Here is a 230686-nt window from a genome sequence, read left to right as displayed (position 1 = left end):
CCGAGGCTATGGAGGCCTTCGCGCTGCTCGCCCGCACCGAGGGCATCATCCCCGCGATCGAGTCCTCGCACGCGCTCGCCGGGGCCCTCAAGCTCGGTCGCGAGATGGGTCCCGAGGCGACGATCCTGGTCAACCTCTCGGGCCGGGGCGACAAGGACATGGGCACCGCGATGAAGTACTTCAACCTCTGACGATCGACTTGCTTCCCCTCCGGCGGCCCGGAGGGGACGAACCGCAACGGAAGTAACGATGACGACTCTCCAGACGGTGTTCGCCAAGGCGAAGGCGGACGACCGCGCCGCCCTCATCGGATACCTGCCCGCCGGGTTCCCCAGCAAGGACGGTGCGATCGCCGTCGCCACCGCCATGGTGGAGGCGGGCTGCGACGTGATCGAGATCGGCCTCCCCTACTCGGACCCCCTCATGGACGGCCCGACGATCCAGGACGCCGTCCACCGGGCGCTGACCAACGGCACCCGCATCGCCGACGTGCTGCGCACGGTCGAGGGCGTGGCCGCCACCGGTGCCGCCACCCTGGTCATGACGTACTGGAACCCGATCGACCGCTACGGCCCCGACCGCTTCGCCAGGGACCTGGCGAACGCGGGCGGGGTGGGCACCATCACCCCCGACCTCACCCCCGAGGAGGCCGGCCCCTGGCGCGAGGCCAGCGCCTCGGCCGGGATCGACACGGTCTTCCTGGTGGCGCCGAGCTCCACCGAGGCCCGCATCAAGGCCGTCGCCGACAGCTGCACCGGCTTCGTCTACGCGGCGTCGCTGATGGGCGTCACCGGTGCCCGCGCGTCGGTCGGCGAGGCCGCGCAGGGCCTGGTCGAGCGCACCCGCCCGCACACCTCCCTGCCGGTGTGCGTCGGCCTGGGCGTCGGCACCGGCCGCCAGGCCGCCGAGGTCGCCGGCTACGCCGACGGCGTCATCGTGGGGTCGGCGTTCATCCGCCGCGTCCTGGACGCCCCCGACGAGAACTCGGGTCTCGCGGCCGTCCGCGAGCTGGGCGCCGAGCTGGCGGCGGGCGTCCGGGGCTGATCCCGCCGGTCCGGGACCGATCCGGACCGAGGACCCGCCCGGGTGAGATCCCTCCCACGGAGGGGGCGCACCCGGGTTCATGCCTGTCGGACAGGCTTATTCGACGCTTATCCAGCCCGTGATGAGGTTTCCTTCGGATACCTTGCGTTCGCCGGAGACGTCCGCGCCCAGGGCCTGGAATAGGAGAATGGTGCCCGTGACCTCTGATAACCCCGCGCCCAATAGGTCGCGTATCGTGATTTCGGCGCTACCCTGGGTAACGACCGTCTCGCGGCTGGTGCTGGCGGGCGTGCTGATCGTCGCGGGTTGGGGCAAGATCGGCACCCCGGTGCTCTCGGTTCAGGCGGTCGAGGCATATGAACTGCTCCCTGAATCGCTCGCCACGGCGGTCGGCTACGGCCTGCCGATCCTGGAGATCGTCGTGGGGGTGTTGCTGGTCGTCGGGCTGCTCACCCGGGCGGCGGGTGTCATCTCGGCACTGCTCATGCTGGCGTTCGTCATCGGGATCGCCTCGGCGTGGGCGCGCGGGCTGCGCATCGACTGCGGCTGCTTCGGCGGCGGCGGTCAGCTGGCGGCCGGGGTGGAGCCCGACTATCTCATCGACATCCTGCGTGACCTCGGTCTCTTCGGGCTCGGCGTGCTCGTCGCCTGGTTCCCTCCGGGCCGCTTCGCGCTGGACTCCGCCCTGGGGCTCACCCCGGGGCGGGAGCCGTACGACGACCCCGACGACGGCGACGACGAGGAGGAGCACCAGGAGAAGGAGACTGACTGATGGGCAAGGCCGCGCGGGAGCAGTCGGCGCGTGATCGGATCAAGGCACAGCGCGAAGAGCAGATGGTGAAGGAGAGGCGTAAGCGTATGGCGACCATCGGAACGGTCGCCGTCGTCGCGATCGCCGCAGTCGGGGCGGGTTGGTGGTTCGCCGCCCAGAGCAGCAGGTCGGAGGAGGCCGGCGCCTCGCTCGCACCGGTCACCGTCGCGTCGGACGGTTCGGTGGTCATGGCCAAGGCGGGCGTGGAGAAGCCGGTCCTGGACGTCTTCGAGGACTTCCAGTGCCCCGCCTGCGAGGCGCTGGAGAGGACCAGCGGCGCCACGATCAAGAACCTGGCGGCCGAGGGCAGGGCCAAGGTGGTCTACCACCCGATCACGATCTTCTCGGAACAGACCAACAAGGGCATCACCCGGGGCAACTCCGTCCGCGCGGGGGCGGCCTCCCGCTGCATCCCCGGCGGCGCCCCCTGGAGCAGGTTCCACGACAAGCTGTTCGAGGAGCAGCCGTCGGAGACCGCGGAGGGCTTCGCGATCCCCGACCTGATCGCCTGGGGCAAGGACGCCGGGGTGACCGACCCCGCCTTCGAGAAGTGCGTGACCAGCCAGGAGAAGGCGTCCGCGCACCTCGCCTACAGCACCGAGGTCCTCAAGAGCCAGAAGCTCACGGGCACCCCGACGCTGAAACTCAACGGCACCGAGGTGGACACCGCGGTGGCTTTCAAACCGGCCGAGCTACGCCAGGCCGTTCTTGATGCCGCCAAGTAGCGCGCGACACGGTAACGTCACCTGACATGCCCCTCGCCTCGATTCCCAGCCCCTCCCAGGGGGTCTGGCATCTCTTCGGCGTGGTCCCCATCCGGGCCTACGCACTGTGCATCGTGCTCGGCGTCGTCGTCGCGGTCGCCATCGGCGAGCGCCGCTGGCGCGCCCGCGGCGGTGTCCCTGGAACGATCGTGGATCTCGCCGTCTGGGCCGTGCCGTTCGGCCTGGTCGGTGGTCGCCTCTACCACGTCATCACCGACTGGCAGCTCTACTTCGGGCCGGACGCGCCCAACGAGCCGATCGAGGCGCTGTTCATCTGGAACGGCGGCCTGGGCATCTGGGGCGCCGTCGCGCTCGGCGGTGTGGGCGTCTGGCTGGGCTGCCGCGGCCGGGGCATCTCCCTGACCGCGGTGGCCGACACCGTGGCTCCCGGCATCGCGGTGGCCCAGGCCATCGGCCGCTGGGGAAACTACTTCAACCAGGAGCTGTTCGGCAGCCCCACCGACCTGCCGTGGGGCCTGGAGATCGACCCCGACCGGCCGGGCACGGTGCCGGGCGAGGACACCTACCACCCCGCGTTCCTGTACGAGTCGATCTGGGACCTGGGCCTGGCGCTGGTCCTCATCTGGATCGGCCGCAAGCTCGTGCTCCGCCACGGCCGCCTGTTCGCGCTCTACGTCGCCGGCTACACCGTGGGCCGCTTCTGGATCGAGGGCCTGCGGGTCGACACCGCCCACCACATCCTCGGCCTGCGGCTCAACCAGTGGACCTCGATCATCCTGTTCATCGGGGCGATGGCCTACTTCTGGTACACCAGGAACAAGACCACCGAGGAGCGGGTCGTCTCGGCGACCGACCCCGACGGCCTCGTGGACGGGGCCACAGTTCCCGGGGACGAGGAGAGCGCTGACCCTTCTTCGGAGAAGAAGGACGGGGAAGCCGCCGCACCGGCCACGGCCCTGGCCGCGTCGGGTGTGGGGGACGGCGCGGGGGATCCCGTCGATCCGGCCCACCCGTCCGACCAGGCCGACCAGACGGAGAACGACGGCGAGACCGGGCGGGACGCCGAGCCGCGCCCCACCTCGGCGACGCTCGCGGCCGAGGGCTCGGGCACGGCCGGAGACCCGGCCGATCCGGCCCGTCCGACGGCCGTGGGCTCGGTCGACCCGGCCCACCCGTCGGACCAGGCCGAGCCGGTGGAGGGCGACCCTGCCGGAGGGGAGCCCGCCAGGACGGTTCCGGTCGCCGCCGCCCCGGCCGAGATCACCTCGGAGAGCACCGCACGGGACGGTGTCCCCTCAGGCGAGGCCGTCCCGGACGGCACCGCCACGGACGGCACCGTCCGGGACGGCGAGGTCGTCTCCGGTGGCGCCACCGTTCCTGACAGCTCCGCCGTCCCGGACAGTGACAAGGCCGCCGTCCCGGACAGTGACAAGGCCGCCGTCCCGGACAGTGACAAGGCCGCCGTCCCGGACAGTGACAGTGCCGCCGTCCCGGGCGGGGCCGCTTCGGGTGCGGAGAGAGGTGATCTCCGCGAGGAGGTCGCGCCGAAGGCGCCGAAGGGCGTTCCCGAAGGCGAGAAAGAACGACGTTGACGTTCTTCCCACGGTCGAGGCCCCGGGGCCCCGGACGCGCGGCCGGATCGTCCGGCACACCGGCGTGTCCCCTCCCCGGGGCCGAGACCGGCGGCTCGCCGTCTCCCTCGGGCACTGATTCCCCGGGGTCTCGTCGCGTCGAAGGACCGGCGTGAGCTCGGACGCCTCCGGGGGGCGTGCCGAGATGCACCACCGGCATCGCGACGTCAACGGCGGCTGGCTGCGGCCGTCGGTGTTCGGCGCGATGGACGGCCTCGTCTCCAACTTCGCCCTGATCGCCGGTGTCGCCGGCGGCGCCGCGAGCACCAGGGTCATCCTGCTGGCCGGCATCGCCGGGCTGGCCGCGGGCGCGTTCTCCATGGCCGGAGGCGAGTACGTCTCGGTGGCCAGCCAGCGGGAGCTCGCCCTGGCGGAGATCGACGTCGAGCGGCGCGAGCTCGAACGCCACCCCGAGGCCGAGCTGGAGGAGCTCGCCAAGCTCTACGAGGAGCGGGGCGTCGATCCCGCGGTGGCGGCCGAGGTGGCCAGGCAGATCTCGATGGACTCCGAAAGGGCCCTGGAGGTGCACACCGAGGCCGAACTCGGCGTCACCTTCCGTGACCTGCCCTCGCCCAGGATCGCCGCGATCTCCTCGTTCCTGTCGTTCGGCGTGGGCGCGCTCCTGCCCCTCCTGCCGTACCTGCTCGGCGTCACCAGCCTGGTGGCCTCCGCGGTGATCTCCTGCGTGGCGCTGTTCGGCGCGGGCGCGCTGGTCTCCCGGGTCACCGCGCGCAGCTGGTGGTACAGCGGGCTGCGCCAGCTCGTCGTCGGCGCGGTCGCCGCCGGCCTCACCTTCGCCCTGGGCACCTTCCTGGGAGGAACCGCACTGTGACCCCGCCACCCCCGACCTCGGCCCCGTCCCCGCCCTCGCCGGCCCCCGGGCGCAAGCGTCGCCGTACCTCCGGCAAGGCGCAGACCTGGAGCATCCCCCAGCTGGAGGAGTGGGGGCTGACCCGGACCCAGCAGCGGCTGGTGCTGGTGTTCGGCTCGCTGGCGGGCGTGCTGGCCGCGGCGCTCGCCCTCACCCTGGCGATCTCCGCGATCGGCAACGACTTCGTGCCCGAGCGGGCCACCGCCTCGGTCATCGGCACCGAACCCCGGCCGGACGTCTACAAGGGATGGCCCTCCTCCAAGGTGTTCGCGCCGATCGCGGAGAGCAAGGCCGACCCCAAACCGCTGACGGCCAAGGACCTCTTCGCCAAGACCCTCAAGGAGGGCAGGATCACGCTGAGGCTGGCGGGCACCCCCCGGCTGGAGACCGACTGCGTGGCGGCGATCTGGGGTCAGGGGCTCGCCGACCTGCTCACCCAGGGAGGATGCACCCAGGTGGCCAGGGGCCTGTACACCAGCGCCGACGGCCGTTACATCGCCCAGTACACCATGTTCAACCTCCGCGACACGGCCTCCGCCGACACGCTGGCGAACACGCTGACCACCCTGCACCGGGGCGGCTGGGTCCGGCCGGTGGAGACGCCCAGGGCGGCCTTCCCCGCCGGTGGCCACACCGAGGCCAGCGGTCACGCCATGGGGCACTACGCGGGCCTGGTCTGGCTCGGGAGGGCCGACGGGGCGGAGCCGGGACCGAGGGACGACTTCGTCTCGCTCTCCCTGACGCTCCGCGCCACGGAAAAGGCGATCTTCCGCCGCATCGTCGCCGCCTCCCCGGCGCCCGCCCCGGCCCAGTAGTTCCCGTACGCCGGGACGCTCTCCGGACCTTCCCCGCCGGGTTCCGCCGGACCGGTACTGTCCGGCCACCCCGGCTGCGGGGCCACGAACCGTGAGCCGTGTCTTGCCGCCGGGTCCGCCGGGTCGGCGTTATCCGGTTACATCCGCCTGTGGGGTGGGGCTCGAACCATGAGCCCTGTCTCGTCGGCGGGGTTCGCCGAGTCGCCGGTGTCCGGCCACCTCCGCCCGTGGGGCGGGGCCACGATGTGTGAGCCGCTGATTTCGGTCGGGAATCGTGGTTCCTCAGGGACCGGTGGGATGTCGAAGTAAGCTTTTTCCTCATGCGCAAGTGGATCATCATCGTCGTGCTGGCCGGGGTCGCCGGGCTGGGAGCCTTCCTGTGGCTGGGCGACGCGCCCGCCCCGCGTGCCGCCGTCCTGCGCGCGGAGCCCGGTACGGCCCACTACGCGCCCATCGCGACCCGTGCCCTCGATCCCCAGCCGCTCACCGTCGCCGAGATGTTCCCCGGCCCCTCGGTGTCGGCGGGCACGACCAGGCTCGCGCTCAGGAACACCGAGACCCTCGCCGACTGCGTCGAAGCGGCCTGGGGGAGCGCGGAGGAGGCGCTCGGCGGGTGCACGCAGGTGCTGCGGGCCCGTTACGAGACCGAGGACGGAGCGGTCTCCGGCCAGTTCCTGATCTTCAACCTCGCCGACTCCGCCGCCGCCGACAGGCTGGTGGCGGCGCTCAAGGCCGGCGGCTTCGTCCGGCCCGCCCCCGGCACGCCCGACGGCTTCGACGGCTCGCGCAGCTGGGCCCAGGTCCGTGGCCTCGGGCACTACGTCACGGTGAGCTGGGTCGCCCCCGTCGTGCCGGGGAGCAAGGTGGATCTCACCTACCCGCAGGTCGCGGTGGACGGTCTCGGCCTGGTCATCCAGCGCCGGCTGGTGCGCTGAGGGAGCTCTCCACCGCGGCCCGCAGCTCCAGCAGCCGGTGGGCGGGCAGTTCGAGGACGGTGACGTCGCCCGCCCACGGGGCCACGGCGGCGACGATCGCCCTGGCCTGTTTCTTCGTCAGGTCGCCCCGCACCCTGATCAGGGCCTCGCGCCAGGTGTTGGCGAGCTTGCCGTGCGCGTTGTCCAGGACGCGACGCAGGATCCTGGCCGCGTCGCCCGTCTCGCCGGCGTTCCCGATGGGTGGCGCCACCCGTACGGCGCGGACGGACGCGCCCTCGGCGGTGAGCTCGTAGACGGGGGCGAGCAGGTCGGCGGGGAGGTCCTTCGGGGCCGCTGCCAGCGTGACCCGGACCTCGGCGGCGCGGGTGGCGAGCAGCAGCCGGGGCAGCGCGGCCTCCAGACCGGCGGGTACGGAGATCGCCACCCTGGCCGGGTCGCTGGCGTAGGGCTTGGCCAGCCAGGTCGCCAGCCGCGCCCTGGGGGCCTTGGGCAGCACGTCGCGGGGCCAGTCGCCCACCAGCACCTCCGGGACGAACCCGTCGCCCGGGTCCGTGGCCGGGGCGGCGGAGGGAGGCGCCGACTCCACGGACTGCGGGCCCTGCGTGTAGATGGCGGTGCCGGCCGCCTCGGCGCGGGCGGCCGCGGCGGGCCAGGTCCTCGTCGTGGGCCGCAGGACGTACAGGTCGGCAGCCGAACCGATGGCCTCGGCGCCGAAGTAGCGGTTGAAGCCGGGATAGATCGCCTCGTTGACGAGGTTGAGCTGCGACAGGGCCTGCTGCACCTTGAGCGCGAGCGCGGGGGTGCGCTCGCTGGCGCCGTACGCCAGCATGATCCGGCCCTGCTCGCGGTCGCGCAGCCCCTCCGCGCAGCGGGCGACGAACAGCCCGACGCCCTCGGGGGTGTACGGGGGGTCGGTGATCGCCAGGTCGGCCCAGGCGTGCGCGGAGGCGGGCAGCCCCAGGCGCAGGTCGGCCCAGCGGGTCCGTACGGCCAGGCCGAGCCGGTCGGCCTGCCCGGCGATGTAGGCGAGGATGCGCTCGTCGACGTCGACGACGGTCACCTCGACGCCCGGGTGCAGCAGCGCGGTGGCGAGCGAGGTCAGGTCGTGGTCGCCCACGCACAGCAGCCTGGCGCCGTCCAGCCAGAACCGGGCGTCCAGCAGCAGCGCCCGCCTGACCACGGTCTCGCCGGTCGCGGCGACGTGGTCCAGCGTGTGGCGGCCCCGGGGCGCCTTGGCGATCAGCTCGTCCATGCGCGCGACCAGGTCCGCGTGATCGGGAAGCAGGTGGGCCACGGGGTCCGCGGGGGCGAGGGTCCTCGCCCCGGATCGGGCCGGGGCGGAGCCGGTCGCCGCCGGTCCGGGTGGTGTGGAACCGGTCACTCCCGGGCCGGGCGTCGTGAGGCCGGTCGCTCCCGAGCCGGTCGTTCCTGAGGCGGCCGTTGTGGGGCCGGTCACTCCCGGGCCGGTCACTCCCGGGTCGGCAGCTTCCGGGGCGGCCGGTGTGGGGCCGGTCGCTCTCGGTCCGGACGGTTTCGAGGCCCTCTCCGCCCGTCCGGCAGGATCCTGACTGGCAGGATGCTGCCGGGCAGGGGCCCGTTCGGTAAGGGCTTGCCTGGCAGGATCCTGCCAGGTCGGAGCCAGCCAGGCGGGCGGGGCCGGGAGCCTGAACCGGTCGCCGGATCGCTCCAGCTCCGCGTCCACCTCGCGCAGTAGCGCCTCGATGGTCCGCCGTGAGGTCGCGGTCTCCCTGACGAGGTCGGCGAGCGTCCACCAGCGGCCGCCACCCAGGATGACCAGCGCGTTTCGCAACCGCCTGCCGTCGACGCCCGCCCGCGCGACGAGCGCCTCGGCCCCGGTTCCCCCGGAAACCTCGGGTGCGCCAGGCCGCCCCGACGCGCCCGAGATGTCCGGAGTGCTGGTATTTGTCAGACCGATGGGGCCATCCGGGCCGGTGGGGTCGCTCGGTTCCATTGGGCCACCATAGGGCCCGGACCTGGAATGTTGCGCCACCGTAATGTGTTAAACGAACCGGGCGAACCGGCACTAATTCGGCGCGATCTCACCGGGTAGGTAGGTATCCGACAGGGTACGGTAATCTCTACCCACCACGCAGCAGGGCCAACGTCGTCCCTTGCTTGTTCGAAAGAAGCAAGACGACGGGAGGGATTCAATGCCTGCTGCCCACCTCGGCTTTCCCGAGCCCCAGGGCCTGTACCACCCCTCACATGAGCACGACGCCTGCGGTGTCGCCATGGTCGCCGATGTCGCCGGTCGCCGTAGCCACGACATCGTCGCGAAGGCATTGACCGCGCTGTGCAATCTCGACCACCGGGGAGCCCAGGGTAGCGAACCGGACACCGGCGACGGGGCCGGGATCCTGACGCAGATCCCCGACGCCTTCTTCCGCGTGGTGGCGGACCTCCCCCTGCCCGCGGCCGGTTCCTACGCCGCCGGGATGGCCTTCCTGCCCGCCGAGGCGCAGGCCCGCGAGGCCGCCGTACGGCTGATCGAGGAGATCGCCGCCGAGGAGGGCCTCACGGTCCTCGGCTGGCGCGACGTCCCGACCACCCCCGACCTCCCCGGGCCGAGCGCCCGCGCGGTGATGCCGTTCTTCGCCCAGCTGTTCGTGGCGTCCCCGGACGGCGAGAGCGGCCTGGAGCTGGACCGGATGGCCTTCTGCCTGCGCAAGCGGGCCGAGCACGAGGCGAACGTCTACTTCCCCTCGCTGAGCTCCCGGACCATCGTCTACAAGGGCATGCTCACCCCGCTGCAGGTCGAGCAGTTCTTCCCCGACCTGAGCGACGAGCGCTACGAGAGCGCGATCTCGCTGGTCCACTCGCGTTTCTCCACCAACACCTTCCCCTCGTGGCCGCTGGCGCACCCGTACCGCTACGTCGCCCACAACGGTGAGATCAACACGGTCAAGGGCAACCGCAACTGGATGCGCGCCCGCGAGGCGATGCTGAAGACGGCGAACCTGCCGGGCGACCTGTCGCGGCTCTTCCCGATCTGCGACCCGGCCGGTTCCGACACCGCCTCCTTCGACGAGACGCTGGAGCTCATCCACCTCGCGGGACGCAGCCTGCCGCACGCGGTGCTGATGATGATCCCCGAGGCGTGGGAGAGCCACACCGAGATGGACCCCGCGCGGCGGGCGTTCTACGAGTTCCACTCCACGATGATGGAGGCCTGGGACGGCCCGGCCTCGATCACCTTCTCCGACGGCACCCTCGTCGGCGCGGTGCTCGACCGCAACGGCCTGCGCCCCGGCCGGTTCTGGGTGACCGCCGACGGCCTGGTCGTGCTCGCCTCCGAGGCGGGCGTGCTGGACATCGCCCCCGAGGACGTGGTCCGCAAGGGCCGCCTGCAGCCCGGCAAGATGTTCCTGATCGACACCGAGCTCGGCAAGATCATCGAAGACGACGAGATCAAGGCCGAGCTGGCCGCCGAGCTGCCGTACGCGGACTGGCTGCACGCCGGGCTGGTCCGCTTCGAGGAGCTGCCCTCCCGCTCGCGCGAGGCCCTGTCGCACGAGACGCTGATCAAGCGGCAGCAGACCTTCGGCTACACCGAGGAGGAGCTGCGGATCATCCTGGGCCCGATGGCGAGGGCGGGCATCGAGCCGATCGGCTCGATGGGCACCGACACCCCGGTCGCGGTGCTCAGCGAGAAGCCCCGGCTGCTGTTCGACTACTTCAGCCAGCTGTTCGCGCAGGTCACCAACCCGCCGCTGGACGCGATCCGCGAGGAGCTCGTCACCTCCCTGGCCAGCACCATCGGCCCCGAGGGCAACCTGCTCGACCCGGGCCCGGCCTCCTGCCGCCAGCTGGTGCTGCCCTACCCGGTGCTCGACAACGACGAGCTCGCCAAGATCATCCACATCAACGACGAGGGCGCGCTGCCGGGCTTCCACCCGCACGTGGTCTCCGGCCTGTACGAGGTCGCGGGCGGCGGCGAGGCGCTGCTGCGCCGCATCCAGGAGATCCGCGCCGAGGTCTCCTCGGTGATCGAGGGCGGGGCGCGGATCATCGTGCTGTCCGACCGGGGCTCCTCCGCGACCCTGGCGCCGATCCCCTCGCTGCTGCTCACCGGTGCCGTCCACCACCACCTGATCGCCGAGAAGACCCGCACCAAGATCGGTCTGGTCGTCGAGACCGGCGAGGCGCGCGAGGCGCACCACATGGCGCTCCTCGTCGGCTACGGGGCGGGCGCGGTCAACCCGTACCTCGCCATCGAGACCGTCGAGGACATGGTCGACTCCGGCGCCCTGAAGGCCGACCGGCACAGGGCCGTGCGCAACCTCATCAAGGCGTACGGCAAGGGCGTGCTGAAGGTCATGTCCAAGATGGGGGTGTCCACGGTCGCCTCCTACACCGGGGCGCAGATCTTCGAGGCGCTCGGCCTGAGCCAGGAGGTCGTGGACGCCTGCTTCACCGGGACCACGTCCCGCCTGGGCGGCGTCGGCTTCGACGTCCTGGCCGAGGAGGCGGCGCAGCGTCACCTGCGCGCGTACCCCCGGGCCGAGAACGCCCACCGCCGCCTTGAGGTCGGCGGCGAGTACCAGTGGCGCCGCGAGGGCGAGCCGCACCTGTTCAACCCCGAGACCGTCTTCAAGCTGCAGCACGCCACCCGCTCGCGCCGCTACGAGATCTTCAAGGAGTACACCGGCCTGGTGGACTCCCAGGCGGAGAAGCTGATGACGCTGCGCGGCATGTTCAAGCTGCGCGAGGGCGTCCGCGAGCCGGTGCCGATCGACGAGGTCGAGCCGGTCGGCGAGATCGTCAAGCGCTTCTCCACCGGCGCGATGTCGTACGGCTCCATCTCGATGGAGGCGCACGAGACGCTCGCCATCGCGATGAACCGGCTGGGCGGCAAGTCCAACACCGGTGAGGGCGGCGAGGACCCCGAGAGGCTGCACGACCCGGCCCGCCGCTCGGCGATCAAGCAGGTCGCCTCCGGCCGGTTCGGCGTGACCTCCGAGTACCTGGTCAACGCCGACGACGTGCAGATCAAGATGGCCCAGGGCGCCAAGCCCGGCGAGGGCGGCCAGCTGCCCGGCCACAAGGTCTACCCGTGGATCGCGAAGACCCGGCACTCCACCCCGGGCGTCGGCCTCATCTCGCCGCCGCCGCACCACGACATCTACTCGATCGAGGACCTCGCCCAGCTCATCCACGACCTGAAGAACGCGAACCCGGCCGCCCGGGTGCACGTCAAGCTCGTGGCCGAGGTCGGGGTCGGCACGGTCGCGGCGGGCGTGTCCAAGGCCCACGCGGACGTCGTGCTCATCTCCGGCCACGACGGCGGCACCGGCGCGTCCCCGCTCACCTCGCTCAAGCACGCGGGCTCCCCCTGGGAGCTCGGCCTGGCCGAGACCCAGCAGACGCTGCTGCTCAACGGCCTGCGCGACCGGATCGTCGTGCAGGTGGACGGCCAGCTCAAGACCGGCCGCGACGTGGTCATCGCCGCGCTGCTCGGCGCCGAGGAGTACGGCTTCGCCACGGCCCCGCTGGTCGTCTCCGGCTGCGTGATGATGCGCGTCTGTCACCTGGACACCTGTCCGGTCGGCGTCGCCACCCAGAACCCGGAGCTGCGCAAGCGGTTCACCGGCAAGCCCGAGTTCGTGGTCAACTTCTTCGAGTTCGTCGCCCAGGAGATCCGCGAGTATCTCGCCGCGCTGGGCTTCCGCAGCATCGAGGAGGCCGTCGGCCACGCCGAGCTGCTGGACACCACCCCGGCCGAGAACCACTGGAAGGCCTCGGGCCTGGACCTGGCGCCGATCCTGCACCAGCCCGAGCTGCCCGCGGGCGCCTCGCTCCGCCGTACGGTGGAGCAGGACCACGGGCTGGCCAAGGCGCTGGACAACACGCTGATCCAGCTCGCCGAGGGCGCGCTCAAGGGCGGCTCCAGGGTCACGCTCGACCTGCCCATCCGCAACGTCAACCGCACGGTCGGCACCATGCTCGGCCACGAGGTGACCAAGCGGTACGGCGGCGCCGGGCTGCCCGACAACACCATCGACGTGCGCTTCACCGGTTCGGCGGGCAACTCCTTCGGGGCCTTCCTGCCCAGGGGGATCACCCTGCGGCTCACCGGCGACGCCAACGACTACGTGGGCAAGGGCCTGTCCGGCGGCCGGATCTCGGTCCAGCCGCACGACGCGGCCCCGCTGGACGGGCACATCATCGCCGGGAACGTCGGCCTGTACGGCGCGACCTCCGGTGAGGCCTTCATCCGCGGCGTCGTGGGGGAGCGGTTCTGCGTCCGCAACTCCGGGGCCACCGCGGTGGTCGAGGGTGTCGGCGACCACGGCTGCGAGTACATGACCGGCGGCAAGGTAGTCGTCCTCGGCCCGACCGGCCGCAACTTCGCGGCGGGCATGTCGGGCGGCGTCGCCTACCTGCTCGACCTCGACGCCGAGCGGGTCAACCGCGAGATGGTCGAGATCGAGGCGCTGGCCGAGGCCGAGTCCGAGGCGCTGCGCGAGATCGTCGAGGCCCACCTGACCGAGACCGGCTCCACGGTCGCCAAGGCGGTCCTCGCCGACTGGGACCCGTCCCGGTTCGGCAAGATCATGCCGACGGACTACAAGCGGGTCCTGCGGGCCGCCGAGTCGGCCCGGCTGGAGGGCCGCGACATCGACGAGGCCGTCATGACCGCCGCGGTCCAGGGGTGAGGCCGATGTCCTTCTCCACGCCGACGACCGTTCGTGTCGCCCATGTTTCCCCGCTGTTCCCGGGTCTCCGGGCTTGCCAGGCTTTTCACGGATTTCACGGATTTCACGGATAAGGGAGGTACGACCGATGGCTGACCCCAAGGGTTTCCTCGCTCACGGACGCGAGCTGCCGGCGCGCCGCCCGGTGGACGTGCGCATCCGCGACTGGCGGGAGGTCTACGAGGACTTCCCCAAGCCCGCGCTGACCAAGCAGGCCGCGCGGTGCATGGACTGCGGCATCCCGTTCTGCCACAACGGCTGCCCGCTGGGCAACCTGATCCCCGAGTGGAACGACCTGGTCTACCGGGACGACTGGCAGGAGGCCATCGAGCGCCTGCACGCCACCAACAACTTCCCGGAGTTCACCGGCCGCCTGTGCCCGGCTCCGTGCGAGGCGGCGTGCGTGCTCGGCATCAACTCCGACCCGGTCGCGATCAAGCGGGTCGAGGTCGAGATCATCGACCGTGCCTTCGAGGAGGGCTGGGTCACCCCCCAGATCCCCGCCTCGAAGACCGGCAAGAGGGTCGCGGTCGTCGGCTCCGGGCCCGCGGGCCTGGCCGCCGCGCAGCAGCTCACCAGGGCCGGGCACGACGTGGTCGTGTTCGAGCGGGCCGACCGGATCGGCGGCCTGCTCCGCTACGGCATCCCCGAGTTCAAGATGGAGAAGCGGCACATCGACCGCCGTCTCGACCAGATGCGGGCCGAGGGCACCGAGTTCCGTACCGGCGTCAACGTCGGCGTGGACATCACGGCGGCGCAACTGCGCGAGGAGTTCGACGCGATCGTCCTGGCCGGGGGCGCGACCCAGTGGCGGGACCTGCCCGTCGCCGGGCGCGACCTCAAGGGCATCTACCAGGCGATGGAGTTCCTGCCGCCCTCCAACAAGGTCCAGGAGGGCGACTTCCCGGTCTCGCCGATCAGCGCCGAGGGCAAGCACGTCGTCGTGATCGGCGGCGGCGACACCGGCGCCGACTGCATCGGCACCGCGATCCGGCAGGGGGCCGCCTCGGTCACCCAGCTGGAGATCATGCCCCAGCCCCCGGCGGCCCGTCCCGGCAGCCAGCCGTGGCCCACGTTCCCCATCCTGTTCAAGATGGAGAGCGCCCACGAGGAGCTGGCCGACGGCGGCGGCGACCGGGTCTACGCGGTCTCCACCACCGAGTTCGCCGGCGACGCCGACGGCAACGTCCGGGCGCTGCGCCTGGTCGAGGTGGAGGGTCCCGGGGCCGGGTTCAAGCCGGTGCCCGGCTCGGAGCGGGAGATCCCGGCCGAGCTGGTCACGCTGTCGATGGGCTTCGTGGGCCCGGAGAAGAAGGGCCTGCTGGAGGAGCTCGCCGAGGTCGCCGGAGGCGAGTTCTTCGACGCCAGGGGCAACGTCGCCAGGGACAGGGGCTACATGTCCTCGGTGGACGGCGTCTTCGTCGCCGGGGACGTGGGCCGGGGCCAGTCGCTGATCGTGTGGGCGATCGCCGAGGGCCGCTCGGCCGCCTCGGCCGCCGACCGCTACCTCACGGGCCGGACGGCCCTGCCGGTGGCGATCCCGCCGACGGCACGGCCCCTGGTCTAGCGCCTGTACGGACCTGTGCCGCCGCGCCGACACGAGATCGTGACGCGACACCCGGCGTGAGACAGCTCCGCAAGGCAGCGCCGGGGAGAACCGGGGTGTGACGTCTCGCTTCGTCGTCACACCCCTGGTTCAGGACGGGGTCACCTCATCCTCCTTCCGGCGACTCGGCTACGGGTCCGGCGGTCACGAGTGGTTCAGCGGCGATCGCCCGGGACATCATCGCCTTCCAGACCCTCGCGAAGAGGCCGAAGCAGCTCGTCGTCGGCATGGGCGACTCCTTCGGCCCGAGGATGGATTTCGCGTTCGTGGCACTTTCCGGCACGGCCGGTCGGTATGCGGGTGGGGTGAACGATGGACGATGACGCGAAGGTCCCGGAGATCGACGGGAGACTGCGCGGATGCCTGCGCCGAGATGTCCGTGTTCTCGTTGACGCGGACCTCCACGACCCTCGTCGTGTCGATGGACGCCTCCTCCAAGCGGGGGACGCTGTTCGGGGTGAGCCCGTTCGTCCGCTGCCACACGGTGTCGTTCGCCATGATCCATTCCGCCCGCCCGCGCTATTCGATCGAGCCGCTTCCCGGCTGCGCGTACGAGGTCGACTGAGACCGGTCCGGTCGCCGTGGAGTCCGCGCTGACCGGATAGCTGACCGGATAGAGGTCCACCCGCTCGTGTGCGGCGGCCTCGAAGTCGTATTCACCGGGCGCCGACTACAGACGGGTCCACCCGCTCGTGTGCGGCGGCTTCGCCGATCATGGCCTCCTCCGGTTCCGGAAGACGCGTGCCCGCCCGCGACCCGGGCCTGATGATCGCGGGCGGCGACCCGGCTGCCCCTCCCTGTCGCAACGCCGGGCGGTTCCCGGTCCCAGCGGCCGTCGATCTTGGATGCGCCGCTTGGGAGCGCTGGCAGATATGTCATGACCAGTCAGGATGTGTCATGGTTGATTGGTGCACACCCGGACCGGTTCCTGCATGTCGGGGCCGGCTCGTGGGTGTCATGGCCGACCCGGCCAGGCCGGGAGGTCCTGCGGGAACACGGCGGGAAACGGCGGGAAACGGCGGGAAAATGGCGGATCCGGGCACGTCACGGCCCCTCCGGGTGCGGTGTCGCCCATCACGCCCGGAAATCGTGCGGCGTGCCGGGTGTCTTACCGGCTGCTTCAGGTAAAAATGCGCAGAGCGGGTGTTCGGATTGCTTTGTCGTACATATGCCTGAAAGATAATTCTTTCTTGGTCAGGCCAGGTGCGGAGGATCGATGAATCGCGGGATCAGAAGCCTGACGGGCACGGCGACGGTGCTCGCCCTGGCGGCGACCCTCACGGCGGGGGCCCTGGGCGGCGGGGCCACGACAGGCGCGGGCCAGACCCGCGAGTACCTGGTCTTCTACGCCGATGGAGCCCGCGACCGGGCGATCGACGCGATCGCCGCGAGCGGCGGCACCGCCCTGTCGACCGACACCAGGATCGGCTACGTCCTCGCCGAGGGTCCCGGCTCCCGCTTCGTGGAGAGCCTGGCCGGAAGCGACGCCGTCGAGGGAGTCTCCTCCGACCGCAGGATCGGCTCCGCCGCCGCGATCACCCCCGCGACCGCGGCCTCCGCGGCCAGGACGTCCGGCACGGGGACCAGCGCCTTGACCTCAGCCTCCGCTGCTAAGGCGTCCAGCAGCGCGACCGCGGCCTCCGCGGCCAAGGCGTCCGGCACGGGGAGCATCACCGAGACCAGTGCCGCGACCGCAGCCGTCCCGGCGGCCAGGACGCCCGGCGCCGAGGCCGTTTCCGAAGCCGTTCCCGCGGCCGCCTCCCAGGCCAGGACCCCGCTCGTCTTCCCCTCCGCCGACGCCCTCGGGCGGGCGGGCACCCCCAGCGCCCCCGGCACCCCCGCCGCCTCCACCGGTGCGCCCGAGCCGCTGGCCGGACGGCAGTGGGACATGAAGATGATCGGCGCCACCGTGGACGGCTCCTACGCCGCCGAGCCCGGGGACAAGCGGGTGCTGGTCGGCGTGATCGACACAGGTATCGACGGCAAGCACCCCGATATCGCCCCCAACTTCAACCGCGCCCTGAGCCGCAACTTCGTGACCGACCGGCCCAAGGACCCCAACGGCAAGACCCTCGACGGGCCCTGCGAGTTCAAGAGCTGCAAGGACCCGGCCGACTGGGACGACGACGGCCACGGCACCCACGTGGCCAGCACCATCGCCTCACCGATCAACGGCGTGGGCATCGCCGGGGTCGCCCCCCAGGTGTCCCTGGTGAACCTGCGCGCGGGCCAGGACTCCGGCCTGTTCTTCCTCAAGCCCAGCATCGAGGCGCTCACCTACGCCGCCGACGCCGGGATCGACGTGGTCAACATGAGCTTCTACGTCGACCCCTGGCTGTTCAACTGCAGGGCCAACCCCGCCGACTCCAAGGCCGAGCAACTGGAGCAGCGCGGCATCATCACCGGCATGCAGCGCGCCCTCGACTACGCCCGCAAGCGCGGCGTCACCCTCATCAGCGCCATCGGCAACGGCTCCACCGACCTCGGCAGGCCCACCAAGGACGCGACCAGCCCCGACTACCCCAAGGACGCCGAGCGCACCCGCAAGGTCGACAACTCCTGCCTCAACGTCCCGGCCGAGTCCAAGGGCGTCATCTCGGTCACCTCGGTGGGCCAGAGCGGGCGCAAGGCCTACTACTCCGACTACGGGGTCGAGCAGGCCGATCTGGCGGCCCCCGGCGGGGACGAGTTCGACGGCGGCGGCACGTACGACACCACCAGGGGCATCCTCGCCGCCGCGCCGGAGAACGCGCTCAAGGCCAAGGGGCAGATCTCCGCCGACGGCACGCCGAAGTCCGACTCGATCATCCGGGACTGCGAGGGCGGCACCTGCGCCTACTACCAGTATCTCGTCGGCACCTCCATGGCCGCCCCGCACGCCACCGGCGTCGCCGCCATCCTGATCAGCCGCTTCGGCAAGCCGGGCAAGGGCGGTCTCGCGCTGCCCGCCGCGGACGTCCAGCGCCTGCTGTACTCCACCGCCACCGAGAGGGCCTGCCCCTCGCCGCGCGAGTACGCCTACAAGATCGACCTCGTGGTGGACGAGGTCCACAAGTGCGAGGGTCCCAAGACGCGCAACGGCTTCTACGGCCGAGGTGTCGTCAGCGCCGCCAACGCCGCCAAGGCCACGGTCTCCACTCCCTGATCCCACCCGCCGGGATCTCGATACCGAGATCCCGGCGGGTGGGATTCCGGCCGGTGGGATTCCGGCGCCCCGAAGGTTCCCCGAAGTTCACCGGCGCGAGTGTCGTGTCGTTTTGCGACATGTGGTCTCAAAGTCTGAGATAAAGGGCGATTCGCAACCTCACGTTCATCCGGGGTAGCTTTGTGTCACCGATTTTTTCATCGGCGCTCTGACCAACGTCACGACCAAGTGGTCTGTACCAATTAGGGTGGGATCCGTGACTCGTCGCGCGAAAATCGTCTGCACTCTCGGCCCTGCCACCTCCTCTCCCGAACGCCTCCGCGAGCTGATCGCGGCCGGGATGGACGTGGCCCGTTTCAACCTCAGCCATGGCAGCCACGAGCTGCACAAGGAGGTTTACGACAGGGTGAGGGAGGCCGCCGCCGAGCTCGGGCGTGGCGTGGGTCTGCTGGCCGACCTCCAGGGTCCCAAGATCCGGGTCGGCAAATTCGGTGAGGGCCCCGTCCGCCTCGGCTTCGGTGACGTCTTCACGATCACCACTGAGGAGGTCCCCGGCGACCGTGACCAGGTCTCCACGTCCTACCTGGGGCTTCCCAAGGACGTCAACCCCGGTGACAACATCCTGGTCGACGACGGCCGCGTCCGGCTGGAGGTGACCCGGGTCGACGGCCAGCGCGTCACCACCCGCGTGATCATCGGTGGCATGATCTCCGACAACAAGGGCCTCAACCTGCCCGGCGTCAACGTCAGCGCCCCCGTCCTGACCGACAAGGACGAGACGGACCTGCGCTGGGCCCTGCGCACCGGCTTCGACCTGGTCGCCCTCTCCTTCGTCAGGCGTCCCTCCGACGCCGACGTGGTGCGCAACATCATGGAGCAGGAGGGCATCCGCCTCCCGCTGCTCGCCAAGATCGAGAAGCCGCAGGCCGTGGAGCGGCTCCCGGAGATCATCGAGGCCTTCGACGGCATCATGGTCGCCCGCGGTGACCTCGGGGTCGAGCTGCCGCTGGAGGAGGTGCCCATCGTGCAGAAGCGCGCCATCGAGCTCTGCCGCGAGAAGGCCCGCCCGGTCATCGTCGCCACCCAGATGCTGGAGTCGATGATCACCGCCCCGCGTCCCACCCGCGCCGAGGCCTCCGACGTCGCCTACGCCGTCATGGACGGCGCCGACGCGGTCATGCTCTCCGGCGAGACCTCGGTCGGCAACTACCCCATCGAGGTCGTCGAGACGATGAGCCGCATCGCCACGACCGCCGAGAAGAGCTCCCTGCAGGCCACGCACAGCCTCGACCGGCTGCCGGAGACCACCGGCGGCGCCATCGCCCGCGCCGCGGCCGAGGTGGGCGCCATCGTCGGCGCCAAGGCGCTGGTGGCGTTCACCATGTCGGGTGAGACGGCCCGCCGCCTGGCCCGCTACCGCTCGCCGATCCCGCTGCTGGCGTTCACCTCCGCCAGCCACGTCCGCAACCAGCTCGCGCTGACCTGGGGCGTGGAGACCTTCGAGGTGCCGTTCGTCCACCACACCGACGACATGGTCCGTCAGGTGGAGGCCTCGCTGCTCGCCAACTCCCGCCTGGAGAAGGGCGACAAGGTCGTCATCGTCGCCGGTTCGCCTCCCGGCACCGCGGGTTCCACCAACGCCCTGCGCGTGCACACCATCGGCGCGGCGGTCTCCAACCCCGGCTGATCCGCGCCATCGCGTACGGCCACCGCTTCAGCGGTGGCCGTTCGCGTTTCCGGGGTCTCCCACCCGGCCGAACATTCAAAAATGCCGAAAAATACGCTCTTGTCGTGTCCGAATAGGTGTCAGAGGATCGGTGCATGGCATGCCCGGATGGGGCCTGCCTGGTAAATCGGACAAACTCAACGAAAGGCGCCGGATGATCCAGGGCAGTCGGCCGGTGGGAGCGGAGCGGCGACGCGAGGAGGCCGAGGGGCGACCTTCCGGCCAAACGGGCACACCGGGCACACCGGGCACACCGGGGCAGCGCGTGTCGGCCGCCGACACGGTCGCGGAGATGATCGAGGCCCGTCTGGGCCGGGCGGTCGATCCCGACGAGAACTTCTTCGAGGCCGGGCTCAACTCGATGGCACTGGTCGAGCTGCACGCGGACATCACGGGGGTGCTCGGCATCGACATCCCGGTCACCTCGATGTTCACCCGGCCGAACGTGCGGGCGCTCAGCCGCCTCGTCGAGGGCGCGCGGGAACCCGTCAGGACCGAACCCGCGCGCCTGCGTCCCGTCGGGGGCAGCCGCAGGGACGTGCGCGCCCGCATCCGCCGGGACGGCGGGGCTCCTCGGTGACGAACACCGCGTCGATCGCCGTGATCGGCATGGGCACCCGTGTCCCGCTCTCTCCCGGTGCCGTCCCGACGGAGATCGTCGAGGGCGCGCTGGAGAACGCCGGGCACGACCCCGCGCGCCCACCGAACGTGTTCGCCGTCCACGACTCGGCCGAGACCGCCTGCGCGGAGCTCGCCCTGGGTCTCTGTGACCTCGCGGTCACCGTCTCGGGATCGAGCCTCGGCACCGTCGCGGAACGGGGCACCGCGATCGCGCTCAGGCGCCTGGACGACGCCCTCCTCGACGGCGACCTCGTGCGCGCCGTGATCGAGGTGGTGGTCGAATCCCAGCCCGGGGCCGTTCCCGCCCGCGTCGTCTCCACCAGGACCGTTCCCGCCCGTACCGGACCCGCCCGCAGCGGGCCCGGTGGCCGTCAGCCCGGAAGCGGCTCGAACGCGCGCCCGCGGGACCCGTTGGAAGTGAAGGAGGGCTTCCCGCCGGTCCACCTCCCTGCGGACTCCCGGCCCCGCGTCGTCGCCTGGTCGGGACGCACGGCGGAGGAGGCCGACGCCGTACGGAGAAGCCTGGCGGGGTTCTTCGCCACCCTCGGCGCCGACCGGTTCGCCGACGTCGTGGCCGTCCTGCAGCGGGGCCGCACCCCGCATCCCGTACGGGGCGCGGTCGTGGCCGCCACCCCCGCGGAGGCGTCCGCCGCCCTCGCCGCGACTCCGGCGGCCTCATCCGGCGAAGCGGCGTCCGGGCGCGAGCCGCTTTCCGGCGGTGCGGCCGGGACGGGCGTGCGGTTCGTCTTCCCCGCCGGAGGCGCCGGACGGCTGGGAGCCTCGTTGTACGGGGTGGAACGACTGTTCAGCGAGGCGATGGACGTCTGCCTGGAGGGTTTCGAACGGCACGGCGTCGATCTCTACGACGCCTGGCTCGCCGGGGAGCGCGACGACGACCCGGTGACGTTCGCGGTGACCTACTCCCTGGCGGCGACCCTGACCGGCTGGGGTGTCACCCCCCTGGGCTGCACGGGGGAGGGGGTCGGCGAGCTCACCGCCGCCGCCTTCTCGGGAACGCTGGCGCTGGACGAGGCGATCGCCCTGGTGGCCGCCTCCGTCGCGGTGCCCGCCCAGGCACCCGAGCGGGTGGCCGGGCAGGCGCCGGAACCGGTGGCGGACGACGCGATGGCGGTTCCCGCACCGGTGCCGGACGACCTCGTGGTGCCCGAATCGGTGCCGGACGATCTGGCGGTCTCCGAGCCGGTGCCGGGCGACATCACGGTGCCCGAGCCGGTGCATGAAACGTTCCACGAACCGGAACGCCTCCGCGAGGCGGTCCCGGGGCGGGGAACCGGACCGGGGAGCGGCGGCGCGGAAGACCCGCCGTCCCTCCTGATCGGGACGGCTGGAGCGCACGCGGGCGAGAGGACGATCGGCTGCGGGGACGATCGGCGCGGTCTGCTCGCGGCGCTCGCCCGGCTGTGGACGCTCGGCCGCCCGGTGGACTGGGTCGCCCTCGACCCCGACCACCCCCTGCAGCGCCTCCCCGTCCCGGGGGGACACGTTCCCTTTCCCGGCCTCCCCCGATCGTCTTCCGCGCCGCAGGAACGGGAGCGGGAGAGGGAGAGCGCGTCGCGGGTCCCGGAGGGACTGCCCGAGCCCGCCGAGCCGCTCCGCAGGCCCGGGGCCGTCCCGTACTCGTTCTGGGTGCTGGAGCAGCTCGCCGGGTCGAGCGGGGTGTCCAACCTGGCGGTGGCGTTCAGGACCCGCGAGCCACTGCGCAGGCTCCCGCTGCAGATCGCGGTGAACCGCCTGCTCAAGCGGCATCCGGCCCTGCGCCTGCGGTTCCCCGTGGTGGACGGCACGCCCGTGCGGCACCTCACCGCCCCCAAGGACGCGCAGATCAAGCTGGTGAACTGGGCGACCACCGAGGAGACGCTCGTCGCCGACCTCCAGGGGTTCCTGGACGAGCCGTTCGACCTGGGCCGCGACCTGCTCTTCCGGGCCGGGCACCTCACGCTGCCCGACGGCGGCGGGAGCGTGGTCTGCCTGGTGGCCCACCACATCGTCATCGACGCCACCTCGATGCAGTTCCTCGTCGAGGAGCTGGGCGGCTTCTACGACGCGCAGACGAGCCAGGAGCCGCTTCCCGCCGCGCTCTCCGGCACCGCGCCCATGCTGGAGCCGGGGGAGGCGTCGCGGGAGTCGCTGGACTACTGGCTCGACCGGCTCGCGGACGTCGACCCGGCCGCGATGGTGCTCCCCGGCAGCAGGCCGTCGCCCGCCCGGCCCACCTTCGCCGGGCACACCTGCTCCTGGGAGGTGGACGCGGACACGCGGCGGGCGCTCGACACGCTGCGGACCGGCCTGCGCACCACCGACAACATCGTGCTCGCCGCCGCGTTCATGCTCACCCTTCGCGCCCACGGCGCCGGGCCCGAGCTGGTGGCCGCGATGCCGGTCACCACCAGGACGGCCGCGATGCGCGGACACGTCGGCTACGGCGTCAGCACCCTGCCGATGCGGGTGCGCGCCGACCCGGACGAGGGGTTCGCCGCCCTGGTCAGGCGGGTCGAGGACGTCTTCTTCGAGGGGGTCGAGCACGCGGACGCCTCGGTGGAGGCGGTGCTGGTCGAACGCGGGCACGGCACCGGGGACTGGAGGGTGCCGCTGTTCCGGCACATGTTCAACTACCGGCCGTGGACCGACGACCAGGTCAGCATCCTGGGCTCCGTACCCGAGTACGTCGAGGACCTGTTCGACCGCAGCCGCCTGGACCTGCAGTGCATCGCGGTGCAGGAGCCCGGCAGGCTCACGCTCAGGGTCTGGCACAGCACGGAGGTCCACGACGAGGCCGAGATCGCCGCGTTCGTCGCGCGGATGACCGCGCTGCTGCGGCGGGCCGCCGAGGACGCGCGGCGCCCGCAGCGGGAGCTGGACTCCCTCTCCACGGCCGACCGGGAGCTGCTCGACGGGCTCAACGACACCGCGCGGACCTGGGAGGGCCCGGCCACGCTGCTGGAACGGATCGCCGCCCGCGCCGGGGGCGTCCAGGAGCCCGGCAGCGGCACGGCGATTCGCGACGGTGGCTCGGAGGCCGTCGGTGAGGTTCGCGACGGTGGCTCGGAGGCCGTCGGCGAGGCTCGCGACAGGACGGCGATCCGGGACGGCGACCGGGAGGTCACCTACGGCGAGCTGCTCGCCTGGGCGGCCGTCGTCAGGGACACCCTCGCCTCGCACGGCGCGGGCCCCGGCGACATCGTGGCGCTCGGCCTGAGCCGTTCGGCGGAGATGGTCGCCGCCGTGCTCGGCGTCTGGGCGGCCGGGGCCGCCTACCTGCCGCTGGACCCGCGCCAGCCCGAGCTGCGCCTCTCCTACCAGGTGGAGGACTGCGGGGCACGCCTGGTCGTCGCCGGCTCCGAGGCTCCCTGGGCGGGGGAGGTCCCCGTACTCCCCATGCCGCAGGCCCCCGGAGCAGGTGAAGCGGACCGCGACGGCGTGCCCGCGCACCGGCTGGATCCGGCCGAGGTCGCCACGGCGGTCTCCGGGGACTCGATCGCCTACGTGATCTACACCTCGGGGTCCACCGGGAGGCCCAAGGGGGTGGCCGTCACCCACGGCAACCTGGCCAACCTCGTCCTCGACTTCGCCGACCGGCTCGGCGCGGGCGCGGACGACGCGGTGCTGTGGTCCACCACGACCTCCTTCGACATCTCGGCACTGGAGCTGATGCTCCCGCTCACCGTCGGCGGCACCCTGGTCGTCGCCTCCGACGACGACCAGCTCCAGCCGCGCAGGTTCCTGGAACTCATCGCGGCGCGGGACGTACGCGTCGTGCAGGCCACCCCGACGGCCTGGCGGCTCATCGCCCCCGAGGCGCGCGACGAGCTGGCCGGGCGCGTCGTGCTCTGCGGCGGGGAGCCGATGCCGGCCGCGCTCGCCACGGACCTGCTGGGCCTGGGCTGCCGGTTGTTCAACGTCTACGGGCCGACCGAGACGACCATCTGGTCCACCGCCGCCGAGATCCTCGGCCCTCCGGCCGACCCGGTGCCGATCGGGGTGCCGCTCGCCAACACCCGGATCTTCGTCAGGGACGCCGACGGGCGCGAGGCCCCGCCGGGCGTGCCCGGGGAGCTGTGCGTGGCGGGCGACGGGGTGAGCGCCGGGTACGTCAACCGGCCTGAGCTGACCGCCGAGCGGTTCGGCGAGCACCCCCGCCACGGGCGCTTCTACCGGACCGGGGACATGGCCAGGCTCAGGCACGACGCGGCCCTGGAACTGCTGGGCCGCGACGACCGCCAGATCAAGCTGCGCGGCCACCGCATCGAGCTGGGCGAGATCGAGGCGGTGCTGCACCACCACGACGCCGTCAAGGTCGTGGCCGTCATCGTCCACGACGACCGGCTGGTGGCGTTCGTACAGCCCACGGACCTGCCCGACGGTGAGACCGGGGCCGCGCTGCGCGAGGAGCTGTGGCGGTACGCGGGGACGCGGCTGCCGGACTACGCGGTCCCCTCGGGGATCGTCCTGGCGGACGAGTTCCCGACGACCGCCAACGGCAAGATCGACTATCGGGGGCTGACCGTACCCGAGGACGACTCCTCGCCCGCCTCCCGTGCCCCGGCGAGCTCGGAACTCGCCGAGGGGGTGCTGCGGCTCTGGCGGGAGGCGCTGCGCCGCCCGGGGCTCGGCGAGCACGACAACTTCTTCCTCAACGGGGGACATTCGGTGCTCGCCGTACGGCTGATCGCCCCGCTGGAGGAGCTCGCGGGCCGGGCGATCAACGTCCGCGCGGTCTTCGACCACCCCACCCCGGCCGAACTGGCCGCGTTCATCCAGGAAGGGGCGGGCTCTTGACCTCCTCCCCGAGGCCGGGACCCGCCGCGCGGCTCCCGGCCTTCCCTCCGAGATCGGAAGCCGTCTCCGTCGGCGCCGTACGGTCCCCGGTCTCATCCCCGAGGCCGGGCCCGGGATCCCGGGCCCGCGTACCGGGTCACCCGGAGCCCACCCCCGACGTCTCCACCCTGGAAGGACCCAGATGACCGCGCCGTGGTTCGTGCCGGTGGGGGAGCGGCCGGGGGGCCGGATCCGCCTGTACACCTTCCCCAACGCGGGCAGCGGCCCCGCCTCGCTCACCGACCTGGCCGAGCGGTTCCCCGACGAGGTCGACGTGTGGTCGGTGAACCTCCCCGGCCGCCAGGCAAGGCTGGCCGAACCGCCGGTCGAGGACCTCGACGCGCTCGTCGACGACCTGGCCCGCGACCTGCTGGCGAACGCCCGCGAGCCGTACGCGCTGTTCGGCTACTGCAGCGGCGCGCTCCTCGCCTACCTGGTCTGCCGCCGCCTGACCGAACTCGCCCCGGCCTCCGGACCGGACAGGTCCGGGGAGCGGTGGCCGGAACGGCTGCTCGTGGGGTCCTTCGCCGCGCCGGACGTGACGCTCCTGCTGCGCAGGCTGCCGTCCCTGCCGTCGTGGCTGTTCTGGGACCAGCTGATCGAGCTGGGCGGCGTACCGGCGGAGGTGGCCGAGCGCGAGGTGCTCAGGCCGATCCTCGAACCCGCCCTCCGCGCCGACTTCGGGATGCTCGCCCGATACCGGCACCGGCAGGGGCCGCCGCTGCCCGTGCCCGTCACGGTCCTGTACGGCAGCCGCGACGGCTCCATGTCGCGCGGCGGGCTGCTCGGCTGGCGCAGGCAGAGCGTCTCACGGCCGTCGATGCGCGAGCTCGACGCCTCACACTGGCTGGCCGAGGAGACCCCCGACCTGCTCGCCACCGTCATCGCAGAGGAGATCGGATGCGTCTCGGTTACAGCATGAGCTACTGGGGCGGCGCCGGGCTCGGTCCCGCCGACCACCTCACCCTGGTCCGCGAGGCCGAGCGGCTGGGCTACGAGTCGGTGTGGGCCGCCGAGACGTACGGCACCGACCCGGCGAGCCTGATGGCGTGGATCGCGGGCCAGACCGAGCGGATCGCGCTGGGCACCGGCGTGCTGCAGATGTCGGGCCGCAAGCCCGTGGTGGCGGCGATGACGGCCGCCACCATCGACCAGGTCTCCGGTGGCCGGGCCCGGCTGGGCGTGGGCGTGTCGGGGCCGCAGGTCGTGGAGGGCTGGCACGGGGAACGCTTCGACCGGCCGGTGGCCCGCGCCCGCGACTACCTGTCGGTGCTGCGGCTCGCCCTGGCCGGGCGCCCGGTGAGCTACTCGGGCCGGACCATGACGCTGCCGCTCCCCGGCGGGCAGGGCAAGGAACTGTCCCTGGGCGTCTCCCCTGTCCAGAAGCACCTCCCCGTCTATCTCGGCGCGATGGGCCCGGAGACGACCGCGCTCGCGGGGGAGCTGGCCGACGGCTGGCTCGCGATCCACTTCCCGCCCGAGCACCTGGCCGAGCGCACGGCCCACCTGCGCGCGGGCGCGGCGCGGGCCGGCCGCAGCCTGGACGGCTTCGACGTCGCCCCGATGATCCTCACCCTCGTCGACGACGACGAGGAACTGGCCTACGACATGATGCGGCCCATGCTCGCCCTCTATCTGGGCGGCATGGGCTCGCGCCGTACCAACTTCTACAACCGCCTGGCCCGCTCCCTGGGCTTCGAGAAGGAGGCGGAGGCGATCCAGGAGGCGTTCCTGGGCGGGCGCCAGGGCGAGGCGATGTCGCTGCTCCCCGACGGCCTGGTCGACGCGATGACGATGTGCGGGCCACCCGGCAAACTCCGCGAACGCGTCGCCGCCTACCGCGAGGCGGGCGCGACCTCCCTCGTCGTCGGCCTGGTCACCCCGACCCTCAGACTCCGCCTGGAACAACTGGAACTGGTCGCGGACCTGGTGAACTGATCTTGCTGGGATCGTGTGGCCTGTGGTCCGTACGATCCCAGCGGATCACTCCGGAGAATCACGCGTCGTCCTTCAGCCGCGTGACGAAGGCCGACCGGGTGTCGCGGGTGAAGACGAGTTCGGGGCCGCGGGGGTTCTTGGAGTCGCGGACGGCCACGACGTCGCCCAGGTCCGCGACCTCCACGCAGTCGCCGTTGCCTCCGCTGAGCGAACTCTTGCGCCACGCGGCGTTGGTCAGGTCTACCGGGTCGGACATCGCGCGCCCCTTCGGCCGGACACTCACGCCAGGTTGTTCGGCGCGGGCTTCAGCGTAGTCGCGGTGTCGGCTGGGCTGAGGGCGCCGCCCCAAGGAGGGCCAGCCGGTTGTGGGAGAGCGTCGCGTCCGGGAGCCGTGGGAGCCGGCGGGGGAGGACCCCGCCGGCCGCCCGGGTTGTTAGGGGATGACGTCGAAACGGTCGACGAGCATGTAGGTGCCCGATCGTTTGACGCCGCGCAGGGTGTGTGTCCCCTGCGACAGGCCGCGGACGCTGTGGATGACCTGTTGGGTCAGACGGGTGCTGTTGGTGGTGGCTACGGTGGCCCGGAGGACGTTGTCGAGGTAGATGTCCACCAGGCCCTGGTCGGAGTTGCGTTCGGACAGGTAGTCGATTCCGGTGCCGTTGAAGGTGAAGGTGAACGACGCGCCGTTGGTGGTCGTGTACCGCACGTCGTCGTTGTAGTCACCGAAACCCCGGCCGCCGCTGGTCGACCAGCCGGTGCTGTAGGTGGCCGCGTCGTCGTCGAACCGCTGGACCGTGCTCACGGTGGGGTACAGCTGCGAGCGCGGCACGATCTGGGCCGGGGTGCTGGGGCTGGCCCAGGCGAGCTTCATGAACCCCTCGCTGCCGCGTTCGGTGTGTTCCAGGCGGATGTCGTGGCGGCGGCCGGCGACGAGGGTCACGCTGCCCTGGTCGACGGCCGCCGTGTGCGGGGTGGCGTTGTCGATGACGAGTTGCCCGTCGATCCACAGCCGCGCGGTGTCGTCGGAGGCGGTGGTGAAGGTGTAGCGCTCGGAGTATCGCGGCTCGATCGATCCGGTCCAGCGGCCGGAGAAGTTGTCGACGCCGATCGACGGCGCCGGGGAGCCGCCGAAACGCCAGGCGTAGTTGACGGTGGAATCGGTGCGGGTGACCGCCGGTGTGCCGGTGAACGTGGCGTTGTTCCAGAACTCCGCCTTGAGCCCGGTGCCGGTGCCCACGGCGGTCGGCGCGGGGGTGGTGATGTCGGCCTCGATGACGGTGGCGATGGCGTTGGTGGTGCCGCCGCTGGGCAGGAAGTCGTAGCCGTCCCCGGCGGCCCGTACGGTCACGGGTGACGTGCTGCCGAGCACTCGCGCGCCGGTGACCGTGAACGGCGAGCGCCGGCTGAGGTGCAGGGTGCCGGCCCAGGAGTTGACGATCAGGTAGAGCTTGCCGCCCTTACGCGTGACGCGGCCCCAGGCCGGTTGGGTGACCAGGCCCGTGTGGCCCGCGCCGGTGATGGCCGCCCCGTTGGTGGCCATCCACGTCCCGATGCCGCGCAGGCCGTCGGCCTGCCCGGCGGTGACCGCCCCGGTGTCGGTGGGGCCGATGTTGAGCAGCAGGTTGGCGCCGTTGCTCGTCAGGGTCGCCAGGTCGCGCACCATCGTGGTCGGTGACTTGAAGTTGGTGTCCCAGGCCGCGTACCCCCAGGTGTTGTTGATCGTGATGCAGGACTCCTGCAACTGGATCGACGGCGGGGAACCGGCGAGCGCCTGCTCGGGGGTGCCGAAGTCGCCGTCGACGGCGCGGCGCTTGCCCACCCGGTTGTTGATGACGACCTGCGGCGAGATGCCACGGACGAACCGCTCCAGATCCTCGCCGTCCTGGGCCGACCACGGGTTGGTGGGGTTGGTCTCGGCCCATTCGCCGTCGAACCACAGCACGGCGGGGTCGTAGCCGGTCACCAGCTCCCTGAGCTGCGCCTTCATCTTGGTGACGTAGGCCGGGAAGTCGCCGACGAAGTCCGGGTCGTGCCAGTCCCAGATCGAGTAGTAGAAGCCGAGCTTGATGCCGTTGGCGGTCGCGGCGGTCTTGAGCTCGCGCAGGAGGTCGCGGGAGAAGCCGGAATGGTCGCGGATGTTCCACCGGTTGACGGCGGTGGGCCACATGGCGAATCCGTCGTGGTGTTTCGCCGTGATGACGATGTACTTCTGTCCGGCCTGCTTGGCCAGCTGCACGATGGCGTTGGCGTCGAACGAGGTGGGGTTGAAGGCGGCGGCCTTCGCCTCGTACTCGCCCCACGGGATGTTGCACTGCCGCTTGATCCACTCGACCTCGCGGCACGCGTTGTACTGGCCCTTGTACATGGCGTACGTACCGAAGTGGATGAACATGCCGAAGCGTGCTTCGTCGAACCAGCGGGTGCGCGTCGAGGTCAGCGCGTCATCGGGGACGTAGTTGTCGCCCGGCCCGGCGGACGCCGGTGCCGACGGCGCGACGACCGTCGCCGTTAACGCGATCAGCAGGGAGAGTGCCGCTCGTACGAGTGTTGATCGCATGAGGTCCTTTCCTGTGGGGGATGCGGTCGGCTCGCCGCCGCGCGCACGCCGTTACGGGCCGCGGCGAACCGGATGGAATGTCCGGGCACCTCCAGGCCGCCCGGGACGTTTCGACGAGATTTCCTAAAATTAATAATCGATTGATCCCGCGAAACATCCGATCTGTCAAGGGTGTGGTCAAGGCCGCTTGAGATGCGTGCAGATATTCACCCCCGGCTGCTTGGGGTCTGACCCGGAATCGGCCGTTATCGCGTCTTCGATGGCCCACTGCGCTGCGGATACACATCGGATGTCTTGTGGATCGTTCCTTCTTTGGGCTTTCTCGTCGCAGCCCGCGCGGGAGCGGTCACCCGTCCGGGGGACACCCGCCGCGACGGGATCTCCGCCGGCACCGGGCTCGCCGGGCGAGGCCCGGTACCGGGTGAGCCGCCGTCGGCGGGGAGAGGATGTTCGCCCACCTGCTCCGATGGAGAGCGCGACCCGCTCCTGAGCCGGGATCCTCCGGACGTGGCCGGGGGAGATCGGCGGTGATGGGGATGTAACAGCCGGGCGCGGACGTCTGTGACGTCTGCGAAACGCCTGTTTCTTATGTTTCCGTCGTTGGATCCGCCCGATGCGGCTTCGGCGTCCCCGCTGTTCGGCTGTTCGGCGGTGGGTGTCACGGGCCCCTGCTCAGGGAGAAGGGACCTATGGCGGCGGCAGAGAGAGTGAAGACGGTCTGCTCGTACTGCGGCGTCGGCTGCGGGATCGTGCTGGAGGTGGACGGGCGGCGCCGGGTGGTCAAGGCCTCGGGCGACAGGAGTCACCCGGCCAACGCCGGTCGGCTGTGCACCAAGGGGGCCACCACCGCGGACATGCTCGCCGCCCCCGGACGCCTGGAGAGCGGGCTGGTCAGGCGGGACCGGGGCGCCGAGCCCGCGCCGGCGAGCGTGGACGCGGCGATCACCGAGACCGCCCGGCGGCTGCGGCGGATCCTCGACGAGCACGGGCCGGACGCGCTGTCGTTCTACGTGTCCGGCCAGATGACGCTGGAGGCGCAGTACCTGGCCAACAAGCTCGCCAAGGGCTTCGTCGGCACCAACCAGATCGAGTCGAACTCCCGGCTGTGCATGGCCAGCGCGGGCAGCGGCTACAAGCTGTCGCTGGGGTCGGACGGCCCGCCCGGCTCGTACGAGGACTTCGACCACGCCGACCTGTTCTTCGTGATCGGCGCGAACATGGCCGACTGCCACCCGATCCTGTTCCTGCGGATGATGGAACGGGTCAGGGCGGGGGCCAGGCTCATCGTGGTCGATCCCCGCCGTACCGCCACCGCCGACAAGGCCGACCTGTTCCTTCAGGTCAGGCCGGGCACCGACCTCGCCCTGCTCAACGGGCTGCTGCACCTGCTGGTCGAGGACGGCCACGTCGACCACGAGTTCGTCGAGCGGCACACCGACGGCTGGGAGGCGATGCCGGACTTCCTGCGGGACTACCCTCCCGAGACGGTCGCCGCGATCACCGGCGTCCCCGAGGACGACCTGCGCCGGGCGGCCGAGTGGATCGGCGCGGCGGGGGAGTGGATGAGCTGCTGGACGATGGGGCTCAACCAGAGCACGCACGGCACCTGGAACACCAACGCGCTGTGCAACCTGCACCTGGCCACCGGCGCGATCTGCCGTCCCGGCAGCGGCCCGTTCTCCCTGACCGGCCAGCCCAACGCCATGGGCGGGCGCGAGATGGGCTACATGGGACCGGGCCTGCCGGGCCAGCGTTCGGTACTGGTGGAGGAGGACCGTCTCTTCACCGAGGAGCTGTGGAACCTGCCGCCCGGCACCCTGCGCACCGAGGTCGGCCGGGGGACCGTCGAGATGTTCTCGCGCATGGCCGAGGGCGAGATCAAGGCGTGCTGGATCATCTGCACCAACCCGGTCGCCAGCGTCGCCAACCGCAGGACCGTCATCGCGGGCCTGGAGGCCGCCGAGTTCGTCGTCACCCAGGACGTCTTCGCCGCCACCGAGACCAACGCCTACGCCGACGTGGTACTGCCCGCGGCCATGTGGGCCGAGACCGAGGGCGTGATGGTCAACTCCGAGCGGAACCTCACCCTGCTCAGGCAGGCCGTGGAACCACCGGGACAGGCCCTGCCCGACTGGCTGATCATCGCCCGCGTCGCCCGCGAGATGGGCTTCGAGGACGCCTTCTCGTACGACAGCGCGGAGGAGGTGTTCGAGGAGATCAAGCGGACGTGGAATCCCAGGACCGGCTACGACCTGCGGGGCGTCACCTACGAGCGGCTGCGCGAGACGCCCGTCCAGTGGCCGAGCCCGCCGGGCGGCGGCGAGCGCAACCCCGTCCGCTACCTCAACGACGGCACCAGCCAGGAGACGCTCACCCGGCCCGACGGCAGCCGCCCGCGCCTCGCCTTCGCCACCGCGAGCGGCCGGGCCGCCTTCCTCCCCCGCCCGCACCTGCCCCCCGCCGAACTGCCCGACGACACCTACCCCTTCGTCCTCAACACCGGCAGGCTGCAGCACCAGTGGCACACCCTGACCAAGACGGGAAGGGTCGCCAAGCTCAACAAGCTCAACCCCGGGCCCTTCGTCGAGATCCACCCGGACGACGCGGCCGGGCACGGGATCGGCGAGGGCGACCCGGTGGAGATCGCCTCCCGGCGCGGCGGGGCCGTGCTGCCCGCCCGCCTGAGCGACCGGGTCATGCCGGGCAACTGCTTCGCGCCGTTCCACTGGAACGACCTGTTCGGCGAGTATCTCAGCGTCAACGCGGTCACCAGCGACGCAGTCGACCCCATCTCCTTCCAGCCCGAGTTCAAGGCGTGCGCGGTCTCCCTCACCAAGGTCGCCCCCCAGGCGGCCCCGGCCTCTCCGATGGCTCCTGAGCAGGCCGGGACGGCCGCGTTCCCCACGGTCCCGGAGGGTGCACTTCCGGAGTACGCGGCCAAGGAGGGGGTGGGAACCGGGTACGCGGGAGACGAGTACGCCGGAACGGCGCCGGAGGCCGCCCGGCCCGCCCGGATCGCCGCGCTGGCCGGACTGCTCGGGGTGGCCGACCTGACGCCGCCGGTGCTCGCCGACCACGAGCGCCGCTACATGGCCGGTTTCCTGTCCGCTCTCGACAGCTCGGCGTCCGCCCTCGACGGGTCGGCATTCGCCTTCGACGGTTCGGTGCCCGTCCCGGACGGTTCGGTGTCCGATCTCTCCGGTACGGTCGTGCCGGTCCTGCCGGAGCACGCGCCCGTCGACCCCGCCCACGCCCTGTGGATCAACGGGGTGCTGGCCGGGATGTTCTCCCGGACCCTCGCGCCGCCACCCCGGCGGGCGACCGGCGATCCGGTGCCGTCGATGTCGTCGGTGCCACCGGTGTCGTCGGTGTCGCCGGTGTCGTCGGTGCGCGACATCGTCGTCCTGTGGGCCTCGCAGACAGGGAACGCCGAGGAGTTCGCCGTCACCAGCGTCGCCCGGCTGACCGGCGCCGGGCGAGCCCCCCGGCTGGTCAGCATGGCCGACTGCGCCCCGGACGGCATCCCCCGTGGCGCGGACCTCCTCGTCATCTCCAGCACCTTCGGCGACGGCGAGGCCCCCGACAACGGTGTCGGATTCTGGGAGGCCCTCGTCGGGTCCGGCGCACCCCGGCTCGACGGCGTGCGCTATGCCGTCCTCGCCTTCGGCGACTCCAGCTACGACGACTTCTGCGGTCACGGGCGACGGCTCGACCAGCGCCTTGAGGAACTGGGCGCCCTGCGCCTGGCACCCCGCGTGGACTGCGAGCCCGATGACCACTCGCGGGCCCTGGACTGGCTTGAGCAACTACTCACCACCCTCGCCGAGCCTTCCCCACCGGACCCGACGGGTTCAGGGCCCGTGTCTTCTCCACCGGACCCGACGCGTTCAGGGCCCGGGTCGGCGCGTGCGGGCTCCGGATCGACACCGGGTCCCGGGGCGACGTCCTCAGGTCCCGAGCCCGAGGCGGGGGCCGGCAGGGCCGCGACGTTCAGTGCCCCGCTGACCGGTAACCGGCTGCTCAGCCTGCCCGGATCGGCCAAGGAGGTGCGGCAGTTCACCTTCGACACCGGCGGCGAGCTGACCTACCAGGCCGGTGACGCGCTCGGGGTGCTGCCGGTCAACGGCGCCGACCTGGTCGCCGAATGGCTGGCCGTGACCGGTCTCGCCCCCGCCGACACCGTCGAGCTCCCCGGTCTCGGCCCCGTCCCGTTCGGCGAGGCCCTGCGAAGCCACCTGGAGATCACCAGGATCACTTCCGGCCTGCTCAGGTTCGTCGCCGACCGTACCCGCGACCGCGATCTCACCCGGTTCCTGCGCTCGGGCAACGGCGGCGAGCTGGCCAAGTGGACCTGGGGCCGCCAGGCCGTCGACGTGGTCGGCGAACTCCCCGTCCGTGCCACGGCCCAGGAGTGGGCGGGCGTCCTCAAGCGCCTGAGGCCGCGCCTGTACTCCATCTCCTCCAGCCCGCTGGCCGACCCCCACCGGGTGCGCCTGACGGTCTCGGTCGTCCGCTTCGACAATCCGCGTGGCACGGCGCGCAGGGGAGTGTGCTCGTCCTTCCTGGCCGACAGCCCCGAACACGCTCCAGTGCCCGTCTTCGTCCAGCGCACCAGGCACTTCCGTCCCCCGGCGGATCCGGCCGCCCCGATGATAATGATCGGCCCGGGTACGGGCGTCGCGCCCTTCCTCGGTTTCCTGGACGAGCGGCGGGCACTCGGTCACCCCGGCCGCAACTGGCTCTTCTTCGGCGAGCAGCGTCGCTCCACCGACTTCTACTACCGCGACGAGCTCGACGCGTCGTACCGTGACGGGCTGCTGACCCGGCTGGACCTCGCCTTCTCCCGTGACCAGCGCGCCAAGGTCTACGTACAGGACCGGATGCGCGAGCAGGGCGGCCGGCTCTGGTCCTGGCTTCAGGACGGCGCCCACCTGTACGTCTGCGGCGACGCCAGCCGGATGGCCAGGGACGTCGACCGGACCCTGCGCGAGATCGCCACCGTCCACGGCGGCCTCGGCGACGACGAGGCCGCCGTCTACGTCAAACACCTGGCCACCAGCAGGCGCTACGTACGCGACGTGTACTGAACCCTCGCCCCCACACCCGGTACGCCGGCCGGGGGAGGGGGCGCGGGGTGCTCACGTTCAGGGGAGAGGGCTCACAGCCCGGAACCGCCCGTCGCGTCGATCACCCGCCCGGTCACCCAGCGCGCGTCGTCCGAGGCGAGGAAGGCCACGATGTCGGCCACGTCCTCCGGCCGCCCGACCCGGCCCAGCGCGGCCAGGGACGCCGCGTGTGCCTCGGCTTCCGGATCGCCGCGCAGCCAGCTCGCGTTGACGTCCGTGTCGATGACGCCGGGGGCCACCGAGTTCGCCGTGATCCCGCGGGAACCCAGTTCCTTGGCGAGGTTGAGGGTGAAGGTGTCCAGGGCGCCCTTGGTGGCGCCGTAGGCGATACGAGGGCGGCCGCGGACGTTCGACCACGCCGCGGCGCTGACGGCCGCGACCCGGCTGTTCTGGGAGCGCGGTTACGAGGCCACGTCCGTCGGCGAGCTGACCGAGGCGATGGGCATCAGGCCCGGCAGCCTGTACGCGGCCTTCGGCGGCAAGAAGTCCCTGTTCAAGGAAGTGGTGCGCGGCTACGGGCGCTCGCCCGTGGGGGCGTTCGTGGGCGTCGCCCTGGAGGAGGAGTCCACGGCCTACGGCGCGTTCGCCCGAATCCTGCGTGAGGCGGCGGTCGTCTATCCCGACCCCTCCCACCCGGCGGGCTGCCTGACGATCAGCGCGGCCACCAACGTCACCGCGCAGGACGCCGAGGTGGAGGTGTTCCTCCGTGACCTGCGCAACGAGAACGTGGCCACCTTCGAGGCCCGCCTGCGGGCGGCGCGACAGGCGGGCGAGCTGCCCGCCGTGGCGGATCCTCGCGCGCTGGCCGCGTACTTCGCCACGGTCATCCAGGGCATGTCGCAGCGCGCCCGCGACGGAGCCACGGCGGCCGAGCTCACCGAAACCGCCGAACTGGCACTGACCGCGTGGCCGGCGGAGGACGTGTGATCGGCAACCTGCAGTGCGTGGTGCTGGACTGTCCCGACGCGCCGGCTCTCGCCCGGTTCTACCGGTCGCTCCTCGGTGGCGAGCTCAACCGGCCCGATCCCCGGTGGGGGCTCAGTGACGTCTGGGCGACCCTGCACACCGGCTCAGGTCTCGTGCTCGCGTTCCAGGGCGTGGCGGAGTATCGGCCGCCACACTGGCCGGACCCGGCGCGCCCGCAGCAGTTCCATCTGGACGTCGAGGTGGCCGACCTCGACCGGGCCCGGCGGCGGGTCCTCCGGCTCGGCGCCACCCTGCTGGACGCCGGAGACGGCGCCCGCGGCTGGCAGATCTACGCCGACCCGGCCGGACACCCCTTCTGCCTGCTCCGCGGCTGACCGGGCCCGTGGACGGCGCCGCGGGAGTACGCCGTCCACGGACGCCGGCCGAGTGGCGGTCGTCAGATGCCGGGGAAGACCCGGCGGAGGTCGTCCAGGGTGACGCCGTCGCCGGTGACGGCCACCGACGGCGGGGTGTGCTCGGGGGCCAGCCTGCCGCCGAGCAGGCGTGACCAGGCCTCGGTGGGAAGCGACAGGGTGACGTCGGCCGGTTCCGGCGCCTCGCTGAAGCCGACGGTCTCCCCGAGGGTGAGCCCCAGGACGTGCTCGGGGTCGGTCGTCTCGACCCGGAGGGTCGTGGCCACGCGCGGGTCGAGGGCGTCGGACCTGCCGATGAAACCGATCATGAAATCGAGCGGCCCGGCGTACAGGTCCGTCAGCACCCCGGCGGCGTCCCTCGCGACGGTGGCCCCGGGGTCGAAGGCGACCCTGACGTCCCAGGCGTGCAGGGCGGCCTCGTTCAGGCGCATCCCGGCCACCAGCGCGACGCTGCCCGGCATGGGGAGGAACCCCAGCTTGATCTGCAACCGCTCGCGGGCGTCGGCGTCGAGGCTCTCGTACGCCGAGACGATCTCCGCGTCGGCGGTGAGGAAGTCCTCGGCCTGCTCCTTGGGCTCCTTCGCGTTCCAGCGGTCCCACACCGGGTGGTTGAAGTCCTGACCGGGGGCGTCCTGGCCGGCCTGGGCCGCGCGCAGCGTCGCCAGGCCGATCTCGGCGCCGCTGCCGAGGTGGCTGAGCACCTGGGCGACGGTCCACTCCGAACAGCCCGAGGGACGGGTGAGGTCGGCGGCGTCCAGACCTCGGACGAAGGCCGCCAGCTCGTCATGGTTGGTACGCAGAGCCGTGATGGTCCTGTCGGCGAGCGTGGTCATGGTTCTCCTGCCGGGATGAAAACGGGATGGGAACGGGATGGGACGACGTGAGCCGTCGCGATCGGGCCGGGCGGCCACCCGGGGCCTCCCCTCGGTCGTGCCCGCTGCCGCCTGGCCTACCATCATCCTCTCCCGTACCGGCACCCGTCCCCGGTGGGGCCTGGAGACGGACCGGCGCCCGTCCCCGGTGGGGGCCGGAGACGGAACGGCACCCGTCCTAGGTGGGACCCGGGGACGGGTGCCGGTCGCGCGTCCGGTCAGGTGCCGGGGATCTCCTTCACCTTCGGGATCGGGGAGAAGACCAGCAGCAGGATCGGCAGGATGGCTCCGGCGACCACCGCGAACAGGATGGCCGGGCGCAGGCCGAGGGTCTCGCCGAGCAGGCCCGCGCCCAGGGCGCCGAGCGGGGCCGGGATCAGCCCGAGGGAGTAGATCGTGCCGATCACCCTGGCCTGCAGGTGCGGCGGGGTGATCGACTGCACCAGGGTCATGTTGCTGACGAAGAAGACCTGGTTGCTCGCCCAGACGACGAACTGGGAGAGGCCGAGCATCCCGGCGGCGAGCCAGACCGGCCCCGACGCGAACGGCACCAGCAGCAGCGCGCAGTTGCCGACGATCGTGCTCCACAGCAGCGTCGGGCCGATCCCCATGCGGCGCATGGTCCGCACCGACAGGGTCGCGCCGAGGATGGCGCCGACGCCGCCGGTCGCCATGACGATGCCCACCCACTCCACCGGGAGGTCGGGGCCGCCCCGCAGCAGGAACAGTACGTAGATCGACTGCATCGCGCCCATGACGAAGAACGAGTACAGCCCGCTCGCGATGGCCAGCGGCCGGATCATCGGCTGGTCCATCACCCACCGGAAGCCCGCCCAGATCGCCCGGTGCACGCTCCCGGCCGTCTCGTCGTCCGGGACGGGCACCTCCTCGCGCTTGCGGATGAGGAGGATGGCGATCGCGGAGAACAGGTAGGAGAGCACGTCGATCATGATCAGCAGCGGTGCGGCGACCACCTTGATCAGCGCCGCCGCCGCGCCGGGACCGGCGGTCTGCGCCAGCGACTCGCTCAGCTGCAGCTTGCCGTTGCCGTCGCCCAGGTGCCGCAGCGGGACCAGCGAAGGGAAGTAGGAGCGGTACGCGACCTGGAACAGCACCGACAGCAGGCTCAGGACGAACACGACCGCGTACAGCACCCCGAGCGTGAGGCTGTCCATCACGTACAGCAGCGGCACCAGGGCGAGCACCGCGGCCCGGCCCAGGTCCGACCAGATCAGCACGGGCCGCTTGCGCATCCGGTCGATGTAGACGCCGAACAGCAGGAACCCGAGCATCGGCAGCCGGACCAGCGCGCCCAGGATTCCCATCTCGGTCGCGCTCGCGCCCAGGGTGACGACGGCGATCAGCGGGATCGCCACGTACGAGATCTGGGAGCCGAACTGGGAGAGGGTCTGGCCGGTCCACAGCCGCAGGAAGTCCTGGTTGCGCCAGAGGCCACCGTCGTCACCGGCCCCCTTCTCACCTCCCGAGGAGCCGGGATCCGCGAGGTCCTTGGGCCCTCCGGGTTCTCCCGGGCCTCCGGGATCGCTGGCTTCGGGGGTTTCGGGGGTTTCCGGGGCTCCGGCGACCGAGGCGTTCCGGGGGACGTCGAGGACCTCGGGGCCCGCTACGGGCTCGCCTTTCCCGGCGCTCCGAGCACCGCCGGCCGTTCCGGACGCGTCGGGCGTAGAGGCCGTCGCGGGTGTCGTGGGCGCTCCGGCCGTCGTGGTGCTTCCGGTGCCCTGTGGCGGCGGTCCCGTACTCGCGGCGCTCCCGGCGCTCTGGGGACTCTCAGTGTCCGGTGACGCCATGGTCGATCCAACTCCTCAGCTTGGCGGCCGCCTCGGCGACCAGTGGTTCGAACAGGATGACCACGCGCTCGCCGGGAATCGCCTCGATCGCGAGGTTCCCCTTGACCACGCCGTTCCAGCCCAGATCGGGCCGGTCACCGGCGGGGGCGAACAGCGCCACGTCACCGTCGTACGGCTCGTGCCGGTAGCGGCCGACCGCGTGGGCGTTGGCCCGGAACACCCGGAGGAAGCGCCGGGCCTGCTCGACGTCGGCGGTGTCGGGCGCCAGCCGTCGCTCCCGCCCGGCGGCGGCGATGACCGCCACCAGCATCTCCTCGGGGCCGAGCCCGGCGAACTCCGCGCGGTCCACCTCCAGGGGCCCTCCGGCCAGCGCGTGGGTCATGAGAGAGGCGTCGTCCTCCAGCGAACTGGTGATCACGGGCTCGTCCGCGTCGGAGTAGAACAGCACCAGCAGCGGGACGTCCTCGCCGAGGGCGCGCAGCCGCCTGGCCATCTCCAGCGCGATGTTCCCGCCGATGCAGAACCCGCCCAGCACGTACGGCCCGTGGGGGCGGACGGCGCGCAGCCGGTCGACGTAGTCCTCGACCATGTCGGCCATGGTGGTGTGCGGGTCCTCGCCGGGCGCGAGGCCGCTGGCCGCGATCGCGTAGACGGGCTGGTCGGGGCCGAGCCTGCGGGCCATCGGATGGTAGCGGAAGACCTGCCCGCCCAGGGCGTGCACCAGGACGATCGGGGTACGGTCGCCGTCCGCGTTGAGCGTCACGACCCGCTGCTCGCCCAGGTCCTCGGGGCGGCGCAGCACGTCCGCCAGTCCCGCCACGGTCGGCGAGGCGAGCACGGTCGCCACCGGCAGTTCCCTGCCGAACTCCTGCCTGATCCGCACGGCCAGCCGGAGCGCCAGCAGCGAGTGACCGCCCAGGTCGAAGAAGTCGTCGAACACCCCGACCATGGGGACGTCGAACAGCTCCTCCCAGATCGCCGCGACCCGTCCCTCGACCGGGTCTCTCGGCGGCACCCGGAATCCGTCCGCGCCCGCCGCCGGATCCGGCGCGGGCAGGGCCTTCCTGTCCAGCTTGCCGTTGGAGGTGAGGGGGAGTTCCTCCAGCGTCACCCAGGCCGACGGGATCATGTGGTCGGGCAGCGTGGCCCGCAGCCTGGCCCGCCAGTCGACCGCCGGCTCCGTCCCGGTGGTCACCACGTAGCCGACCAGGCGGTCGCCGTCGACGACGACGGCCGCCGCGCGGACCTCGGGCTCGGAGAGCAGCGCGGCCTCGATCTCGCCGGGTTCGACGCGCATGCCGCGGATCTTGACCTGGGTGTCGAGGCGGCCGAGGTATTCGAGCTCGCCGTCGGGCCGCCACCGGGCGCGGTCGCCGGTGGCGTACAGGCGGGAGCCGGGGGGTCCGTGGGGGTCTGGGACGAAGCGTTCGGCGGTGAGGGCCGGTCGGCCCAGGTATCCCCTGGCCAGCTGGACCCCGCCGATGAACAGCTGCCCCGGGGTGCCCACGGGCGCCCGTCCGAACCGCTCGTCGAGCACCTCCAGGCGGGTGTTGTCGACGGGCCGGCCGATCGGTACCGCCTGCTCGGCGGGGTCGCACCGGTGCCAGGAGACGTCCACCGCGGCCTCGGTCGGCCCGTAGAGGTTGTGCAGCTCCACCCCGGGAAGCCGTTCGGCGAAGCGCCGCACCAGCTCGGCGGGGAGCGCCTCACCCGAGCACACCACTCTGCGCAGCCCGCCCGCGCCCAGTCCGTTCACAACGGGTTCGTCCGCGGCCGGTCCGTTCACAGCCGGTCCGTCCGCAGCGGGTCCGTCCAGGGTCGGCCCGCTCGTGTCCGGCCTGTTCACGAGTGGATCGCCCGTGTCCGGTCCGCCCACGTCCGGCCTGTCCGCGACCGGAGTGCCCGCCTTCGGGACGCCCAGGGCCTCCAGGCCGGGCGTGTCCAGGAACGGGTCCAGCATGGACGGCACGAAGTGCGCCGTGGTGACCCCCTCGCGGGCGATCAGCTCGGTGAGGTAACCGGGCTCGTAGTGCCCGCCGGGCCTCGCCACCACCAGCCCCGCACCGGTGACCAGCGGCCAGAACAGCTCCCACACCGACACGTCGAACGAGACCGGCGTCTTGTGCAGCACCCGGTCGGCCGGGGTGAGCCCGTACGTCGCCTGCATCCAGCGCAGCCGGTTCACGATCGCCCGGTGCGACACCCCGACGCCCTTGGGTCTCCCTGTGGACCCCGACGTGAAGATCACGTACGCGAGCGAGTCCGGCGGATCCTCCCACGAGGAGACCTCGGAGGGGTCCTCCGAGGCGGCGGGCAGCAGGACGGCCCGCGTACCCCCGGGAACCTCGTCCGCCAGGTCGGCGGAGGTCAGCAGTACCGAGGCGCCCGCGTCGTCGAGCATGCCACGCACCCGCGCGGCCGGGTGGCCGGGCTCCAGCGGGAGGTAGGCGCCCCCGGCGGCGAGGACGCCCAGCAGCGCGGCGGGCAGGTCCGCGCTCCGTTCGAGCAGCACCCCCACAGGCCGGTCGCGTGACACCCCGGCGCGGCGCAGCTCCCCGGCGATCGCCAGGGCACGTCCGGCCAGCTCGCGGTAGGTGGTCCACGAGCCCTCGAAGCCCACGGCGGGGGCGTCGGGTGTCAGCCTCGCCTGGGCGAGCACCAGGCCGTGCAGCGTGCCGCCCGGGTGCGCGCGCCCGGTGGTGTTCCAGCCGTCGATCGCGTCGTTCTCCGCCTTGCCCACGCCGGGCTCGCCGGTCAGGGCGTCGATCACCCGTCCGGCCAGGGACTCCATCTGCTCCCGTGGGAACTGGGAGGCGTCGTAGGAGACCGTGAGGGTCAGGCCGCCGCCGGGCACCCGGACGAAGGCCACCGTGCACGGCATGTCGGTCTGCTCGAAGAACTCCTGCCCGGTGATCGCCACGCCGTCGCCGGACAGCCCTCCGTACACGTGGAAGTCCCGGAAGTCGAACAGCGTGTCCAGCAGCGGTGAGCGGCCCGCGATCCGCTGGATCTCGAACAGCGGGTAGCGCCGGTACGGCACCGCGGCCACCTCGGCCTCGAAGACGCGCCTGACCAGTTCGGCCCGGTCGGCCCGGTCGCTCGCGTCGAGACGGACCCGCAGGGGCAGCGTGTTGAGGAACAGCCCCAGCACCTCGCCGCCCCCCTCGGTCTCCGGCCTGCCGTGGCTGAGCACGCCGGTCATGACCTCCCGCTCGCCGGTGACCAGGCCCAGCGCGGTCACGTACGCGGCCAGCAGGGTGGTGCGCAGCGGGACCCGCAGCTCGCGGCTCTGCCGTTCCAGCGCCGCCACCGTCTCGTGCGGCACCGGTACGGCGACCACCTCGGCGGCGCGCGGCCCGCCGGACGGGAACCCGGGCAGCCTGGGCAGGCGGCCCTCCGGGGCGTCCTCGACCCGCTCCCGCCAGAACTCCCGCGCCGCCGCCGAGCCCACCGCGGCCCGCTCGGCCGCCACGAGATCCCTGAACAGGGCGCGCGGCGGGGCGGGCTCACGCGAGCCGTGGGCGGCGTAACGGCCCAGCAGCTCGGTGACGAGCGCCGCGACGCTCCAGCCGTCGAGGACGGCGTGGTGGAAGCTGAGGCTCAGCGCGAACTCGTCGTCGTCCAGCACGTGCGCGTACGCCCGCAGCAGGGGCGGTGACGACCAGTCGAACCCGGTGCGCTTCTCGGCCTCCCGCCACGCGGCCAGCCGCTCCCGGGGACCGCTCCCGTCCGGACCGCCCTGGTCCGAACCGTTCCCGCGCAGGTCGGCGACCTCCAGCGGGATGGTCGCGGTGTCGTGGACGAGCTGCAGCGGCTCGCTGAACCCGGTCAGGTCGAACGAGGTGCGCAGCACCGGGTGCCCGGCCGCGACCCCGGCCAGCGCCCCGGTCAGCGCCGGGACGTCCAGGGCGCCGCGCAGGGTGATGGTCATCAGGTCGTGGTAGGTGGGACTGCCCGGTTCGAGCTCGCTGTGGTAGAGCATCCCTGCCTGCAGCGCGGCCAGCGGGTACGCGTCCTCGATCATCGCTCGCCCTTCCTGAGCTTGGCCAGATCCGCGGCGCCGAGCATGCCGAACGCCTCGGTCGCCCCGGTCGCGGCCTCCGGCTCCGGGGTCGCCGCCGTGGCGGGCCCGGTGTCCGGTGTGTCCAGTACGGAGGCCAGTTCGGCCACGGTCTGGTGGGTGAACAGCCGCTGCAGGTCGAGCCCGTAGCCCAGGTCGCGCAGCCGGGCCACCACCGAGAGGCTGCGGATCGAGTCACCCCCGACGCCGAAGAACCCGTCGTGGCGGCCGACCTTGTCCAGGCCGAGCACGTCCTGCCACACCTGGGCGACGGCGCGTTCCGCGTCGGTGCGCGGCGGCTCCCAGGGAAGGTCGCCCCGGCCTGGCGGTGGCGGCAGGGCGGCCCGGTCGAGCTTGCCGTTGGGGGTGAGCGGGAGGGCGTCCAGCGTCACCCACGCGGTGGGGATCATGTGGTCGGGCAGCTCGCCCCTGAGCCACTCACGGGGATCGGCGTCCGTCGCGCCCCCGGTGCCCCCGGTGCCCCCGGTGCCCCCGGTGCCCCCGGCGTCCCGCGCCCCTTCGCGCCGCACCCCGTACCCGACCAGCCTGGCCCCGGCGCCGTCGTGCCACACGCCGACGGCCGCCGCGCTCAGGTCCGGGTGCCCGCCGAGTACGGCCTCGATCTCGCCGGGTTCGACGCGCATGCCGCGGATCTTGACCTGGGTGTCGAGGCGGCCGAGGTATTCGAGCTCGCCGTCGGGCCGCCACCGGGCGCGGTCGCCGGTGGCGTACAGGCGGGAGCCGGGGGGTCCGTGGGGGTCTGGGACGAAGCGTTCGGCGGTGAGGGCCGGTCGGCCCAGGTATCCCCTGGCCAGCTGGACCCCGCCGATGAACAGCTCGCCCGGCGTCCCCGCCGGTACCGGGCGCGACGCCCCGTCCAGCACGTACAGCCGGGTGTTGGCCACCGGGCGGCCGATCGGCACGACCTTCTCGCCCGGCGTGTAGCGGTGCCGGGAGACGTCGACCGCGGCCTCGGTCGGCCCGTAGAGGTTGTGCAGCTCCACCCCCGGCAACCGCCCGGTCAGCCGTTCCGCGGCCCCCGCCGTCAGCTCCTCGCCGCTGCAGACCACCCGGCGCAGCGACCGGCACTCCTCGATCCGCTCCTCCGCGGTGAAGGCGGCGAGCATCGAGGGGACGAAGTGGACGGTGGTGATCTCCCGCTCGGTGACGAGGTCGCGCAGGTAGGCGGTGTCGCGGTGGCCGTCGGGCCGGGCGAGCACCAGGCGCGCCCCGCTGATCAGCGGCCAGAAGAACTCCCACACCGACACGTCGAACCCGGCGGGGGTCTTCTGGAGCACGGCGTCGCCCGCGTCCAGGCCGTACGTCTCCTGCATCCAGCGCAGCCGGTTCACGATCGCCCGGTGCGACACCCCGACGCCCTTGGGCCTCCCCGTGGATCCCGAGGTGAAGATCACGTACGCGAGCGAGTCCGGCAGGTTTCGCACCGGAGGACTCGCGTCCCCCGGCTCCGCCGGGGCGTCCAGGGCGGCGGCGAGTTCCACGGCCCCGGCGTCGGCGAGCATGGTCTCGACCCGGCGTTCGGGCAGCCCCGGATCGAGGGGGAGGTAGGCGCCCCCGGCCTTGAGCACGGCGAGCAGCCGTACGGGCAGGTCGAGCGAGCGCTCCGCCCGCACGGCGAACACCCGCTCCGCACCCGTGCCCACGCCCGCGCCGCCGTCGTCCCTGGCGACGGCGACGGAGGCGGGGGCGGGGGAGAAGGCGGAGGCGGAGGCGGAGGCGCGCAGCCGCGCGGCCAGCAGGTCGGCGCGGTCGTTCAGCTCGGCGTAGGTCAGCGTCTCGCCCTCGAAGACCACGGCAGGGGCGCCGGGGGTCCGCGCCGCCTGGGCCTCGACGAGACCGTGCAGCGTCTCCTCCGGCGGGTACACGGTCTCGGTGGCGTTCCAGCCGGTCAGCACCAGGTCCCGCTCCCCGGGGGAGAGCAGTTCCAGGTCGCCCACGCGGGTCCCCGGGGCGGCGACGGCCGCGCGCAGGAACGTCTCGAAGGACGCGGCGAGCCGCCCGACGGTCTCCGGCAGGAACAGGTCGCGGTTGTAGACGAACCTCGCCGCGAGGCCGTCACCGGTCTCCGAGACGTACAGCTCCAGGTCGAACCGGGTCGAGGTGGTGTCCGGCGCGAACGGCTCGGCCACCGGCCTCCCCACCCGACCGGCCGCGAGCCCGGTCTTCTCCCCGGTCGCGAGCCTGGCCTCTTTTCCGGTCGCGAGCCCGGTCTCCTTCCCGGTCGCGAATACGGTTTCTTTCCCGGTCGCGAATCCGGTCGCGGCCGTGGCCGCGGACCCGGTGAGTTCCGCGGTCGTGGGCTCGGCCACCTGCCCGGTCGCCGCCGTGGACCCGGTCTTCTTCTCGGCCGGGAACCCGCTCTCCGGTTCGGTCGCGGCTGTCACGTGCCCGGCCGGTGCGGATCGCCCCGCCGGGGCCGTGCCGCCCAGGTAGCTCTGCAGGGCGAAGAGCACCTGGACCACGGGCGGGCGGGTGGCGTCCCTGGCCAGGTCCAGTTCGGCGACGAGTTTCTCGAACGGCAGCTCCTGGTGGCCGTAGACCTCCAGGGCCGCGTCGCGGGTGCGGCCGAGCAACTCCGTGAACGTGGGGTCGCCCTCCAGGCGGGCCCGGAGCGGCAGCAGGTTCACGAACAACCCGACCACGTCCTCGAACTCCGCCCGGTCCCGTCCGGCGACCGGCGAGCCCACCGCGAAGTCGTGCTGTCCCGACCAGCGGGAGAGCACGGCCTGGAACCCGGAGAGCAGCGCCATGTAGAGGGTCGCGCCGCGTTCCCGCGCCAGTCCGCCGAGCGCCCCTGTGAGCCCGGCGTCCAGCCGCAGGTCGTGCCAGGCGCCCCGGTGCCCCTGCCGGGCCGGCCTGGGCCGGTCGAGGGGAAGGTCGAGCGGGGGCAGCGCGGCCAGCTCCTCCCGCCAGAACTCCAGGTGCCGTTCCAGACGCGGTCCCGCCAGGCGCTCGCGCTGCCAGAGCGCGTAGTCGCCGTACCCGATACGCGGCTCCGGCCGCCCGGCGCGCCCGGCGCCATCGGCATGTCCGGTGCGGTCGTCGCGTTCGGAGAGCAGCTCGTCCAGCAGGAGTTCCGCGGACCAGCCGTCGGCCACGATGTGGTGGACGGCGACCAGCAGCACGTGGTCCTCGGGGGCGAGCCCGACCAGGGTCACCCGGAGCAGCGGGCCGCCGTCGAGGTCGAAGGGACGTGCCGCGTCGGCGCTGACGATCCGCCGCGCCTCCGCCTCCGCTCCCTCCGCTTCCGCTCCTTCCGCCTTCGCCTCTTCCGCCTCCGCGTGCGTCTCGACGACGCGGATCGCGATCCGTGCCTCCGGGGCCCCGGCCGGGACGACCCGTACCTCGGGCCTCCCGTCGGAGGAGGCGGGGAAGCGCATCCGCAGGCTCTCGTGCCGCGTCACGGCGGCGTCCAGCCGCGCGTCCAGCGCCGCGAGGTCCAGCGGCCCGCGCAGCCGTGCCGCCGCGGGCAGCACGTAGGCGCCGGTCCCCGGGCTGAACTGCTCCATGAACCAGAGCCGTTCCTGCGCGAACGACAGCGGCGGCGCCGTGCCCTCCGGACGTCGAACCGGCCCGGGTCCCACCTCGGGGCCCGCGTCGGGCCCGGCCTCCGCGAGCGCGTCCAGCGCCTGCGCCAGCCTCCGTACGGACGGGTGGCTGAAGGCGAGCTTCAGCGGCACGTCCAGCCCGGTCGCCGCGGAGAGCCTGGCGATCGTCCTGGTCGCCAGCAGCGAGTGGCCGCCGAGCTGGAAGAAGTCGTCGAGTGCCCCCACCCGCTCCACTCCCAGCACCTCGGCCCACACCGAGCACACCAGCTCCTGCGTGGCGGTCTCCGGGGGCAGGTACCCCTCACCCGAGCGGTGCTCGGGGGCGGGCAGCGCGCCCTGGTCCACCTTCCCGCTCGGGGTGAGCGGGATGTTCCCGACCTCCACCACGGCACTCGGCACCAGGTGCGGCGGCAGCTCCGCCGCGAGGTGCTCCCGCAGCTCACCGGCCGTCCACTCGCCGGTGGCCCGGTCGTGGCGTACGACGTAGGCGACCAGGCGGCGGTCGCCGGGGGTGTCCTCCCTGACCGTCACGGCCGCCCGGCCCACCCACGGACGGGCCAGCAGGCGGGCCTCGATCTCGCCGGGTTCCACCCGGTAGCCCCGGATCTTCACCTGGCGGTCGAGGCGGCCGAGGATCTCCAGGCGCCCGTCGGGCCGGAACCTGGCCCGGTCGCCGGTGAGGTACAGGCGTGAACCGGCCGGGCCGTACGGGTCGGGCACGAAGCGTCCCGCCGTCAGGGCGGGCGCCCCCAGGTAGCCGCGAGAGAGCCCGTCGCCGCCCACGCACAGCTCGCCGGGCACGCCGACGGGCACCCGCGCGCCGTGCTCGTCCAGCACGTGGACGCGGGTGGCGGACAGCGGGTGGCCCACGGTGGGCCGCCTGGACGCCTCGGCCGGGTCGAGCTCCCCGGCGGTGGCGATGATCGTCGTCTCGGTCGGCCCGTAGCTGTTGACCAGGGTGACGCGCTCGCCGTGAGCCTCGTACCAGGCGGCGAGCGCCGGTCCAGGCAGCGGGTCGGCGCCCAGGATCAGCAGGCGCAGCGCGGGCGGCCAGGAGGTACGGGCGGCGACCAGCTCCTGCCAGTAGGAGGTGGGCAGGTCCATCACCGTCAGCGACGCGCCCCGCGGGGTCCGCAGGAAGTCGGGAAGCGGCTCGCCGGGGGCGAGCACCAGCTCGGCCCCCGAGGTGAGCGCCGGGTAGATCTCCTCGGCGTGCGTGTCGAAGCCCACGGAGGCGAACTGCAGCACCCGGTCGTCAGGCCGGATGCCGTACTCGGCGCGCATCCACGCCACCCGCGCGTCCAGCGCCCGCCGCTCGACCTGCACGCCCTTGGGGGTGCCGGTCGAACCGGAGGTGTAGATCACGTACGCCAGGTTCCCCGGCCCGCCGGGCCTCGTCACCCGGCCGTCACCGGTGGGTGAACCCCCTCCGGTGACGGTGACGGTGACAGCGGCGGGGCCGTCCGCGACGCCGTCGAGCGGGATCGTCGGCAGGTCGGACTCCAGCAGGCCGTCCTGGGACAGCAGCAGCGCGGCCCCGCTGTCGCGCAGCATCCAGCGCAGGCGCCCGGCCGGGTAGGCGGGGTCGAGCGGGAGGTAGGCGCCTCCCGCCATGGCCGTAGCCAGCAGGGCCACGACCAGTTCGGGACCGCGCCGGGCGCACACCGCGACCACGGTCTCCGGACCGGCCCCCGCCGAGGTCAGCCGTGCCGCCAGGCTCGCGGCGCGCTCGCGCAGCTCGGCGTAGCCGAGCCTACGGTCGCCGTGGCTGACGGCGACCGCGTCCGGCGCCAGCCGCACCCGCTCCTCGAACAGCTCGACCACCCCGGCCGGACCGGCGTCCTCCATAGACAGGCCGGGAAGGCCGGGGAGACCGGTGGACAGGGACGCGGTGACGGCGGGCAGGCGGTCCTCGGGGAGCAGCATCGCGGCCCGCAGCCGCGACAGCGGGACGTCCGGATCGTCGGCCACGGCCTCCAGGACGCGCTCGTACCTGCGCAGCATCCTGGCCACCGTGTCCGGCTCGAACAGGTCGGCGTTGTAGGACAGCAGCGCGTACAGCGAGTCCGAGCGGGGCGTCACGTCGAGCATCAGGTCGAACTTGGCCTGCCGCGCCCCCGGATCGAACACGTCGGTCTCGATGCCGGGCATGACCAGCTCGGACGCCTCCCTGTCCTGCATCACGAACATCGCCTGGAACAGCGGCGTGGTGCTCAGGTCGCGCTCGACGCGCAGCTCGTTGAGCAGCCGCTCGAACGGGATGTCCTGGTGGGCGAAGGCGTCGAGCACCGTCGCCCGGACACGGCCCAGCAGCTCCCTGAAGCCGGGGTCGCCCGACAGGTCGCCGCGCAGCGCGAGCGTGTTGGGGAAGAACCCGACGACCCGCTCAAGCTCGGGGCGTTCCCGGCCGGCGATCACCGACCCCACGCACACGTCGTCCTGCCCGGAGTGGGCGCCGAGCAGCGCCTGGAAGGCGGCGAGCAGCACCATGAACTGGGTGCACCGCTCGTCCCTGGCCAGCCGGTCCAGCCGGGCGGTGAGCTCCCGCCCGATCCGCCGCGCCGCGTAGTCGCCGTTGGACGACTTCACCGGCGCCCTGGGCCGGTCGGCGGGGACGTCCAGGGCGGGTACCCCGGCCAGCTGCCGGCTCCAGTAGCCGAGCTGGCGGCGCACCCCCTCCTCGTCGAGCAGGGCGCGCTGCCAGGCCGCGTAGTCGGCGTACTCCAGCACCGGCTCGGGCAGGTCCGCCTCGCGTCCCTCCAGGTGCGCGCCGTAGCAGGCGGCGAGCTCGCCCAGCAGGACCTTCAGCGACCAGCCGTCGGCCACGATGTGGTGCAGCACCACGCACAGCACGTGGTCGGTCTCCGACATGGTGATCAGGTGCACCCGCAGCAACGGCCCGGCCGCCAGGTCGAACGGGCGGTTGGTGAGGTCGGCGACCAGCTCGGTCGCGCGGGCCTCCCGCTCGGCGGCGGGCAGTCCGGTGAGGTCGATCAGGTCGGGCTCGACCGGCACGGGCGGCCCGATCTCCTGCACCGGGCTGCCCTCGTGCGAGGTGAAGCGGGCGCGCAGGGTCCCGTGCCGCTCCACCAGCCGGCCGAGCGCGTACTTCAGCGCCCCGATCGAGACGTGCCCGCGCAGCCGCTGCACCATGAACATGTTGTACGAGGCGTCGGACGGGTCCAGCTGCTGCAGGAACCACAGGCGCTCCTGGCCGAACGACAGGGGAGGCGGCCCGCCGTCGTCCGCGCGCCGGGGGATGCCCGACGGCCGCCGCGGCGGCGGTTGCCGCCGCAGCCTCTCCTCCAGCGCGGCCCGCTGTTCCGGGCTGAGCCGCGCCAGTTTCGCCCTCAGGTCACTCATCGTCGGTCCTCCAGCGTCGCAGGCAGCGCCGCCAGTGCCTCTTTCGCCCTCAGGTCACTCATCGTCGGTCCTCCAGCGCCGCGAGCAGCGCCGCCAGTGCCTCTTTCGCCCTCAGGTCACTCATCGTCGGGGTCCTCCAGCGCCGCGAGCAGCGCCGCCAGCTCCTCGTCGTCGTCCCCGAGCTGCAGCTCCAGTACGGCGAGGGCGTGCTCGGTCACCGTGGTGATCTCGAAGCACCGCCGCAGCGGCATCTCCACGCCGTACGCCTCCCGGTAGCGGGTGACCAGCAGCACCGCCAGCAGCGAGTGGCCGCCGAGCTGGAAGAAGTCGTCCTCGACGCCGATGCGCTCCCTGCCGAGCAGCTCGCTCCACAGGGCGCACAGCTCGGTCTCCAGCGGGGTGCGCGGCTCCGTGTACGGCGTGCCGAGGTCACCCCGGCCAGAACCGGCCGGCGCGGGCAGCGCCCCCCGGTCGAGCTTGCCGCTCGGGCCGAGCGGGACGGTGCCGATCCCGACGAACGCCTGCGGGATGAGCGCGGCGGGTAGTTTCCTGGCGAGCGTCCTGCGCAGCTCCGCGGTGAGCGCCGAGGGCTCTCCCGACCAGTCGACGTAGCCGACCAGCCCGCGTCCGCCGGGGGCGTCGTCGCGCAGCGCCACGACCGCCTGGCGCACCTTGGGGTGCTCGGCGATCACGGCCTCGATCTCGCCGAGCTCGACCCGCCAGCCGTGCACCTTCACCTGGTCGTCGAGCCGTCCCAGGAACTCGATGTCCCCGTCGGCGCGGACCCTGGCCAGGTCGCCGGTCGCGTACAGCCGCGAGCCGGGCGGCCCGTACGGGTCGGGCACGAACCGCTCGGCCGTGAGGCCGGGACGGCCCGCGTAGCCGCGCGCCACCTGGACCCCGCCGATGTGCAGGTGCCCGGGTACGCCGACCGGCAGCGGCCGGAGCAGGTCGTCCAGGACGTGCAGGCGGTTGCCCGGCATCGGCGGGCCGATGGGCAGCGTGTGCCGCGCGTCCACCCCCTCGGGCTCCACCCGCCAGGCGGTCACGTCGACCGCCGCCTCCGTCGGCCCGTACAGGTTGTGCAGCTCCACCCCGGGCAGCCGTTCGAAGAAGCGGGCGGCCAGGCGCGGCGGCAGCTCCTCGCCGCTGCAGATCACCCGCTTCAGCGAGCGGCACGACTCGATGCCGGTCTCCTCCAGGAACATGGCCAGCATCGAGGGGACGAAGTGCGCGGTGCTCACCGAGTGCGCCTTGATCAGGTCGCGCTGGTGGTTGGGGTCGCGGTGCCCGCCCGGCCGGACCGGCACCAGGGACGCCCCGGTGACCAGCGGCCAGAAGAACTCCCACACCGACACGTCGAAGCTCGTCGGGGTCTTCTGCAGGACCGCCTCTTCCGGGGTGAGGCCGAACCGGTCCTGCATCCAGGCGAGCCGGTTGACGATGGCCCCGTGAGTGTTGACGACGCCCTTGGGACGCCCGGTCGAACCCGAGGTGTAGATCACGTACGCGGCGTCGCCGGGGCCGGTCACCGGAAGCGCCGTTCCTGAGGGCTGCGGTCCCCAGGTGTCGGGCGCGTCCAGCAGCACCGGTTTGACGGCCCCCTCGGGGAGCAGGTCGCGCAGGTGACGCTGGGTCAGCATCACCCGGGCCCCGCTGTCGGCCAGCATGAACGCCAGCCGCGACGGCGGGTACTCCGGGTCGAGGGGGACGTACGCCCCGCCCGCCTTGAGCACCGCGAGCAGGCCGACGACCAGCTCGGCCGACCGCTCGGCGCACACTGCCACCGGGCTGCCCCGCCTGACCCCGATCCCGCGCAGCCAGCGGGCCAGCGCGCCGGCGCGCTCGTCCAGCTCGGCGTACGTCAGCGTGGTGTCGCCGGTGACCACGGCCGCCGCGTCCGGCGTCCGCGCCACCTGGGCCTCGACGAGCGAGGTGAGCGAGGTGAGCGAGGTCGGCGGGGTCGGCGGGGTCGGCGTCGTACCGGCCCCGGTGTCCCGCACGTCGGAGGGCTCCTCGCCGGTGCCCAGCGCGAGGACGTGGTCCCGCTCCTCGGGGGTGAGCAGCGGCAGCCGGGAGATCGGCGTCCCCGGGGCGGCGACCGCGGCCTCGACCAGCGTCTCCAGGCAGGCGCCGAACCGCTCGATCGTGGCCCGGTCGAACAGGTCGGTGCTGTACTCCAGCCGGGTGTGCAGCCGCCCCCCGCGCATGTTGAGGTCCAGCTGCAGGTCCACCTTGGCGGTGCCGTTGGCGATCTGGCCCTCGTTGGTGTCGGCGGCCAGGTTGAACATCACCTGGTAGATCGGCGGCACGCTCAGGTCCCTGGTCGGCTGCAGCGCCTCCACCAGCCGCTCGAACGGCAGCTCCTGGTGGTCCAGGGCCTCGGCGACCGTGGTGCGCACCCGCCCGGCCGCCTCGGCGAACGTCGGGTCGCCGGTCAGGTCGGCGCGCAGCGCCACGGCGTTGACGAACATGCCGATGACGGGTTCGGTCTCCGGCAGCAGCCGCCCCGCGATGGGGGTGCCCACCACGACGTCGTACTGCCCCGACCAGCGGGCCAGCACGGTCGCGAACCCGGTGAGCATGACCGTGAACAGCGTCGAGTTCAGGTCCTTGGCCAGGCGCTCGATCCCGGACGACACCTCCGGGGAGAACGCGCCCAGCCGCATCTCGCCCCGGTAGGAGCGGCTGCGCGGGCGCGGCCGGTCGGCGGGCAGGGCGAGGTCGGCCGGGATCCCGGCCAGCCCCTTCCGCCAGTGCGCCAGCTCCTCCTCGACGAAGGTCCCGGTCAGCCGGTTCCGCTGCCAGACGGCGAAGTCGGCGAACTGGATGGGCAGCTCCGCCAGCTTGGGCTCGCGGCCCTCGCCGATGGCGTCGTAGCACTCCTCCAGCTCATTGACGAAGACGTGGCTGGAGACGCCGTCGAACACGGTGTGGTCGAACACGCAGATCAGCCGCAGGTCGTCGCCGGCCATCCGCACCTGCCGCAGCCGCCACAGCGGCGCCTGGTCCAGCACGAACGGCGTGACCGAGTCCGACCTGGCCAGCCGGGCGAGCTCGGCCTCACGCTCGCCGCCGGGCAGGTGGGTGAGGTCGGTCTCGGTGAGCCGCACCGGGGGGACGGCGCCGCTGACGATCTGCACCACCTGGCCGTCCCTGAAGTCGAAGACGGTGCGCAGCACCTCGTGGCGGCGTACCACCTGGGCGACGGCGGCCTCCAGCCGGCGCGGGTCGACCGGCTGGCGGGCGCTCATCGGCATGAGCATGCCGATGTTGTAGACGGCGAGCTCGGGCTCGAAGCGGGCGAGGAACCACATCCGCTCCTGCCCGGAGGAGGACGGGAAGACGTCCACCACCTGGTCGGTCATCCCGCGTCTCCCGCTTTCATCGCCTCGCGCAGGCTGCGCGGACGCATGTCGGTCCAGACCTGCTCGATGTGGGCCAGGCACTCGTCCTTGCTGCCGGTGAAGCCGGCGTCGTGCCAGCCGTCCGGATTGTCGCGGCCCGAGGGCCAGATGGAGTACTGCTCCTCGTCGTTGAGGACGACCTTGGTGTCGGGAACGGATTCGGTCACTGCTGCTCACTCCTGCGGGGGAGACGGGGAATCATGGTCTGGCTCGCGGCCGGAGCGGTCTCGGCCGCCGCCGGCGCGGCCGCGCGTGCCTGCTCGATCAGCGCGGTGACCCCGGCCACCGTGGGCTCCTCGAAGAGGCTGCGCATCGGCAGCCGCACGCCCAGCTCCTTGCGGATCAGGGCGATGAGCTGCACGGCGATCAGCGAGTTGCCGCCGAGCTCGAAGAAGTCGTCGTCGACGCCGATGCGCTCGCCGCCGAGCACCTCGCTCCACAGCCGGGCGATGGCGGTCTCGACATCGCCGCGCGGCGCCACGTAGTCGTCGGACGCCGCGCCGCCGGGACGGGGACGGTCCGACACGGCGGCCGGGTCCAGCTCCGTCTCGACCGTTTCCTGGGTGACCGACCCGACACCGGCCAGGTAGGCGGCGACCGGGGTCGCGGCGATCACCACCTGCGCGCCGAGGGGGGTGGCCAGCAGCCGGTGGAACGCCTCGGCGCCCTCGGCGGGGCGGATGCCGACCGCGTCGGGGCCTCCGGCGGTCGTCGCGACCTGGCCGCCCTGGTCGGGGACGGTGACCGTGCCCGCCTTCTGGGCCCCGGCGTCGGCCGTCACCCCGGCCACCACGGCGTCGGTGTTGATGCGGCGCAGCACGTAGTCGGAGATCTCGGTGACGATCACGCCGTCGGAGTCGATGAGCGTCACGTCGACCGCCAGCACCTCGTCGGTGCCGCTGTCGCGGAAGCGCATGTGGCTCCAGAACCTGCCGGGCAGCCGGTCCCTGACGGTGATGCGGCCGTAGCCGAGCGGCAGGTAGTGGCCGACGACGTCGATCCAGGTGAAGGAGGTGGCGCTGTCCAGCAGCGCCGGGTGCAGGCCCCAGCCGTCCAGGTCCTCCGACAGCTCCTCGGGCAGCTCGAACAGGCCCAGGGCCTCGTTCTGGCCGATGTACCACTTGCTCATGTGACCCCAGTGGGGGCCGAGCGTGAGCAGCCCGGACAGCGGCACGCCGCCCTGCTCCTCGGACGCCGGGGCGCAGCGCTCGACGATCGCCGCCACGTCGGCCTTCCCGGCGGGCCCGGGATCGACCTTGGCCGCGGTGCCGCGCGCGTGGGTGCGCTGCTCGCCGCCGATGACGCTGCGCACCTGGAAGTCCGCGCCGTCCGCCTCGGTGCTGAACGTCACCCGTACCTCCGCGGAGGCGCCGTCGGCCACCGACAGCGGCTCGACGAACACCACGTCGCGCAGCTCGACGGCGCCGGGCCCCGGCAGGACCACGTCGCTCGCGCAGCGGGCCAGCTCCAGGTGGCCGGTGCCCGGCAGCACCGGCACCCCGGAGATGCGGTGCCCGCCGAGCGCCCAGTGGGTGTCGGGGGAGAGGCTGCCCCCGGCCCAGCCGAGCCCCTCGCCGTCGGCCTCGTGCCAGGCCGACAGCACCGGGTGGTCGACGGCCCTGATCCGGTCGCCGCGCTGCAGCGCCACGAACCCGGCGGGCGCGGCGACCTCGGCCGCCATGCCGACCTCCAGCCACTTGCCCCAGTTGGCGGAGACGACCGTGGCCGCGCCCCAGCCGTGCTCGCCCCTGGCGTGCGCGTCGAGGAAGTTGTTGGCCGCGCAGTAGTCGACCTGGCCGAAGCCGCCCGCGACCGCGGTGATCGACGAGCAGAGCACCACGGCCTCCAGGTCGAGGTCGCCGAACGCCTCGCGCAGCGCGAGCGTGCCGACCACCTTGGGCGCCAGCACCTCCTCGGCGGCGGCCCGCTCCTTGATCTCGGCCATGCCGCCGCCGGGCAGGCCCGCGGCGTGCACGATCACGTCCACCCGGCCGAACCGGGCGATCGTCTCCTCCCGCACCCGGCGCATGTCGGCGGGGGAGGTGACGTCGGCGGCGAGGGCCAGGACCTCGGCCCCGGCCTCCTCCATCCTGCGGATCGCGGCGATCGCCCGGCCCGCGCGACCGGCCTCGTGCGCGTCCCACTCCGCCCGGTCCGGCAGCCCGGTCCTGGACAGCAGGACGAGCCGCGCCCCGGCCCGCGCGGCCAGGTCCTCGGCGAGCGAGATGCCGATGCCGCCCAGGCCGCCGGTGATCAGGTGGACCTGCCCGTCGCGGGGACCCGTCCCGATCGCCCCGGCCGTCTCCGAGGAGGCCGCGGGCACCTCCAGCTGCTCGTAGTGCTGCAGCCAGCGGCGGCCGCCCCTGACGCTCACGGTGGGCAGCAGCCCCGCCTCGTCCGGCTCGGGGCTCCTGCCCAGCTCCGCGGCGGCGTGCCTCACCCAGTCGCGTCCCTCGACGTCGACGTGGCGCACCCGCAGCCACGGAGTCTCCAGCGGCACCACCCGGGGGAACCCGGCGAGGGTCGCGTGCTCCGGGCGGACCAGGTCGCCGCCGGTGACGTCCTGGGCCCCCGAGGTGAGCAGCGTCAGCTCCACCCCGCCGGCGGGCTGCGCCGAGGTCAGCGCCTGCACCAGGGCGAGCACGCTGAAGAAGCCGCGGTCCTGTGCCTTCCAGGTCTCGTCGGTCCCGGCGGCGGGCTCACCGCCGACGGTCCACGCGTGGACCACCCGCCCCGGCACCTCGCCCACGGCCGACAGCAGCGCGTCGTAGTCGGCGCGCTCGGCGGGACGCACGGTGTGGACGCCGCCTGAGCCCTCCGCGTTCCCCGGGGAGAACCCGTCGCCGGGCCGTACCTCGATCACCTCGGCCCCCGTCGCGCGCAGCGCGTCCACCAGCCCGGCCGAGCCGTCGTCGGCGAACACCAGGGCCCGGGTGACCGGCGACAGCGGCGCCGGTCCCGGCGGGACCTGCCGCCACACCGGCACGCTGAACCAGCGGTCGAACGGCAGGTCGTCCTCGACCGGCGCGGGGTTGGCCACGCCGCCGACGAACGCCCCGTTCGGGTCGGGGTCGATCCAGGCGCGCTGGCGCTCCCACGGGTAGGTCGGCAGCGAGACCCGGTGCCCCTCCTCGCCGAACGCCTCCAGCGCGACGCCGTTCACCCACAGGGTGCCGTACGCCGCCGAGAGCACCGCCACGTCGCCGGCGGTGTCCTTGGGGCCGGGCAGCGAGGGCAGCGGCGCGACCGCGCCCGGCGGGGTCTGCGCCCTGGCCAGCCCGGCGAGCTGCTTGCCGGGGCCGCACTCGATCATGATCCAGTCGCCGTCGGCGAGCAGGGTCGCCACGCAGTCGCCGAACAGCACCGGCTCGCGCATGTGCCGCGCCCAGTACGACGGGTCCGTCGCCTCGTCCGCGGTGATCCAGGTGCCGGTCACGTTCGACAGGAACGGCAGGCTCGGCGCCGACCGCTCGACACCGGCGACCAGCGCGTGGAACTCGCCCAGGATCGGGTCCAGCATCGAGGAGTGGAAGGCGTGCGAGGTGCGCAGCTCCATCCTGCCGACGCCCTCCTCCTCCAGCAGGGCCGCCAGCTCGGCGATCGAGGCCGGGGGACCGGCCACCACGCACGTGCCGGGGCCGTTGACGGTCGCCACCGACACGCCGTCGGGCAGCAGCGGCCCGATCTCGTCCGGCGCGAGCTGCACGGCGAGCATCGCCCCGGCGGGCATGCCCTGGATCAGGCGGCCCCTCGCGGCCACCAGCCGCAGCGCGTCCGGCAGGGTGAAGACCCCGGCCACGGTCGCCGCGACGTACTCGCCGATGCTGTGGCCGATCATCCCGGCGGGCTCGACGCCCAGCGAGCGCCAGAGCTCGGCCAGGGCGTACTCCACGGTGAACAGGGCGGGCTGGGTCAGCGCCGTCTGCCGCAGCCGCTCGCCCGCCTCCTCGCTGGTCGCGAAGATCAGCTCACGCAGGTCCTCGCCCAGCACCGGCCGCAGGATCTCGGCGCACTCGTCGACCGCGTCCCTGAAGACCGCCTCGGCGCGGTACAGCTCGGCGCCCATGCCCGCGTACTGCGAGCCCTGCCCGGAGAACAGGAACGCCGCGCGCGGGGTGCGCCGGGAGGCGGCGCCGGAGATCGTCCGCTTGGGGTCGCGGAGCGCGGCGACCGCGTCGGCGACGCCGGAGGCCGTCACCGCGCTCCTGCGCGACAGCTCCCTGCGCCCCACGCGCAGCGTGTGGGCGACGTCGGACAGGTCGGTGTCGGGGTGGGCCTCCAGGTGCGCGGCCAGGCGCTCGGCGGCGGCGGCCAGCGCGGTGTCGGTCCTGCCCGACAGCCGCAGCAGGTGCGCCGGGCGGGGCTCGCGCCCCTCGCGCTCCTGGCGGGACGGCACCGGAGCCTCCTCCAGCACGATGTGCGCGTTGGTGCCGCCGATGCCGAACGAGCTGACGCCCGCCCGCCGGGGGAAGCCGTTGCGCTCCCACTTGGTCGGCGTCCCCGTCACGTAGAACGGGCTCCGCGCGAAGTCGATCTTCGGGTTGGGGCTCTCGTAGTGCAGCGTCGCCGGGATGAGCCCGTTCTCCAGGGCCAGCACCGCCTTGATGATGCTCGCGATGCCCGCCGACTGGCCCAGGTGGCCGATGTTGCTCTTGACCGAGCCGATGCCGCACCACTGGGTGTCGTCGGTGTCCTGGAGGAACACGTTGCTCAGCGCCGCGACCTCGATCGGGTCGCCCAGCGCGGTGCCCGTGCCGTGCGCCTCGACGTAGGTGACCGTGCGCGGGTCGACCCCGCCCACGCCGAGCGCCTGGGCGATCACCGCGGCCTGGCCGTCCATGCTGGGCGCGGAGAAGCCGACCTTGCTCGCGCCGTCGTTGTTGATCGCGTTGCCGAGGATGACCGCCCGGACGTTGTCGCCGTCCTCGATCGCCTCCGACAGCCGCTTCAGCACGATCACGCCGCCGCCACTGCCCCAGATCGTCCCGGCCGCCTTGGCGTCGAAGGCCCGGCAGTGGCCGTCGGGGGAGACGATGCCGTCCTCGTCGTACACGTAGCCCTGGCCCTGCGGCAGGTCGAGCATCGCGCTGCCGGCCAGGGCCATGTCGCACTCGCCGTTGCGCAGCGCCTCGGCGGCGACGTGGATCGCGACCAGCGCGGTCGAGCACGCGGTGTGCAGGGTGTAGCTCGGGCCGCGCAGGTCCAGCTTGTACGACGACAGCGTGGCGCAGTAGTCGACGTGGTTGCCGACCATGACGGCGAGCCAGCCCGCGTTCGCGTGGGCCTGCGCGTTGCTCCTGATGTTGATCCACTGGTAGAAGTCCGAGCCGGAACCGGCGTAGACGCCGATCTCGCCCGGATACCTGAACGAGTCGTAGCCCGCGTCCTCCAGGGCCGTGTGCGACAGTTCGAGGAAGAGCCGGTGCTGCGGGTCCCGGATCTCCGCCTCCCTGATCGACATGCCGAAGAACGCGGCGTCGAACCCCTGGTGGTCGTCGAGCATCATCGCGGCCGGTACGAAGTCCGGGTCGTCGAGGATGTGGTCGGGCACGCCGAGCGCCCGCTGTTCCTCGCGGGTGAAGTGCGTCAGCGACTCGACTCCGTCGGCGAGGTTGCGCCAGAACTGTTTGGCGTCCTCGGCACCCGGCACCCGGCACGACAGGCCGATGATCGCGATCGGTTCGACTGTGGGCTCCTCGGCCATGCGGGGGTCCCTTTCTTCCATGCCGGGCGCGGTCGGCGCCGGTGCGGGGGGTTGGACGGGTGTCAACGCGGTTTCCGGTGCGGATGGTCGTGCGGGTGGCGACTCGATCGCCGGCTCGGTCATCGGGTGGGTCACCGGCCGGGCTCGCGCTCCGGAGGGTCGTGCGGTCGCCGGTGCGGTCTCGGATGCCCGGGGGTGGGCGGGGGGCGGCCCGGCCGCGAGGACCGGGGGAGGGACGGAGGTCGGTTCGGGTGCTTCCGGTGCTTCGAGCACCTCTGGTGCTTCGAGCACCTCGGGTGTTCCAGGTACTTCGGGTACTTCGGGTACTTCGGGAACGAGGTCGGCTAAGGGACCCGGCTCGGATTCGGCTGCGGGGCCAGGTCCGGTCTCGGGTCGTGGGTCCGGCTCGAATTCGGCTGCGGGGCCGATTCCGGTCTCGGGTGCGGGTTCGAGTTCGGGTGCGGGGTCCGGCTCGGATTCGGCTGCGGGGCCGGGTCCGGTCTCGGGTCCGGGTTCGGATACGGGGTCGGGGGCGGGTTCGGGAGGGGGGCCGGGTCTGGGCCCGGCTTCGGGTGCGGGTGATCGTGCGGTTGTCAGCTCGGCTTCCTTGAGCGGTCCTTGAGGCGGTCTCGCCGCACGGCGAGCCGCCGTGCGGCGCGGTCGAGGCCGGGAGCCGGACCTCCACCGTCGAGGTGCGCGGCCAGCGCGCGGATGGTCGGATGGCGGAACAGGTCCACGATCGGGATGTCCCTGCCGAGGGCCGAGCCCAGGCGGGCCTGGACGGCGGCGATCGCCAGCGAGTGGCCGCCGATCTCGAAGAAGTTGTCGGCCGCGCCCACCCGGGGCACGCCGAGCACGGCCCGCCACACCTCGGCCACGGCCCGCTCGGTCGGGCCGGACACCTCACTGCCCGCCTCGCCCCCGGGCCGGGACACGGGCGGGCGCAGCGCGGCGCGGTCGACCTTGCCGTTGGGGGTGAGCGGCAGCGCGGGGACCACGATCACCTCGGCGGGCACCGCGTGCTCGGGCAGCACCGCGCGCAGGTGGTCGAGCAGCCGGGGCGCGGCCAGGCCGGGTCTGCGGGGTACCGCGTAGGCGTGCAGCACCGTCTCGCGCCGCTCGTCCCGGTCGGCCACCGCGGCGGCGGCGCGGACCTCGGGGTGGGCGGACAGCGCCGCCTCCACCTCCCCGAGCTCCACCCGGAAGCCACGGATCTTCACCTGGTCGTCGCGACGCCCGGCGATCGTCACCGTCCCGTCGGGGTTGAGGCGGCCGAGGTCGCCGGTGGCGAAGGCGTCCCCGGTGAAGCGGAGCCGGGTGAGCCCGGCGTCGAGATAGCCGGTCGCCAGGTTGGCGCTGCGCACGACCACCTCGCCCAGCTCGCCCACCCCCGCCCGGCCGCCGTGCCCGCCGACCACGACCAGCTCGCTGCCCTCGATGCCGCGCCCCGCGGGGACGGGTTCCGCGCTCTCGCGCACCCCGGCGGGGATCTCGTGCCAGGCGTGGGCCTGCGGGGTCTCGGTGGTGCCGTAGAAGGCCACCAGCCGGGCGGCCGGTACCAGGCGGCGCAGCCGCGCGGCGTCGGCGTGGGTGAGCCGGTCGCCGCCGGTCGCGACCAGCCGGACCCCGGGCAGCGCCGCGCCGGTCCCGCAGAGCATCCTGGCCAGCTGCGGGGTCAGGTGCAGTACGGTGACGCGGTGCTCGCGCAGCCACGCGACGAGCCGGACGGGGTCGCGGAGCAGTTCCCGTTCCGGCACGCACAGCCGGGCGCCGGTGGCGAGCGGCACGAACACGTCGCGCAGCGCGGGGTCGTGCGCCAGGCCCGACAGCAGGGCGAAGCGGTCCGCCGGGGTCACCGCGAAGGTCGCCGCGTACCAGGCGACGAAGTGCGCGAGCGGCCCCTCACCGGTCACCACCGGCTTGGGGTCGCCGGTGGTCCCCGAGGTGAGCGACAGGTAACCCCGCTCCGGACGCGGCTCCCACGACGGCGGCCCGCCGTCGTTCTCCTCCGGCCTCGCCACGGCCGTCCGAGGCCCCCCGTCACCGGCTTCCCCGTCAACGGCCGGCCCGATCTCCCGGCGACCGGCCCCCCGCGATTCGGCCCCCCGCGATTCGGCCCCGGAAGGCACGGTCTCCGACGGTTTGGTCTCCGGCAGCACGGTCTCCGGGAGCGCGATCTCCGGGAGGCCCGCCAGCGGGGGCGCGCCCGGGCAGCGCAGCGCCGCCACGGCCCCGGCGGCGGCGGCCTGGCGGGCCAGCACCGGCGCCGGGTGCGCAGGGTCGAGGATCACCCAGCGGGCCCCGGTGGCGAGCACCCCCAGCAGCAGGCCGGGAAGCTCGGGGACCCGCGCGGCGAGCACCGCGACCGCCTGGCCTGGCTCCACCCCGGCCGCGCGCAGCGCCGAGGTCGTGCGGTGGCGCAGCGCGGTGAGCTCCGCGTGCCCGAGGACCCGCCCCGCGCCCTCCACCACGACGTCGCCGTGCAGGGTGTCCAGCGGCCCGGGACCGTCCCAGACCGGCAGCGCGGCGGGCGGTTCCTGCGGGGCCAGCCGGGCCCCGCCCGCCGCCCCGGCGGGGTCGGCGAGCAGGTCGCCCAGCAGGTGCGCGTAACCGGCCAGCAGGGCGTCCATCCTGGCGGCGGAGAACAGGTCGGGGTTGTAGACGAGCTGCAGCGCGTAACCGTCGCCGCGCTCGCTGACGTACATCGTCAGGTCGAACAGCGCGCCCGGCAGCCCGGCGGGCAGCGGCTCGGTCACGCAGCCCGGCAGGTCCAGCTTGGGCTCGGCGAAGTTGTACATGTTGAACAGCACCTGCGTCACCGGGTTGCGCCCCAGGTCGCGCGGGACGCGCAGCGCCTCCACGACGCGCTCCAGCGGCACGTCGCCGTGCGAGACGACCTCGGCGAGCTCGTCGCGGCAGCGGGTCACGTGCTCCTCGAACGACGCCTCGGGGTCCTGGCGCAGCCGCAGCGGCAGCATCCGCACGCACATGCCGATCAGCGACTCGAACGCGACGTGCCCCCGGTCGGCGTACGGGGTGCCGACGAGCAGGTCCCGCTGCCCGGACAGCCTGGCGAGCAGCTGCGCGAACGCGGCCAGCAGCACCGGGTACGGGGTGACCCCCAGCCGGACCGCGAGCCTCCTGACACGTTCTCCGATCTCGCCGTCAATCTCCGCTGTTCGGAGCGCTCCAAAAAAAGTTTGCACAGGTGGGCGGGGGGTGTCCCTGGGCAGGTCGAGCACCATGGGGGCGTCCTTCAGGTGCTCGCGCCACCAGTCGACCCCGTCGCCGTCCGTACGCTCCCTCGACCAGCGCGCGTAATCGGCGAACGACGCGCCCGCCGGGTCCCGGGGGGCGCCGCGGTAGGCGGCGCTCAGGTCCCGGTGGAAGACGTCCTGGGACCAGCCGTCGAAGACGATGTGGTGCGCGGTCACCGCGAGCACGTGGTCGTCCTCGGCCAGCCGGATCAGCCTGGCCCGCAGCAGCGGGTCGCGCGCCAGGCCGAACCGCGTCCGCGCCTCCGTCTGCAGCACCGTCTCCAGCGCGGCCTCGGGACGGGGGAGCGCCGAGAGGTCGTCGAGCGGGAGGGGCACCTCGCCGGGCGGGACGACCGTCACGTGGGGCACGCCGTCGCGGGAGGTGATCCGCCAGCGCAGCGTCTCGTGCCCGGCCACCACGGACTCCAGGGCGCTTCGCAGCGCGCCGTGGTCCAGCGGGCCGCGCACGCGTTCGGCCATCGCGATGTTGTGCGCGGGGGTGTCGGGGGCGAGCCGCTCCACGAACCACATGCGCCGTTGCGCGGGCGACAGCGACGGGGGCTCGCCGGACAGGGGGCTCTCCGAGGGCGAGGCGTCCCGCGGGGGGGCCTTCTCGACACCGGAGGAGAGGGCGCCGTAGGTGCGGGCCGCGTAGACGTCCTCGACCGAGATGTCCCGGCCGAGCTCCGCCCTGATGGCCGACACCATGCGCATCGCCCGCAGCGAGTGCCCGCCGCGCTCGAAGAAGTCGTCGTCGGGGCCGGGTGCGGGGGCGTCGAGCACCCGCGCCCAGATCCCCGCCAGCCCCGAGGCCCCGTTCCCGTTTCCGGCCGTGTCCTCGTTCCCGTTCGTGTCCCCGGGAGTCCCCGAGGCGTCCCTGGGGAGGGCGCGCAGGGCGGCGAGGTCGACCTTGCCGGAGGCGTTCAGCGGCAGGAAGGGAACGCGCACCACGCGGGTGGGCAGCATGTAGACCGGCAGCCGCCCGGCGCAGTGCACCCGCAGGGCCGCCAGCCCCGGCGCGTCCAGCGGCGCGACGTAGGCGACCAGCTCGCCGGGGGCGTCGACCACGGCCTGCGTCACCTCGGGGTGCGCCCGCACCACCGACTCGACCTCGCCGATCTCGACCCGTTGGCCCTGGATCTTCACCTGCCGGTCCAGCCGTCCCATGAAGGCGATCCGGCCGTCCTCCCGCCAGGCGACGTGGTCGCCGGTGCGGTAGAGGCGCGCCCCGGACACGGCGCCGAACGGGTCGGGGACGAACCTCTCGGCCGTCATGCCGGGCAGGCCCAGGTAGCCGCGGCTCACCTGCGGCCCGCCGATGTACAGCTCACCGGGGACGCCGACGGGACACTCGCGCATGTCCTCGTCCAGGACGTGCGCGTGGCAGCCGCGCAGGGGGTGCCCGATCGGCAGCGACCGCTCCCAGGTCCCCGACAGCTCGGTGCCGACCACGCAGACGGTGGTCTCCGTGGGGCCGTACCAGTTGTGGAAGCGGGTGTGCGCCGACCAGCGGGCCACCTGCTCGGGGCCCGGCGGCTCGCCGGCCGTGATCAGGTCGCGCAGGCGCGGCAGCCGGGCCGGGTCGACCAGCGGCAGCAGGGCGGGCGGGACGAACCCCCAGGTGACGTCGTGCGCCTCCAGGAACCGCTGCAGGCGGGCCGGGTCGGTCCTGTCCTCGTCCGGCACCAGCTGCACGCAGCCGCCCACGGTGAGCGGCGCGAGCATGTCGAGCACCGAGACGTCGAACCCGAGCGCGGAGAACGCGATCGACCGGCAGGTGCCGTCCAGGCCGAAATGGGCCGCCGCGGCCGAGGCGAACGCGACCACGGAGGCGTGGCTCACGACCACGCCCTTGGGCCGCCCGGTCGATCCGGACGTGTAAAGGACGTAGGCGGCGTTCCCCGGCAGCGCGGGGCCGCCGACGATCTCGCCGGTGTGCTCCGCCGTGATTTCGGTCAGGTTTCCGGCCGAGATTCCGGTGGCGGCCCCGGCGTGGATTCCGGCGTGGGTTTCGGACACGGTTCCGGTCGCGGAGCTCGTTTCCGGCTCGACCAGGGGACGCCCGCACCCGTCCAGCAGCATGCGGCCGTGGCCGTCGGCCACGACGACCGCGACGCCCGCGTCGTCGAGCACCTCGTCGAGCCGCCTGCGCGGGTGCGCCGGGTCGAGGGGGACGTACGCGCCGCCCGACATCATGATGCCGAGGACGGCGACGGTCATCAGCGGCGTGCGCCTGGCGCAGAGCCCGACCCGGTCCTCGGGACCCACCCCGAGGGCGCGTAGCCGCAGCGCAAGCGCGGTGGCGGCGCCGATCAGCTCGCGGTAGGTGAGGACGGTCCCCCACTGGCGGATCGCCGGCGCGGAGGGCGTCCGCGCCGCCTGGGCGGCGACGAGATCGCACAGCGGCGCGTCCGGGGCGATGTGGGACGGTCCGGCCGTCCAGGCGGCGGGAGCGGGAGCCGTCGGCGACGCCGGTGGAGCGGACGACGGACCGTGCAACGAGGCGGACGACGAGTCCCCCCGCATCGCTTCGAGCATTCACCCCCCATAGCCCTAAACAGGGTTTATGCCCTGTCAAGTATTCACAAGCGATAAGCCAGATCATTCCTATTATTTGCGTCATCGGCAGTCAAGGATTGAAAGTTAAACGTGTGTCGGAATGCCGGTTTCGGCCGCGCGGGAAGATCGTCGGCCGTTCTCACGCTCCGATATCGCCGCAGTTCGCGGCGATATCGTGAACGGAAGGTGACTTGCCGCTTCCCTGCGTCGCAAGTCGTCTCACTCTGTGGACACCGAATGTGGCCGGAGGCTACCAAGAGCAAGTGTCCAAAATGCCAATTTCGGCCCTAGTTCACCGAGCTGTCATTTCGGTCGTACTCCTCGGCGATCCGCTCGGCCTCCTCGTCCGTGAGCCGGTCGATCTCCGCGGCGAGACACTCCTCCACCACCAGCGCCAGCCCGCGGACCGAACGCGTGGTGAACAGGGCGTTGAGCGGCAGGTCGACACCCACCGCCGAGCAGATCCTGGCGACGACCTTCGTGCCGAGCAGCGAGTGCCCGCCGACGTCGAAGAAGTCGTCGTCGATCCCGATGCCGTTCCTGCCCAGCACCTCGCACCAGATCTCGTGCACCAGCTCCTCACTCGCCGTGACCGGCCCGGCGGGCACCGCCCGGTCCTCCTCCGCGGCGGGGGAGGGCAGCGAGGCGCGGTCGAGCTTGCCGTTGGGCAGCCGGGGGAAGTCCCGCACCGGCACGAAGAGGCTCGGCACCATCGTGGCGGGCAGCCGCGACGCCAGGAACGCCCGGAGCTCCCCGGCCGTCGTCTCCGTTCCCGTTTCTGGGGACGTGCCCGTGTCCACGTACGCGACCAGTGCCCGGCCGCCGGGGGCGTCCTCCCTGACCGCGGCGACCGCCCGGCGCACGCCCGGGTGCGCGGCCAGCGCCGCCTCCACCTCGCCCAGCTCGATGCGCACCCCCCGCACCTTCACCTGGTCGTCCGCGCGCCCGATGAACTCCAGGGTCCCGTCAGGCAGCCGCCGGACCAGGTCGCCCGTCCGGTAGAGGCGGCCGCCCCGGCCGAACGGGTCGGGGACGAACCGCTCGGCCGTCAGGCCCGGCCGTCCCCGGTAGCCGCGGGCGACCCCGTCACCGCCCAGGAACAGCTCCCCGGCGACCCCGGCGGGCACCGGTTCCATCGCCTCGTCCAGCACGTACGCGGTGGTGCCCGCGACCGGCATGCCGATCGACATCGGCTCCGCGCCCTCCGGCACCCGGTGCGCCATCGACCAGATCGTCGTCTCCGTCGGCCCGTAGAGGTTCCACAGCTCACCGGCGACCCGGTGGATCCGCCCGGCCAGCGACACGGAGAGCGGCTCCCCGCCGCTGAACACGCGCGGCAGCCCGGCGGGCAGCCGCTCCAGGATCTCCTCCAGCACCGACGGCGGCGCCTGCACCGTCGTCACCCCCGCCTCCGCCACCAGCTCGCCCAGCCCGCCGTTGCCGTACGGGGGAGCCAGCACCACCGTGCCGCCCGCCGTGAGCGGGCCGAAGATCTCCAGCGCCGCGATGTCGAACGACAGCGAGGTCAGCAGCAGCATCCGCTCCCGCTCGGTGAACCCGAGCCCGGTGACCAGGTTCACCACCCCGCGGTGCGGCACCACCACCCCCTTGGGCACTCCCGTCGACCCCGAGGTGTAGATGACATACGCGGGGGAGTCGGGGGAGACCGGGCCCGGGACGAACCCGGACGCCCCGTTCATCGGCAGCGCGTCCAGCAGGATCGCCGGGGGATGGTCCGGCGGCAGCCGTTCCACCAGCGTCGAGCGGGTCAGCAGCAGCGGGCTGCCCGAGTCGGCCAGCATGAACCCCAGCCGCTCCGCCGGGTACTCCGGATCCAGCGGCACGTAGCAGCCGCCCGTCTTCAGCACCGCCAGCAGCGCCACGATCAGCTCGGCGCTCCTCGGCAGGCACACCGCGACCGGCGTCTCGGCCCCCGCCCCGCGCTCGCGCAGCCGCCGGGCCAGCGCGCCCGCCCGTTCCTCCAGCCGCCCGTAGGTGAGCGTCCCCTCGGCGGAGACGACCGCCGGGGCGTCCGGCGTCAGCTCCGCCCGTTCGGCGATCAGCTCGTGCAGGCAGCGTTCGGGGTAGGAGGCCTCGGGGCCGTGCCAGGAGGCGAGCAGCCGGGCCCGCTCCCGCCCGTCCATCAGCGGCAGCCGGGAGATCGGCGTCCCCGGGGCGTCGACGGCCGCGCCGAGCAGCGTCAGGTACGCCGACACCAGGCGGCGGATCGTGTCCTCGTCGAACAGGTCCGTGCTGTACTCGACCCAGCCCTCCATCCTGCCGTCCGGGTTGTGCAGCTCCATGGTGAGGTCGGCCTTGGAGGTGCCGTTGCCGTACCGGCCGCGCCCGTCCACCGCGATCTGGTTGAACCCCACCTGGAACAGCGGCGTCCTGCCGGGGTCGCGGGGCGGGCTCACCGCCTCCACCAGCTTCGCGAACGGCACGTTCTGGTGGTCGAACGCCTCAAGCACGGTCGTGCGGACCCGGTCCAGCGCCTCGCCGAACGACGGGTCGCCGCCCAGGTCGGTACGGAGCGGCAGCGTGTTGACGAACATGCCGATCAGCGCGTCCAGCTCCGGCAGCTCCCGCCCGGCGACGGGGGAGCCCACCACGACGTCGGTCCGCCCGCTCCAGCGCGCCAGCAGCACCGAGAACGCCGTGAGCAGCACCGTGAACGGCGTGCTGCCCCGCCGCCTCGCCAGCGCGGCCACCCGGTCGGTCAGCTCCTCGGGCACCGCGAAGTCCAGCACCGAGCCCCGGTAGCTCATCTCCGCCGGGCGCGGCCGGTCGGGCGGCAGCTCCAGCGGGACGCTCCCGCGCAGCCGCTCCCGCCAGTAGGCCAGGTCGCCGTCCAGCTCGCCGCCGCCCAGCCGGTCGCGCTGCCAGACCGCGTAGTCGGCGTACTGGATCGGGAGCTCGGGCAGCGCGGGCTCGCGGCCCTCGCGCAGCGCCCGGTAGACCTCGGTCAGCTCCCGCCACAGGATTCCGGCCGACCAGGCGTCGAAGACCGTGTGGTGCAGGACCAGCAGCAGCCGCTCCATCCCGCCGCCCAGCGTCACCAGCCGCGTCCGCCAGAGCGGGGCGCTGTCCATCCGGAACGGCTTGCGCGCCTCCTCGGCCGCGACCCGCTCGAACTCCTTCTCCGCCGCCTCGGGGGGCAGCTCGGACAGGTCGGTCCTGGCCACCGAGACCGGCACCCGTTCCGCGATCGTCTGCACCACCCGCTCGTCGCGCAGCTCGAACGCCGTCCGCATCGACTCGTGCCTGCCCGCGAGCACTCCCAGTGCCCGCTCCAGCAGATCGGGGTCGACCGGCCGCAGACCGGTCGCCTCCGAGCGGACGGGGATGTTGTAGACGGGCAGGTCCGGCAGCAGCTCGTGCAGGAACCAGATCCGCTCCTGGGCGAACGAGGCGGGAAAGACGTCCATCTACACTTTCTCCTTCATGCACTCGCGGAGCTGTTCCGCGATCACGGGCAGGGCGGCCGTCTCGCCCAGGGTGGCCAGCCAGTGCCACTGCTCCAGGGCGTGGCAGAGCCGGTAGAAGGCCAGGCGCTCGGCCCAGTCGTCCGGCAGGTCGCCGTACCCCTCCAGCAGGTACCGCCGCCGTTCCGCGTCACCCCTGACCGCGAAGTAGTCGGTCCGCGCCAGGTCCATCAGCGGGTCGCCGCCCAGCGCGTTCTCCATGTCGATCACCCCGGTCATCCGCAGCGGGCTTCCGGGCCCGTCCTCCCCGGCGACCATGACGTTGCGCTCGTGGAAGTCGTTGTGGCACAGCACGGGAGAGTCACAGCGCGCCACCAGGTGGCGGTGGCGCGCGACGTGCGCGGAGAGCTCCGCGTGCAGCCCCGCGTCCCCGCCGAACTCGGTGAACTGCGCCAGCCTCAGGTCCAGCTGCCCGCCCACGTACGCCTCGTTGGAGCTCTCCTGCGGCCCGTCGATCGGCCCGAACCTCTCCACCCGCACCCCGTGCACCGCCCGCAGCGTCCGGCCCATCTCCCGGTACAGGCCCGCGACCTCCCCGGCCGCGAGCCCGCCGGAGACCTCCGACAGCGGGCGGCCCGGCACCTTCGTCATCACCGCGTACGCGTGCGGCAGGTCGCGCCGCGAGACGTCCCAGTGCACCATCTCGGGACAGGAGGCGCCGCTGCCGCGCAGCAGCTCGTAGACGCGCGCCTCCTTGTGCAGCCGCGCCGCCAGCACGTCCGGGTAGATCTTCACGATGAGCTCGCGGTCGGCGCACCTCACCTCGTACACCGCGCTGATCTCCCCGCCGGTCCGCAGCACCACCTCCCGCACCTCCGCGTCCGGGTACGGGACGCGCAGCACCGCCCTCGCGCGCTCCAGCGGCAGCGGCATCGTGATCGCCTTGGCGAACGCGGGGGCGGTCCAGGACACGCTCACCCGGTTGCCCGCCCGTTCCCGCAGGATCTGGGCCCCGACCAGGTCGTCCGCCGGGGCGTCGGGCATCTCGTCGTCGAAGCGCGACAGCACCCGCGTGCGCATCGAGATCAGCACGTGCGCCGCGATGCCCAGGCCCAGCACGATGTACATGAGCGCCACGCCCCGGCCGGGGCCGACGCCGATCACCGCGCCCACCGTCGGCGCCAGCGCGCCGCCCTCGACCAGCAGCGGGTTGAGCAGCCGCTCGCCGAGCGGCGCCACCACCGCCATGCCGACCGGCAGCGTCGACCACGACACCATCTGGTTGAGCGACTGCACGCGGCCGTGGAAGCGCTGCGGCACCTTCGTGTGGATGATCGTCAGGAAGGTGCCGTTCACGATAGACAGGCAGCCCCACAGGCCGAACGCCCCGATCCCCACCACCCACGCCGTCGGCCGCAACCCGGTGATCACCGCGAACACCGACAGCCCCAGCGTCGCCAGCATCACCCCGCGCATCCGCCGCCGTCTCGGCCCGCCCCACAGCGCGATCACCATGCCGCCCACCGCCCCGCCCAGGCCGCCGACGAAGGAGATCTGCCCGGCGACGGTCAGCGTGGAGAACGACAGCACCAGCGGGGTTATCGAGAGCAGCAGCGCGGCGAGCATCACGTTGAGCGTCGCGAAGTAGATCATCGCCGCCCGCAGGTGCCGGTTGCCGATCGACATCCGCAGCCCCTGCCTGATCTCCTTCGACAGGGGCTCCCTGGGCGAGTGCGCCATCGTGTCCGGGAAGCGGATCAGCAGCAGGGCGCCCAGCACCAGCGCGAAGCTCGCCACGTCGACCACGAGGATGCCGCCCAGGCCGATCGTGGAGAGCAGCGCGACGGCCACCAGCGGCGCCGCGAACTGCGCGGTGCCGATCACCATCTGCACCACCCCGGCCGCGTGTCCCATGTACTCCTTGGGAACGAGCTGGGGGAGCGCGGTGGTGAAGCCCAGCCGCTGGAAGATCAGCGCGATCGACAGGCACGCGGTCAGCGGGTAGATGTGCCAGATCTGCAGCGTGTCCGTCCAGAACAGGGCGCCCAGGACGAGCTGCGTGCCACCGGCCATGCAGTTGCCGAGGATCATCATCGAGCGGCGGCTCGACCGGTCGACGATCGCCCCGGCCAATGGCGCGACCACCACTCCAGGCATGATCGACAACGCCACGAACAGGGCGAAGTCCACCAGCGACCCGGTGGTCAGGTAGATCCACACCGGGATCGCGAAGTCCGTGATCGCGGTCCCCACCATCGACACCAGCTGGAACGCCGCCACCACCAGGAACCGCCGCAGACTGGGCGGCGGCGCCTTGATCCCGGCTCCCGCCTTCCCGGGAATCGCGGTCCTCCTGGGAATCGTGGCCTCACCAGGATCTCTGGCCTTCCCGGGGGCGCCCGCTTTTCCCGGGCCGCTCCCGGTGGCTCCTCTCGCACCGCCCCCTCCCGGGGCGAGATCCGGGGCGGGGGAGACGACGGAGACCTCCTCGACCCACCAGCCCGCGCCGGGGCCCCGGGAGGGCCGGTCGAGCGTGCCCGCCGCGCCGTACCCCATCGCGATGTGCGTGTTGGTGAGGATCTCCGACAGCTCGGCAGCCCGATATTTCAGGAAATAGTGGCCCGCCTCGTCCAGGATCACCAGCGCCGTCGTGTCACTCAGGAAGTGCCACTCCCGGTAGCGCTCCTGGTAGTAGTCGGTCGTCGGGTCCTGCTCGCCCACCACCGAGATGACCGGCGCCCGCATCCGCTCCACGTGCTCGGCCAGCACCCGCGTGAAGATCTCCTCCGCGATCAGGGTGTCGCGCCGCTGGTTGCGCACCATGAACCGGACCTGCTCGTCGTCCAGCCCCGAGATGTCGGTGCCCATCGACTTCATCCGGTTCTCGTACACCCGGTCCCCGCGCAGCCGGTCGTAGCGCGTCAGCCGCGCCAGCGGCCCGGCGATCCGGCCCCGGGGCCTGGCGAACGGGAAGATCGCCCCGATGTACACCGCCTCCAGCGCGCGGCCCCGCTCCTCCAGGCGGCGCGCCACCTCCACCACCAGCGCGCCGCCGATGCCGCAGTGCCCGTACAGGGCGAGGGGGCCCTCGACGTTCTCCAGGATCTCGGTCACGCACAGGTCCGCGACCTCGTCGATCGGCCTGGTCTCCTCGTCCGGCAGCCCGGGGTCGTGCCCGGGGAAGGCCAGCGCGTGCAGCGAGCACCCGCCGGGCAGCGCGTCGGCCAGCGGCTGGAAGATGAGCGGGCTGCCCCCGCCGTACGGGACGCACACGTACGTCATCAGCGCCGGTCCCGGCCTGGTCAGCTCGTACAGCAGGCTCCTCGGCCCCGCCGGGCCCGCGGGGCGCTCCACCAGGGCCGCCAGCTCGCGCACCGTGGGGTGCTTGAACAGGTCCATCACCCCGACCGCGCGCCCCCCGACCACCGGCAGCGCCTTGCGCATCCGCGCCACCGCCTGGATCGCGACCAGCGAGTGACCGCCCAGCTCGAAGAAGTCGCCGTCGGCGCCGACCGACTCCACCCCCAGCAGCTCCCGCCAGATGTCGGCGATCGCCCGCTCCACCGGCGTCCGGGGCTCGGCCCCGGGCCCGGCCGCCTCGGCGCTCCGCCGCTCCGGCGCGGGCAGCGCCCTACGGTCCAGCTTGCCGTTCGGGCTCAGCGGCAGCGCGTCCAGCACCACGAACGCCGACGGCACCATGTGGTCGGGCAGCGTCACCTTCGATGCCCGCCGCAGCTCCGCCGCGTCAAGCCTGTCCGTGCCTGTCTCCGCGGGGACCACGTACGCGACCAGCCGCCTGTCGCCCGGCGCGCCGTCCTCCCGCACCGTGACCACCGCCTCGCGCACCCCCGCGAGCCCGCGCAGCACCGCCTCGATCTCGCCCGGCTCGATCCGCTGCCCGCGGATCTTCACCTGGTGGTCGATCCGCCCCAGGAACTCGATCGCGCCGTCGCGGCGGAGCCGTACCAGGTCACCCGTCCGGTACAGGCGCGCCCCGGCCGTCCCGAACGGGTCGGGCACGAACCGCTCCGCCGTCAGGCCCGGCCTGGCGTGGTAGCCCGTCGCCACCTGCGCCCCGCCGATGTGCAGCTCGCCGGGGACCCCGAAGGGCACCGGCCGCAGGTGCCGGTCCAGCACGTACAGCGAGGTGTTCTGCACCGGGTGCCCGATCGGCACCGTCGCGTCGCCCGGGCGGCACCGCCACAGGCTCACGTCGATCGCCGCCTCCGTCGGCCCGTACAGGTTGAACAGCCCCGTCCCCGGCAGCCGCCCGAAGAACCGCTCGGCCACGTGCGCGGTCAGCTCCTCGCCGCTGCACACCACCCGGCGCAGCGACCCGCACGCCTCGACGCCCTCCTCCTCCAGGAACGCCGCCAGCATCGACGGCACGAAGTGCGCCGTCGTCACCCCCCGGTCCACGATCAGGTCCCGCAGGTACGCCGCGTCCCGGTGCCCGCCGGGACGGGCCAGCACCAGCCGCGCGCCCGTCACCAGCGGCCAGAAGAACTCCCACACCGACACGTCGAAACCCGCCGGGGTCTTCTGCACCACCACGTCGTCGCCGGTCAGCCCGTAGACGCCCTGCATCCAGCCCAGCCGGTTGCGGATGCCCCCGTGCGTGTTGGGCACCCCCTTGGGCCGTCCCGTCGACCCGGAGGTGTAGATCATGTACGCCGCGTCCGCCGGCGTCGCCGACGGCTCCACCGGCGTGTCCGGCCCGTCCAGCGGATCGTCCAGCACGACCGTCGTCACCCCGGCCGCGTCCGCGCCCCGCAGGCCCTCGGGGAGCACGCCGAGCACCGCCCGCTGCGCCAGCAGCACCGGCACCGCCGCGTCGGCCAGCATGAACGCGAGCCGCTCCGGCGGGTACTCCGGATCCAGCGGCACGTACGCCCCCCCGGCCTTCACCACCCCCAGCAACGCCACCACCAGCTCGACCGACCGCTCCGCGCACACCGCCACCAGGACGCCCGGCCCCACCCCCAGCCCCCGCAACCGGTGCGCCAGCCGGTTGGCCCGCGCCTCCAGCTCCGCGTACGTCAGCCGCTCGTCCTCGAACTCCAGCGCCACCGCCCGGGGCGTCCTCGCCACCTGCGCCTCGAACATCCCGCCCAGCGTCGCCCCGTCCGCGTACGGCTCGCCGGGACCCGCCGCGCACTCCAGCACCCGCTCCCGCTCCCCGGCGGGAAGGACGTCCAGCTCCGAGATCCGCGCGGCCGGAGCCGCCACCACCGCCCGCAGCAGCGTCTCCAGCTGCGCGGCCATCCCCTCGACCGTGGCCGCGTCGAACAGGTCGCTGTTGTAGACGAACAGCCCGCCCATCCCGCCCGGCTGCTCGGTCAGGAACAGCTCCAGGTCGAAACGCGTCGCCCTCGCCTCGAACAGGACCGGCTCCGCCGACAGGCCGCTCCAGCGCGTCCCCTCCCTGCGCCCGTAACTCTGCAGCGCGAAGACCGCCTGGAACACCGGCGACCTGCTCACGTCCCGCTCGATGCCCAGCTCGCCGACCAGCTGCTCGAACGGCAGCTCCTGGTGCTCGTACGCCTCCGTCGTGGTCCGCCTGACCCGCTCCAGTAACTCCAGGAACCCCGGGTCGCCCGACAGGTCCGCGCGCATCGCCAGCACGTTCACGAACATGCCGATCGAGCCCTCCAGCTCCCGCCGGGGACGCCCGCCCGCCGGGGAGCCGACCGCGAAGTCGTCCTGGCGCGCGTACCGGCCCAGCAGCACCTGGTACGCCGCCAGCAACACCATGTAGAGGGTCGTGCCGGACTCGCGCGCCAGCCGCGTCAGCCCCTCCAGCAGGTCCCGTCCCATGTCGAAACCGTGCGAGGCCCCCGCGAACGTCTGCTCGCCCCGGCGCCGCCCGTCCAGGGGCAGCTCCAGCGGGACCACCCCGGCCAGCCGCGAGCGCCAGTACGACAGACCGGCCTCGGAGACGGGCCGGTCCCGCTGCCACAGCGCGTAGTCGCCGTACTGCACCGGCGGCTCGGGAAGCTCCGTCCCCGCGTAACAGGCCCCCAGCTCCTCGGCGAGGATGTCGGTGGACCAGCCGTCACCGCAGATGTGGTGCAGCGCCACCAGCAACACGTGATCCTCGGCGCTCCCGCTGTCCCCGGTGTTCCCGCTGTCCCCGGCCGCCTCGGCATCCCGGGCGTCGGTGTTCCCGGCGTCCTCTGCGTCCTCTGCGTCCCCGGTGTCCCCGGTGTCCCCGGTGTTCCCATCGCTCACCCGTACCAGCAGCGTCCGCAGCAGCGGTCCCCGCGCCAGGTCGAACGGCAGCGCCGCCGCGTCGCTCACCAGCCGTATCGCCGACCGTTCGCCGTCCGCCTCCGCCCTCTCCAGCGGAACCTCGACCCGCTCCTCCACCACCGCCGTCGGACGCCCGTCCTCGTCGGCGGGGAAGCGCGTCCGCAGGCTCTCGTGCCTGGCGACCACCGTCCCGATCGCCCGCTCCAGCGCCGCGACGTCCAGCGGCCCGGTCAGCCGCAACGTCATCGGGATCGTGTACGCGGCGGTGCCGGGAGCGAACTGGTCCATGAACCACAGCCGCTCCTGCCCGAACGACAGCGGAGCGTCCCGTCCCGGCGGTCGCCGGGGGATCGTGAACACCGGATCCGGCACGCGACGGCGCAGCCGTTTCTCCAGCAGTGCTCGCTTGGCGTCGGAAAGCTGTGTGCTGCTTAGGGACTGGCCAGGCGAGGACGTCACACGTGTCTCACTTTCGGCAGGGGGCTGAGACGCGCTCCGCGGCCGGGGAACGCGCCAGGTGTCTCCTGGACCGCTTACCTTTCATCAGGATTAATGACATTCATACATATCTGTCTGACCGAGTCGAGATCAACAACACACCCCGATTACCCGCGAGTACCGGCCTCCTCGTACTCCCACGTCCGCAACACCATCGACCGCCCCTTCTCCTCAGAGGGGACGGGCGGCGCGTCCGTCAGGCGGTATCCCGCCGCGCGGGCCACCGCCACGCTCGCCGCGTTGCCGGCCTCGATCTCCAGCAGCAGCCGGGACACCCCCACCGTCTTCCTGGCGAACTCCGTCATCACCCGCACCGCGCCGGAGGCCAGCCCCCGCCCCCGGTAGGCGGCTCCCAGCCCGTAGCCGATCTCCGCGACGTCCAGGCCCAGCCCGCTCAGCATCAGCAGCACCTCGCCCGCGGGCTCGCCCCCGTCCACGGTGATCGCCAGCTGCACCCGCTCCCCGGCCGCCCGCCGCCGCCGGGCCCGCTCCAGGTAGACCCGCGCCGCCTCCGGGTCGAACGGCGAGGCCAGCGGCGTCCAGTACGCGACCTCGGGGTCGTCGAACAGCCCCACCATGGCAGGCAGGTCGCCGTCCTCCCACTCGCGCAGCACCACCCCGTGCCCGCTCAGCCTCACCCGCTCGGGAAGGCACACCCGCCCGACACCGAGATCGCCCCGCTCCGTCCGGCCGTCGCCCGCAGCTCCCACGCCGCCACCTCCCGATACCCCGCTTCACGCCACTTCCGAGCAACCTACTCCGCTCGCGGAGCCGCCATTCGTGCCTTGGTGTCCGGAGTCACCACAATCTTCGGCCACTGCCGGTCCACGGGGTCGGGAACCACGGCCGACGGTTTCACAGGAAGGCGCGAGGACGCGCGGGGCCACCGGTCGCGTACATGTCGTGCGGGAGGTGGCGGGAGACGGCGGAAGGTGCCTGGATCAGCCGATCCCGGACCGATCGGCTCGAAGGATGGTGCCCCGAGTGGGATTCGAACCCACACTGAATGGATTTTGAATCCATCGACTCTGCCGTTGGTCTATCGGGGCGTTTTCCGTCATTTGTCCGGATCTTGAGCGCCGGGTAAGAGCTTACCCAGAAGTAGATCACTCTCGGGCACCGGCGTGGTCCCAATCTAGCGGACGTCGGTACTCTCTTGCTCGTGAGTACGCAGCGGCGAGTGGTGATCGCGGAAGACGAGGCGCTGATCCGCCTCGACCTCAAGGAGATGCTGGAGGAGGAGGGGTATGCGGTCGTCGCGGAGGCCGGGGACGGGGAGTCCGCGGTCAAGCTGGCGATGGAGCGGCGGCCGGATCTGGTGATCCTGGATGTGAAGATGCCCATCCTGGACGGGATCTCGGCGGCCGAGCAGATCGTGTCGCAGCGGATCGCGCCGTGTCTCATCCTCACGGCCTTCTCGCAGCGCGACCTGGTCGAGCGGGCGAGGGACGCCGGCGCGATGGCGTACCTGGTGAAGCCGTTCACGAAGTCGGACCTGGTCCCGGCGATCGAGATGGCGGTCAGCAGGCACCAGGAGATCGCCGCGCTGGAGCGGGAGGTCGGGACGCTCTCGGAGCGGCTGGAGACGCGCAAGCTGGTGGAGCGGGCCAAGGGCCTGCTGATGGAGCGGCACGGGTGGAGCGAGCCGCAGGCGTTCCGGTGGATCCAGAAGGCCTCGATGGACCGCCGGCTGAGCATGCGGCAGGTGGCGCAGATCGTGGTCGCGGACGGGGCGGAGCCCGAGGTGGAGGCTCCGGAGGCCTGATCGGGGCTTTTCGCCCCAATTTGGGGGCCGTGCCCGCCAGGCGCCCGCAGAGCGCTTCCCAGGGGGTGCGGCGCGGGCCTCCAGGCGGTCGGATCGACGCCCGTGGAGACCGTAAGGTTGCCAGTGACCACGGCTTTTGCATCTGATAGCCGAAAAGGATCGGTGTTATAACGAAGCGGCAACGGTGGGCCGTCCTGTATCGACCCGTGACATCCGCTAGTTGTACTAACCGACACAACCCCTGGCCACCCGCCAGGGAAGGGCATCTGTGAACTCGGTCCTGACGAGGGACCGGGCGAAAGGAAGGCAACCTTGCGGCCTAAGACTGCACGCCTCGGTGGAGTGCTTGCCGCCGGTGTGGCGCTCACCCTCGGTCTCGCTGCCTGCAGCAGCGGTGGTACGGAGGCCACGCCGGCTGAGGGCGGCTCAAGTGGTGCTGCCGCCCCCACCACCGTCAAGCTCGGCTTCATGGGAGACCTGACCGGCGCCAACGCCGGCATCGTCATTCCCCCCCGGAACGGTGCGAAGCTCGTCATCGACGAGTACAACAAGACCAACCCGGCCGTGAAGATCGAGCTTGTCGAGTACGACAGCCAGGCGGACCCGTCGAAGGCGGTCGCCCTGGCCCAGCAGGCCATCAAGACCGACAAGATCGTCGGCCTGATCGGCCCCGCGTTCTCCGGTGAGTCCGCCCAGGTGGCGCCGGTGCTGGAGGAGGCGAAGCTGCCGAGCATCTCGGCCTCCGCCACCAACGCCGCACTGGCGACGAACGGCTGGAAGTTCTGGCACCGCGTGCTGCCCAGCGACAGCATCCAGGGCCCCGGCATCGGTGACTTCATCGCGACCGGTGTCGGCGCGAAGAAGGTCTTCGTCATCGACGACAAGTCCGAGTACGGCAAGCCGCTGGCCGACGCCGTCAAGGCGCAGCTGGAGACCAAGGGCGTCACGCCGACGACCGACTCGCTCGACCCGGCCGAGAGCGACTTCTCCTCCGTGGTCAACAAGGTCGCGGCGGCCAAGCCCGAGGCGATCTTCTTCGGTGGTTACTACGCCGCGGGCGGCAACCTGCTCAAGCAGCTCCGCGACAAGGGCGTGACCGCGAAGTTCCTGTCCGGCGACGGTTCGCTGGACAAGGGCCTGATCGACGGCGCCGGTGCCGACAACGCCGAGGGCGCCCTGGTCGGCTGCCCCTGCTACATCGCCACCCCGGACGTCACCGACGCCAAGGTGAAGGGCTTCGCCGACGCCTACAAGGCCGCCTACAGCGCCGACCCGGCCATCTACGCGGCCGAGGGCTACGACGCCGCGACGGTCTTCGTCGACGCCATCAAGGCGGGCAACGTCACCCCTGACAAGATCAACGAGTTCATCGCCACGGTGGACCTCGCGGGCGTCTCGAAGCAGGTCAAGTTCGAGGCCAACGGTGAGGTCGCGGCGAAGGACATCTACATCTACCAGGTCAAGGATGGCGCGATCGGCCTGCTGGGCAAGGCCAACGAGGCCAAGCTGGGCTAGTCCGGCGCTGAAGGACATTAGGTAGTCGACGCGCGGGGAGCGGGAACGCCGCGAATGCGTTCCCGCTCCTCGCGTACTTCCAGAGAGTCCACGAGATTCTGCTGGAGGCGGTGTGCTACCCGGACGTGCAGGCGACCCCCGCTAGAAGTGGTAATCCCTAGTGCTCAATGACTTCATCAATCAGTTCTGGCCGGCGACGATCGACGGCCTGGCCTTCGGCTCGATCTACGCCCTGATCGCGCTCGGTTACACGATGGTGTACGGCGTGCTGCGGCTGATCAACTTCGCGCATTCCGAAGTTTTCATGATCGGCACCTTCGGTGCGATGTTCGTACCGTTCGTGCTCGGCATCAACTCGCCCCTCACGGGCATCGCGCTGGTCGGCCTCATCCTGGCGATGATCCTGGCCGGCATGCTCGCCTCGGCGGGCACCGCGGTGGCCCTGGAGCGCATCGCCTACCGGCCGCTGCGCCAGCGCGGCGCGTCCCGGCTGGCGGCGCTGATCTCGGCGATCGGCGCCTCGATCTTCCTTCAGGAGCTGTTCGCGCTCCTGGTGATCCCGAACGTCTTCGACCGCGCCGAGCAGGGCAGGATCCAGATGGGCCTGCCCCGCATCATGGAGCGGACCGAGCTCTTCTCGATCTTCGGTCATGTCGTCCGGGTCGACCAGATCTTCGTCATCGTCGCCGCGATCGGCATGATGGTCGCGCTGGACGCCCTGGTGAACCGCACGAAGATCGGCCGGGGTATTCGCGCCACCTCGCAGAACCCCGAGGCCGCCGTCCTGATGGGCGTCGACATCAACAGGATCGTCCGGATGACCTTCCTCATCGGCGGCAGCATGGCCGGTGTGGCGGGTGCGCTCTATCTGATCTCGTACGAGAACACGAACTATCTCATCGGATTCCTCTTCGGTATCAAGGCGTTCACCGCGGCGGTCCTGGGTGGCATCGGTAACCTGCGCGGCGCCCTGGTCGGCGGAATCACGCTCGGGCTGGTGGAGAACTACGGAGCCATCTTCTTCGGCTCCGACTGGAAGCACGTGATCTCCTTCACCATCCTCGTCTTGGTCCTGATGTTCCGCCCCACCGGCATCCTCGGTGAATCACTCCAGCAGGCGCGCGCATGAACCAGAAGAATTCACTGGCAGGCTTCCGCAACGGTCTCGGCCGCTTCGCTGACACCATGCACGACCGCTGGCAGGACACCCCCGGCTGGCAGCGCTGGATCCTCTACGTGGCCCTGATCGTCGCGGCGCTGCTGCTGCCGTCGGAGAGCCTCGCCCCCTTCATGTCGCCCTACACCGACTGGGCGAGCATCCTGTTCTTCCCGATCGGGACGTACGTCGTCCTGGCGATCGGCCTGAACGTGGTGGTCGGCCAGGCCGGCCTGCTCGACCTGGGCTTCGTCGCGTTCTACGCGGTCGGCGGCTACGCGATGGCGCTGATCGGCACCCGGCTGGGCTGGAACTTCTGGCTCATCCTGCTGGTCGGCATCGGGATCTGCGCCCTGTCGGGCATCACGCTGGGCGCCCCGACGCTGCGGTTGCGCGGTGACTATCTGGCGATCGTCACGCTGGGCTTCGGTGAGATCATCCGCATCACCGCCCGCAACACCGACGAGATCGGCGGCCCGAACGGCATCCGAGGCATCCCGCACCCGCCGAGCTACGAGGACCTGCACCTGTTCGGGATCAGCGTCCCCAACGTCTTCGGGGTCGATCCGTTCAAGTACGGCGTGCTGGATCCGCGACCCTATTACTACCTGCTGGTCGCGCTCGCCGTCATCGTGATCATCCTGGTGAAGCGCTGGGAGAAGAGCCGGGTCGGGCGCGCCTGGGCGGCGATCCGCGAGGACGAGGACGCGGCCGAGGTCATGGGCGTGCCGACGTTCCGCTTCAAGATGCTCGCCTTCGCCATCGGCGCCTCCATCGGTGGCGCGATGGGCGTGCTGTGGGCGGCGAAGGCCATCTCGATCAACCCGAACGACTTCCAGTTCCTGCTGTCGGCGACGATCCTGGCCGCGGTGGTCATGGGCGGCGCGGGCAACCTGCCGGGCGTCATGCTGGGCGCCTTCGTGGTGGCCTGGCTGCCCGAGCGGTTCCGCGGTCTGCAGGAGTACCGCATGCTGATCTTCGGCGCGGTGCTCGTGGCACTGATGATCTTCCGTCCGGAGGGTCTGCTGCCGTCGCGCCAACGCAAGGCGGAGCTGAAAGAGGGGTCAGGCGGGATGGGTACGCTCGGAGCCGAGGTTCCCGGGCCCGAGTCGCACGGTGAGGAGGTGGCCTCCAAGTGAGCGCCGAAGTGAACCCGGCCGGGACGACCCCGGCCGGCCCGGACCCTGAAGCGGCCCAGCCGGTCCAGGCGGAGCGCACCGGCCGCGTCATGCTGGAGCTGAAGAACCTCGTCATGCGGTTCGGCGGTGTCACGGCACTGCGCGAGGTCAACCTGACCATCAACGAGGGAGAGATCTTCGCTCTCATCGGCCCGAACGGCGCCGGAAAGACCACGGTCTTCAACGTGGTGACCGGCGTCTACCAGCCGACCGAGGGCGAGGTCCGCTTCCTGGGCGAGAAGATCAGCGGCGTCAAGCGCTTCAAGATCACCAAGCGGGGCATCGCCCGCACGTTCCAGAACATCCGGCTGTTCCACAACATGACGGCCATCGAGAACGTGATGGTGGGCGCGGACGCGCACCACAAATCGGGCATGGTCAGCGTGGCGCTGGGGCTTCCCTGGCACCGCAGGGCCGAGAAGGACGGGCGCAAGCTCGCGATGGAGCTGCTCGACTTCGTCGGCGTCTCACACCGCGCCAACGAGCACGCCAAGAACCTGCCCTACGGTGACCAGCGCCGTCTGGAGATCGCCCGCGCGCTCGCGACCAACCCGAAACTGCTGCTGCTGGACGAGCCCGCCGCCGGTATGAACCCGGCGGAGAAGGTGGCGCTGCAGCAGCTGATCCGGGACATCCGCGACGCGGGCCGGACGATTCTGATCATCGAGCACGACATGAGCCTCATCATGGGCATCAGTGACCGCATCGCGGTGCTGGACTTCGGCCAGAAGATCGCCGATGGCCTGCCGGACGAGGTGCGGACCGACCCCCGGGTCGTCGAGGCGTATTTGGGAGCTCCCGCCGATGCTTCTTGAGGTCAAGGACATCCGTGTCCACTACGGCAAGATCGAGGCGCTCAAGGGCATCTCGGTCGAGGTGAACGAGGGCGAGATCGTCACGCTCATCGGGGCGAACGGGGCGGGCAAGACCACGACCCTGAAGACGATCTCGGGCCTGCGCGGCCTGTCGTCGGGGAGCATCACCTTCGACGGCAAGGACATCAGCAAGATGCCCGGCCACAAGCGGGTCCTCGCGGGCCTGGGGCAGGCGCCCGAGGGCCGGGGCGTGTTCCCCGGCATGACGGTGCACGACAACCTGCTCATGGGCGCGTACACCCGCTCGGGTGACTTCAGCGCCGACCTGGCCGAGGTCTACGAGCTGTTCCCCCGCCTGGCGGAGCGCAGGACCCAGATGGGCGGCACGATGTCCGGCGGCGAGCAGCAGATGCTCGCCATCGGCCGCGCGCTGATGGCCAAGCCCAAGGTGCTGCTGCTGGACGAGCCGTCGATGGGCCTGGCGCCGCTGCTGGTGCAACAGATCTTCGAGATCATCGAGGAGATCAACCGCCGGGGCACCACGGTGCTGCTGGTGGAGCAGAACGCCCAGCAGGCGCTGAAGCTGGCCCACCGCGCCTACGTCCTGGAGACCGGGAAGGTGGTCAAGAGCGCGCCCGCGGACGAGCTGCTCAACGACCCCGCCGTGCAGGCCGCCTACCTGGGCGGCGGCGCGGAGCTCGACCTGGAGGCGGAGGCGGCGCACGCCGCGCCCGCCCCGGCGGCCCCGGCCCCCGCTCCCGCGGTCGCCCCGCAGGACAAGCGGGACCCCACGGAGAAGGAAGAGCTTCCCTGATCCCGTGAGTCCACGGCCCTCACAGCCCTCGCGGGCTTGACGGCAGGTGACGGGCCCGTCGCGCACCCGCGCGGCGGGCCCGTCCGTCGCCGGTACGGGAGCCTCCCGCCTGGACGTACGCCGGAAGCCTTCGGAAGCCCTGGAATCCCACCGTGTGGCGCCGGGACGGACGGGGGCGGCTCAGGGGAGCGGCACCTGTACGCCCTCGGTGCTGCCGGTCACGCCGAGGGGCGGGTCGCCGAACAGCCGGATCGCCGAGACCCTCGCCTCCTTGGGGATGTCGTACCAGAGGTCCAGCTCGATCCTGACCTGGGCGCCGAGCGGGAGCTCGTCGGGCTGCCGCTTGATGGCCTGCGCGAACTTGTCGATCACGTAGGTGGTGCCGTCGGAGGTGACGAGCCTCTGCTTCTTGGCGTCGAAGTGGGCGTTGGTGCGGCCGGGGTTCTCCACGACGATCCGCACGACCACGTACTGCCCCTTGGCCTGCCACTCGGCGTGGCTGCCGAAGAAGCCGCTCAGGCCCTTCTGCAGGCCGATCACCTGGAACCGGGTGTCGCCGTCGGTGACCGGCGCGGCCTTGACGGGGCCCTCGCTCGGCCGCACCGGCCGGGGCGGGAGCTCGTAGGTCGGGGTGGGCGTGGCCGGGGGAGAGGCGGAACCCGCCGGGGCCGCTCCGGCGCAGCCGGACAGGACGGTGGCGGCGAGGGCGGCACCGAGGAGCAGGATCAGGGGATCACGCACATCCGGCAACGTAACCGAGGTAGATCCTGTAGTTCAACGGCTCTCCCGGATGACGGTCGTCGATCCGGCAAGTTCCGGCGCCCGCATCCACGTAGCGGCAGGGTATTGAACAGAAAACTCCGGACGCGGTTGTTGTCCGAATTGTGTCGTACTGGTGATCTGCATGATTATGCAGGTGATGAAGCATGACCTCCACTGAGGTATCCATACAAGAAGCGACATTGACCGTAAGGAGGCCTTCGTGGGCCTGAGTTTTGTTTCCCGTCGTGCGATGGCGGTGGGCGCCATGGTCGTCGCCGGTGCGCTCGGCCTTTCGGCCTGCGGTGGTGGCGAGTCCACCTCCGCCAGTCCGAGCGATGGTGCCTCGGCAAGCGCTCCCGCGGCTGCGGCCGGTCCCAAGCTCGTCACTCCCGGCAAGCTGACGACCTGCACGAACCTTCCGTACGAGCCCTTCCAGTTCAAGGACGGCGACAAGGTCGTCGGCTTCGACGTGGACATCGTCGACCTGGCCGCCAAGAAGCTCGGGCTGACGCAGGAGATCGTCGACATCGACTTCGCCATCATCAAGAGCGGCGCTGCGATGGCCACCAACAAGTGTGACGTCGCCGCCGCCGGCATGACGATCACCGAGGAGCGCAAGGCCAACATCGACTTCTCCGAGCCCTACTTCGACGCCACGCAGGCTCTGCTGGCCAAGAAGGGCAGCGGCGTCAAGACCCTCGACGAGGTGAAGGCGAAGGGCCTCAAGCTCGGCGCCCAGGCCTCCACCACGGGCCTCGACTACGTCAAGGAGAAGGGTCTCGACCCCAAGGAGTTCGCCGACTCCCCCAAGGAGCTGCTCGGCCTGCAGTCCGGCCAGGTCGACGTGATCGTCCAGGACCTCCCGGTCGTCCTGACCTGGCTGAAGAAGCCCGAGATCGCCGACAAGTTCGAGCTTGCCGCCAGCCTCGACACCGGCGAGCAGTACGGCGTCGGCCTCAAGAAGGGCGCCGACCCGATCCTGCTCAAGGCGATCAACGACTCGATCACCGAGGCCAAGGCCGACGGCACCTACGAGCAGATCTTCGTCAAGTGGTTCGGTAAGAAGCCCGGCGAGCTCGGCTAATCGATGACCGACCAGCCGACGACGGCAGAGCCCACTCCCGCCGGGGGCGCCCCCGGCGGGAGTGGGCTCAGTCCCCGCAAGAAACAGCAGATCAGTCGCGGCATCCAGTACGTCGTACTGGTCGCCGTGGTCGTCTTCCTGGCCCTGAACATCAACTGGGTCGATCTCGGGAAGAACTTCACCAGGCTCGACATCGCCGAGCAGATGCTTCCCGAGCTGTTCACGGTCGCGCTGAAGAACACGATCATCTACTCGGTCGGCGGCTTCGTCTTCGCCTTCCTGTTCGGCCTGCTCTTCGCTCTGATGCGGATGTCGTCCGTGCGGCCCTACCGGTGGATCGCGGTCGTCTACATCGAGATCTTCCGGGGCCTGCCCGCGCTGCTGATCTTCCTGCTCATCCTGTTCCTGCCGCTGGCCCTCTCGGGCTTCGAGGTGCCGGGAGGCACGTACGGGCAGGGCATCCTGGGCCTGGCGATCGTCGGCTCGGCCTACATGGCCGAGACGCTCCGCGCCGGGCTCCAGGCGGTGCCCAAGGGGCAGATGGAGGCGGCGCGTTCGCTGGGTATGTCGTACACACGGGCCATGGTCAGCATCGTCATCCCGCAGGCTCTGCGCATCGTCATCCCGCCGACGACCAACCAGTTCGTGTCCCTTCTCAAGGACTCCTCGCTGGTGCTGTTCCTCGGCGTCTCCGGTGACTACGTCGAGCTCACGAAGTTCGGCAACGACACGGCCTCGACCTTCGCCAACGCCACGCCCATCCTGGTCGTAGGTGTGACGTATCTACTGGTCACAATCCCGCTGGGTTACCTCGCGTCCCGGCTGGAAGGGCGACAGGTGAGGGGACGGTGACAGTGAATCCAACGAATCCAGCGAACCCGGCGAACCCGGCGAACCCGGTGCCTCCGGACGCTCCGGCCACCCCGGCGACCCACGCGGTCGAGATCCGGGACCTGCACAAGTACTTCGGGAAGAACGAGGTCCTGCGGGGCATCGACTTCGCCGTCGACCCCGGCCAGGTGGTCTGCGTCATCGGCCCCTCGGGGTCGGGCAAGTCCACGCTGCTGCGCTGCGTGAACCTGCTGGAGGAGCCCACGTCGGGCAAGGTCGTCGTCAACGGCGTGGAGCTGACCCACCGCGACGTCGACATCGACGCCGCCCGCCGCGGTGTCGGCATGGTCTTCCAGCAGTTCAACCTCTTCCCGCACATGACCGTCCTGCAGAACGTGATGATCTCGCAGCGCCGGGTGCTGAAGCGGGGCAAGGCGGAGGCCGAGCGGATCGCCAGGGAGAACCTGGACAAGGTCGGCATCGGGGAGAAGTGCGACGCCTTCCCGGCGCAGCTCTCCGGCGGGCAGCAGCAGCGCGTGGCCATCGCCAGGGCACTGGCGATGAGCCCGGCGCTGATGCTCTTCGACGAGCCCACCTCGGCGCTCGACCCCGAGCTCGTCGGTGACGTGCTCACGGTCATGCGCAAGCTCGCCGAGGAGGGGATGACCATGCTCGTGGTCACCCACGAGATGGCGTTCGCCCGCGACGTGGCCGACCGGGTCGTGTTCATGGACGGCGGCGTGATCGTGGAGGACGGCGCCCCGGAGCAGGTGATCAGCGCTCCGCAGCACGAGCGGACGAAGACCTTCCTGCGCCGCGTGCTCGACCCGACGCACACCGACATCTGAGCTTCCGGGTTCCGCGGGTTCCACCGGTCCCGTCACGTACGGCCCGCGCCCACCCGGCGCGGGCCGTACGTGCATCACGGAGCCGGAGCGGGGTGCCAGGAAGAAGTGCCAGGAAGACGGTGAAGGGCGGAAGACCCGTGAGGGCGGGAACGCGTCCCGGCCGGTCCGCGGGTTCTGCGGGCGCCGCCGGACGCGGTGGGCCCGGCCGTCGGACGCGGCGAGCCAGGTGAGCGGACGCGGTGAGCCCGGTAGCCGGACGCGGCGAGCCGGGTCGTCGAACGCGGCGAGCCCGGGGGAGGCCTTTGGCGCCATACGGAGCTTCCCCGACCCCGTACGTTTTCTACTCGGCCTCCCCGCGGGCATCGCCGTGACCCACGGTAGCGGACTCGTCGCGCGGGGAGGGCAAAAAGGCGGTCCGAATATGATCGAGGACGAGATGTGATCGGACGATCGGCAGACGTGATCGGGGGCGTCCGGGGTGGTCAGGCGTCGCGCAGCATGCACGTGAGGCGTGAGGTGCACACCCGGCGGCCCTGCTCGTCGACGATCTCGATGTCGTAGGTGGCGAGCGTGCGGCCGCCGTGGATCCGGGTGGCCACCCCGGTGACCAGCCCCGACGTGGCCGAGCGGTGGTGGGTGGCGTTGATCTCGATGCCCATGGCGATCCGGCCGGGGCCCGCGTGGATCGCCGCGCCCGTCGAGCCCAGGGTCTCCGCCAGCACGCACGAGGCGCCGCCGTGCAGCAGGCCGTAGGGTTGGATGTTGCCCTCGACCGGCATCGTGCCGACCACCCTCTCGGGCGTGGCCTCGGTGATCACGATGCCCATCCGTTCCACCAGCGTGTTCCTGTGTGACGCGCCGAGCGCCTCTTCGATGCGCCGGGCGGCTTCGTCGCGGTCTGTCACGGTCAAGGGGGCGTCTCCTGTCGTACGAGGCCAGGTTTTCTGTCGCACCAGGAGACTAGGCTTTCGGTGTGCCGAAGAGCGAAGCGACCCCCACTCGTCCGTGTCTCCTGCTGCTGGATGGGCATTCACTGGCCTATCGGGCGTTCTATGCCCTGCCGGAGGAGAATTTCTCCACCACCACGGGTCAGACGACCAACGCGGTCTACGGTTTCACCTCGATGCTGGTCAACGTGCTCCGCGACGAGCGGCCGACCCACGTGGCGGTCTGCTTCGACCGCTCCGAGCCCACGTTCCGCCACGAGGAGTACGCCGACTACAAGGCCAACCGGAGCGCGAGCCCCGACAGTTTCCGCAGCCAGATGAGCCTGATCCACGAGGTGCTCGACGCGTTGCGCGTGCCGCACCTGTCGCTGGCCGGATACGAGGCCGACGACCTGATAGCCACCCTCGCCACCCGCGCCGCCGGGCAGGACATGAACGTGCTGGTCGTCACCGGCGACCGCGACGCGCTGCAGCTCGTCGACGAGCGGATCACCGTGCTGATGACCCGCGTCGGCATCAGCAACATGACCAGGTTCACCCCCGAGGCCGTGCTGGAGAAGTACGAGCTCACCCCGGCCCAGTATCCCGACTTCGCGGCCATCCGCGGCGACTCCAGCGACAACCTGAAGAACATCCCCGGCGTGGGCGAGAAGACCGCCGCCAAGTGGATCCGCGAGTTCGGCTCGCTGGAGGAGCTGGTCGACCGCGTCGACGAGGTCAAGGGCAAGGTCGGCGACAAGCTCCGCGACCACCTCGACCAGGTGCTGATGAACCGGCGGCTCACCCAGCTGATCCGCGACGTGCCGCTGGAGCACGAGGTCACCGCCCTGGAGATCGGCGCGGCCGACCGCGAGGAGATCGACAAGATCCTCGACACGCTGGAGTTCCGCGGCGAGATCCGCGACCGGCTGTTCAAGACGATCGGCTCGGCCGAGGCGGCGGCGGAGGAGGGCTTCGAGGTCGAGGCCGTCACCCTGGGCCCCGACGAGGTGGGCCCGTGGCTGCGCGCGCTGCCCGAGGGCCGCGCGGGCCTCGCCTTCAAGGGCGCGTACGGCAGCGGCACCGGCCGCGTCGACAGCATCGCCATCGCGGCGGCCGGGGCGGGAGCCGGAGCGGAGGGCGGTGCTAAGGGCGGCCCCGGCGCGGCGTTCATCGACCCGACCACGCTCACCGAGACCGACGAGGCGGCCCTGCGCGAGTGGCTGGCCGACGAGGCGAGGCCCAAGGCCGTGCACGACGCCAAGGGCCCGATGCTCGCGCTGTGGGCGCAGGGCATGGAGCTGCGCGGCCTCACCTGCGACACCGCGCTCGCCGCCTACCTGGCGATGCCGGGGCAGCGCTCGTTCCCCCTCGAAGACCTCGTACGGGTCTATCTGCGGCGCGAGCTGCGCAGCGAGGCCGACAACGGCGGCCAGGCGAGCCTCTTCGACGCCGAGGACGACGACGGCGCCCGCGACCTCGCCCTGCGGGCGCTGGCGGTCGGCGAGCTCGCCGACGCGCTGGAGGCGTTCCTGGAGCCGCTGGGGGGCACCCACCTCATGCGCGACGTGGAGCTGCCGCTCGTCACCGTGCTGGCCGAGCTGGAGCGGGCCGGGATCGCCGCCGACCGGGAGCACCTCGGCGCCCTGGAGGCCGAGTTCGGGGCCGCGGTGAAGCAGGCCGTCGAGGCGGCGCACGCCTCCGTGGGCGGCGAGCAGTTCAACCTGGGCTCGCCCAAGCAGCTCCAGGAGATCCTGTTCGTCAAGCTCAACCTGCCCAAGACGAAGAAGACCAAGACGGGCTACACCACCGACGCCTCCGCGCTCGCCTGGCTTGCCGCCCAGACCGAGCACGAGCTGCCGACGATCATGCTGCGCCACCGCGACCAGGCCAAGCTGAAGGTCACGGTCGAGGGCCTGATCAAGGAGATCGCCGACGACGGCCGCATCCACACCACGTTCAACCAGATCATCGCGGTCACCGGGCGGCTCAGCTCTGAGAAGCCCAACCTGCAGAACATCCCGATCCGCACCTCCGAGGGCCGCCGCATCCGGCAGGGCTTCGTGGTCGGCAAGGGCTTCGAGACCCTGCTCACCGCCGACTACAGCCAGATCGAGCTGCGCGTCATGGCCCACCTGTCCGGGGACGAGGCGCTCATCGCGTCGTTCGAGTCCGGGCACGACTTCCACATGGCCACCGCGGCCCGGGTCTTCGACGTCGAGCCGGAGAAGGTCACCGGGGAGATGCGGGCCAAGATCAAGGCGATGAACTACGGCCTCGCCTACGGCCTGTCCGACTTCGGGCTGTCGGAGCAGCTCAGCATCCCGGTCTCCGAGGCGCGGGCGCTCAAGGAGGAGTACTTCGAGGAGTTCGGCGGCGTCCGCGACTTCCTCAACGCGATCGTCGCCCAGGCGAGGAACGACGGCTACACCGAGACCATCCTCGGCCGCCGCCGCTACCTGCCCGACCTCAACAGCGACAACCGCCAGCGCCGCGAGATCGCCGAGCGGATGGCGCTCAACGCGCCCATCCAGGGATCCGCGGCCGACATCATCAAGGTCGCCATGCTCAACGTGCAGAGCGCGCTGAAGGAGGCGGCCCTCGGCTCCCGGATGCTGCTGCAGGTCCACGACGAGCTCGTGTTCGAGGTGGCCCCCGGCGAGCTGGAGACCCTGCGGGAGCTCGTCACCGACCGGATGAACGCCGCGTACTCCCTGCGCGTCCCGCTCGCCGTCTCGGTGGGCGTCGGCCGCACCTGGGAGGACGCCGGACACTGAGGCGGGCACTGAGGCGGGCACTGATCCGGGCGCGCTGAGCGTACCGAGGAGGACGCCGGGCACCGAGCCGGGCCCGCCGCGTGCCTGGGAGGACGCCGGGCGCCGAACGCGCCTGGGGAGGGCATCGGGCCGGGGTCCGGGGCCGGGTCGGGGCCGAGCCGGGGCCTGAGCCGGGCACTGACGTCCGGCCTCCGGGAGGCGCTCTCCAGAGCGACTCCCGGGAGAACCGGCGGTCGCTCCCGGGAGCGACTCCCGGAAACGTCTCCCGGAGGCGCTTCCCGGGGAGGAGACCGGTCGCGGGATGCCGGGCTTCGCTGATTGGCCGGGCCTGTCCGAGTCTGTTCTAGGCTGGTGATCCAAGCCGAGAAGCTCGACGGGCACGGGAGTTCTGTGCGGAGTCCAATCCCCCTGACGAAGATCATCATCCTGGCCAACGTGCTGGTCGTCGCGGTGGCGGTGGTGGTGCTCCTGGTGCTCCCGCCGGCCTCCGAGCCACCCGGCGCCGCCCGGCCGGGCACGGCGGGGAGCAGCCCGTCACCGCCGTCCGCGAACCCCTCGCCGGGGCCCGGCCTGCCCTCGGCCGAGCTGCCGCCGCCGATCACCGCCTCCGCGGAGTTCGCCAGGCAGGTGAAGGCGAACGAGGCCGGGGCGGTCCCGATCCTGATGTACCACCGGATCACCCGCAAGAGGCTCGCCTCCATCGACCGCACCCCCGCCCAGGTGCGCGGGGAGCTGGAGAAGCTCGCCAGGGGCGGCTACGTGCCGGTCACCGCGCGGGAGTTCGCCACCGGGCGGATGGACATCCCGGCGGGCAAGCACCCGGTCGTGCTCACCTTCGACGACGGCCACCCCAGCCACTTCGCCCTTGAAGCGGACGGCAGCCCGGCCAAGGACACCGCGGTCGGCATCATCTACCAGGTCGCGGTGAAGTACCCCGGATTCCGGCCCGTCGCCACCTTCTGGGTCAACCGGTACCCCTTCGGCCTGCGCGAGCGGAAGGACCAGGAGCGGGCCGTGCGGTGGCTGGTCGCGCGGGGCTTCGAGGTGGCCAACCACACCTGGAGCCACCCCCACCTGCCGCGCCTGTCCAAGAAGAAGGTCACCGAGCAGGTGGCCAGGGTCGAGAGGCTGCTGAAGAGGCTCGGCGTTCCCCCCTCCGAGACGCTGGCGCTGCCGTTCGGCGCGATGCCCCGCAAAAGATCTACTGTGCAGAGGGGGAAATGGGACGGTGTGTCCTACCGGTTCAAGGGCGTCTTCCTCGCCGGCGCCGAACCGTCGGTCTCGCCGTTCGTCAAGGACCACGACTGGCGCGCGATCCAGCGGATCCAGAGCAACGGGAAGAAGGGGGAGTGCCGGAAGTGGTGCTCCCAGTACTGGCTCGGGTGGCTGGACAAGCACCCCCGCGAGCGCTACACGGCCGACGGCGACCCCGACCGGATCTCCATCCCACGCGGGCTTCGCGGTAATATCAGGGCGGACCGGAGGCAGAAGATCAACGCCTATTAAGCGAGATCGTTATCCTTTCGGCACGCGGACGCGTAGAGTCGTCGGATTGACCATACCCGTCTGGTCTCATATGCTGATCGCTGCGTTGTGGGCTCGCGCGTGTCTCGGACGGAGTGGGCTCGCGCTCGATCACGCCGATCAATTATTCGGCTGACGGTAAGAGGCCTGCCGCGCGTTCGCCACATCGACATCTGTCCGCGTTCGGAGCAACTCCACACATGACGAGCAGCACTGAGGCCACCTCGAGCACCCCGCAGGTAGCGGTCAACGACATCGGCTCCGAGGAAGAGTTCCTCGCAGCGATCGACCTGACCATCAAGTACTTCAACGACGGCGACATCGTCGAGGGCACCGTCGTCAAGGTCGATCGAGACGAAGTTTTGCTCGACATCGGCTACAAGACCGAGGGTGTCATCCCCTCGCGCGAGCTCTCGATCAAGCACGATGTCGACCCGGCGGATGTCGTCGAGGTTGGCGAGCACGTCGAGGCCCTCGTCCTCCAGAAGGAGGACAAGGAAGGCCGCCTGATCCTGTCCAAGAAGCGCGCTCAGTACGAGCGGGCCTGGGGCACGATCGAGAAGATCAAGGACGAGGACGGCATCGTCACCGGCACGGTCATCGAGGTCGTCAAGGGTGGGCTCATCCTCGACATCGGCCTGCGAGGCTTCCTGCCGGCGTCCCTGGTCGAGATGCGGCGCGTCCGCGACCTCCAGCCGTACGTGGGCCGCGAGCTCGAAGCGAAGATCATCGAGCTCGACAAGAACCGCAACAACGTGGTTCTGTCCCGCCGCGCCTGGCTTGAGCAGACCCAGTCCGAGGTTCGCCAGACGTTCCTCAACACCCTGCAGAAGGGTCAGGTCCGCAAGGGCGTCGTCTCCTCGATCGTCAACTTCGGTGCGTTCGTCGACCTCGGCGGCGTCGACGGTCTGGTCCACGTCTCCGAGCTCTCCTGGAAGCACATCGACCACCCCTCCGAGGTCGTCGAGGTCGGCCAGGAGGTCACCGTCGAGGTGCTCGACGTCGACATGGAGCGCGAGCGCGTCTCCCTGTCGCTCAAGGCGACGCAGGAAGACCCCTGGCAGCAGTTCGCCCGCACCCACCAGATCGGTCAGGTCGTCCCGGGTCGCGTCACCAAGCTGGTGCCGTTCGGTGCGTTCGTCCGCGTCGAGGAGGGCATCGAGGGCCTGGTCCACATCTCCGAGCTGGCCGAGCGCCACGTCGAGATCCCCGAGCAGGTCGTCCAGGTCGGCGACGAGATCTTCGTGAAGATCATCGACATCGACCTGGAGCGCCGCCGGATCTCGCTGTCGCTCAAGCAGGCGAACGAGGGCGCGATCGGCGCCGACGTCGAGTTCGACCCCACGCTGTACGGCATGGCGGCGACCTACGACGACTCGGGCAACTACATCTACCCCGAGGGTTTCGACTCCGAGACCGGCGAGTGGCTCGAAGGCTTCGACAAGCAGCGCGAGGAGTGGGAGCGGCAGTACGCCGAGGCTCAGACCCGCTTCGAGGCTCACAAGAAGCAGGTCGAGGAGGCCCGCAAGGCCGAGGCCGAGGCGGGCGAGGCCGCCCCCACGTCCTACTCCGGCGAGACCCCGTCCTCGGGTTCCACCGGCGCCTCTTCCAGCAGCAGTGGCTCCTCCGCTCCGGCGGCGGGCGCCCTGGCCTCCGACGAGGCTCTCGCGGCTCTGCGCGAGAAGCTCGCGGGCGGCCAGAACTAACCTCGCTGTCATGACAACGCGGTAGAAGATCGAAGGAAGGGCCCCGCTCCGGCGGGGCCCTTTCCGCGTTCCCGGCCGGGTTCTCTTGCGGTGCGGTCCCGCTTTCCGGCGGGGTCCTTTGTCTCTCCTGCCGTGCGGTTTCGTGCTTCGGTGGGGTTCTCCCGTCGCGTGCGCGCCGTCGCGTTTCCCGGTCTGTCCCGCCGTGCGGCTCCGCGCCCGCCCACGGGACGTCGTCCGCGTCCCCACCGAGGCCGGCCCGCCTCCTCCTGGCCTTCTCCGCCCCTCCGGCACCCGCGGGAACGTCCGGTGATGGCCGCTGATGGCCGCCCGGCCTCGCCCGGGGTCTCGCCCCGCCGCTAGGGTGACGCCGTGATCGTGATCGAGGTGGCGGAGCCCGAGGACGCGGGCGAGATCCTGACCGTGCAGCGCGCCGCCTACGTGGGCGAGGCCCAGCTCTACGGCGACCCGTTCATCCCGCCGCTCGTGGAGTCGGCCGCCCAGGTCCGCAAGGCCGTCGAGACGGCCACCGTGCTCGTCGCCCGCGACGGGTCGCGGATCGTGGGATCGGTCCGCGGCCGGATGTCCGGCACGACCTGCCTGGTCGGCCGCCTGGTGGTCGCCCCCGACCGTCAGGGCGCGGGCATCGGCGGCTCCCTGCTGACCACCCTGCACGACGAGGCCGCCACGGCCCTCGCCTTCGACCTGTTCACCGGCCACCTGTCGGAGGGCAACCTGCGCCTCTACCGCCGCCACGGCTACCGCGAGACCCGCAGGGAGCCGATGAGCGACCACCTGACCCTGGTGCACATGCGCAGGGAGCTGTGAGGGCCTCAGGGGCGGTCCTGTGCGTCGGCTGGTCGGACCTGAGCGTTTTGAGATTGGAAGGGCGGCAGGCGTGACCTCCGGCGCCGAGGGGGCGACTCGCGGCCACCGTTGGTGCGTCGTTGAGCGTCGGCTCCGATCCCGTCCGCAGGGAGCGCCTCCGGCTTCGCCGTCGTTCGGCGGCCGGCGCCGCCAGAGGAGATTCCGGGCCCCTCCCGAAGGGGCGGCCGCCTCGTACGACGGGACAACGGCTACCTCAGGCACTCCCGCCCCTGAAGACCTCGTCGCCGATCGCGCCGTAGCGCGGTCCGTACGGCGTATGCTGCGGATCATGTTGAAGGTGGGGCTTACCGGTGGCATCGGGTCGGGCAAGAGCGAGGTCTCCCGGCGGCTGGGCGCCCGCGGCGCCGTGGTCATCGACGCCGACAAGATCGCCAGAGAGGTGGTCGAGCCGGGGACTCCCGGGCTGGCGCGCGTGACCGGCGTCTTCGGCACGGACGTCCTGCGCGAGGACGGCTCGCTCGACCGGGAGAAACTCGGCTCGATCGTCTTCGCCGACTCCGAGAAACTCGCCTCCCTCAACGCCATCGTCCACCCGCTCGTCGGCGCGAGGGTCGGTGAGCTGCAGGAACAGGCGGCCCCCGGCAGCATCGTGATCTATGACGTGCCGCTGCTGGCGGAGAACAAGCTCGCTCCCATGTACGAGGTGGTGATCGTCGTAGACGCCGCCGACGAGGTGCGCGTCGCCCGGCTGATCGGGCTGCGCGGCATGAGCGAGCAGGACGCCAGGGCCAGGCTCGCCGCCCAGGCGACCCGCGAGGAGCGGCTGGAGATCGCCGACATCGTCGTCCCGAACGAGGGCTCCCTGGAGGAGTTGGAGGCCCGGATGGACGACATCTGGGCCGACCTCACGTCCCGCGTCACCGTTTGAGCGGGGAGCTCGCCCGGGAGGACCTCGGCGCTCGCCTGAACGAGGAAGCCTTCCGGAAGACCTCAGCGCCGGCCTGAGCGGGGGAGCCGTCTGTGGATGGCAGCGCTCGCCTCGGGTCTTACTTCGAGCGGGAGAGCCCTCCGGGCATCTGACCGTCCGTACCATTGCCTGGGCGCGATGGAGGGTTCTCACGCCCGCGCCACCGCCTTGAGCGGGTTGGAGTCCGAGGACCTCGGCGCTCGCTTCCGGGAGATCCCGGCAACCAGCGCCGACGAGCGAGGGCGATAACCCCTCCCCGGACCTGTTCGCGCAGGTGAGGCATGCGACCATGTCCGATGTGCTGCGGCGATTGAGTGTTCTGGATCGGATCCGCTTCGGACTTCTCGGCCTCGGCCTCCTGTTCGTCGCGACCGGTCTGCTCCCCCTCCAGGAGGCCTGGAGCGAGATGGAGCGGATCGCGCCCATCCTGCTCTTCCTCGCCGCTGTGATCGTCCTGGCGGATCTCGTCAAGGAGGCCCAGCTCTTCGACGTGATCGCGACCCGGCTGGCGGTGGTGGGGCGGGGGAACCACGTCGCGCTGTTCCTGCTGTGCACGGCCTTCGCCTCGCTGGTCACCATTTTCCTGAACCTGGACACCACGGTGGTGCTGCTGACGCCCGTCATGCTCGCCCTCGCGGCCAGGACCGGAATCGCCGCGCTGCCGCTGGCCATGACGACCCTCTGGCTGGCCAACACCGCCGCCCTGCTCCTGCCGGTGTCGAACCTGACGAACCTGCTGGCCATGGAACGGCTCGGCATGTCCGCCCGCGAGTTCGCCGGGCGGCTCTGGCTGCCCCAGCTCGTCTCCATCGCGGTCACCATGGTCTTCCTGTGGCTGTTCTTCTGGCGCCGAGGCCGGCGTGGCGGGGCCGCCCGCTACGAACCGCCGATCCCCGGCCCGGTCGCCGACCCGGTGCTGTTCAGGATCGCGGTCTCGGCGTGCGCACTGTTCGTCGCCGCGATCCTGCTGGAGCTGCCGATCCAGTTCGCCGCCCTGGGCGGAGCGGCCCTGATGATCGCCGCCTTCGCCTGGCGTGACCGCTCGAAGCTCACCTTCGCGCTGTTCCCCTGGCAGCTGCTCGTCTTCGTCGTCGGCCTGTTCCTGGTGGTGCCCACCCTGAGCCGGTACGGCCTGGCCTCGGTGATGAGCTCCCTCGTCGGTACCTCCGGGGGCCCGGGGGGCGACGGCGCCTACCGCGTGGCGGCCGTCGGCGCGGTGCTGTCCAACCTGATCAACAACCTGCCCGCCTACACGGTGGTGGAGCACGCCATCCCCCCTGGCGGCCGGGACCTGCTGCTCGCCCTGCTCATCGGCACCAACGCGGGCTCGGTGATCACCCCCTGGGCCTCCCTCGCCACCCTGCTGTGGTTCGAGTGGTGCCGCCGCCGGGGAGTGCGGGTGCCGATGTTCAGGTTCGTCCTGACGGGGGCGGTGCTGGTCGTGGTGGGGGTCACCGCCACGGTGACGGCACTGCTGCTCACGGTCTGAGCGACGACCGCAGGTATGTCACCCGGTGTGGGTGAACACCGCAGTCGCAGTCGTCGCTTGGCATGATACGAATGCCGTCAGTTCACATCAGCCTCGCGCATTCGCCTCGCGACCTCCTCTGCCTGGGGGACACCCATGGGCGTCCAGATGTCGAGCGCTTTCCTCCAGTGTTCCAAGGCCTCATCCGTCCGTCCCAGGGCTTGCAGCGAGTTGCCCAGTCCTTCGTAGGCGAATCCCCGCTGATAAAGGTTTTCCGCTTCGTCGGCATAGCGGGCGGCGACCCGGTAGTGCTCCAGGGCGGCCTGAGTGTCCCCGGTCGCGAGACAGGTGTTCGCGAGGCTGCTGAGCATCTCACTCTCGGCTGACTTGTCCTGCAGGGGTTTCGCGAGGGCGAGTGCCGTTTCATGGTGCTCGAAGGCTTCACGATAACGTCCCTCCTGCCGCAGAACCACGGCGATGCCGTTGAGCGCGTCGCTCTCGATACGCTGGTTGCCCTGGTCACGTCCCATCAGCAATGCCTGCTGTAGGCATTCCAAAGCGGTCGCCGGCTCTTTCAGTTTTTCCTGGACGAGGCCCAGTTGCACGAGGCAGTAGGCCTCGTCGTACTCCCTGCCGACCTCACGCCATTCGGTCAGGCACCTCGACAGGACCTCCGCCGCCTCGTCGAACCTGCCCATGTAGAAGTAACTGATCGCCAGGGTGTCCATCATGGCGAACTCGTCGACTCGAGCTCCGATACTGCGGGCGAGATCCAGGCACTGCTCGCCGAGTTCGATCGCCTTGGCGGGTTGTCCGGCCAACTGGAAGGCGTAGCTCACATGGCGTAGCGCCCTCGCCTCCCCCATACGATCACCGGAGGCACGCCAGATCTCCAGAGCTTTCCGCTGGTGGTCGAGGTGCTCGGCGTATCGCCCGGTGAACATCTTGGCGTAACCGAGGTCGCTCAGGATCTCGGCCTCGCCGGCGCGATCACCGATCAGGCGGGCGGAGGACAGCGCGATCTCACCTGTCATGAGGAGATCGTCGAGATGATTCCTCGAATAGAAGAACCAGGACAACCTGGTGAAGATCTGCCAGGCGTGGATGTGCCGGTTTCGTCGCGCAGCATGGACGATCACAGCCACGAGAGTGGGGTGTTCCCCTTCCAGCCAGGCCATCGCCTCGTCGAAGCCCGGAAAGTCCGGCGTCCCGTCGATCGGATTGATCGTCATGAAGGTGGTGTCCATGGGCGACAGGTGGTCCATGGCTTTCATGACCGAGTGCCGGTACCAGTCGAGCGTTCTCGTCAGAGCGTCCTCATAGTCGTCCGCGGTCTCGTCGTCGGCGCATCGTTCCTCCGCGTAGACGCGTACAAGGTCGTGCATCGACAGCCGCCGCTCGTCGTCCTCCTGCAGTAAATGCGCGTTGACCAGCGTCTCGACCACTGTCGCGGCGTTCTCCGCGGGCATGCCGGCGAGGGCGGCCGCGGCGTCCGGTCCGATGGACGGCCCAGGGTGCAGGGCGAGCAACCGGAACATCCGCCGAGTCGGCGCGGTGAGGCTCCGGTAGGACAGCTCAAGTGCGGAGCGGACACCGATCTCTGGATCCTCCTTGAGATCCAGGACGGTCAGCCGGTTCTCCTGTTGGAGTTTGGCGACGAATTCCCTGACACGTGAGGGGGACCTGCCCGCCAGCTGTGCCGCCGCCAGTCGCAGTGCCAGCGGCAGATACCCGCAGAGGCGGGCCAGTTCGGCGATCACCTCGGCCTCGGGGGCGGCCCCGCTCCCGCCCATAAAGCTGTTGAGCAGTGCGATCGCCTCATCGGCTGACAACACGTCAAGCGAGACGCCGTGCACGTCGTGAGTCACGGACAGACTTCGTAGAGTGTCACGGCTGGTGATCAGGACTCTGGACGGCGAGGAACCGGGCAGCAGGGGACGTACCTGGTCGGGGGTGGCGGCGTTGTCCAGCACGATGAGCATCCGCCTGCTCGACAGCAGTGACCTGTAGAGAGACGCGCGTTCGTCGACGCTGTGCGGGATCTCGTCATCGGCCACGCCGAGCCCGCGGAGGAGCTGATCCAGTGCCTGAGCTCCCGTGGTGGCTCGCCCCAGCGAGTAGCCGTGCAGGTTGATGTAGAGCTGTCCGTCTGGAAACCGGGCAGATGCCCGGTGCCCCCAATGCGTCGCAAGAGCGGTCTTACCGACTCCGGCGGTGCCCGCGATGGCTGAGATCACCACGGTCGGCGTGTCCTCCTTCTCGACCATGAGCATGTCGAGCTGGCGCAGTTTCTCCGTACGACCCGTGAAGCGCGTGATGTCGGCGGGCAACTGCCGGGGTACGTGTGCGGTGGGAGCATGTTCCGCCGTGGCAGGGATGGCAGTGGACTCTCCGGACAGGATCGCCTGGTGAATGCGAGCGAGTTCCTCGCCGGGCTCCAGGCCGAGCTCGTCGCGGAAGCGCCGGCGGCCGGTCCTGAACTCCTCAAGCGCCTCCGCCGTACGGCCGGCACGGTGAAGCGTGAGCATCAACTGGCCGCGCAACTTCTCGTTCAGCGGGTGTTCGGTCACCAGCAGGCGCAGCTCACCGATCAGCTCGGAATGACGCCCCAGGGTGAGATCGGCCTCGACGCGGCCGATGAGCGCGGCGAGGCGCTGCTCCTCCAGGGCAGCCCCCTCCGTCGCCTGCAGTTCGGGGTGCGTGCCGCTGAGCGCGGTGCCGCGCCACAGCGCCAGGGCCCGGCGGAATCCTTCCGCCGCTTGGGAGGCGTCACCGGCGGCCAGGGCGGAGCGCGCCAGGGCCGTCTCGGCGACGAACACGTCGAGATCGGAAGCTCCCGGCTGTAGCCGCAGCGAGTAGCCGGTGGGCGTGCTCACCACGATGTTGTCGTCGGTGAGCAGACGCCGCAGTGACCACAGGTGGTTGTGCAGCAGCCGTTGCCCGGTGGCCGGGACCTTCGCACCCCACAGAGCGTTCAGGAGCCGATCGTGGGAGACCACCCGATTGGCCTCCAGGACCAGGACGGCGAGCAGTGTCCGTTGCTTCGGCCCGACGACCGTGATCGAACGGCCGTCACGCCAGATGTCGACCGGACCGAGAACGCGAATTTCCATTCCAACCCCCGAAGAATCGCGGTCGTCACGAAGTGCGACGTTTACCTGCCAGCCGGTGAATGTTTACCGGCATGTATTCGCTGAACTGCGGTTTCTCGACAAGAAACAGCAGGTGATGAATGTCTTGGCGAGATCACGACATTCTATACGACAAGATCAACAGCGCCAACCGTGATGCTTATGGCGATCATCTCCGGCCGGGCACTCCCATTTCTCGACCCCTGGCCGGGTCCTCGTAGCCATTGGAGGTAATCGGTGGGGATTTCCTTACCGAATCACCCTTTCATGCCGTTGCCACGGCGTGGATCGTCCAAACCGTCTGGCCGAATCGCATTCACGGTCATGACCGTTTCCGCTCTGACCGCATCACTCCTGGTGGCCGGTGGCTCCGTCCCAGCACGGGCGGCCCCCGAACCCGCCACTCCCGCCATGCCCAAGGTGACGGAGTTTCCTCGCCCGGAAGATCCCGACGCGGAGCTGAGGGCCGCGATCGAGGAGGCCAGGAAGCAGAACAAGCCGGTGGAGGTCGAAGCCGCCTACACCGAGGGATCACGTACCTGGGCTTATCCCGATGGACATTTGACGACACAGTCGTACGCCGGTCCCGCTCAGCTCAAACAGGCCGACGGATCGTGGGCCTGGATCGACACCACCCTGGTGGAGCGGGACGGGGTTCTGAAACCCAAACTGGCCAGGGCGAAAATCGAGTTCTCCGCGGGCGGTGCGGATCGTCCTTTCGCGTCCATGGAACGTGGTGACGGGCAGAGGGTCTCGTTCGGCTGGCCGACCGAACTGCCCAAACCGACCGTCAGGGAAAACGTCGCGACCTTTGTCGACGCGGCCGGTCAGGGAGCCGATCTCGTCGTCACGGCACTGCCCACGGGATTCCGGCATGACGTGGTGTTGAGGGAGAAGCCCAAGGGGCCGGTGGAGTTCCGTATTCCGGTCGAAACGGACGGACTCGACCTCGCCGAGGCCAAGCGAGGCGGACTCGAACTCACCGACACCAAGGGCAGGCAGGTGGCGTCGGCGGCAGAACCGGTGACGATCGACGCCGGTCCCAGTGCCGCCGAAGCGAAAACGGCCGGAGCGCTCCCGCCGCGTACCGGCAAAATCGACACGCGGGTGGTGGAGGAGAAGGGCGAGCAGACACTGGTCCTCACCCCGGATCCGGCGTTCCTCGCCGACCCGGCGACCAGGTATCCGGTCACGGTGGATCCCACCACCACCCTCACCCTGCAGAGCGACCTGGTGGTGAGCAACACCGGCAACGCCGACACCTCGCCCGCCTCGCAGCGGCTGGTGACGAGCATCGAACGCACCAACTCGGCGGGAACGCTCACCTACAGCCACTCCCTCCTCAAATTCGACACCGGAGTGCTGGCGGGCAGGTCCGTCGGCAGCGCCAGGCTGGACATGTACGCCGACCAGCTCGTGGGCTGCCGCTGGTACGGGCCCGCGGGCATCGAGGCCAAGCGGGTGACCTCCGCCTGGCCGCAGTACGTGAGCTGGAGCAACCAGCCGTCCGTAACGAGCTTCGGCTCGTCCGTCCAGCTCTGCCCGAGCACGTCCTCGGTCGACGACAACGGCAACTGGATCCCGAGGACCTTCACCTGGAGCGTCACCGCGATGGCCCAGGCGTGGGCGGCGGGCCAGCCCAACGAGGGCATCCGGCTCTCGGGTAAGGGCACGACGGACCCCGCGCAGAACTCGGGATGGTGGGTCTACTTCCACTCGGCGGAGAAGGTCGGGGGCACCAAGCCGAAGCTGACCGTGTCGTACTTCCTGCCGCCGGAGATTCCCACGGTCAACGCCGAGTCCCTTGACTCCATGGACGGCACCGACGCGATCGCCCGCAGCACCAGCGTCAAGGTCGGCTTCAAGTCCAGTGTGCCCGAGGGGACGAACCTGGACTACACCGTCAGCGTCAACGACTCCACGATGGTGCCCCCGCCCTCCTTCCCCGCCGGGCATGTGGCGCATTGGAAGCTCGACGAGTCCGCGGGGGCGGCCTCCGCCGCCGACTCCGGTACGGGCGGCTTCACCGCCACGTACGCCGGCAGCAGGAGAGCGGCCATCACCGGCAAGCTCGGCGGTGCGGTCCAGTTGAACGACATGACCGGCAGCAACGGCTGCTGCGTACCCGACTCCTACGCCGCCACCAACAGATCGGTGCTGAACCAGAACTCCAGTTTCAGCGTCAGCGCCTGGGTCCGCCTCAAGGAGAGCGAATCCGTCCAGTACGTCGCCAGCCAGGACGGTGACCCGTTCGGCCTGAGCATCTACTACCTCGGTGGCAGTCACCAGAAGTGGCGGCTGCAGGTCTCCGGCACCGGCGGCACGACCGGGTACGGCGTCTGGGTCGACTCGGCCAAACTGGCCACGGCCGACACCTGGACCCACCTGGTCGGCATTTACGACGCCGGAACCTCCAAGATCCGTCTCTACGTCGATGGCGTGCTGTCCGGCGAGGCCGACTACCAGCCGTCCGGCACCGTGACCGGCGGCCCGTTCCGCATCGGCGGCCACAAGTCGGGTCTCAACCTGCTGCAGGGCGCGGTCGACGACATGCGTCTCTACCAGCGGGTTCTGTCCCTGGCGGACATCAAGAAGCTGTACGGCGAGGTCGCCTCCACCAGCTACAACGCCAAGCCCTCCGGCCAGGTGATCGAACAGACCTTCGCCCTCCACAACCCGGCCAGCCTCAAGTTCGTGGTGCGTGCCTGTCGCAGCGGTGTCAGCCAGCCGTCCTGCAATGAGAGCCCGCCCTACCGCGTCACCAGCGACGCCCCGATGCTGCCCACCGACACCGAGACCGGCATGGCCGACCCGACCCGGCCGATCCTGTCCGGCATGGTCAACCGTCCCTCGGGCGGACCGGTCACCGCCAAGTACTTCCTCTACAACAGCACCGGCGCCCCGGTCGGCTCCAGCCCGCTCGGCGAACGTACGGTCAACGGCGGGGAGCGCGCGTCCTTCCAGGTGCCGGAGAACACCGTCCAGCTCGGCGGGACCTACACCTGGCAGATGCAGGCGTGCGCCCTGGAGATCTGCACCGCCAAGACGGCCCCGGTCAGTGTCACCATCCCAGGCGACCCACCGGAGCCGCCAGCTGAACCCGTCAACCACCTGACCCTGCTCAAGGACAACTTCGTCATCAAGACGGCGAAGGTCGACCCGACGGCCTGTGATGGTTCGCCCTGTACGGTGACCGACTCGACCGTCATGCGGATCGGCGGTAGCGGTACCGACAAGACCGCCGCGGTGATCGGGTTCAGACTCGACGAACTTCCCGACGGCGCGGGTGTCTCGGAAGGCATCCTCAAACTCGGTACTCCGGCCTGCCCTGCCGGGACCTGCCCGGCGGACGCGATCATCACTGCCACCCCGCTGAAGAGCCAGGTTACTGGTGAGACCAAAGGCTCGGACCTTGCAGGCGACGCCAACGTTGACGTCACTCCCTACGCTCTGCCGTTGAGCGGACCGCAGGCAAACATCGCCGGCAGTGAATACCAGTGGCTAATGCTGACTTCCAACAAGGATGAGATCATCACCTTTGGTGACGCGGTGGCGGCTGAGCAGCCTTCGGTGGCACTCACTTACATACTTGCGGGACCACCGAGCAAGGTACTCAACCTCACCACCCAGGGGGGTGACGCCAGTGCGATCGCCAGCTGGGGCCTGCCTGAGAGCAACGGCGGCATCGCCATGCTGGACGGTTATGACGTCGAGGTGACCGAGGGGGGCGGCGCCGTCGTCGAGACCTTGGATGTCAAGGATCCCTGGGCAGCCATCACTGGTCTGGCGAATGACATGACCTACACCGTGAAGGTGCGGGCCAAGACCAGGTTCGGTGTCAGTGGTTGGGAGATTGCCTCTGTGACGACGAAGGCTGTTCCGCCCCCACCCGTACGGGGCGGAGGCACAGCCTGTGTCCCATTCCTAGACTCCCGCTCCCCGAGTGCGAGTGCGAACTCAAGCACGACTTCGGGCGCCCAGGCCTACATCGACAGAGTGAAGGCGTATTACCAAGCTCAGGACGCTGTTCTTGAGAACCGTGCCAATACCATCTGGGACGCGCCGGGGGTGACAGCAGACGGGCCCAGTACGGCCAAGCTGTCTCTGCTCAACGCGGAGTTGGTACAGGCGAGAACTGCCATGAATCAGGCTGGCACAACTCGGTCAGGCTCCGTTGTGGAGATCCCCGGTGCTGTTGTTCGGGGAATGCCTGACGGTACAGTGCATGTGATGGCGGAGGTCAAGCGTAGTTGGGTTGAACAGACCTCGTCACCAGCAAGGGCAGCCCGGCCGACCGTAGGTACTGCTGGCCAGATCGAACCAAGTGAAGCCATAATCGACATCTTCGTCTTCGATCGCTGTGGCGGTACGAGCATCATTCAGGTGCCCCTTGAAGTCGAGCAGGACTCGACGGACTTCTATTACGATGAGGAATGGGAGGAATACCTCTCGACAGGCCTCATTCCAGGCGAGACACCCCCGTCGGCTACCGATCAATCGCAGGCGAAGCTAGATGCCGCCAACGCTGCGTCAGGTAGCTGTGACCCCAATCCGGAGGATGGGAATAGTGGTAAGAGTGGCTCCTGGGTGAAGGAGAAGCCCGGGTACGGCCAATACAAACTTTTGGATAAGCAGAGGCATCCCACCACGAGAATCTTGTGGAAGGGCTGGCAACTCCATGCCGAGGCGCGCTCCACATGGTGTCACCCCGATGGTGAGGATTACTCGTCCCTCACCACGGAGACCTGGAGAATTCCAAGCCTCGTCAACTACGTTCGGGTCTACACGATCGGCCCATGGAGGCTTAAGACAGAAAAAGAACTTGCCGAATACAGATACATCCTCAACAACCTGGTCATCAAGTCTGCCGGTGAGGCTTGCTTCAACATCGAGCGAGATGATAGTACAGGTGGAGTTACTGTCGCTATTGACGGGAACAGGTCGCCGTCGGCGGGAGTTTATGTAGAATTAAATGGCTCCATTGAAACGACCTGTAGGCCTTACGAAAAGATAGGGCCCGTAAAGCCGAGTAATCCCAACCCGGATGACTTTTTCCGCCTCAAAGCGGTCTGGACGAAGAAGACATCGAAGGCGGAGTGTTTCGAGGGTCCTACCACCCGCTGCGAGTTGACCGGCTACCAGCATCGCTTTGAGCCAGAAGTTACGTTCTGCCGTCACGTCACCGCGAGGGTCGCCGACTGCTCCGAATGGATCCCCAGTCCCTACAACAGTTGGTGGCACGACTTCCTGGGCCGAAAGAGTGGGAACGGTTAGGGTGCGATGATCTCTAGATGACTCGTGGGGCCGGGGATAACACACTTCGGCCCCATGGGTCATCCGAGCCCCCTGCCCGGTAATTGCTTGAAAGATATTTCGAATAATTTCCCCGAAAAATCACGGGAAGGCTGTCGATTTTGATTGCGATAAGGAATGTATTCCTTGCGTTGGGAACGCTGATGACGTTTGCTGGAGTTGGCTTGGTGATCTTCGATCCCCCCTCCTTCTATTGGAGCTCGAGAATGACGTCAACTCCAGACTTTCTTGTCCTGATAGCTTTGAGTAAGCCTTTTGTTCTCGTGCTTGGCGGTCTGGGAATGATGCTCGGTGGAATCGCGGTGGCTATCGGATGTCTACCGAAGAACGCTTCCAAGAAGTCTAGCTCCGCAACTTGGCGAGAGGAGGAAGCTCAGGAGTGAATTTGAGTGTCTCGGCCGTATTGTCTCTATTTGTTCGTCGAGGCGGATGGCAGACGAGCTCTCTGATTTCGCTCTAATCTAACATCGCGGGCCGCGAGTTGATCGGGGAAAGCATCGCCTTCGCTCACGCTGAGCTTCGCGGCCCATGGGAACGGGTCAATGCTGTGCCAAAATCACGGCGCATCCTGCGGAAACTATGCAGCTGCTCTCTTCGTGCGGATCGGCTGGTCAAAGTAGTCTCGCGCCACAGGTTCGCGAAGTAGCATGAAAAAATGCATGCCTAACCAGAAGGTTCTGGTTCTTTTCGATCCCGCGATGCTATGGATGACACATGCGAAGATCTCTGGTGGTGCCAGCGGCGATCATGGGAGCGTTGCTCGCCGTTGTCGGGCTTGCGGTCGCGGCCGTGGTGCTGGTGTTCGCCGTGCCCGGCCCGGCATCTCCGGGAGCTGGAGCCGACGCGTCACCGGGGCCTGTCGGTTCTCTGCCGACTCCGGTCGCGGGTACGGAGAGAGCGGCGGTTCCTGAGGAGAACCCCACCGAGGACGAGGACGAGGAAGAACCTGAGGAGCGACTGGCTGCCGGGAGAGCCTGGCCTCTCAAGATCAGTCAGGCCACCCGTGACAAGTTGGCCGCCGCGAGCCGCGCTGTTGCCGGGCCCTCCGCGGAATCCGCCCGGGTGACTACTGAGGGAGTCGTCTACTACGGCGTGGTCTACGGCAAGAGCGAGGCGGCCGACACCTACTACGTGGTCGCGTCGCTGGACAGGCTGCACTTCTGGACACGGGAGGGGCGCGGCGACTGGCGCTTCGAGGGCGACTACGACGCGCGGGTCTGCGCGCCGCCCGCACCCACCTCGATGTACGCCGCGTGGGGGCTGAATTTCTCAACGCGGAAACCGGGTGAGTACGAGCTCTGCCGCGAGTAGCCGTTTTGGGCTGGCCTGATCGATGCCGTCAGATGTCGCCGGACCCGGACAAAGGTGGCCGGGCCACGGGGGAAGCTCCTACTGAATACCGTCGGGAAACAGTACGCAGACCCGACCGTCGAAACGGCCGGGTGTGCGGCTCTCAGCCAGGAGCGGAGCTCCGGGCCGAACTGTCGAGAGCGGGCTCGCCGGTCAGCCGAAGCGGCCCGGCTTCACGGCACCGAGGAAAGCACTCCACTCGCCTGGGGAGAAGACGAGGGCAGGGCCCGCGGGGTTCTTGCTGTCGCGGACGGCGACGGCTCCGGGGAGGTTTCCGGCGACCTCGACGCGGTTCCCGCCGCTGTCGCCACTGAGGGAGCTCTTCTTCCAGGCGGCCATGGAGAGGTCAGGGCCGGTCGGATCTGTTGCTTCCATTGGTCCCTCGCCTCTTTGATCATCTCTAGCGACTGCCCGGGACGGTACGCCTCTGCGCGGATCCTGCCATAGCTATCCCAGATGAACGCCGCCAAATCGTGTTCTGCCGACACTTCGCCTGCTCCGGATGACTCTATGGAGACGGTGGTCGGGGCGTCCGGTAGTTCAGCAAGCACGAACCCGGACATCAGGCCCGCTGTGCAGGGGGTGTCGCGGGGAACGATCCGCACCTTCACGTTCTGTCGGCTGGCAACCGCCGCCAGGTGGTCGAGCCGCTCGTACATGACTTCCGGGCCTCCGATGGGGCGGCGAAGCACCCATTCGTCGATGAGGGCCCACATTACGAGTGGGTTGTCCTTCGTGAGGATCAGTTGCCGCCGCATGCGAGCGCTGACCTGCTCCTCGATCTCCCGCTCCGAAGTGGCCAGACCACCACGGAAGACGGCTCGTGCGTGGTTCTCCGTCTGGAGAAGGCCGGAAAACAGGAGCGGATCCCAGCTTCGTAGCACGCGGGCCCGGGGCTCGATCTCGTCGGACCATCTGAGGAACCAGGCCGGTCCGCTGGGGGCGGTGACGTTGCGGCAGAGGTGGGTGAAGAGGTCGTCCGTCTTGAAGGACCTGTCGCAGTCGGCCGCCAGCTTGGTGCTTGGCCTCCGGTTGCCGGTCTCGATGTGCCCGATGAACGACGACGAGACGCCCAGGTGACTACCCAGCCGAGCCTGTGACAGACCCGCCTCTCTGCGGGCCCGCCCCAGCTCCCATGCCTGCTGAATCTTCTTTACACGCCCATGCGCGTCTGGCGAATTCGATCTGTTTCCCGGAAAAGCCATGAGCGTTCGGGTTCTGGCCGGCCCGGGTCCCGGTGAGCGGGAACCAGGCCGGTGGACGGAGCGACGGGACGACGGGGCGGGGGACTCCGGAAGCGGGTTAAGAGACCTTGGCGGAGGGAGCGTGCCAGGTCTTGCAGGAGCGGGGGTCGGAGGTGGAGTAGCCCCGCTTGGTCCAGTAGACGACGTTGGCGCTCTTGCCGAAGTAACGGTTCCCGCCCTTGGGGTCGGCATCGGCCTTGGTCAGGTCCAGCAGGCGCCGGGCGTCCTTGGCGGGGTAGCCGAGGGCGTGCCACACGCTCTTCGCGGTGATCCCGCCCAGGCACTTCGCCTGCAGGCTGTAGCGGCGGAGCTGCTCCTGGATCTCCCTGTCGTCGTCGGCGTGCAGGGCGTTGTAGCCCTCCCTGATGTCGGCCACGTGCTGCACGTACTCGCCGTAGGCGGAGCTCAGCTCCGCGAGGATCGGAAGGTCATCGGATGCCTTGATCCAGTCGGGACGGATGTGTACGGAGATGTAGATTCCGAAACAGTTGACGGCCTCCGACCTGGCGGGGTTTATCTTGGCCCCGAAGCAGGCGCGCCTGGCGTCCTTCTCCAGGGTGGTCCCGTGCATCTCCAGGCTGGGCGGCACGGACGACAGGTTGGCCTCCTTCAGATACGGGAGCCAGGCGTCGTTCATGCAGGTGAAGAGCGCTTTGACGTGCTTCTTGACCGAGGCGAGGCTCTTGCCCTTGGCGGGCTTGTCGGCGCACCCCGCGGCGGGGAGCTTTCCGGCGGAGTAGAGGGGGTTGCCGGTCAGGAGCGGGGCGTCCTCGACCGGATATGCGAGGGCGGTGGCCGTACCGGGGAAGAGCAGGACGGAGGCGGCGGCCGTCGCCGTGATCACGCGGATTTTCATGGTCATGGACATTAGGGCATATGTCTACCGTTCGTCCGGTCGTCTAATTCGTTTGCCCGCGGGCCAGGGCCGAGGACATGATCGAGCATGGCGATGACACCGGAACTGCTCGCCTACTACGAGCAGGAGAAGGAAGACGGCCGGCTCCGCGCGGGGCGTGGGCGGCTGGAGTTCTGGCGGACACAGGACGTGCTGCGCAGGGCGCTGCCTCCGGCCCCGGCCAGGGTGCTGGACGTGGGCGGCGGCACCGGGGTGCACGCGGAGTGGCTCGCCGCCGACGGATACCGGGTCGAGCTGATCGATCCCATGCCGCCGCACGTGGAGCGGGCTGCGCGGCTGGCCGGGGTCACCGCGCGAGAGGGTGACGCCAGGCGACTGCCGGTGCCCGACGAGAGCGTGGACGCGGTGCTGCTCCTGGGCCCGCTCTACCACCTCGGCGACCGCGCCGACCGGGTCCGTGCCCTGGCGGAGGCGGTACGGGTGGTGCGGCCCGGCGGCCTGGTGGCCGCCGCGACCATCAACCGCTACGCGGCCGTGCACGACATGGTCTACCAGGGGTTGTACGTGCGGGAAGAGCCGAGGGGGACGGCGAACGCGGCCCTGGTGGACGGGGTCCTGTCCGGTCCGGGCATTGACTTCACCGCCTACATGCACGACCCCGACGACGTCCCGGCCGAGTTCGCCGACGCGGGCCTTCCCGACGCCGCCCGTTACGGTCTGGAGGGAGCCTTCTGGCTGTACGGTGACGTCGACGACTGGCTCGACGACCCCGGGCGCCGCGCTCTCATGCTCGACGCCCAGCGCCGCCTGGAGTCGGTCCCCTCCCTGCTGGGCGTGAGCGGCCACCTGCTCACCCTTGCCCGCAAGGCGTCCTGATCCCGACCGACGATCACTGTTCTGCTCGCGACGACACCGTCGCCCAAGGGAGATGTCTTGTCGATTCAGATCGTCCCGCTGGCCGATCCTCATCCGAGCGCGTCCAGTCACCGGCTGGTGTGGCTGGCCTCCGACGGCGATGGAGCTCCGGTGGGATCGGCGTTCCTGCGCCTGTTCGACCGTGAGGGCCAGGATCACCTGGCCGAGCTGGAGCTGAACGTGCACCCGGCCGAGCGGCGCGCGGGCGTCGGCTCCGAGCTGCTGGCGCGGGCGGTGGCGGGGGCCGGGTCGGAAGGACGGCGCTGCGTGCTCGCCCAGGCCGGTGCCGGTACGCCGGGCGACCTGTTCCTGGCGGCCAGGGGGTTCAGGAAGGTGCTCACCCTGACGTACGCCAGGCTCGCGCTGGCCAACGCCACCGTGGACACCGCTGCGTCGGCCCATGCCAGCGTGGACGCGGCCGCCGTCAGCCCGCCCGCCGGGTACCGGCTGCGTTCCTGGGACGGGACGGTGCCGGACGAGCTGGCCGACACCTTCACCGCCTCCCGCCGGGCGATGGACGACATGCCGATGGACGACACCGACTACGGCGTCGTGGTCTGGGACGTCGAGAGGGTCAGGGCAGCCGCCAAGGCCATCGCGGACCGCGGCGAGTCGCTCCACACGGTCGTCGCCGTCGACGAGTCCGACGGCTCGATAGCCGGGTTCACCGAGCTGGTCGTCCCCGGTGACGGCAAGGGCGACGGCCAGCACTACGGTACGGGGGTCCTGCCGGAACACCGCGGCCACGGCCTGGCCAGGTGGATGAAGGCCGAGGCGATCCGGCAGGCCCGCGAACGCCACCCGGACCTGGGCGGGCTGCTGGCCGACACGGCCGACAGCAACACCCACATGCGGGCCGTCAACGACTCGCTCGGCTACAGGCCCACCCACAGGACGTTCCAGTACCAGCTGGACCTGTGAGGCCCCCGGTGGCGGCGAACGCTCCACCATCGCCGCCACCGACGACGGCTCAGCCGACGACGCGGAACCAGATGCTCGTCGCGTGCGGCACCTCGGTCAGGCCGATGCGCTCCAGCCTGACGTTGGTCCCGCCCGGATGGTCGAACAGCCGGACGCCGTCGCCCAGCATGACGGGCGCGACGAACACGAGGATCTCGTCGAGCGCACCCGCCTCAAGGCACTGCCGGGCAGTGTCGGCGCCGAGGATGTTGACATACCTGTCACCCGCGGCGGCCTTGGCCGCGGCGACGCCGCTGTCGAGGTCGCCGACGAAGGTGACACCCGGCACCGGGGTCTCCGGGGCGCGGTGGGTGAGCACGAACTGCGGTCCGGTCCACCCACCGCCGAACGGCTTGCCCTCGCTCTCCGTACCCCGATGGGGATCGTCGCCGCCGAAGGTGCGGTTGCCGACGAGAAGCGCGCCGATCTCGCTGATGATCTTGTCGACCGTCGGGTTGGGGCCGAGGTGTTCGGTCAGCCAGGACATGTCACCGCCGGGACCGGCGATGAAGCCGTCCAGTGACATGGTGACCGAATACAGCATCTTGCCCATGAGTTACCTCCGTCGGGGTCGGTTGTGGCTGACCCGTTCTGAGACGGCGGCTCGCGCGAGAACTCATCGGTGCACAGGCGAGATCGGTGCACAGGCTAAAGCGTCGCGGGCAGGGCGAACGCCGCGAACAGGGCAGGATCGTGGAAGGCGGTGGCCTCCACGATCAGGTCGTCCTCGATCCGCAGCACGGAGATCGCGAAGGGGCGGTGGGCGGGCTCGTCGAGGCGCCGTACGTAGGCCGCCACGGCCGGCCGCCGGTTGGCGCGGGTGGGCAGCATCCGGAACCGGCCCACGTAGTCGGGCGAACCGGCGTCCCAGCTCGCCGCCAGCGAGGCCACGACCACGTCGCGCCCCCGGAACCACATGGGCCACGGCGGCATCTCCGTCCGTACGTCCTCGGCCAGCAGGTCGGCGACCGCGGCGAGGTCGGCGCGCTCCATCGCGTCCATGTAGCGGCGCAGGACCGTCCGCTCGCGCTCGGTGGGCTCCGCCGACGGCGCCCAGTCGAGGCGGCGTTCGGGCAGGTGTTCTCTCAGCGTCGCACGGGCCCGCTGCAACGCGCTGTTCACCGACGCCACGCTGCCCTCCAGCAGCGTCGCGATCCGCTTGGCGGGCCAGCCGAGCACGTCGCGCAGGATCAGCGCGGCCCGCTGCCGGGGCGGCAGGTGCTGGAGCGCGGCCAGGAACGCCAGCTCGATCGTCTCCCTGGTGACTGCTACGGAGTCAGGCTCGGTCTCGATGGGCGCGACCGGCTCCCACAACCGGTCGGGGAACGGCTGCAGCCAGGCGATGTCGGTACGGGCCGGCAGCGCGGCACTCGGATCCGACGGCCCGGACAAATGACGGGGGAGCACCCGGTGCGCCCGGCCGTCGAGGGCGTCGAGGCACGCGTTCGTCGCGATCCGGTACAGCCAGGCCCGGAACGTCGAACGCCCCTCGAAACCGCCGAGGCCCTTCCAGGCGCGCAGGAACGTCTCCTGCGTCAGATCCTCCGCCTCGTCGAACGAGCCCAGCATCCGGTAGCAGTGCACCCGCAGCTCACCCCGATGACGCTCGACGAGCGCCGCGAACGCGGACTCGTCGCCCGCCCGCGCGGCGGCCACCACCGCGTCGCCGTCACCCGCGCCCATCGGCCGTCCCCCCCGCCAGCGCCTCGACACCCCGGCCACCCTGGCCACCTCGACACCTCGGCCACCGGCCGAGCCTGGCAGGAACCCTACGACAGGGATACGACAGAGATACGGGGACTCGCGCCATCATGAGCGTACGTCGGGCTTCACGCCGTACCGGGGCCGTGGCTTGAGTCCGCCCCGGCAGGCATACCGTCGGCCACCATCCCATCGGAGAGCACACGATGCCCGCTCAGCGGCCCCTCACCTACCACGCGTTCGCCGAGCTCGCCGCCGCGGACCCCGCCGTCGTCGGCCTCGTCCTCAAGGGCTCCCACGCCCACGACGGCATGACCACCGAGCACTCCGACCACGACCTGTACGTCGTCCTCGCCGACAGCGCGACGACGGACCTGACCCGGTTCGCGGGCCACCGCACTCCCGAGCTGGACCTCGTCATCCTCCCCCTCGCCGAGTTCCGCGCTGCCGGAATGCCCGGATTCGAGCGCTACGCTCTCGCCCGACACCCGTTGCCCGGCTGGGACACCGGCGTGCTGCTGGACGCCGTGGACCGCGTCTCGGGAACGGGCGACGTGCCCCTGCAGCGGAGCCTCTTCGCCAGGGTCGAGGCGGCGGCCCGGCGCGCCGGGCACGGCGCGGTGCTGGACGCGTGGGGTGAGGACCTCGACCTGATGCGACCGCGCTAGACAGGCCGCGGCCCGGCCACCGGGAGACGGTGGCCGGGCCGGGACCGCGACGCGAGGAAGGCTAGAACCAGCCGCGCTTCTGGGCCATCGACTGCAGGCCGCCGCGCAGCGACTGCTCCACCTGGCCCGGGTGGTCGTTGTAGTGGACGGTGAAGCGGCTGTAGGTGTCGTGGCTGGAGCCGAAGCTGCCGCGCTTGTCGGCCTCCAGGATGATGTCCATCGCCTGGGGGCCGGCGATGAAGGTAAGCTCCAGCTCGTTGAAGTGGCGGCGGTAGTCGTTGCCCGCGTAGTACTCGATCTCCTGGAAGAACGGCATCCGCGAGCCGTGCAGGGTGCCCCGCTCCAGGTCGGCCTTCTTGAAGCGGAAGCCGAGGTTGTCCAGCGCGCCGAGGACGTGGTCCTGGGCGGGCAGCGGGTTGACGAACAGCGGGTCGAGGTCGCCCTTGTCGAGCGCGCCCGCGAGGGCGAGCTCGGTGGAGACACCGAGCTGCATACCGCGCAGCGGGTGGCCGCCGATGGCGCTGATCGGCGTCTCCCAGGGGACCTGGATCTCGAAGGGGGCCGACTGCGGGGCGCCCGCGGCGAGGTGGAAGGGGCCGGTGATCTGCTGGCGCAGGAAGCTGTACGTCGACTTGTACTCGTTGTCACCGCTCTCGACCTCGACGACGGCGGTGAAGTCGATGAAGATGCCCTCCACCTTGTAGTCGGAGCCGCCGCCGCGGAAGTTGACCTGCCCGCGCAGGACCTCGCCGGGCCGCACCTGCGAGTTCTGCAGCACGGTGTCGACCTCGACACCGGCGCCGAACGCGGCCATCAACTTACGGAACACCATCTAGGACTCCCAGGGGTTGGAGATTGTTCTCATCAGGGGGTGTGGTTCTGCGGCTTGGCCTGGCCGTTGCCGCCGTGGCCGCCGCCGTTCAGCTGGGGCAGGATCTGGGCCATCAGCAGGGTGGACAGGGCGGAGGTGTCGCCGGAGGTGCCGGAGGTGCGGACGACGACGGGACGCGGGGCGCTCTCGGCGAGCCTGGCGCCCACGTCGAGCCGGCGGCGGGCCAGCTCGTACTGGAGCACGGCGCGGTTGTCGCGGTAGGAGTCGGCGAGCCTGCGCAGCCCCTTCGCCTCGTTCTCGGCGGAGGTGAGCTCGGCCCGGCCCCTCGCCTCGATCTCCCAGCGCACCCGCTGCGCCTCGGTCTCGTGCTCCTCCAGCATGCGGGCGACGTCCTTACGGGCGGTGTTGGCGGCGGCTCTCACCTCGACGATACGCGCGTCACGCGTCTTTTTGGAACGTTCGATCTCCATCAGCAGGGTGTCGATCCTGCGCTTGCGGGTGAGCTCCCACTCGCGCTCGAAGGCCGACAGCTCCTTGGCGACCTTCTCGCGGGTGGCCAGATGCTGCTGGTACTGGTCGGGCAGCTGCACGTCGGGGATGTTGGCGCCGGTGATGCGCACGCCGTACCGGCCGAGCTGGCGGGTGAGGAGCTCCTGCATGTCGCCGACGTCGGATCCGCGCAGGTCGTAGGCGCGCTCGGTGTTCACCAGGCGGCTGCGCTGGCGGATGGCGTCCTGTACGGCACTGCTGAGCACCAGGTCGAAGTTACCGGCGCCGATCGTACGGACGAAGGCCACCGGGTCGACGATGCGGAACTTCAGGAAGAACTCGATCGACTTGAGCGGGACGTTCTCCGCCGTCGGGCAGGCCACGATCGGCGCGGAGTAGGGGATCTCGGTGGAGGTGTCGACCACCGCGTCGACCCGGTCCCAGGGCAGCCACAGGTAGTGGCGTCCGGGGGGCAGCGTGCCGACGATGGCGCCCCACCGGCTGCGTACGCCCGTGGTGCCCTCCTCGATCTCGATGATCGCCCGGCGCCACAGCCACACCAGCGCCGCGACCAGGGAGAACACCCCTCCGACCGCGGCCAGGAAGGAGAGCGCCCCGCCGGCGAACACCGCCGTGCCCGCCAGGTAGAGGGCGAGGAGGAGCAGCGCCACCCAGGCGAAGCCTCGGCGGTCCTTGGGGATCACCACCGGGACCAGCTGGCCCGACTCGCCGCCGCGCAGCAGCTGGCGGATCTCCGACCAGGAGGCCAGGGATTCCTTGATCTTGGAGAACTCTCTGCCGCTCATCGGACCTCTTCCTGGACGATCTGGCCCGTGATGGGGACGACGGTGTCGGCGGGGGTGTTGAGCAGGGCGCTGATCTCCGCCCCGCGCTCCTCGACGCGGCCGCCGATCTCGCTCATCCGCGCCCTGATCGCGGCCATGTCCGCCGGGGAGAACAGCTGGGCCTCGGGGTTGCCGACCAGCTGCCTGGCGAGGGCGAGCAGGTCGATGTCGACGGCGTCGCCGACCTGGACCAGGCGGGGCAGGTGCGAGGCGACGGACTCCAGCTTGTCGAGCAGATCCTGCTGGAAGCGGTAGTCGAGGATCTCCGGCGCCTCGGCGGCGCTCAGCGAGCGGATGTCCAGCGCCTGGGCCTCCAGCAGTGCCGCGTTGGCCTTCGCGGTGGACTCCGCCTCCACAAGCCGCTGGCCGCCCTGGGCCTTGGCCTGGTGGGAGGCGCGCTCCAGCGCCGTGTCGATCCTGGCCTGGTGCCCGGCGATCTCGGCGTGGATGGCCGAAAGCTGCTCCTGCAGCCCGGCCAGCTCCTTGATCAGGTCGCCCTCGTTCTGTTCCTTGCGCAGCTGGAGCTCGTACTCGTAGGTGTACGCCTCCTTGGCGACCCTGATCATCTCGGGGGCGGCCAGGTCCATCCGGTACTCCTGGCTGGACGGCTCCGCGTGCGTGATGTTGACGTCGGTGAGCCGTACGGCGGGCAGGAACTGCTGGTTGAGGTTGTCCAGCATGCCCATGGTGCTCTCGCCGACCAGGTCGTAGATCTCCTCGGCGCGCTGGGCGTAGATCAGGGAGCGGGTGACCTCGCTGATGGCGTTCTGCAGCTTGGCCTGGAAGCCGCTCACCGAGCCGAGCACGAAGATGAACTCGGCCGGGTCCTCGATCCGGAACTGCAGGAACAGGTCGACGCTGGCCTTGACGCCCTGCTGGGTGGGGGCCTCGCGGATGGGGGCGTTGAAGGGGTACTCGCGGGTGGTGTTGACGATGTAGCTGACCCGCTTCCACGGGTTGAACAACGTCACCCGGCCCGGCTCGGCGATCTGCACGAGCTTGCCGAACTTCGTGATCAGGGCCTTGCAGCCCTCGGGCACCATGACCACGCTCCTGCGCCACCACAGGAACGCCGCGGCCAGCACGAGCACGGCCCAGTAGTGCGGGCCGAACAGCACCCGGGCGCCCTCGGGCAGCCCGGTGGCGACGAGCCCGACCAGGCCGAGCCCGGCCAGCACGACGAGCGGGACGGCCACCCTGGCGGTGGTGCCCTTGGGGATGACCACGGGGGAGATGACGTGGACCGGCTCGCCGCCGGGGCCGTTGCCGCCGAAGCTACGGTTGACGATCTCCCCGGCCTCGTTGAGCGGGGCGCTGCGGGCCTCGATCACCGTGCCCAGTGACGAGCCCTGGTCGCGGGCCGCCATGAAGTCGGAGGGGTTGAGCGCGAAGCCCTTGTCGGCGCCGGTGTTCCCGGTGCTCGCGGTGTTCACTTGGCCCACGAACTGCTCGGCCACCTGCCCGGCGTACTGCCCCACGGCCTGCCCGACCATCTGGCGCACGTCGCCGCCCTGCCCTATGGCCTGGGCTGCGGCCCTCGCGTACTGCGCGGCTTCTCTTGGCCGGGACATCACACCTCCGGGTCAGTGACACATCGGAAGCCCGATATATCACGCTTTGTGATCGTTGGCACGCGAGACAGTCAAGGGGATCCCGCTTGCGGATCACTTGCCACGCGGTTGAAGGCGGTCCGCCCGTACGCGGACCTGTGGGTTGACGGCGATCCGCCCATGGACGGACCCGTGTGGTCGACGGCGATCCGCCCATGGACGGACCTGTGTGGTTGACGGCGGTCCGCCCGTGGACGGACCTGTGAAGAAGGATTGTCGGTCACGCCGCCTACAGTGGGACAGGTGAGGCCGGTAACAGATTTGCAGCGCAGGGTGGCGCCCTTCGAGGTCGTCACCGACATGACCCCATCGGGCGACCAGCCCGCCGCGATCGCCGAGCTCGAACGGCGCGTCAAGGCAGGCGACAGGGACAACGTCCTGCTGGGCGCCACGGGCACGGGCAAGACCGCCACGGTCGCCTGGCTGATCGAGCGCCTCCAGCGGCCGACCCTGGTCATCCAGCCCAACAAGACGCTCGCCGCCCAGTTCGCCAACGAGCTGCGCGAGATGATGCCCAACAACGCCGTCGAATACTTCGTCTCCTACTACGACTACTACCAGCCCGAGGCGTACGTCCCGCAGAGTGACACCTACATCGAGAAGGACTCCTCGATCAACGAGGAGGTCGAGCGGCTGCGCCACTCGGCGACCAACTCGCTGCTGACCCGCCGCGACACGATCGTGGTGGCCTCCGTCTCGTGCATCTACGGCCTGGGCACCCCGCAGGAGTACGTCGACCGCATGGTCAGGCTCAAGGTCGGCCAGGAGATCGACCGCGACACCCTGCTGCGCCGCCTGGTCGACATGCAGTACGTCCGCAACGACATGGCCTTCACCCGGGGCACCTTCCGGGTGCGCGGCGACACCGTCGAGATCATCCCCAAGTACGAAGAGCTCGCGGTGCGGATCGAGATGTTCGGCGACGAGATCGAGAAGCTCGCGACCATGCACCCGCTCACCGGCGAGGTGATCACCGAGGACGAGGAGCTCTACATCTTCCCCGCCTCCCACTACGTCGCGGGCGCCGAGCGGATGGAGAGCGCCGTCCGGGGCATCGAGGCCGAGCTGGCCGAGACCCTGGAGACCATGGAGCGCCAGGGCAAGCTCCTTGAGGCCCAGCGGCTGCGCATGCGCACCACGTACGACCTGGAGATGATGCGCCAGATCGGCACCTGCTCCGGCATCGAGAACTACTCGCGGCACATGGACGGCCGCACCCCGGGCAGCGCGCCCAACACCCTGCTCGACTACTTCCCCGAGGACTTCATGCTGGTCCTGGACGAGTCCCACCAGACCGTCCCGCAGATCGGCGCGATGTACGAGGGAGACGCCTCCCGCAAGCGCACGCTCGTCGACCACGGCTTCCGGCTGCCGTCCGCGATGGACAACCGCCCGCTGAAGTGGGAGGAGTTCCTGGAGCGGATCGGCCAGACGGTCTACCTGTCGGCCACCCCCGGCACCTACGAGCTGGGCCGTTCCAAGGGAGACGTGGTCGAGCAGGTCATCCGCCCGACCGGCCTGATCGACCCCGAGGTGATCGTCAAGCCGACCAAGGCGCAGATCGACGACCTGGTCCACGAGATCCGCACGCGCACGGAGAAGGACGAGCGGGTCCTGGTCACCACGCTGACCAAGAAGATGTCCGAGGACCTCACCGACTACCTGCTGGAGCTCGGCATCCGGGTCCGCTACCTGCACAGCGAGGTCGACACCCTGCGCCGCATCGAGCTGCTGCGCGAGCTGCGGATGGGCGAGTTCGACGTGCTGGTCGGCATCAACCTGCTCCGCGAGGGCCTCGACCTGCCCGAGGTGTCGCTGGTGGCCATCCTCGACGCCGACAAGGAGGGCTTCCTGCGCTCGGAGACCTCCCTGATCCAGACCATCGGCCGCGCGGCTCGAAACGTCTCCGGCCAGGTGCACATGTACGCCGACCGGGTCACCCCCTCCATGGAGCGGGCGATCGACGAGACCAACCGCCGCCGGGCCAAGCAGATCGCCTACAACGAGGCGAACGGTGTCGACCCGCAGCCGCTCCGCAAGAAGATCGCCGACATCCTCGACTCGCTCAGCCGCGAGGACGCCGACACCGCCCAGTTCCTCGGCGGCAGCGGCCGCCAGCAGTCGCGCGGCAAGGCCCCCGTCCCCGGCTTCGCGATCAAGCAGGCGGGCCAGCACGCCAGGGCGATCGCCGGGGAGATGCCCAGGGCCCAGCTGGAGGCGCTGATGGAGTCGCTCACCGAGCAGATGCACCAGGCCGCCACCGACCTGCAGTTCGAGGTCGCCGCCCGGCTCCGCGACGAGATCAAGGAGCTCAAGCGAGAGGTACGCGACATGCGCGAGGCCGGGGTCTCCTGACCTCGCCTCCCCCCCCGGCCGCCCCGGCCGGCACGGTCGCCCGGCGCGACGGTGTGCCGGGTGCGGCCACCGGGAGGACGTCAGGAACCGATGAACTCACCGAGGTCGAGATCGATGTCGACCTCGAAGCCGACATCCGTCTTCAGCCGCCCCCGGTGGATGCCCGTCGGGACGTAGGCCTTGACGGCGGGCTCCAGCTCGAAGGTGTAGACGACGGGCCTGTCGTCCTCCTGCTCCAGAGGAAAATCAGCGGGAGTCGTCGGGGTGGGTGCGGTTGATCATCGTGCGGTTGTAAAGCTCGTCGATCTGGTCCAGGGGGTCGGGGGCGCGGCGGCGGGCCTCGATCTCCAGGTCGGTGCGGCCCTGGATCTCCTCGATGCTCCCGGCCGAGTGCGCCATCTGGTCGTTGCGCAGGTCGGCCCTGATCCTGGCGCAGGACGTGGTCAGCTTGGCGTGGTGCTCGCGCAGGCGGCCCAGCGCCGTGTGGTCGATGTAGGGCGAGACCCGGCGCTCCTGGGCGTAGTGGGCGAGCTGGGCGTCGAGCTGCTCGGCGTGCACCGAGATCTCCGCCACGAGGTGGGGCAGGTCGCCCAGGCCCCAGCCGTCGCGCAGCGCGTGGTCCACGGCCTGGCGGGTCAGGGAGACCTCGCGCCGCAGGTCGAGGCGCATTCGCTCTGTCTCCGCGGCGTCGCCGGTGCCCATCGCCGCCATGTGGGTCGCGACCCTGGTGGAGACGGCTTTGGCCTTCTTCGTGGCTTTCTTGCCGACCTTGACCAGAAGGTAGATCCCGACTCCTCCCAGGAGGAGGAAGAACAGCAGGATCACCAGCAGGACGATGAGGAAATCGCCGATCGGAGCCACCTCCCGACAGGGGCTGGACAGGGTGTTTCGAGCATAGCCCGCGCCGAGGTCCCGGCGCGGTCGTCGAACCTCGCGGAACCGGCCGGAGCGGGCGGGGGTGCCACCCGCCCGGCGAGGGGAGCGGCACCGGTTGTGGCGGACGCCACGGCACGGCCCGTGGCGTGGTCGTGCGGAGGCGGTCTCATCGCGGGCTCGGGGCGGACACTCGCCGCCGTCGCCGTATCCTGCGGGTCGCCCACCAGGCGAACAGCGCCAGCCCCGCCACCACCACGATGACCAGGACCGGCAGGAAGATCGCCACCAGGCTGATGCCCAGCGCCCCGGCGTCCTCGACCGTGCTGACCACGGGCGCTCCCACCCCGGCCGTGGTGGCGTTGACCACGGGCCTGGTGGTCGCCTTCACGGTGTGGACGGCGAGGGCGATCGCGATCCCCAGGACCCAGCTGAGCCAGGGGTTGTGGGTCATCCAGGTCGAGCCGTCCAGCCGGGCGGCGGCCTCGGTGGCGCTGAAGACCACGCCGCCGGAGGCCGGGCGGACGACGGTCTGGATCATGTCGTTGACGCTGTCGACCACCGGGACCTTGTCGAGCACGAACTCCGCCAGGAGCAGCACGCCGATGATCCCGAGCACCCAGCCGTTGGACAGCCAGGCGAACTCCTGCGGCAGCCGTACCTGATCGGTGAAGTTGGCGAGCAGGCCGACCACCAGCAGCGGGATGTAGGCGTTGAGCCCGGCCGCGGTGGAGAGTCCCAGGCCCGTCAGTGCCGCGAGCATCGCACCTCCGTAGTTTCTCTCTCCTCCTTCAACGGTTCCCGGCCGTCGAACGATCCCGATCCGTCCCCTCTCGCGGTATCACTCCGGTCTCGGTCTCGGAAAGATCCCTCGCCTCTCCGGAGCTCCCGGTCTCCGCGGTCTCCGGGTGGGGCGGCAGCCACCCCTGCCCCGCTACGTAGTGGCGCACCACCTTGGCGGGGATGCCCGCGATCACGCTGTGGTCGGGGAACTCCCCGCGTACCACCGCCCCGCCCGCCACCACGCACTGCCTGCCGATCCGGGTGCCCGGCAGGATGATCGCGCCGGTGCCCAGCCACGAGCCCGACCCGATGGACACCGGGTTGTTGCGCGGCCACTGGCGGCCGATCGGCGCCTCGGGGTCGTCGTAGACGTGGTTCTGGTCGGTGATGTAGACGTACGGGCCGGTGAAGACGTCGTCGCCGATGTCGATCGACTGGTGGCCCACGATGTGGCTGCCCCTGCCGATGGAGCAGCCCCCGCCGATCCGCACGATCGAGTCCGGGCCCAGGTCCACCCCGGGGCCCATGCCCGTGGAGATGGAGACCCGCTCGCCGATCAGGGTGTGGTCGCCGATCTCGATCCAGGCCTCGCCGAAGACGGCTCCGAGCGGGAACGACAGGCAGGTGCCCTCGCCGAGGCGACGGAAGCGGTATCCGGCGGGGCTGGCGGGGGTGACGGCGCCGGCCTCGCGGACCGCCTCCCAGAGCCGGTGGACGAGGCTGCCCAAGGCGCGCCGTACCACACCATGAAGTGACATAACGGATCAAATTACCGCTTGGTTGGGTTTGAGGAGAATGCGGGTGGGGGGTTGTTCGGGCACTTCGCCTGCGCCGTTTGTTATTCTGAGAGCCCGTGGACCTGTAGGCCATTCATCAGGGTGCGCCGACGATCTGTAACGACCACGGGAGCCTTCTTGCGCAGCGCCGCACACACCAAGCATCTGTTCGTCACCGGCGGCGTCGCCTCCAGTCTTGGGAAGGGACTGACGGCCTCCAGCCTCGGGCGCCTTCTCAAGCTGCGCGGCCTGCGGGTCACCATGCAGAAACTCGACCCCTACCTCAACGTCGACCCCGGCACGATGAACCCGTTCCAGCACGGTGAGGTGTTCGTCACCGACGACGGCGCCGAGACCGACCTCGACGTCGGCCACTACGAGCGGTTCCTCGACACCGAGCTGCACGGCTCGGCCAACGTGACCACCGGCCAGGTCTACTCCAATGTGATCGCCAAGGAGCGCCGCGGCGAATACCTCGGTGACACCGTGCAGGTCATCCCGCACATCACCAACGAGATCAAGGACCGCATCCGGTCGATGGCCGGTCCCGACGTGGACGTGGTCATCACCGAGGTCGGCGGCACCGTGGGCGACATCGAGTCGCTGCCCTTCCTGGAGGCCGTCCGCCAGGTCCGCCACGAGGTCGGCCGCGACAACGTGTTCTTCCTGCACGTCTCGCTGCTGCCGTACATCGGGCCGAGCGGCGAGCTGAAGACCAAGCCGACCCAGCACTCGGTCGCCGCGCTGCGCAGCATCGGCATCCAGCCCGACGCGATCGTGTGCCGCTCCGACCGGCCGATCACCAACTCGCTCAAGCGCAAGATCAGCCTGATGTGCGACGTGGACGAGGACGCGGTCGTCTCCGCGATCGACGCCGCCAGCATCTACGACATCCCCAAGGTCCTGCACTCCGAGGGCCTGGACGCCTACGTGGTGCGCCGCCTGGGCCTGCCCTTCAGGGACGTCGACTGGAAGGAGTGGGAGCAGCTCCTGCGCCGGGTGCACCGCCCGGCCAACGAGGTCACGATCGCGCTCGTCGGCAAGTACATCGACCTGCCCGACGCCTACCTGTCGGTCACCGAGGCGCTGCGCGCGGGCGGCTTCGCCAACGACGCCCGCGTCAACATCCGCTGGGTCAAGAGCGACGACTGCGAGACCCCCGAGGGCGCCGCCCGCGAGCTCGACGGCGTCGACGGGGTCCTGGTCCCCGGCGGCTTCGGCGTACGCGGCATCGAGGGCAAGGTCGGCGCGATCCGGCACGTCAGGGAGAACAAGATCCCGCTGCTCGGCATCTGCCTGGGCATGCAGTGCATGGTCATCGACGCCGCCCGCAACCTCGCGGACATCGAGGACGCGGGAAGCACCGAGTTCGACGCCGAGACCACCCACCCGGTCATCTCCACCATGGCCGACCAGGAGGACGTCGTCTCCGGCGAGCGCGACATGGGCGGCACCATGAGGCTGGGCCTCTACCCGGCCAGGCTCGGCGAGGGCACGCTCGCCCGCCAGCTGTACGGCATGGCGAAGGTGGACGAGCGCCACCGCCACCGCTACGAGGTCAACAACGCCTACCGCGAGCAGCTGGAGAAGGTCGGCATGGTCTTCTCCGGCCTCTCGCCCGACGGCCGCCTGGTGGAGTACGCCGAGCTGCCCGCCGACGTCCACCCCTTCTTCATCGGCACCCAGGCGCACCCCGAGTTCCGTTCCCGGCCGACCCGGGCGCACCCGCTGTTCAAGGGCCTGATCGGCGCCGCCCTGACGTACGCCGACATCCGCGGCACCGCCGCCAAGGCGGGGCGGGGAAAGTGAGCGGCTCGCGGGCGGACGCGGGGGAGGGCCGTGAAAACCACGACGTCGTGGACGTTCCGGAGGAGTGGAAGGTCGTCTCCTCCACCGAGCACTTCCGCGCCCGCGTCATCACCGGGGTCACCGACGCGGTCGTCATGCCGGACGCCGAGGTCGTCAACCGCGACTACGTGACCCATCCGGGCTCCGTGGCCGTCGTCGCCCTCGACGACAGGGGACGGGTCCTGCTGATCCGCCAGTACCGCCACCCGGTACGGCGGCTGCTGTGGGAGCTGCCCGCGGGACTGCGCGACGTCGAGGGCGAGCCCCTGCAGGCCGGGGCGGCCCGCGAGCTCGCCGAGGAGGCGGGCTACCGGGCGGGCACCTGGCACACCCTGGTCGACGCCTTCACCTCACCCGGGATGACCGACGAGCGCACCCGCGTCTTCCTCGCCAGGGACGTCAGTCTCATCCCCGAGGGGGAGCTGGACTTCGTCCACCGGCACGAGGAGGCCGACATGCCGGTGGTCTGGATTCCCCTGTCCGACGCGGTTCGGCGTGCCATGGCGGGAATGATCCACAATTCCCAAGCCGTGGCCGGTATTCTCGCCGCATACGCCGCTTCGGCGGACGGATTCGCCTCACTGCGGCCCGCCGACGCACCGGAGGCATGACAGGAGGACACCCTGAGCGAGACGGAGGCCGTCCTCACCAGCTACCTTGCCCACCTGGCCGTGGAGCGGGGCCTGGCCGCCAACACCCTGGCCTCCTACCGCCGTGACCTCCTCCGGTACGTGGAGCACCTCAAGCAGCGCGGCCGCGTCACCTTCGGCGAGGTCGCCGAGGGTGACGTCACCGCCTTCGTGGCGGCGCTCAGGGAGGGCGACGGGGGGCGCCAGGCCCTCGTCGCCGCCTCGGCGGCGCGGGCCGTCTCCGCGGTGCGCGGCCTGCACCGCTTCGCGCTGAGCCAGGGCGTCTGCCGCCACGACCCGGCCCACGAGGTGCGCCCGCCGCGCCAGCTCAAGCGGCTCCCCAGGGCGATCAGCGTCCGCGACGTGGAACGCCTGATCGCCGCCTCGGGACCCGACGGGGCCCCGCTCACGCTACGCAACCGGGCGCTGCTCGAACTGCTGTACGGCACCGGAGCGCGCATCTCCGAGGCCGTGGGGCTCGCCGTCGACGACGTCGACCTGGGGGCCGAGGCCCAGCGGGTGCGGCTGCGCGGCAAGGGCGGGCGCACCCGGACGGTGCCGCTGGGCGGTTTCGCGGGGGAGGCGCTGCGCGCCTACCTCACCCGCGCGCGCCCCCGCATCGTCTCGCACGGCCGGGGCACCTCGGGGCTCTTCCTCAACGCCAGGGGCGGGCGGCTCACCCGCCAGGGCGCCTGGGAGGTCCTCCAGGCCGCCGCCGAGCGCGGCGGGCTCGAAGGAGTGTCGCCACACATGTTGCGACATTCGTTCGCAACCCACCTCCTTGACGGCGGTGTGGACGTTAGGGTGGTTCAGGAACTACTCGGCCACGCCTCGGTGACCACTACCCAGGTGTACACACAGGTCACGGTCGACAAGCTCCGCGAGGTCTATGCCGCCGCGCATCCGCGCACGCGGGATTGACCTTGCTTATGTCCGGGCGTGCCGCCTTGCCGCATACGTGTTGACGCCATAGTGTCCGTCCGGACGGTCCGGTTAGAGGCCGTCAGGGAGGTTCGACTGGTGACTGTGACCACCGACGGTTCTATCCGGGGAACGACCCCGGCAAACCCCGAGAATCCCTGGGGCGACACCAAGACCGCCGGGACCCCTCGCAGCGGGGGAGTCCTCGGCCCGACCGGGCGTCCCCGGCCGGTCTTCCCCGACCCGCCCCCCCGTACGGTGCACGGGCCGGCGAGGGTCGTCGCCATGGTCAACCAGAAGGGTGGCGTCGGCAAGACGACGACCACCATCAACCTGGGCGCCGCGCTGGCGGAGGCCGGGCTCAAGGTGCTGCTGGTCGACTTCGACCCGCAGGGCGCCCTCTCGGTCGGCCTCGGGATCAACCCCCTCCAGCTCGACCTGACGGTCTACAACCTCCTCATGGAGCGGCAGATCACCGCCAGGGACGTGCTGCTGGAGACCGGCGTCGAGGGCATGGACCTGCTGCCCAGCAACATCGACCTGTCGGCCGCCGAGGTCCAGCTCGTCACGGAGGTCGCCCGCGAGCAGGTGCTCGGCCGGGTGATCAAACCCCTCCTGCCCGAGTACGACGTGTGCCTGATCGACTGCCAGCCCTCCCTGGGACTGCTCACGATCAACGCGCTGGCCTGCGCGCACGGCGTCATGGTGCCGCTGGAGTGCGAGTTCTTCGCGCTGCGCGGCGTCGCGCTGCTCATGGACACCATCATCAAGGTCCAGGAGCGGATCAACGACGAGCTCGTCATCGAGGGCCTGCTCGCCACCATGTACGACGCGCGCACCCTGCACGGCCGCGAGGTGCTGGCGCGGGTCGTCGAGGCGTTCGACGAGAAGGTCTACCACACGGTGATCAACCGGACGGTCCGCTTCCCCGACGCCACCGTGGCCGGTGAGCCCATCACCAGCTTCGACTCGTCGTCGCTCGGCGCCAGCGCGTACCGCGAGCTCGCCAGGGAAGTCCTGGCCAGGTGGGCCGCGCTGGAGCGGTGATCCCGCCCCCGGGTGCGGGACAATGGCGGGATGACCGAGCAGCCGAAGACCGACGATGACACCTTCAAGGTGCATCTGGAGGTCTTCGAGGGTCCCTTCGACCTCCTGCTCGGTCTGATCTCCAAGCACAAGCTGGACATCACCGAGGTCTCGCTCAGCCAGGTGACCGACGAGTTCATCTCCTACATCCGGGCCAGGGGCCCGGAGTGGGACCTGGACCAGACGAGCCACTTCCTGCTCGTCGCGGCGACCCTGCTCGATCTCAAGGCCGCCAGGCTGCTGCCCTCGGGCGAGGTCGACGACGAGGAGGACCTGGCCCTCCTGGAGGCCCGTGACCTGCTGTTCGCCCGTCTCCTGCAGTACCGGGCCTACAAGGAGGTCGTCAAGGTCTTCTCCGGCCGGATGGCCGAGGAGGCGCTGCGCTTCCCCCGTACGGTGCCGATGGAGGCCGAGTTCGCGAGCCTGCTGCCCGCGCTGATCCTCGGCATCGGCCCCGACCGCCTCGCGGAGATCGCCCGCAGGGCCTTCGCCCCCAAGACGCCCCCGTCGGTCTCGACGGCCCACATCTACCAACCGCTCGCCAATGTCCGCGAGCAGGCGGTTATCCTTGTCGAGCGGCTGCGGCGGATGCGCCGGGCGACCTTCCGGGCCCTCACCTCCGACTGCGCCGGCACTTTCGAGGTCGTGGCGCGTTTCCTGGCCGTCCTGGAGCTCTACCGGGAGGCGGCCGTGTCCTTCGAGCAGGTGGAGCCTCTCGGAGAGCTGCACGTGACCTGGACCGGCAGCGACGACGGCGACGTCGCCGTGGCCGACGACTACGACGAGACCCCGGACAGCCCGAGGAGAGAGCCCGCCGATGACTGACCTGGCCGACCTGGCCGACCTGGCACCCGAGCCCGGCCCGTACGCCGAGCCGGACTCACGTACCGGGTCCGGTTCGCGTGCCGAGCCGGACCTTGAGCTGAGTGCAGAGCCGGACCTGCGCGCCGGGCTGGAGGCCATCCTGCTGGTGGTCGACGAGCCCGTCGCCGAGATGACGCTCGCGCAGGTTCTGGAACGGCCCGTCCAGGAGGTCGGGCGGGCGATTCGTGAGCTCTCAGCGGAATACACCGCCGCCGGACGGGGTTTCGACCTGAGAGAGGTCGCGGGCGGCTGGCGGTTCTACACGCGGGCCGAGTGCGCGCCACTCGTGGAGCGGTTCGTCCGCGACGGCCAGCAGACGCGGCTCACCCAGGCCGCGCTGGAGACCCTGGCCGTGGTCGCCTACCGGCAGCCGGTGAGCCGGGCCCGGGTGGCGGCCATCCGAGGCGTCAACAGTGACGGCGTCATGCGCACGCTGATGACGCGGGGGCTGGTCGAAGAGGCCGGCACCGAACCGGAGAGCCAAGCCGTGCTCTACCGGACGAGTTCGTATTTTCTCGAGCGGATGGGCCTGCGGGAGCTCGGCGAGCTTCCCGAGCTGGCGCCTTTCCTGCCCGACGACATGGAATCCCTAGAGGAGCAGAAGTAGTGAACAACAGGCGCAGTACCCCGTCCGGTGATGGACGCGGTCAAGGCCGTGGCGGAGCCCCGCGCGGCGGCAATTCCCGTGGGGGCTCGCAGTCCGGTGGATTCCGGGGCGGCTCCTCCCGAGGCGGGTCCTCCTCCTCCCGAGGCGGGTCCTTCTCCGGAGGGTCCCGCGGTGGCTCCCAGGGCGGCGGTTACCGCTCCGACGGCCCGCGCCGCGACGATCGCGGTGGCTCGTCCTCCGGTGGTTACCGCTCCGACGGTCCGCGTCGTGATGATCGTGGTGGTTCGTCGTCCGGTGGTTTCCGGGCGGAGCGGGATGGTTCGCGGAGTTCGTACGGTGGTGGCAGGCCCTCGGGCGGTTCCCAGGGCGGTTACCGCTTCGACGGCCCGCGTCGTGATGACCGTGATGGCTTCCGTTCCGACGGCCCGCGCCGTGATGACCGCGGTGGTTCGTCCTTCGGCGGTTCGCGGAGTCAGTACGGCGCCGGCAGGCCCTCGGGCGGTTCCCAGGGCGGTTCCCAGGGCGGTTACCGTTCCGACGGCCCGCGTCGTGATGACCGTGATGGCTTCCGTTCCGACGGGCCGCGTCGTGATGACCGGGACGGTTTCCGTTCCGACGGGCCGCGTCGCGACGATCGCGGCGGCTTCCGTGCCGACCGTGACGGCTCGCGCGGCAGGCCCGGCTCCGACCGTGGCAGGCCGGGCTCCGACCGTGGTCGCGGCGACGCGCCCGCCGGTGGCTCCCGTGGCCGCTTCGGCAGGACCGGGCGCCGGGACGACGTCCAGACCATCGGCGGCGGCAGCGCCGGGGCGTACGGCGAGCGCCGGACCCCCTCGGACCGGTCCGGTGACCGGTCCGGCAACCGGGCTCCCTCGGCGAAGGCGCCGCTCAGGCCGGGCACGATCGCGAACGACCGGTTCAAGACCGCTCGCCAGCCCAGGCGTGACTCCGACTTCTACGACCGCGACTACGTCGACGAGCGCGACACCACCGAGGTTCCCGACGGTGTCCGGCTGCAGAAGGTCCTCGCCCAGGCGGGCGTCGCCAGCCGCCGGGCCTGCGAGGACATGATCGGCGAGGGCCGGGTGACGGTCGACGGGCAGGTGGTCCGCCGCTTCGGCGCCCGGGTCGACCCCGCCAAGCAGGTCATCCACGTCGACGGCAAGCGACTGCCGACCATGCCCGACCTGGTCTACCTCGCGATCAACAAGCCGATCGGCGTCGTCAGCACCATGTCCGACCCGGACGGCCGCCCCTCGCTGGCCGACTTCGTGGCCGACCGCACCGAGCGGCTGTTCCACGTGGGACGCCTCGACACCGAGACCGAGGGCCTGATCCTGCTCACCAACGACGGCGAGCTGGCCAACAGGCTCACCCACCCGAGCTACGGCGTCCAGAAGAAGTACTGGGCGAAGGTCCCCGGCCGGATCGAGCGCGACCTCGGCCGCCGCCTGAAGAAGGGCGTCGAGCTGGAGGACGGCCTCGCCAAGGCCGACTCCTTCGCCCTGGTCCAGGAGCACGGCCAGCAGGCCCTGATCGAGATCGTGCTGCACGAGGGCCGCAAGCACATCGTCCGCCGGATGCTGGAGGAGGTCGGGCACCCGGTCATCGACCTGGCCCGCATCGAGTTCGGCCCGGTCAAGCTCGGCCGCCTCAAGCCGGGCACCGTTCGCGCGCTGACCCTCACTGAAGTCGGGGAGCTCTACGCCGCCGTCGGGTTGTAGCCTTCCCTGAACGCGTGTTAGGACGCGCCGGATCACCCTCGGGGGTGGTCCGGCGCGGAGGGACTGGAGGAACGACGATGGTGCGGGCGATCCGCGGTGCGATCCAGGTCGAGTCCAACGACCGGGACGCCATCCTGTCCGGGGTCACCGAGCTGGTCACGGAGGTGATGGGGCGCAACAGGCTCACCACCGACGACGTGATCAGTGTGATCTTCACGGCCACGCCCGATCTCACCGCCGAGTTTCCCGCCCTGGCCGCTCGCAAGCTCGGCTTCCACGACGTCCCGCTGATCTGCGCCTCCGAGATCGACGTCCCCGGCGCGCTGCCCCGCGTGGTGCGGCTGATGGCCCACGTCGAGGTCGACCGGCCCCGCCAGGACATCCAGCACGTCTACCTGCGTGGCGCGATCGCCCTTCGCGTGGACATCGCCCAGTGAGCCCGTTATGCGTGAGCCCGTTATCCGGCGTCATCTCGGGGGAGCGCGCGTGAGCGGCCTCGAAAGCGTCCTGGTCGTCGGCACGGGACTGATCGGCACCTCGATCGCGCTGGCCCTGCGCGAGCAGGGCGTGGCCGTCCACCTGGCCGACCGCGACGCGGGATCCCTGCGGCTGGCGCGGGAGCTGGGCGCCGGGGTCGAGTGGGCCGAGGGCGTGACCGTGGACGTCGCGATCATCGCGGTCCCGCCGCAGGCGGTCGCCGGGCGGCTCGCCGCCCTCCAGGAGGCCGGCGCGGCCCGTTTCTACACCGACGTGGCCAGCGTCAAGGCGTTCCCGCTCAGGGAGGCCGCGAGCCTCGGCTGCGACCTGACGACCTACGTCGCCGGGCATCCGCTCGCCGGGCGCGAGCGCTCCGGGCCCGCCGCGGCGCGGGCCGACCTGTTCCTCGGGCGCCCGTGGGCGCTGTGCCCGACCGAGAAGACCTCACCCGACGCCCTGGAGGCCCTGTACGGGCTCGTCAAGCTCTGCGGCGGCGAGGCGGTCAGGATCGGTGCAGAGGAGCACGACAGGGCCGTGGCGGTCGTCTCACACGCTCCCCACGTGGCCGCCGCCTCGGTGGCCGCCCGCCTCGCGGAGGCGCCCGCCACCGCGCTCGGCCTGGCCGGGCCGGGGGTGCGCGACGTCACCCGCATCGCGGCGAGCGATCCGAGGCTCTGGACCGGGATCCTGTCGGGCAACGCGCTGCCGGTGGCCGAGGTGCTGGAGGCGGTGGCGGCCGACCTGGCCGCCGCGGCGGCCTCGCTCCGTACCTCGGCGGCCTCCGCCGACGCCGATCCCGCCGGCTCCGACGCCATGGCCCGCGTCACCGAGCTGCTGTACCGGGGCGTCGCGGGCACGGGCCGGATCCCCGGCAAGCACGGTGGTCCCGCGCGCGCCTACACGGCCGTCCAGGTCATCGTCGGCGACCGGCCCGGCGAGCTGGCCCGGCTGTTCCAGGCGGCGAAGGAGGCGGGCGTCAACATCGAGGACGTCCGGCTGGAGCACGCCCCCGGCCTGCCGCTGGGCGCCGCCGAGCTCTGGGTGCGGCCGGAGGCGGTGACGGCGCTGGCCGAGGCCCTGCGGGAGAACGGCTGGCACCTGCCGTGATCCCTCCCGCCTTCTCGCTCGATGCGTGGTTCCTCCCCGGGTCCCGGTAGCCTCGTACGGACAACTGAAGCGGGCTGCAAGGGAGAGGCGTCGTGACCGGACTGGTCGTCGCCATGGACGGTCCTTCGGGATCGGGCAAGTCGAGCGCGTCACGAGGGGTGGCGCGAGCCTTGGGGCTGCGTTATCTCGATACCGGCGCGATGTACCGGGCGATCACCTGGTGGATGCTCCAGAAGGGCGTCGATCTCGCCGATCCCGAGGCGATCGCCGCCAGGGCGCTCGACCCGGTCCTCACGCTGGGCACCGACCCGGACTCCGCGGTGGTGGCGGTCGACGGCGTCGACGCCGTCGCGCCGATCCGCAGTGCCGAGGTCACCGCGGCCGTCTCGGCGGTCAGCGCGGTGCCCGAGGTACGGCACCGCCTGGTCGCCGAGCAGCGTGAGATCATCGGCTCGGGCGGCATCGTCGTCGAGGGCCGCGACATCGGCACGGTGGTGGCGCCCGGCGCCGCGGTCAAGATCTACCTGACCGCGAGCGCGGACGCCAGGGCGCTGCGCCGCACGGCGGAGCTCACCGGCACCACGGTGGCGGCGCAGCGGACCGCGATGGCCCGCCGCGACACCCTCGACTCGACCAGGAAGGCGGACCCCCTGGCGAAGGCGGCCGACGCCGTCGAGCTCGACACCACGGCGCTGAACCTCGAAGAGGTCATCGCCGAAATACTGCGTGTGATTAAGGAAAAGGCGTGACCGGGGTATACGAAGACGACAACGGCTGGATCGACGCGGAGCTCGCCGATCCAGGGACCGACGACAGCTCGCGGCCGGACGTGGGGCCCGACACGGCCCCGCAGCCGGTGGTGGCCGTGGTGGGCCGCCCCAATGTGGGCAAGTCCACCCTGGTCAACCGGATCATCGGCCGCCGGGAGGCGGTCGTGGAGGACGTGCCGGGGGTGACCCGCGACCGGGTCACCTACGACGCCACCTGGCGGGGGCGCCGGTTCACGGTGGTCGACACCGGGGGCTGGGACCCCGACGCGACCGGGATGGCGCTGAAGATCGCCGAGCAGGCCCAGGTCGCGGCCGAGCTGGCCGACGTGATCCTGTTCGTGGTCGACGCCGTCGTGGGCGTGACCGACGCGGACGAGATCGTCGGCCACGTGCTGCGCGGGTCCGGCAAGCCGGTCATCCTCGCCGCCAACAAGGTCGACAACCAGCAGATGGAGCTGGAGGCCGCCGGGCTGTGGGCCCTCGGCCTGGGCGAGCCGCAGCCGGTCTCGGCCCTGCACGGCCGCTCCAGCGGTGACCTGCTTGACGTGATCCTCGAGAAGCTGCCGGAGACGCCCGAGCAGCGTTTCGGCCCCGAGCGCGGCCCGCGCAGGGTCGCCCTGGTCGGCAAGCCCAACGTGGGCAAGTCCTCGCTGCTGAACAAGCTGGCCGGTTCCGAGCGCGTGCTCGTCGACCCGATGGCGGGCACCACCCGCGACCCGGTGGACGAGCTGGTCGAGCTCGGCGGCAAGACCTGGCGCTTCGTCGACACCGCCGGGATCAGGCGGCGTGACCGCGAGCTCAAGGGCGCCGACTTCTACGCGAGCATGCGCACCCGGGGGGCCCTGGAGCGCTCGGAGATCGCGGTGGTGCTCATCGACGCCAGCGACGTGCTGACCGAGCAGGACCTGCGGATCATCTCCCTGGTGATCGAGTCCGGCCGGTGCATGGTCGTGGCGTTCAACAAGTGGGACCTGCTCGACGAGGACCGCCGTTACTACCTGGAGAAGGAGATCGACCGCCAGCTCGTCCGCGTGCCGTGGGCGCTGCGGATCAACATCTCCGCGAAGAACGGCTGGCACGTCGACCGGATCGTCCCCGCCATCGAGAAGGCGCTCGACTCCTGGTCGACCCGGGTGCCCACCGCCAGGCTCAACGCCTTCCTGACCGACCTGGTCGCGGCCACCCCGCCCCCGGTCCGCAGCGGCAAGCAGCCCAAGATCCTCTTCGCCACGCAGGCGTCGACGGAGCCGCCGAAGTTCGTGCTGTTCACCTCGGGCTTCCTGGAGGAGACCTACCGCCGCTTCATCGAGCGCCGGATCCGCGAGGAGTTCGGCTTCGCGGGGTCGCCCATCGAGGTCACCATGAAGATCCGCGAGAAGCGCCAGGGACAGAAGAAGAAGTAGGGGTCCCGCCCGGGGAAGTCCTTTCCCGGGCACGAGCCCTGTTTCCGGTGGAACCGGTGGAGGTCTCGCCGGGGTGGGAGTCCTTTCCCTGGCATGAGCCCTGGTCTTGTTGGAACCGGTGGAAGTCCCGCCGGGGTGGAGGTTCCGAACGGCCCGGCCCGCGCCGGGCCGTTCGTGTTACGCCCGGAGCACCGGTTCTCTCAGGGTTCGATCAGGCCCGCCCGGATGGCGTACCGGGTGAGGTCGAGCCGGTCGCGCATGCCGAGCTTCTGCAGGATGTTGGCGCGATGCCGGTCGACGGTCTTCGCGCTGATGAACAGGGTCTCGGCGATCTGCTTGGCGGAGTTGCCCTCGGCGATCAGCTTGACGATCTCCTCCTCGCGCGGGGTCAGGATGCTTTCCGGCATGCTCTGTCCCAGCTTGTCGCGCTGCAGGTAGTGCCGGATCAGGGCGGTGACGGCCCCCGGATACAGGAACGGTTCGCCGCGCATCGCCGCCCTGCACGCCTCCAGCAGGTCGCGGTCGGCCACGGACTTCAGCACGTAGCCCGACGCCCCGGCCTTGAGCGCCTCGAAGAAGTACTGCTCGTTGTCGTACATCGACAGGATCAGCAGCCGGATGCCGGGGGCGCGCCGGGAGATCTCGCGGGCCGCCTGCAGGCCGGTCATGCGGGGCATCGCGATGTCCAGGATCGCCAGGTCGACCGCCTCGGGGGTGGCCGCCTCCACCGCCTCGGCGCCGTTGGCGGCCTCGGCCACCACCGTGAGATCGGGTTCGGCGTCCAGGATCAGCCGCAGCCCGCGGCGGACCAGGGCGTGGTCGTCGGCCAGCAGGATCCTGGTGGGACCCACGGGGCTCGCGGAACGCGTGGAGCTCACAGGATTCACGGAGCTCACAGGATTCACCGAGCTCGCAGGGCTCACGGGATTCACGGCGCTCGCAGCGCTCACGGCGCTCGCAGCGCTCACGGCGCTCGCAGCGCTCACGGCGCTCACGGCGCTCACGGCGCTCACGGCGCTCACGGCGCTCACGGCGCTCACGGCGCTCACAGGATTCACGGCGCTCATGGGGCTCGTGGGGTTCACAGGGCTCTCCGCTCGGTGTCGGGCGGTACGGTGAGGCGGACGTCGGTGCCGCCGTCCGGGGGAGAGGTCACGGTGAGGCGGGCGCCGATGAGCAGGGCGCGCTCCCGCATCCCGCGGATCCCGGCGCCGTCGTGGCGTACGCCGCCACGGCCGTCGTCGGTGATGCGCAGCTCCAGGCCGCCGGGCCCGGAGGTGAGTGAGAGCTCGACGCGGGACGCCCGGGCGTGCCTGGCCGCGTTGGTCAGGCCCTCCTGGGCGATGCGGTAGAGGACCAGCTCGATCTCCTCGCTCAGCGAGGGCAGGTCGGCCTCGACCCTGCGGGTCACGGGAACGCCGCTGCTCTGGGAGAAGTCGCTGCTCAGCGCGCTGAGGGCACTGTGCAGGCCGAGGTCCTCCAGCACGCCGGGACGCAGGCGGCGGGCGACCTGCCCCACCTCGTCCAGGCTCGCGCGGACGCTCTCCTGCACCCCGTGCAACTCCTCGCGCAGGTCGCGGGGCGCGCGGTCGGCGGCGTGCTTGAGGCTCAGCAGGACCACGGTGAGACTCTGGCCGATCTCGTCGTGCAGCTCGCGGGCGATGCGGCGCCGCTCGCTCTCCTGGGCCGCGAGGGCGTGGGCGCTGCTGGCGCTGCGCTCGGCCTCCAGCCGGTCCAGCATCGCGTTGAACGTGTCGATCAGGTGGGCCAGGTCGCGGTTGCCGCCGCTGGGCAGCCGGTCGTGGGGGTGCAGCAGGTCCACGCGCTGCATCAGGGTGGTGAGCGCGTCGAGCGGGGCCAGGCTGGTGCGCAGGAGGATGGCGTTGGCCGCCAGCATCAGCGCCAGGCCGATCGTCAGCACCGGGATCTCGGCCAGGAGCACCGGGGAGGACACGGTGGCGGGCGAGAGGGCGAGCACCAGCGTACCGACCGCGAAGACCAGCCCGTTGATCGCGAACAGCCGCCTGAACAGGATCCGCCCCGGACTGCGCGCTCCTGTCCCCCGATGGGTGCGTTCGCTCATCTGACCAGCTTCCCCGGTGCGGGACGGGCCTGTCCATGCGGGGTGTCTCCCATTCCCGCGTGCCGCTTCTACATGTTCCACCCCTGCTCAGATGGGTGCCGGCCCCGATGGTGGCGGAGCGGCGACGCCGGTGGGATGGAGGAGCGACGAACACCGGCAGATGGGAGAGGGCGATGGGTACGAGCGATGTCGGCATTCTCTGGCTGGACGCCGTCACCCGTGACGGCGTCACGATCACGGTCAACGCGGCCGCCCGGGCCTTCGTCGCCGACCCCGTGGCGTACGCCGCCTATCCGGGCTCGCCGGGCGGCGCCAAGCTGGCCGCCGCCGAAGCGGAGATCCGGCGCTACGTCGGAGAACGCGACCTGTCCCCGCTGTCCAAACGGGTCGATCTCACCCGCGGAGCCAGGGACGGGGCCGGGGACGGAGCCAGGGATGGGACCGGGACCGGGAACCGCCACTGGGGCGTCGAGGTGGCGCTGGTGGCGATCACCCGCGTCGAGGTGCGGCGCCGGGAGGACCTCATCCGCTGGGCGGAACGGCTCGCGTCGTGACGGCGGCCCTGAGCGGAGGCGTGATGACGGTCCCGGGCGGAGGCGTGACGGCGGTCCCGGGCGGGAGCGTGACGACGGTCATGGTCAGAGGCGTGACGACGGTCCCGGGCGGCGGCGTGACGGCGGCCCCGGGCGGAAGGGAGTGATCGCCGGTATGGACGTCACCCGCACGACCGTGCCCGGCAGCGGGACCCTGTTCCACTTCGCCACCAGGGACGGCCAGCACCTGGCGGTCATGGTGGAGGAGGGCGACGGACCCCGGCGGCTCCTGGTGTACGGCGCGGGCGACGAGCCGTCGCAGGCCATCGCGCTGGGGCGGGACGAGGCCGACCAGATCGCCCAGGTCCTGCACAGCCGGTCCGTGGACGACAGGCTCGCCGCCCTCGAACGACGGATGGCCGACCTCGCGGGAATCACGCGGGCCACGAGAACCACAGGAATCACAGGAGGGGTGTCGTGAGCACACCGCCCGCGGTACGCCACCTCACCCGACGGGAAGGTGCCATGCAAGCGCGCGACATCGCGGTGAGCCTCCCGACGGTCACCACGCGTGACTCCGTCGCGAAGGCGGTACGGGTCATGGTGATCGGCCGCCTGCCAGGACTCGTCATCGTGGACGACCTCTCGCGGCCCCTGCTGGTGCTCCCCGGCACCCAGGTGCTGCGGCTGGCCGTGCCCGGTTCGTACCAGGAGGACCCCGCCCTGGCCAGGACCATCGACGAGGCCTACGCGGACCAGTTCTGGCTGGACCTGGGCAACCGCACGGTCGGCGACTGCCTGCCGCGCGATCCGGCCAGGCCGGTGGTCGTCCCCACGGGCGCGAACCTGCTGGAGGTGGCCGCGCTGATGGCCAGGACCCGCAGCCCGATCGTGGCCGTGGTCGAGCGGGACGCCTCGCTGGCCGGGGCGATCACCCTGGAGCGTCTCCTCACCAGCCTGGCCGTCTTCGGCCTCGGTGAGCCTTGAGCGCCCTGCTCGCCCTGGGGATCTTTCTGGTCGCTTTCTACTTCATCGCCACCGAGAAGGCCGACAAGGTCAAGGTGGTCCTGGTCGCCGCCGGTGCGATGGCGGTCCTGGGACTGATACCGGGCTCGGAGGTCTTCTTCTCCGAGCACGAGGGCATCGACTGGAACGTCATCTTCCTGCTGCTCGGGATGATGATCATCGTGGGGATCATCAAGCAGACGGGCGTCTTCGACTACCTGGCGATCTGGGCGGCCAAGCGGTCCAAGGGCGACCCGTACCGGCTCATGGTCATGCTGATGGTGATCACCGCCATCGCCTCGCCCTTCCTCGACAACGTCACCACGATCATGCTGGTGGCGCCGGTCACGGTGGTGGTGTGCGACCGGCTGCGGATCCCCGCCCAGCCCTACCTGATCGCGGAGGTGCTGGCCTCCAACATCGGCGGCGCGGCCACCCTCATCGGGGACCCGCCCAACATCATCATCGGCAGCAGGGCGGGGCTGACGTTCAACGACTTCCTGGTGCACATGGCGCCCATCGTGGTCGTCGTCTTCGTCGTGTTCGTCCTGCTGACCAGGGTGCTGTTCAGGGGCTCCTTCCGCTACAACCCCGAGCGCGTCTCCGCGGTGATGGCCCTGCAGGAGAGGCGGGCGATCACCGATCCCCGCCTGCTCGTACGCTGCCTGGCGGTGCTCGCCGTGGTGGTGGCGGGGTTCGGGCTGCACGCCGTGCTGCACGTCGAGCCGTCCATCGTGGCCCTCGTGGGAGCGGGGGTGATGCTCCTGCTGTCGCGGATCCCGGTGTCCGAGGTGCTGGCGGAGGTCGAGTGGCCGACGCTGGTGTTCTTCGCGGGACTGTTCGTGATGGTCGCGGGACTGGTGGAGACAGGCGTGATCGCGACGGTGGGGACGTGGGCGATCGACGTGGTCGGCGACGACTACTTCCTCGCGGCGACGTCGCTGCTGTTCGGCTCCAGCGTGCTGGGGGCGTTCTTCGACAACATCCCGTACGTCGCGACGATGGCGCCGGTCGTCGAGGGGATCGTGGCGCGGGCCCCCGACCCGGCGACCGGGCAGGCGCTGTGGTGGGCGTTCGCGCTGGGCGCCGACTTCGGCGGCAACGGCACGGCGGTGGCGGCCAGCGCGAACGTGGTCGCGATCGGGATCGCGGCCCGGACGGGGCATCCGATCAGCTTCTGGCAGTTCACCAAGTACGGGATCGTGGTGACGGCGCTCAGCACGCTCATGGCGTGGGTGTACGTGTGGCTGCGCTACTTCACCTGACCGCCCCGCGTGACAGGGAACCGGGTACGGGCCACTCGGCTTCGGCCCGCGCTCGGCTCCTGGCCATGCTCGGCTCCGGGCCGGTTCGCGGCCGGGGGCGTCAGGCCCCGTCCACCCGCCCGGACCCGCGTGGCAGCAGCAGCGCGACCAGCGCGCCCACCCCGCACAGGACGGCGGTGATCAGGAAGATCTCGCCGTACTCGGTGTGCAGCGCCTCCTTCACCCTGTACTGGTACTCGGCGAGCCGCCCGGCGTACACGACGGGGTCCACGCCGAAGGGCAGCGGCGTGTCCAGGTCGGCGGTGAGCGACTGGAAGCGGTGGAAGCCCCACGCCGACAGCCCGGCGACGCCGAGCAGCATGCCCATCATCCGGGCCACGACCACCGCCGCCGAGGCCACCCCGTGCTGGGCGGCGGGTACGGCCCGCAGCACCGCGGAGGAGACCGGGGCGATCACCAGGCCGAGCCCCAGACCGGCGACGACCAGGTCCGCGTCCATCCGGTATCCGGCCGAGGCCAGGTCCAGGGGCCACTGGCCGATGCGGACGTATCCGGCGGCGGCCATCGCGAGCCCGATCACCGTCACCGCGCGCTCGCCGTAGCGGCGGGCCATGAGGCCGCCCGCCAGCGCGGCCACGGAGAGCGCGACGAGGAAGCGCGACAGCACCAGGGCGCCGTCCAGGCTGTCCAGTCCCAGCAGCGTCTGCGCCGACAGCTGCACGTCGACCAGGGTGACCAGCAGCGCGGCGCCGGCCAGGAAGCTCACCCCGAGCGTGGCGAGGAACGGGCCGCGCGCCACCCCCGTCATGTCGATCAGCCGGGTCCTGGAGCGCCACTCCCACGCGACGAACGCGGCGCCGGACACGACCCCCGCGACGATCATGGGAACGCCCCACGGGGGGAGGACCGACCCGCCGGGGTCGGGGTTGTAGAGACCGGCCACGAGCAGGCCGAGCGCGAGCGCGAGCAGCAGCCCGCCGACCACGTCGACGCGCCCGCCCGCTCCGGGGGCCCGGTCGCGGGCGGGCGGCGGCACCGACCGCTGCACGGCGATCGCCGCCAGGGCCACCAGCGGGACGTTCAGCCAGAAGATCGACCGCCAGCCGCCGAGCTGCACGCCGCCGACCTGGAGGGTGACCGGGACCAGGGTGGCGAGGCCCGCGCCGTACAGGGGGCCCAGCACACTGCCGAGCTCCTGGGCCGAGCCCACCGCGCCGAGCGCCACCGGGCGCTCGCCCTCGTCCCACAGGTCCCCGACCAGGGCCATCGTGATGGGCAGCAGCGCGCCGCCCGCGACCCCCTGCAGGGCCCGGCCCGCGACCAGCCAGGGCACCGTCTCGCCCAGCGCGGTGACGACCGAGCCCACGGCGAAGCCCGCCAGGCACAGGTGGATGAGCGGGCGCCTGCCGTACCGGTCGGAGAGCTGGCCGAGCAGCGGCATGGCCGCGATGTAGCCGAGCAGGAAGCCGGTGACGATCGGGGTGGCACGCTCCAGGTGGTTGAGGGGGACGTCGACGTCCCTGGCGATGTCGACGAGGACGGTGACCACGACGTACGCGTCCAGGGCCGCGAGCAGCACCGCGGTGCCGCCGACGCCGAGGGCGGTCCGCCGCCGGGCCGCGCGGGCGCCCTCCGGGGCGGTTCGGGTCATCGTCACTTCGCCGGGGCGGTGACCTGGACCGGCACGTCGTAGTCGCTGAAGGCGACGACCACCTTGCCGCCGGCCAGTGGCAGGTCCGCCTTGAGCAGCCGGCTGGTGGCCTTGTCGATCCAGAGCACGGCGTCGACGCTCTGCGTGAGGCCGGGCACCATCGTGGCGAGCACCTGCTGGGAGAGCGTCGCCGTGACCCGGTAGGTGTCGACGCCGTCCAGCTTCTCCGCCGCCTGGGTCTTCGCGTCGAGCGCGTTGGTCAGCAGCTGCACGACGCCCTTCTCCGGGTTGAGGATGGCGGACGGGTCGTAGATCGCCGCCAGCTGGCTCCGCGACATCTGCTGGAAGCCGCCGGTCACGCCCTTGAAGTGGACGGTCTCCCCGATCAGCACGAAGTTGATCTCCTGGAGGCTGCCCATCACGTCGATCTGGAGGGTGCCGTCCGCGTCGCCGGTCCCGCTGAGACGGCCGGTGGCCTTCTTGACCGGTACGGGGGGAGTGCCCTCTGTCTCCATCGAGAAGGCGGCCGACTTCACGGCGCGCGTCGCCTCCGCGGACTTCTTGACCAGGTCGGCTCCGTTGGGGAGGGCTGGGGTGCCGTCGGGGGCACCACCGCCGCTGCACGCGGTGACCAGGGAGAACGCGGTGATCACCGCGATGATGAGGATCCGGCGAGCAGACATGGGCGGATCGTAACGACACTCCGGTCTACTAAGGAGTAACGACGGGTATCGGTTTCGCGTCGGCGGCCGCCCGCGAGGGTTTCCGCCGGCCGGTTCCGGGTCAGCGGATGCCTTTGAGGTGGTCCACCACCGGTGCGTACGCCGCCTCCAGCTCGATCAGCTGGTCGTCGGTGAGCAGGTCGATGAAATGCCGGCGCACACTGGCCACGTGGTGGGGCGCGACCTTCTGGATGGTGGCCCAGCCGTGCTCGGTGAGGACGGCGAAGGTGCCGCGCCGGTCGTCGGCGCAGGTCTCCCTGGCGACCAGGCCCGCGGTCTCCATCCGGGAGATCTGGTGGGACAGGCGGCTGCGGGACTGGATCGTGGCGTCCGCCAGATCGCTCATCCGCATCCGGTGACCCGGCGTCTCCGACAGGTTCACCAGGATCTCGTAGTCGTTGACCGAGAGCCCGAAGGGCTGGAGCTCGCGGTCGAGGCGGTGGTCGAGGAGCTTGTGCACGGCGAGGTGGGCGCGCCACGCGCGTTGCTCGGTCGAGGACAGCCAGCGGGGCTCCTGGTCGCTCACCGGTCGCTCACCACTCTCGTTCGCCGCGTCCGTGGTCGCGACTCCGGCGGATCCGTCCCCCGGCCGGCCGCCCCGCCCGCCGGGCGAGGCCTGCTTCAGGGTCATAGATCAGAACTTACCGCAGAAGGTGCCGATCGCTCGTGGTAGGCGATGTGACGACGTGACGGAACCCGCCCGCCGATCCCCCGGCGATCCCCCGCCGGTGGCCGGGCGGGACACGTCGGCGTCACCCTTGGGAAACAAGGGATGGAACACCCGTAAAGTAACCACATGGCAGAAAACGGGACGGATGCCGACAAGGCCGGATCAGAGAGTTCGGAGGGTTCCGAGAGTCTCGCCACGGTGATCGTGGCGGGTCTGGCCAACCTCGCGATCGCCGTGGCCAAGCTGGTCGCCGGGCTGATCAGCGGCTCGTCGGCGATGCTGTCCGAGGCCGCCCACTCCGCCGCGGACACCGTCACCGAGGCCCTGCTGTTCGTCGCGGTGCGCAGGGGCGGGCACCCCGCCGACGCGCGGCACCCGTTCGGCTACGGCAAGGCGGGGTTCTTCTGGGCGCTGCTCGCGGCCTTCGCCACCCTCATCGGCGGGGCCGGGTTCTCCATCACCCACGGGGTGCACGAGATCCTCACGGGTGAGAGGCTCACCGACCTGACGCTCTCGTACGTGGTCCTCGCGGTCTCGTTCGTGATCGAGGGGATCTCCTTCCTCAAGGCCCTCTCGCAGGTGCGGGGGGCGGCCAGGCGCCTTGAGGTGAGCCCGCGGCGCTACGTCGCGAAGACCTCGGACACGGCGCTGAAGGCCGTGCTCTTCGAGGACGCGGCCGCCCTGGCCGGGCTGCTGATCGCGGCGGCGGGCCTGCTGGCGTCCCAGCTGACCGGCTCGTCCTTCTGGGACGGGGCCGCCTCCGTGGTGATCGGCCTGCTGCTCCTGTGGGTCGCGATCCACCTCATCCGCGCCAACGTCTCCCTGCTGATCGGCCAGTCCGCGCCCGAGGGGCTGACGGAGCTGATCCGCGAGGAGATCACCGCCCTGCCCGAGGTCGAGAGCGTGCTGGAGCTCCTCACCATGATGCTGGGCCCCGGCGAGATCCTGGTCGCCGCCCGCGTCGACTTCGTGGACGACACCACGGGGGCGGGGCTGGAACGGGCCGCCGACCGGGTGGAACGCGCGCTCAGGGAACGGTTCCCCTCGGTGACGCAGGTCTTCCTCGACCCCACCCCCGGCCGCTCGGCCCGCGATTCACGCGAGGCCTGACTCTCCCATCCACCTCTCCACCTCGTCGGGGTGGCGGGGCAGCCCGGCCGACATGAGGCGGGCGCCGTCGGCGGTGACGACCAGGTCGTCCTCGATGCGCACGCCGACGCCGCGCAGCTCCGGCGGCAGCGTCAGGTCGTCCGGCTGCAGGTAGAGGCCGGGCTCGACGGTCAGCACCTGCCCTTCCTCCAGCACGCCGTCGAGGTAGGCCTCCGAGCGGGCCCTGGCGCAGTCGTGCACGTCCATGCCGAGCATGTGGCCGCTGCTGCACAGCGTGTAGCGGCGGTACAGGCCGCTTTCCGGCTCCATCGCCTCGTCCGCGCCGATCTTCAGCACGCCCCAGTCGTGCAGACCTTCCGCGATGACGCGCATCGCCGCGCGGTGGAAGTCGCGGAAGCTCGCCCCGGGGCGCAGGGTGGCGATCGCCGCCTCCTGGGCCTCGTACACCAGCTCGTAGACCTGGCGCTGGATCGGGCTGAAGCGCCCGGAGAGCGGCAGGGTCCTGGTGATGTCGGCGGTGTAGAGGTGGTCGGTCTCCACGCCCGCGTCGAGGAGCAGCAGCTCGTCGCCGTCCAGCCGCCCGTCGTTGCGGATCCAGTGCAGCACGCAGGCGTTCGCGCCGGACGCCACGATGCTGTCGTAACCGACCGCGTTGCCCTCCAGGCGGGCGCGGAGGCCGAAGACCCCCTCCAGGTAGCGCTCGCCGCGCCGGTGCCCCAGGGCGGCGGGCAGGGCCCGCCGCACGTCCTCGAACCCGCGCGTGGTCGCGTCGACAGAGAACTGCAGCTCGGCGATCTCCCACTCGTCCTTGACCAGCCGCATCTCGGACAGGAACGTCTCCAGCTCGTCGTCACCGCCGTTGGGCGAGACCCGCGCGTCCACGGACGCGTCCACCCCGCGCAGCACCCGCGCGGGCCCGGCGAGCACGTCGTCGAGCCTGTCGATCGGCGCGCAGGCGATCTGGTGGACGGCCTCCGCCTCGGCCAGGTCGGGGCGGCGGCCCACCCAGAACTCGCCGTAGCGGCGGTCGCGGTAGAACTCCTGCCCGGCCTGGCCCGTCGCCGTCCTCGGCGAGCGGGGGCGCAGGAACAGCGTGGCCTCCCCGGAGGGCTCGACGACGAGCACGTCGTCGGGCTCCTGGTCGCCGGTGAGGTACGCGAACGCGCTGTGCGCCCGGAACCGGTGGTCGCTGTCGTTGCTGCGCGCCTTGAGCGTGCCGGACGGGACCACCAGCCGCTCGCCGGGAAAGCGGGCGGCGAGCGCGGCGCGCCGCTTGGCGGTGTGGGCGGCCTGCGGCAGCGGGGCCAGGTCGTCGCGGTGCGTGTCGGCCCAGCCGGTGTTCATGAACGCGGCGAGGGCGTCGGAGACCGGCAGGTCGTGGCTGCCGGTGTTGAGCTTCTGGGTCATCGTGTCCCCGGGCGCGGAGGTCTTCTGGACGCCCCCACGCTAGCCCGGGGCTGCGCGGCCCCGCACTCCGGGCGCGGAGGTTCCGGTCCTCGCCGCGGCGGTCCGCGGCGGTCCGGGGCGGTGCGGCCCCGCACCCCGGCGGGTACGGAGCCGCACCGAGGATCACCGGTCAGCCGGCCGGGACCTGGTACTCCTTGGCCAGGTCGGAGGTCGCGGCCTCCTTGAAGATGACCGCGCCGCCCAGGGCCGCCTTGTCCGGCTTGGCCACGTACGACAGCAGCGAGGCGGGCTTGTCGAAGGTGGTGAAGTCCATGACCGTGCCGAACTCGGCCCCCCAGGACGACTGGCCGCGGTGCGCGGCGACCACGGCGCCCCGGGTCAGGTCCTTGCCCTCGCAGGCCTTCTTGAGCGCGTCGACGACGATCGCCGCCGCCGAGTAGCCCGAGGGGACGCCGCTGTCGATGGCCGTGTCCGGGTACTTCGCCGCGTAGTCGGCGGCCAGCTTCTTCATGGCGGGCATGTCGGAGCTGATCGGCGTACCGGCGGTCATGTAGTAGAAGTCCTTCAGCAGCGCGGGCCCGGCCGGGGTGGGCAGCAGCTGCGGGGAGTAGGCCGAGTTGCTGCCGACGAACGGCACGTCCATGCCCTTGGCGAGCGAGACGCCGACGAGCGAGGCGGTCTGCTTGGGGCCGACGGAGACCAGGACGGCCTTGACGCCCTCCGCCTTGAACGCGGCTACCTGGGCGCTCATGTCCTGGTCGGTGGCCTTGATCTTCTGCTCCACGAGCGTGAGCCCGAGCTTCTCGGACGCGTACTTGGAGCCGTTCAGCGCGCTCTCGCCGTAGTCGCCCTCGAAGTACAGGTGACCGATCTTGTCCCCGGACTTGATGCCCTTCTCCTTGGCCAGGAAGTCCACCCCGTTGATCATGTCGATGTCGTAGGTCGTCCCGGTGACCTGGATCGACTTGCTGCCGAGCAGCCCGGTCGCCCAGGCCTGCGGGATGGTGAACATCTGGTCGGTCTCGATGCGCTGCTTGAGCGCGTTGACCATGGGCGAGCCGACGAAGTGGGCGATCGCCACCACCTTCGGGGCGATCTCGGTGTAGGCCGCGATCGCCTTCTGCGCGTCGTAGCCGTGGTCGCGCACCAGCGCCTCCAACTGCCGCCCGCACACGCCCCCGGCCGCGTTCGTCTGCTCGAAGTACAGCTGCTGCGCCTGGGTCAGGCTCTTGCCGAACGAGGCGTACGGGCCGGTGAGGTCGGTCATCAGGCCGATCGTGATCTTGTCGGCGGTGACGCCGGGGCCCGTCTTCACGCCGTCCCCCCCGACGGCGGAGGGGGCGGCGCCGCTGCCCCCGGTGGCCTTCTCGCTGGCGCACGCGGTGACGGCCAGGGCGAGGGCGGCGAGTACCGCGATGCGTCGGACCGGGGTTCTTGGGATTCCCATGTCATCAGTTCCTTGTGTCGGGGGAGGGGGAGGGAGACAGCGGAGCCTTCGGTGTCGCGGGAGCTTGGCGGGCGGAGGCGGGGGTGAGCCGCCGGTCGACCGCCAGGCGCAGGCGCCCGGCGAGGCCGAGCAGCCCGCCGGGCAGGAACAGGACGATGACGACGACGGCGGCGCCGTACAGGATGCGGGCGGCCTCGGCGGGCGACACCCCGCCCGAGCCCGGCTCGGCCACCAGCGGCAGGGCGTCGCTGTAGCGGCTGAGCAGCTGGGGGAGCATCGAGATGAAGATCGCGCCGATCACCGCGCCCGCGACGGAGCCGAGCCCGCCGATGATGATCATCGCGAGGTAGTCGAGGGAGAGCAGCAGGCCGAAGTAGTCGGGCACGGTGCGCTGGAAGACGAGCGCGATCAGGACCCCGGCCAGCCCGCCGTACATCGACGACAGCACGAACACCCCGGCCCGGTAGCGGGCCACCGGCACGCCCATCACCCCGGCCGCGATCTCGTGGTCGCGGATGGTGTTCATCGCCCGCCCGGGACGGCCGCGCAGCACCCCGCGGGCGAACAGCGCCGCGCCGGTCAGCAGGACCAGCCCCAGGAACCAGAGCCGCTCCAGCGACCCGAACGGCACCTGCGCCACCACCAGCTCGGGGGTGTCGGCGAACGCGAACCCGAACAGCTCCATCGGCGGCACCGTCCGCCCGTTGTAGCCGCCCGTCACGGGTTCGGCGTTGAACAGCACGTGCTGGCCGACGAAGATCAGCGCGAGGGTGGCGATGCCGAGGTAGGCGCCCTTCAGGCGTCCCGCGATGGGGCTGAACACCCCGCCCGCGACACCCGCCGTGAGCACCGCGAGCAGCGCCGCGACGGGCGTGGGCAGCCCCAGGCCGCCGAGGGCGTGCGCGCCGCCCTCCGGCTCGGAGCCGAAGTAGACGTAGGCGTACGCGCCGACCGCGAGGAAGAACGCGTGGCCCATGGACAGCTGCCCGGTGGCGCCGGTCAGCAGGTTGACGCCGATCGCGCCGATCGCCGCCGACATCGCGAAGAGCCCGGCCTGCAGCCAGAAGCCCTCCAGGTAGAACGGTACGGCGATCGCCACCGCGACCAGCGCGACGCAGGAGAGGATGACCTTCTTAGACACGTGCCAGCTCCCTCGTCCCGAACAGCCCCGCGGGGCGGATGAGCAGGACAACGATCATCACGAGGAACGGCGCGACGTCGCCGATGCCCCGGCCGAGGAAGGCCAGGTCGTTCTGGTAGCCGCTCATCATGGCCTCGGTGATGCCGATGATCAGTCCTCCGGCCAGCGCGCCCGTGGTGGAGTCGAGGCCGCCGAGGATCGCCGCGGGGAACGCCTTCATCGCCGCGAACGTGGTGCTGCGGTCCAGTCCCGGGGTGGGGAAGACGCACAGGAAGAGCGCGGCGACGGCGGCGAGCGCCCCGGCGACCGCCCAGGCCCCCATGGAGACCCGCCCGCGCCGCACGCCCATCAGCGCGGCGGTCTCCGCGTCCTCCGCGGTGGCGCGCATGGCGATGCCCCAGTTCGTGTACTTGAACGCGAGCAGGAACACGGTGATCAGGGCCGCGGCGACGGCGAGCGCGACCACCCGGGTCTGGGCGACGCTGACGGCCCCCAGGTGCAGCACCCGGTCGTGCCACGGATCGCCGAGGGCGAGCACGTCGGTGCCGATCCGCCTGGTCAGCTCGGTCGTCAGCACGATGTCGACGCCGATCGTCACGATCGCCAGCACGCTGTGCGAGGCGACGTTCGCCCTGCGGATGATCAGGAACTCGATGAGGGCGCCCACGACGGCCGCCCCGGCTACGCCCAGCAGCAGGGCCGTCCAGAAGCCCGCCGACGGGTGCAGCTTCGCCACGATGAAGCCGCCGACCAGCAGCAGCGAGGCGTGCGCGAAGTTCACCACCTCTGTCGCCTTGAAGATGATGACGAAGCCCAGGGCGATCAGCGCGTACACAGCTCCGACGGAGATGCCGTTCACCAGGAGTTCGAGAAAAGTGATCACGAAGCGACCTCCTCGTCCTTGCCCGCGGTGCTCTCGCTCGCGGTGCTTCCGGTCGTCGTGTTCTCGGCCGGCGCTTCCTCGACCAGGGTGTCCGTGGCCGGGGTGCTCTCCGCCGCCGCGCCCAGGTAGGCGCGGACCACCTCGGGGTCGTTCTGCACCTCGCCGGGGGACCCGTCCGCGATGCGCCTGCCGAAGTCCAGGACCGTCACCGCGTCGGCGAGCCGCATGACGATCCCCATGTCGTGCTCGACCAGCAGGATCGAGATGCCGAGGCTCTCCCGCACCGCGACGATCAGCTCGGCCATGTCGCGGCGCTCGCCGCCGTTCATGCCGGCGACCGGCTCGTCCAGCAGCAGCAGCCTGGGCTCCACGCACAGGGCCCGCGCCAGCTCCACGCGCTTCTGCACGCCGTACGGCAGCAGCCCGACGGGTGTGGCCAGCCGTTCGGAGAGCCCGACGAACGCCGCGATCTCGGTCACCCGCTCGCCGTGCGCGGCGGCCTCGCGCCGGGCCGACGGCAGCCGCAGCCCGGCCGAGACGAACCCGGCGCGGGTCAGGCGGTGGCGGCCGAGCATCAGGTTGTCCCGCACCGACAGGCGCGGCGACAGGGCGATGTTCTGGAAGGTGCGCGCCACCCCCAGGGCGGCGATGCGGTGCGGGGCCAGGGAGGTCAGCTCCGCGTCGCCGAACCGCACGCTGCCCGAGGTGGCCCGGTAGACGCCCGACAGGACGTTGAAGCAGGTCGACTTGCCCGCCCCGTTGGGCCCGATCACCGCGTGGACGCTGCCGGGCTCGACGCTGAAGCCGACGGCGTCCAGCGCGGTGAGCCCGGCGAAGCGCACGGTCACGTCACGCACGTCGAGCCGGGGAATGGAAGTATCCGTACCGTCCGGTTGGTATGTGTCACTCACGCGGACCACCTCGCCAGTGCCGGGCGGGCGGCCACCGGGTTCTCCGGCGATCCCGGGACGACCGGGACCGGGTCCTCGATGCCCAGGTAGCGGCGGCGCACCTCGTCGCTCGCGGCGAGTTCGGCGGCCGGTCCCGACAGCACCACCTCGCCGACCTCCAGCACGTAGGCGTACGAGGCCAGGGAGAGGGCCATCGCGGCGTTCTGCTCCACCAGGAGCACCGTGGTGCCCCGCGCGTTGATCTCGCGGACGGTGTCGGCGATCCTGGCGGCCATCATCGGCGCGAGACCGAGGGTGGGCTCGTCCAGCAGCAGCATCCTCGGCCTCGCCATCAGCGCGCGGCCGATGGCGAGCATCTGCTGCTCGCCTCCGGACAGCAGGCCCGCGCGCTGCCCGGCGCGCTCGGCGAGCACGGGGAAGAGCGCGAGCACGCCCTCCCTCGCCTCGGCAGCCGACCGCCGGCCGGGCGCGCCGAGGGCTCCGGCCCTCAGGTTCTCCTCCACGGTCATCCGCGCGAAGACCCTGCGCCCCTCGGGCACCTGGACGACGCCTCTCGCGACGACGGCCGAGGTGGCGGCGCCGGACAGCCGCGTACCGCCGAACCCGACCTCACCGGCGGTGATCCCGCCCCGGTGGAACCTGAGGGTGCCCGACACGGCGCGCAGCAGGGTCGACTTCCCCGCGCCGTTGCCGCCGAGCACCGCGACGACCGAACCGCGCGGGACGTTCAGCGACACACCCCGCAGGGCCAGGACCGGGCCGTAACTCACCGCCAGATCCCTGACGACCAGCCCGGAATCTCCGGTCGGGCGAGGGTCGTGCACGTCCATGCGTTGCCTCCTGACAGCCGATGAACGCACCCAACCGAGGCGCTTCACCGGCGTCCAGAGGGCAGGGTGAAGTCGGGGCGGGCGCCCATGCGGGGCGGGTGCCGGTTGTGCGTGCGCACAACCCCGGGTCACGAAACAGAACAGAACCTTGTTCGGCCAGGTGCCTTGCTGTCACGATCCCCAGATGGGGACCCGGCCGGTTACGGACGACGAAGTACGCAGGATCATGCGCCTGGCCGCCCGCAGGCTGTTGCGGAGACTTCCCGAGCTCACCGACGAGCTTGTCGCGAAGATCCGCGACACCGACGAGGCGTACCGGCGGATGGTCCCCACCGACGACCACTGGCAGAGCGTCTACGAGGCGATGCGGGACGGTATCGGCGCCATCCTGCTGCCCCGCTCCGAACGGTGTGACCTGCCGCAGGCGGAGAAGACCGCCCGGCGCAGGGCCGAGCAGGGACTGCCGATGGACTCCCTGCTGCGCAGCTACCGGCTCTCCGCGCAGGTGATGTGGGACGGTCTCATCGACGTGGTCGCCGAAGAGGAGTCGGACAGCCTGCCGGTCCTGCTCCGCAGCGCCACGAAGGTGTGGCACGCCATCGACAGGCAGGCGATCGCCGCCGCCGAGGCCTACCGAAGACGGGAGGCCGAGATGTTCGGCCGCACAGCCGAGAGGGTCCAGGCCCTGCTCGACGCGCTCCTGGAGGACCGGGTCGACGCCGCCCTCGTCCGCAGCGCCGCCGCCGGGCTCGACCTGCCCGAGCTGGGACGGTACGCCGTCGTCATCACCCGGCTGCCCGGCCGCCACGACCACGGGGACGACGCCCCCCGGCCGACCGCCCTGGGCGTGATGCGCCTGCTGTGGCGGATGCGTCCCGACTACGAGGTGTCGGTCGTGCTGCTGCACGACGCGAACATGGACGACCTGGCGGAGGAGCTCCGCCCGCACGTCACCGGATGCGCGGGGATCAGCCCGGTCGTGGAGGGGCTGGCCGAACTGGGCCGCGCCAGGCGGCTCGCCGAGCTGGCCCTGCGAACCTGCGTGGGCGAGGGCCCGGAGATCGCCAGGCTGGAGGACAGGCTGCCCGCCGCGCTGGTGGTCAGCCAGCCCGAGCTCGCCGGTCACCTCAGCGGCGCTGTGCTGCGGCCCATCCTCGCCCTCGACCAGGCCGACCGGGAGGTGCTCCTCGGCACCCTGGAGGCGTGGCTGCGGTGCGAGGGCTCGGCCATGCGCGCCGCGGGGCAGCTGTACTGCCACCGCAACACGGTCTTCAACCGCATCCGCCGCATCGAGCAGCTCACCGGCCGCTCGCTCGCGCGCCCGCTCGACATCGTGGAGCTCACCCTCGCCCTCGACGCCGTACGGCTGCTGCCCGTCACCTGACAATCACACACTTTGCCCTCCCGCGCGCTTAGCGTGGGGCGCTAAGGGGCAAGGGAGAGGGATACTCGCGCCAGGCTGAACCGAGGTGGTGTCAATGCTGATCGGTACGATTCTGCAGGGCAAGGGAGCGGAGGTGGCGACCGTCCGCCCCGACGCGACGGTCACCGCGCTGCTGGCCATGCTGGCCGAGAAGAACATCGGTGCCGTGGTGGTGTCCGAGGACGGCTCGTCCATCGCGGGCATCGTCTCCGAGCGCGACGTCGTACGGCGGCTGCACGACCGCGGCGCCGGCGTGCTGGACGAGCCGGTGTCGTCGATCATGACGACCGAGGTCCGCACCTGCCCGCCCGACGCCGACGTCGACGACCTCCGCCAGACGATGACCACGCACCGCATCCGGCACGTGCCGGTCGTGGACGCGGGCCGGCTGGCCGGGATCGTGAGCATCGGCGACGTGGTCAAGAGCTCCATCGAGGCCCTGGAGACCGAGAAGGCCCACCTGGTCGACTATCTCCACCGCTGAGCCCGTGAGCCCGGACGGGCCGGGATCGTGAGCACCGACAGGCCAGAGCCCGCGAGCCCGAGCGGGTCCGGGATCGCGGGTCCTGACGGGTTCGAGCCCGTGAGCGTCGGACAGGCCCGGATTTTCCGTGAGCCCGGATGGGCCCGGCGCGGCGCGCCGGGCCCATCACGTTCTCGCTACTGGACGGTTATCCTGTCCACCTCGATCGTCAGGCCCTTGACCTGCGGTGTCGACGTGCCCGTCGTCACCGTCCCGATCCCGGGGCTGACGCCCTTGATCTTCATCGTGTAGCTCAGGCTGCCTCCCGGGGCGCCGGGCGTGCTGGACACCCGGAGGTCCTCGGTCGGCGGGCCGGTGATCTGGCCGCCCGCGGTGCCGTCGGCGTTCTCGGCGCCCACGGTGAGGCCGTAGCCCGCCGGGGGATCGCCGGGCAGGTTGTCCGGGTCGTAGGTGTAGGTGATGTCCTCGGTCCCGTTCAGGCCGATCCACTGCTGGAAGACCTTGAGGTCGCTCGTGCCGTAGAGGTTGAGCCGCCACTCGACGACGAGCCAGTCGCTCACGCCGTCGGTCAGCGTGCCGACGTAGAGGCCCGGCGCGCCGGTGCCGTCCAGGTCGGTCCAGTAGGGGGCGAGCACGTTGTTCGGGGTCGCGGGGTCGGGCAGGGTCTGCGGCTGGAACGCCACGTCGGCCGAGCCCGAGCTTCCCCCGGCGATCGTGTAGCCGTTGGAGACGATGCCGAGCCTGGTGTAGGTGTTGCCCGCGTACTGGAACGGGGGCACGGTGAAGTTGAGCGCCTGCTCGTCGCCGATCGGCGTCGGCGCGATGCCGAAGGCGTCGAGCGGCAGGTACGGCGCCGGGCCGGTGCCCGGGGCGATGCCCGGCCTGTCCGGCTGCCTCGCCGCGAGGGTGGCCTTCGCCGTCGCGATCTGGGAACCGACCTTGGTGGCGCCGGTCACCGAGTTCAGGCGCAGCCTGCCGTCAAGCGTGCTGACCGCCGTGACCTCGGCGTTCTCCAGGGTGTCGTTCTGCACGGTCACCGTGCAGGTGGACTCGCCGGTGTTGCGCGGGATGGTGGCCGGTGCGCAGGTCTGGTCCACCGGGATGGCGCCCTCCTTGCGGACGAACGCGACCGGCAGGTGCAGGTTGCGCGAGCCGCCCACCTGCTTGAGGTTCACCTGGCCGAAGTACTGGCCCTCGGGCAGGTCCGGTGCGGTGATCACCACGCTGAGATTGACGCTCTTGCCCGCCTTCACGCTGAACAGCGGCGGCAGCACCGTGATGTTCGCGCCGCTCACGGTCGTGCCCGTGGCGGTGAAGGTGAGCGTCTTGTCCGTGACGTTGGTGAACGTCCGCTTGGCGGTGATGAGACCCGGCATGATCGGGGCGTTCACCGATGGCAGGTTCAGGTCGATGCGGTTCAGCGGGTCGTCGGCCGAGGCGGTGAAGTTCTCGCCCGTCTCGTTCAGGGTCAGGCCGGGGTCGCCGGCCTTGGTCAGGTCGATGCGCCCGCCGCCGGTGTCGAACGGGTCGGCCGGGGTGACGCGGTCCTGTTTGGTGACCGAGGTCTTGGCCGTCGTCTCCAGCGCGGACTTCACCTGGCCCGGGGTCCAGTCCGGGTGCAGCGCGAACACCAGGGCCGCGGAGCCCGCGACGTGCGGCGACGACATCGAGGTGCCCGAGATGACCTGGTACAGGTTGCCCGGGGGACCACCGGCCGGACCCTCCAGCAACGGCGTCTGACCGGCCAGGATGTGCAGGCCGGGGGCGGTGACGTCCGGCTTGAGGAAGTCGCCGCCGGGGCCGCGCGAGGAGAACGTGGTGATCGCGTCGCCCTGCCAGGTGGCCTTGGTGCCCTGGGTGAACGAGGCCGTCGTGCTCGGATTGGCCGTCAGGAACGCGAGCAGGGCGTCACCCTCCGGCTTGTCGACGTGGACGGAGGGGAGCCAGTGGTTGTCCGTCATCACGTCGAGCGGGGTGGCGTTGTACAGGATCATCCCGGCCGCGCCGCCCTGCCGGACGTTGAAGCCCTTCAGGACCCGGTTGGGACCGCGCTCACAGACGACGATCTTCCCGGTGAACAGGCCGGGGGGAGCGGGGGCGGTGCAGAGCGGGTTGGAGTACGGCGGCGCCGAGGCCCGCACCACCGGCAGCGCGGAGGCGATGCCCGGGGTGATGGAGGCGCCCTTCACCGTGGCCGTCGCGCCGCCGGAACCGGACAGCGTGATCGTCGACTGGAAGGTCCTGGTCTGCGTGGAGGCCGCCACCGTGGTCACCCACGGGCTGACGTGGTTGACGGTCGCCGCGCCGGGACCGGCGTTGCCCGCCGAGGCCGAGACGAGCACGCCCGCCGAGTACGCGTCGAGGAAGGCCAGCTCCACCGGGTCGCTGTAGGGGGAGGTGCCGCCGGAGATCGAGAAGTTGATCACTCGGACGCCGTCCAGGATGGCCCGGCCGACCGCCTGGGCGGAGTCGGAGGGGTAGCAGCCGCTCTCGCCGCAGACCTTGTAGACCGACACGTGCGCCGCCGGGGCGATGCCGTGGATCGGCCCGCGGCTGATGCCGAGCGGGTTCGCGTCGGCCACCGGGCCGCCCGCCGAGGTCGTCGCGGTGTGGGTGCCGTGGCCGTTGGAGTCGCGGGCGCTGTCGGGGAAGGTCTCGCCGCCGACGTTCGCGTTGTAGGTGTCCAGGAACGGGGCGCCACCGATGATCTTCCGGTTGCAGACGAACGGGTCCGCCGCCGGGGTGAGCGGGTTGTCGCCGAAGTTGCAGACGCGCGGCGTGCCGTCCTTGGTCGCGGGCGCGGCGGGCAGCGTGCCGGGGTCGGCGAACTGGGGGTGCTCGGGCCAGGCGCCGGAGTCCAGGATGCCGACGATGACACCCTTGCCCGACGAGGAGCTGCCGCCCAGCTTGCTGTAGATCGCGGGCGCTCCGATGAACGCGGGGCTGGAGTCGGTCAGCGGCTGCTCGGGCTTGTCCTCCTGGACGGCGGCCACCCCGGGCAGCTTCAGCAGCGAGGCCGCCTTGTTGGCGGGGACGCGCAGCGCGATGCCGCCGTAGACGGTCCGCAGCTTCTGGCCCGCCCTGGCGCCTGGAACGTTCCTGGCCAGCTCGGCGAGGAACGTGTTCTCGACGTCCTCGATGTGCTTCTGGTATTTCTTCGCGTCGCCGCTCTTGACGTCAAGAGCCTTTCCGGTCTTCGCCGGACTCGTCGCGGGAAGTCCTTCGAGACCGCCCTGATAGGCGGCGAAAGAGTCGTAGTCGAGCTTGACCATCACGTTGACCGTGGCGCCCGAGGTCGACTTCAGCAGCCCCTCGTCACTCCGGGCGAGTTTGCCGGTGGGGGACTTCGCGCCCTGGACCGGCTCACCTCCGGTCAGGGGGGTCGCCGTCCACTTGGTGGACGGCGTGGGGGTGGGAGTGGGATCGGCGCTCGCCGGCGGCGCCATCGCCGCGACGAGCCCGACGCCGGCGGCGAGTACCGCCACGCGTCTGATCCTCGGTGAGTAGGGCTTCCTGGCCAACGAGACCTCCTGTAGGCACGCATGAACCGCTGAGCCGCAGGGAGGGATGCCAGCCGTACGCGCCCGGGGCAGGGCATGCCGGAAGGCCGTGACCCTCCCCGGTGGGTGACGCGCGATCGGCCACCCGGTAAAGGCGGCCGATCATGACAGAGAGCCTAACTAGAGGGCATTTGTTTGCCTAGATCATTAAATTGACACAATAATCGTAGGAATTAGTCAAATTTGCTCGCAGACTCGACAGGTGATCCGGTATCCCGGAGGTCCAACGGCTCCGGGCCTTCTCCGTACCGGCGCGATGTGAGACCGCGGGTGGCTGTGATCGCTGAGGCCTGATCGCCGGGGCCCGCCGCGAAGGTGAGGCGGCTGAGAGAGCGGGGCGGCCGAGAGAGCGGGGCGGCTGAGAGGGTGAGGCGGCCCGCCCCGCGTAAACTGGCCCCACCTGACACGCGGGAGGCTCGGTTGAAGCTCAAGCTTGATCTACACCCCCTCTACAACAAGGGCGGGGAGATCGACAAGGCGCTGCGGGGCATCATCGACGAGGCCATCAGGAAGAAGGCCACCGAGGTCGAGATCATCCCCGGCAAGGGCTCGGGCCAGCTGAAGAAGAAGGTCCTGCGCTTCCTGGAGCAGAAGGAGATCAAGGCCCTCTACCACCGCATCGACAAGGACGCCAAGAACCACGGCCGCCTCTTCGTCTACTTCCGCTACAAGTAGGAAGGGCGGTTCTCCGACCTGCGGAGGCTTAACCTGAACCGCCTCTGACCTGGGATTTCTTGTCTCACCAGGTCTTGTTGAATCGCGGGCGATCTCAAGGTGACGTGCCCTCCGTGTGCCCTGGGTCGCCGTCCGGCGTTTTTTCGCGTACCCGTTTGACGAGTTCCTCGGGCGCTCCGCGTACGCCGACGAGCTTGTGTCTGTGCCGGCTTGGAAACGGTTCCTCTCGGGGTGGTTGCCTCCTCACCCTGCGCGAGGGCGTCACGCTGACCAAGCCGCGGAGCATCTTGACGCATGTTCCAGCACAGTTGAGCATCAGAGTCGAACGCGCCAACCCCACCGGAAGGCGCAACCATGAGACTCACCCTGGTCGGCACCTCCAGCGGAAAAAGCGGCTGCCCCGCCCTGTACGCCACCGACCGGGGCACGTACGTCGTCCAGGGCAAGCGCGTCACCGACCAGGAAGCGATCGCCGACCTGGCCGGTCTCCAGGACGATGAGTTCTACGTGGAAGTCCCCGCCCACCTCCTCACCTTCGCGCGGAAGCCCGAGTGACTCGATTCGTCGACCGCCCCGAATTCACCGAGCTGGTTCTCGGCTTCAAGCACACGGCGTTCCGGCTGGAGGTCCGCGACCGCTACAACGAACCGTCCGAGGCCGAGGTCTTGCACCGCTTCCTGGGCAACGGGCAGTTGGACGACTCCTGCATGTCGGACTGGGTCGAGGAGCTCGGCCCCCGGCTGGCCGGCGGTCAGCGAATGGACCGGGTCCGGGTGGTGTCCGAACCACACGGCGACTGCACACGGTTCGGGCTCGCCCTGGCGACGTACAACACCGCAGCGGGCGAGGACATCGGATATCTGCCCCGCCACCAGGCGGCCGGACTTGATCTGCCCGAGCGCGACTTCCGGCTGATCGACTCCACTACGCTGCTCATCTTGACGTTCGACGATGACGACGTGCTCCTCGGTGCTGACCTCATCGACGATCCGGCCGTGGTCGTGAAGCACCGCTACTACCGGGATGTGGCCCGCCGCCACAGCAGATCATCTACTCCACCGGCCGACGCTTCCACTTCGTCATCACCGAGTCCGTCCTGAAGCTTCGCCTGTGCCCGGTCGAGGTTCTGGCCGGTCAGCTGGAGAGGCTGGCGGTCGCCTCGACGATGCGGACGATCCGCCTCGGCGTCATCTCCTTCGAGGTCCGTTACCCGGTCGAGCCGGTCCACGGATTCCACATCTTCGACGACCGGCACGTCTCGGTCGAGACTCTCACCGCTGAGCTCACCATCACCCAGGCGAGCGAGGTGAACGCCTACCTGGGCTCGTTCGCCCGGCTCGCCGACGCGGCGGTTTACGGCAGGGAGGCGCGGGCGCTGATCGACCGCGCGCCGGATGACCTGGTGCCCGGCAACTAGCAGAAAGTGCGGCAAGGTGCTCGCTTCACACGGGCATCGCCGCGCGGGCGCATCTTGGCGCACCGTCCTTCAAGGTGCGTGCCGGTCCGCCCCACCGTCCTGAGCATGGCCTCCTTTCCTGAGCCGCCCCTGCCGGCCGACGACCAGGCCCACGCCCTCCTGCTGCACATCGCCCGCGCGTTCCCGCCCTGGCGCATTGGGACATCACTTGTGTGGCCGACTTGTCCGCGCCCGTCTGGCACGCCAAGCTGCGCGCCCCGCTGACAGAGAAGCGGAAGGCCTCAGGCGTCTGCGAGAGCTTCATGTGCTTCTCCGCCGAGGCGCTCGCCGCGGTGCCGGCCACCCAGGTGGAGCGGGTGCACCGAGGGCGGGCCGGTCAACACTCACTTCCTGAACTCTCCGCGGGCGGTGGTGTGCAACCAAGGGCCGTCCGTGGGGGTTGATCGCGGCCGGAGTGGCGTCTCAGGGACAGGACGTGTGCTGAACGCCGGCCGCGACCGGTGCCCCCGCCTCGACTCGTCCTCCGGGCGGGGGCACCTCCACATTCAGGCATCCGCCTCAGATGCCGGAGGTGGTCGTCCTCGCCGCCCAGCTGGCCAAGGAGCGAACGCCCCGACGCCCGGCATGCCGTTTCGGTGCACCTCCAGACGAGCGCCGGGCCGGGCCCTACCCGTCGAGGGCTTCGGTGTAGCGGCGGGCGAGGGTGCGGATGTGGGCGACCAGTTCGGGCGGGCCGTCGACGCGGAAGTCCATCATCAGCATGCTGAGGTAGACGGCGATGGTCTCCAGGGCGTCGGCGCCGGTGACGAGGACGCTGGTGTGGGAGTCGACGGCCTCGACGACGCCGACGGCGGGGTTGATGCGGGCGATCACGGTCTCGGCGGGGGCGAGGACGGTGACGCGGGCGTGCACCTTCCAGCCGGTCCGCGCGACCTCGCGCAGGACGAAGGCGACCAGGTCCTCGTCGGGCAGGGAGCGGGGCGCGAAGCGGCGGGACGCGGCCCGGACGCCGGTCAGGTCGGCTACGGGCAGCGCCCTCCAGGCGTGCGCGCCGAGGTCGTAGGCGACCAGGAACCAGCGGCGGCGCCAGCTGATCAGACGGTAGGGCTCCACCTCCACCTCCACCTCCACCTCCACCTCGGTCCCGGTCCCGGTTTCGGCGCGGGTCGCCAGCAGGGTCGCGCCGTCGCGGATCGCGCCCGCGACGACGGTGAGGGTCTCGGCGGGCACCGGGGCGTCCGGCTCGCGGGAGCCGACCGTGGCGGGCCCGACCGCGGTGGCCGAGCGCAGGGCGGTCACCTTGCGCTGCAGGCGTTTCGGGAGGATTTGCTGGAGCTTGGCGAGCGCCCGGGTGAGGCTGGCGTCGATGTCGGTGATCCCGGTGGAGCCGTCCTCGGCCAGGCCGACGGCGAGCGCCACGGCCACCGCCTCGTCGTCGTCGAGCAGCAGCGGGGGCATCTTCGCGCCCTGTCCGAGCCGGTACCCGCCCACCGCGCCGCGCGCGGCGTGCACCGGATAGCCGAGTTCGCGGAGGCGCTGGATGTCCTGCCGCAGGGTGCGTCCGGTGACGCCGAGGCGCTCGGCGAGCTCGCGGCCGGTGTGGGACCGGTCCTGCAGCAGGGACAGCAGGCGCAGCACTCGGGTCGTCGTCGGAGCCATCGATCTTTTCCCATCCCGCATCTCATCCGGATGCCTATTAGGCACGAAAGTAGCCTAATAGGCCCATAGATTGGTGTCACAGGCAAGGAAGAGATCGAAAGGCGAGATCATGAACATCACCACCGCTACCGTCACCTCCCTGTGGCCGGTCTGGCGTGAGGTGCTGGCCGTCTCCTACCTGGCGCTGGAGAACAGCGTCGCGGGTGTGCGGGACGGCCAGTGGGACAACGCCACGCCGTGTTCGGAATGGACGGTCACCCAGGTGATCCAGCACGCCGCGGGTGACCAGCTCGCCTACGCGAAGATGCTCGGCATCGGGAACGGCCCGGCCTGCGACCCCTTCTCGCCTTCCGGAGCCGTCGACGGCACCGCGGCGGAGCTGGTGCGGGACGCCGTCGAGCAGACCGCCGCGGCGTGGGCGACGGTCGCCGACGACACCGAGACCGTTCCGACGCCGCTGCCGCACGGTGACCTGCCCACTCCGGTCGCCGCGGTGATGTGCGCGCTCGACGCCGCCGTACACGCGTGGGACATCGCGATCGCCACGGGGCAGCCGTCACCCCTCGACGACGAGCTCGCCGGTCACCTTCTCGCCGCTGCGCGGGGGATCGTCGAACCGCTGCGCCAGTGGGGCGCCTACGCGGCGGTGGTCGAGACCGACGGGGGTCCCTCCTCCACGCCGGTCGCCGACGACCTGCTCCGCTACCTCGGCCGCACCCCGCGCTGACGATCCAGCGGCCGATTCAACGCCGATCCCCGAACGAGCCGGGGCGTCCAGTCCGTCCAGTCCGTCCACCTGCGCTTTCCTCGCCCGGTGAAATCGCGGCTTTACGGGCTGCCGGGGATGATTCACAATCCCTGCGGGGGGTCATACGCCGACGCGGTTCGATAGGGGAATCATGCAATTCGGCAGGCGATCCCTGGTGGCGGTCCTTCTCGCCTTCGGACTCCTCACCCTGGCGTCACTCGTCGCCATTCCGGCGATCGGCCCGGCCGGAGGTACGGCCCTGGCCGCCGTCCCGGCGAGGGGCGCCCCGTACGCGACGGCCGGGACGACCCCGGCCGTCTCGCCGAGCCCCTCACCCGGTGACCGGGTGCCTCCCTCCAAGCCGACCGGCCTGAGCGAGCCCTGCCTGTGGGACTTCCGGGGCGCCGCGTTCTGCTGGCAGCCGTCGAGCGACAACGTGGCGGTGACGGCGTACGACGTCTACCGCGAGATCGCGACGACCTACACCAAGGTCGGCACGGTCTCTCCCGGTTTCCTGCTTTTCACCGAGACCGGCCTGGTCGTCGGGCAGCGTTACACCTACGTCGTGGTCGCCAGGGACGCGGCCGGCAACCTCAGCGCGCCGTCCGACCCGCTGTCCGTCCTGGCCAGGGAAGGTCTCCCCTCGCCGAGCCCGACGCCGACGCCCGGCCCGACGTGCACGGTGTCCTACCGCGCGACGACGTGGGGCTCGGGGCTGTCCGCGCAGGTCACCGTGCGCAACACCGGCACGACCGCGATCGACGGCTGGACGCTGACGGTCGACTACCCGACGTCGGCCGTACGCCTCACCTCGGGCTGGTCGGCGGACTGGGCCCAGGCCGGTTCCCGGTTCACCGGCACGGGCAAGCAATGGAACAGGGTCATCCCCGCCGGTTCGTCGATCCAGGCCGGGTTCGTCGCCTCCTCCAGCGGGCCCCCGCCCGCCCCCGTGGGCTTCGGTCTCAACGGAAGGGCCTGCGCCACCGGCTGACCGTGTCCTGGCGGTGCCGGCGCGGCACCGCCAGGACCGCCGGTCCGAGCCCGGCCGAGCCCGGTCGCTCTGGCCGTCGTACGAGTCGCGCACGACGCCTGTCTCAGCGGGCCTGGGCCTTGACGGCGTCGCGGACCGCGTCGAGGAGGTCGGCGGCCCTGCGGTCGGGCACGCCTTCCTGGATGTGGTTCATGACGTAGCCGAAGGCGAGGCCGGTCGCCGGGTCGGCGAAGCCGAGCGATCCGCCGTAGCCGGGGAACCCGAAGGCGGTCGGGCCGTACCAGAAGGCGTCGGGGGTCGGCAGGCCGAAACCGGTGCCGATCCGGACCGGCACCCGCAGGATCCGGTCGACGCCGCCGGCCTGTTCCGCGGTCGCCGAGGCCAGGGTGTCCGGCGTGAGAACGCGATGCCCGTCGACCTCGCCGATGAGCGCGGCGTAGAAACGGGCCAGCGCGCGGGCCGTGCAGATGCCGTTGGTCGAGGGCATCTCGGCGACCTGCTCGGCGGGGTCGTCGTGGTTCGGCATCGGCGTGATGACGCTCGTCGACCGCCTGGTCAGCGAGGTGGGGTCGGCGTAGGCCCGCATCACCTCGCGTACGGGCCCGGGCAGGGAGTCCAGGTCGATCCGGGCGAACGCGTCCAGGTCGACGGGGGCGGCGACGATCCGGCTGACCCGGGGCAGTTCGCTTTCCGGCAGCCCGATCCACAGGTCCAGGCCGAGCGGCGCGGCGATCTCCTCGGCGAGGAAGGTGCCGAGGCTGCGGCCGGTCACCCGGCGGACGACCTCCCCGACCAGCCAGCCGTAGGTGTGCGCGTGGTAGCCGTGCGCGGTGCCCGGCTCCCAGAGGGGGCGCTGGGCGGCGAGGGCGGTCACCATCGGCTCCCAGGCGATCGCCTCCGCCGGGGTGATCGGGTGGTCGAGCGCGGGCAGCCCGGCCTGGTGGGTGAGCAGCCAGCGGACCGGGACGCGCTCCTTCCCGTTCGCCGCGAACTCCGGCCAGTAGTCGGCGACGGGCGCGTCGAGGTCCAGCTCGCCCCGCTGGGCCAGCAGGTGCGCGCAGGCGGCCGTGACGCCCTTGGTGGTGGAGAAGACGACCTGGAGCGTGTCGTGCTCCCAGCGGCGGCCGGTCGCGGGGTCGGCGATCCCGCCCCACAGGTCGACGACCTTCCTGCCGTGCAGGTAGACGCCGACCGCGGCGCCCACCTCCTGCCCGCCGGCCAGGTTGGCCGCGAACGCCTCACGCACTCCTTCGAACCCCGGTGCGGTGGTCCCGCCGACTTCGGGCATGCGTCGTCGCCTTCCGTTTGGAGTGTGCCTTGAAACGTGCCTTGAAGTGTGTCGCCGGAGGGTGTCACCCGCGCCATTTCCCGATGAGCCAGGCGCGGATCTCCGGCTCGGTCATCTCGGGGAACTCCTCGGTGAACGTGACGAGCGCGCGTACCGCCTCGTCCCGGTCCAGGCCGTGCGCCGCCGCCGCTCTCAGGTACTCCTGGCGCGCGGCGGAAGGACGGCCTCCGCCCGCGCCACGGCCCGGCAGGCCGTCGCGCCACCGCGCGATCTCCTCCAGCCGGTCGGCCCGCCAGCCGGGGGCTCCGTCGACCTCGACGTCGGGCTCGGGAAAGGGGTGCCGCGAATCGCCCGGATAGCGGGAGCGCCACTTGTGCACCGCGTGCCGGCTCACCCCCAGCGCCTCGCCGATGCCGAGAACGCCGAGGAAGTGCTCGGTCATGGCGCACCAACTTGTCTGTCCGGCCTCCTTGGTGGGGCCCGCTCCCACCACGCCGGAGGCGGAGCCTCGCTCACCTGACGTGTCGAACTTTGTCCCTGTCGTAGACGATATCAGGGAAGGCGACGAAACATCGTCAACAAAGGAGACAAGGTTCTCTTCGGCGGTGGAACTCTATGGCTGCTTTATCCGTCATTCGGGAAGAGCGGGGCATCGCCACGGGGAAGGCGGGGGTAGCGATAGGGGTGACACGATCGCTCGCCGGGGGCGGGTGTGAGATGCGTGTGGACGGAGACTGTCTCGTCGTCGACGTACCGGGGCGCCATCCGATCCGGTTGCCGCTCACCGGTGAGGAACGCGCGGCCCGCCTGGTCACGTACCGCCTTCCCCGTGAGAACGGGGTCGTCTACGGGATCGCGGTCATGAACGCCGGGGGAAGGGGCATGCTCGACTCCCCGGGGGCCAGATCCCGTCATCTGGTGGAGGCGTTCGCCGCGCACGCCGGGCTGCTCTTCGAGTACCGGCCCCACGTCACGGAGCGGGAGGGGTACGCCGACGTCGAGACCCGGGCGCGGGGATGGCGCGACACGGCGGACGCGGGGCTGCCGGTGCGTGGCGCCCACTCTCCTCACGAGGTGGTGCTCCGGCTCCGGCCGTACGACGAGGTGTCCGGCGAGCTCCGGCCGTGCGACGGGGCGCTGGAGGGCACGCCCTGCCCCGCGACCACGCTCAGCTGGGACGGCCGGACGCTGGTCGCGGCGGATCCGGTGGCGGGGCGTGCGCTGCGGCTCATGCCCGCCTCCCTGTACCACTACCGGTACGAGCGCCGGTTGCTCGTCTCCGGCAAGGAGGAGACGCGCTTCCTCACCGGGCTCGCCCTGCTCGACGCCGACGGGCTGGTGCTCGCCGACCTCCCGGGCGAGTGGCCGGCCCACGAGGTGGCCGCCTTCGCGGCCGGGCGGGGACTTCCCGTGCACGACGTCCTGGTGGCGCCGTCGAGGGTGGTGCGCGCAATGCTGAGCAGGCGGGCCCCGAGCTGGACGCGTCTCACCGGGCTGGCCGTCCCCAGGATGTCCAGGGCCAAGAAGATCGTCGCGGCCTGTGCCGGGACGGCGGGGCTGTTCGCGATGGCCTACGTCGTCACGACGGGCGGCTGGTTCGCGTGGCGGGGGCTGTCCGCGCTAGGCGGGACGCTGCGCGTCCGGCCTGATGGCCTACCGGTACGAGAGGCTGTCCGGGCTGTTCGTGGTGGACGGCGAGGGCAGGCCCGTCCGCCACCTGCCCGGTCCCTGGCCGCTGGAGGACGCGCACCGCTTCGCCGCGCGGCACGGGCTCGGCTTCGAGGTCCGTACGCTGGGCCGTGAGGGGTATCTCGACCTCACCGCCCGCGCTCGCGACGCCGTACCCTGACCCGCGCGACGACGCCGCCGCGAGGGGCCGTCCTGATGCCAGATGCCTCTGAGCGGTGATGATTCCCCAAGACGGATCGACGCCGGGTGGGCTCGTACGGCACCATTATGTGACGCATGACGGCAATGTCCTCTCCAGTGATCGGCGAAGCCTCCGGCAGCTCGCGGATCGCGGCGGGGTTCTGCCCGGGTGGAGGCCCGATCCTCTCGTGAACGACCCTCAACAGAACGCGCCGCTTCCACCCGCATACTTCTCACCTCCCCTGAAAGGCTCCCCTATGAGCGACCTCAACGCACTCCTCGCCCAGCGCGCCGAGCTGGACCGCCTGATCGAGGAACTCCAGTCCGGAGACCTGAAGGAGCGCGAGAACACGCTCAGCGACATCCTCGCGGCCGTCGCCGAGTGGGCCACCGTGCGCGGTCACGAGGCGCTCAGGAGGGAGCTCAAGAACTGGGAGTACGTCACCTTCGCCGGTATCGAGGTCGGCGTGGGTCACGACGGCGGTGAGCGCTGGGGGCTGCCGCAGAGCTCGGTCAGCGTGATGGACTCCGTCAGCGGGACCGACGTGGAGTTCGGCACCACGCCCCCTCCGGTCCAGGCCGTCCTCGGCCTGCTGGACGGCCTGCTGGCCACGCGCTAGCCCCGCCTCGCGCGTACGCCTCGCGCGTACGCCGGAACCCGGGGCCGCACTGACCGGCCTCGCCCGGCGCGTACGCCGGAATCGCGGCCCGCACCGGCGGCCCCGGCCTCGTGCACGCCGGAACCCCCGCTCTCCCCGGAGTGCGGGGGTTTTCACGTCAGAGTTCCGCGTGAGAGTTCCGCGTCAGAGCTTGCGGAAGGTCCTCGCCTCCTCGGCCGCCGCGAGCACGGCCCGCAGCGGGGAGCCGGTGCCCGCCGACACGACGGCCGAGATCGTCCCCTCCACAAACGGCACGTCGGCGACGACCACCCGCTCGTCCGCGAAGAGCCGGGCGGTGAGCACCGAGCTTCCCAGGTCGGGGATGAGGATCACCCCGTCTCCCCGGTCAACCTCCTCGATCGCCGCCGCCACCAGGTCCGGACTGGTCCCGAGGCCGCCGTCGTCGGTGCCGCCCGCGGCGGCCAGCGGGACGTTCGAGCCGCCGATCCGCGAGGCCAGCAGCGCCACCTCGGCCGCCAGCGGGCCGCTGTGCGAGATGAGGACGATGCCTACCACGGGCTCACCGCGTGCCCGCGGACCGGCCCGCCCTCGGGTACGGCCCCGCGGCCACCCGCCTCGGACGGGAAAGGCCGTGACCGCCCGGCGGGCGCGGGAACCTGGCGGGAGCGCCCGGTGGCCGTGGTGCGGATCATCGCACCACGTTCGGGCGGAGCCGGGTCTCGTAGCGGTCGCGGTCTGGTGCTCCTCGTGCGGGTCATCGCGTCGCCACCGTGTGCAGGGCGGAGAGGATGAGCGCGGTGGAGGCGGCGCCGGGGTCCTCGTGGCCCACGCTGCGCGGCCCGAGGTAGCTGGCCCGCCCCTTGCGGGCCTGCATCGGGATCGTCGCCTCGGCTCCGGTGCGGGCCGCCTCCGCCGCGGCGCCGATCGCCTCCGCGGTGTCCTTCCCGTCCTGGACGGCCTGTTCCAGTGCCCGTACGGCCGGGGCGAGGGCGTCCACCATGGTCTTGTCGCCCTCGGCCGCGGACCCCAGCTTCCGTACCCCGGCGAGCCCGGCCTCCAGGGCGGCGTGGAGTTGCGCGACGGACACCTCGGGGGTGTCGCCGAGCGCCTTGCCCGCCTCGCGGAACGCCGTGCCGTACAGGGGACCGGACGCCCCGCCGACCTTGCGGATCAAGGTGTTGCCCACCAGCACCAGCAGCGATCCCGGGGACCCCGGGGATCCCGGGGTGCCGGGTTCCCCGGCGGCCAGGACCGCGGCGACCGCGGTGAGGCCCCGGTCGAGGTTGGCGCCGTGGTCGGCGTCGCCGATCGCGGCGTCCAGGCCGGTCAGCCGCTCCTTCTCGGCGGCGACGGTCCTGGCGGTCTCCTCGATCCAGGCGGTGAAAAGGGCGGTGTCCAGCGCGGTGTTCATCTCGGCGTCCGTGTCGGTGTCGATGTTCGTGTCGGTGCCGGTGTCGATGTTCGTGCCGGTGTCGTGTTCGTATCGGTGTTCCTGCGGGTGTTCGTGTCGGTGCCCGGAGCGGTGCTCGTTCCGGCGTCCGTCGCGGCGTTCGTGTGGGAGGTCATCAGCGGCCCCAGCGCAGGGCGGGGGTCTCGACGGGGGCGTCCCACAGCCGGGTGAGCTCCTCGTTCAACCGGCAGACCGTGATCGAGAACCCCCGCATGTCGAGGCTCGTCACGTAGTTGCCGACGAGGTTGCGCGCCGCCCGCGCGCCCTTCTCCGCCAGGTGGTCCACGACGGTCGCGTAGGCGACGTACAGCTCGATCAGCGGCGTGCCGCCCATGCCGTTCAGCATGACGAGGGTGTCGCCGGAGATCGGCAGGTCCTCGTGGATCGCGTCCATCGCCAGGTGGACCAGTTCGCGGGCCGGGCGCATGGCCGAGCGCGTCCGGCCGGGCTCGCCGTGTATGCCGATGCCCAGCTCGATCTCGGTGTCGGCGAGGTCGAAGGTGGGCATGCCCGCCGCGGGCGTGGTGCAGGGGCTCAGCGCGACCCCGAAGGAGCGGCTGCGGGCGTTGACCTCCCTGGCCACCCGCGCGACCTCGGCGAGCGGCGCGCCGGTCTCGGCCATCGCCCCGGCGATCTTCTCGACGAACAGCGTGGCGCCGGTGCCCCTGCGTCCCGCCGTGTAGAGGGAGTCGCGCACGGCCACGTCGTCGTCGACCAGCACGCTCTCCACCTGAACCCCCTCCTCGCCGCTCAGCTCCGCGGCCATCCGGAAGTTCAGCACGTCGCCCGTGTAGTTCTTCACGATGTGCAGGACGCCCGCCCCGCCGTCCACCGCCGCGGTGGCCTCGATCATCTGGTCGGGCACCGGGGAGGTGAAGATCTCACCGGCGCAGGCCGCGTCGAGCATGCCGTACCCCACGAATCCGGCGTGCAGCGGCTCGTGCCCCGACCCGCCGCCGGACACCAGGCCCACCTTGCCGGGGCGCGGCCCCGAGGCCCGGAACACGATCTGGTTGTCCACGTCCACCCGCAGCCCGGGATGGGCCGCCGCGACGCCGCGCAGCGCGTCGGGAACGACGGACTCGACATCGTTGATGAGCTTTTTCACAGTTCCCAAACTCGCCCTGTTCGCGGGCGATGGCAAGCATCGGCCGTGACCGCGTCGGCGCCCCGCAGGCCGAGGGCGCCCTCCCTACCCCTTTTCGTAGTTGATCCAGTGCACTCCATAGCCGGCCTGTTCGAGCCCGGTCACCGTCTGCCGGATGTCGTCCTCCCGGAACTCCCGCCACACCTGGAGCAGCGCCTCGATCGGCTCCGGGAGGGCGACGTTCTCGTACCGGGCGGGGGTCCCCCACTCCACGAGGACGCCGGGCGGCTCCGGGCGGTTCGCGGTGTCGGCCGAGGCGCTTATCGGATGCCAGTGGAGGGTGTGCCCGTCGAATCGCGCGTCGAGGATCACCATGCCGATCGCCGGATGTTCCTGCGGCATTTCGAGTGCTATGTGCAGATCGCGCTCTTCCCAAAGGACGAGAAGACGCGTGGCCTTCAGTACGGATGGAAGCAACCCGAGTGTCGCTATTGCCGAAACCGCGTCGGCGCCACGGTAGAAGGGGCGGCACTCGACAGACCCGATGTACGAATTGTCCATGTCCTCGGCCAGAATGTGCACCTCGGGCGGGGGACTTTGGCCGCACACCCGAAACCGGGCATCCATCGCTTTAATCAACATGGCGGGCAATAGCTCCGCAATATCTGGCATTTACCCAGTATTACCGAGAGGCCGGTGGGACGATCGGGGTATGCGGGAACAGTGGGTGGCAGCCCTCCGGTCAAGACTCGGCGGTGACGGCGGTCCCTACGCGCTGCTGGATTCGGCGGTACTGACCGAGGCGGTCGAACTCTTCGAATCCACGGCGCTTTCCCGTGACATTCCGCAGACCTGCCATCTCGTCGGGACGCTGCACTGGCGGCGCGCCGAGTTGCTCGGAGACGAGCGCGCCGAGCGCGAGATCGCCCTCGCGTCCAGGCTGCTCCTGGTGGTGCACCAGGCGGGTTCGGGGGGACGGCTGCCCGAACCGCTGCTGAGGAGTTTCTCAAGGTCTCCCAGGATATGGAACGACGGCGGCATGACCTGGGAACGCCTCTTCATGATGATCGAACCGCTGCTCCGGAACGGCGGCGATCCGTACAGCGCGAGACTGGTGGTCGCCGCCGCGCGCAACGCCGTGCGCGGCACCCGCCCCGGCCATCCCGAGCGGGTAGGTCACCTGGCCCTCCTCGGCGCCGCGCAGAACCGCCTCTTCGAGTGTTCCGGGAACATGGCCGCGCTGGAGGAGGCCATCGAGGTGGGGAACCAGGCGGTGGCGGAGGCACATACGGACGAGGAGAGGGTGAGGTGCCTGAACGGCCTCGCCACCAGCCTGCGGAACCGCTTCGAGCGCACCGGCGACCTCCGATCGCTCCGGGAGGCCGTCGACGCCGGCCGGCGGGCGCTGCGCGTCACGCCGCACGGTTACGACCGGCGCCATGTGGTCCTCGACACCCTGGGCACCGCGCTGCGCGTCCTGTACGAGCTCACCGGCGACGCGGCGTCGCTGGACGAGGCCGTCGAGATGGCCTCCGCGGCGGTCCAGGCCGTGTCGCGGAACGTTCCGGAGGCCGCGGTCCTCCTCACGAACCACAGCGCCGCGCTCAGGGCGCGGTTCGAGCGCACGGGCGGGCAGTCCGTCCTGAACGAGGCGATCACGGCCGCGCGCAGGGCGGTCGGTGAGGCGCCACCCGGCACCCCGCTCCACCTGGCATGCCGCCACAACCTCGGCGGCCTGCTCAAGGCGCAGTTCGAGCAGACCGGAGACCTGCCGGCGCTCGACGAGGCCATCGAGGTGACGCGCGAGGTGGTCCGCGCCACACCGGGGGACCATCCCGACGCCCCGCTGTACCAGTCGGCCCTCGTGGGGCAGCTCCTGGTGCGTTTCGAACAGGACGGCGACCTCGCGGGACTGGACGAGGCGATCTCGTTCGGGCACGCCGCGGTCGAGGCGGCGCCCGAGGACCACCCCAACCGGGCGTTCTTCCTCAACAACCTCGCCGTCGTGCTGAAGGCCATGGCCGGGCACACCGGCGACCTCTCCCTCCACGAGCGGGCGATCGGGTTCCAGCGGCTGGCGGCCGGTACGGCCTCGGGCGGCAAACGGGCCGGGATCCTGACGACCCTGGCGAGCTCTCTGCAGGCGTACTTCGACCGTACGGGCGACACGGCCGCGCTGGACGAGGCGATCGCCGTCGGCCGCGACGCCGTGGCCGAGGCGCCGGAGGACAGCCTGTTCAGGGCGCCCTGCGAGGTCAATCTCTCCGGTTCGCTGTACGCCCTGGGCCTGGCGAAGGGCGACGACTCGCTGGTGGACGAGGCGATCGGTCTCCTGGAGGCCACCGCGGCCAGGGAGAGCGCCCGGCCCGCGATCCGGGTCGAGGCCGCCAGGCGCTGGGGCAGGATCGCGATGAGCATCGGCCGGCGGGAACGGGCGGCACGCGGATTCGCCGCCGCCGTCGGGTTGCTGCCGCGCCTCGCGACCCGAGGTCTCGTCCGGGCCGACGCGACGCGCTGGATGGCCGAGTACGGGCGGCTCGCCGGGGACGCGGCGGCCTGCGCCCTGGAGATCGGACGGGTCGACCAGGCGGTCGAACTGCTTGAGACGGGGCGGGGGGTGCTGCTGGCGCAGTCCATGGAGGCCCGTGCCGACCTCACCGACCTGAGGGACAGGGACGCCGCGCTCGCGGACCGGTTCGCCTACGTGTGCGGGCGGCTCGACGCCGACGACACCTCGGGCGATCCCGCGGACGGCCCGGACCGGCGCCGTGAGCTGGCCGAGGAACTGGCGGCACTGGTCGAGCGCGTCCGGACGATGCCCGGCCTGGACAGGTTCCTGCTGCCCCCGAGCGCGGCCCGGCTCGCCGCCGAGGCGCACGGCGGCCCGATCGTCATGATCAATGTCAGCGGGTACCGGTGCGACGCGCTCATCCTGACCACCGCGGGCGTCCAGGTACTGGAACTCCCGGACCTGCGCGCGGCGGACGTCCGCGAGCGGCTCACCGAGATGCACGACGCCCTCGGGGAGAGGCGGCCCTCCAGGCGCGAGGACGAGACCGAACAGGTGATGCTCGCCACGCTGGCCTGGCTCTGGGACACCGTCACCGGCCCGGTCCTGGAGCGGCTCGGGATCGAGGCCTCTCCCGGGGAGGGCGAGGAGTACGGCCGTGTCTGGTGGGTGCCCTGCGGCCCGCTGGCCTACTTCCCCCTGCACGCGGCCGGCCATCATCTCGACGAACCCGCCCCGCACCGCCGGACCGTGATCGACCGGGTCGTGTCCTCCTACACCCCCACCGTGCGGGCCCTGGCCCACGCCCGGGCGCGGCACGCGCGGCGGGCGGCGCGGAGCGGCCCGCGCCGCCCGCGCGTGCTGGCGGTCGTCATGCCTCAGACTCCCGGCACCACCGACCTGCCGGGCACCCGGCGGGAGTTCGAACAGCTCACCGGGCTCTTTCCCGCCCTGGACGGGCTGGTCGGCCGGGACGCCACCCACGACGCCGTCCTGTCCCGCCTCCGGGCCGCCGCCTGGGCGCACTTCGCCTGCCACGCCGCCACCGACCCGGTGGACCCGTCCGGCAGCCACCTGTTGCTCCACGACCACGCCCGCAGGCCGCTCAACGTGCTGGAGATCTCCCGGCTGCGGCTGGAGGAATCCGAGTTCGCCTACCTGTCGGCCTGCAGCACCGCCATCACCTCGGTCGATCTGGCCGACGAATGCATCCACGCCGTCTCGGCCTTCCAACTGGCCGGATACCCGCACGTCGTCGGCACCCTCTGGGAGATCGGTGACGTCGTCGCCGCGGAGATCGCCGCGAGCTTCTACGAAGACCTCGCGTCGAGCGGCTACGATCTCGCCCGCGCCGGGGCCGGCGTGCACCGCGCGACGCGCCTGGTCCGCGACCGGTACCCCGGCACCCCGACCCTGTGGGCCGCGCACATCCACACGGGCGCGTGACGACGGACCCGGGATCGGCGCTTCGCCCCGTACCGGAGACTCCACCGGATCAGATCGTCCAGATCATTCAGATTGTCCAGATCGTCTGGGAGGTATCGCACTTCATGGGTCTCGGTCTGCCAGAGAAGCTGGCCGCACTCTGCAGGGAACTCGACGACCCCGTCTTCCAGGATCAGGCGCGGGCCGGGGGAGGAGCGCACCTGCTCACGCGGCTCCGGCGGGTGCTGCGGAACGGGGAGGACCACCCGTGCCTGGAAGCCGATCTGGACGAGCTGAACCGCCTGATCGAAGAGGTCGAGGGGGAGGGTTTCTACCCCGGCGCGCGCCGGTCCTACAGCCCTCTGCCCGGCGGCTCCGCCACCGCGGGCGGCGCGCGCTGGTGGACCTGCCCCACCGGCCGGTGCTCGGGTTTCGGGCTCGTACGACGCGGCCGGCCGACGCCTGCCTGCGCGGTGACGGGCGATGACCTGGTGGCCCGGCCGCTGACGTCGTGAACGGCTTTCTCGGCGAGATCGGCAAGAAGATCGCCGAACGCTGGGTCGCCCTGCTGGCCCTGCCCGGCCTGCTGTTCCTGGCGGTCGCGGTCACCGGCTGGAGGCTGGGCCACCGCCACGCACTGGAGACGGCCCGCCTGACGGAGCAGATCACCGCCTGGTCCGCCGACCCCGGGATCCGCTCTCCCGGCGGCCTCGTCCTGATCATGGTCGTCTGCGTCCTGGGAGCGGTGGCCTCCGGCCTCGCCGCGACCGCCCTGGGTCACGCGACGGAGCGGCTCTGGACACTGCGGGGCGCCCGAGCCCCGGCCCGCTGGCTGGTGACGCTGCGGCGGCGGCGCTCGGCCAGGGCATCGCGGCGGGTCGAGCGGGCGACCACCCCGGGCGCCGCCGCCCTGGCCATCGCCAGGGCGGACCGGATCTGCCTGCTGGAGCCCGACCGTCCCGCGTGGATCGGAGACCGCCTGCGGGTGCCCCGCGTCCGCGTCGCCGAGGTCTACGGCCTGGACCTCGACGCCTGCTGGCCCCGGCTGTGGCTGATCGTCCCCGAGGACGTGCGCCTGGTGCTGGCCGCCGCCCGGGACTCCCTGTCCGCCGCGGCCCGCCTGGCGGGCTGGTCGATCCTCTACCTGGTTCTCGCCCTGTGGTGGTGGCCCGGCGCCGTCGTCGCCGTCATCCTCTTCGTGACCGCCTGGTCCCGGGCCCGCGCCTCCGCCGAGACCCTCGCCGACCTGGTGGAGGCGACCGTGGACCTGTACGTCGGCGACCTGACCACCCGCCTGGACCCGGCCCGGCGGGCGGCTCCCGCGTCCGGTCACCTCCTGACCACCCTTCTGCGGAAGAGCCGCTGGGATCCGGCCCATCCCCTCACCCCTCCGGTGGACCCCCCGCCCTGACACTCCCCGCCGAGCCGCTCCACCTCTCGCGGGGACGGGCGCGGCCCCGGTACGCGAAGGTGGCGGGCGGCGGTGGCGCTGTAGGAGGATCTGCCCAGGTCCTATGCCCTTGGAGGCGTCATGTCGGTGTTGCGGAACCTGGTCGAGAGCATCCGGGACGGCGGGATCGAGGTGATCGACCTGACGGCGCCGCTGTCGCCGGAGACGCCGATCCTGCGGCTGCCGGAGCCGTTCGGCAACACCGTCCCGTTCGAGCTCAAGGAGATCAGCCGCTACGACGACCGCGGCCCCGCCTGGTACTGGAACGACATCGTGACGGGCGAGCACACCGGCACGCATTTCGACGCGCCCGTTCACTGGGTCACCGGCAAGGACGGCGAGGACGTCTCGCGGGTGCCGGTCGACCGGCTGATCGCCCCGGCCGTGGTCCTCGACTTCGCCGCCGAGGCGGCCGAGGACCCCGACTTCCTGCTGGAGATCGCGCACGTCAAGGCGTGGGAGGAGGCCAACGGGCCGCTGCCGGAGGGCGGATGGCTGCTCTACCGCACCGGCTGGGACGCCCGCTCCCACGACCAGGAGCGCTTCCTGAACGCGAACGAGACGGGCCCGCACACGCCCGGCGTCTCGGTCGAGTGCGCCCGGTGGCTGGCCGGGGAGACCGCGATCGCCGGGCTGGGCGTGGAGACCGTCGGCACCGACGCGGGCGCCGCCCACGGTTTCGACCCCGCCTTCCCGTGCCACTCGTTCCTGCTGGGCGCGGGGAAGTACGGCCTGACCCAGCTGCGCAACCTCGACCGGCTCCCGGCGACCGGCGCCGTGGTCGTCGCTCCGCCGCTGCCCATCGCCGGAGGCTCGGGCAGCCCGCTGCGGGTGCTGGCCCTGGTCGAGAGGTGAACGCCGCCGAGCTCGCGGGGCGGACCCTCGCCTCACGAGGCTTCGGCCGCCAGGCGGTCACCGTACGGGAGCGGAGTATGTCGCCGGGGCGGACCGGCGGGGGCCGCGACCGGCCTCCGCCGGTCCGCGTCGGGGGTGGTTCGCGCGCACGGAACGCGGTGGCCGGAGGAGGCGTCGCGGGGACGTCGGGCCCGGCCACGCGAGGGCGTCGGGATGAGGGGCGGGGGCGGAACGGGGGAGGTCGGGCCGGGGGGAGAGCTGAGGTACGGTTCAGCCATGGCTGAGATCGTGTACCCCCCGGTCATCGGGGCGGCGTTGACCGTGTTCCGCGCGCTGGACCTCAAGATCCGCATCGAGGGCGCGGACCGCATCCCGCGGACCGGCGGGGCCGTGCTGGTCAGCAACCACATCAGCTATCTCGACTTCATCTTCGCCGGTCTGGCCGCGCGTCCCTCCGGGCGCCTGGTGCGTTTCATGGCGAAGAAGGAGGTGTTCGACCACCGGATCTCCGGGCCGCTGATGCGCGGCATGCACCACATCCCGGTCGACCGCGCGGCCGGGGCCGCCGCGTTCGGCGCGGCGCTGAAGTCGCTCAAGGGCGGCGAGGTCGTCGGAGTGTTCGCCGAGGCCACGATCAGCAGGTCCTTCACGATCAAGGAGATCAAGAACGGCGCGGTCCGGATGGCCGTCAGCGCCAAGGTGCCGATGATCCCGGTCTCCCTGTGGGGCACACAGCGGCTGTGGACCAAGGGCCACCCCAAGAAGCTGCTGCAGCGGCACGTGCCGATCACCATCGAGGTCGGCGAGCCCATGTATCCCCAGCGCGGCGACGACTACGACGCCATCACCGTCGACCTGCGCGAGCGCATGGCCGAGATGCTCGACAAGGCGCAGCGGAGCTACCCGGAGATCCCGCCGGGCGTCTGGTGGCAGCCCCGCCACCTCGGCGGCACCGCGCCCACTCCCGAGGAGGCCGCCAAGCTGGACGCCGACGAGGCGGAGGCCAGGGCGATCCGTCACAAGTCATGAACAGGTAGTTCGCAAGTGGCGTGTCTCATGATTTCCCCATGAGCAGCGCATTCGAGGACCTGGCAAACGCCTTTCAGCCGGTACCGGCCCCCGGGCCGGGACGCACACCCGGGAAGATCGGCATGGCCGTCCTGCTGATCCTCTGGGCGGGGCTGGCCGTGCTGCCCTTCGTGGTCGCGGTGCCCGGCCTCAAGCTCGCGACGGGCTCGATCGGCACCCCGGGAACGCTCACGGTCGTCTCGTGCGAGGACCTGGGCCAGGGCCGCTACGACTGCGAGGGCAGCTTCGCGCCCGACGGTGGCGGCGACGCGATCCCGGTCGACGCCTCGCCCGACTCCAGCGCCGGTGACGTCAGGCGGGCGCAGCTCACCCCCGAGGGCGACCGCGCCGTGCCGACCGGCACCTCCGGTGTCCTGGCCGCGCTGACCATGCCGTTCCTCGGCGTCGGCGTGCTGGGCTTCCTGCCGTACGTCCTCCTCCACGTTCTCAAGGCGCGGCGGGGCCGCCGGGCCGCGGTGGTCCTCGGGTGTCTCCTCTCGCTCGTCTCGCTCGTCGGCGTGGTCGTCGGGATGGTCGCCGCCTACTCCTGAGCCGCTCCCGAGTCGCTCTCGAACTGCCTCTGAGCCGCTCCTGAGCTGCTTCCGAGTTGCTCCTGAGCGCGGCGAGGCGTGCGCGGACGTCCGGCGGCGTGTCCCGGCGCCCGTTCGGGAGACGGGCTGAGGACAATCGTCGGATGGAGAAGATGACGGACGCCGAATGGCGTGAGTTCGTGATGACGGGGACGCGTACCGGCAAGCTCGGGGTGGTCAGGGACGACGGCAGGCCGCACGTGACGCCGATCTGGTTCGTGCTCGACGGGGACGACGTGGTGTTCACCACCCACGAGAGCAGCGTCAAGGGCAGGAGCCTGCGGCGCGACCCCAGGGTGGTGCTGTGCGTGGACGACGAGAACCCGCCGTTCTCCTACGTGATGATCGAGGGCATCGTCACCCTCTCCGCGGACACGGACGAGCTGCTGAAGTGGGCCACCGAGATCGCCGGCCGCTACATGGGCCGCGAGCGCGCCCGCGAGTTCGGTGAGCGCAACGGCGTGCCGGGGGAGTGGCTGGTCCGGCTCCGCGTCGGCAAGGTCGTCGCCGACCGCGGCGTGACGGACTGAGGGGTCCTCGGGCACGCTTTCGGGCGCCCGAGGTTCTTCCCTCCTCCCCGTCCAGAACCAGCGGAGCAGGCTCGGCGGGGACGAATCTGGTCGAAATTCGAATTTTTAAACACGGTGGTGAGCTGCTGGAACGCCCGATTTGGGGTGTCGTGCACTTATTTTGCTTGCATGGGTCCGCTGGAAGCGGGCACTCTTTCCCGCGCCCTCGACAGAGGACCACGACCGGGCGGTGGTCCTCGGTCTCGGCGGCGGGCGTAGGCACCCCATCGACGCCCCCGCTGGTTTCGGATCAAACCAGATGGAGGACAAGGTGACGAGAACAACCCCCGGCAGGTCCAACGAGGTGTCGTCGAGCGGATCGGGCAGAACACCACGGCGCGTTCCGCGCCCGATGGTCCTCGCCACCGCCTTCGTACTGGCGGCCTCGGGCGGCGTCGGGGTTTCCTCGGCCTCGGCGGCCTCGCCGCCGCCCGCTCCCACGCCGCCGGAGACGCCGACTCCCAGCGTGACGGTGACGGCGAGCGAGACACCCACCCCGGATCCCACGCTGACACCGACTCCGACGCCCACCGCCACGCCGTCACCGCCCCGGGTACCCCGGGTGGCGTTCCCCGGCGTGCTGCACGGCGAGTTCGTCCTGCCGGCGAAGGACGGCTGCGGCTTCACGGTCTTCGCCCAGACCGGTGAGGCGATCGCCGTGGCGGAGGACTCGATCACGGTGCGAAGCCAGGACGGCTTCGAGAAGGTGTACGCGATCGCCGATTCCACCAAGTCCCTCTCGGGACGGCGGGGCAACACGATCAGGCAGGGTGACTGGGTCTCGGTGACCGCCACGACCACGACCACGGGCGGACCGGCGACGGACGGGACGACGTCGAGCGCGCCGGCCGCGGACGAGCCGGCCAGGAGCGTACCGACCACGACCGAGACGCCCACGAGCACGCCGACGGCGAGCGAACCGCCTGCGAGCGAGACGCCCACGAGCGAGCCGACCGTGAGCGAGACGCCCACCAGTGAGCCGACGGTGAGTGAGACGCCCACGGACACGCCCGCCCCGAGCGACACGCCCACCCCGACCGAGACGCCTACGAGCCCGCCGGCCACGGGTGAGACGGCGACGGCCGCCTACGTCTTCGACCTGACGCGGCCCAACAAGAAGTTGTGGCGCGGCGGCGATCGGTGGGCCGTCGGCCAGTGGCGGTCCGGTCAGTGGCGTGAGCCCCGCCTCTGCCCCACGCCGCCCGTCGTGACCCCCACGCCGCCTCCCTCTGAGACCCCGCTCCCGCCCTCGGAGACTCCGGCGCCTCCCTCCGAGACGCCGGGCGTTCCCACCCCCGAGCCGACTCCCCCCGTGACGGAGACCCCCACCCCCACCCCGACCCCGACTCCCTGAGCGTCCGGGGACCGAACGCGGCCGTCACGCGGCCCTGACCTGAGCCCTTGAGGGGCCGCGCCGAGGATCCCGAGACCGTCCGGCGCGAGGTGAGGGGCCCCGGGAACCGATGACGCGCGGCTCGCGAGGACGAGGCCCGGGTCTCCGATCGGAGACCCGGGCCTCGTCGTCCCACGTCGCGACCGGCACGGCGCTCCGAGCCGAGACGCGGCCGGGCGACGAATCCGAACTCCGTGAACTCCGTGAACTCCTTGAAGCCGAACTCCTCGGAGCCGAGGCCGTGGAGAGACCGCCCACGATCCCCCTGGAGCCGAGTTGACCGCGAAGTCCGGAGCGGAGTCCGAACCCGTGATGTCTCCCCGGACCTGTATCCCGAGCCGCTGCGCGCGGAGATCGACGAGCTGAACGAGCAGATCTTCCACGACGTCAACATCGGGGTGTATGAGGCGGGCATGGCCACCACCCAGCAGGCGTACTCGCGGGCCTACGACGCGCTGTTCGCCCGCCTCGACGCGTTGGAGGAACGTCTGGGGACCCGCCGCTATCTGGTCGGCGACACGATCACCGAGGCCGACATCCGGCTGTTCACCTCGCTGGTGCGCTTCGACGTGGTCTATCACGGGCATTTCCGGTGCAACCGCTCCAAGCTGACGGAGATGCCCGCGCTGTGGGACTCTCAGAAATATGGGGGCATCGCCCCCATGTCGTGGTTCTTGGTGATCGTCATACTTGACGGCTGTGAACCCTGCGAGCCCGTCCGTCGTCGTGCCGCCCCGAGGCCGGGCGGCGGCTCGTCCCGCCGTTCCAGCCGTTCCAGCCGTTCCCGAGACGGCTCGCCCGGCCGCTCCCGCCGGTTTCGCCGTTCCTGACGCGGCTCGTCCCGCCGTTCCAGACGCGGAGGGTTCTGTCGCTCCCGACGCGGAGGGCCCTGTCGCCGGAGCCGGTACGACGGAGGCCGCCGTGGACATGTCCGGCGTCCCGGCTGGGCGGGACGCGCCCCTGGTGGACGCGACCCTGTCGGACGCCGTGCGCCCGCTCGTCCGGCAGGCGGTGGAGCGGCTGGTCGCCGGCGCGGCGCGGCTGGAGGGCGGGGCCGGGAGTCCCTCGGTCCGGGAGCGGTTCGCGACGGACCTGACGGCCAGGCTCACGCGGATCGCCTCCCGGGTCCTGGTGTTCGAGCTGAACGCACGGCGGGTGCGGGGGGAGCTGTCCGGAGCCACCCCGGCCGAGCGGTTCGCCGATTTCGTGGACCGGGTGGGCGGCGAGAAGGGGCTCGCCGGGCTGCTTGAGGAGTATCCCGTCCTCGCCCGCCTGCTGCGCCAGGCCGCCGACCAGGCGGTGGAGGCGGGGCTGGAACTCCTGACGCGCTTCGCGGCGGACCGCGAGCACCTGCGGGAACTGCTGGGGGGCGATCCCGGGGGCCTGGTGGAGTTCTCCGCCGTCGGCGACAGCCATCTCGGGGGGCGCGCCGTCACCATGGTGACCCTGGACGGCGGCGCGAAGGTCGTCTACCGGCCGCGGCCGGTCCAGGCGTACCAGAATTTCGCCGAGGTGCTCGGCTGGCTCAACGAACGGCTCCCCGGCCTCGGCCTGAGCGTCCCCCGCGCGGTGCGGAGGGAGGGCTACGGCTGGACCGAGTTCGTACCGGCCGGGCCGTGCGCGGACGCGGCCGGGGTGGAGCGGTTCTACACGCGCGCCGGTGCGCTGCTCGCCCTGCTGTACGCGCTGAACGCCGTCGACGTGCACTACGAGAACCTCGTCGCCCGCGCGGACCAGCCGGTGCTGGTCGACGTCGAGACGCTGTTCCACGCGGCGCTGCCCGCGGAGGCGTCCGCCGACCCGGCGCTGCACGCCCTGCGGGACTCCGTCCAGCGCACCGCCCTGCTGCCGAGGATGATGGTCGGCGAGCAGGGCGCGCTGGACGTCTCCGGCCTGGGCGGGGACAAGGACGGGGCGTACCCGTTCCTGTCCGCCCAGTGGGAGGAGGCAGGGACGGACACGATGCGGCTGGTGCGCGGTGTCACCCGTTTCGCCGGAGCGGCCAACCGCCCCACGCTGGACGGGGTGGACGCCGACCCGGCCGACCACGTGCCGAGCCTGCTGGCCGGTTTCCGGCGTGCCTACGACGCCATCGCGGCGGGGCGCGACGAGCTGCTGCGCGGGCCGCTGGCGCGGTTCGGCCAGGCAGAGGTCCGCGTGCTGCTCCGGCCCACCCGCTTCTACGGCGAGCTGCTGACCGAGTCGACGCATCCGGACGTGATGCGGTCCGCCGCCGACCGGGACGAGGTGTTCGACCTGCTGGACGCCGTGTCGGCCGGCGACCCCGCGCGGTCGGCCGCGGTGCCGTCCGAGCGGGCAGACCTTTGGGCGGGGGACATCCCGTACTTCGGCGCGTCCCCCGGTGAGCGGGAGATCCGCGACGGCGGGGGCAGGGCACTGCCGTGGCGTCCCGAGGAGAGCGGGCTGGACCTCGTGGCCGCGAAACTGGCCCGGCTGGGCGCCGCCGACCGGGAGAACCAGGAATGGATCGTCCAGGCGTCGATGGCCGCCCGCCACCGGGGCGGGCGGCACGCGCCCGGCCAGCCGTCCGGGGCGCCGCTGCCCGCCACGGTGCCGCATCCGGCGGCGCTCGTGGCCGCCGCGCGGGGCATCGCGGACCGCCTGTGCGCGACCGCGCACCGCGACGGCCGTACCGTCAACTGGCTGGGCCTGGAGCCGGTGGAGGACGGCCGGTGGACGATCATGCCACTGGGCGCGGGGCTGTCCAGCGGGTACCTCGGCGTCGCGCTGTTCCTGGCGCAGGCGAGCCGCGCCACCGGGATCTCCCGCTACATGGACTTCGCCCGGATGGCGGTACGGCCCCTGCCGGGGCTGCTGGAGCGGATCGCCGCGCACGAGGTCCTGCTGCGAGCCGTGGGCTGCGGGGGATTCGGCGGCCTCGGCGGCATCGCGTACGGCCTGTCGCGGCTCGGCGTCCTGCTCGGCGACGCCGAGGTGGCGAGCTGGGTGGAGCCCGCGGTGGAGGCGGCCGGCGCGGCGGTCACCGACGAGGCGCCGCTGGACGTCCACGACGGCCTGGCCGGGTGCCTGGCCGCGATGCTCGCCGTCCGGGACGGCCCGGGGGCGGCCGCGGCCGGTCGCGTGGCGGCGGCGTGCGCGGAACGCCTGGCGGCCGCTGCGGTCGCTGCGCCCTCAGTGCCCTCAGTGCCCTCAGTGCCCTCGGCGTCCTCGGCGTCCTCGGCGTCCTCGGCGTCCTCGGTGGCGGAGCTGCCGCCGGGTTTCGCCTTCGGCGCCGCGGGCGTGGGGTGGGCGCTTCTCAGGCGGGGGCCGAGCGCGGACGGCGCCCGCCTGCTCACCCGCGCCGCCGCGCGGGCGCTGGAGGAGGACACCTGGTGCCACGGCCGGGCGGGAGTGCGCCTGGCCCTGTCCGACGTCACCCTCCCCGGTGATGACGCCGGCTTCCCCGGTGATGACACCGGCTTCCCGGGTGATGACGCTCTTCCGGGTGGTGACGTCGGCCTCCTGAGGGATCCGGCGGTGTCCCTGATCTCCGATGTCCCGCTGGGGGGACACGGCCTGTGCCACGGCGAGGTGGGGCGTCTGGAGACGCTGAGCGCTCTCGCCCGGCGAGGCGACCCCGTGGCGCGGCGGTCACTGCACCGCCACACCGGCAGGCTGCTGGCCTCGCTGGACACCTACGGAGCGCGGTGCGGTACTCCCCGCCACGCCTCGACCCCGGGCCTGCTGGACGGCCTGGCCGGTATCGGTCACGGTCTGCTCGGGCTGGCCCTTCCCGAGATGACACCGTCGGTGCTGCTGTTGCGACCGGCTGACGAAGGAGAGATCCGTGGACTCTGAGAACCGTTCGACCGCCGGGGAGCGGGCCGCGTCGTGGCAGGACCGGCTGGGCGCCCCGGCCGGATCGATCGTGATCAGGCTGGCCGGGGTGTCCCCGGTGACCCGCGCGCTGGTGCTGGCCGGCCTGACGACGGGGGCGACGATCGCGTTCGGCTCACCGGACACCGCGGCGCACACGGTACTGGCCATGGGCGGGGACGAGACCATCGACCCCATCTCCATGAGTGCCCGCTAAATAGCATTTTTCGTGACATGGCGGCAGTTAACCTGTCGTCATGTCATTTATCTCCCCCATTCTGGTCGGACGCGAAAGGGAATTCGAGCAGCTCCACCGGCGCCTGGCCGCCGCGCGAGAGGGCCGGGGTGGCGCGGTCTTCCTGCTCGGCGATCCCGGAATAGGCAAGTCCCGCCTTTCCGCGGAGTGCGCCTACCAGGCGTTCGACACGGGGATGACCACGTTACGGGGACGAGGTGGAGGCGTCAGCGCGGACATCCCGTTCAAACCGCTGTGCGAGGCGCTGCTCTCCTACACCAGGACCAAGGAGCCGCCGGACGACCCGGCCCTGATGCCCTACCTGCCGGCGCTCACCAAGCTGGTCCCGGAATGGCGCAGGGCGGGGGTCACCGACCACCTGGAGTCGGTGATGGTGCTGGCCGAGGCGGTCCTGCGGCTGCTGGCCGTCATCGGGCGGGACGGCGGCTGCCTGCTCGTCCTGGAGGACCTGCACGACGCGGACGCCGACACGCTCGCCGTCGTCGAGTACCTGGCCGACAACCTCGCCGGGGTGCCCGCCTTCCTGCTGGCCAACCTGCGCAGCCACGCCGGGCCGGCGCGGTCCGTCGCCGAGGCCTGCGCCCAGCGGCGCACCGCGGCCCTCGTCGAGCTCGCGCCCCTGCCGCCGGAGCAGCTCGCCCGGCTGACCGCCGCCTGCCTGGAGGTCCCGCCCGGCGACCTGCCCCCGCAGCTGCTCACCCGTCTGGAACGTGACACGGCGGGAGTCCCGTTCGTCGTCGAGGAACTGCTCGCCGCGATGGCCGACGTCGGCGCCCTGGAACGCGACGGGCGGCGTTGGCGGCTGAACGGCGACCCCGCGATCGACGTGCCGACCACGCTGGTGCGCAGCATCACGCTGCGCGCCGCCCAGCTGAGCCCCTCCGCCCGGGAGCTGCTGCACACGGCGGCGGTCTTCGGCTCCCGCTTCCCGATCCCGATGGTCCAGGAGGCCACCGGCCTGGCCGACCGCGAGGTCATGGAGTTCCTGCGCGCGGGGACGGGTGCGCGGCTCATCACGCCGGACGACTCCGCCGGTGACTGGTACGCCTTCCGTCACGCGCTGATGGCCGAGGCCCTGCGCTCCTCGCTGATCCCGGCAGAGCGGGCGTCGATCGCGCGCCGCGCCGCCGACGCCTTGGAGCGCCTGCACCCCGGGCTGCCCGGTGAGTGGTGCCAGATCGCGGCCACCCTGCGCCTGACCGCCGGAGACACCCTCGGCGCGGCCGGCCTGCTCGCCGACGCCGGCCGCCGCCTGCTGGACGACGGCGCCGCCGACCTGGCCGTCACGCTGCTCGAACGCGCCTACGCCATGCTCGAATCCGCCCCCGCCGACCTGCGGGCGCGCGTCCTGCAGGGGTTGCTGCACGCGCTGACCGAGAGCGGGCAGGCCGACCGCGCCTTCGCCCTCGCCAAGGACCTCCCGATCAGCGGCGACCCGGCGATGACCATCCCGCACGAGATGGACCTGCGCACCAAGCTGGCCTGGGTGGCCGCCGAGATCGGCGGGACCGCCGACGGCCTGGCGCACGTCGCGGCGCTCCGCAGGCTCCTCCAGATCAACCCGGACGAGGCCCGTACGGCGGCCATCGACGTGATCGAGGCCCAGCTCATCGTCCCCGACCACGGGGTCCTCCAGCAGAGCCCCCAGCGGATGGCCGCCGCCGAGGCCCTCGTACGGCGGGCCGTGGAGGTCGCCGAACGCGTCCCGCTCCCCGAGGTGGCCTGCCAGGCGTGGGAGCGGATGGCGATGTTCTCCCGGACCCGCGGGTTCGACGAGCCCGACCGGTGCCTGACGCGGGTGGTGTCCATCGCCGACGCCCACGGCCTGAGACTGTGGAAGCTGCGGGCGATGCTGCGCCTGGCGGGCAACCACGCCCTGCGCACCGGCGAGCGGGAGCCGCTGGAGGAGGTCGACAGGGCGGCGGCCCAGGTGGGCGCGATCAGCCTGGTGCACGCCGCCCGCGCGTCCCTGGTGATGACGGGGGTGCTGCGCGGCGAGTACGGCGACGCCCACGAGCTCGCCGTCCCGTGCGTCGAGTCCACCATCCGGCTCGGCCACACCGCCTACACCCAGTACCTCCTGCTCGCCCAGGCCACGCTCGCGGCCCACCAGGCCAGGCGCGCCGACATGGAGGGCGCGCTGGAGCGGTTCCGCGCGTGGGGCGGCGAGAGCAGCCTGCACATGCCGGTGGTCTACGGCCTGTGCCAGGCGATGTGCGCGCTGCTGGAGGAGGACCGCGACCTCTGCGGCGAGATGCTGACCAGGGCGCGGGAGTGGGAGGACGACAACCCCACCATCTACTACCTCACCGGCAGGTACGGCCTCGGCGTGCTCGTGGACGTGCTCGCCGGCCGGGCGGGCGCCGCCGATTGCGACGCCGCGGAGACCGCCTCGGCCGCCGAACTGGCCTGGAACCGCGCCTTCCTCCACCTGGCCAGGGCCGTGCTGCTGGGCCGCCGGGGCGACCCCGAGGGCGCGCTCGCCGCGTTCGGCAGGGCCGCCGAGGCCGCCCGGCTCTTCCCCCTCGCCCACCACCTGGGGCTGCGGCTGGTCGCCGAGGCGGCCCTGGCGGACGGCTGGGGCGAACCGCTGGTCTGGCTGCGCACCGCCGAGGAGTACTTCCACCAGGCGGGCGTCCCCGCGGTCACCGGGGCCTGCCGGGCGATGCTGCGCGGGGCGGGCGCGGCCGTGGCGCAGCGCCGTACCGGACGGGAACAGGTGCCGAGCGGGCTGCGCGCCCAGGGCGTCAGCGTGCGGGAGTACCAGGTGCTCGCCCTGCTCGCCGAGCGGCGCGGCAACGTCGACATCGGCAAGCGGCTGTTCATCTCGCCCCGTACCGTGGAGAAGCACGTCGCGAGCCTGCTGCAGAAAACGGGCCTCCCCGACCGCGCCGCCATGTACGACCACGCGGCCGAGCTGCTACGCCCCACCTGACGCGGCCACCTGCGTCAGACCCCGGTGTACGGGTACGCGTCCGATGCCCGCATGACCCGTCGGTGTACGGGTACGCGGCTGATGCCCTCACGTCCCCCGCTGTACGGGCACGCGGCCGAGCCGATGAGCCGCGGTCCCGCCCGATGCGACCGACGCCCCCATGACCCCCTAGGGGCCCGCGCGAATATGGGGGCGGCACCCGCATGTGGCCGGCGCCGCGCGTCGGCAGAGTGCCAGCCATGAGCGGAGACGGAAACACCCCGGGGGCGGCGCCCGAACTCGGCGCCGCGTGGTGGGCGGGCGGACTGACGCTGGCCGAGCGGCTGGACCGGACCGGCGGAGACATCCCCACCGGCCGGTCGCCCGAGTCGGTCGGCGAGACCGCGCGCTGGCGGCTGCGGGAGTGGCGGAACGCTCACGGGCTGCTGGAGAGCGGGCAGTTCGACCGGCGGCTGGCCGCGGCCGGGCTGACCGTCGACGAGCTGGCCTCGCTGCTGGACGAGGAGCCCACCGCGCTGGCCGGCCGTACCGCCCGGCCGGACTGGGCCGTACAGGCCGCGGAATCGATCGCCACGGCGCGCCCGACGCCGGCGCCGCGAGCCGAGGCCGTCGCCCGTGCGGACAGGATGCCCGCCGAGGCCGTCGCCCACGCGGACGGGACGCCTGCCGAGGCCGTCGCCCACGCTGATGGGATGCTCGCCGAGGCCATCGCCCCTGCGGGCGGGACGCCTGCCGAGGCCATCGCCTTTGCGGGCGGGATGTCCGCGGGGGAGGGGTTCGCGACGATCGTGGCGCCGTTCGCCGAGGGCGCGCTGCGGCGCCTGGGCGACGCGCTGGACGTGTGCGGCCCGACCGTCCGGGCGGACGCCCTGCTCGCGGCCTGGAGCACTGAGCTCCGGCAGCAGCTCGTGGCGCCCGCGTCGCGGACGCTGGTGCTGGAGCTCAACGTCATGCGCGTATCGCGGCGGCTTGAGGGGGCGACGCCCGAGGAGCGGTTCGCGGACTTCGTCCGGTGGTTCGGGCGCCCCGAGGCGCTCGCCGCGCTGTGCGAGGAGTACCCGGTGCTGGCCAGGCTGCTCGCCCAGACGGCCGACCGGTTCGCGGTCGGCCGGATCGAGATGCTGACCCGCTACGCCGAGGACCGCCCCGACGTCGTACGGACGCTGCTGGGCGGTACCGACCCCGGCCCGCTGACGGCGGTCGAGGGCGGCGGCGACACCCACCAGGGCGGCCGCGCGGTGAGCGTCCTGACCTTCGAGAGCGGCGCGCGGGTGGTCTACAAGCCGCGCCCGCAGGCCGTCCACCGGCACTTCAACGACGCCCTGGCCTGGCTCGACGAGCGCGTAGCGGGCCTGGACCTCGTCCGCCTGGCCGTGCTGGACCGCGGCCCGTACGGCTGGGTGGAGTTCGCGCCCCACCTGCCGTGCCGGGATCGGGAGGAGGTCGCCCGCTACTACCACCGGCTCGGCGCGCTGCTCGCGCTGCTGCACGCCCTCGACGGCGCCGACTTCCACTGCGAGAACCTGATCGCCTCCGGAGACCAGCCCGTGCTGGTCGACCTGGAGGCCCTGCTGCACCCGCTGGTGCCAGGGGCGGGGATCGAGCGTCTCATGGAGGACCCGGCGGCGCTGGCCCTGGAGTCGTCGGTGAGCCGCAGCGGCCTGCTGCCCGAGCTGATGGTCGGCGAGGACGGCGTGATCGACCTGTCCGGCATGGGCGGCGACAAGGACGCCGTGCTGCCGATGAAGACGCCGGCCTGGGCCGGACAGGGCACCGACGAGATGCGGCTGGTCCGCGAGAACATGGTCTTCCCCGGGGTGCGCAACCGCCCGCGCCTGGGCGAGGACGCGGCCGACCCCGCCGACCACCTCGACGACCTGCTGGCCGGGTTCGGTGCCGGCTACGAGGCCATCGTGGCCGACGCCCCCGCCCTGGTCCGGCTGATGACCACGTTCTCCGGCGACGAGGTCCGCGTCGTCCCTCGGGCGACCCGCACGTACGGCAAGCTGATGATGGAGTCCACCCACCCGGACGTGCTCCGCCACGGCCTCGACCGCGACCGCGTGCTGGACCACCTGTGGGCGATCACCCAGGGCGACCGCACCCGTGAGCGGCTGATCGCCCACGAGGCGGAGGACCTCTGGGCGGGCGACATCCCGATCTTCACCACCCGGCCCGGCAGCCGCGACCTGTGGAGCTCCGGCGGCGTCCGGATCCCGGACGCCCTGCCCGAGCCCAGCCTGAGCCGCGCCGTCCGCAAGGTCCTCTGCATGGGCCGGGAGGACCGCGCCCGCCAGGAATGGATCATCCGGGCGTCCATGGTCACCCGGGACCGCTCCGGACTCGCCGCCCTCGCCACCGACACGACACCCCCCGCCCAGGCCCCCGTCCCCGCGACCGTCCCCGTCCCCGTCCCCGTTCCCGTTCCCGCGACCGTCCAGCCGGACAAGGCGCACCTGATCGCCTCCGCCTCCGCGACCGTCCAGCTGGACGAGCCCCGGCTGATCGCCTCCGCTTCCCAGGTCGTCCAGCCGGATGAGGCCAGGCTGATCGCCGCCGCCCGGGATGTCGCCGACCTCATCGACCGCCAGACCTGTTCCTCCGGACCCGGCGGGCGCGTCAACTGGCTCGGGCTGGAGCTGATCGACGAGAAGTACTGGAGGTCGCAGCCACTGAGCTGGGACCTGTACGGCGGCTACCCCGGCGTGGCGCTTTTCCTGGCGCAGTGCGCCTCCGTCACCGGTGAGGAGAGGTACGCCGACCTGGCGCGGCGCGCGGTCGTCCCGCTCGCGAGGCTGGCCGACGACCCGCCGGAGGAGGGCGTCATGGGCGCCTTCACCGGCCTCGGCGGGGTCGCGTACGCCCTGACCCACCTGGCCGTCCTGCTGGACGACCCGGTGCTGGCGCGGCCGGTCGAGGACCTGGTCGAGTCGTGCGCGAAGGCGGCCGGCCAGGACGAGGCGCTGGACGTCATCGTCGGCGGCGCCGGCACCCTGGCCACGATGCTCGCGATCCACCGGGCCACCGGGTCGCCCGCGGCCTCGCGCGCCGCGGAGGCGTGCGCCGAACGCCTGCTGGCCACCGCGGTCCCCACCGGGGCCGGAGTGGCCTGGCACACGCCCATGAGCGACGACCGGCCGCTGACCGGCTTCTCCCACGGCGCCGGCGGCATCGGCTGGGCGCTGCGCCGCTACGCCGAGGCGGGCGGCGACCCGCGCGCCCGTGACACCGCCCTGGCCGCCTTCGCGTACGAGAGCGAGCACTACCGGCCGGACCTGCGGGGCTGGCCCGACTACCGGCAGGGACAGGGCGGCGACGACATGCTCCACGCCTGGTGCCACGGAGCGCCCGGCATCGGCCTGTCGCGCACCGGCGGCCCGCCGCCCGAGTACCTGGACCTGGACCAGAACCTCAGCCGAGACCGAGACCGAGACCGAGACCGAGACCTCGACCGGGACATCGACCGCGCGCTCGCCGCCGAGCTGGCGCGCGGGCCGATGGCCAACCACAGCCTCTGCCACGGCGAGCTGGGCAACCTCGAACTGCTCGTCCGGCTGCGCCACCGGCCGGAGGCGGCGGAGCTGCTGACGGCCCGCACCGCCCACCTCCTCGACGACCTGGCCCGCCACGGCCCCCGCTGCGGCGCGCCCGGCGCCGCCCCCACCCCCGGCCTGATGAACGGGCTGGCCGGCATCGGGTACGGCCTGCTCAGGCTCGCCAGGCCCGAACACGTCCCCTCCGTGCTGCTGCTCGACGCGCCCGCCGGGGGTGAGCGCTGATGGGCAGGGTCCCGCTGCGACACCAGCTCACCTCCACCGAATGCGCCGCGGCCTGCCTGGCCATGGTCGCCAGCTTCCACGGCAGGGACACCCGGGTCGCCGAGTGCCGGGAGACGCTCGGCATCGGACGCGACGGCGTGTCCGCCGCCCACCTGATCGCCGCCGCCCCCCGCATGGGCCTGCACGCGCGAAGCGAGCGGACGGAGCGCCTCGGACCCGTCGAGCAACCGGCCATCGCCTACCTGGCCGACCACCACTTCGTCGTCGTGGAGAAGGTCAACGCGCGGCGCGTCCGCCTGGCCGACCCGGCCGGCGGCCGCCAGTGGCAGAGCCTGAAGGACTTCGACCGGCGCTTCGGCGGCGTGCTGATCCACGTGTCGCCCGGCCCCGGGTTCGTCCGGCGGCGCACTCCCATGCGGGAGTGGCTGATGCTCCGCTACCTGCGCGACTTCGTGGCGATGCCTGGCAGCCGGAGCCTGCTCGCCGCCGTACTGGCCTGCGCGACCGTGCTGAAACTGCTCGCCCTGGTACTGCCGCTCGCCACCCAGCAGGTCGTCGACACCTTCGCCCCCGACCGGCGGACGGACATCCTGCCGCTCTTCGCCACGGTGGTGCTCGGCACCACCGTCCTGGCCGGGCTGACGACCCTGCTGAGAGAGATGGCGGTGCTCACCCTGCGCGTCCGCGCCGAGGCGACGCTGGGACGGCAGCTCATCCGCCACATGCTGCGGCTGCCACTCTCGTTCTTCATCCAGCGCCGCAGGGGAGACCTGCTCGCCCGGCTCGGCAGCGTCTCCACCACGCGCGAGACCGTCACGCAACGGCTGCTGATCCTCGTGCTGGACGCCGCGCTCCTGGTGGGCTACCTGATCGGCCTGGCGATCCTCGCCCCCGGCTACGTGCCCGTCGTCGTCGCCCTGGGCGCCGCCCACGTACTGCTGGTGGTACGTGTCTCCTCCCGGGTCGCGGCCGTCTACCAGCGGGAGCTGTCGGCCAAGGCCGAGGAGCAGAGCTACCTCACCGAGACCCTGGAGGCCGTGGTCCCGGTCAAGGCCAACGGCGTCGAGGGACGGGCCGAGCAGCACTGGGCGCGCCTCTTCGACACGTACCGCGGCGCCCTGGTCGTCCGCGGCCGGATCACCGCCGGACTGGAGTCCTTCCACCAGGCCCTCACCGTCGCCGCCCCGCTGCTCCTGCTGCTGACCGGGCTCGGGCTCGTCCTGAACGGCGGCATGACGATCGGCACCGCGCTCGCCGCCAGCACCGTCGCCCTAGCCGTGCTCGCCCCCCTCCAGGGGCTGGCCAGCGCGGGCCAGAGCTACCCGATGCTGCGCAGCCAGATCGAACGGGTCTACGACATCGTCGACGCGGACGAGGAACCCACCGGCCCCGTACGCCTGCCCGCGCACGCCGCCAGCGGCATCGAGGTCGAGGAACTGGTCTTCCACTACCAGGCCGACGCCCCGCCGGTGCTCAGGGACCTCACCTTCACCGTCCCGCCCGGCACCAAGCTCGGCATCGTCGGCCGTACCGGCTCCGGCAAGAGCACCGTCGCCCTGCTGCTCCTCGGCCTGCTGCGCCCCACCACCGGCACGGTGCGCCACGACGGGCACGCGCTGGACGACCTCGACGTCCACGACCTGCGCTCCCGCTGCGGGGCCGTCCTGCAGGACCTCAACCTGTTCAACGGCACGATCATGGACAACCTCACCCTCGGCCGCGAGGACGCCACCGAGGAGGAGGTGGTGCGCGCCGCCCGCGTCGCCGGGCTGCACGACGACGTGGAGGCCATGCCCATGGGGTACGGCACCCTCGTCGGCGAGGCCGGCGCCGCGCTCTCGGCCGGGCAGCGCCAGCGGGTCGCCCTGGCCCGCGCCCTCGTCCACAGGCCTCGCCTGCTCATCCTGGACGAGGCCACCAGCCACCTCGACCCCGAGACCGAACGCCGCGTCGACGCGGCGCTGTCCGGGCTTGAGGTCACGCGGATCGTCATCTCACACCGGCTGAGCGCGATCCGCGACGCCCACAACATCCTCGTGCTCGACCGCGGCCGCGTCGTCGAGCGGGGCACGCACGAGGACCTCGTCGCACGAGAGGGGACCTACCGAGAGCTGTTCGCGCACGACGCGGCACCCCGGCAGCGCGCCGGGGCACTGAACGCGTGAGGCGCGCCGGGTCCCATGGACCGATCCCGACCCACGAAATCCCCATCCAGAAGGAGGGCACGTCATGTCCGACAACGAGCTGATCCGTCAGTGGAAGAACCCGCGGGCCCGCACCGCCGACCTGGTCCACCCGGCCGGGGACATCACCCTGGAGGACGCCCGCGTGGTCGGCGGCCGCGAGCCGCGGACCGAGTACGCCATCTCCTACGGCTGCTGCCCCACCGGCATGTGGTGCGGCGGCTCCTGAGCCGCTCCACCGCGAAGGGTCTCTCCACCGCGAGGGGTCCCTCCATCGCGAAGGATCCCTGTCCACCTCCGCGCCGGTCCGGCCGGAGCCTCCCGAAGTACCGAATCTCACGAAGGAGTAATGAAATGTCTGACAACGAGCTGATCCGTCAGTGGAAGAACCCGCAGGCCCGCACCGCCGACCTGGTCCACCCGGCCGGGGACATCACCCTGGACGACGCCCGCGTGGTCGGCGGCCGCCCTCCGGTGACCGAGTTCCTCTTCTCGGTGGGCTGCTGCCCCACCGGCATCTTCTGCTGATCCCCGTCAGTCCACACCAAGGAGTCATGTTATGTCCGACAACGAGCTGATCCGTCAGTGGAAGAACCCGCAGGCCCGCACCGCCGACCTGGCCCACCCCGCCGGGGAGATCAGCCTGGACGAGCTGGTCGGCGGCCGCGAGCCCGCCACCGAGGGGCTCACCTCCTGGGGCTGCTGCCGCACCGGCCCCTACTGCTGACCCACGCACAACGAATCTCGACCCATCTCGACTTAGGAGGCATGGAATGTCTGACAACGAGCTGATCCGTCAGTGGAAGAACCCGCAGGCCCGCACCGCCGACCTGACCCACCCCGCCGGGGAGATCAGCCTGGACGGGCTGGTCGGCGGCCGCGAGCCGCGGACGGAGCACTTCATCAGCATCGGCTGCTGCGGCACCAGCACGCTCGCCTGCCCGGTGTAGCCCCGCCCGGCCCCTTCCCGGCGTACGGACCGGCCGGGCCGGGACCGGCCGGACGCGAGCGGCGGCGCATCGCGAGCGAAGCCGGAGCCCGGGCCACGGTCCCGGCCGTGGCCGGAAACGCCGGGAAGGGACCGACGCCCCGGCCTTAGCCGGGAACGCCGGGAACACCGGAAGAGCCGGAAACGAGTGACGCCTGGGTTTCGCGCGAAACCCAGGCGTCACTCGTCTCTCATGACCTGTCCGGAACGACCGGAACTCTTGAGACCGTCAGCCCATGTGCGGGTAGCGGTGGTCGGCCGGGGGCACGAAGGTCTCCTTGATGGTCCTGGCGCTCACCCAGCGGGTCAGGTTGAGGATCGACCCGGCCTTGTCGTTGGTCCCCGACGAGCGGCCCCCGCCGAAGGGCTGCTGGCCGACGACCGCGCCGGTCGGCTTGTCGTTGACGTAGAAGTTGCCCGCCGCGAAGCGCAGCCGCTCCGACGCCGAGGTGATCGCGTAGCGGTCCCTGGCGATGAACGAGCCGGTCAGCGCGTACGGCGAGACGCCCTCCATCTGGTCCAGGACCGTGTCGAAGTCCGCGTCGTCGTAGACGTGCACGCCGAGGATCGGCCCGAAGTACTCCTTGACGAAGATCTCGTCGGTGGGGTCGGCCGACTCCAGGATGGTCGGCCGCACGAAGTAACCGGTCGAGTCGTCGTACGAGCCGGTCAGCACGTCGATCGAGTCGAGCGAGCGGGCCCGGTCGATCGCCGCCCTGTGCTTGGCGAACGCCCGCTCGTCGATGACCGCGCCCATGAAGGCCGACAGGTCCGCGGCCACGTCCCCGACGGTGAGCGACTCGGCGGTGCCCACGAGCTCGTCGCGGATCACCGACCAGACCGAGCGCGGCACGTACGCGCGGGAGGCGGCCGAGCACTTCTGCCCCTGGTACTCGAACGCGCCGCGGATCAGCGCGGTGGTGAGCACGGCGGGATCGGCCGAGGGGTGGGCGAGCACGAAGTCCTTGCCGCCGGTCTCGCCGACCAGGCGCGGGTAGGACCGGTACGAGGCGATGTTGGCGCCGACCGTGGACCACAGGTGCTGGAAGGTCGGCGTGGAGCCGGTGAAGTGGATCGCCGCCAGCTCCGGGTGGGTCGTCGCGACCTCGGAGACGGCCGAGCCGTTGCCGGTCACCATGTTGATGACGCCCGGCGGCAGCCCCGCCTCCTCCAGCAGGCGCATGGTGAAGTGCGCGGAGAACTGCTGGGTGGGGGAGGGCTTCCAGACGACGACGTTGCCCATCAGGGCCGGCGCCGACGGCAGGTTCGCGGCGATGGCGGTGAAGTTGAACGGCGTGATCGCCAGGACGAAGCCCTCCAGCGGCCGGTACTCCATCCGGTTCCACACGCCGGGCGAGGAGACCGGCTGGTCGCTGAGCAGCCGCCGCGCGAAGTCCACGTTGAAGCGCAGGAAGTCGATCAGCTCGCAGGCGGCGTCGATCTCCGCCTGCTGCGCGGACTTGGACTGGCCCAGGATCGTCGCGCCGTTCAGCGTCTGCCGGTAGGGGCCGGCGAGCAGGTCGGCGGCCCGCAGGAAGATCGCGGCCCGCTCGTCGAACGGCGTCGCGCGCCACGCGGGCGCCGCCTCAAGCGCCGCGTCGATCGCCGAGCGCACGTCGCCGGCGTTCGCGTCCGCCATCCGGCCCAGCACCGAGGCGTGGTTGTGCGGCTGGACCACGTCGATCGGGGCGCCGCCGCCCATCCGCCGCTCGCCGCCGATCGTCATCGTCAGGTCGAGCTGGGCCCCGGCCAGCTCCTTGACGCGGTTCTCCAGCGCCGTGCGCTCGGCGCTGCCGGGCGCGTAACCGAGCACCGGCTCGTTGGACGGGGCGGGAACGGTGGAGATGGCATCCATCACTTGCCTCCAAGGGCACGAAGAAAGAAGGCGATGTTCGCCGGGCGCTCGGCCAGCCGGCGCATGAAGTAGCCGTACCAGTCGTCCCCGTACGGGATGTAGACGCGCACGGTGTGACCCGCCCCCGCCAGGGCCCGCTGCTTGTCGGCCCTGATCCCGTAGAGCATCTGGTACTCGTACTCGCCCCGGGACCTGGCGAACCGGTCGGCGAGCGTCTCGGTGATCGCGATCAGCCGGTCGTCGTGCGTCGCCACCATCGGGTAGCCCGCGCCCGACATCAGGATGCGCAGGCAGCGCACGTAGGCCTTGTCGACCTCGCTCTTGTTCTGGTGCGCCACCGAGGCGGGCTCGGCGTAGGCGCCCTTGACCAGGCGCACCCGCGACCCCTCGTACGCCAGGTCGCGGCAGTCGGCCTCGCTGCGGAAGAGGTAGGACTGCACGGCGACGCCGGTGGTGGGGAAGTCCGCGCGCAGCGCCCGCAGGATCGCGAGCGTCGAGTCGACCGTGGTGTGGTCCTCCATGTCGAGGGTCACGCTCGCCCCGGAGGCGGCTGCCGCCTCGCAGATCTGCAGCGCGTTCTCCAGAGCGATCTTGTCGCCGTCGGCGCCGAGCGCCTGGCCGACCGCGGAGAGCTTCACCGACACCTCGGCCCGGTCCCCGAGCCCCAGCCCCTCAAGCGCGCCGAGCAGCGTGACGTACGCCCCGGCCGTCTGGGTGGCGGCGGCGGAGTCCCGTGTCTCCTCGCCCAGATGGTCGACGGTGACGGCGAGACCGGCGGCGGCGAGCCCGCGGATCGCCTCGACCGCCTCCCCGGGCGTCTCACCGGCGACGAAGCGATCGACGACCTTGCGTGTCAGCGGCACGCCGGAGACCGCGCGCCGCACCAGCGGCAACCGGGATGCGCCGAGAAGGAGAGAACCGAGCATGTCCCCAGCCTAAAACCTCCGCTCCCGCGGCCATCATGTGCATCTGCCACGATCGGCGGACGAGGCTTTCATACATATGTACGACAATGGTGAGGTGCTGCAGGAGACGGTAGACGAGATCGCCACCAGGCTGGGCGCCTCGGCCACCCTGGAGGACCGGGCCTTCCAGCTCCTGGCCTACGCCGCGCAGAGCGGCGACATCGACGTGGTGCGTCAGGAGTCCATCCTGCGGCGCCGCGCGACGGACCAGGTGCGGGCCTACTTCGAGGGGTACGGCATCGCCGTGGCCCGCGGACCCGTCCGCATCCCCGCCGACGCCGACCTGGGCGTGCTCGCGCGGGTGTGCGTGCCGCTGCGGCACCACGAGGTGACCTACGGCTACCTGTGGCTCCTCGACGACGGCACGCTCGGCGACGACGTCCTCGCCTCGGTCGGCGACCTGGTCTCCCGGGCCGCCACCGCCCTCGCCCAGGAGGCCCGCAGCCGCCAGGACCTGGGCGCTAACCTGCGGGAGCTCTTCTCCCCCGACGCCGAGGAGCGCTCCCGGGCGCTGTCACGGCTGGACGACGTGCGCGGCCCGGTGACGGCGATCGCCGCCCGCACCTCCACGGACCGGGTCGCCGCCCTCTGGACGCTCCCGCGCGCCGTGCTCGCCGACCCCGCGTTCCCGGTGCGGGGCGAGCCGCTGGTCGCCCTCCTGGTCCCGGCGGGCCAGGCGGAGGAACTGGCCGACCGGATCCAGGGCATGTACGCGACGGTGGTGGGCGTCGGCGCCCCCAGGGACGAGCCCGCGCAGGCCTGGCGGAGCTGGCGGGAGGCCGTGCACGCGCTCGGCGTCGCCGGCCGGGTGCCCGCGCTGGCCCCCGTCGCCACCTGGCCGGGGCTGGGCGTCTACCGGCTGCTCGCCCGGATGTCCCCGGCGGGGCTGCGGGAGCTGGCCGAGGAGGTCGCCGGGCTGGCCGAGGACCCGGAGCTGGCCAGGACCGTGGAGGGCTACCTCGACCGCGCGGGTCACGTCCAGGAGGCCGCCGCCGCGCTCGGCGTGCACCGCCAGACCCTCTACTACCGGCTGGCCAAGGCCGAACGGCTCACCGGCAGGAACCTGGCCGACGGCGAGGACCGCCTGCTCGTCCACCTCGCCCTCAAGGCCGCCCACCTGCTCTGACCCACCGGCACCCGTCAGACGGGGGCCCGGTAGACCTTCACCCAGTCCACGTACATGCTCACCGTCGGGGGAGTGGAGCGGTTACGGCACGGCGACCACTCGTTGCAGGTCACGTCGTTCTGGAGCGTGAGGTGCATGAAGCGGCTCCTCGGCACGTTGGGCCCCCGGTAGTCCCACACCTTCCTGCCGTCCAGCCAGAACGTGAGCCGCCCGGGCAGCCAGTCGACCGCGACCGTGTGCCACCGGGTGAAGTCGGCCCGCGTCTGCCGCTGGGCCTGGGGCCGGTCGCCGCGGTGCACGAAGATCCCGCCCGACCTGCGGGCCGGGTCGATGATCTCGGCGAAGTCGACCTCCGCGTACTCGCCGCCACCCTGGTCGGACGGCCAGAGCAGGGCGACGGGGGTGTAGCCCGCGCCGCGCTCGGCCCGCAGCCGCACCTCCCAGCGCCCGTACCGCTGGGCGCTCCGGGTCGCGACGCCCCCCGACAGGTCCCTGCCGCCGTAGAAGCCGCCCTTGAGCCGCAGCACGCCGCCGCCCACGCTCGTGGCCCGCCCGGTGCGCGGGTTGGTCTCGGCGCCGGGGGAGTGGTAGACGACCCACTTGCGGCCGTCGACGCGGGTGCCGTCGAAGTCCTCCACCAGGACCGGGGCGCCCCACCCCGGCGCGGCGGACGGGCCCGCCTCCGCGGACGCGCCCGGCACGGACAGCACGGCCGGCGAGGAGAACGCGAGGGAGGCGGCCAGGACACCCAGGAACGTGCCACGAATCGACATGGGGCCATCAAAGCAACGATCGCACTCCAGTAACAGAGGTATCCCGTTTTCGCATACGTCCCACGGGTTCGGGAGGTGCCGTCCCGGCCCGGCTGTGCCACGATTCCGCACATGGACGACGTTGACGCCGTACGGCGGGCGCTGGCCCGGCTGGTCGAGTCCGGTGAGCTCCGCGCCGAGCAGGTGGAGCCGGTCGCCCTCGCCGTCGGCGAGGCGCTGCGCGAGCCGGGAGCGGCGGACCGGGTCAGGTGGAGCGAGATCCTCGCGTACGTCGGCGGGGGGCTCGTCCTGGCCGGTGCCGCGGCCTTCGTCGGCCTGGGCTGGGACCGGATGACCCAGCCGGCGAGGATCACGGTCCTCGCCGTGGTCACGTTCCTCCTGCTCGCGGTGGCCGTGGGGCTCGGCGCGGCGGCCCGGTCGGCGACCGGCAGGATGGCCGCCGTGCAGGGCAGGGTCGCCGCCACGCTCGCCGCGCTGGGCTCCGGCACGGCGGCGCTGTGCGCGGGGGTGGCGGTCGACCGCCAGGAGGTGCTCGTCGCCGGTGTGGCCGGGCTGGTGGTCGCGGTGGCGGCCTACGCGCCGCTGCCCACCGCGATCGGCCTGCTGGCCTGCGGCGGTTTCGCCCTGGTCGCGCTGACCGGCCTGATGGACGCCGCCGCGGACGAGGGCCCGGCCTGGGGCCTGGCCTACGTCGCGCTGGGCGTGCTCATCCTGGTGGCGGCCCTGGCCGGGGTGCTCGTCCCGCGCGACCTGGGGCTCGGCATGGGCGCCGCCATCGCGATCTTCGGTGGCCAGTGGCCCGTCCTGTGGGACGGAAACGCCTGGGGATACTGGCTCACCGCGCTGATCGCGCTGGCCTGCCTGGCCCTGTACGGGCGGTGGCGCACCTGGATCCTGATCGTCAGCGGCGTGGCCGGGCTGACACTCGCCGTCCCCGAGGCCGTCTGGGACTGGACGGACGGGGCCGTGGGCGGCGCGGTGATCCTGGTCCTGGCCGGAGTCGTCCTGCTGGCCGCCAGCGGCCTCGGCGTCCTCCTGCACCGCCGCGCGACCCGGCCGTAGGCGTCACGCGACCCGGTCGCGGAGCCCGTACGACCCGGTCGCGGGCATCCATCGCGGTCCGGTCACCGTGGTCCGGTCATCGCGGTCCGATCACCGAAGTCCGGTCGCCGCGTACCCCGTACACGCGAAGACCGGGGGCCCTTTCCGGGCCCCCGGTCTCTCTCGGGGTGTGGTGCGCGGTCTCTCGGAGCGCGTTCCGCGCGGCCCGTGACGCCCGGCCGGCGCGGCGAGCGCGGTCAGCGGGCGGAGCCGGACAGCGCGGTCTCGTAGACGTGGACGAGCTCCTGGCTGATCCGCTCCCACGAGTAGCGGGACCGGGCGCGGTCGGCACCGGCGAAGCCGAGCGCGGTGCGGCGGGTCGGGTCGGCGAGCAGCTCGCGGGTGAGGCGGGAGGTCTGCGCCGGGCGGTCGGCGGGCACCAGCAGGCCGGTCACCCCGTCCACCACGGAGTCGAGGTGGGCTCCCACCGCGGAGGCGATGACGGGAACGCCGCAGGCCATGGCCTCCAGCGCCACGACGCCCGCCGGAGCCTCCCTGGGCAGCGAGACGACCACGTCGGCGCTGCGCATCAGCTTGGCGACCGAGGCGTGCGGGACGTGACCGAGGACGGTGATCCGGTCGTCGACGCCGATCTCCTTGGCCAGCAGCATCATGCGGTGCGCGTCGGCGTCGTGCTCCAGGTCCACGGACGCGGGACCACCGGCGATGATCAGCTCGGCCTCGGGGATGCCCTCCAGCGCGCGGATCGCGGTGTGCACGCCCTTGTCGGCCGTGAGCGGGCCGACGTGCAGCAGGCGGGGCCGGGTGCCGCGGGCGGCGGCCGGACCCTGGCGGCGGAACCGCTCGACGTCGACGCCGCACGGGATGACCGAGATGTTGCGGCGCGGTACGCCCAGCCGGATCAGCGAGCTCTCCTCGTCGCCGCACCCGGCGATCACCGCGCTGGCCCGGCGCCCGATGGCCCGCTGCAGCCGGACCTTCTTGGCGTCGCGGGAGTTCTCGTTGCTGAACGTCTGGGTGAACGGCACGTTGAGGCCGTTCGCCCCGGCGATGGCGGCGAGCCCGCCGGTCCAGGAGTGCGCGTGGATGACGTCCGGGCGGTCCTGCCCCCAGCGGTGCATCAGCTGGTCGCCGAGGTCGGACAGGAAGGGCAGGACGCTGTCCTCGGGAAGGTTCTGCGCGGGCCCGGCGGTCAGGTTCTCCAGCGTGACGCCCTGCGACACGCGGACCTTGGCCTTCTCCGAGTCGGAGTTCCTACGGCTGTAGATCGTGACCTTGTGCTCGCGGCCGAGCTCACGGGCGACTGCCATCAGGTGAGCGCGCTGGGCGGCGAGGTCGGACTCGTCCTGGGTGGAGGAGAGAGCCTCGGAGGAGACGAATGCAATGTTCACGGCACACCTCTGGGAGGAGATTAGGCATGAAAAGCCTGTGATTCCTTCAGGGGTGCCTGCGTCTTAGGCACACGTCTGTATGGGGTCAACCATACCCCGATCTCCGCCAAAGCCAAACCCTTGACGGGGAGCAGGTGTTTTTCAGTAAGACCTGCTCTGCCGGGACTCCTCGGCCCTGGCACTCGGGACGTGCAGCTGGATCACGCATCCGCCCTGGTCGTTGTGGATGTCGAGGCGGTCGCACAGCTGCCGGGCGATCCACAGGCCGTCACCGGGACCGGCCACCGAACCCGGCGGGAGGAACCCCGCGACCGGATCGGCGACTCGCCCGCCCCGGCGGTCGACGTGACAGGTGATCGCGCCCAGCCGCTCCCACATCCGCACCGTCACGGGCGGCCCCAGCAGGGCGGCCACCTCGTAGGCGGCGACCGAGAGCAGTTTCGCCCGGTCGTGGCTCAGCCCCATGAAGGACGCGTGGCCGGTGACGAACAACCGCAGGGCGTGGAGCGTCTCCACACGCGCGGCGGCCGAGTCGCCCGGCGGTTCGAGGGGCGGGAAGGAGTCGCACTCGCCGATGAAACCCGCCGGATCGGCGTACTCGGGACAGGACGTCATCGAGACGCCGTCCTCGGAGAGGGTGGGGTGGGTGCGCCGCGCGGCCGCCACCACCCCCGGATCCGCCGTCCGCTCGTCGTACGGGCAGATCATCCACACGTTGGTGGCGCGCAGCAGCAGGTTCAGGCCCGACTCCATGCGCTGCCAGGCCCGCACGTCGGCGGGCGCGCGCCCGGCCCACACCGGCTCGGCGAGGATGCGCACGTGCCCGCCGCGCGGGGCCTCGGGCCCGCGCCGCTGCCAGTAGCGGTGGAAGGCGGTGGCACGCTCCACCGTACGGCGGCCCAGGAACGCGGTCTCCGCGTAGTCGACCAGGCGGCCGTCCCTGCCCAGGGCGCCCCCGAGAAGCTCCAGGTTGGCCGAGGTCGTCGCGACCATCACCGGGTCGCCCTTGGCCAGCCCGTCCCGCACGAACGGCAGCGCCATCGCGAGGAAGCGCCCGTCGGAGTCGTACACCGCGGCCTGGTGGATGGCGGTCATATGAGACCGTCCCCGCCCTGGAGCGGGTCCGGTGCCGAGCCCGAGCCGGCCGTCGGGGCATGGGCGCGCGAGGCGGCCGGTCGCGCCACCGGGCACCCTCCCGTCCAGGCGGGACCGGCGAGGAAGGAGGAGCGGGGAGGCCCGATCCGGCCCGAAGGGGACCGGTCCCGAAGCGATCTCATTCTCGGCCCCACTCCGTCGGGCACGGGTGCCGCCGGGTGCGGCCCCTCGTCGCTCGGTGAGACCAGTGGGTCACCCCGAGTCAACCAAGCTATACGACACGGAGGGCGAGTATCACGATCTCATCCCAAACTCTCCCGCCGGAGAAGGTGTGCCGGTCCTCCTCCACGGTCTTGACGATCTCGGCGGGGGACTGCGCCACGCAGCGCGCCAGCACGTCCGCCAGCCTGGTCTCGCCGTAGGACTCGCCCAGCTCGTTCTGCGAGGCGACCAGGCCGTCGGAGTAGAAGACCAGGGTCTGGCCGGAGGTCAGCGTGAGCTCCTCGGTGAACATCTCCGCCTCGGGCGCGATGCCCAGCGGGACGCCGCCCCCCGCGGTGAACCGCACCCCGCCGTCGGGCCGCAGCAGCGCGGCGGGGTGGTGCCCCGCGCTGGCCAGCCTGATCTTGCGCGCCTTGATGAACCCGGTCACCGCCATCACGAACATGCCGTTGTGCTGGGCGGTCAGGGCCTGGTTCAACTTGCGCATCACCTCGCCCGGGTCGGTCTCCCAGACGCTGAGCACGCGCAGGCCGTTGCGCACCATGGCGCTGACCGACGCGGCCTCCTCGCCCTTGCCCGCGGCGCCCCCGAGGGCGAACCCCCACCCCTCGCCGGCGCGGAAGACGTCGTAGAACTCGGCGCCGACCGGGCTGGAGCCCGCGTTGTAGATCGCCGCCGCCTCGAATCCCGGGATGTCCGGCAGGCTCCGGGGCACCACGCTGGTCCGCAGCGCGTCGGCCGCCCGCGAGCGGGTCTGGAAACTGCGCCGCGCGCGCAGCGCGAGCCCCAGATGGGCGCCGATCTCCTCCATCAGCCCGAGATCGGCCAGCGAGAACGGCTCGCGGTCGCGCAGCCGCACCAGGGTGAGCGAGCCCAGCACGCCGTTCTCGCCGCCGATCGGCACGATCAGCACCGAGGCGGCGCCCATCACCCGCAGCAGCGGCGGGCCGCCGGGGACGTCGCCGAGCAGCCCGTCGTCCTCCAGCATCTCGTGCACCACGCCGGAACCGCCGGTCAGCACGTGCGCGAGGGCCGGCGCGGTCAGCGGGTTCATCCCCTCGGCGAGGCGGACCAGCTGGGTCACCGGCTTGTCGCTCGGGCCGAGCACGCAGGCCCGTCTGGGCATGCCGTCGCGGACCACGTCGGCGATCACCCAGTCGGCCCACTCGGCGGCCAGCAGCCGCGAGGCCCTGGTGACGGTCACCGGCTGGCGCAGGCTCTCCTCGTCGAGCAGCAGGCGGGTCATCCTGGACAGCAGCTCCTGGCGGCGCGCCGCGGCCATGACCAGGGTGGCGTCCGAGCGGTCGGCCGGGCCGTGCGGCGGCCCCGCCACCTGCGCCTCCAGCGGCAGGATCATGACCGCGACCATCTCCTGCGGCTCGCCCGGCATCGTGAGCCGGGTGACGGCCAGCTGCACCGTGTGCGCGCGGCCCTGGTGGGCCAGCCGCGTCTGGAGGGTCGCGGTCTGGCCGCCCTGCTGGACCGCCGTCAGGTGCGAGCGGAACGCCGCCCGCCGGGAGACGTCGACGAACAGCGGGAACGAGCGGCCGATCAGGTATCCCGCGGGACTGCCGAGCATCCGGGAGGTCTCGGCGCTGATCCGCCGCACCACCCCCGAGGCGTCCAGCACCACCACCGGGATGGGGAAGGTACGGAACACCTGCCGCAGCAGCTTGAGCTCCCGCTGCGACCCGCTCTCCCGCTCACCCGACCGTTTGGGCGCCTTGCGCAGCTCGCGCACCGAGGCGTCCAGCAGCTCGCGGGCGGTGTCGAGCTCCGCGAGAGCCGCGTCGAGTGTGGACCGGGGGTCGGCGGGGTAGGCGGACTTCGCCTCGCGCAGGGAGGAGACCCTGGTGGTCAGCGCGTTCAGCGCCTGCTCCAGGGTCTGAAGGCCAATGGCGTCGGTCAATGCTCGTCCTCGTCAGGGGCCGTGGTGGGCTGGTCCCGTCGTAGACGGTACGCCACCCGGTAGGCCGAATCGATGCGCGGTCGGATACTGGATTAAGTTGGCGGCACAGGTAAGGGGAGTCGCGAGATGGACATGGTCACCCCCGTCCTCGCCAGGGACCTCGCGGTCCTCGGCCGGGTCAGCGAGGAAACGTCGAGCGAGAGCGTGCTGCGCGGCCTCACGGCCACCCTCGCGGGCGGTGTGCCCGGTTGCGCGGGCGGCTCCGCCGAGCTCTGGCGCCAGGAACGGATGGTCGTCTCAGCTTCCCACAGCGAGCTCATCGTGCTCCTCGACAGCGAGGAGGAACTCGGCGAGGGCCCCTCGTCCGAGGCCCGCGCCACCGGGCGCCACGTGATCCTCCAGGACGTCCTGCGCGAGCCCCGCTGGCCGTCGTACACCGCCATGGCCGTCCGCTGCGGGGTCCGCTCGGTGCTGGCGATGCCCATCGTCGTCGAGCACGCCGTCCTGGTCCTCGGCATGTACGGGGTACGGCCCGGCGCCTTCGCGGCCAGGAACGTCCCGCCGCTGGCGGAGATGCTCGCCGAGCAGGTGGGGGTGGCCCTCGCCAACATGTGGGACTACGACGAGGTACGCACCGACGCGGCCCAGATGCAGGAGGCCCTCGCCGGCCGGGCGATCATCGACCAGGCCAAGGGGATCATCATGAAGTCCAGCGGCTGCTCGGCCGAGGCCGCCTTCGACGAGCTGCGCCGCATCTCGCAGCACCATCAGGTGAAGGTCGCGGACCTGGCCAAGCTGCTGGTCGAGGAGCACCAGCGCAACCGCGAGGCGAAGCAGGAGGGCTGAACCCTACGGCGACCGTTACCTCCTGTGACCGTCACCTCCTGTGACCGTCATCTTCTGCGACCGCTACCTTCGGCGATCGGGTACTCCGGCGACGGGGCGGCGCGGTGACGAGGCGGCGCGAGAGACCTCCGCCGGAGAGATCTCCGCCACCTTCGCCGATCGGCCTCTGGCAGGCGGACACCGCCCTCGACGACCGGCTCCTCGGTGACGACTCCCGCTCCTGACGATCGCCCCGGCCGGCCGGACCGGTCTCCGGGGTGGTCTTCTGACGGTTCCCGGCCGGCCGGGGCGATCGGCCGTTATCCGAAGGCGGCGATCGCGTCGTCGATCGTGTCGTACAGGGGCAGGCGCTGGGCGAGACCTGTGATCCACATCACCTTGGTCTTGGCGTACTCCACCCCGATGAGGGCGAACTTGGCGCCCGCGGTGGTGCTGACCTGCCAGTGGTGGACGATGAGCCCCAGCGCGCGCGAGTCCATGAAGGTCACCCCGCTCAGGTCCAGCGCCATGTCGAGACCGTGCTCACCGGTCTCCGCCGCCAGGTAGTCGGCGAACTGATCCCTCGTCGTCGCGTCCAGCAGACCCGTCACCCGGATCACGTTGATCCCACTGACGAGCGCCGACGTGAGAGTCAGGGCTGCCGATCTCTCGCCGTTCTCCGACACCGTCACTCAGGGCCTCCTCGTGCCATTCGATTAGCAACCTTACTGTTACCTGGGGGCGAGTAATACTCCAGGATTCCGGGCAATAATGGAACCAGAGGTCCAGCAGAGGGCCTCGCCTCGAAAAATTGGTCGAGGCGATGCCGTCTGCCCGGATGTTGCTTCCGTGGTCGGCTCGCCCGACAGTAATACCAGGGAGCAGCAATGTCTGTTCAGGCACTCGCAATCACCGACATGACCGCTGAGGACCTCCTCGCCGAGATGTCCCTGCCTGAGATCTCCGAATACCGCGCCGAGCGTCTGCGTGAGCGCATCGTCGAGATGCACCGCCACCTCGCCATGGAGATCGCCCGCCGCTACCGCTACCGGGGGGAGCCGCTGGAGGACCTCCTGCAGGCCGCGTACGTGGGGCTGATGAAGGCCATCAACGGCTTCGACCCGACCCTCGGGCACCCCTTCCGCGGCTACGCCGTGGTCACCATGACCGGTGAGGTCAAGCGCCACTTCCGCGACCGCACCTGGGCCATCCGCGTCCCCCGCGTCTACCAGGAGCGCCGGGCCGAGCTGAACCGCCTGGTCTCCGACCTCAGCCAGGACCTCGGCCGCGCCCCCACGGTCGCCGAGCTGGCCGAGAAGATGAAGATCTCCGAAGAGGACGTCCTGCTCACCCTCGACGCCTCCGCCGCCTACAGCGCGCTCTCGCTCGACGCCCCGCTCGGCGCCGACGACGACGCCGCCGCGCTGGGTGACGTCATCCCCGACGAGGACGACGTGCTGGGCACCCTCGTGGACCGCGAGGCGGTCAAGCCGCTGATCGACAAGCTCCCGGACCGGGAGAAGAACATCCTCCTGCTGCGTTTCTTCGGCAACCTGACCCAGGCCGAGATAGCGGCCGAATTCGGGATCTCCCAGATGCACGTCTCCCGTATCCTGCGGAAGGTGCTTGACCAGCTCCGGGAGGAACTTGTCGCCGAATGCTGAATACACCGCTCGTTACAGGGCACCCAAGTCGGCGACAACGGACGTGGCGTAAGGTGCGTTTGAATGGATCCCGGATGCTGAGGACAACGGCGGACTGGGACAGGGGAGGCGGATCTCGGGTGAACGAGGACGGTGTTCGTCCCGCCCGCTTCACGGCGAGTGGCGGCCGTTCCCCGATGATCCCGGCCGGAGCCGCTGTCGCCGAACTCGCCTTCTGTCTCCCCGATCTCCCCGACGTGCGCGACTTCGCCTCCGCCCAGGCCGTGCGGGGCGGTATGTCCCAGGAGGGTCTCGCCGACTTCCTGGTGGCGCTGAACGAGGTGGCCACCAACGCGGTCACCCACGGCCACACCACCGCCAAGGCCGTGCTGCGGATGTGGACGGTCGGCCGGACCCTCGTCGTGGAGATCCACGACGAGGGCCGGTGGGACCCGGGCCCCAACCCGGGGGAGACGCCCCCAGGGCCGCACGCGACCAGCGGCATGGGCCTGTGGGTGGCCCGGATGGTCAGTTCCGACATCAAGTTCGAGACCGGGGCCTCGGGAACGTTCATCACCATGTCGTTCAAGGTCTGATTTTCTCCGGGTTCCGCCCGGAGGCTCCGTACAGGGATCGTGGGCGGCGCTACGTGGCCACGTACGCCGCCCCCCGGCCTTCCCCCTACTTCTCCCCACCTTCGCCGGCGCGAGGCGCGGATCACCGCCTTCGACGCCGGTTTTCCCATGCCCGGGGATCCCTGTTTCCCATGCCCGGGGATTCCCGCCCGAGACGCCGGACGGCACCGTCGAGGCTCCGCGTGCCCTTGGATCGCTCCGCTCGGCTTCCTTGGCCGGGCACGTCTGGCGCTGGGCCCGGTCCGCCCGGCTCCTGAACCGGCCTGCCTGGCTCTCTGAGCCCGTTCCGTGCGGTCCCGGGCTTCCACCTGGTGGACTACGGCCCCCGCGGAGGCCGGGATCGCACGTGTGTCCGTAGGTGGGGACTTCGTGGATGTCTCCGGAGGGGCGGGCCTCGCGGTGTGCATGCCTTCGAGGTGGGCGGATCTTGCGGGTGTGGACGCTTCGTACCGCCGGGAGCTCAGCGTCTGTCGGCTCTCCTGGAGGGCTCCGGATGGTCCTCCAGGGGCTCGGGGCGGGTGGGCAGACGGGAAGGGGCCCGTCCTATGTGGACGGGCCCCTTCCCGTTTCGACAGGTCCCCGGGGGCGGGCCCCTGGAGGGGCCGCCCCCGGAAAGGTCTAGCGCCTACGGCGCCAGCCGCCCCCGCCGCCGGTGGTGGTCCGCGGGCCGGCCGAGCCGATCCCGGCCTGGTGCAGCGCGAGGAGCAGGAGTCCGAGAAGCAGGAAACCGGTACCGGTGAGCGGGCCGAGCCTGGTGTTGATCAGGTCGAGCAGGAATCCGAGGCCGAAGACGACGGCGGCGGCGATGGCGAGCATGGTTACCTCGTTCCAGCGGAGATGTTCAGGAGCTGTTCCAGAGTCGCCCGGTAGTCGCGCAGGGCGGTCCGGAGGTCTTCGGTGTCGTTCTTCTCGGTGTTCTTCCAACGTCCCTGGAGCTCGGTGGCCCGGGTCTCCAGCGCGTTCCGCAGGGAGCTCGTGACCTCGTCGAGCAGGGAGTCGGCCCGTTCCACCGCTTCACGCGGGTCGTCCACGAAACCGGCCTGAACCTCCTGCCAGCGCCGCCGTACGTCGTCGGAGTCCTGGTCGAACAGGGCTGCGGCGGTGGCGGGCGCGGTGGCGGCGGGCGTCTGCTCGGTCTCGGTCTCCGCGGGAGTGAAGCCCGTACCCTCGTCGAGCACGTCGTCCGGCCGGTCCGCGGTGTTCTCGGGGAAACCGGGGGTCGCCGGGGCGTCGTGCGCGGCGGTGCCGGTCACCGGGGTGACCGGGGTCGCGGCGGAGGACTGGGCGTGGGCGAACGGGCTGTCGTTCCGGTAGTCCCTGTCGGTCTTGCCGTCGTCGTCGAGATCACCCGGCACGTCGTGCCGGTCGTCGTCGAGCGGGGCGTCCGTACCGGTGGTGGCGCGCCGGTCGTCGCTCGATTCGACGACGAGGACGTCGTCGCGGTCGCTGATCAGCGGGTCGCGGGTATCGGTGTCCGGGTCGAGGGGCGAGGTGTCCGTGCGGTCGGCGTCACCGTGGCGCGGCTCCTGGAATTCGGGGGCCACGTCCTGGTCGTGCTTCGGCGCGTTCAGGTCGTCCTCGTCGAACTTGCGGACCGTACGGGTGTCGTCCTCGTCCGCCTTGTGGACCAGACGGTCCTTGTCCGGGTCGAATCGGTCGTTCATATCGTTCACCGTCCTTGGGTGTCGCGTCGGGAGGCTCGCTCGGCGTCGTCGTCGGCGGTCTCATGCTCGGGCTTTACGGAATCCGCTCGCGGGACGTCCCGATCGGCGGGAACCGTGGCACCCGTCCGTCCGAGGTCCCCGTCGACGGTCTCGACCCGCCGGGAGGCCCGGCTGTCGTTGACCGAGCTGCCGGGAGCTTCCAGCAACTCCTCGAACAGGGCGCGGTAGTGAACCATGGCCTGCCGGAGTTCCTCGGTGGAGGCCTCCTTGTGGGCGGCCCGGGTGCTGATCTCGTGAGCCTGCCGGTAGTGGTCGAGCGTGCGGCCGTGCGCGACCGAAAGGTCGGAGAGCCGCTGCTCGAAGTCCTCGGTCGGGTAACCCCGCTCCGCCATCACCGAGGTGACCAGGTGGTCGGCCTCCGTCACCGCGAAGCCGGGAGCGTCCACGAAACGCTCCTGGACCTCCATCCACTTCTTCGTGTAGATCTCGCGCGTACCGGCGTCCAGGGTGCGGATGTCTAGGGAGCTGAAGCGCTGCTCGCGAGCGATGAGCTCCTGCTCGGCATCGCGTCTGTTGTCACGTTCCTGCACGGTACGTTCGTATTCGGGGCCGAAGCGGTCGCGAAGCCGGTGTCGGCGCTGCTGCTGCAGCACGAAATAGCCGACTGCGACGATCGCCACCACCGCGACCACGACGACGGCCACCCAGATCACGGTGGACATGTCTGCCTCCGGTTGTGTAGGCGCTTGTACCCGTGCGCTGCCCTGGGGTCAAGGCTCGAAACCGGTTGGCAACATCTCTGGCGTGCCATTATTCGATCTGGATTTAATGTTTTACCGGGATTTGTCGGGTATTGACTATCCCTTTACCGAGCCTCCGATCGCGCCCCCCGCGTCCGCGCTCGTTCCCCGGTCCCGCTCCCGCGCTCGTTCCCCGGCTCGCTCCTCCGCGCCCATACCTCTGCCTCGCTCCTCCGCTGGCTTACTCATCTGCGTGATCTTCGACGGCGTAGGGGGCCTCGCGGCTCTTATGCCCACGCTCACCCCTGCGCGTGATCATCAGTGGCACCGGAGCCCTCGTTGGCGTCGACGGCCTTCCTGGCCTCGTTCAGCATCCTCTCGGCCAGCCAGTCCCCGGGAGAGGCGGGAACCTCCAGGAACCCCCTGCCGGGCTCGTACGAGATGTCCATGCCGGAGGCGACCAGCCGCCCGGCCCAGCGCAGCGCCGTGTTCAGCTTCTCGGCGGGGATCACCCGCCCCTGTGCCACGGACGAGAGATTTCGCAGGTTCGTCGTGGGCCCGGACTGGTTGTGCGCGCGGTCCAGCTTCCACGGGATGGCCCGCGAGTGATCGAGCATCGGTTTCGAGAGCCCGGCCGCCCGCTTCGCCTGCAAGATCCCGGACTCGCTCACCCCGAACCGCGCGGCCAGTTCCGCGTTCGACAACCCCTGCCGGGCCAGTCGCCGCAGCTCCTCCTGGTCGATCAACGCCTTACGCCCCACGTGCCCTCGCCCTTCACACGATCGCCTGCTCTCGCGGGCGTCGCCGTGTGCGAAGCCCCCTCGATCTGCGCTAAGGTTAAGACCGTTCAGCCCGCGAGGGCGACGAACAACCGGGACGTAGCGCAGCTTGGTAGCGCACTTGACTGGGGGTCAAGGGGTCGCAGGTTCAAATCCTGTCGTCCCGACCAGGTTTTAGCTGGTCGGCAGGGGTTTCGGAGTTTCTCCGGAGCCCCTTTTTCGATCTTCGGGAGCCAAACGGGGAGCCACTGGGTCACGCGGACCGGCTCTGCCTCTTCAGGATCTTGTCCATGGCCTGGGCGCCCTTGGTGAGCGCGGGCCTGATCTCGTGACGGTAGACCGTCTCGGTCACGTGCGTACTGACGTGGCCCACGAGATCGCTGATGTCCTCCACCGGCACGTCATGCGCGCTCAGGATGGACACGAAACTGTGGCGGAGTTCGCGAGGCGTCCAGTCCTCGCCGAGTCCCGCCAACGTGGTGATCTTCTGGAACTCCCGGCGCACCTGCCACCGGTCGAGCGGCGTGCCGTCCTCACGACAGAAGACGAGATCGTGATCCTGCCACTTCTCGCCCGCCTGAAGCCGCTCAGCGGCTTGGCGCCGATGATGCGCCCTGAGCGCTTCGACGGCCTTCTTGGGCAGCTTCAGAACTCGCCTGGATCGCTTGGTCTTCGTGTCACCCTTGGCCCGCACGGAGCGGTACACGGCGACCGTGCGCGCCTTGAGATCGACCTCCGGCCACGTGAGCGCGCGTGCCTCCTCGGTGCGGATACCGGCCAGCAGTGACAGCACCACGTACGCCGAGAGACGGAACTCGGCGGTGGTCCTCAGTGCCTCAAGCAGCTTGACCGCCTGCTCCAGGGTCATCGCTTTCGAAGGGTGACCCTCCTGGCCTTCCGGGACGATGACGAGACTCGCGACGTTGCGCCTCACCCTGTCGCGCGCCTGCGCCTGGCGAATCGCGCGCTCCAAGATCTGGTGAACCAGGCGGAGCGAACGCGTGGACAACTCCTCCGCTCGCTCGTCCAACCACTTGTCCAGGTGGTCCGCCGTCAGCTCCTTGAGCTTGACGGCCCCGATCTGGGGGATCAGGTTCTTGCGTGCCAGAGACCGGTAGTTGTCGATCGTGCTCTTGGCCTTCCCCTTCAGTCCCTTCTCTAAGAAGTCGTTGACGGCGTCCTCCACGGAGTATCTGACCTCCGTCTTGATGCCCGCCTCCAGATCCTCCACGGCTTCGCGGAGTCTGTCCCTGACCTGTGCCTTGGTCTTCCCCTTGCGCTTGACGCGCTGGCGCTTGCCGGTGGCGTCGAAGCCGAGACTGATGGCGCCGGTGAACCCGTCTCCTTCCGGATAGATGGACGCTTCGTACTTCCCGATGATGATCTTCATGCGGTTTCCTCCTTTCTCTTGCCGGTCCGATCGTGCGTGCCCTGATCCGCTGTCGAGGCGTACCACCGGGTTCGTGGGGATCAGGGCTGTCGTCCCTGTCAGCCGTTGTCGTTCTCGTGCCGCTCGATGTACTCGTCAATGGCTTTCCTGATGACATAGGCCATGTCGCGATCCTGCTTCCTGGCGATCTTCTGGAGCTTGTCCCGACGGTTGGAGTCGAGTCTCAAGCTGTAGTTCTCGGTAGCCATGCCGCTCTCTCTGTGGTGGCAGCGGTGGTCCCGTCCGGTGCGCCTGTGGCGATGAACCGTCCTGTTCTCAACCGCTGTTCGTGCCTGAAAGATCGGCTCGCGGTGCCCTGGATTTCGTGGGGGAGGGGCGACCCGTCAAGCCGTTCGGGGGCAGCGTACCACGATGCATTGCGGTGCAATGCACTTCTAATGAGTGTCTTCGAGGGTGGCGATGAACTCGGTCAGGTGCCGATCGGTGATCCTGCGCAGCCTCCCGATCTTGATGCTGCGGAGCTGGCCGGTTCTGAGCAGAAAATAGATCTTGTCGCGACCCACGTTCAGCATCTCCGCGACTTGCTCGACGGTGTACGCCTGCACGCCTCACCTCCTTTCTCTCGCGCCCTCCTCGGGCACGGGTTGAATGTGGCCGATCACCTCCGTTGGTTACTTTTCGTGATCGTCCGCGCGAACGTCCACGGATGGGCATGCCGCCCTTACGTGCAGACGCGCGTGTGGACATGGACGTGGACGATTACCGGCTGTCAGGGCGCAGGGGTGGCGCGCCAGCGTCCCCGACTGACTTGGATGACGCGTTCGGAGCGGGCATGTTCTTGGAGCCGGGAGTAGATCCAGGATCGGCCCATGCCGGTGATGCGCATCAGGTCGTCGATCGAGACGCCGTCGGCGGGGGCGTCGCGCAGGGCGGTCCATAGAGCGTTCTCGGCGTCCTGCGTTCCGTCTGGGCGGGCGTGCTTGGGAGGGGAGGGCGACGCGTCGGTGCCGTCCGGCGGGGCCTGTGCGGTTGGGGTGGTGGCTTCGAGGGCGGTAGCAGAGATGGAGTCGAGCGGCGGGCGTTGGGGGGCGTGGTGGGTGGCGGTGCGCTGGACTCCGGCGTCGTCGAGGAGGTAGGTGCGGGCGCGGCGTGGGATGTCGTGTTCGGGGGCGCTGATGAGGAACTTGCCGGGCGCGTTGAGGGTGTGCGAGTGCCATCCGCTCTTGAGCATCCCCTGGCCGAGGATGAGATCGACGTCGCGGCGCTCCCGGACCCGGAAGGAGAGTCGTACGTCCATCTGGGAGCGCACCGCGCCCTGTCCCATGGCCTTCTGTGACGGGCGCTGGGTGGCGGCCACCAGGGTGACGGCAACCGCGCGACCGCGCCGGGCGATGGAGTCGGCGTGCCGGACGGCACCGGGCGCCTCATCGACGAGTTCGGCGTACTCGTCGATCAACACGATCAGAGCGGGTGCGTCCGGGCGCGGCTCCCACACGCGTTTGCCGTGCCGGGCGAGCGCGTCGGCGCGCCCGTCCAGGATGGCCACCGCGTCGCCCATCAGCGTTTCGGCTTCCTGCGGGGTGGTGGCCAGCCGATCCAGGCAGGAGGCCCAGGGCAGGAGTTCCATGCCGCGCTTGAGGTCGACGCCCCAGATGATGACATCGGGGCAGGCGGACAGGTCACCGAGGATGATGTTGACGCCGCCGCTCTTGCCCGCACCGGCCACTCCGCCGACCAGCGCGTGACGGCGCAGCAGGGAGACGCGTACGGGGCTGCCGTCTTCGAACACGCCCAGCTTGACGGGCTGGGTGATCGAGGTGACCGACGGTCCGGGCCAGGTGATCGCATCGGCGTGCGGGTCGGTCTCGATGACCCGCAGCTCCAGGCGGTTGGCGCGCTCGGGGATCGGCTGGATACGGGCCGAGCCGCGTCGGGTGCCGAGAGCCGATTCCAGGGCGGGGATCTTGGCGATGGCGTCCTCTACGGTCTGGCCACGTGCCAGGGCGATCCTGGCCCGGTAGCCCCACAGGTCGACGATCGCCGATTGGATGCGAGAGCCGGTCAGGCCGACGGCGTTGGCGATGTCGGGCCAGGCGGCCAGGGTGCGTTCCACCCGCACCCTGGCGCGGCGCCGGCGATGTGCCCACCACGGGAGCGTGGTGAGCACCCCGCCGACGCCGAGCAGTGCCGGAAGCGGCGTTGTGAACGGGCCGAGCGCGGCGGCCGTGGCGATCCACCCACCGACCAGCAGCACGACCGCGGCGGCGTAGCCGCGTTCGATGCGGCGCGTGAGGTTGACCCACCGGCCGAAGATGACCAGCGCCCACGCGAGGACGGCGGTGAGGGTGAGGACGGTCGGCCACCACGTCGGGTAGGCGGTGTGCAGGATCACCCCGCTCACGAGGGTGAGCAGCGCCGTGGTGAGCGGGGTGAGTTCGGAGCGATAACGCCACAGGGCGCGGGTGATGGTCACGACGGCCAGGGGCGCGAATTCCAGGTCATCGGAGAGAACCATCAGGGGTTCGATGCCGTCGCGGCGGATGCGGCGGGCGTTGCGGCGCAGGCGGCGCCGGGAGGTGCGGTGCCTGCTCATCCGGCATCACCCGTCGAAGGGTGTTGGGCGGTGAGTTCGTCGCGCAGGTAGAACAGCGGGTCGGCTTCGCCGTCGTGGTGGGCGGCCAGGGTGGCGCGGGCGGCGGCGATCAGGTCGGCGTGCCTGCGGCGGGTACGGGCGAGATCGGCGCGCAGGCCGGTGATCTGAGTGGCGAGGGTGAGGGTGTCGTCCAGGGCGGTGAACAGGTACTGCCAGATGTCGGTCAGGGTGAGGGTGGCGCTGGAGAAGGCGGTGAGGATCTGGCGGGCGGTGCGGTTGCGGGCGATGACCTCCTGAAGATCACGGTCGGGATAGGGGTGGGTGTGGGGCACTAGGCATCCCTCCTTCGGTCGAGCAACGGGGGTCAGGAGCCGGTGAGCCAGCTCAGCGCGGCGTCCACCAATTGGCGGATGTCAGGGCCGAGGGCGGTCGCGGCCAGGAAGAAGCCGAACAGCAGACATGTGACCGCCTGCCACAGGCGCAGTCCGAGGTAGCGCCAGGCGACGAGCACGACGACGCCCAGCAGCACGACCAGGGGAATCGACACGGTCATGGGGACTTCACCTCCTTTTGCAGGTCAGACGCTGTCGTGATGGGCCTTGCGACGATGCCAGCGGGCACGGGCACGGCACTTGCGACAGCGACCGGTACCGGGGTCAGTGAGAGCGCCGCAGAGGCAGCGACGGAGAAACGGGGTGAGAGCGCGCAACGGATTCACCTCCTCACATCACAGAGAGCAGGATCGGAGCAGCGGTGGGCGTGGGTGCCGAGCAGTCGACGCGACATGCCCTCGATGGGAGTGCGGGGTGCTCTGGCCATGCTCATCCGGCGGTCTTCGGTGCGGATGCTGACGATCAGTACGGTGAACACCACCAGCGCGCAGCCGGACAGGAACAGGGCCAGGAAGATGATGAACAGGGGGATGTCCATGGCCTACCTCCCCGAGATCGCGTCGGAGCGGTGCGAGACGAACGCCGTTGCGTCCATCTCGCGCGGGGCGTGGGCGTCGGGATGAATCTCCGAGACGTCGTCCAGGGCGCGGATTCCGGCGATCAGGTGGGGACGTGGTGTGTGGTCGGAGTCGGTCATGGAGATCACTTCCTTTCCGCCGTGGGGTGCCTACGAGTGCGAAGGTAGGTTCGGCGGAAGGGATGGCCCCATCGCGAGGTGAGATCTTGCAGTGAGATGAACGGGATCTTGCGGTGAGATAAACCGCTGCTCATCGGCTTGTGCGGGCAACAAAAAACCTCCGACAGAGCTGGGGAACCAACGCTGTTGAAGCGCTGCAGCTCTGCCGGAGGCGGTTGGGGACACGACGGTGCGGGACTGGGACCTTGCCAGGGGCGTGGGGAAGGAACGTCAACCGCACCGCCGCGTCCGTCTAGGGGGGCGGGCGCCCGATCAAGACAAGTTGATCAAAAGGCACGGTGGTCATGATCGAGCCATCCGACCCGTTCTTGAACTCACAGAAGACCCACACCTCTGGCTCAGCGAAGTTGGTCTGACAGCCAGCCTCGTCCAGTCGGGTGATCTCCACGATCTCTCCCCACAGAGGATCGGAGGGATGCTGCCCTCCGTCACTGACCCGCGCAGGGATGATCTCGAACGGCGCTCCGTCCTGATTACGTTCGAACGCCAGCTCATCACCCGTCCGCAGTGTTTCCGCCTGAGCTACGACCAGGACGCGCGTCATAGCGGCGCTCCCATTCCCTGGCCGGAAGCGTCTTTCAGGACCTCACGGATCACTCCGGACATGGGATGCCCTTTCGCGAGATCCCGGAACCGGTCGGCGACTCGGCGAGCAACTGTCAGGGGGTCATCGGTCGGGCCGTAGTGGTACTTCCACCGGCCGCTTCTCGCTGCTTTCTGCCCTGACCACCAGATGTAGGAGGTTCCGTCGGACCAGACCACGAGGTCGATCCAGACGGAGACCAGCGATATCCCGTCGCCGTTGTGGACATCCGCAGAGATGCCGAGGTCCGAGAGGGCGAGTCGCAGCCATTCGGCGGCCTGGGCGGAATCGTGGGCTCTCTTTCCGGGGTTGATCGCCGTACTGAGCACCTTTGCCCACCTTTGTTGGATGTGTGAGCCGCATTCCTCCTCAGGGCAGCTCCGACCTGCGTCTTGCACCCGGTGAGTTTTCCAAGCAAAGAGGTTCGGGCGAATCTCACCGTGATATCTCACGATGTGATGGACTAAGAGATCTACGATTTATCCGCAGGCGAGCAACCACGGGAACGGATCGCGCGCCATGGTGATGGACCGGCAGAACGTGAGAGAAATTCTCGATGCCGTTTTCGCACGTCAGGACATGGATGATGTGTGCAGGCGGCGTGATCTCGGGGGGATTATCCGCATCCTGGGCAAATACGGCATCACCCAAGGACAGATCGCCAGCTTGACGGGGATCGCTCAGGGGCGCATCAGCGAGTACAAGACGGGCAAGCGAGTTCCGACCGCAAAGTCTACGTTTGAGGCAATCGCCGATGGTTTGGGCATACCTGCGCACTCCAGGCGCGCTCTGGGGCTTTCCCCCAACAGCGGGGCTGATGGTGCTGAGGGTGCACGTGTTGTCGGTGGTGACTTTCAGCTCCCAACGGACACGTTCGACTTGCAGCTTCTAGCCGAAGCAGTCGGGAAGCGAGGCGACGCGTTGAAACGCCGCGAACTCCTCAGCATGATCGCCAGACTTGGCGCCACCACGAGCCTTGCGCAGAGCGAGGTGTGGGAACGCCTCTCGTACGCTCTGGCCAAGCCCAGCGCCATCGACGAGGCGATCGTCCGAGAAATGGAAGCACGGTCAGCGGGCTTCCATCGTCTCGAAGAGATCATGTCAGCCAACTCGATTTTCAAAGGACTGGCCGCTCACCTCAGAGAAGTGGGCACGATCCTCAACGGAACCACCACTGACCCCAATGACGAGTTGAGGAGACGCCTCATCGTCGTCGCGGGGGAAAGCAGCGTGCTCGCCGGTTGGATTGCCAGCGACATGGGAAGTCCGACAACCGCGCGCAACTTCTACAGCACCGCAGAAAGAGCCGCGAAAGAAGCCAACGATCCCAGCATCATCGCGTGCACCTACGCGTACCGCAGCTACATCCCCAGTGCCAAAGGCTCCCACGGACGCGCCAGAGCACTTCTCGGAAGCGCCCTAGAGCTTCTTCCTCCCTCGGTATCTCCGGGAACGACTTCGTGGCTTGCCGCACGGCACGCGGAGGAAAGCGCGGCTCTGGGAGACAAAGAGAACGCTCTGCGCTCATGGGCACAGGCTCACGAAGCTTTCAGCGTCGCGGACCCTGAAGAAGACCGCGTGTGGACCAGGTTCCTCGATCAGGACAGGTTCGACTCGTTCCGCATCGCCACCTATTCCAGGATCGGCAGGCTGACTGAAGCAGAAGAGATGGCACACGCTGTTATCGCGCGTCTGCCACAGGTAGACAGGAAACGAGCAGCGATCATCCTCGGCGACATCGCTACGGCGCATATCGTCCAAGGCTCTATCGAAGAAGCGGCCAAGCTGGCCAGGGACGGCCTGGCAGCCGTCAGGGAAACCGAGTCCGTCATCTGGCTTCCCCGCTTCGAAGTGATAGCGGAGTCGCTGAGGCGGTGGCGTACACAACCGGCCGTCCGGGCCTTCATGGAAGATCTGATTATGACGAAGCGTCAGTTTTCTTCGTCTCAGTACTGATCCAGCTCAGATAGTCGGAGCTTCCTGAAACTACAGGGATCGCAATTATCTCGGGCGTAACATAGTCATGTCTTGCTTTGATGTGCTCTTCTAGCTCAGCGAAGCAAGCCGATGTCGTCACAATGGTCAACTGCCATTCTTCTCTGTCCTCAAGACTTCCCCTCCACCAGTACACAGACCTTATAGGTCCTGTGATCTGAACTCCGGCTGCAAGGCGTGCATCTGTAATGCTATGTGCCAAAGTCGCTCCGCCTTCGGAGGTCGGGACCGTCGTTATAACCTGTATGTAGTCCATTCTCGATCCATTAGCAATGTGAGTTATTCGGGGTCTGGGGAATACACGATTATACCGCTCTTTGTTCCCGGAGGGGTTGTCTTTCCGATTTTAACTCCTTCTGTAATGAGCAACCTCGTAGATGGATAAGCGTGACTCCAGAGCCAGTTAATCAGCGCTCCGCGACATAAAATTCTTGCAGCATCGCTGATGTCTCGGTCTTTTGTGGAAGTTTGATCTAATCCCCACGAAGGAATCGTATGATCGTAGGCTAGGAGACGCTCTCCGTGTGCTATCTCGCTCCGAGCTTCGTAGATTTTATCAAGTTGTGCACCGCTCGGGTTTCCGGGTGCAAACTTCTGCATGAACGTCTTAAATAGAGTGCTCGGCTTGAATTCTTGAACTTCTCCCTGCGGCATTGAACGATGAATCTCTAGGCCAGCAATGCACTCTATTGCGTTGGTTAGAGATGTAAGATACAAGGATTTTGAGTAATCCCAGACGTTTGATGCTGTTTGGTACCAATAGGAGGCGCGTATAAATCGTTCGCGAGCGTCAGCGTGTAATGCATAAAAAGCGTCGAATAGTTTCGGAAGCTCTGCCGGAATCGTCAGCGTATCATCCACGTAGTTTCTGCTATTGTAATACGTGTTAGATTCCACTTTCTCAAGGGAAGGGGAGTCGTCTACGGGAAACTCGTCGACGATATAAGTGAAGTTGGGTATTAGGTAGCCTTCGCTAGCCCAGGTTGTGACTATAGTCGAATCCTGATGGACATAGACCCAATGTTTCCTCGCGGAATTTGTTGGTGAGGTAATTCTGGTAGATAGAAACGTGTTTAACAGGAGGGTGAGTTCTCGCGCTCGCTTCATGTATCGAAATTGTTCAATAATGAAGTTCGAAGAACCCGCGAAAGGGAAATCTACGATAAACGGATGTTCGGCCATCAGTTCAAGAGGGCGGGGGGCTTGCGGCGGAGCTGGAACGATTTGTAGGTCATTCCCGTGGCACCATTTTCCTTCAACAATTCTCCCGCTAAACATAGTCCAGCGAGATATTTTGATGCCAGTTTCCCCTAAAATATCTTGATTTATTACTCTCTGTATTTCATTTTTGATTTCAGATGTGATTGCTGGTCCTGATGTGGCGTCAACTATCTTGCCATTCCGGTAGTGCAGGCTGAGTGCCCAGGCATCTTTTTCTGTTCGGTACTCAACTTCGTCTGGACGGAACTGTGCGCCTCTTGGGAGTATAGAACTAAGAACTATTCTGAGCTCTTCGTCGTCGACTTGGCCGATATGGAGATCCGTTGCGATTGACTTTTTCCCCACTGTCTACCTTCCCGCTTATGCTAAATTTTTTCATGTTATAGATCCATGGAAGATGCCGAGCCAGCTCCTTAGGTAATTTCAGATAGATATTCTAAAGTCTTCGATTTTCTGTAGAAGTAGCTCTGCAGGATCGTTTCCAAACCTCTTGTCAATCAGCATTTGTTGCACATCCGTGTCTTGGAGCGTAATGATCATTTTATTGTAACGCATCCATTGCTCGCGTATCGTAATGAGTGCGGAGCTGTCTGCGCCATACCTGGTTACGATGATTGCAAAAAGCCCCAGCCCGTGCTGCTCAAGATAGTTCGCTATCTGGAGTACTTGTTCTTTTCCGATCATGCCTGAATAGTTCTTCGGGTCAATTACAACATAGTCTGCTCTATAGGTCAGGCGTAAGAATTGCCAAGTTCCCTGGGCTGCATAGTTGGGCATAATGAAGTCGCGGCGGTTTACTCCATCTGCATTAGACTTCTCTCGTATTGGCGGTCGGAGCGGCGGACAGAAGAGAAACTCAAAGATCTCTTCGCATAGCCTCTGATATTTCACCCATTCTGATTTTCCTGCGGGTACTTGAGAAAGTCGCTCTCCAAGAGTAAGTGGCTCACTGATGTGAATGTAGCCATCTACTTCTGTGCTGATATATGTTGCAGCTTCGTCTTTTAAATTTGTCTGACTGGCTCGTTCGGCAATCCATGGTGCATCCCAAACTGATATGCCGCTCTGCGATAGCAGGTCTCTATGGGCGGGCGCTAACCTTCCTGGTGCTGCAAGAATGAGCTGCTGTTTTAAGTTAGAATATTTGCCGTTTTTTGCGTCAAGCGAATACCGGGCGATCTGTTCCTTGAAATCGTAAATCCGTTGTTGTGTTTGCGGAACCGACTTCTTGCATTCAATGATGTATAAGGTGTCACCTGTAACGATAGAGATGTCTGCTATTGAGGAGCTGGAAAGTCGATCTTCTATGGAGACTTGACCAATGTTAAGGCGTTCGAGAAGCGAACCGAGGAAGCGGATAAAGTCGACTTCTCGAAAGTTGTGCATGTTGCCTTGCATGGACTTCCTTAAGAATTTTGGGAGTTGAAGTTACGGGTAGGATCTGTATGTCAAAAGGTTGTTTTAAGGAGTCGAAGAAAGAGCAGAGGGCGATGAAGGGTGGTGCTGTCATGCCTGTAGGGTGTACGCCTGAGCTGCTTGATGAACTTGCATGCGAGGTTAGCGGGGCCTGGCTTTGATACGGAAGGAACCGTAGCCGGTCTCACCGACAATCTGACCTCGACACCATGCGAGGATGGTCAACCCTGCCCCGTTGGCCGCTCTCTCGGAACAATCCTCTACTCCAATGTTCCGGGAGCCAAGGGAGCCAATCTAGGGAGCCAACGCCTTCAAACTGGCTCCGACGGCCTCCGACCTCTCCGGAAGTTTTCCCAGGCGGGAGGCTCCCCGCCCAACGCCCTCAGATCGTCCCAGACGCCCAACTCGTGGCTGGGGGTCAAGGGGTCGCAGGTTCAAATCCTGTCGTCCCGACCAGGTTTCAGCTGGTCGGCAAGGGTGTCACCCGCAAGGGAGGCACCCTTTCTTCGTTCCGGGTGACTAACTGAGTGACTATCGCTCCCGTCACGTGAAGATCCGGTCCATCGCCTCCGCCCCATCGAGCAGGACCGGGCGGATCTGCTTCCGGTAGACCGCCGCCGTCACGGCGGTCCCGCTGTGGCCGACGAGACGCGCGATGTCCTCCAGGGGTACGCCCGAGTCGGACAGCAGCGAGACGAAGCTGTGCCGCATCTCCCGAGGGGTTCCAGTCCTTCGCGGGCAGTCCGGCGTCTTTCACGATCTTCCGGAACGCTCGCCGTACGTTGTGGGAGTCCAGGGGAGTGCCGACGAGGGAGGCGAAGACGAGATCGTTCTCCGTCCACCTCGCGCCCGCCGTCTCCCGCTCTCTGGCCTGTTGGGTCCGGTGCTCCCGGAGGGCTTCGACGCAGCGACGAGGCAGCGCGAGAGAGCGGGAGACGGCGATCCACGGGGGAGTGCCGGTGCCCGGCTTACCGTCGAGATCCACCTCCGACCAGACGAGCGCCCGCAGTTCCTCCGTACGGGCACCGATGAGGAGGGAGAGCACGACGTAGGCGTACATCCGGGTGTCGCTCGCGGCCTTGAGGATGGCCTCCGCCTGGTCGAGGGTGAGCGCCTTGGACGGCCGCCCTTCCTTCCCCTCTGGGACCTCGCAGAGGCCCACTACGTTGCGCTTCACCTTGTCGCGGGACTGGGCGAACCTCACCGCTCGGTTCAGGCACGAGTGGAGGAGGCGAACCGTTCGAGCACTGAGCGTCCTGGCCTTCCCCATGAGCCACCGGTCCACGTCCTCCGCGCTCAACTCCCGCAGCTTCCGGGCGCCGAGGCCGGGGATGACGTGCTTGTCGCACAGGGTCCGGTAGTTGGCCACGGTGTTCGGGTCACGTCCGTGTAAGCCGTAGGTGAGCCAGCCCGTCACGGCGTCGGCGACGGTGTAGTTGGCCGGACCGCTCGCCAGCCCGTCGTCATAGTCGCGGATGATCTCTTTGAGTTTGGCCTTGGCTTCAGTCTTGGTCTTGCCACTGGCCTTCTTGACGATGCGCTTTCCGGCCGGGGTGTAGCCGACGGTGACCGAGGCGATCCAGCGTTCGCGGGTCTCGTCCCAGTGCAGGCCGCCATCTCCCCGGCTGCGTCGTGTGGTCATGATGCCCTCGCTTCCTGTTCGAGTAGTGCGACGTAGTCGGTGATGGCCGAGGCGGGGATGAGCCGAGTGCGGCCCTGGGTGACCGAGCGCAGGCGCCCGGATCGGATCTGTTCGTAGATCACGCTGCGGCTCATGCTGAGCAGGTACATGGCTTCGCTGACGCGATACAGCCGCCGATCGGTGGACGGTCGGGGTGCGGTCAACCGTCCTCCCGTTTCGCCGCGATGGCGCGGGCCTGGGAGACGCGGTGCCGGATGTGTTCGGCCATGATCGCCTCACCGGGGGTGTAGCCCATTCCGGCGAAGCGCCAGTGACCGAGGACGAGCGTGCTCTCATCAGCCAGTGCGGGAAGTCCGTGCCGCTCGCGTGCTTCGGCCGCTCGGTGTTTCGCCCGTCCTGTCGGAGATCGCCGAGGGTGGTGGAGTAGCGGCGTGACTTGGAGGAGAAGTGGCCGCGAAATCCCAGCATGTGCGCCCAAGGCCGCAGCCGTAACGCGGTGAACTCTCGTCGTGCGCCCAGCTCCCAGCAGGTGCGGATCATGCGCCGGGCGTGCTCGCTGACCGGGAGCGCGTCCAGGTGCAGGCCCGGCTTCAAGCCTGTTCGGTGGCAGCGTCCGCACGAGGCCGTCAGGCTCAGCCGTCCGCGCCCCTTGCAGACCGGGCACGACAAGCGGTGATCCACCGTGCCGGACGCCTCCGCGCCCTTGGTCGCGTACTTGGCGATGTAGGAGGCCACCGCCCGCTCACTCAGCCCGCCCGCGCCCTGGTCGACGACGATGGGCCGGATGTCAAGCTGATCGCCCCACGTCAGGTCCCACCGGCCGAGCCCGCTGGCAGGGGTGCGGACGGTGACGCGTCGCACGGCCGGAGCGATGGCCCGTACGAGGAGATTGTGATCAGCCCAGGTGGGGGGAGTGTCGGTGCTGCCCTCGGGACCGTCCAAGCGGATCACCGCGTGGAAGTGCACCAGGCCGCGCCGCTGATACTCCGCCACCTTGGCGAACGAGACTCGGACCTGTTTGGCGAACGCTGTGCGGGTCATGCCCGCCTCACCGGCAAGGGTCCGCCGCATCTCCAGCGTGAAGCGATGCCACAGCGCGCCCGCGTGGGCCTGCCACAGCACCGCCCCGGTGTAGTCGTAACACTGCGCGCAGATCGGTTGGCCGAGTCGTTCGTCTCCGATCTCGTGGCGGGTGTGGCAGCCGACCGGCCGCCCGTGCTCGCACACCGTGTCGCGGTTGCGGGGGCGGCAGGCCCGCAGTGCGCCGTTCTTCTCTCGCCGGGTGTGCACCGGTCCGAACGAGGGAGCCGTCAGGGTGACGAACGCGCGAGGGTGCGCGCTGACGGTTTCCGGGGTGCCCTTGCCGCCGGACAGGCCCGCCCGGATGAGCTGGAAGGTGTCGGCCTGGTAGACGCGTGAACACGAGGGACAGACCGAGGCCCGCCGGTTGCCGCAGGCCACCAGCAGATACCCGCGCACCTCGTCGGTGGTGCGGTAGTCGTGCAGCACCTCGCCCGTGGTCGCGTTGACGATCGCCGACTCTCCGGCGAGGTGGATCGGGTGGGAGCATCCGCCGGTTGCCGCCACCATGGAGCGCCACCGGTCATAGCCGGGATCGTTGATCAGCTGTGCCATGTCGATCATCCATTGCGGATGCCCCGACCAGTTCGGCCCCTGGGCGCCGTTCGGTTCGGTGGTGATGTGGTTGTCCTCCTTGTCGTTCATGGTCACTATCCCCTCATGCACACTCGTACGGTTGACTTGTAGTACAAGGGTGAGCGCGTTGCCATGCCTTGTCAACATGTAGTACAAGGGAAACGTACGTCTATAACGAAGGAGTTCCCGTGGACGGCAGCAACTACGAACCTGACATCGGCGATCTCGACCTCAGCGCCGAAGAACAGGAACGGCTCGCCGACTCCCAACGCCCCCTATGGGAGATCATCGCCGCATCACTGCGCGCCGACATCCTGGAGGCCCGCTACACCCCCGGCGCACCTCTGCCCAGCGAGACCGCTCTGTCAGCCCGCTACAGCGTGTCCCGTCCCACCGTCCGCGACGCCGTCAAGGCCCTGGTCGGCGAAGGACTCGTCAGCGTTGCACGCGGACGCGGAACCTTCGTCCGAGCCGTCCCCGACCGCCACGCGATCCTGCTCGGCACCTGGCCCCGCCACGACATCACCGACCCCGAGTTCATCCCCACCGCCCGCCAATGGGGCTGGACCCAACTCCCCGCTCCGCACGCCGACGACGCCGAAGGCCAGCAGATCTACAGCCGCAGCGAGTTCAGCGCCGCCAACCGCGACATCGCCAGCACCCTCGGCCTGCGCACCAGCCACACCGTCTTTCACCGCTCCAGCCGATGGCGCCACACCACCACCGGCCTGATCATCGCCATCAGCTCCTACACCGTTCCCGAGATCATCCCCGCCCCGACCACCACACAGAGCGGCGCCGAAGCCTTTGTCCACGCTTTCGATCAGCCGTTGTTCTACGAGACGATCACCAACGGACGCGGACCCACCACCTGGGAGACCACCGTCACCGCCCGCATGCCCTACGCCGACGAGCGCGACCTGATGGCCCTATCGGTCGGCAGCCCCATCCTGATCATCCGCCGCATCCTCGCCGACAAAGACGGCCGCCCTCTGGAGATGACCGAGGTCAAGGCCGACGCCGAACGCTTCGAGACCGTCTACGCCCGCGAGAATCTCACCAGCGTGCCCGAGGGATTCGACCCCAACATCCACGATCCCGAACAGCTCCAGGACAAACCCGATCCCGAACCGACCGGCCGCATCCTCTTCTTGCTGTGACCGGTTGTCGTAACTGGCATTGGCTCAGAGTTTCTTTACTGGTTCAAGGCGCCAGCGCTTCGCGCCACCGCACGGCGGGACACGCCCCGCCGCCCCGGCACGGCCAGCGGGCCGGGCGTGCGGCCCTGGCGGCCGGTCCCGGCCCGCGCCAGCCGGGACGGCACGGCGTAAGCCCGCCGCCCACCGCACCGAGCACCCGCCGCACCCGAACGCACCCACCGCCCCTGGTACGCGCTGCCGCCTGCCGCTCCGACCGCCGGCCCAACCGCTTCGCGGCCCCTACGGGGTGCCATTCGGCATTGCGCCGGCCGTCTCCACTCGGTGATCTCAGGAACGCCTACGTGGCGATAGCAACGATTCTGCCGCCCTGCTTCCAGTGCTCGCGCCTGGCGGCACTGCGCTCCGGGTCAGGTTGCCACCGAACGACACGGTTACCCGATCACGGCCATTGCTGGTCGGGCACGGCAACGCGACTACGGGAAGGTGCGTTGCCGTACCCGACCAGTGGTCATCGGGTGTCGCCCGTTTCCGGTGCTTGTTTTCCGTGATTGCCTGAAGTGCGGTGGTGGACCTGGAGGCGGGCCATCGCGGCATCGACCAGGCGACCGAGGTTGCCCAGTTCGTACAGCATCCGGTGGCGTTCAGCGTCCTCCCACGCCCTGATGGCCACCCCGATGTCACCCGACTTACCGGCCGTGACGACGACCTCTTGGCCGTTCACTCGCTTTGTGGCCGCATCGCCTAGGATGACCCAGCCGTGCACGGTCACGACCCCCGAGCGGCCACGATCAGGGCGACCACCTGTTCGGGATGCTCGCTTCGCACCGCCTGAGGACCGGAGCCGTCGCGCAGGGACACCAGATAGCTGCCCGAACGCGTCCCCATGGTCACCGTGGCTACGCGCCAGCCCTGCGGACCCTTCACGGTCAGTTCCGGCGGATGCCGCTCCATCCACGACCGAAGAGGCGGCTGGTCGGGCCAGGCAGCCGCACTGTTGGCGAACAGTCCGAGACTGATGGTGTGGTGGCGGTGAGCACGGATTCCCTGCTCGGTAAGAAGCCGTTGAACGACGGCCAGAGCCCTGTCATGGCTCTCCACCATCGCCTCATCAACGGCGGGCGGGACGGCTCTACAGTTGTCCATGGGTCGCACCTCCAGTGTGCGATCAAGGAACCCGTACGGCGTGTCCGCGCCTGCGGGTTCCGCTTTTTCACGGTCCTCCCATGACATCGCCCATACACGTGCTCGCACAGGAGGCGATAGGGGAGACTGGGGGAGACGGCAGGTCTCCCATGTCTCCCCCAGGGCGCGGTGATGGACGAGATTCCGGGTTGGGCGCTGAGGTTGCGTGCCGAGCGACGCGAGCGGTTGTGGTCGCAACGGCAGATGGCACGAGCACTCACCGAGGTGGCCGATGAGAGCGCCCGCGCTCACCTGCCGACCCGCGAGTCCCTGATTCGAATGATCAAGGACTGGGAGAAGGGCAGGCACCAGCCCAAGGACCCCTACCGGATGCTGTACTGCCGGGCGTTCGACCTCCCCGAGGCCGAGCTGTTCGACCTGGCGAACAAGGCGGCCCGGAAGTCACCGGCCCAGGTGCTCGCCGCGATCATGCCCGAAGGCGATCCACTGTCCCGCATTCCCTCCGGGGCGGGGCGAAGGGTCGGGATGGGCACCGTGCAAGATCTGGCGGCACGGGTTCACGGCCTGAGGCTCGCCGATGACGTCATCGCCGGAAGCGACCTGATTCGTCCTGCCTTCCGCGAGCTTGACGCGGCGGTACGGCTCTACCGGTGCGGCACTCACACCGAGGAGGCAGGCCGGGCGCTGCTGGTCAACATCGGCGAACTGGCACAGATCGTCGGATGGATCGCCAGCGACGCGGGCCAGCACGACCAGGCCGCCCGGACCTACCAGTTGGGTATCAGCGCCGCCCGCGAGGCCGGAGACGGCTCCCTGGAGGCCAACCTCATCGGCTCCTTGGCCTACCAGATCGCCAACGTCGGCGACGCGCAGGAAAGCGTGGCACTGACACGCGCCGCTCTGGACGCGGCCGGACGGCACGCCTCACCGCGTATCCGCGCGTTGACCTGGGACCGTCTCGCTTGGGCACACGCCCGCGCCGGAGAGGCCCAGCCCGCCATCAGAGCACTGGGTGAGGCGAGTGCCGCACTGGCGAGCACGGCAGGAGCCGAAGAACCGTCGTACCTGTACTGGGTCAGCTCTGACGAGCTCCAGGTTATGGAAGCCCGCGCCTATACCGAGCTGCGCCGCCCGCTGCGCGCCGTTCCTCTGCTCACCGAGGTTCTGACGCGCTACGACGCCACCCACGTCCGCGAACTCGCGCTGTACCTGTCATGGCTCTCGGTCGCTCTCGCCGACGCGAACGAGCCGGAGGAGGCGGCGCACACGGCGTCGCGGATGCTGAACATGTCCGCTGACCTCACCAGTGACCGCACCACCCAGCGAGCCCGCGTGGTCTTGGCGCGTCTCAAGCCCTACGCCTATGTTCCCGAAGTGCGGGAGCTCCTGACCCGCTACCCCATGAGCGCCTGAATTCTTGAAGAGACGAAACCGTCTCGGTTTGAGGAAAATGCTGTTCACCCTAGGTCGGCATTAGGCGAAGTCTCGCAATGACAAGCTGATCATTATTTGTTCGCCACGGCGACCAGAAATGGCTTGTCAAGCACGTCTGAGGTGAAGGAGACGCCGGTGATCTTTCTCGCGAGGGCGAAAGCGCAATCGATCGGGCGGTCAGGTATTGGATCATCGAACGTGCGCCGCCCCAGGCCGACTTCGTCCATTGCGGCTTCCCAGTGTTCGGAGTCGACACCCTCCCGGTACTGGGGTGTCAGTGGGTCGAATCGCAGCATCACGTCACGATCGACGGCGTAGACGAAGCCGTCGTCGGCGTAGTCGTGCCGGTTGATCGACACGACTTCGGTCTCGTTCGAGAGGCGGCCTAACAAGCCGCGCTTGACGGGGACTCGCCACCCCAAGGGCTCGACGAGCACAGCCCATTCGCCGAGCTTCACGGCACCGACGTAGCCGGGGTCGGTGCCACTGGTGGCCGCTGCCTCCTCCATCGCGAGTTCGTTTAACTCGTCGAAGGTCATTTCCTCGACCGTGCTCTCGTCCACCCCGAGGCGGGTGAGCACCTCCAAACAGGAGAGGCCCCGGACGAAGGACACGCAGAAAATGTCTTCCAACGGTCCGCGACCAGAGAGCCAGTGGAACTCTGGGTGAGGCTCTGTCATCGTTACTCCCTTGATCATGTGAGCGGCATGATCGCAGCCGTTACCGACAAAAGGGCTTGATCGCCAAATGCTGGAGTCCTCGGATAACGCAGATGACAAGACTCCCTACGGGAGTGCTTTCCTGGGTGACCAACTGAGTGACAACGGCCACGGACGGGGCCGGACGACGGTGGACCATCGTGGACCGTATCCGCAGGTGGAGGCGGGTATCAGGCATGGTCCCGCCCCCTCCTGGGTTGCCTGGGGGTCAAGGGATCGCAGGTTCAAATCCTGTCGTCCCGACCAGGTTTCAGCTGGTCGGCAAGGGTGTCACCCGCAAGGGAGGCGCCCTTTCCTCGTTCTGGGTGATCAACTGCGTGTCCATGGCTCCCGTCACCTCGGGGTGATGTAGTCGGACCAGGGGGAGCGCCGGCCAACGGCAGTCGGTGGTCGTCTGCTTCAGCGCCGATATGCTCGAACTGGACGTACGGGACGATGCCCAAGGACGAGACTCGATGGCGGGGCTCGGTGAAGTCGCCGGTCGTGAGCCGGTCGTGATGCGGTCGTGATGCGGAGCAGGCGAACCTCACGTTCCTGCGTGAACGCGGAGCGTTGGCAAGGGGCACGAGGCTCGCGTACCACCGGCACATCGTGATCGAGAGGATGTCGTTCGGCGGATCGGGGTTCTCTGTTCTCCTGTGCTTCCCAAGCTCGCGGGCGAACCAGTCGATGAGCGCTCGTGCCGGTCTCAGTCGTATCGCTCGACGAGCGCGTTGCCGATCGAGGCCAGGTGGTCTCGCACACCCGGGGGGCCGGTCACCTCTAGCCATTCGACCAGCCCGGCAAGCTCGCAGGCGAGCGCGTACTCGTTGTGGCCGCGGATCACTACCTCGATGCGGCCGTCGGTCGTGGGACCTCCCACCTCAAGCCGGCCGTCGAGCACCACCCGGAGCAGGCCTATCCCGTGGGGCGCGCATACCGCCTGGATCTCGGTGGGCGTTCGCCTGCGGTCGATCTCGTCGGCGATCTCGCGCCAGCTCTCGGCAAGGTCGAAGTCCTCGGGTCGATCCACGGGATCGCCGGTCGGGTCGGCGGACGACACGCGGTCGATCCGGAAGGTCCGCCGGCCGACCTCGGTGTTGGAGACGAGGTACCACGACGAACCTTTGGCAACGATGCCCAGCGGGTGGACGGTTCTCTCGGTTTCGGCGCCTTCGCGGTCGACGTAGCCGAGCCGCACCTGGACGCCGCGGATCACCGCGTCCTGGAGTTCGTCGAGGAAGCGAGGTGATCGGCGCTCGACCCGGCTCGCCCCCCATCGTCGCGGGTCCATGACCAACGACGACGCTGCCGCCTCGGCCTGCACCCGGAAGGGCTCCGGCAGGGCATGGACGAGCTTGCGCAGAGCCGCCTTCACGGCCGGCGTCGCAGCCGACGCCTGGCCGGCGACCAGGAACAGGGCGCGGGCCTCACTCGCGGTCAACCCGGACAGGTCGGTGCGGGCGCCGCCCACGAGGCGCCAGCCGCCGCCTCGGCCCTGCGTGGAGTACACGGGCACCCCGGCCATGGCCAGGGCGTCGAGGTCGCGGCGGGCGGTGCGCTCGGAGACCTCCAGCTCTCGGGAGACCTCTGCTGCCGTCACCTGCTCGCGCCGTTGCAGCAAGAGGAGGATGGCCACCAGCCGGTCGGTTCGCACGCCGACAACCTTTCACATGAAACCGGTCACGAGGTGACCGGTTTCGGTCGGCAAGATGGCGACACGACCTCACCGACGAGTCCCACCGCCCACGAACGTATCGACCCTCGGCCTGTCAGGGGTGAGCCGACGCTGTCTTCGGGCACCTTCGTCTCCTGATCAACCCGAAAAGATGAAGAGGAAATGCAATGTTTGATCCAGCCGATTTTCCCAAACCCACCCTTGTTTCAGTCAACGGTGTGGAGCTCGAAGTCTTCGAAGCCGGCCGACAAAATGCAGGAAAACCCATTGTGCTCTGTCACGGCTGGCCAGAGCATGCCTTTTCCTGGCGCCATCAGATGCCCGTCCTTGCCGCAGCGGGCTACCACGTCATCGTCCCGAACCAGCGGGGCTACGGCAACTCATCCCGTCCGGCCGAAGTGACAGGCTACGACATCGAACACCTGTCGGGTGATCTCATCGCACTTCTCGATCACTACGGATACGAAGACGCCACCTTCGTCGGTCATGATTGGGGGGCGGCTGTCGTTTGGGGGCTGACCTTGTTGCATCCAAACCGTGTGAACAAAGTGATCAACCTGAGCCTGCCCTACCTTGAGCGCGGAGAAAAACCCTGGATCGAATCCATGGAAGACGTGCTCGGCGGCGACTTCTATTTTGTCCACTTCAATCGACAGCCAGGCGTCGCGGACGCCGTATTCGAGGAGAATACACTTCGGTTCCTCCGCAACATGTACCGGAAGAACGAGCCCCCCAGAGAACCTCGGCCGGGTATGTCGTTGATCGATCTCGCCAGAGCGGAAACACCACTCGGTGAGCCCGTAATGAGCGACGGCGAACTGGCCGTTTTCGTCTCCGCCTTCGAGTCGACGGGGTTCACGGGCAGTGTGAACTGGTACAGAAATCTTGACCGCAACTGGCGCTTGCTGGCGGACGTGAACCCGATCATCCAACAGCCCACACTCATGATCTACGGCGACCGGGATTTGGTCCAGAAGTCTGAAAGGCTGACGGATTTCGTACCTAACGCGGAAGTGGTCAGCCTGGATTGCGGTCATTGGATCCAGCAGGAAAAGCCGGAAGAAACAAACCAGGCGATTCTGAAGTGGCTGGACCAGCGGGATGCCGCCTAGCGCGTGTTCCGGGAGTGCTGCGGGCCGGTCGCCCGAGGGCCGTGACCGGCCGGCCCGCGGAAGCATGTGCCGGTCATAGATGAACAGCGAGGTCTCCGGTAGACCGTTCAACGACCAAGAAGAACGAAACCGGAGACCTCGTGGCCGTCATACCGGCGGCGAGGCGGCACGACCCGACCGACGCGCAGTGGGGGCGCCACAGCCCCCGCTGCCCCACGGCCGGAAACCAGGCATCCGCCGAAGTGGGACAAACGCCAGCTCATCGATGGGATCCGCAGCGGGTTCGGGGCGGCTGTCCCTGGCGGGACGTGCCCGACCTCTACGGACCCCGACAGACCGTGTACGGGACCACGACCCCGGACAAGGGGGGACGTCGGTGGACCACCGTGGACTGTACGCGCGGGTGGTGGCAGGTATCAGGCATGGTCCCGCCCCCTTCTGAGCTGCCTTCGGTCAAGTGCGCCATGTTCCGGTTGTTCGTCGCCCTCGCGGGTCGAACGGTCTTGGCCCTGGCGTAGATCGAGGGGGTTCGGTTCTTCGCGGGCAGTCTGGCGTCCCTGGTCCCGCGTCGGCGCGTACGGGCGCGGTCGCCACAGGGGAGGCGGCCTCCGGATGGGTGACGTCCCGCCCGGCTCACCAGGTCTTGCCGGCCTGCTCCTGAATCGTGCGGTTGATCCGGTTGAAGAAGTTGGTCAGCGCGATCTCCAGGTTGAGCGCGGAGAGCTGCTTGTCGTCGAAGTGGGTGGCGGCGGCGTCCCAGATCTCGTCGGTCACACCCGGCGCGCCGTCCTGGAGCCGGGTGGCGGCCTCGGTCAGCGCGAGCGCCGCCCGTTCCGCCTCGGTGAAGAACGGCGTCTCGCGCCAGGCGACCACGTTGTGCAGCCGCTCGTCGGTCTCTCCGTGCTTCTTGGCCGTCGTGACCCCGGCGAAGACGCACGGGCTGCAGCCGTTGATCTGGCTGGCGCGCAAGTGGACCAGCCCGAGGACGCGCGGGTCGACGCCACCGGCGTGAATCGCCTTGTAGAGGTGCTGGATCGCCGTCATCACGTCGGCGTTGGCCTGGCTCTTCATGCGTGCTTCCATCGGTCTTGCTCCTTCATCGGTTACCTGTGCCCGTCCGGGCCCGTCATGACCTATGACGGAGCAGATCCGAGGAAGGTAACGACATGTTCGACACCAGCCCGACGGACCCGGTGGGCGAGGCGTTCGAGGCCCAGCGCGACCGGCTGCGCGCGGTCGCCCACCGCATGCTCGGCTCGCACGCCGACGCCGAGGACGTGGTCCAGGAGGCCTGGCTGAGGCTCTCCCGTCAGGACACGGCGACCATCCACAACCTCGCCGGTTGGCTGACCACGGTGGTCGGCCGGATCAGTCTCGACGTCCTGCGGTCACGCCAGGCCCGCCCTGAGGCGTCCTACGACGACCGGCTGCCCGAACTCGTCGTGACGGTCGACGACAGCCTCGCGCCGGAGGACGACGTGGCGCTCGCCGACTCGGTCGGGCTCGCGCTCCTGGTCGTCCTGGAGTCGCTCGGACCGAGTGAGCGGCTGGCGTTCGTGCTGCACGACCTGTTCGCGGTGCCGTTCGACGAGATCGGCCAGATCCTCGGCAGGTCCACCGACGCCACCAAGATGCTCGCCAGCCGCGCGCGCAGGAAGGTGCGGGCGACCGAGCGGCCGACGGCCGCCGGACGGGAGCGGCGCGAGGTGGTCCAGGCCTTCCTGGCGGCGGCTCGCCGCGGCGACTTCGAGGGGTTGCTGCGCGTGCTCGACCCGGAGGTGAGGCTGACCGTCGACACCTCCGACGGTGTGGTCGTCATCCTCGGCGCCACCAAGGTCGCCACCGGCGCGGCCGCGCGAGTCGCCGTCGGCGGTGCCGCGCGAGGGCGGGCGGTGCTCGTCGACGGCCTTCCCGGGTTCGTCTCCTGGCGCGAGAACGGAACTCCGTTCTCGCTCATGGCGTTCACCGTCGCCGACGGCAGGATCGTCGCCATCGCGACCGTGATCGACCCGGCCAGGCTCGCGTCGATGGACCTTCCGGATCCGGGGTGGGTCGCCGCCGAGCACGAGGTCACGGATCCTGGGTGAGTCACTGCCGCGCGTGAGGTCGCGACACTGCGGGCCACTCGCGCCTTCATCGACGCGGAGCCGTCCCGCGGAGCCTGAGCCTTCCAGCCCGTTCGAAGACCTGGCCTTGGTGCCGAGTCACGGGCTCCGTCCCAGGGGCGGAGAGACGGAGCCTTGTCGCGCCCGGCTCAGTCGCGGACGATCGACCAGGTGCCGTTCGCCTTGACCGACGCGTACCGGGTGCCGGGGGGCAGGGACACGGTGCCCGCGTAGGTTCCGACCTTGTTCGCCAGAAGGTCGCGGGTCCGTCCGTTCGCGTCCAGTGTCCACACCGCGAAGTGTCCGTCGCCGCCGTGACGAACCTTCAGACGGTGCAGGCCGCGACTGGTGCTGCTCAACCGAAGCACGTCGTCACCGTTCCCTCGACTGGTGATCGACCAAGCGCGTGCCTTCGTCAGAGGCAGCACCTGCAGAGTCCAGGCACCGTCGGCTTTGATGCTGAACGCGGCGGTCCTGCTGGACGTGCTGGTGTTGAAAGCGGAGGTCCCCTTGTAGACGCCGACCTCGTTGGCCAGGAGGTCGTCTTCGGTTCCTGACGGCTTGAGCGTCCATACCGCGAAGTGGCCCTCGCCGTTGTGACTGATCTTCACGATGCCTGTTTTCGTCGTTGCCCGGATCCGCAGGACCTGATCACCTTCCCCGCGGTAGATCGTCGCGGTCGACGTCTGCGCGGTCACCGCGGCCTGGGCGGGGGGTGCGAGTAGCGCGGTGGACACCAGCGCGGCGAGGGCGGCGAGAACGCGAAGAGAGCGCATACGGATGCTCCAGGGGCAGAGGGTACGGGCGGGAGAAGACGTCGCCTGATACGCCCTGGTTGTCCGGCCATACTGACCAGGTTGGGCCTCCAGGTCTCCTCGCTGGTCAAGCCGTCGCAGCTCCTTAGGGCAGGAGGCCTGGGAGGTTGCGACCGACGGTGACAACCTCCAGCAGGAGTGGGTCACCCAGGTGATTCCGTTTTCCGGGCGAGGGAAGCCGGGCCGATAATCCGGTTTTACCGGGTCTTTGCCTTTCACTAGGTTGATCTCATGCGCGCCCTCCCCTCAGTGGTGCTCTCCGGTGTGCTGGCGAGCCTTCTCCTCACCGGCACAGCGGTAGCCGGCACCGAACAGCTCGGACCCGTCCCCACCGGTGCGGCCGCCCTCAAGGCCAACCCGATCTACAAGACCGGCGAGCTGAAGTCGGCTTCCTGCCCGGAGCGGCCACTTCGCGACGGCGACCTCAAAGGCACCACCACCTACCTCAACGGCATCCTCCGCTGCCTCAACACCAGTTGGAAGCGTCAGTTCGCGGTGGCGAAACTGCCCTTCGCCACACCGAAGCTGCGGACCGTACGCCGCACCGGTGTGAGAACCGGCTGCGACGAGTTCCCCAAGGACGCCCAGGCGATCTACTGTCCAACGGACAAGACGATCACCTTTCTCCTCGACAAGGACATCCTGAATCGAGGGGGCGACCTGTGGCTGTTCGAGGCCCTCGGCCACGAGTACGGCCACCATGTCCAGGAGCTCTCCGGAATCATGCTCACCTTCGACTCGCGCAGATACCGCACCAAGAAGGACTACAACACCGCCTTGCGCCGCCTCGAACTGCAGGCCGACTGTCTGAGCGGCGCTTTCATCGGCAGCGTCTGGTCCTCCCTGGGGCGTCCTGAATCGGACTTCGCCGACCTGCGGGACATGGGCACGAACTCCTCCACCCACGGCAAGGCCGTGAACTACTCCTACTGGCTGAACCGTGGCTTCCGGGCCAAGGGGCCCGGCGTCTGCAACACCTTCACCGCCAGGTCCAGGGTGTCTTGACCGCGGCGGCGTACCGAGGGTGGATGGAGTGCCGCACCGTCTGGGTTCCCGGACAGCAGTGTCCGGGACTCGCCGCGCGGGTCTCGGCGGAGTTCGGGCCTGTCCCTTTGACCTCCTGCCGGCCCT

General features: G+C 70.6%; 176 protein-coding genes, 2 tRNA genes and 3 pseudogenes (2 of these 181 cut by a window edge). 98 read left to right on the top strand and 83 right to left on the bottom strand.

Going from position 1 to position 230686, the window contains the following annotated elements:
• The 8 genes from trpB to ACSC1Q_RS01740 form a co-directional block, all read left to right on the top strand.
• Positions 1-191, top strand: partial view of a tryptophan synthase subunit beta gene (gene trpB, locus ACSC1Q_RS01775; protein ID WP_436757232.1) — the final stretch only. The gene continues 1030 nt to the left of window position 1, outside the view; the window shows 191 of its 1221 coding nt (coding positions 1031-1221); its start codon lies off the left edge, out of view; its stop codon occupies positions 189-191.
• A 58-nt stretch (positions 192-249) separates the two neighbouring features.
• Positions 250-1044, top strand: coding sequence for a tryptophan synthase subunit alpha (gene trpA / locus ACSC1Q_RS01770; protein WP_436756852.1), 795 nt, complete (start codon positions 250-252; stop codon positions 1042-1044).
• 235 nt (positions 1045-1279) lie between these two features.
• Positions 1280-1816, top strand: a complete 537-nt coding sequence (locus tag ACSC1Q_RS01765; protein WP_350967184.1) for a MauE/DoxX family redox-associated membrane protein — start codon at positions 1280-1282, stop codon at positions 1814-1816.
• A gap of 86 nt (positions 1817-1902) precedes the next feature.
• Positions 1903-2580, top strand: a complete 678-nt coding sequence (locus ACSC1Q_RS01760) for a DsbA family protein (RefSeq protein ID WP_436756851.1) — start codon at positions 1903-1905, stop codon at positions 2578-2580.
• Positions 2581-2606: 26 nt separating this feature from the next.
• On the top strand, positions 2607-4172 hold the full coding sequence (gene lgt, locus ACSC1Q_RS01755; protein ID WP_436756850.1) for a prolipoprotein diacylglyceryl transferase: 1566 nt from the start codon (positions 2607-2609) through the stop codon (positions 4170-4172).
• 151 nt (positions 4173-4323) lie between these two features.
• Positions 4324-5043 (top strand): VIT1/CCC1 transporter family protein, encoded by a 720-nt coding sequence (locus ACSC1Q_RS01750; RefSeq protein ID WP_436756849.1) that lies wholly within the window; start codon positions 4324-4326, stop codon positions 5041-5043.
• A complete protein-coding gene (locus ACSC1Q_RS01745) occupies positions 5040-5897 on the top strand; it encodes a hypothetical protein (RefSeq protein WP_436756848.1) in 858 nt (285 codons plus the stop codon). Before ACSC1Q_RS01750 ends, ACSC1Q_RS01745 begins: the two co-directional genes overlap by 4 nt.
• Before the next feature lie 320 nt (positions 5898-6217).
• Positions 6218-6832 (top strand): hypothetical protein, encoded by a 615-nt coding sequence (locus tag ACSC1Q_RS01740; RefSeq protein WP_436756847.1) that lies wholly within the window; start codon positions 6218-6220, stop codon positions 6830-6832.
• Here ACSC1Q_RS01740 and ACSC1Q_RS01735 read toward each other — a convergent pair.
• Positions 6807-8804, bottom strand: a complete 1998-nt coding sequence (locus tag ACSC1Q_RS01735; protein ID WP_436756846.1) for a bis-aminopropyl spermidine synthase family protein — start codon at positions 8802-8804, stop codon at positions 6807-6809. The genes ACSC1Q_RS01740 and ACSC1Q_RS01735 overlap by 26 nt on opposite strands.
• A 199-nt stretch (positions 8805-9003) precedes the next feature.
• Between ACSC1Q_RS01735 and gltB the strand changes: the two genes are divergently transcribed.
• From gltB to ACSC1Q_RS01690, 9 genes are all read left to right on the top strand, one after another.
• A complete protein-coding gene (gene gltB, locus ACSC1Q_RS01730; protein ID WP_436756845.1) occupies positions 9004-13509 on the top strand; it encodes a glutamate synthase large subunit in 4506 nt (1501 codons plus the stop codon).
• 127 nt (positions 13510-13636) lie between these two features.
• Positions 13637-15115, top strand: coding sequence for a glutamate synthase subunit beta (locus tag ACSC1Q_RS01725; protein ID WP_436756844.1), 1479 nt, complete (start codon positions 13637-13639; stop codon positions 15113-15115).
• Between the two features lie 418 nt (positions 15116-15533).
• Positions 15534-15719 (top strand): hypothetical protein, encoded by a 186-nt coding sequence (locus ACSC1Q_RS01720; protein ID WP_436756843.1) that lies wholly within the window; start codon positions 15534-15536, stop codon positions 15717-15719.
• Positions 15720-16370: 651 nt separating this feature from the next.
• Entirely contained in the window at positions 16371-18299 is a 1929-nt protein-coding gene (locus ACSC1Q_RS01715) for a S8 family peptidase (protein ID WP_436756842.1), read from the top strand.
• A gap of 256 nt (positions 18300-18555) precedes the next feature.
• Entirely contained in the window at positions 18556-19986 is a 1431-nt protein-coding gene (gene pyk / locus ACSC1Q_RS01710; RefSeq protein WP_436756841.1) for a pyruvate kinase, read from the top strand.
• A 331-nt stretch (positions 19987-20317) separates the two neighbouring features.
• On the top strand, positions 20318-20605 hold the full coding sequence (locus tag ACSC1Q_RS01705) for an acyl carrier protein (protein WP_436756840.1): 288 nt from the start codon (positions 20318-20320) through the stop codon (positions 20603-20605).
• Positions 20602-25443: a non-ribosomal peptide synthetase gene (locus ACSC1Q_RS01700; protein WP_436756839.1), complete on the top strand. Its 4842-nt coding sequence runs from the start codon at positions 20602-20604 to the stop codon at positions 25441-25443. Before ACSC1Q_RS01705 ends, ACSC1Q_RS01700 begins: the two co-directional genes overlap by 4 nt.
• 181 nt (positions 25444-25624) lie before the next feature.
• Entirely contained in the window at positions 25625-26404 is a 780-nt protein-coding gene (locus tag ACSC1Q_RS01695; RefSeq protein ID WP_436756838.1) for a thioesterase II family protein, read from the top strand.
• Entirely contained in the window at positions 26383-27420 is a 1038-nt protein-coding gene (locus tag ACSC1Q_RS01690) for an LLM class F420-dependent oxidoreductase (protein WP_436756837.1), read from the top strand. Before ACSC1Q_RS01695 ends, ACSC1Q_RS01690 begins: the two co-directional genes overlap by 22 nt.
• 58 nt (positions 27421-27478) lie before the next feature.
• Here the strand turns inward: ACSC1Q_RS01690 and ACSC1Q_RS01685 are convergent, their stop codons facing one another.
• Both ACSC1Q_RS01685 and ACSC1Q_RS01680 read right to left on the bottom strand, forming a co-directional pair.
• Positions 27479-27676 (bottom strand): DUF397 domain-containing protein, encoded by a 198-nt coding sequence (locus ACSC1Q_RS01685; RefSeq protein ID WP_436756836.1) that lies wholly within the window; start codon positions 27674-27676, stop codon positions 27479-27481.
• Positions 27677-27853: 177 nt separating this feature from the next.
• On the bottom strand, positions 27854-29977 hold the full coding sequence (locus ACSC1Q_RS01680; RefSeq protein ID WP_436756835.1) for an alpha-L-fucosidase: 2124 nt from the start codon (positions 29975-29977) through the stop codon (positions 27854-27856).
• Between the two features lie 689 nt (positions 29978-30666).
• On the opposite strand from ACSC1Q_RS01680, the gene ACSC1Q_RS01675 reads away from it, so the two are divergent.
• The gene (locus ACSC1Q_RS01675; RefSeq protein ID WP_436756834.1) at positions 30667-35064 is read left to right on the top strand and encodes a bifunctional nitrate reductase/sulfite reductase flavoprotein subunit alpha; all 4398 of its coding nucleotides are present in this window, start codon (positions 30667-30669) and stop codon (positions 35062-35064) included.
• A gap of 71 nt (positions 35065-35135) precedes the next feature.
• Here ACSC1Q_RS01675 and ACSC1Q_RS01670 read toward each other — a convergent pair whose 3' ends face one another.
• Complete coding sequence (locus ACSC1Q_RS01670) at positions 35136-35432, bottom strand: SDR family NAD(P)-dependent oxidoreductase (RefSeq protein ID WP_436757231.1); 297 nt, start codon at positions 35430-35432, stop codon at positions 35136-35138.
• On the opposite strand from ACSC1Q_RS01670, the gene ACSC1Q_RS01665 reads away from it, so the two are divergent.
• On the top strand, positions 35431-36030 hold the full coding sequence (locus ACSC1Q_RS01665) for a TetR/AcrR family transcriptional regulator (RefSeq protein ID WP_436757230.1): 600 nt from the start codon (positions 35431-35433) through the stop codon (positions 36028-36030). The two genes, ACSC1Q_RS01670 and ACSC1Q_RS01665, sit on opposite strands and share 2 nt — an antisense overlap.
• Positions 36027-36404, top strand: coding sequence for a VOC family protein (locus tag ACSC1Q_RS01660; RefSeq protein ID WP_436756833.1), 378 nt, complete (start codon positions 36027-36029; stop codon positions 36402-36404). Before ACSC1Q_RS01665 ends, ACSC1Q_RS01660 begins: the two co-directional genes overlap by 4 nt.
• A 62-nt stretch (positions 36405-36466) precedes the next feature.
• On the opposite strand, the gene ACSC1Q_RS01655 is transcribed toward ACSC1Q_RS01660, so the two are convergent.
• The 14 genes and pseudogenes from ACSC1Q_RS01655 to ACSC1Q_RS01590 all read right to left on the bottom strand — a co-directional run bounded on the left by ACSC1Q_RS01655 (position 36467) and on the right by ACSC1Q_RS01590 (position 76266).
• Complete coding sequence (locus ACSC1Q_RS01655) at positions 36467-37276, bottom strand: maleylpyruvate isomerase N-terminal domain-containing protein (protein ID WP_436756832.1); 810 nt, start codon at positions 37274-37276, stop codon at positions 36467-36469.
• A gap of 257 nt (positions 37277-37533) precedes the next feature.
• Positions 37534-39123, bottom strand: coding sequence for an MFS transporter (locus ACSC1Q_RS01650; protein WP_436756831.1), 1590 nt, complete (start codon positions 39121-39123; stop codon positions 37534-37536).
• Complete coding sequence (locus ACSC1Q_RS01645; protein ID WP_436757229.1) at positions 39104-40420, bottom strand: alpha/beta fold hydrolase; 1317 nt, start codon at positions 40418-40420, stop codon at positions 39104-39106. Before ACSC1Q_RS01645 ends, ACSC1Q_RS01650 begins: the two co-directional genes overlap by 20 nt.
• 165 nt (positions 40421-40585) lie before the next feature.
• Positions 40586-41914: pseudogene (locus ACSC1Q_RS01640) on the bottom strand (AMP-binding protein); the annotation flags it as partial.
• Positions 41891-43147, bottom strand: a pseudogene (locus ACSC1Q_RS01635) (condensation domain-containing protein); the annotation flags it as partial. The pseudogenes ACSC1Q_RS01635 and ACSC1Q_RS01640, both read right to left, overlap by 24 nt.
• A complete protein-coding gene (locus tag ACSC1Q_RS01630; protein WP_436756830.1) occupies positions 43144-50115 on the bottom strand; it encodes a non-ribosomal peptide synthetase in 6972 nt (2323 codons plus the stop codon). The pseudogene ACSC1Q_RS01635 and the gene ACSC1Q_RS01630, both read right to left, overlap by 4 nt.
• A 116-nt stretch (positions 50116-50231) precedes the next feature.
• Complete coding sequence (locus tag ACSC1Q_RS01625) at positions 50232-53483, bottom strand: non-ribosomal peptide synthetase (RefSeq protein WP_436756829.1); 3252 nt, start codon at positions 53481-53483, stop codon at positions 50232-50234.
• Positions 53480-53689, bottom strand: a complete 210-nt coding sequence (locus ACSC1Q_RS01620; RefSeq protein WP_436756828.1) for an MbtH family protein — start codon at positions 53687-53689, stop codon at positions 53480-53482. The genes ACSC1Q_RS01625 and ACSC1Q_RS01620 overlap by 4 nt, the downstream gene beginning before the upstream one ends.
• A complete protein-coding gene (locus ACSC1Q_RS01615) occupies positions 53686-59226 on the bottom strand; it encodes a type I polyketide synthase (protein ID WP_436756827.1) in 5541 nt (1846 codons plus the stop codon). Before ACSC1Q_RS01615 ends, ACSC1Q_RS01620 begins: the two co-directional genes overlap by 4 nt.
• 593 nt (positions 59227-59819) lie before the next feature.
• Entirely contained in the window at positions 59820-65021 is a 5202-nt protein-coding gene (locus ACSC1Q_RS01610) for a non-ribosomal peptide synthetase (protein ID WP_436756826.1), read from the bottom strand.
• A 308-nt stretch (positions 65022-65329) separates the two neighbouring features.
• Positions 65330-68470 (bottom strand): non-ribosomal peptide synthetase, encoded by a 3141-nt coding sequence (locus ACSC1Q_RS01605; protein ID WP_436756825.1) that lies wholly within the window; start codon positions 68468-68470, stop codon positions 65330-65332.
• Positions 68471-75178 carry a non-ribosomal peptide synthetase gene (locus ACSC1Q_RS01600; protein ID WP_436756824.1) on the bottom strand — a complete coding sequence of 2236 codons (6708 nt, stop codon included), beginning with the start codon at positions 75176-75178 and terminating at the stop codon, positions 68471-68473. It abuts the gene before it with no gap.
• A gap of 146 nt (positions 75179-75324) precedes the next feature.
• Positions 75325-75927 (bottom strand): GNAT family N-acetyltransferase, encoded by a 603-nt coding sequence (locus ACSC1Q_RS01595; protein ID WP_436756823.1) that lies wholly within the window; start codon positions 75925-75927, stop codon positions 75325-75327.
• A gap of 263 nt (positions 75928-76190) precedes the next feature.
• Positions 76191-76266: transfer RNA gene (locus tag ACSC1Q_RS01590), tRNA-Leu, on the bottom strand.
• 113 nt (positions 76267-76379) lie between these two features.
• On the opposite strand from ACSC1Q_RS01590, the gene ACSC1Q_RS01585 reads away from it, so the two are divergent.
• The 6 genes from ACSC1Q_RS01585 (at position 76380) to ACSC1Q_RS01560 (ending at position 82460) form a co-directional block, all read left to right on the top strand.
• A complete protein-coding gene (locus ACSC1Q_RS01585; RefSeq protein WP_436756822.1) occupies positions 76380-76982 on the top strand; it encodes an ANTAR domain-containing response regulator in 603 nt (200 codons plus the stop codon).
• 312 nt (positions 76983-77294) lie between these two features.
• A complete protein-coding gene (locus tag ACSC1Q_RS01580) occupies positions 77295-78497 on the top strand; it encodes a branched-chain amino acid ABC transporter substrate-binding protein (protein WP_436756821.1) in 1203 nt (400 codons plus the stop codon).
• Between the two features lie 160 nt (positions 78498-78657).
• Positions 78658-79626, top strand: coding sequence for a branched-chain amino acid ABC transporter permease (locus ACSC1Q_RS01575; protein ID WP_436756820.1), 969 nt, complete (start codon positions 78658-78660; stop codon positions 79624-79626).
• Entirely contained in the window at positions 79623-80792 is a 1170-nt protein-coding gene (locus ACSC1Q_RS01570) for a branched-chain amino acid ABC transporter permease (RefSeq protein WP_436756819.1), read from the top strand. The genes ACSC1Q_RS01575 and ACSC1Q_RS01570 overlap by 4 nt, the downstream gene beginning before the upstream one ends.
• An 89-nt stretch (positions 80793-80881) precedes the next feature.
• On the top strand, positions 80882-81646 hold the full coding sequence (locus ACSC1Q_RS01565; protein ID WP_436757228.1) for an ABC transporter ATP-binding protein: 765 nt from the start codon (positions 80882-80884) through the stop codon (positions 81644-81646).
• Positions 81636-82460 carry an ABC transporter ATP-binding protein gene (locus tag ACSC1Q_RS01560; protein ID WP_436756818.1) on the top strand — a complete coding sequence of 275 codons (825 nt, stop codon included), beginning with the start codon at positions 81636-81638 and terminating at the stop codon, positions 82458-82460. The genes ACSC1Q_RS01565 and ACSC1Q_RS01560 overlap by 11 nt, the downstream gene beginning before the upstream one ends.
• Positions 82461-82640: 180 nt before the next feature.
• On the opposite strand, the gene ACSC1Q_RS01555 is transcribed toward ACSC1Q_RS01560, so the two are convergent.
• A complete protein-coding gene (locus tag ACSC1Q_RS01555) occupies positions 82641-83201 on the bottom strand; it encodes a DUF4352 domain-containing protein (RefSeq protein WP_436756817.1) in 561 nt (186 codons plus the stop codon).
• Positions 83202-83442: 241 nt separating this feature from the next.
• On the opposite strand from ACSC1Q_RS01555, the gene ACSC1Q_RS01550 reads away from it, so the two are divergent.
• The 3 genes from ACSC1Q_RS01550 to ACSC1Q_RS01540 are packed head-to-tail and all read left to right on the top strand — an operon-like array spanning position 83443 to position 85985.
• Positions 83443-84306 carry an ABC transporter substrate-binding protein gene (locus tag ACSC1Q_RS01550; protein WP_436756816.1) on the top strand — a complete coding sequence of 288 codons (864 nt, stop codon included), beginning with the start codon at positions 83443-83445 and terminating at the stop codon, positions 84304-84306.
• 3 nt (positions 84307-84309) lie between these two features.
• Entirely contained in the window at positions 84310-85158 is an 849-nt protein-coding gene (locus ACSC1Q_RS01545) for an amino acid ABC transporter permease (RefSeq protein ID WP_436756815.1), read from the top strand.
• A gap of 47 nt (positions 85159-85205) precedes the next feature.
• Positions 85206-85985 (top strand): amino acid ABC transporter ATP-binding protein, encoded by a 780-nt coding sequence (locus ACSC1Q_RS01540; protein ID WP_436757227.1) that lies wholly within the window; start codon positions 85206-85208, stop codon positions 85983-85985.
• A gap of 482 nt (positions 85986-86467) precedes the next feature.
• Here ACSC1Q_RS01540 and ACSC1Q_RS01535 read toward each other — a convergent pair whose 3' ends face one another.
• A complete protein-coding gene (locus tag ACSC1Q_RS01535) occupies positions 86468-86812 on the bottom strand; it encodes a PaaI family thioesterase (RefSeq protein WP_436757226.1) in 345 nt (114 codons plus the stop codon).
• Positions 86813-86958: 146 nt separating this feature from the next.
• Between ACSC1Q_RS01535 and polA the strand changes: the two genes are divergently transcribed.
• The 6 genes from polA to ACSC1Q_RS01505 all read left to right on the top strand — a co-directional run bounded on the left by polA (position 86959) and on the right by ACSC1Q_RS01505 (position 96199).
• Positions 86959-89688 (top strand): DNA polymerase I, encoded by a 2730-nt coding sequence (polA, locus tag ACSC1Q_RS01530; protein ID WP_436756814.1) that lies wholly within the window; start codon positions 86959-86961, stop codon positions 89686-89688.
• A gap of 390 nt (positions 89689-90078) precedes the next feature.
• Positions 90079-91194: a polysaccharide deacetylase family protein gene (locus ACSC1Q_RS01525; RefSeq protein ID WP_436756813.1), complete on the top strand. Its 1116-nt coding sequence runs from the start codon at positions 90079-90081 to the stop codon at positions 91192-91194.
• Between the two features lie 218 nt (positions 91195-91412).
• Positions 91413-92918: a 30S ribosomal protein S1 gene (gene rpsA, locus ACSC1Q_RS01520; protein ID WP_362835365.1), complete on the top strand. Its 1506-nt coding sequence runs from the start codon at positions 91413-91415 to the stop codon at positions 92916-92918.
• Between the two features lie 369 nt (positions 92919-93287).
• On the top strand, positions 93288-93743 hold the full coding sequence (locus tag ACSC1Q_RS01515; protein ID WP_436756812.1) for a GNAT family N-acetyltransferase: 456 nt from the start codon (positions 93288-93290) through the stop codon (positions 93741-93743).
• A 328-nt stretch (positions 93744-94071) separates the two neighbouring features.
• Positions 94072-94671, top strand: coding sequence for a dephospho-CoA kinase (coaE, locus tag ACSC1Q_RS01510; RefSeq protein WP_436756811.1), 600 nt, complete (start codon positions 94072-94074; stop codon positions 94669-94671).
• A 349-nt stretch (positions 94672-95020) separates the two neighbouring features.
• A complete protein-coding gene (locus ACSC1Q_RS01505) occupies positions 95021-96199 on the top strand; it encodes an SLC13 family permease (protein WP_436756810.1) in 1179 nt (392 codons plus the stop codon).
• Between the two features lie 77 nt (positions 96200-96276).
• Here ACSC1Q_RS01505 and ACSC1Q_RS01500 read toward each other — a convergent pair whose 3' ends face one another.
• Positions 96277-99291, bottom strand: a complete 3015-nt coding sequence (locus ACSC1Q_RS01500) for an AfsR/SARP family transcriptional regulator (RefSeq protein WP_436756809.1) — start codon at positions 99289-99291, stop codon at positions 96277-96279.
• Between the two features lie 429 nt (positions 99292-99720).
• Here ACSC1Q_RS01500 and ACSC1Q_RS01495 point away from each other — a divergent pair, with 429 nt between their 5' ends.
• Positions 99721-104583 carry a LamG-like jellyroll fold domain-containing protein gene (locus ACSC1Q_RS01495; RefSeq protein ID WP_436756808.1) on the top strand — a complete coding sequence of 1621 codons (4863 nt, stop codon included), beginning with the start codon at positions 99721-99723 and terminating at the stop codon, positions 104581-104583.
• Between the two features lie 1101 nt (positions 104584-105684).
• Positions 105685-105933, top strand: coding sequence for a hypothetical protein (locus ACSC1Q_RS01490; RefSeq protein ID WP_436756807.1), 249 nt, complete (start codon positions 105685-105687; stop codon positions 105931-105933).
• 192 nt (positions 105934-106125) lie between these two features.
• Here ACSC1Q_RS01490 and ACSC1Q_RS01485 read toward each other — a convergent pair whose 3' ends face one another.
• The 3 genes and pseudogenes from ACSC1Q_RS01485 to ACSC1Q_RS01475 form a co-directional block, all read right to left on the bottom strand.
• Positions 106126-106347, bottom strand: a complete 222-nt coding sequence (locus ACSC1Q_RS01485; RefSeq protein WP_436756806.1) for a DUF397 domain-containing protein — start codon at positions 106345-106347, stop codon at positions 106126-106128.
• Positions 106348-106370: 23 nt separating this feature from the next.
• Positions 106371-107177: pseudogene (locus tag ACSC1Q_RS01480) on the bottom strand (helix-turn-helix domain-containing protein); the annotation flags it as partial.
• A 97-nt stretch (positions 107178-107274) separates the two neighbouring features.
• A complete protein-coding gene (locus tag ACSC1Q_RS01475; RefSeq protein WP_436756805.1) occupies positions 107275-108078 on the bottom strand; it encodes a neutral zinc metallopeptidase in 804 nt (267 codons plus the stop codon).
• 81 nt (positions 108079-108159) lie between these two features.
• Between ACSC1Q_RS01475 and ACSC1Q_RS01470 the strand changes: the two genes are divergently transcribed.
• Both ACSC1Q_RS01470 and ACSC1Q_RS01465 read left to right on the top strand, forming a co-directional pair.
• The gene (locus tag ACSC1Q_RS01470) at positions 108160-108948 is read left to right on the top strand and encodes a class I SAM-dependent methyltransferase (RefSeq protein ID WP_436756804.1); all 789 of its coding nucleotides are present in this window, start codon (positions 108160-108162) and stop codon (positions 108946-108948) included.
• 57 nt (positions 108949-109005) lie between these two features.
• Entirely contained in the window at positions 109006-109908 is a 903-nt protein-coding gene (locus ACSC1Q_RS01465; RefSeq protein WP_436756803.1) for a GNAT family N-acetyltransferase, read from the top strand.
• Between the two features lie 49 nt (positions 109909-109957).
• On the opposite strand, the gene ACSC1Q_RS01460 is transcribed toward ACSC1Q_RS01465, so the two are convergent.
• Positions 109958-110500 carry a dihydrofolate reductase family protein gene (locus tag ACSC1Q_RS01460; protein WP_436756802.1) on the bottom strand — a complete coding sequence of 181 codons (543 nt, stop codon included), beginning with the start codon at positions 110498-110500 and terminating at the stop codon, positions 109958-109960.
• Positions 110501-110595: 95 nt separating this feature from the next.
• Complete coding sequence (locus ACSC1Q_RS01455) at positions 110596-111678, bottom strand: sigma-70 family RNA polymerase sigma factor (protein WP_436756801.1); 1083 nt, start codon at positions 111676-111678, stop codon at positions 110596-110598.
• A 176-nt stretch (positions 111679-111854) separates the two neighbouring features.
• Between ACSC1Q_RS01455 and ACSC1Q_RS01450 the strand changes: the two genes are divergently transcribed.
• On the top strand, positions 111855-112316 hold the full coding sequence (locus ACSC1Q_RS01450) for a hypothetical protein (protein WP_436756800.1): 462 nt from the start codon (positions 111855-111857) through the stop codon (positions 112314-112316).
• A gap of 61 nt (positions 112317-112377) precedes the next feature.
• Here ACSC1Q_RS01450 and ACSC1Q_RS01445 read toward each other — a convergent pair whose 3' ends face one another.
• Genes ACSC1Q_RS01445 through ACSC1Q_RS01435 form a run of 3 tightly spaced genes read right to left on the bottom strand, consistent with a single transcriptional unit; the run spans position 112378 to position 116053 of the window.
• Positions 112378-113148, bottom strand: coding sequence for a sporulation protein (locus tag ACSC1Q_RS01445; RefSeq protein WP_344750215.1), 771 nt, complete (start codon positions 113146-113148; stop codon positions 112378-112380).
• 32 nt (positions 113149-113180) lie between these two features.
• The gene (locus ACSC1Q_RS01440; protein ID WP_436756799.1) at positions 113181-114443 is read right to left on the bottom strand and encodes an SPFH domain-containing protein; all 1263 of its coding nucleotides are present in this window, start codon (positions 114441-114443) and stop codon (positions 113181-113183) included.
• On the bottom strand, positions 114440-116053 hold the full coding sequence (locus ACSC1Q_RS01435; protein ID WP_436756798.1) for an SPFH domain-containing protein: 1614 nt from the start codon (positions 116051-116053) through the stop codon (positions 114440-114442). Before ACSC1Q_RS01435 ends, ACSC1Q_RS01440 begins: the two co-directional genes overlap by 4 nt.
• Before the next feature lie 282 nt (positions 116054-116335).
• On the opposite strand from ACSC1Q_RS01435, the gene uvrB reads away from it, so the two are divergent.
• Positions 116336-118447: an excinuclease ABC subunit UvrB gene (gene uvrB, locus ACSC1Q_RS01430; protein WP_436756797.1), complete on the top strand. Its 2112-nt coding sequence runs from the start codon at positions 116336-116338 to the stop codon at positions 118445-118447.
• A gap of 246 nt (positions 118448-118693) precedes the next feature.
• Here uvrB and ACSC1Q_RS01425 read toward each other — a convergent pair whose 3' ends face one another.
• The 3 genes from ACSC1Q_RS01425 to ACSC1Q_RS01415 all read right to left on the bottom strand — a co-directional run bounded on the left by ACSC1Q_RS01425 (position 118694) and on the right by ACSC1Q_RS01415 (position 120861).
• Positions 118694-119308: a hypothetical protein gene (locus ACSC1Q_RS01425; protein ID WP_436756796.1), complete on the bottom strand. Its 615-nt coding sequence runs from the start codon at positions 119306-119308 to the stop codon at positions 118694-118696.
• Between the two features lie 181 nt (positions 119309-119489).
• Complete coding sequence (locus ACSC1Q_RS01420) at positions 119490-120083, bottom strand: DUF4126 domain-containing protein (protein ID WP_436756795.1); 594 nt, start codon at positions 120081-120083, stop codon at positions 119490-119492.
• Positions 120084-120111: 28 nt separating this feature from the next.
• Positions 120112-120861 (bottom strand): acyltransferase, encoded by a 750-nt coding sequence (locus ACSC1Q_RS01415; RefSeq protein WP_436756794.1) that lies wholly within the window; start codon positions 120859-120861, stop codon positions 120112-120114.
• Between the two features lie 156 nt (positions 120862-121017).
• On the opposite strand from ACSC1Q_RS01415, the gene pyrG reads away from it, so the two are divergent.
• The 11 genes from pyrG (at position 121018) to der (ending at position 132315) form a co-directional block, all read left to right on the top strand.
• Positions 121018-122688: a CTP synthase gene (pyrG, locus tag ACSC1Q_RS01410; protein WP_350967271.1), complete on the top strand. Its 1671-nt coding sequence runs from the start codon at positions 121018-121020 to the stop codon at positions 122686-122688.
• 47 nt (positions 122689-122735) lie between these two features.
• Positions 122736-123338, top strand: a complete 603-nt coding sequence (locus tag ACSC1Q_RS01405) for an NUDIX domain-containing protein (protein WP_436756793.1) — start codon at positions 122736-122738, stop codon at positions 123336-123338.
• 12 nt (positions 123339-123350) lie between these two features.
• Positions 123351-124277, top strand: coding sequence for a tyrosine recombinase (locus tag ACSC1Q_RS01400; protein ID WP_436757225.1), 927 nt, complete (start codon positions 123351-123353; stop codon positions 124275-124277).
• A 99-nt stretch (positions 124278-124376) separates the two neighbouring features.
• Entirely contained in the window at positions 124377-125324 is a 948-nt protein-coding gene (locus tag ACSC1Q_RS01395; protein ID WP_329093373.1) for a ParA family protein, read from the top strand.
• Positions 125325-125354: 30 nt separating this feature from the next.
• On the top strand, positions 125355-126188 hold the full coding sequence (locus ACSC1Q_RS01390) for a segregation and condensation protein A (RefSeq protein ID WP_436756792.1): 834 nt from the start codon (positions 125355-125357) through the stop codon (positions 126186-126188).
• Positions 126181-126834, top strand: a complete 654-nt coding sequence (scpB, locus tag ACSC1Q_RS01385; protein WP_436756791.1) for an SMC-Scp complex subunit ScpB — start codon at positions 126181-126183, stop codon at positions 126832-126834. Before ACSC1Q_RS01390 ends, scpB begins: the two co-directional genes overlap by 8 nt.
• A complete protein-coding gene (locus ACSC1Q_RS01380; protein WP_436756790.1) occupies positions 126834-128558 on the top strand; it encodes a pseudouridine synthase in 1725 nt (574 codons plus the stop codon). Before scpB ends, ACSC1Q_RS01380 begins: the two co-directional genes overlap by 1 nt.
• A 77-nt stretch (positions 128559-128635) precedes the next feature.
• On the top strand, positions 128636-128995 hold the full coding sequence (aroH, locus tag ACSC1Q_RS01375) for a chorismate mutase (protein WP_436756789.1): 360 nt from the start codon (positions 128636-128638) through the stop codon (positions 128993-128995).
• A 7-nt stretch (positions 128996-129002) separates the two neighbouring features.
• Positions 129003-130142 carry a prephenate dehydrogenase gene (locus tag ACSC1Q_RS01370; RefSeq protein ID WP_436756788.1) on the top strand — a complete coding sequence of 380 codons (1140 nt, stop codon included), beginning with the start codon at positions 129003-129005 and terminating at the stop codon, positions 130140-130142.
• Positions 130143-130234: 92 nt separating this feature from the next.
• Positions 130235-130891 (top strand): (d)CMP kinase, encoded by a 657-nt coding sequence (gene cmk, locus ACSC1Q_RS01365; protein WP_436756787.1) that lies wholly within the window; start codon positions 130235-130237, stop codon positions 130889-130891.
• Positions 130888-132315, top strand: coding sequence for a ribosome biogenesis GTPase Der (gene der / locus ACSC1Q_RS01360; protein ID WP_436756786.1), 1428 nt, complete (start codon positions 130888-130890; stop codon positions 132313-132315). Before cmk ends, der begins: the two co-directional genes overlap by 4 nt.
• A 200-nt stretch (positions 132316-132515) precedes the next feature.
• Here the strand turns inward: der and ACSC1Q_RS01355 are convergent, their stop codons facing one another.
• The gene (locus tag ACSC1Q_RS01355; protein ID WP_436756785.1) at positions 132516-133193 is read right to left on the bottom strand and encodes a response regulator; all 678 of its coding nucleotides are present in this window, start codon (positions 133191-133193) and stop codon (positions 132516-132518) included.
• On the opposite strand from ACSC1Q_RS01355, the gene ACSC1Q_RS01350 reads away from it, so the two are divergent.
• Positions 133183-133434: a hypothetical protein gene (locus ACSC1Q_RS01350; RefSeq protein ID WP_436756784.1), complete on the top strand. Its 252-nt coding sequence runs from the start codon at positions 133183-133185 to the stop codon at positions 133432-133434. The genes ACSC1Q_RS01355 and ACSC1Q_RS01350 overlap by 11 nt on opposite strands.
• On the opposite strand, the gene ACSC1Q_RS01345 is transcribed toward ACSC1Q_RS01350, so the two are convergent.
• Positions 133397-134398: a sensor histidine kinase gene (locus ACSC1Q_RS01345; RefSeq protein ID WP_436756783.1), complete on the bottom strand. Its 1002-nt coding sequence runs from the start codon at positions 134396-134398 to the stop codon at positions 133397-133399. The genes ACSC1Q_RS01350 and ACSC1Q_RS01345 overlap by 38 nt on opposite strands.
• 173 nt (positions 134399-134571) lie before the next feature.
• On the opposite strand from ACSC1Q_RS01345, the gene ACSC1Q_RS01340 reads away from it, so the two are divergent.
• The 4 genes from ACSC1Q_RS01340 to ACSC1Q_RS01325 all read left to right on the top strand — a co-directional run bounded on the left by ACSC1Q_RS01340 (position 134572) and on the right by ACSC1Q_RS01325 (position 137201).
• Positions 134572-134952 (top strand): SPFH domain-containing protein, encoded by a 381-nt coding sequence (locus ACSC1Q_RS01340; protein ID WP_436756782.1) that lies wholly within the window; start codon positions 134572-134574, stop codon positions 134950-134952.
• A gap of 154 nt (positions 134953-135106) precedes the next feature.
• Complete coding sequence (locus ACSC1Q_RS01335) at positions 135107-135412, top strand: cation:proton antiporter regulatory subunit (RefSeq protein ID WP_436756781.1); 306 nt, start codon at positions 135107-135109, stop codon at positions 135410-135412.
• Between the two features lie 44 nt (positions 135413-135456).
• Positions 135457-135918: a CBS domain-containing protein gene (locus tag ACSC1Q_RS01330; RefSeq protein ID WP_436756780.1), complete on the top strand. Its 462-nt coding sequence runs from the start codon at positions 135457-135459 to the stop codon at positions 135916-135918.
• Complete coding sequence (locus tag ACSC1Q_RS01325; protein ID WP_436756779.1) at positions 135915-137201, top strand: ArsB/NhaD family transporter; 1287 nt, start codon at positions 135915-135917, stop codon at positions 137199-137201. Before ACSC1Q_RS01330 ends, ACSC1Q_RS01325 begins: the two co-directional genes overlap by 4 nt.
• Before the next feature lie 100 nt (positions 137202-137301).
• On the opposite strand, the gene ACSC1Q_RS01320 is transcribed toward ACSC1Q_RS01325, so the two are convergent.
• From ACSC1Q_RS01320 to ACSC1Q_RS01310, 3 genes are all read right to left on the bottom strand, one after another.
• Positions 137302-138852 (bottom strand): MFS transporter, encoded by a 1551-nt coding sequence (locus ACSC1Q_RS01320; protein WP_436756778.1) that lies wholly within the window; start codon positions 138850-138852, stop codon positions 137302-137304.
• Between the two features lie 2 nt (positions 138853-138854).
• Positions 138855-139535, bottom strand: coding sequence for an LppX_LprAFG lipoprotein (locus ACSC1Q_RS01315; RefSeq protein ID WP_436756777.1), 681 nt, complete (start codon positions 139533-139535; stop codon positions 138855-138857).
• Positions 139536-139635: 100 nt separating this feature from the next.
• Positions 139636-140205, bottom strand: a complete 570-nt coding sequence (locus ACSC1Q_RS01310; RefSeq protein ID WP_436756776.1) for a MarR family winged helix-turn-helix transcriptional regulator — start codon at positions 140203-140205, stop codon at positions 139636-139638.
• A 165-nt stretch (positions 140206-140370) separates the two neighbouring features.
• Here ACSC1Q_RS01310 and ACSC1Q_RS01305 point away from each other — a divergent pair, with 165 nt between their 5' ends.
• The gene (locus ACSC1Q_RS01305) at positions 140371-141354 is read left to right on the top strand and encodes a cation diffusion facilitator family transporter (protein WP_436756775.1); all 984 of its coding nucleotides are present in this window, start codon (positions 140371-140373) and stop codon (positions 141352-141354) included.
• Here the strand turns inward: ACSC1Q_RS01305 and ACSC1Q_RS01300 are convergent.
• The 6 genes from ACSC1Q_RS01300 to ACSC1Q_RS01275 form a co-directional block, all read right to left on the bottom strand.
• A complete protein-coding gene (locus ACSC1Q_RS01300) occupies positions 141340-142761 on the bottom strand; it encodes an aminopeptidase P family protein (protein ID WP_436756774.1) in 1422 nt (473 codons plus the stop codon). The genes ACSC1Q_RS01305 and ACSC1Q_RS01300 overlap by 15 nt on opposite strands.
• Positions 142762-142930: 169 nt before the next feature.
• Entirely contained in the window at positions 142931-144208 is a 1278-nt protein-coding gene (locus ACSC1Q_RS01295) for an ABC transporter substrate-binding protein (protein ID WP_436756773.1), read from the bottom strand.
• A gap of 4 nt (positions 144209-144212) precedes the next feature.
• Positions 144213-145349 carry a branched-chain amino acid ABC transporter permease gene (locus tag ACSC1Q_RS01290; protein WP_436756772.1) on the bottom strand — a complete coding sequence of 379 codons (1137 nt, stop codon included), beginning with the start codon at positions 145347-145349 and terminating at the stop codon, positions 144213-144215.
• Complete coding sequence (locus ACSC1Q_RS01285; RefSeq protein WP_436756771.1) at positions 145342-146232, bottom strand: branched-chain amino acid ABC transporter permease; 891 nt, start codon at positions 146230-146232, stop codon at positions 145342-145344. The genes ACSC1Q_RS01290 and ACSC1Q_RS01285 overlap by 8 nt, the downstream gene beginning before the upstream one ends.
• Positions 146229-147143: an ABC transporter ATP-binding protein gene (locus ACSC1Q_RS01280; protein ID WP_436756770.1), complete on the bottom strand. Its 915-nt coding sequence runs from the start codon at positions 147141-147143 to the stop codon at positions 146229-146231. The genes ACSC1Q_RS01285 and ACSC1Q_RS01280 overlap by 4 nt, the downstream gene beginning before the upstream one ends.
• Complete coding sequence (locus tag ACSC1Q_RS01275; RefSeq protein WP_436756769.1) at positions 147140-147973, bottom strand: ABC transporter ATP-binding protein; 834 nt, start codon at positions 147971-147973, stop codon at positions 147140-147142. The genes ACSC1Q_RS01280 and ACSC1Q_RS01275 overlap by 4 nt, the downstream gene beginning before the upstream one ends.
• 184 nt (positions 147974-148157) lie before the next feature.
• Between ACSC1Q_RS01275 and ACSC1Q_RS01270 the strand changes: the two genes are divergently transcribed.
• Both ACSC1Q_RS01270 and ACSC1Q_RS01265 read left to right on the top strand, forming a co-directional pair.
• On the top strand, positions 148158-149357 hold the full coding sequence (locus ACSC1Q_RS01270; protein ID WP_389907232.1) for a PucR family transcriptional regulator: 1200 nt from the start codon (positions 148158-148160) through the stop codon (positions 149355-149357).
• Between the two features lie 94 nt (positions 149358-149451).
• Positions 149452-149880, top strand: coding sequence for a CBS domain-containing protein (locus tag ACSC1Q_RS01265; RefSeq protein WP_436756768.1), 429 nt, complete (start codon positions 149452-149454; stop codon positions 149878-149880).
• A 176-nt stretch (positions 149881-150056) separates the two neighbouring features.
• On the opposite strand, the gene ACSC1Q_RS01260 is transcribed toward ACSC1Q_RS01265, so the two are convergent.
• A complete protein-coding gene (locus ACSC1Q_RS01260; protein ID WP_436756767.1) occupies positions 150057-153365 on the bottom strand; it encodes a S8 family serine peptidase in 3309 nt (1102 codons plus the stop codon).
• 495 nt (positions 153366-153860) lie between these two features.
• On the opposite strand from ACSC1Q_RS01260, the gene ACSC1Q_RS01255 reads away from it, so the two are divergent.
• The 4 genes from ACSC1Q_RS01255 (at position 153861) to ACSC1Q_RS01240 (ending at position 155532) form a co-directional block, all read left to right on the top strand.
• Positions 153861-154115: a Smr/MutS family protein gene (locus tag ACSC1Q_RS01255; RefSeq protein ID WP_329093428.1), complete on the top strand. Its 255-nt coding sequence runs from the start codon at positions 153861-153863 to the stop codon at positions 154113-154115.
• Positions 154116-154469: 354 nt separating this feature from the next.
• Entirely contained in the window at positions 154470-154670 is a 201-nt protein-coding gene (locus tag ACSC1Q_RS01250) for a hypothetical protein (RefSeq protein ID WP_436756766.1), read from the top strand.
• A complete protein-coding gene (locus ACSC1Q_RS01245) occupies positions 154667-155215 on the top strand; it encodes a DUF6879 family protein (protein ID WP_436756765.1) in 549 nt (182 codons plus the stop codon). Before ACSC1Q_RS01250 ends, ACSC1Q_RS01245 begins: the two co-directional genes overlap by 4 nt.
• Positions 155161-155532 carry a Scr1 family TA system antitoxin-like transcriptional regulator gene (locus ACSC1Q_RS01240; protein WP_436757224.1) on the top strand — a complete coding sequence of 124 codons (372 nt, stop codon included), beginning with the start codon at positions 155161-155163 and terminating at the stop codon, positions 155530-155532. Before ACSC1Q_RS01245 ends, ACSC1Q_RS01240 begins: the two co-directional genes overlap by 55 nt.
• Before the next feature lie 666 nt (positions 155533-156198).
• On the opposite strand, the gene ACSC1Q_RS01235 is transcribed toward ACSC1Q_RS01240, so the two are convergent.
• Complete coding sequence (locus ACSC1Q_RS01235) at positions 156199-157191, bottom strand: helix-turn-helix transcriptional regulator (RefSeq protein WP_436756764.1); 993 nt, start codon at positions 157189-157191, stop codon at positions 156199-156201.
• A gap of 109 nt (positions 157192-157300) precedes the next feature.
• On the opposite strand from ACSC1Q_RS01235, the gene ACSC1Q_RS01230 reads away from it, so the two are divergent.
• Both ACSC1Q_RS01230 and ACSC1Q_RS01225 read left to right on the top strand, forming a co-directional pair.
• Positions 157301-157918 carry a TIGR03086 family metal-binding protein gene (locus ACSC1Q_RS01230; RefSeq protein WP_436756763.1) on the top strand — a complete coding sequence of 206 codons (618 nt, stop codon included), beginning with the start codon at positions 157301-157303 and terminating at the stop codon, positions 157916-157918.
• A 172-nt stretch (positions 157919-158090) separates the two neighbouring features.
• Positions 158091-158930: a cellulose binding domain-containing protein gene (locus ACSC1Q_RS01225; RefSeq protein WP_436756762.1), complete on the top strand. Its 840-nt coding sequence runs from the start codon at positions 158091-158093 to the stop codon at positions 158928-158930.
• A 103-nt stretch (positions 158931-159033) separates the two neighbouring features.
• Here ACSC1Q_RS01225 and ACSC1Q_RS01220 read toward each other — a convergent pair whose 3' ends face one another.
• Entirely contained in the window at positions 159034-160218 is a 1185-nt protein-coding gene (locus ACSC1Q_RS01220; protein ID WP_436756761.1) for a serine hydrolase domain-containing protein, read from the bottom strand.
• 64 nt (positions 160219-160282) lie between these two features.
• A complete protein-coding gene (locus ACSC1Q_RS01215) occupies positions 160283-160660 on the bottom strand; it encodes a hypothetical protein (RefSeq protein WP_350967302.1) in 378 nt (125 codons plus the stop codon).
• A 275-nt stretch (positions 160661-160935) separates the two neighbouring features.
• Between ACSC1Q_RS01215 and ACSC1Q_RS01210 the strand changes: the two genes are divergently transcribed.
• Complete coding sequence (locus ACSC1Q_RS01210) at positions 160936-162021, top strand: hypothetical protein (protein ID WP_436756760.1); 1086 nt, start codon at positions 160936-160938, stop codon at positions 162019-162021.
• A 323-nt stretch (positions 162022-162344) separates the two neighbouring features.
• Positions 162345-162707, top strand: a complete 363-nt coding sequence (locus tag ACSC1Q_RS01205; protein ID WP_436756759.1) for a hypothetical protein — start codon at positions 162345-162347, stop codon at positions 162705-162707.
• A 183-nt stretch (positions 162708-162890) separates the two neighbouring features.
• On the opposite strand, the gene ACSC1Q_RS01200 is transcribed toward ACSC1Q_RS01205, so the two are convergent.
• From ACSC1Q_RS01200 to ACSC1Q_RS01185, 4 genes are all read right to left on the bottom strand, one after another.
• The gene (locus ACSC1Q_RS01200) at positions 162891-163262 is read right to left on the bottom strand and encodes a PTS-dependent dihydroxyacetone kinase phosphotransferase subunit DhaM (RefSeq protein WP_436756758.1); all 372 of its coding nucleotides are present in this window, start codon (positions 163260-163262) and stop codon (positions 162891-162893) included.
• A gap of 199 nt (positions 163263-163461) precedes the next feature.
• The gene (gene dhaL, locus ACSC1Q_RS01195) at positions 163462-164118 is read right to left on the bottom strand and encodes a dihydroxyacetone kinase subunit DhaL (RefSeq protein ID WP_436756757.1); all 657 of its coding nucleotides are present in this window, start codon (positions 164116-164118) and stop codon (positions 163462-163464) included.
• 154 nt (positions 164119-164272) lie between these two features.
• Positions 164273-165265, bottom strand: a complete 993-nt coding sequence (gene dhaK, locus ACSC1Q_RS01190; protein ID WP_436756756.1) for a dihydroxyacetone kinase subunit DhaK — start codon at positions 165263-165265, stop codon at positions 164273-164275.
• A gap of 84 nt (positions 165266-165349) precedes the next feature.
• Complete coding sequence (locus ACSC1Q_RS01185; protein ID WP_436756755.1) at positions 165350-165916, bottom strand: hypothetical protein; 567 nt, start codon at positions 165914-165916, stop codon at positions 165350-165352.
• 40 nt (positions 165917-165956) lie between these two features.
• On the opposite strand from ACSC1Q_RS01185, the gene ACSC1Q_RS01180 reads away from it, so the two are divergent.
• From ACSC1Q_RS01180 to ACSC1Q_RS01095, 18 genes are all read left to right on the top strand, one after another.
• Positions 165957-169199, top strand: a complete 3243-nt coding sequence (locus ACSC1Q_RS01180; protein ID WP_436756754.1) for a CHAT domain-containing protein — start codon at positions 165957-165959, stop codon at positions 169197-169199.
• 104 nt (positions 169200-169303) lie between these two features.
• On the top strand, positions 169304-169693 hold the full coding sequence (locus tag ACSC1Q_RS01175) for a hypothetical protein (RefSeq protein WP_436756753.1): 390 nt from the start codon (positions 169304-169306) through the stop codon (positions 169691-169693).
• Positions 169690-170589 carry a hypothetical protein gene (locus tag ACSC1Q_RS01170; protein ID WP_436756752.1) on the top strand — a complete coding sequence of 300 codons (900 nt, stop codon included), beginning with the start codon at positions 169690-169692 and terminating at the stop codon, positions 170587-170589. The genes ACSC1Q_RS01175 and ACSC1Q_RS01170 overlap by 4 nt, the downstream gene beginning before the upstream one ends.
• Before the next feature lie 120 nt (positions 170590-170709).
• The gene (locus tag ACSC1Q_RS01165) at positions 170710-171483 is read left to right on the top strand and encodes a cyclase family protein (protein WP_436756751.1); all 774 of its coding nucleotides are present in this window, start codon (positions 170710-170712) and stop codon (positions 171481-171483) included.
• Between the two features lie 276 nt (positions 171484-171759).
• Entirely contained in the window at positions 171760-172512 is a 753-nt protein-coding gene (locus tag ACSC1Q_RS01160; protein WP_436756750.1) for a lysophospholipid acyltransferase family protein, read from the top strand.
• A 38-nt stretch (positions 172513-172550) separates the two neighbouring features.
• On the top strand, positions 172551-173102 hold the full coding sequence (locus ACSC1Q_RS01155; protein ID WP_436756749.1) for a hypothetical protein: 552 nt from the start codon (positions 172551-172553) through the stop codon (positions 173100-173102).
• A 143-nt stretch (positions 173103-173245) separates the two neighbouring features.
• Positions 173246-173671: a PPOX class F420-dependent oxidoreductase gene (locus ACSC1Q_RS01150; protein ID WP_436756748.1), complete on the top strand. Its 426-nt coding sequence runs from the start codon at positions 173246-173248 to the stop codon at positions 173669-173671.
• Between the two features lie 310 nt (positions 173672-173981).
• On the top strand, positions 173982-175064 hold the full coding sequence (locus ACSC1Q_RS01145; protein WP_436756747.1) for a hypothetical protein: 1083 nt from the start codon (positions 173982-173984) through the stop codon (positions 175062-175064).
• Between the two features lie 242 nt (positions 175065-175306).
• Positions 175307-175933, top strand: coding sequence for a glutathione S-transferase C-terminal domain-containing protein (locus tag ACSC1Q_RS01140; RefSeq protein ID WP_436756746.1), 627 nt, complete (start codon positions 175307-175309; stop codon positions 175931-175933).
• A gap of 97 nt (positions 175934-176030) precedes the next feature.
• Positions 176031-178922, top strand: a complete 2892-nt coding sequence (locus ACSC1Q_RS01135) for a type 2 lanthipeptide synthetase LanM family protein (RefSeq protein WP_436757223.1) — start codon at positions 176031-176033, stop codon at positions 178920-178922.
• Positions 178912-179157, top strand: a complete 246-nt coding sequence (locus tag ACSC1Q_RS01130) for a hypothetical protein (RefSeq protein ID WP_436756745.1) — start codon at positions 178912-178914, stop codon at positions 179155-179157. Before ACSC1Q_RS01135 ends, ACSC1Q_RS01130 begins: the two co-directional genes overlap by 11 nt.
• 40 nt (positions 179158-179197) lie before the next feature.
• Complete coding sequence (locus ACSC1Q_RS01125; protein ID WP_436756744.1) at positions 179198-182131, top strand: helix-turn-helix transcriptional regulator; 2934 nt, start codon at positions 179198-179200, stop codon at positions 182129-182131.
• 239 nt (positions 182132-182370) lie between these two features.
• Positions 182371-185910 carry a type 2 lanthipeptide synthetase LanM family protein gene (locus ACSC1Q_RS01120; RefSeq protein ID WP_436756743.1) on the top strand — a complete coding sequence of 1180 codons (3540 nt, stop codon included), beginning with the start codon at positions 182371-182373 and terminating at the stop codon, positions 185908-185910.
• Complete coding sequence (locus tag ACSC1Q_RS01115; RefSeq protein ID WP_436756742.1) at positions 185910-188075, top strand: peptidase domain-containing ABC transporter; 2166 nt, start codon at positions 185910-185912, stop codon at positions 188073-188075. Before ACSC1Q_RS01120 ends, ACSC1Q_RS01115 begins: the two co-directional genes overlap by 1 nt.
• Before the next feature lie 64 nt (positions 188076-188139).
• Entirely contained in the window at positions 188140-188322 is a 183-nt protein-coding gene (locus tag ACSC1Q_RS01110; protein WP_436756741.1) for a hypothetical protein, read from the top strand.
• A 125-nt stretch (positions 188323-188447) separates the two neighbouring features.
• On the top strand, positions 188448-188621 hold the full coding sequence (locus ACSC1Q_RS01105) for a hypothetical protein (RefSeq protein WP_436756740.1): 174 nt from the start codon (positions 188448-188450) through the stop codon (positions 188619-188621).
• 31 nt (positions 188622-188652) lie between these two features.
• A complete protein-coding gene (locus tag ACSC1Q_RS01100) occupies positions 188653-188820 on the top strand; it encodes a hypothetical protein (protein WP_436756739.1) in 168 nt (55 codons plus the stop codon).
• 46 nt (positions 188821-188866) lie between these two features.
• Positions 188867-189043: a hypothetical protein gene (locus ACSC1Q_RS01095; RefSeq protein ID WP_436756738.1), complete on the top strand. Its 177-nt coding sequence runs from the start codon at positions 188867-188869 to the stop codon at positions 189041-189043.
• Positions 189044-189310: 267 nt separating this feature from the next.
• On the opposite strand, the gene pruA is transcribed toward ACSC1Q_RS01095, so the two are convergent.
• The gene (gene pruA, locus ACSC1Q_RS01090; RefSeq protein WP_436756737.1) at positions 189311-190936 is read right to left on the bottom strand and encodes an L-glutamate gamma-semialdehyde dehydrogenase; all 1626 of its coding nucleotides are present in this window, start codon (positions 190934-190936) and stop codon (positions 189311-189313) included.
• The gene (locus ACSC1Q_RS01085) at positions 190936-191862 is read right to left on the bottom strand and encodes a proline dehydrogenase family protein (RefSeq protein ID WP_436756736.1); all 927 of its coding nucleotides are present in this window, start codon (positions 191860-191862) and stop codon (positions 190936-190938) included. The genes pruA and ACSC1Q_RS01085 overlap by 1 nt, the downstream gene beginning before the upstream one ends.
• A gap of 94 nt (positions 191863-191956) precedes the next feature.
• Between ACSC1Q_RS01085 and ACSC1Q_RS01080 the strand changes: the two genes are divergently transcribed.
• Positions 191957-193027, top strand: a complete 1071-nt coding sequence (locus ACSC1Q_RS01080; protein ID WP_436756735.1) for a PucR family transcriptional regulator — start codon at positions 191957-191959, stop codon at positions 193025-193027.
• Between the two features lie 14 nt (positions 193028-193041).
• Here the strand turns inward: ACSC1Q_RS01080 and ACSC1Q_RS01075 are convergent, their stop codons facing one another.
• Entirely contained in the window at positions 193042-193800 is a 759-nt protein-coding gene (locus ACSC1Q_RS01075) for a glycoside hydrolase family 16 protein (protein WP_436756734.1), read from the bottom strand.
• A 111-nt stretch (positions 193801-193911) separates the two neighbouring features.
• Here ACSC1Q_RS01075 and ACSC1Q_RS01070 point away from each other — a divergent pair, with 111 nt between their 5' ends.
• A complete protein-coding gene (locus ACSC1Q_RS01070) occupies positions 193912-194862 on the top strand; it encodes a hypothetical protein (RefSeq protein ID WP_436756733.1) in 951 nt (316 codons plus the stop codon).
• Between the two features lie 236 nt (positions 194863-195098).
• On the opposite strand, the gene ACSC1Q_RS01065 is transcribed toward ACSC1Q_RS01070, so the two are convergent.
• The 3 genes from ACSC1Q_RS01065 to ACSC1Q_RS01055 all read right to left on the bottom strand — a co-directional run bounded on the left by ACSC1Q_RS01065 (position 195099) and on the right by ACSC1Q_RS01055 (position 199479).
• Entirely contained in the window at positions 195099-196253 is a 1155-nt protein-coding gene (locus ACSC1Q_RS01065; protein ID WP_436756732.1) for a glycosyltransferase, read from the bottom strand.
• Positions 196254-196394: 141 nt separating this feature from the next.
• On the bottom strand, positions 196395-197348 hold the full coding sequence (locus ACSC1Q_RS01060; RefSeq protein ID WP_436756731.1) for an anti-sigma factor RsbA family regulatory protein: 954 nt from the start codon (positions 197346-197348) through the stop codon (positions 196395-196397).
• 271 nt (positions 197349-197619) lie between these two features.
• The gene (locus ACSC1Q_RS01055) at positions 197620-199479 is read right to left on the bottom strand and encodes a SpoIIE family protein phosphatase (protein WP_436756730.1); all 1860 of its coding nucleotides are present in this window, start codon (positions 199477-199479) and stop codon (positions 197620-197622) included.
• Between the two features lie 126 nt (positions 199480-199605).
• Between ACSC1Q_RS01055 and ACSC1Q_RS01050 the strand changes: the two genes are divergently transcribed.
• Complete coding sequence (locus ACSC1Q_RS01050) at positions 199606-200325, top strand: ANTAR domain-containing response regulator (protein WP_436756729.1); 720 nt, start codon at positions 199606-199608, stop codon at positions 200323-200325.
• 299 nt (positions 200326-200624) lie between these two features.
• Here ACSC1Q_RS01050 and ACSC1Q_RS01045 read toward each other — a convergent pair whose 3' ends face one another.
• A complete protein-coding gene (locus ACSC1Q_RS01045) occupies positions 200625-200996 on the bottom strand; it encodes an STAS domain-containing protein (RefSeq protein ID WP_329093567.1) in 372 nt (123 codons plus the stop codon).
• A 195-nt stretch (positions 200997-201191) separates the two neighbouring features.
• On the opposite strand from ACSC1Q_RS01045, the gene ACSC1Q_RS01040 reads away from it, so the two are divergent.
• Together ACSC1Q_RS01040 and ACSC1Q_RS01035 are read left to right on the top strand one after the other, a co-directional pair.
• On the top strand, positions 201192-201968 hold the full coding sequence (locus ACSC1Q_RS01040) for a SigB/SigF/SigG family RNA polymerase sigma factor (protein WP_436756728.1): 777 nt from the start codon (positions 201192-201194) through the stop codon (positions 201966-201968).
• Between the two features lie 74 nt (positions 201969-202042).
• The gene (locus ACSC1Q_RS01035; protein WP_436756727.1) at positions 202043-202543 is read left to right on the top strand and encodes an ATP-binding protein; all 501 of its coding nucleotides are present in this window, start codon (positions 202043-202045) and stop codon (positions 202541-202543) included.
• Between the two features lie 657 nt (positions 202544-203200).
• Here ACSC1Q_RS01035 and ACSC1Q_RS01030 read toward each other — a convergent pair.
• The 4 genes from ACSC1Q_RS01030 to ACSC1Q_RS01015 form a co-directional block, all read right to left on the bottom strand.
• A complete protein-coding gene (locus tag ACSC1Q_RS01030) occupies positions 203201-203398 on the bottom strand; it encodes a hypothetical protein (RefSeq protein WP_350967358.1) in 198 nt (65 codons plus the stop codon).
• Positions 203399-203400: 2 nt separating this feature from the next.
• Complete coding sequence (locus tag ACSC1Q_RS01025; protein ID WP_436756726.1) at positions 203401-204246, bottom strand: hypothetical protein; 846 nt, start codon at positions 204244-204246, stop codon at positions 203401-203403.
• Positions 204247-204251: 5 nt separating this feature from the next.
• On the bottom strand, positions 204252-204968 hold the full coding sequence (locus ACSC1Q_RS01020; protein WP_436756725.1) for a hypothetical protein: 717 nt from the start codon (positions 204966-204968) through the stop codon (positions 204252-204254).
• A gap of 317 nt (positions 204969-205285) precedes the next feature.
• Complete coding sequence (locus ACSC1Q_RS01015; RefSeq protein ID WP_436756724.1) at positions 205286-205747, bottom strand: hypothetical protein; 462 nt, start codon at positions 205745-205747, stop codon at positions 205286-205288.
• A gap of 111 nt (positions 205748-205858) precedes the next feature.
• Here ACSC1Q_RS01015 and ACSC1Q_RS01010 point away from each other — a divergent pair.
• A tRNA-Pro gene (locus ACSC1Q_RS01010) sits at positions 205859-205935 on the top strand.
• Between the two features lie 83 nt (positions 205936-206018).
• Here ACSC1Q_RS01010 and ACSC1Q_RS01005 read toward each other — a convergent pair.
• The 10 genes from ACSC1Q_RS01005 to ACSC1Q_RS00960 all read right to left on the bottom strand — a co-directional run bounded on the left by ACSC1Q_RS01005 (position 206019) and on the right by ACSC1Q_RS00960 (position 211809).
• Positions 206019-207221 (bottom strand): site-specific integrase, encoded by a 1203-nt coding sequence (locus ACSC1Q_RS01005; RefSeq protein ID WP_436756723.1) that lies wholly within the window; start codon positions 207219-207221, stop codon positions 206019-206021.
• Between the two features lie 32 nt (positions 207222-207253).
• Positions 207254-207403, bottom strand: a complete 150-nt coding sequence (locus tag ACSC1Q_RS01000) for a CopG family ribbon-helix-helix protein (RefSeq protein WP_436756722.1) — start codon at positions 207401-207403, stop codon at positions 207254-207256.
• Between the two features lie 186 nt (positions 207404-207589).
• The gene (locus ACSC1Q_RS00995) at positions 207590-207760 is read right to left on the bottom strand and encodes a helix-turn-helix domain-containing protein (protein WP_436756721.1); all 171 of its coding nucleotides are present in this window, start codon (positions 207758-207760) and stop codon (positions 207590-207592) included.
• A 164-nt stretch (positions 207761-207924) separates the two neighbouring features.
• Positions 207925-209748: an FtsK/SpoIIIE domain-containing protein gene (locus tag ACSC1Q_RS00990; protein ID WP_436756720.1), complete on the bottom strand. Its 1824-nt coding sequence runs from the start codon at positions 209746-209748 to the stop codon at positions 207925-207927.
• Positions 209745-210080, bottom strand: a complete 336-nt coding sequence (locus ACSC1Q_RS00985; protein WP_436756719.1) for a hypothetical protein — start codon at positions 210078-210080, stop codon at positions 209745-209747. Before ACSC1Q_RS00985 ends, ACSC1Q_RS00990 begins: the two co-directional genes overlap by 4 nt.
• 32 nt (positions 210081-210112) lie before the next feature.
• Positions 210113-210301: a hypothetical protein gene (locus tag ACSC1Q_RS00980; RefSeq protein WP_436756718.1), complete on the bottom strand. Its 189-nt coding sequence runs from the start codon at positions 210299-210301 to the stop codon at positions 210113-210115.
• Between the two features lie 161 nt (positions 210302-210462).
• Positions 210463-210678, bottom strand: a complete 216-nt coding sequence (locus ACSC1Q_RS00975; protein WP_436756717.1) for a hypothetical protein — start codon at positions 210676-210678, stop codon at positions 210463-210465.
• A gap of 3 nt (positions 210679-210681) precedes the next feature.
• Entirely contained in the window at positions 210682-210837 is a 156-nt protein-coding gene (locus ACSC1Q_RS00970; protein WP_436756716.1) for a hypothetical protein, read from the bottom strand.
• Between the two features lie 292 nt (positions 210838-211129).
• Complete coding sequence (locus ACSC1Q_RS00965) at positions 211130-211441, bottom strand: hypothetical protein (RefSeq protein ID WP_436756715.1); 312 nt, start codon at positions 211439-211441, stop codon at positions 211130-211132.
• Positions 211438-211809, bottom strand: coding sequence for a hypothetical protein (locus ACSC1Q_RS00960; protein WP_436756714.1), 372 nt, complete (start codon positions 211807-211809; stop codon positions 211438-211440). The genes ACSC1Q_RS00965 and ACSC1Q_RS00960 overlap by 4 nt, the downstream gene beginning before the upstream one ends.
• A gap of 190 nt (positions 211810-211999) precedes the next feature.
• Between ACSC1Q_RS00960 and ACSC1Q_RS00955 the strand changes: the two genes are divergently transcribed.
• Positions 212000-213436 carry a helix-turn-helix domain-containing protein gene (locus ACSC1Q_RS00955; RefSeq protein ID WP_436756713.1) on the top strand — a complete coding sequence of 479 codons (1437 nt, stop codon included), beginning with the start codon at positions 212000-212002 and terminating at the stop codon, positions 213434-213436.
• Here the strand turns inward: ACSC1Q_RS00955 and cutA are convergent.
• From cutA to ACSC1Q_RS00935, 4 genes are all read right to left on the bottom strand, one after another.
• Positions 213399-213731: a divalent-cation tolerance protein CutA gene (gene cutA / locus ACSC1Q_RS00950; RefSeq protein ID WP_436756712.1), complete on the bottom strand. Its 333-nt coding sequence runs from the start codon at positions 213729-213731 to the stop codon at positions 213399-213401. The two genes, ACSC1Q_RS00955 and cutA, sit on opposite strands and share 38 nt — an antisense overlap.
• Before the next feature lie 23 nt (positions 213732-213754).
• On the bottom strand, positions 213755-215041 hold the full coding sequence (locus tag ACSC1Q_RS00945; protein WP_436756711.1) for a hypothetical protein: 1287 nt from the start codon (positions 215039-215041) through the stop codon (positions 213755-213757).
• A 78-nt stretch (positions 215042-215119) separates the two neighbouring features.
• Positions 215120-216094, bottom strand: coding sequence for a hypothetical protein (locus tag ACSC1Q_RS00940; protein WP_436756710.1), 975 nt, complete (start codon positions 216092-216094; stop codon positions 215120-215122).
• 478 nt (positions 216095-216572) lie between these two features.
• Positions 216573-219479 carry a replication initiator gene (locus ACSC1Q_RS00935; protein ID WP_436756709.1) on the bottom strand — a complete coding sequence of 969 codons (2907 nt, stop codon included), beginning with the start codon at positions 219477-219479 and terminating at the stop codon, positions 216573-216575.
• Positions 219480-219598: 119 nt separating this feature from the next.
• Here ACSC1Q_RS00935 and ACSC1Q_RS00930 point away from each other — a divergent pair, with 119 nt between their 5' ends.
• On the top strand, positions 219599-220570 hold the full coding sequence (locus ACSC1Q_RS00930) for a GntR family transcriptional regulator (protein ID WP_436756708.1): 972 nt from the start codon (positions 219599-219601) through the stop codon (positions 220568-220570).
• A gap of 508 nt (positions 220571-221078) precedes the next feature.
• Here the strand turns inward: ACSC1Q_RS00930 and ACSC1Q_RS00925 are convergent.
• On the bottom strand, positions 221079-221339 hold the full coding sequence (locus ACSC1Q_RS00925) for a hypothetical protein (protein WP_436756707.1): 261 nt from the start codon (positions 221337-221339) through the stop codon (positions 221079-221081).
• Positions 221336-221713, bottom strand: coding sequence for a hypothetical protein (locus ACSC1Q_RS00920; RefSeq protein ID WP_436756706.1), 378 nt, complete (start codon positions 221711-221713; stop codon positions 221336-221338). The genes ACSC1Q_RS00925 and ACSC1Q_RS00920 overlap by 4 nt, the downstream gene beginning before the upstream one ends.
• A 171-nt stretch (positions 221714-221884) precedes the next feature.
• On the opposite strand from ACSC1Q_RS00920, the gene ACSC1Q_RS00915 reads away from it, so the two are divergent.
• Positions 221885-223126 carry an NsdA family TPR-like regulatory protein gene (locus ACSC1Q_RS00915; protein ID WP_436756705.1) on the top strand — a complete coding sequence of 414 codons (1242 nt, stop codon included), beginning with the start codon at positions 221885-221887 and terminating at the stop codon, positions 223124-223126.
• 92 nt (positions 223127-223218) lie between these two features.
• On the opposite strand, the gene ACSC1Q_RS00910 is transcribed toward ACSC1Q_RS00915, so the two are convergent.
• Both ACSC1Q_RS00910 and ACSC1Q_RS00905 read right to left on the bottom strand, forming a co-directional pair.
• Positions 223219-223827, bottom strand: a complete 609-nt coding sequence (locus ACSC1Q_RS00910) for a DUF6461 domain-containing protein (protein ID WP_436756704.1) — start codon at positions 223825-223827, stop codon at positions 223219-223221.
• A 727-nt stretch (positions 223828-224554) separates the two neighbouring features.
• Positions 224555-225502: a helix-turn-helix transcriptional regulator gene (locus tag ACSC1Q_RS00905; protein ID WP_436756703.1), complete on the bottom strand. Its 948-nt coding sequence runs from the start codon at positions 225500-225502 to the stop codon at positions 224555-224557.
• Positions 225503-225690: 188 nt separating this feature from the next.
• Between ACSC1Q_RS00905 and ACSC1Q_RS00900 the strand changes: the two genes are divergently transcribed.
• Positions 225691-226635 (top strand): alpha/beta fold hydrolase, encoded by a 945-nt coding sequence (locus ACSC1Q_RS00900; RefSeq protein ID WP_436756702.1) that lies wholly within the window; start codon positions 225691-225693, stop codon positions 226633-226635.
• A 633-nt stretch (positions 226636-227268) separates the two neighbouring features.
• Here the strand turns inward: ACSC1Q_RS00900 and ACSC1Q_RS00895 are convergent.
• Positions 227269-227718, bottom strand: a complete 450-nt coding sequence (locus ACSC1Q_RS00895; protein ID WP_436756701.1) for a carboxymuconolactone decarboxylase family protein — start codon at positions 227716-227718, stop codon at positions 227269-227271.
• Positions 227719-227801: 83 nt separating this feature from the next.
• On the opposite strand from ACSC1Q_RS00895, the gene ACSC1Q_RS00890 reads away from it, so the two are divergent.
• Positions 227802-228722, top strand: coding sequence for a sigma-70 family RNA polymerase sigma factor (locus ACSC1Q_RS00890; protein ID WP_436756700.1), 921 nt, complete (start codon positions 227802-227804; stop codon positions 228720-228722).
• A 167-nt stretch (positions 228723-228889) separates the two neighbouring features.
• Here the strand turns inward: ACSC1Q_RS00890 and ACSC1Q_RS00885 are convergent, their stop codons facing one another.
• Positions 228890-229516: a hypothetical protein gene (locus ACSC1Q_RS00885; protein ID WP_436756699.1), complete on the bottom strand. Its 627-nt coding sequence runs from the start codon at positions 229514-229516 to the stop codon at positions 228890-228892.
• 270 nt (positions 229517-229786) lie between these two features.
• Between ACSC1Q_RS00885 and ACSC1Q_RS00880 the strand changes: the two genes are divergently transcribed.
• Entirely contained in the window at positions 229787-230560 is a 774-nt protein-coding gene (locus tag ACSC1Q_RS00880) for a neutral zinc metallopeptidase (RefSeq protein WP_436756698.1), read from the top strand.
• Here the strand turns inward: ACSC1Q_RS00880 and ACSC1Q_RS00875 are convergent.
• A protein-coding gene (locus tag ACSC1Q_RS00875) for a DUF6461 domain-containing protein (protein WP_436756697.1) crosses the window boundary here: on the bottom strand, positions 230535-230686 show its final stretch. It continues 613 nt past the right edge of the window; the window shows 152 of its 765 coding nt (coding positions 614-765); the start codon falls outside the window, past its right edge; the stop codon is at positions 230535-230537. The two genes, ACSC1Q_RS00880 and ACSC1Q_RS00875, sit on opposite strands and share 26 nt — an antisense overlap.

The organism is Streptosporangium heterodermiicola (assembly GCF_051390675.1).
GTDB lineage: Bacteria > Actinomycetota > Actinomycetes > Streptosporangiales > Streptosporangiaceae > Streptosporangium.
Note: the sequence above shows the minus strand (reverse complement) of the source record. Positions and strands in the feature narration are given on the sequence as shown.

Excerpts from the sequence above, each read along its gene's own strand:
- trpA (WP_436756852.1), top strand. The coding sequence starts at position 250 with ATGACGACTCTCCAGACGGTGTTCGCCAAGGCGAAGGCGGACGACCGC.
- ACSC1Q_RS01760 (WP_436756851.1), top strand. The coding sequence starts at position 1,903 with ATGGCGACCATCGGAACGGTCGCCGTCGTCGCGATCGCCGCAGTCGGG.
- lgt (WP_436756850.1), top strand. The coding sequence starts at position 2,607 with ATGCCCCTCGCCTCGATTCCCAGCCCCTCCCAGGGGGTCTGGCATCTC.
- ACSC1Q_RS01740 (WP_436756847.1), top strand. The coding sequence starts at position 6,218 with ATGCGCAAGTGGATCATCATCGTCGTGCTGGCCGGGGTCGCCGGGCTG.
- ACSC1Q_RS01735 (WP_436756846.1), bottom strand. The coding sequence starts at position 8,804 with ATGGAACCGAGCGACCCCACCGGCCCGGATGGCCCCATCGGTCTGACA.
- gltB (WP_436756845.1), top strand. The coding sequence starts at position 9,004 with ATGCCTGCTGCCCACCTCGGCTTTCCCGAGCCCCAGGGCCTGTACCAC.
- ACSC1Q_RS01725 (WP_436756844.1), top strand. The coding sequence starts at position 13,637 with ATGGCTGACCCCAAGGGTTTCCTCGCTCACGGACGCGAGCTGCCGGCG.
- ACSC1Q_RS01715 (WP_436756842.1), top strand. The coding sequence starts at position 16,371 with ATGAATCGCGGGATCAGAAGCCTGACGGGCACGGCGACGGTGCTCGCC.
- ACSC1Q_RS01705 (WP_436756840.1), top strand. The coding sequence starts at position 20,318 with ATGATCGAGGCCCGTCTGGGCCGGGCGGTCGATCCCGACGAGAACTTC.
- ACSC1Q_RS01695 (WP_436756838.1), top strand. The coding sequence starts at position 25,625 with ATGACCGCGCCGTGGTTCGTGCCGGTGGGGGAGCGGCCGGGGGGCCGG.
- ACSC1Q_RS01690 (WP_436756837.1), top strand. The coding sequence starts at position 26,383 with ATGCGTCTCGGTTACAGCATGAGCTACTGGGGCGGCGCCGGGCTCGGT.
- ACSC1Q_RS01685 (WP_436756836.1), bottom strand. The coding sequence starts at position 27,676 with ATGTCCGACCCGGTAGACCTGACCAACGCCGCGTGGCGCAAGAGTTCG.
- ACSC1Q_RS01680 (WP_436756835.1), bottom strand. The coding sequence starts at position 29,977 with ATGCGATCAACACTCGTACGAGCGGCACTCTCCCTGCTGATCGCGTTA.
- ACSC1Q_RS01675 (WP_436756834.1), top strand. The coding sequence starts at position 30,667 with ATGGCGGCGGCAGAGAGAGTGAAGACGGTCTGCTCGTACTGCGGCGTC.
- ACSC1Q_RS01655 (WP_436756832.1), bottom strand. The coding sequence starts at position 37,276 with ATGACCACGCTCGCCGACAGGACCATCACGGCTCTGCGTACCAACCAT.
- ACSC1Q_RS01650 (WP_436756831.1), bottom strand. The coding sequence starts at position 39,123 with ATGGCGTCACCGGACACTGAGAGTCCCCAGAGCGCCGGGAGCGCCGCG.
- ACSC1Q_RS01645 (WP_436757229.1), bottom strand. The coding sequence starts at position 40,420 with ATGCGCGTCGAACCCGGCGAGATCGAGGCCGCGCTGCTCTCCGAGCCC.
- ACSC1Q_RS01630 (WP_436756830.1), bottom strand. The coding sequence starts at position 50,115 with ATGAGTGACCTGAGGGCGAAACTGGCGCGGCTCAGCCCGGAACAGCGG.
- ACSC1Q_RS01625 (WP_436756829.1), bottom strand. The coding sequence starts at position 53,483 with ATGACCGACCAGGTGGTGGACGTCTTCCCGTCCTCCTCCGGGCAGGAG.
- ACSC1Q_RS01615 (WP_436756827.1), bottom strand. The coding sequence starts at position 59,226 with ATGGCCGAGGAGCCCACAGTCGAACCGATCGCGATCATCGGCCTGTCG.
- ACSC1Q_RS01610 (WP_436756826.1), bottom strand. The coding sequence starts at position 65,021 with ATGCTCGAAGCGATGCGGGGGGACTCGTCGTCCGCCTCGTTGCACGGT.
- ACSC1Q_RS01605 (WP_436756825.1), bottom strand. The coding sequence starts at position 68,470 with ATGGACGTCTTTCCCGCCTCGTTCGCCCAGGAGCGGATCTGGTTCCTG.
- ACSC1Q_RS01570 (WP_436756819.1), top strand. The coding sequence starts at position 79,623 with ATGAACCAGAAGAATTCACTGGCAGGCTTCCGCAACGGTCTCGGCCGC.
- ACSC1Q_RS01565 (WP_436757228.1), top strand. The coding sequence starts at position 80,882 with ATGCTGGAGCTGAAGAACCTCGTCATGCGGTTCGGCGGTGTCACGGCA.
- ACSC1Q_RS01560 (WP_436756818.1), top strand. The coding sequence starts at position 81,636 with ATGCTTCTTGAGGTCAAGGACATCCGTGTCCACTACGGCAAGATCGAG.
- ACSC1Q_RS01545 (WP_436756815.1), top strand. The coding sequence starts at position 84,310 with ATGACCGACCAGCCGACGACGGCAGAGCCCACTCCCGCCGGGGGCGCC.
- ACSC1Q_RS01535 (WP_436757226.1), bottom strand. The coding sequence starts at position 86,812 with ATGGGCATCGTGATCACCGAGGCCACGCCCGAGAGGGTGGTCGGCACG.
- rpsA (WP_362835365.1), top strand. The coding sequence starts at position 91,413 with ATGACGAGCAGCACTGAGGCCACCTCGAGCACCCCGCAGGTAGCGGTC.
- coaE (WP_436756811.1), top strand. The coding sequence starts at position 94,072 with ATGTTGAAGGTGGGGCTTACCGGTGGCATCGGGTCGGGCAAGAGCGAG.
- ACSC1Q_RS01500 (WP_436756809.1), bottom strand. The coding sequence starts at position 99,291 with ATGGAAATTCGCGTTCTCGGTCCGGTCGACATCTGGCGTGACGGCCGT.
- ACSC1Q_RS01495 (WP_436756808.1), top strand. The coding sequence starts at position 99,721 with ATGCCCAAGGTGACGGAGTTTCCTCGCCCGGAAGATCCCGACGCGGAG.
- ACSC1Q_RS01485 (WP_436756806.1), bottom strand. The coding sequence starts at position 106,347 with ATGGAAGCAACAGATCCGACCGGCCCTGACCTCTCCATGGCCGCCTGG.
- ACSC1Q_RS01475 (WP_436756805.1), bottom strand. The coding sequence starts at position 108,078 with ATGACCATGAAAATCCGCGTGATCACGGCGACGGCCGCCGCCTCCGTC.
- ACSC1Q_RS01470 (WP_436756804.1), top strand. The coding sequence starts at position 108,160 with ATGGCGATGACACCGGAACTGCTCGCCTACTACGAGCAGGAGAAGGAA.
- ACSC1Q_RS01460 (WP_436756802.1), bottom strand. The coding sequence starts at position 110,500 with ATGGGCAAGATGCTGTATTCGGTCACCATGTCACTGGACGGCTTCATC.
- ACSC1Q_RS01450 (WP_436756800.1), top strand. The coding sequence starts at position 111,855 with ATGCCCGCTCAGCGGCCCCTCACCTACCACGCGTTCGCCGAGCTCGCC.
- ACSC1Q_RS01445 (WP_344750215.1), bottom strand. The coding sequence starts at position 113,148 with ATGGTGTTCCGTAAGTTGATGGCCGCGTTCGGCGCCGGTGTCGAGGTC.
- ACSC1Q_RS01440 (WP_436756799.1), bottom strand. The coding sequence starts at position 114,443 with ATGAGCGGCAGAGAGTTCTCCAAGATCAAGGAATCCCTGGCCTCCTGG.
- ACSC1Q_RS01435 (WP_436756798.1), bottom strand. The coding sequence starts at position 116,053 with ATGTCCCGGCCAAGAGAAGCCGCGCAGTACGCGAGGGCCGCAGCCCAG.
- ACSC1Q_RS01420 (WP_436756795.1), bottom strand. The coding sequence starts at position 120,083 with ATGCTCGCGGCACTGACGGGCCTGGGACTCTCCACCGCGGCCGGGCTC.
- ACSC1Q_RS01415 (WP_436756794.1), bottom strand. The coding sequence starts at position 120,861 with ATGTCACTTCATGGTGTGGTACGGCGCGCCTTGGGCAGCCTCGTCCAC.
- ACSC1Q_RS01390 (WP_436756792.1), top strand. The coding sequence starts at position 125,355 with ATGACCGAGCAGCCGAAGACCGACGATGACACCTTCAAGGTGCATCTG.
- scpB (WP_436756791.1), top strand. The coding sequence starts at position 126,181 with ATGACTGACCTGGCCGACCTGGCCGACCTGGCACCCGAGCCCGGCCCG.
- aroH (WP_436756789.1), top strand. The coding sequence starts at position 128,636 with ATGGTGCGGGCGATCCGCGGTGCGATCCAGGTCGAGTCCAACGACCGG.
- ACSC1Q_RS01370 (WP_436756788.1), top strand. The coding sequence starts at position 129,003 with ATGCGTGAGCCCGTTATCCGGCGTCATCTCGGGGGAGCGCGCGTGAGC.
- ACSC1Q_RS01345 (WP_436756783.1), bottom strand. The coding sequence starts at position 134,398 with ATGAGCGAACGCACCCATCGGGGGACAGGAGCGCGCAGTCCGGGGCGG.
- ACSC1Q_RS01340 (WP_436756782.1), top strand. The coding sequence starts at position 134,572 with ATGGGTACGAGCGATGTCGGCATTCTCTGGCTGGACGCCGTCACCCGT.
- ACSC1Q_RS01335 (WP_436756781.1), top strand. The coding sequence starts at position 135,107 with ATGGACGTCACCCGCACGACCGTGCCCGGCAGCGGGACCCTGTTCCAC.
- ACSC1Q_RS01330 (WP_436756780.1), top strand. The coding sequence starts at position 135,457 with ATGCAAGCGCGCGACATCGCGGTGAGCCTCCCGACGGTCACCACGCGT.
- ACSC1Q_RS01320 (WP_436756778.1), bottom strand. The coding sequence starts at position 138,852 with ATGACCCGAACCGCCCCGGAGGGCGCCCGCGCGGCCCGGCGGCGGACC.
- ACSC1Q_RS01315 (WP_436756777.1), bottom strand. The coding sequence starts at position 139,535 with ATGTCTGCTCGCCGGATCCTCATCATCGCGGTGATCACCGCGTTCTCC.
- ACSC1Q_RS01310 (WP_436756776.1), bottom strand. The coding sequence starts at position 140,205 with ATGACCCTGAAGCAGGCCTCGCCCGGCGGGCGGGGCGGCCGGCCGGGG.
- ACSC1Q_RS01305 (WP_436756775.1), top strand. The coding sequence starts at position 140,371 with ATGGCAGAAAACGGGACGGATGCCGACAAGGCCGGATCAGAGAGTTCG.
- ACSC1Q_RS01300 (WP_436756774.1), bottom strand. The coding sequence starts at position 142,761 with ATGACCCAGAAGCTCAACACCGGCAGCCACGACCTGCCGGTCTCCGAC.
- ACSC1Q_RS01295 (WP_436756773.1), bottom strand. The coding sequence starts at position 144,208 with ATGGGAATCCCAAGAACCCCGGTCCGACGCATCGCGGTACTCGCCGCC.
- ACSC1Q_RS01275 (WP_436756769.1), bottom strand. The coding sequence starts at position 147,973 with ATGGACGTGCACGACCCTCGCCCGACCGGAGATTCCGGGCTGGTCGTC.
- ACSC1Q_RS01270 (WP_389907232.1), top strand. The coding sequence starts at position 148,158 with ATGGGGACCCGGCCGGTTACGGACGACGAAGTACGCAGGATCATGCGC.
- ACSC1Q_RS01265 (WP_436756768.1), top strand. The coding sequence starts at position 149,452 with ATGCTGATCGGTACGATTCTGCAGGGCAAGGGAGCGGAGGTGGCGACC.
- ACSC1Q_RS01250 (WP_436756766.1), top strand. The coding sequence starts at position 154,470 with ATGAGACTCACCCTGGTCGGCACCTCCAGCGGAAAAAGCGGCTGCCCC.
- ACSC1Q_RS01235 (WP_436756764.1), bottom strand. The coding sequence starts at position 157,191 with ATGGCTCCGACGACGACCCGAGTGCTGCGCCTGCTGTCCCTGCTGCAG.
- ACSC1Q_RS01230 (WP_436756763.1), top strand. The coding sequence starts at position 157,301 with ATGAACATCACCACCGCTACCGTCACCTCCCTGTGGCCGGTCTGGCGT.
- ACSC1Q_RS01225 (WP_436756762.1), top strand. The coding sequence starts at position 158,091 with ATGCAATTCGGCAGGCGATCCCTGGTGGCGGTCCTTCTCGCCTTCGGA.
- ACSC1Q_RS01220 (WP_436756761.1), bottom strand. The coding sequence starts at position 160,218 with ATGCCCGAAGTCGGCGGGACCACCGCACCGGGGTTCGAAGGAGTGCGT.
- ACSC1Q_RS01215 (WP_350967302.1), bottom strand. The coding sequence starts at position 160,660 with ATGACCGAGCACTTCCTCGGCGTTCTCGGCATCGGCGAGGCGCTGGGG.
- ACSC1Q_RS01210 (WP_436756760.1), top strand. The coding sequence starts at position 160,936 with ATGCGTGTGGACGGAGACTGTCTCGTCGTCGACGTACCGGGGCGCCAT.
- ACSC1Q_RS01205 (WP_436756759.1), top strand. The coding sequence starts at position 162,345 with ATGAGCGACCTCAACGCACTCCTCGCCCAGCGCGCCGAGCTGGACCGC.
- dhaL (WP_436756757.1), bottom strand. The coding sequence starts at position 164,118 with ATGAACACCGCGCTGGACACCGCCCTTTTCACCGCCTGGATCGAGGAG.
- ACSC1Q_RS01185 (WP_436756755.1), bottom strand. The coding sequence starts at position 165,916 with ATGCCAGATATTGCGGAGCTATTGCCCGCCATGTTGATTAAAGCGATG.
- ACSC1Q_RS01180 (WP_436756754.1), top strand. The coding sequence starts at position 165,957 with ATGCGGGAACAGTGGGTGGCAGCCCTCCGGTCAAGACTCGGCGGTGAC.
- ACSC1Q_RS01175 (WP_436756753.1), top strand. The coding sequence starts at position 169,304 with ATGGGTCTCGGTCTGCCAGAGAAGCTGGCCGCACTCTGCAGGGAACTC.
- ACSC1Q_RS01165 (WP_436756751.1), top strand. The coding sequence starts at position 170,710 with ATGTCGGTGTTGCGGAACCTGGTCGAGAGCATCCGGGACGGCGGGATC.
- ACSC1Q_RS01160 (WP_436756750.1), top strand. The coding sequence starts at position 171,760 with ATGGCTGAGATCGTGTACCCCCCGGTCATCGGGGCGGCGTTGACCGTG.
- ACSC1Q_RS01155 (WP_436756749.1), top strand. The coding sequence starts at position 172,551 with ATGAGCAGCGCATTCGAGGACCTGGCAAACGCCTTTCAGCCGGTACCG.
- ACSC1Q_RS01150 (WP_436756748.1), top strand. The coding sequence starts at position 173,246 with ATGGAGAAGATGACGGACGCCGAATGGCGTGAGTTCGTGATGACGGGG.
- ACSC1Q_RS01135 (WP_436757223.1), top strand. The coding sequence starts at position 176,031 with ATGTCCGGCGTCCCGGCTGGGCGGGACGCGCCCCTGGTGGACGCGACC.
- ACSC1Q_RS01125 (WP_436756744.1), top strand. The coding sequence starts at position 179,198 with ATGTCATTTATCTCCCCCATTCTGGTCGGACGCGAAAGGGAATTCGAG.
- ACSC1Q_RS01120 (WP_436756743.1), top strand. The coding sequence starts at position 182,371 with ATGAGCGGAGACGGAAACACCCCGGGGGCGGCGCCCGAACTCGGCGCC.
- ACSC1Q_RS01115 (WP_436756742.1), top strand. The coding sequence starts at position 185,910 with ATGGGCAGGGTCCCGCTGCGACACCAGCTCACCTCCACCGAATGCGCC.
- ACSC1Q_RS01110 (WP_436756741.1), top strand. The coding sequence starts at position 188,140 with ATGTCCGACAACGAGCTGATCCGTCAGTGGAAGAACCCGCGGGCCCGC.
- ACSC1Q_RS01105 (WP_436756740.1), top strand. The coding sequence starts at position 188,448 with ATGTCTGACAACGAGCTGATCCGTCAGTGGAAGAACCCGCAGGCCCGC.
- ACSC1Q_RS01100 (WP_436756739.1), top strand. The coding sequence starts at position 188,653 with ATGTCCGACAACGAGCTGATCCGTCAGTGGAAGAACCCGCAGGCCCGC.
- ACSC1Q_RS01095 (WP_436756738.1), top strand. The coding sequence starts at position 188,867 with ATGTCTGACAACGAGCTGATCCGTCAGTGGAAGAACCCGCAGGCCCGC.
- pruA (WP_436756737.1), bottom strand. The coding sequence starts at position 190,936 with ATGGATGCCATCTCCACCGTTCCCGCCCCGTCCAACGAGCCGGTGCTC.
- ACSC1Q_RS01085 (WP_436756736.1), bottom strand. The coding sequence starts at position 191,862 with ATGCTCGGTTCTCTCCTTCTCGGCGCATCCCGGTTGCCGCTGGTGCGG.
- ACSC1Q_RS01075 (WP_436756734.1), bottom strand. The coding sequence starts at position 193,800 with ATGTCGATTCGTGGCACGTTCCTGGGTGTCCTGGCCGCCTCCCTCGCG.
- ACSC1Q_RS01070 (WP_436756733.1), top strand. The coding sequence starts at position 193,912 with ATGGACGACGTTGACGCCGTACGGCGGGCGCTGGCCCGGCTGGTCGAG.
- ACSC1Q_RS01060 (WP_436756731.1), bottom strand. The coding sequence starts at position 197,348 with ATGACCGCCATCCACCAGGCCGCGGTGTACGACTCCGACGGGCGCTTC.
- ACSC1Q_RS01050 (WP_436756729.1), top strand. The coding sequence starts at position 199,606 with ATGGACATGGTCACCCCCGTCCTCGCCAGGGACCTCGCGGTCCTCGGC.
- ACSC1Q_RS01040 (WP_436756728.1), top strand. The coding sequence starts at position 201,192 with ATGTCTGTTCAGGCACTCGCAATCACCGACATGACCGCTGAGGACCTC.
- ACSC1Q_RS01035 (WP_436756727.1), top strand. The coding sequence starts at position 202,043 with ATGCTGAGGACAACGGCGGACTGGGACAGGGGAGGCGGATCTCGGGTG.
- ACSC1Q_RS01030 (WP_350967358.1), bottom strand. The coding sequence starts at position 203,398 with ATGCTCGCCATCGCCGCCGCCGTCGTCTTCGGCCTCGGATTCCTGCTC.
- ACSC1Q_RS01025 (WP_436756726.1), bottom strand. The coding sequence starts at position 204,246 with ATGAACGACCGATTCGACCCGGACAAGGACCGTCTGGTCCACAAGGCG.
- ACSC1Q_RS01020 (WP_436756725.1), bottom strand. The coding sequence starts at position 204,968 with ATGTCCACCGTGATCTGGGTGGCCGTCGTCGTGGTCGCGGTGGTGGCG.
- ACSC1Q_RS01000 (WP_436756722.1), bottom strand. The coding sequence starts at position 207,403 with ATGGCTACCGAGAACTACAGCTTGAGACTCGACTCCAACCGTCGGGAC.
- ACSC1Q_RS00990 (WP_436756720.1), bottom strand. The coding sequence starts at position 209,748 with ATGAGCAGGCACCGCACCTCCCGGCGCCGCCTGCGCCGCAACGCCCGC.
- ACSC1Q_RS00980 (WP_436756718.1), bottom strand. The coding sequence starts at position 210,301 with ATGACCGTGTCGATTCCCCTGGTCGTGCTGCTGGGCGTCGTCGTGCTC.
- ACSC1Q_RS00975 (WP_436756717.1), bottom strand. The coding sequence starts at position 210,678 with ATGGACATCCCCCTGTTCATCATCTTCCTGGCCCTGTTCCTGTCCGGC.
- ACSC1Q_RS00970 (WP_436756716.1), bottom strand. The coding sequence starts at position 210,837 with ATGACCGACTCCGACCACACACCACGTCCCCACCTGATCGCCGGAATC.
- ACSC1Q_RS00965 (WP_436756715.1), bottom strand. The coding sequence starts at position 211,441 with ATGACGCGCGTCCTGGTCGTAGCTCAGGCGGAAACACTGCGGACGGGT.
- ACSC1Q_RS00955 (WP_436756713.1), top strand. The coding sequence starts at position 212,000 with ATGGTGATGGACCGGCAGAACGTGAGAGAAATTCTCGATGCCGTTTTC.
- cutA (WP_436756712.1), bottom strand. The coding sequence starts at position 213,731 with ATGGACTACATACAGGTTATAACGACGGTCCCGACCTCCGAAGGCGGA.
- ACSC1Q_RS00940 (WP_436756710.1), bottom strand. The coding sequence starts at position 216,094 with ATGCAAGGCAACATGCACAACTTTCGAGAAGTCGACTTTATCCGCTTC.
- ACSC1Q_RS00935 (WP_436756709.1), bottom strand. The coding sequence starts at position 219,479 with ATGAACGACAAGGAGGACAACCACATCACCACCGAACCGAACGGCGCC.
- ACSC1Q_RS00920 (WP_436756706.1), bottom strand. The coding sequence starts at position 221,713 with ATGGACAACTGTAGAGCCGTCCCGCCCGCCGTTGATGAGGCGATGGTG.
- ACSC1Q_RS00915 (WP_436756705.1), top strand. The coding sequence starts at position 221,885 with ATGGACGAGATTCCGGGTTGGGCGCTGAGGTTGCGTGCCGAGCGACGC.
- ACSC1Q_RS00910 (WP_436756704.1), bottom strand. The coding sequence starts at position 223,827 with ATGACAGAGCCTCACCCAGAGTTCCACTGGCTCTCTGGTCGCGGACCG.
- ACSC1Q_RS00900 (WP_436756702.1), top strand. The coding sequence starts at position 225,691 with ATGTTTGATCCAGCCGATTTTCCCAAACCCACCCTTGTTTCAGTCAAC.
- ACSC1Q_RS00895 (WP_436756701.1), bottom strand. The coding sequence starts at position 227,718 with ATGGAAGCACGCATGAAGAGCCAGGCCAACGCCGACGTGATGACGGCG.
- ACSC1Q_RS00890 (WP_436756700.1), top strand. The coding sequence starts at position 227,802 with ATGTTCGACACCAGCCCGACGGACCCGGTGGGCGAGGCGTTCGAGGCC.
- ACSC1Q_RS00885 (WP_436756699.1), bottom strand. The coding sequence starts at position 229,516 with ATGCGCTCTCTTCGCGTTCTCGCCGCCCTCGCCGCGCTGGTGTCCACC.
- ACSC1Q_RS00880 (WP_436756698.1), top strand. The coding sequence starts at position 229,787 with ATGCGCGCCCTCCCCTCAGTGGTGCTCTCCGGTGTGCTGGCGAGCCTT.